Source organism: Streptomyces himalayensis subsp. himalayensis (assembly GCF_013778455.1).
Classification (GTDB): Bacteria; Actinomycetota; Actinomycetes; order Streptomycetales; family Streptomycetaceae; genus Streptomyces; species Streptomyces himalayensis.
Window position 1 is genome coordinate 57526 of sequence record NZ_JACEHE010000014.1, and the last position, 194228, is coordinate 251753.

170 protein-coding genes, 4 pseudogenes and 2 riboswitches (1 of these 176 running past the window's edge) are annotated in these 194228 nt (G+C 71.0%); of the genes and pseudogenes, 108 read left to right on the forward strand and 66 right to left on the reverse strand.

From position 1 onward, the window contains the following. Together lipA and lipB are read right to left on the reverse strand one after the other, a co-directional pair. A protein-coding gene (lipA, locus tag H1D24_RS22565; RefSeq protein WP_181659471.1) for a lipoyl synthase crosses the window boundary here: on the reverse strand, nt 1-261 show its start. 705 nt of this gene lie to the left of the window's left edge; the window shows 261 of its 966 coding nt (coding positions 1-261); its start codon is at nt 259-261; its stop codon lies beyond the left edge, outside the window. A gap of 121 nt (nt 262-382) precedes the next feature. Beyond that, the gene (gene lipB / locus H1D24_RS22570) at nt 383-1180 is read right to left on the reverse strand and encodes a lipoyl(octanoyl) transferase LipB (RefSeq protein ID WP_181659472.1); all 798 of its coding nucleotides are present in this window, start codon (nt 1178-1180) and stop codon (nt 383-385) included. 319 nt (nt 1181-1499) lie between these two features. Between lipB and H1D24_RS22575 the strand changes: the two genes are divergently transcribed. Next, nucleotides 1500-2975 (forward strand): NsdA family TPR-like regulatory protein, encoded by a 1476-nt coding sequence (locus H1D24_RS22575; RefSeq protein ID WP_181659473.1) that lies wholly within the window; start codon nt 1500-1502, stop codon nt 2973-2975. 45 nt (nt 2976-3020) lie between these two features. On the opposite strand, the gene H1D24_RS22580 is transcribed toward H1D24_RS22575, so the two are convergent. Together H1D24_RS22580 and H1D24_RS22585 are read right to left on the reverse strand one after the other, a co-directional pair. Further along, nucleotides 3021-4379 (reverse strand): NAD(P)/FAD-dependent oxidoreductase, encoded by a 1359-nt coding sequence (locus H1D24_RS22580; RefSeq protein WP_181659474.1) that lies wholly within the window; start codon nt 4377-4379, stop codon nt 3021-3023. Between the two features lie 113 nt (nt 4380-4492). Continuing rightward, nucleotides 4493-5392, reverse strand: a complete 900-nt coding sequence (locus H1D24_RS22585) for a TIGR01777 family oxidoreductase (RefSeq protein ID WP_181659475.1) — start codon at nt 5390-5392, stop codon at nt 4493-4495. A gap of 61 nt (nt 5393-5453) precedes the next feature. On the opposite strand from H1D24_RS22585, the gene H1D24_RS22590 reads away from it, so the two are divergent. The 4 genes from H1D24_RS22590 to H1D24_RS22605 all read left to right on the forward strand — a co-directional run bounded on the left by H1D24_RS22590 (nt 5454) and on the right by H1D24_RS22605 (nt 8414). After that, nucleotides 5454-5942: a GNAT family N-acetyltransferase gene (locus H1D24_RS22590; protein ID WP_181659476.1), complete on the forward strand. Its 489-nt coding sequence runs from the start codon at nt 5454-5456 to the stop codon at nt 5940-5942. 117 nt (nt 5943-6059) lie between these two features. Further along, nucleotides 6060-7217, forward strand: coding sequence for a PP2C family protein-serine/threonine phosphatase (locus tag H1D24_RS22595; RefSeq protein ID WP_181659477.1), 1158 nt, complete (start codon nt 6060-6062; stop codon nt 7215-7217). An 88-nt stretch (nt 7218-7305) separates the two neighbouring features. Then, on the forward strand, nt 7306-8079 hold the full coding sequence (locus H1D24_RS22600; protein WP_181659478.1) for a peptidoglycan recognition protein family protein: 774 nt from the start codon (nt 7306-7308) through the stop codon (nt 8077-8079). A gap of 95 nt (nt 8080-8174) precedes the next feature. Beyond that, a complete protein-coding gene (locus H1D24_RS22605; protein WP_181659640.1) occupies nt 8175-8414 on the forward strand; it encodes a hypothetical protein in 240 nt (79 codons plus the stop codon). 69 nt (nt 8415-8483) lie between these two features. On the opposite strand, the gene H1D24_RS22610 is transcribed toward H1D24_RS22605, so the two are convergent. The 7 genes from H1D24_RS22610 to H1D24_RS22640 all read right to left on the reverse strand — a co-directional run bounded on the left by H1D24_RS22610 (nt 8484) and on the right by H1D24_RS22640 (nt 19443). Next, nucleotides 8484-9002: a DUF4240 domain-containing protein gene (locus H1D24_RS22610; protein WP_181659623.1), complete on the reverse strand. Its 519-nt coding sequence runs from the start codon at nt 9000-9002 to the stop codon at nt 8484-8486. Between the two features lie 246 nt (nt 9003-9248). Continuing rightward, entirely contained in the window at nt 9249-11945 is a 2697-nt protein-coding gene (gene aceE, locus H1D24_RS22615) for a pyruvate dehydrogenase (acetyl-transferring), homodimeric type (RefSeq protein WP_181659479.1), read from the reverse strand. Nucleotides 11946-12316: 371 nt separating this feature from the next. After that, the gene (locus H1D24_RS22620) at nt 12317-12940 is read right to left on the reverse strand and encodes a GntR family transcriptional regulator (RefSeq protein ID WP_181659480.1); all 624 of its coding nucleotides are present in this window, start codon (nt 12938-12940) and stop codon (nt 12317-12319) included. 219 nt (nt 12941-13159) lie between these two features. Beyond that, complete coding sequence (gene sucB, locus H1D24_RS22625) at nt 13160-14959, reverse strand: 2-oxoglutarate dehydrogenase, E2 component, dihydrolipoamide succinyltransferase (RefSeq protein ID WP_181659481.1); 1800 nt, start codon at nt 14957-14959, stop codon at nt 13160-13162. Between the two features lie 76 nt (nt 14960-15035). Continuing rightward, complete coding sequence (gene lpdA, locus H1D24_RS22630; protein ID WP_181659482.1) at nt 15036-16424, reverse strand: dihydrolipoyl dehydrogenase; 1389 nt, start codon at nt 16422-16424, stop codon at nt 15036-15038. Between the two features lie 298 nt (nt 16425-16722). Continuing rightward, nucleotides 16723-18267, reverse strand: coding sequence for a leucyl aminopeptidase (locus H1D24_RS22635; protein ID WP_181659483.1), 1545 nt, complete (start codon nt 18265-18267; stop codon nt 16723-16725). A gap of 378 nt (nt 18268-18645) precedes the next feature. Continuing rightward, nucleotides 18646-19443, reverse strand: a complete 798-nt coding sequence (locus H1D24_RS22640) for an adenosylcobinamide-GDP ribazoletransferase (protein WP_181659484.1) — start codon at nt 19441-19443, stop codon at nt 18646-18648. A 74-nt stretch (nt 19444-19517) separates the two neighbouring features. Here H1D24_RS22640 and H1D24_RS22645 point away from each other — a divergent pair, with 74 nt between their 5' ends. Continuing rightward, the gene (locus H1D24_RS22645; RefSeq protein ID WP_181659485.1) at nt 19518-20258 is read left to right on the forward strand and encodes a hypothetical protein; all 741 of its coding nucleotides are present in this window, start codon (nt 19518-19520) and stop codon (nt 20256-20258) included. A gap of 179 nt (nt 20259-20437) precedes the next feature. On the opposite strand, the gene cobT is transcribed toward H1D24_RS22645, so the two are convergent. Beyond that, nucleotides 20438-21496 (reverse strand): nicotinate-nucleotide--dimethylbenzimidazole phosphoribosyltransferase, encoded by a 1059-nt coding sequence (gene cobT / locus H1D24_RS22650; RefSeq protein ID WP_181659486.1) that lies wholly within the window; start codon nt 21494-21496, stop codon nt 20438-20440. A 301-nt stretch (nt 21497-21797) separates the two neighbouring features. Here cobT and H1D24_RS22655 point away from each other — a divergent pair, with 301 nt between their 5' ends. Then, complete coding sequence (locus H1D24_RS22655) at nt 21798-22907, forward strand: class I SAM-dependent methyltransferase (RefSeq protein WP_181659487.1); 1110 nt, start codon at nt 21798-21800, stop codon at nt 22905-22907. Between the two features lie 346 nt (nt 22908-23253). Here the strand turns inward: H1D24_RS22655 and H1D24_RS22660 are convergent, their stop codons facing one another. After that, nucleotides 23254-24453 carry a bifunctional adenosylcobinamide kinase/adenosylcobinamide-phosphate guanylyltransferase gene (locus H1D24_RS22660; RefSeq protein ID WP_181659488.1) on the reverse strand — a complete coding sequence of 400 codons (1200 nt, stop codon included), beginning with the start codon at nt 24451-24453 and terminating at the stop codon, nt 23254-23256. Between the two features lie 145 nt (nt 24454-24598). Here H1D24_RS22660 and H1D24_RS22665 point away from each other — a divergent pair, with 145 nt between their 5' ends. Continuing rightward, nucleotides 24599-24817, forward strand: a complete 219-nt coding sequence (locus tag H1D24_RS22665) for a hypothetical protein (protein WP_181659489.1) — start codon at nt 24599-24601, stop codon at nt 24815-24817. Nucleotides 24818-24946: 129 nt separating this feature from the next. Here the strand turns inward: H1D24_RS22665 and H1D24_RS22670 are convergent, their stop codons facing one another. Beyond that, a complete protein-coding gene (locus tag H1D24_RS22670) occupies nt 24947-25648 on the reverse strand; it encodes a class I SAM-dependent methyltransferase (RefSeq protein WP_181659624.1) in 702 nt (233 codons plus the stop codon). 80 nt (nt 25649-25728) lie between these two features. Next, a complete protein-coding gene (locus H1D24_RS22675) occupies nt 25729-26355 on the reverse strand; it encodes a DUF3043 domain-containing protein (protein ID WP_181659625.1) in 627 nt (208 codons plus the stop codon). Nucleotides 26356-26632: 277 nt separating this feature from the next. Here H1D24_RS22675 and H1D24_RS22680 point away from each other — a divergent pair, with 277 nt between their 5' ends. The 5 genes from H1D24_RS22680 (at nt 26633) to H1D24_RS22700 (ending at nt 33424) form a co-directional block, all read left to right on the forward strand. After that, nucleotides 26633-27433 carry a PspA/IM30 family protein gene (locus tag H1D24_RS22680; protein WP_181659490.1) on the forward strand — a complete coding sequence of 267 codons (801 nt, stop codon included), beginning with the start codon at nt 26633-26635 and terminating at the stop codon, nt 27431-27433. A gap of 37 nt (nt 27434-27470) precedes the next feature. After that, nucleotides 27471-27749: a PspA-associated protein PspAA gene (gene pspAA, locus H1D24_RS22685; RefSeq protein ID WP_181659491.1), complete on the forward strand. Its 279-nt coding sequence runs from the start codon at nt 27471-27473 to the stop codon at nt 27747-27749. A 252-nt stretch (nt 27750-28001) separates the two neighbouring features. Then, nucleotides 28002-29330, forward strand: coding sequence for a sensor histidine kinase (locus tag H1D24_RS22690; protein WP_181659492.1), 1329 nt, complete (start codon nt 28002-28004; stop codon nt 29328-29330). Beyond that, nucleotides 29327-30010: a response regulator gene (locus H1D24_RS22695; RefSeq protein WP_181659493.1), complete on the forward strand. Its 684-nt coding sequence runs from the start codon at nt 29327-29329 to the stop codon at nt 30008-30010. Before H1D24_RS22690 ends, H1D24_RS22695 begins: the two co-directional genes overlap by 4 nt. A 273-nt stretch (nt 30011-30283) precedes the next feature. Next, the gene (locus H1D24_RS22700) at nt 30284-33424 is read left to right on the forward strand and encodes an efflux RND transporter permease subunit (protein ID WP_181659494.1); all 3141 of its coding nucleotides are present in this window, start codon (nt 30284-30286) and stop codon (nt 33422-33424) included. Between the two features lie 89 nt (nt 33425-33513). Here H1D24_RS22700 and nadA read toward each other — a convergent pair whose 3' ends face one another. After that, the gene (gene nadA, locus H1D24_RS22705; protein WP_181659495.1) at nt 33514-34701 is read right to left on the reverse strand and encodes a quinolinate synthase NadA; all 1188 of its coding nucleotides are present in this window, start codon (nt 34699-34701) and stop codon (nt 33514-33516) included. Between the two features lie 384 nt (nt 34702-35085). Between nadA and erpA the strand changes: the two genes are divergently transcribed. Then, nucleotides 35086-35442 (forward strand): iron-sulfur cluster insertion protein ErpA, encoded by a 357-nt coding sequence (gene erpA, locus H1D24_RS22710; protein ID WP_181659496.1) that lies wholly within the window; start codon nt 35086-35088, stop codon nt 35440-35442. A 209-nt stretch (nt 35443-35651) separates the two neighbouring features. Here the strand turns inward: erpA and H1D24_RS22715 are convergent, their stop codons facing one another. Then, nucleotides 35652-37127: a hypothetical protein gene (locus H1D24_RS22715; RefSeq protein WP_309484410.1), complete on the reverse strand. Its 1476-nt coding sequence runs from the start codon at nt 37125-37127 to the stop codon at nt 35652-35654. Between the two features lie 212 nt (nt 37128-37339). Next, on the reverse strand, nt 37340-37561 hold the full coding sequence (locus H1D24_RS22720; protein ID WP_181659497.1) for a hypothetical protein: 222 nt from the start codon (nt 37559-37561) through the stop codon (nt 37340-37342). 180 nt (nt 37562-37741) lie between these two features. Here H1D24_RS22720 and H1D24_RS22725 point away from each other — a divergent pair, with 180 nt between their 5' ends. Beyond that, nucleotides 37742-38716, forward strand: coding sequence for a carbohydrate kinase family protein (locus H1D24_RS22725; protein WP_181659498.1), 975 nt, complete (start codon nt 37742-37744; stop codon nt 38714-38716). Between the two features lie 43 nt (nt 38717-38759). On the opposite strand, the gene H1D24_RS22730 is transcribed toward H1D24_RS22725, so the two are convergent. After that, nucleotides 38760-40139, reverse strand: coding sequence for a cysteine desulfurase/sulfurtransferase TusA family protein (locus tag H1D24_RS22730; protein ID WP_181659499.1), 1380 nt, complete (start codon nt 40137-40139; stop codon nt 38760-38762). A 292-nt stretch (nt 40140-40431) separates the two neighbouring features. Between H1D24_RS22730 and ctaC the strand changes: the two genes are divergently transcribed. The 4 genes from ctaC (at nt 40432) to H1D24_RS22750 (ending at nt 44902) form a co-directional block, all read left to right on the forward strand. Then, on the forward strand, nt 40432-41391 hold the full coding sequence (ctaC, locus tag H1D24_RS22735; protein ID WP_181659500.1) for an aa3-type cytochrome oxidase subunit II: 960 nt from the start codon (nt 40432-40434) through the stop codon (nt 41389-41391). Then, nucleotides 41388-43121: an aa3-type cytochrome oxidase subunit I gene (gene ctaD, locus H1D24_RS22740; RefSeq protein ID WP_181659501.1), complete on the forward strand. Its 1734-nt coding sequence runs from the start codon at nt 41388-41390 to the stop codon at nt 43119-43121. The genes ctaC and ctaD overlap by 4 nt, the downstream gene beginning before the upstream one ends. Beyond that, nucleotides 43118-43516, forward strand: a complete 399-nt coding sequence (locus H1D24_RS22745) for a cytochrome c oxidase subunit 4 (protein WP_181659502.1) — start codon at nt 43118-43120, stop codon at nt 43514-43516. The genes ctaD and H1D24_RS22745 overlap by 4 nt, the downstream gene beginning before the upstream one ends. Before the next feature lie 129 nt (nt 43517-43645). Continuing rightward, nucleotides 43646-44902 carry a L,D-transpeptidase gene (locus H1D24_RS22750; RefSeq protein WP_181659503.1) on the forward strand — a complete coding sequence of 419 codons (1257 nt, stop codon included), beginning with the start codon at nt 43646-43648 and terminating at the stop codon, nt 44900-44902. A gap of 50 nt (nt 44903-44952) precedes the next feature. On the opposite strand, the gene H1D24_RS22755 is transcribed toward H1D24_RS22750, so the two are convergent. Continuing rightward, nucleotides 44953-45354: a hypothetical protein gene (locus H1D24_RS22755; RefSeq protein WP_181659504.1), complete on the reverse strand. Its 402-nt coding sequence runs from the start codon at nt 45352-45354 to the stop codon at nt 44953-44955. A 204-nt stretch (nt 45355-45558) separates the two neighbouring features. On the opposite strand from H1D24_RS22755, the gene ctaE reads away from it, so the two are divergent. The 6 genes from ctaE (at nt 45559) to H1D24_RS22785 (ending at nt 53234) form a co-directional block, all read left to right on the forward strand. Continuing rightward, complete coding sequence (gene ctaE / locus H1D24_RS22760; protein ID WP_181659505.1) at nt 45559-46179, forward strand: aa3-type cytochrome oxidase subunit III; 621 nt, start codon at nt 45559-45561, stop codon at nt 46177-46179. A gap of 69 nt (nt 46180-46248) precedes the next feature. Further along, nucleotides 46249-47058, forward strand: coding sequence for a cytochrome bc1 complex diheme cytochrome c subunit (gene qcrC / locus H1D24_RS22765; protein WP_181659506.1), 810 nt, complete (start codon nt 46249-46251; stop codon nt 47056-47058). Continuing rightward, the gene (qcrA, locus tag H1D24_RS22770) at nt 47055-48110 is read left to right on the forward strand and encodes a cytochrome bc1 complex Rieske iron-sulfur subunit (RefSeq protein WP_181659507.1); all 1056 of its coding nucleotides are present in this window, start codon (nt 47055-47057) and stop codon (nt 48108-48110) included. The genes qcrC and qcrA overlap by 4 nt, the downstream gene beginning before the upstream one ends. Next, nucleotides 48107-49738 (forward strand): cytochrome bc1 complex cytochrome b subunit, encoded by a 1632-nt coding sequence (gene qcrB, locus H1D24_RS22775; protein WP_181659508.1) that lies wholly within the window; start codon nt 48107-48109, stop codon nt 49736-49738. The genes qcrA and qcrB overlap by 4 nt, the downstream gene beginning before the upstream one ends. A gap of 231 nt (nt 49739-49969) precedes the next feature. Continuing rightward, on the forward strand, nt 49970-51031 hold the full coding sequence (gene trpD, locus H1D24_RS22780; protein WP_181659509.1) for an anthranilate phosphoribosyltransferase: 1062 nt from the start codon (nt 49970-49972) through the stop codon (nt 51029-51031). Nucleotides 51032-51561: 530 nt separating this feature from the next. After that, a riboswitch (SAM riboswitch) is annotated at nt 51562-51678 on the forward strand. Between the two features lie 176 nt (nt 51679-51854). Then, nucleotides 51855-53234 (forward strand): aminotransferase class V-fold PLP-dependent enzyme, encoded by a 1380-nt coding sequence (locus H1D24_RS22785; RefSeq protein ID WP_181659510.1) that lies wholly within the window; start codon nt 51855-51857, stop codon nt 53232-53234. Here the strand turns inward: H1D24_RS22785 and H1D24_RS22790 are convergent. The 7 genes from H1D24_RS22790 to H1D24_RS22820 form a co-directional block, all read right to left on the reverse strand. Then, entirely contained in the window at nt 53189-54400 is a 1212-nt protein-coding gene (locus H1D24_RS22790; RefSeq protein ID WP_181659511.1) for a glycerate kinase family protein, read from the reverse strand. The genes H1D24_RS22785 and H1D24_RS22790 overlap by 46 nt on opposite strands. A gap of 18 nt (nt 54401-54418) precedes the next feature. Next, nucleotides 54419-55831 carry an SLC13 family permease gene (locus H1D24_RS22795; protein WP_181659512.1) on the reverse strand — a complete coding sequence of 471 codons (1413 nt, stop codon included), beginning with the start codon at nt 55829-55831 and terminating at the stop codon, nt 54419-54421. A gap of 81 nt (nt 55832-55912) precedes the next feature. Next, nucleotides 55913-56575, reverse strand: coding sequence for a response regulator transcription factor (locus tag H1D24_RS22800; protein WP_181659513.1), 663 nt, complete (start codon nt 56573-56575; stop codon nt 55913-55915). A gap of 37 nt (nt 56576-56612) precedes the next feature. Further along, on the reverse strand, nt 56613-58094 hold the full coding sequence (locus tag H1D24_RS22805) for a sensor histidine kinase (RefSeq protein WP_181659514.1): 1482 nt from the start codon (nt 58092-58094) through the stop codon (nt 56613-56615). Next, on the reverse strand, nt 58036-58320 hold the full coding sequence (locus H1D24_RS22810) for a small secreted hydrophilic protein (RefSeq protein WP_181659515.1): 285 nt from the start codon (nt 58318-58320) through the stop codon (nt 58036-58038). Before H1D24_RS22810 ends, H1D24_RS22805 begins: the two co-directional genes overlap by 59 nt. A gap of 105 nt (nt 58321-58425) precedes the next feature. Next, nucleotides 58426-58707, reverse strand: a complete 282-nt coding sequence (locus H1D24_RS22815) for an Lrp/AsnC family transcriptional regulator (RefSeq protein ID WP_131565796.1) — start codon at nt 58705-58707, stop codon at nt 58426-58428. Then, entirely contained in the window at nt 58704-59462 is a 759-nt protein-coding gene (locus tag H1D24_RS22820; RefSeq protein WP_181659516.1) for a rhomboid family intramembrane serine protease, read from the reverse strand. Before H1D24_RS22820 ends, H1D24_RS22815 begins: the two co-directional genes overlap by 4 nt. 189 nt (nt 59463-59651) lie before the next feature. On the opposite strand from H1D24_RS22820, the gene H1D24_RS22825 reads away from it, so the two are divergent. From H1D24_RS22825 to H1D24_RS22845, 5 genes are all read left to right on the forward strand, one after another. Then, nucleotides 59652-59891, forward strand: a complete 240-nt coding sequence (locus H1D24_RS22825) for a hypothetical protein (protein WP_181659517.1) — start codon at nt 59652-59654, stop codon at nt 59889-59891. Between the two features lie 36 nt (nt 59892-59927). Then, nucleotides 59928-61277 carry an NYN domain-containing protein gene (locus tag H1D24_RS22830; RefSeq protein WP_181659518.1) on the forward strand — a complete coding sequence of 450 codons (1350 nt, stop codon included), beginning with the start codon at nt 59928-59930 and terminating at the stop codon, nt 61275-61277. A 314-nt stretch (nt 61278-61591) separates the two neighbouring features. After that, entirely contained in the window at nt 61592-62623 is a 1032-nt protein-coding gene (locus tag H1D24_RS22835; RefSeq protein WP_181659519.1) for a C40 family peptidase, read from the forward strand. Nucleotides 62624-62837: 214 nt separating this feature from the next. After that, on the forward strand, nt 62838-63881 hold the full coding sequence (locus tag H1D24_RS22840) for a C40 family peptidase (RefSeq protein ID WP_181659520.1): 1044 nt from the start codon (nt 62838-62840) through the stop codon (nt 63879-63881). A 62-nt stretch (nt 63882-63943) separates the two neighbouring features. Next, nucleotides 63944-65152 (forward strand): hypothetical protein, encoded by a 1209-nt coding sequence (locus tag H1D24_RS22845; protein ID WP_309484411.1) that lies wholly within the window; start codon nt 63944-63946, stop codon nt 65150-65152. A 45-nt stretch (nt 65153-65197) separates the two neighbouring features. Here H1D24_RS22845 and H1D24_RS22850 read toward each other — a convergent pair whose 3' ends face one another. Continuing rightward, a complete protein-coding gene (locus tag H1D24_RS22850; protein ID WP_181659521.1) occupies nt 65198-66484 on the reverse strand; it encodes a glycosyltransferase 87 family protein in 1287 nt (428 codons plus the stop codon). A 97-nt stretch (nt 66485-66581) separates the two neighbouring features. Between H1D24_RS22850 and H1D24_RS22855 the strand changes: the two genes are divergently transcribed. Continuing rightward, a complete protein-coding gene (locus H1D24_RS22855; RefSeq protein ID WP_181659522.1) occupies nt 66582-67724 on the forward strand; it encodes a glycosyltransferase family 4 protein in 1143 nt (380 codons plus the stop codon). Between the two features lie 145 nt (nt 67725-67869). Here the strand turns inward: H1D24_RS22855 and H1D24_RS22860 are convergent, their stop codons facing one another. Continuing rightward, a complete protein-coding gene (locus H1D24_RS22860) occupies nt 67870-69666 on the reverse strand; it encodes an AMP-dependent synthetase/ligase (RefSeq protein WP_181659523.1) in 1797 nt (598 codons plus the stop codon). 301 nt (nt 69667-69967) lie between these two features. Between H1D24_RS22860 and H1D24_RS22865 the strand changes: the two genes are divergently transcribed. The 6 genes from H1D24_RS22865 to H1D24_RS22890 all read left to right on the forward strand — a co-directional run bounded on the left by H1D24_RS22865 (nt 69968) and on the right by H1D24_RS22890 (nt 75263). Next, nucleotides 69968-70765, forward strand: coding sequence for a metallophosphoesterase family protein (locus H1D24_RS22865; RefSeq protein ID WP_181659524.1), 798 nt, complete (start codon nt 69968-69970; stop codon nt 70763-70765). A gap of 150 nt (nt 70766-70915) precedes the next feature. Then, nucleotides 70916-71353 (forward strand): SRPBCC family protein, encoded by a 438-nt coding sequence (locus tag H1D24_RS22870; protein WP_181659525.1) that lies wholly within the window; start codon nt 70916-70918, stop codon nt 71351-71353. Between the two features lie 158 nt (nt 71354-71511). Then, a complete protein-coding gene (locus H1D24_RS22875) occupies nt 71512-72699 on the forward strand; it encodes an ArsA family ATPase (RefSeq protein ID WP_181659526.1) in 1188 nt (395 codons plus the stop codon). 81 nt (nt 72700-72780) lie between these two features. Continuing rightward, nucleotides 72781-73269 carry a DUF5304 domain-containing protein gene (locus tag H1D24_RS22880; protein WP_181659527.1) on the forward strand — a complete coding sequence of 163 codons (489 nt, stop codon included), beginning with the start codon at nt 72781-72783 and terminating at the stop codon, nt 73267-73269. 62 nt (nt 73270-73331) lie between these two features. Next, on the forward strand, nt 73332-74285 hold the full coding sequence (locus H1D24_RS22885; protein ID WP_181659528.1) for an ROK family glucokinase: 954 nt from the start codon (nt 73332-73334) through the stop codon (nt 74283-74285). 204 nt (nt 74286-74489) lie between these two features. Continuing rightward, nucleotides 74490-75263, forward strand: coding sequence for an endonuclease/exonuclease/phosphatase family protein (locus tag H1D24_RS22890; protein ID WP_181659529.1), 774 nt, complete (start codon nt 74490-74492; stop codon nt 75261-75263). A gap of 57 nt (nt 75264-75320) precedes the next feature. On the opposite strand, the gene H1D24_RS22895 is transcribed toward H1D24_RS22890, so the two are convergent. Together H1D24_RS22895 and H1D24_RS22900 are read right to left on the reverse strand one after the other, a co-directional pair. Next, nucleotides 75321-75950 carry a hypothetical protein gene (locus H1D24_RS22895; protein ID WP_181659530.1) on the reverse strand — a complete coding sequence of 210 codons (630 nt, stop codon included), beginning with the start codon at nt 75948-75950 and terminating at the stop codon, nt 75321-75323. Further along, nucleotides 75943-76803, reverse strand: a complete 861-nt coding sequence (locus tag H1D24_RS22900; protein WP_181659628.1) for an alpha/beta hydrolase — start codon at nt 76801-76803, stop codon at nt 75943-75945. The genes H1D24_RS22895 and H1D24_RS22900 overlap by 8 nt, the downstream gene beginning before the upstream one ends. Nucleotides 76804-77026: 223 nt before the next feature. On the opposite strand from H1D24_RS22900, the gene H1D24_RS22905 reads away from it, so the two are divergent. The 5 genes from H1D24_RS22905 (at nt 77027) to H1D24_RS22925 (ending at nt 82131) form a co-directional block, all read left to right on the forward strand. Next, on the forward strand, nt 77027-77791 hold the full coding sequence (locus tag H1D24_RS22905) for a lysophospholipid acyltransferase family protein (RefSeq protein WP_181659629.1): 765 nt from the start codon (nt 77027-77029) through the stop codon (nt 77789-77791). A gap of 51 nt (nt 77792-77842) precedes the next feature. Then, nucleotides 77843-79060 carry a MacS family sensor histidine kinase gene (macS, locus tag H1D24_RS22910; protein WP_181659531.1) on the forward strand — a complete coding sequence of 406 codons (1218 nt, stop codon included), beginning with the start codon at nt 77843-77845 and terminating at the stop codon, nt 79058-79060. Between the two features lie 83 nt (nt 79061-79143). Continuing rightward, complete coding sequence (locus H1D24_RS22915; protein ID WP_374064307.1) at nt 79144-79788, forward strand: response regulator; 645 nt, start codon at nt 79144-79146, stop codon at nt 79786-79788. 181 nt (nt 79789-79969) lie between these two features. Continuing rightward, nucleotides 79970-80998 (forward strand): 6-phosphofructokinase, encoded by a 1029-nt coding sequence (locus tag H1D24_RS22920; RefSeq protein ID WP_181659533.1) that lies wholly within the window; start codon nt 79970-79972, stop codon nt 80996-80998. A 128-nt stretch (nt 80999-81126) separates the two neighbouring features. Next, on the forward strand, nt 81127-82131 hold the full coding sequence (locus H1D24_RS22925; protein ID WP_181659534.1) for a 2-hydroxyacid dehydrogenase: 1005 nt from the start codon (nt 81127-81129) through the stop codon (nt 82129-82131). On the opposite strand, the gene H1D24_RS22930 is transcribed toward H1D24_RS22925, so the two are convergent. Together H1D24_RS22930 and H1D24_RS44115 are read right to left on the reverse strand one after the other, a co-directional pair. Beyond that, nucleotides 82074-83996, reverse strand: a complete 1923-nt coding sequence (locus tag H1D24_RS22930; protein ID WP_181659535.1) for an anthranilate synthase family protein — start codon at nt 83994-83996, stop codon at nt 82074-82076. The two genes, H1D24_RS22925 and H1D24_RS22930, sit on opposite strands and share 58 nt — an antisense overlap. 98 nt (nt 83997-84094) lie before the next feature. After that, entirely contained in the window at nt 84095-84151 is a 57-nt protein-coding gene (locus H1D24_RS44115) for a trp operon leader peptide (protein WP_220276866.1), read from the reverse strand. 254 nt (nt 84152-84405) lie between these two features. On the opposite strand from H1D24_RS44115, the gene H1D24_RS22940 reads away from it, so the two are divergent. Continuing rightward, nucleotides 84406-85758, forward strand: a complete 1353-nt coding sequence (locus H1D24_RS22940; RefSeq protein WP_181659537.1) for a class II 3-deoxy-7-phosphoheptulonate synthase — start codon at nt 84406-84408, stop codon at nt 85756-85758. 171 nt (nt 85759-85929) lie between these two features. Next, nucleotides 85930-86187, forward strand: a complete 258-nt coding sequence (locus tag H1D24_RS22945) for a (2Fe-2S)-binding protein (protein WP_181659538.1) — start codon at nt 85930-85932, stop codon at nt 86185-86187. Between the two features lie 114 nt (nt 86188-86301). Here the strand turns inward: H1D24_RS22945 and bfr are convergent, their stop codons facing one another. Further along, entirely contained in the window at nt 86302-86784 is a 483-nt protein-coding gene (gene bfr, locus H1D24_RS22950; protein WP_181659539.1) for a bacterioferritin, read from the reverse strand. A 158-nt stretch (nt 86785-86942) separates the two neighbouring features. On the opposite strand from bfr, the gene H1D24_RS22955 reads away from it, so the two are divergent. Continuing rightward, nucleotides 86943-87575, forward strand: coding sequence for a sulfite oxidase-like oxidoreductase (locus tag H1D24_RS22955; protein ID WP_181659540.1), 633 nt, complete (start codon nt 86943-86945; stop codon nt 87573-87575). A gap of 93 nt (nt 87576-87668) precedes the next feature. Here the strand turns inward: H1D24_RS22955 and H1D24_RS22960 are convergent, their stop codons facing one another. From H1D24_RS22960 to thiO, 5 genes are all read right to left on the reverse strand, one after another. Next, nucleotides 87669-88538 carry a deoxyribonuclease IV gene (locus H1D24_RS22960; RefSeq protein ID WP_181659541.1) on the reverse strand — a complete coding sequence of 290 codons (870 nt, stop codon included), beginning with the start codon at nt 88536-88538 and terminating at the stop codon, nt 87669-87671. Between the two features lie 92 nt (nt 88539-88630). Continuing rightward, nucleotides 88631-90568: a Stk1 family PASTA domain-containing Ser/Thr kinase gene (pknB, locus tag H1D24_RS22965; RefSeq protein ID WP_181659542.1), complete on the reverse strand. Its 1938-nt coding sequence runs from the start codon at nt 90566-90568 to the stop codon at nt 88631-88633. A gap of 129 nt (nt 90569-90697) precedes the next feature. Next, nucleotides 90698-91492, reverse strand: coding sequence for a thiazole synthase (locus tag H1D24_RS22970; protein ID WP_181659543.1), 795 nt, complete (start codon nt 91490-91492; stop codon nt 90698-90700). Nucleotides 91493-91500: 8 nt separating this feature from the next. Continuing rightward, nucleotides 91501-91725, reverse strand: coding sequence for a sulfur carrier protein ThiS (gene thiS, locus H1D24_RS22975; protein ID WP_181659544.1), 225 nt, complete (start codon nt 91723-91725; stop codon nt 91501-91503). Further along, on the reverse strand, nt 91722-93023 hold the full coding sequence (thiO, locus tag H1D24_RS22980) for a glycine oxidase ThiO (protein WP_181659545.1): 1302 nt from the start codon (nt 93021-93023) through the stop codon (nt 91722-91724). Before thiO ends, thiS begins: the two co-directional genes overlap by 4 nt. Beyond that, nucleotides 93021-93134: riboswitch (TPP riboswitch) on the reverse strand. Its footprint overlaps the gene before it by 3 nt. 47 nt (nt 93135-93181) lie before the next feature. Between thiO and H1D24_RS22985 the strand changes: the two genes are divergently transcribed. The 6 genes from H1D24_RS22985 to H1D24_RS23010 all read left to right on the forward strand — a co-directional run bounded on the left by H1D24_RS22985 (nt 93182) and on the right by H1D24_RS23010 (nt 98313). Further along, nucleotides 93182-93562 carry an avidin-fold protein gene (locus tag H1D24_RS22985; protein ID WP_181659546.1) on the forward strand — a complete coding sequence of 127 codons (381 nt, stop codon included), beginning with the start codon at nt 93182-93184 and terminating at the stop codon, nt 93560-93562. A gap of 28 nt (nt 93563-93590) precedes the next feature. Then, nucleotides 93591-94853, forward strand: a complete 1263-nt coding sequence (locus tag H1D24_RS22990; protein WP_181659547.1) for an NAD(P)/FAD-dependent oxidoreductase — start codon at nt 93591-93593, stop codon at nt 94851-94853. Between the two features lie 238 nt (nt 94854-95091). Then, nucleotides 95092-95457 carry an Rv2175c family DNA-binding protein gene (locus H1D24_RS22995; protein WP_181659548.1) on the forward strand — a complete coding sequence of 122 codons (366 nt, stop codon included), beginning with the start codon at nt 95092-95094 and terminating at the stop codon, nt 95455-95457. Nucleotides 95458-95540: 83 nt separating this feature from the next. Further along, on the forward strand, nt 95541-96236 hold the full coding sequence (gene thiE / locus H1D24_RS23000; RefSeq protein WP_258564247.1) for a thiamine phosphate synthase: 696 nt from the start codon (nt 95541-95543) through the stop codon (nt 96234-96236). Nucleotides 96237-96390: 154 nt separating this feature from the next. Beyond that, nucleotides 96391-97311, forward strand: a complete 921-nt coding sequence (gene metF, locus H1D24_RS23005; protein WP_181659549.1) for a methylenetetrahydrofolate reductase [NAD(P)H] — start codon at nt 96391-96393, stop codon at nt 97309-97311. Nucleotides 97312-97356: 45 nt separating this feature from the next. Next, a complete protein-coding gene (locus tag H1D24_RS23010; protein WP_181659550.1) occupies nt 97357-98313 on the forward strand; it encodes an SCO2102 family sporulation regulator in 957 nt (318 codons plus the stop codon). A gap of 75 nt (nt 98314-98388) precedes the next feature. Here H1D24_RS23010 and H1D24_RS23015 read toward each other — a convergent pair whose 3' ends face one another. The 4 genes from H1D24_RS23015 to H1D24_RS23030 all read right to left on the reverse strand — a co-directional run bounded on the left by H1D24_RS23015 (nt 98389) and on the right by H1D24_RS23030 (nt 104094). Further along, nucleotides 98389-99894, reverse strand: coding sequence for a phytoene desaturase family protein (locus tag H1D24_RS23015; RefSeq protein WP_181659551.1), 1506 nt, complete (start codon nt 99892-99894; stop codon nt 98389-98391). A 513-nt stretch (nt 99895-100407) separates the two neighbouring features. Then, nucleotides 100408-101079 (reverse strand): TetR/AcrR family transcriptional regulator, encoded by a 672-nt coding sequence (locus H1D24_RS23020; protein WP_374064308.1) that lies wholly within the window; start codon nt 101077-101079, stop codon nt 100408-100410. 29 nt (nt 101080-101108) lie between these two features. Then, nucleotides 101109-103271 carry a YhgE/Pip family protein gene (locus tag H1D24_RS23025; protein ID WP_181659552.1) on the reverse strand — a complete coding sequence of 721 codons (2163 nt, stop codon included), beginning with the start codon at nt 103269-103271 and terminating at the stop codon, nt 101109-101111. Continuing rightward, nucleotides 103243-104094: an ATP-binding cassette domain-containing protein gene (locus tag H1D24_RS23030; protein WP_181659553.1), complete on the reverse strand. Its 852-nt coding sequence runs from the start codon at nt 104092-104094 to the stop codon at nt 103243-103245. Before H1D24_RS23030 ends, H1D24_RS23025 begins: the two co-directional genes overlap by 29 nt. Before the next feature lie 224 nt (nt 104095-104318). Between H1D24_RS23030 and H1D24_RS23035 the strand changes: the two genes are divergently transcribed. The 3 genes from H1D24_RS23035 (at nt 104319) to H1D24_RS23045 (ending at nt 106566) form a co-directional block, all read left to right on the forward strand. Beyond that, complete coding sequence (locus H1D24_RS23035) at nt 104319-104861, forward strand: SAV_6107 family HEPN domain-containing protein (protein ID WP_181659554.1); 543 nt, start codon at nt 104319-104321, stop codon at nt 104859-104861. Between the two features lie 253 nt (nt 104862-105114). Continuing rightward, on the forward strand, nt 105115-105885 hold the full coding sequence (locus tag H1D24_RS23040; RefSeq protein ID WP_181659555.1) for a methyltransferase: 771 nt from the start codon (nt 105115-105117) through the stop codon (nt 105883-105885). A 276-nt stretch (nt 105886-106161) separates the two neighbouring features. After that, nucleotides 106162-106566: an SCO2097 family morphological protein gene (locus H1D24_RS23045; RefSeq protein WP_181659556.1), complete on the forward strand. Its 405-nt coding sequence runs from the start codon at nt 106162-106164 to the stop codon at nt 106564-106566. Between the two features lie 450 nt (nt 106567-107016). Here the strand turns inward: H1D24_RS23045 and H1D24_RS23050 are convergent, their stop codons facing one another. From H1D24_RS23050 to H1D24_RS23065, 4 genes are all read right to left on the reverse strand, one after another. Next, nucleotides 107017-109437, reverse strand: a complete 2421-nt coding sequence (locus H1D24_RS23050) for a transglutaminase TgpA family protein (protein ID WP_181659557.1) — start codon at nt 109435-109437, stop codon at nt 107017-107019. 247 nt (nt 109438-109684) lie between these two features. After that, nucleotides 109685-111055: a DUF58 domain-containing protein gene (locus H1D24_RS23055; protein WP_181659558.1), complete on the reverse strand. Its 1371-nt coding sequence runs from the start codon at nt 111053-111055 to the stop codon at nt 109685-109687. Continuing rightward, nucleotides 111055-112104 carry an AAA family ATPase gene (locus H1D24_RS23060; protein ID WP_181659559.1) on the reverse strand — a complete coding sequence of 350 codons (1050 nt, stop codon included), beginning with the start codon at nt 112102-112104 and terminating at the stop codon, nt 111055-111057. Before H1D24_RS23060 ends, H1D24_RS23055 begins: the two co-directional genes overlap by 1 nt. Before the next feature lie 287 nt (nt 112105-112391). Further along, the gene (locus tag H1D24_RS23065) at nt 112392-112940 is read right to left on the reverse strand and encodes a beta-class carbonic anhydrase (RefSeq protein ID WP_181659560.1); all 549 of its coding nucleotides are present in this window, start codon (nt 112938-112940) and stop codon (nt 112392-112394) included. A gap of 540 nt (nt 112941-113480) precedes the next feature. Here H1D24_RS23065 and rsmH point away from each other — a divergent pair. The 21 genes and pseudogenes from rsmH (at nt 113481) to H1D24_RS23170 (ending at nt 135247) form a co-directional block, all read left to right on the forward strand. Continuing rightward, nucleotides 113481-114452: a 16S rRNA (cytosine(1402)-N(4))-methyltransferase RsmH gene (gene rsmH / locus H1D24_RS23070; protein WP_181659561.1), complete on the forward strand. Its 972-nt coding sequence runs from the start codon at nt 113481-113483 to the stop codon at nt 114450-114452. Nucleotides 114453-114516: 64 nt separating this feature from the next. After that, nucleotides 114517-115149: a cell division protein FtsL gene (gene ftsL, locus H1D24_RS23075; RefSeq protein ID WP_181659562.1), complete on the forward strand. Its 633-nt coding sequence runs from the start codon at nt 114517-114519 to the stop codon at nt 115147-115149. A gap of 5 nt (nt 115150-115154) precedes the next feature. Continuing rightward, on the forward strand, nt 115155-117134 hold the full coding sequence (locus H1D24_RS23080) for a peptidoglycan D,D-transpeptidase FtsI family protein (protein ID WP_309484412.1): 1980 nt from the start codon (nt 115155-115157) through the stop codon (nt 117132-117134). Between the two features lie 30 nt (nt 117135-117164). Then, nucleotides 117165-118820 carry a UDP-N-acetylmuramoyl-L-alanyl-D-glutamate--2,6-diaminopimelate ligase gene (locus H1D24_RS23085; protein ID WP_181659564.1) on the forward strand — a complete coding sequence of 552 codons (1656 nt, stop codon included), beginning with the start codon at nt 117165-117167 and terminating at the stop codon, nt 118818-118820. 4 nt (nt 118821-118824) lie between these two features. Further along, the gene (locus tag H1D24_RS23090; protein ID WP_181659565.1) at nt 118825-120255 is read left to right on the forward strand and encodes a UDP-N-acetylmuramoyl-tripeptide--D-alanyl-D-alanine ligase; all 1431 of its coding nucleotides are present in this window, start codon (nt 118825-118827) and stop codon (nt 120253-120255) included. Further along, on the forward strand, nt 120252-121325 hold the full coding sequence (gene mraY, locus H1D24_RS23095) for a phospho-N-acetylmuramoyl-pentapeptide-transferase (protein ID WP_181659566.1): 1074 nt from the start codon (nt 120252-120254) through the stop codon (nt 121323-121325). The genes H1D24_RS23090 and mraY overlap by 4 nt, the downstream gene beginning before the upstream one ends. Continuing rightward, nucleotides 121307-122734 (forward strand): UDP-N-acetylmuramoyl-L-alanine--D-glutamate ligase, encoded by a 1428-nt coding sequence (murD, locus tag H1D24_RS23100; RefSeq protein WP_181659567.1) that lies wholly within the window; start codon nt 121307-121309, stop codon nt 122732-122734. The genes mraY and murD overlap by 19 nt, the downstream gene beginning before the upstream one ends. 13 nt (nt 122735-122747) lie before the next feature. After that, a pseudogene (locus H1D24_RS23105) lies at nt 122748-123054 on the forward strand (FtsW/RodA/SpoVE family cell cycle protein); the annotation flags it as partial. Nucleotides 123055-123131: 77 nt separating this feature from the next. Beyond that, nucleotides 123132-123642, forward strand: a pseudogene (locus tag H1D24_RS23110) (glycosyltransferase); the annotation flags it as partial. A 391-nt stretch (nt 123643-124033) separates the two neighbouring features. Then, entirely contained in the window at nt 124034-124579 is a 546-nt protein-coding gene (locus H1D24_RS23115) for a hypothetical protein (RefSeq protein WP_181659568.1), read from the forward strand. A gap of 351 nt (nt 124580-124930) precedes the next feature. Beyond that, nucleotides 124931-125077 carry a hypothetical protein gene (locus H1D24_RS23120; protein WP_181659569.1) on the forward strand — a complete coding sequence of 49 codons (147 nt, stop codon included), beginning with the start codon at nt 124931-124933 and terminating at the stop codon, nt 125075-125077. A gap of 69 nt (nt 125078-125146) precedes the next feature. Continuing rightward, nucleotides 125147-126542, forward strand: a pseudogene (locus tag H1D24_RS23125) (Mur ligase family protein). 233 nt (nt 126543-126775) lie between these two features. Further along, nucleotides 126776-128134 (forward strand): putative lipid II flippase FtsW, encoded by a 1359-nt coding sequence (gene ftsW / locus H1D24_RS23130; RefSeq protein ID WP_181659570.1) that lies wholly within the window; start codon nt 126776-126778, stop codon nt 128132-128134. Between the two features lie 6 nt (nt 128135-128140). After that, complete coding sequence (murG, locus tag H1D24_RS23135; RefSeq protein ID WP_181659571.1) at nt 128141-129229, forward strand: undecaprenyldiphospho-muramoylpentapeptide beta-N-acetylglucosaminyltransferase; 1089 nt, start codon at nt 128141-128143, stop codon at nt 129227-129229. A gap of 34 nt (nt 129230-129263) precedes the next feature. After that, nucleotides 129264-130064: a cell division protein FtsQ/DivIB gene (locus H1D24_RS23140; protein ID WP_181659572.1), complete on the forward strand. Its 801-nt coding sequence runs from the start codon at nt 129264-129266 to the stop codon at nt 130062-130064. Nucleotides 130065-130349: 285 nt separating this feature from the next. After that, complete coding sequence (gene ftsZ, locus H1D24_RS23145) at nt 130350-131543, forward strand: cell division protein FtsZ (protein ID WP_181659573.1); 1194 nt, start codon at nt 130350-130352, stop codon at nt 131541-131543. A gap of 18 nt (nt 131544-131561) precedes the next feature. Then, the gene (gene pgeF / locus H1D24_RS23150) at nt 131562-132290 is read left to right on the forward strand and encodes a peptidoglycan editing factor PgeF (protein WP_181659574.1); all 729 of its coding nucleotides are present in this window, start codon (nt 131562-131564) and stop codon (nt 132288-132290) included. A 5-nt stretch (nt 132291-132295) separates the two neighbouring features. Continuing rightward, entirely contained in the window at nt 132296-133015 is a 720-nt protein-coding gene (locus H1D24_RS23155) for a YggS family pyridoxal phosphate-dependent enzyme (protein ID WP_181659632.1), read from the forward strand. 137 nt (nt 133016-133152) lie between these two features. Further along, the gene (locus H1D24_RS23160; protein ID WP_181659575.1) at nt 133153-133773 is read left to right on the forward strand and encodes a cell division protein SepF; all 621 of its coding nucleotides are present in this window, start codon (nt 133153-133155) and stop codon (nt 133771-133773) included. Nucleotides 133774-133821: 48 nt separating this feature from the next. Beyond that, complete coding sequence (locus H1D24_RS23165) at nt 133822-134106, forward strand: YggT family protein (RefSeq protein ID WP_181659576.1); 285 nt, start codon at nt 133822-133824, stop codon at nt 134104-134106. Nucleotides 134107-134152: 46 nt separating this feature from the next. Further along, a complete protein-coding gene (locus H1D24_RS23170; RefSeq protein ID WP_181659577.1) occupies nt 134153-135247 on the forward strand; it encodes a DivIVA domain-containing protein in 1095 nt (364 codons plus the stop codon). Between the two features lie 289 nt (nt 135248-135536). On the opposite strand, the gene ileS is transcribed toward H1D24_RS23170, so the two are convergent. Beyond that, nucleotides 135537-138680, reverse strand: a complete 3144-nt coding sequence (ileS, locus tag H1D24_RS23175) for an isoleucine--tRNA ligase (RefSeq protein ID WP_181659578.1) — start codon at nt 138678-138680, stop codon at nt 135537-135539. A 713-nt stretch (nt 138681-139393) separates the two neighbouring features. Here ileS and H1D24_RS23180 point away from each other — a divergent pair. The 6 genes and pseudogenes from H1D24_RS23180 (at nt 139394) to H1D24_RS23205 (ending at nt 146677) form a co-directional block, all read left to right on the forward strand. Next, nucleotides 139394-141628: a TraR/DksA family transcriptional regulator gene (locus H1D24_RS23180; protein WP_309484414.1), complete on the forward strand. Its 2235-nt coding sequence runs from the start codon at nt 139394-139396 to the stop codon at nt 141626-141628. Between the two features lie 121 nt (nt 141629-141749). Then, on the forward strand, nt 141750-142385 hold the full coding sequence (lspA, locus tag H1D24_RS23185) for a signal peptidase II (protein ID WP_181659579.1): 636 nt from the start codon (nt 141750-141752) through the stop codon (nt 142383-142385). A gap of 49 nt (nt 142386-142434) precedes the next feature. Continuing rightward, nucleotides 142435-143379 carry an RluA family pseudouridine synthase gene (locus H1D24_RS23190; RefSeq protein ID WP_181659580.1) on the forward strand — a complete coding sequence of 315 codons (945 nt, stop codon included), beginning with the start codon at nt 142435-142437 and terminating at the stop codon, nt 143377-143379. After that, nucleotides 143376-143864 (forward strand): GNAT family N-acetyltransferase, encoded by a 489-nt coding sequence (locus H1D24_RS23195; RefSeq protein WP_181659581.1) that lies wholly within the window; start codon nt 143376-143378, stop codon nt 143862-143864. Before H1D24_RS23190 ends, H1D24_RS23195 begins: the two co-directional genes overlap by 4 nt. A 387-nt stretch (nt 143865-144251) precedes the next feature. Next, nucleotides 144252-145828 (forward strand): annotated as a pseudogene (locus H1D24_RS23200) (Na+/H+ antiporter). Between the two features lie 102 nt (nt 145829-145930). Beyond that, entirely contained in the window at nt 145931-146677 is a 747-nt protein-coding gene (locus tag H1D24_RS23205) for an SDR family NAD(P)-dependent oxidoreductase (RefSeq protein ID WP_181659582.1), read from the forward strand. Between the two features lie 23 nt (nt 146678-146700). Here the strand turns inward: H1D24_RS23205 and H1D24_RS23210 are convergent, their stop codons facing one another. Further along, entirely contained in the window at nt 146701-147807 is a 1107-nt protein-coding gene (locus H1D24_RS23210) for a mechanosensitive ion channel family protein (RefSeq protein WP_181659583.1), read from the reverse strand. A 64-nt stretch (nt 147808-147871) separates the two neighbouring features. Between H1D24_RS23210 and H1D24_RS23215 the strand changes: the two genes are divergently transcribed. Then, nucleotides 147872-148441: a dienelactone hydrolase family protein gene (locus H1D24_RS23215; protein WP_181659584.1), complete on the forward strand. Its 570-nt coding sequence runs from the start codon at nt 147872-147874 to the stop codon at nt 148439-148441. Between the two features lie 54 nt (nt 148442-148495). Here H1D24_RS23215 and H1D24_RS23220 read toward each other — a convergent pair whose 3' ends face one another. The 5 genes from H1D24_RS23220 to H1D24_RS23240 all read right to left on the reverse strand — a co-directional run bounded on the left by H1D24_RS23220 (nt 148496) and on the right by H1D24_RS23240 (nt 154781). Next, nucleotides 148496-149491, reverse strand: a complete 996-nt coding sequence (locus H1D24_RS23220) for a zinc metalloprotease (RefSeq protein ID WP_258564248.1) — start codon at nt 149489-149491, stop codon at nt 148496-148498. A gap of 334 nt (nt 149492-149825) precedes the next feature. Beyond that, the gene (locus tag H1D24_RS23225) at nt 149826-151493 is read right to left on the reverse strand and encodes an alkaline phosphatase D family protein (protein ID WP_181659585.1); all 1668 of its coding nucleotides are present in this window, start codon (nt 151491-151493) and stop codon (nt 149826-149828) included. 139 nt (nt 151494-151632) lie between these two features. Next, a complete protein-coding gene (locus H1D24_RS23230; RefSeq protein ID WP_181659586.1) occupies nt 151633-152433 on the reverse strand; it encodes a DsbA family protein in 801 nt (266 codons plus the stop codon). Between the two features lie 159 nt (nt 152434-152592). Continuing rightward, on the reverse strand, nt 152593-153279 hold the full coding sequence (locus H1D24_RS23235) for a hypothetical protein (RefSeq protein WP_181659587.1): 687 nt from the start codon (nt 153277-153279) through the stop codon (nt 152593-152595). 176 nt (nt 153280-153455) lie between these two features. Continuing rightward, nucleotides 153456-154781 carry a DUF2252 domain-containing protein gene (locus tag H1D24_RS23240; RefSeq protein WP_181659588.1) on the reverse strand — a complete coding sequence of 442 codons (1326 nt, stop codon included), beginning with the start codon at nt 154779-154781 and terminating at the stop codon, nt 153456-153458. A 451-nt stretch (nt 154782-155232) separates the two neighbouring features. Between H1D24_RS23240 and dnaE the strand changes: the two genes are divergently transcribed. After that, nucleotides 155233-158769: a DNA polymerase III subunit alpha gene (gene dnaE, locus H1D24_RS23245; RefSeq protein ID WP_181659589.1), complete on the forward strand. Its 3537-nt coding sequence runs from the start codon at nt 155233-155235 to the stop codon at nt 158767-158769. Nucleotides 158770-158867: 98 nt separating this feature from the next. On the opposite strand, the gene H1D24_RS23250 is transcribed toward dnaE, so the two are convergent. After that, the gene (locus H1D24_RS23250) at nt 158868-159038 is read right to left on the reverse strand and encodes a hypothetical protein (protein ID WP_181659590.1); all 171 of its coding nucleotides are present in this window, start codon (nt 159036-159038) and stop codon (nt 158868-158870) included. Nucleotides 159039-159320: 282 nt separating this feature from the next. Here H1D24_RS23250 and H1D24_RS23255 point away from each other — a divergent pair, with 282 nt between their 5' ends. From H1D24_RS23255 to H1D24_RS23270, 4 genes are all read left to right on the forward strand, one after another. Continuing rightward, nucleotides 159321-160547 (forward strand): NYN domain-containing protein, encoded by a 1227-nt coding sequence (locus H1D24_RS23255; protein WP_181659591.1) that lies wholly within the window; start codon nt 159321-159323, stop codon nt 160545-160547. Nucleotides 160548-160824: 277 nt separating this feature from the next. Then, on the forward strand, nt 160825-161847 hold the full coding sequence (locus H1D24_RS23260) for an ABC transporter ATP-binding protein (RefSeq protein ID WP_374064304.1): 1023 nt from the start codon (nt 160825-160827) through the stop codon (nt 161845-161847). An 82-nt stretch (nt 161848-161929) separates the two neighbouring features. Next, nucleotides 161930-162766 carry an ABC transporter permease gene (locus tag H1D24_RS23265; RefSeq protein WP_246458579.1) on the forward strand — a complete coding sequence of 279 codons (837 nt, stop codon included), beginning with the start codon at nt 161930-161932 and terminating at the stop codon, nt 162764-162766. A 34-nt stretch (nt 162767-162800) separates the two neighbouring features. Then, nucleotides 162801-163448, forward strand: coding sequence for an AAA family ATPase (locus H1D24_RS23270; RefSeq protein WP_181659592.1), 648 nt, complete (start codon nt 162801-162803; stop codon nt 163446-163448). Nucleotides 163449-163593: 145 nt separating this feature from the next. Here H1D24_RS23270 and ybaK read toward each other — a convergent pair whose 3' ends face one another. The 4 genes from ybaK to H1D24_RS23290 all read right to left on the reverse strand — a co-directional run bounded on the left by ybaK (nt 163594) and on the right by H1D24_RS23290 (nt 167645). Further along, on the reverse strand, nt 163594-164097 hold the full coding sequence (gene ybaK, locus H1D24_RS23275) for a Cys-tRNA(Pro) deacylase (RefSeq protein WP_181659593.1): 504 nt from the start codon (nt 164095-164097) through the stop codon (nt 163594-163596). Between the two features lie 64 nt (nt 164098-164161). After that, the gene (locus H1D24_RS23280; protein WP_181659594.1) at nt 164162-164902 is read right to left on the reverse strand and encodes an LON peptidase substrate-binding domain-containing protein; all 741 of its coding nucleotides are present in this window, start codon (nt 164900-164902) and stop codon (nt 164162-164164) included. 28 nt (nt 164903-164930) lie between these two features. After that, nucleotides 164931-165962: a hypothetical protein gene (locus H1D24_RS23285; protein ID WP_181659595.1), complete on the reverse strand. Its 1032-nt coding sequence runs from the start codon at nt 165960-165962 to the stop codon at nt 164931-164933. A gap of 165 nt (nt 165963-166127) precedes the next feature. Further along, entirely contained in the window at nt 166128-167645 is a 1518-nt protein-coding gene (locus H1D24_RS23290) for an oxidoreductase (protein WP_258564258.1), read from the reverse strand. 310 nt (nt 167646-167955) lie between these two features. Here H1D24_RS23290 and hisD point away from each other — a divergent pair, with 310 nt between their 5' ends. From hisD to H1D24_RS23345, 11 genes are all read left to right on the forward strand, one after another. Further along, nucleotides 167956-169281 carry a histidinol dehydrogenase gene (gene hisD, locus H1D24_RS23295; protein WP_181659597.1) on the forward strand — a complete coding sequence of 442 codons (1326 nt, stop codon included), beginning with the start codon at nt 167956-167958 and terminating at the stop codon, nt 169279-169281. Then, a complete protein-coding gene (locus H1D24_RS23300; RefSeq protein ID WP_181659598.1) occupies nt 169278-170399 on the forward strand; it encodes a histidinol-phosphate transaminase in 1122 nt (373 codons plus the stop codon). Before hisD ends, H1D24_RS23300 begins: the two co-directional genes overlap by 4 nt. Next, complete coding sequence (gene hisB / locus H1D24_RS23305) at nt 170396-170989, forward strand: imidazoleglycerol-phosphate dehydratase HisB (protein WP_010987556.1); 594 nt, start codon at nt 170396-170398, stop codon at nt 170987-170989. Before H1D24_RS23300 ends, hisB begins: the two co-directional genes overlap by 4 nt. Before the next feature lie 4 nt (nt 170990-170993). After that, nucleotides 170994-171158, forward strand: coding sequence for a CG2302 family histidine operon protein (locus H1D24_RS23310; RefSeq protein WP_181659599.1), 165 nt, complete (start codon nt 170994-170996; stop codon nt 171156-171158). Further along, the gene (gene hisH, locus H1D24_RS23315) at nt 171155-171820 is read left to right on the forward strand and encodes an imidazole glycerol phosphate synthase subunit HisH (protein WP_181659600.1); all 666 of its coding nucleotides are present in this window, start codon (nt 171155-171157) and stop codon (nt 171818-171820) included. Before H1D24_RS23310 ends, hisH begins: the two co-directional genes overlap by 4 nt. Next, nucleotides 171820-172572, forward strand: a complete 753-nt coding sequence (gene priA / locus H1D24_RS23320) for a bifunctional 1-(5-phosphoribosyl)-5-((5-phosphoribosylamino)methylideneamino)imidazole-4-carboxamide isomerase/phosphoribosylanthranilate isomerase PriA (RefSeq protein ID WP_181659601.1) — start codon at nt 171820-171822, stop codon at nt 172570-172572. Before hisH ends, priA begins: the two co-directional genes overlap by 1 nt. Beyond that, nucleotides 172569-172964, forward strand: coding sequence for a RidA family protein (locus H1D24_RS23325; RefSeq protein WP_181659602.1), 396 nt, complete (start codon nt 172569-172571; stop codon nt 172962-172964). The genes priA and H1D24_RS23325 overlap by 4 nt, the downstream gene beginning before the upstream one ends. A 4-nt stretch (nt 172965-172968) precedes the next feature. After that, on the forward strand, nt 172969-173724 hold the full coding sequence (gene hisF / locus H1D24_RS23330) for an imidazole glycerol phosphate synthase subunit HisF (RefSeq protein ID WP_181659603.1): 756 nt from the start codon (nt 172969-172971) through the stop codon (nt 173722-173724). Between the two features lie 79 nt (nt 173725-173803). Next, the gene (locus H1D24_RS23335; protein ID WP_181659604.1) at nt 173804-174037 is read left to right on the forward strand and encodes a type II toxin-antitoxin system VapB family antitoxin; all 234 of its coding nucleotides are present in this window, start codon (nt 173804-173806) and stop codon (nt 174035-174037) included. Nucleotides 174038-174131: 94 nt separating this feature from the next. Next, a complete protein-coding gene (locus H1D24_RS23340; RefSeq protein ID WP_181659605.1) occupies nt 174132-174350 on the forward strand; it encodes a DUF2191 domain-containing protein in 219 nt (72 codons plus the stop codon). Further along, nucleotides 174347-174757 carry a PIN domain nuclease gene (locus H1D24_RS23345; RefSeq protein WP_181659606.1) on the forward strand — a complete coding sequence of 137 codons (411 nt, stop codon included), beginning with the start codon at nt 174347-174349 and terminating at the stop codon, nt 174755-174757. Before H1D24_RS23340 ends, H1D24_RS23345 begins: the two co-directional genes overlap by 4 nt. 29 nt (nt 174758-174786) lie before the next feature. Here the strand turns inward: H1D24_RS23345 and H1D24_RS23350 are convergent, their stop codons facing one another. Further along, nucleotides 174787-175422, reverse strand: coding sequence for a TIGR03085 family metal-binding protein (locus tag H1D24_RS23350; RefSeq protein WP_181659607.1), 636 nt, complete (start codon nt 175420-175422; stop codon nt 174787-174789). A 193-nt stretch (nt 175423-175615) separates the two neighbouring features. Here H1D24_RS23350 and hisI point away from each other — a divergent pair, with 193 nt between their 5' ends. The 10 genes from hisI (at nt 175616) to lgt (ending at nt 185713) form a co-directional block, all read left to right on the forward strand. After that, complete coding sequence (hisI, locus tag H1D24_RS23355; protein ID WP_181659608.1) at nt 175616-175981, forward strand: phosphoribosyl-AMP cyclohydrolase; 366 nt, start codon at nt 175616-175618, stop codon at nt 175979-175981. An 11-nt stretch (nt 175982-175992) separates the two neighbouring features. Further along, a complete protein-coding gene (locus H1D24_RS23360) occupies nt 175993-177486 on the forward strand; it encodes an anthranilate synthase component I (protein ID WP_181659609.1) in 1494 nt (497 codons plus the stop codon). 115 nt (nt 177487-177601) lie between these two features. Next, the gene (locus tag H1D24_RS23365; RefSeq protein WP_309484415.1) at nt 177602-178258 is read left to right on the forward strand and encodes a TIGR02234 family membrane protein; all 657 of its coding nucleotides are present in this window, start codon (nt 177602-177604) and stop codon (nt 178256-178258) included. 304 nt (nt 178259-178562) lie between these two features. Next, on the forward strand, nt 178563-178790 hold the full coding sequence (locus tag H1D24_RS23370; protein ID WP_181659611.1) for an HGxxPAAW family protein: 228 nt from the start codon (nt 178563-178565) through the stop codon (nt 178788-178790). 461 nt (nt 178791-179251) lie between these two features. Further along, nucleotides 179252-179686, forward strand: a complete 435-nt coding sequence (locus H1D24_RS42560) for a DUF2752 domain-containing protein (RefSeq protein WP_309484416.1) — start codon at nt 179252-179254, stop codon at nt 179684-179686. 152 nt (nt 179687-179838) lie between these two features. Beyond that, a complete protein-coding gene (trpC, locus tag H1D24_RS23380) occupies nt 179839-180648 on the forward strand; it encodes an indole-3-glycerol phosphate synthase TrpC (RefSeq protein WP_181659613.1) in 810 nt (269 codons plus the stop codon). Nucleotides 180649-181403: 755 nt separating this feature from the next. Continuing rightward, the gene (gene trpB / locus H1D24_RS23385; protein WP_181659614.1) at nt 181404-182717 is read left to right on the forward strand and encodes a tryptophan synthase subunit beta; all 1314 of its coding nucleotides are present in this window, start codon (nt 181404-181406) and stop codon (nt 182715-182717) included. Nucleotides 182718-182731: 14 nt separating this feature from the next. Continuing rightward, complete coding sequence (trpA, locus tag H1D24_RS23390) at nt 182732-183550, forward strand: tryptophan synthase subunit alpha (protein ID WP_181659637.1); 819 nt, start codon at nt 182732-182734, stop codon at nt 183548-183550. 168 nt (nt 183551-183718) lie between these two features. Beyond that, the gene (locus tag H1D24_RS23395; protein WP_181659615.1) at nt 183719-184498 is read left to right on the forward strand and encodes a DsbA family protein; all 780 of its coding nucleotides are present in this window, start codon (nt 183719-183721) and stop codon (nt 184496-184498) included. A gap of 177 nt (nt 184499-184675) precedes the next feature. Then, nucleotides 184676-185713: a prolipoprotein diacylglyceryl transferase gene (gene lgt, locus H1D24_RS23400; protein WP_181659616.1), complete on the forward strand. Its 1038-nt coding sequence runs from the start codon at nt 184676-184678 to the stop codon at nt 185711-185713. A gap of 473 nt (nt 185714-186186) precedes the next feature. Here the strand turns inward: lgt and H1D24_RS23405 are convergent, their stop codons facing one another. The 6 genes from H1D24_RS23405 to H1D24_RS23430 all read right to left on the reverse strand — a co-directional run bounded on the left by H1D24_RS23405 (nt 186187) and on the right by H1D24_RS23430 (nt 193533). Continuing rightward, on the reverse strand, nt 186187-187044 hold the full coding sequence (locus H1D24_RS23405; protein WP_181659638.1) for an HpcH/HpaI aldolase/citrate lyase family protein: 858 nt from the start codon (nt 187042-187044) through the stop codon (nt 186187-186189). Between the two features lie 68 nt (nt 187045-187112). Continuing rightward, entirely contained in the window at nt 187113-188381 is a 1269-nt protein-coding gene (locus tag H1D24_RS23410; protein WP_181659617.1) for a CaiB/BaiF CoA transferase family protein, read from the reverse strand. Beyond that, the gene (rbsK, locus tag H1D24_RS23415; RefSeq protein ID WP_181659618.1) at nt 188378-189322 is read right to left on the reverse strand and encodes a ribokinase; all 945 of its coding nucleotides are present in this window, start codon (nt 189320-189322) and stop codon (nt 188378-188380) included. The genes H1D24_RS23410 and rbsK overlap by 4 nt, the downstream gene beginning before the upstream one ends. Then, the gene (locus H1D24_RS23420) at nt 189319-190884 is read right to left on the reverse strand and encodes an ADP-ribosylglycohydrolase family protein (RefSeq protein ID WP_181659619.1); all 1566 of its coding nucleotides are present in this window, start codon (nt 190882-190884) and stop codon (nt 189319-189321) included. The genes rbsK and H1D24_RS23420 overlap by 4 nt, the downstream gene beginning before the upstream one ends. After that, complete coding sequence (locus H1D24_RS23425; RefSeq protein WP_181659620.1) at nt 190881-192059, reverse strand: ADP-ribosylglycohydrolase family protein; 1179 nt, start codon at nt 192057-192059, stop codon at nt 190881-190883. Before H1D24_RS23425 ends, H1D24_RS23420 begins: the two co-directional genes overlap by 4 nt. Before the next feature lie 7 nt (nt 192060-192066). Further along, the gene (locus H1D24_RS23430; protein WP_258564249.1) at nt 192067-193533 is read right to left on the reverse strand and encodes an ADP-ribosylglycohydrolase family protein; all 1467 of its coding nucleotides are present in this window, start codon (nt 193531-193533) and stop codon (nt 192067-192069) included. Between the last annotated feature and the right edge of the window lie 695 nt (nt 193534-194228).

Below are 194228 nucleotides of genomic sequence, written 5' to 3' on the forward strand. Positions count from 1 at the left end.
GTCACAGCGCCGCGTGCACTGGTCGCCGCCGATGAGGAAGGTGGCCTCGCGGTCTTCCCAGCACTCGTAGATGTTCGGACAGCCCGCCTCCTGGCAGACCGTGTGCAGGCCCTCGCTCTTCACGAGTTTCTGCAGGGCGTTGTACTCGGGGCCCATCTTCGCCCGGGTCTTGATCCACTCGGGCTTGCGCTCGATGGGGGTCTGGCTGTTGCGGACCTCCAGGCGCAGCATCTTGCGTCCGTCGGGTGTGACTGCGGACACGTCCGGCTCCCTGCGACTTTGATTCCTCGGCGTACACCAGCGTACGCTCGTGCTGTTGACGCCCTTGCCTCCGGGCAACCTCCGAGAGCGGGGGTGCATTCCCCGGGGCGGGCGCCGGCGGCTACGCCAGGGTCCGCTCGATCTCGCGGGGCCTGAGCTCGGCGTTCTCCAGGACCTCGCGCAGATGCTTTTCGGCCACCGGCAGGACGTCCGCGATGGTGATGTCGCGGCCCAGCTCGTTCGCGAGCGAGGCCACGCCCGCGTCGCGGATGCCGCAGGGCACGATGCGGTCGAACCAGGTGTTGTCCGGGTTCACGTTCAGCGCGAAGCCGTGCATGGTCACGCCCTTGGCGACCCGGATGCCGATGGCGGCGACCTTGCGGTCCTCGCGACGCTGGCCGGCGTTGGACGGGGCGTACTCCGGGCCGTTCAGCCGCGGGTCGAACTCCTCGTCCTGCAGCCGCGGGTCGAAGTCGAGCGACAGACCGCCGAACGCCGGGCGCTGGTCCACGGGATCGCCGAGCACCCACACGCCGCTGCGGCCCTCGACCCGGGTGGTCTCCAGGCCGAAGTCCGCGCACGTACGGATCAGGGCCTCCTCGAGGCGCCGCACATGGGCGACGACGTCGACGGGGCGGGGCAGCTTCATGATCGGATAGCCCACCAGCTGGCCAGGGCCGTGCCAGGTGATCTTGCCGCCGCGGTCCACATCGATGACCGGGGTGCCGTCGAGGGGGCGCTCGCTGTCCGCCGTGCGCCGACCGGCCGTGTACACGGGCGGGTGCTCGAGCAGCAGACAGGTGTCGGGGATCTCGTCCGTGAAACGGGCGGCGTGCACGCGGCGCTGCTCGTCCCAGGCCTCCTGGTACTCGACGGCGTCCGCACCGAATCCCATGCGGACGAACCGCAGTTCATTCACGGCAAGTGCCTCCTAAAACCTTCACCATGCACATATGCCCCTCCGCCACTGTACGGGCATGTACGGCAGGGCATTCCGGTCGGTCCTCACCCGAACACCGTCGGCCCTCGGCGCGCGCCCTCGTCCACCCCGCAGGCCGCTCGCCGTCAGGCCCTCCGGCCAATCCTCACACGATCGGATGAATGCAGGTCGTGGGCGGCAGGAGAGGCCCCGGGGATCGCTAAATTCGCGCCCGTTCCCTCTGCGATGTCATGAGGGTTCCTTGTGTGAAGTCATGAGGGATGAATCGCGGCCCGGAAGGCAGGAGACCGCACAGCAGATGACGGAACGACCTCCGCAGCGCACCCCCAACCGCCAGCTCGCCGCGCTCATCGCAGAGGCAGGATTCTCCAACGCCGGCCTGGCCCGCCGTGTCGACCAGCTCGGTCTCGAACACGGGCTCGACCTCCGGTACGACAAGACATCGGTGACCCGCTGGCTGCGCGGCCAGCAGCCCAGGGGCACCACGCCCGCGCTGATCGCCGAGGTCTTCACCCGGCGCCTCGGACGGCGGCTGACCGCGCAGGACCTCGGGCTCGACGCGTGCGCACCGGTCTACGCGGGCCTGGAGTTCGCGGCGACCCCCGAGGAGGCCGTAGACATCGTCAGCGGTCTGTGGCGCAAGGACTCCGGCAGCCATGCGGAGCTCCGCAAGATCGCGTTCACCCCGGCGGGGCTCGTGGTGCCCAGCCGGGACTGGCTGATCGGCCGCGCCGACGACCGCGTGAGCCGCGGCGACCCGCTGCCGCCCAACGGGCGCGTGCCCGCGCAGGGGCGGCTCGCGGGATCCCGGCCGGTGCCGCCCCCCGTCGTCGTCGCACGGGCGAGCGCGGGCGCCGAGCGCGGCTCCGGACAGAAGGTGAGCGGCGGCGACATCGCGGCGCTGCGCTCCGTCGGTGAGCTGTTCCGCACACTCGACCATGCCTACGGCGGCGGGCACGCACGGCAGGCCCTCGTCCGGTATCTGGAGCACGAGGTCGAGCCGATGCTGCGCGGGACCTACGGCGAGCAGACGGGCCGCCGTCTCTTCGCCGCCACGGCCGACCTGACCTGCCTCGCCGGCTGGACGTCGTTCGACATCGCGGCGCACGGCCTGGCCCAGCGGTACTTCGTGCAGGCACTGCGGCTGTCCCAGGTTGCGGGGGACCGGGCGTACGGCTCGTACGTGCTGGTCACCATGAGCCGCCAGGCGGTGTATCTGGGCCACGGGCGCGAGGCCGTACAGCTGGCGAGGGTCGCCCAGCAGGGCGTCGGCATGTCCGCCCCGCCCGCCGTACAGGCGCTGCTGCACGCAGCCGAGGCGCGCGGGCACGCGGTGCTCGGCGAGGTGCGCGCCTGCACGGCCTCCCTCCTACGGGCCGAGCGCGCACTCGAGGCGGCCGGGCCTGGGGACGACGTGCCGCACTGGGCGCGCAGCTTCGACGAGGCGCAGCTCGCGGACGAGTTCGGGCACTGCCACCGCGACCTCCAGCAGTACCGGGCCGCGGCGCAGCACGCCGAGCGGGCGCTGCAGCTGCGCCCGCCCGGGTTCGCGCGCAGCCGCCTGCTCTGCCGCGTGGTCCTGGCCTCCGCCCGGCTCGGCCTCGGCGAACTCGACCAGGCCTGCAGGCTGGGCGCGGAGGCCGCTGGCCAGGCCGCGGAGATGCGGTCGGTACGGGCCGTCGAGTACGTGCGCGACTTCGAGCGGCGCCTCGAGCCGTACCGGGATGCGGCGCCGGTGCGGGGATATCGGGACAAGGTGGCGGCGCTGGGGTAGGCGTGGCGCCCGGCGGGTGGTGTGCCTTGGTGCGGTGTGCTGCGCTCACGCGGCCTTGGAGACGGGGTCCGCGGTGTCCGACAGGTCCACACCGAGGTCGCCGGCCAGGACGTGTGCGGCGCGGCGGCCCGAGCGGAGCGCCCCCTGCACCGTGCTCGTGTCCCGGTGATCACCGCACACGTACAGGCCCGTCAGGAGCCGTACCGAGCGGTGCAGGTCGTGCGGAGCGGGCATCGCGGGTACGGCCTCAGGATCGTGGTGGACGGCCAGCGTCTCCCAGCCGGAGGTCGACGTTCCGTACAGGTCGGCCAAGTGCGCGCGTACCAGGGCGTCCAGGTCCGGCGGGGGAGGGCCGAGGACGGTCGACGAGACCAGGGTGCGGCCCGCCGGGGCGCGCGACGGGTCGACCTGGCTGACCACCGCCGTGTACGCGACGGGGCCGCTGCGGTCGGCGTCGAGCAGCAGCGCGGGCTCGGCGAGCGGCGGTTCCAAGGTGGCGTGGTGCACCACCGTCACCGGGTGGAAGGACGGCACGCGCAGCCCCGGCAGCAGCTCGGCCGCGGCGCGGGCGCCGGTCGCCAACAGTACGGAGCGGCACCTCACTTCGCCATGGTCCGCTGTCGTCACCGAGGTGGTGGACACCTCCGTGACGCGTACGCCGGTGCGTACCGTGCCCGGGGGCAGCGTGGCGGCCAGAAGTTCCGGCAGGGCGTCCGCGCCGCCCTCCGGCAGGCACAGGCGGCCGCGGGCGAAGGCGTGCAGCGCGAAATCCGCACACCGGCTCGACGTCGTCAGGCAGGGGTCGCTCAGCAGGGCCGTAAGCAGGGGGCGCAGAAAGCCGTCGACGGTGCGGGACGGCAGGCCGCGCGTGGCGAGCGCCTGGGCGGCGGGGAGCTCACGGCGGGTCAGTAACCGCTCCAGCGGGGTGGCCGCGAGGCGCCCGAGGGCCGCGGAGAGCCGGGCCTGGTCCAGGGGGCCTCCGAGGGGGGTGGCCGGGCGCCCGGTGCGGGGAGCACGAGGGGCACTTGCGAGCGCGCGCGCCCCGATGAGTGCGCCCCTTGCGCCGGTCCTTGCGCCCCTTGTGTTCCAGGCCGCCGCCGGCGGTTCGGCGCGATGGTGGCGACCGTCGCTGTGTACCAGCACCCCGGGCGAGAAGGGGCGGAGGACGAGCGCGTCGAGTCCCGGAGTGCGGCGCAGTTCGGAATACGAGGTGAACAGCAACTGGCCGATCCGGTCGAGTCGGAAGCCGTCGACCTTCTCGGTCGACATACGGCCGCCCGCGTAAGGGGCGGCCTCCAGGACGACGGTGGTTACACCGGCCCTGGTCAGGTGGTGCGCGGCCGCGAGTCCCGCGACTCCGGCTCCCACGATGACGACGTCCGCAGAGTGCGCCGGCTCAAGCACGTGCCCCTCCCGAGTTGGGCGACTGGTGGAGACCTCATGCCCCCAACGGCGGCCCGGAATGCAGGAGTTCGGGTCGAGCATTGGCCAATGCCGGTGGTGTGTCGGTTCTGTTCTCAGGTCAGCGCCGCGCGTACCGCGTCCTCGATCCGTGGGAACGCGAAGGCGAATCCCGATTCCAGGAGCCGGGCGGGAAGCACCCGCTGGCTGGTCAGCACCTCGCGGGCCAGCTCCCCGAGAACGGCCCGCAGCACCGGCGCCGGTACGGGGAACACGGCCGGCCGGTGCAGGACGCGCCCCATCGCCGCGGTCACCTCACGGTTGGTGACCGGATGCGGCGCCGTCAGATTGACCGGCCCGGACAGTTCCTCCGTGTCCAGCAGATGCCGCAGCGCGGCCACCTCGTCGTGCAGCGCGATGAAGCTCCAGTACTGCCGCCCGTCGCCCAGATGCCCGCCCAACCCCGCCCTGAAGAGCGGGTACAGCCGCCCCCACGCGCCGCCGCCACGCGCCACCACCAGCCCGGTGCGTGCGAACACGGTGCGGACACCCGCCTCCTCGGCGGCGGCCGCGGCCTCCTCCCACTCCACGGCCATCGAGGGCAGGAACCCCTCACCCGGAGGGGCGCTCTCGTCCACCGGGCGGTCGCCCGTGTCGCCGTAGAAGCCGATCGCGCTGGCGGACAGGAACACGCGCGGCGGCTCGTCCAGGGAGGCGACCGCGTCGGCGAGCGCCGCGGTGCCGAGGACCCGGCTGTCGCGGATCTCCTGCTTGTACGCCGCCGTCCAGCGGTGGGCGCCGATCCCGGCGCCCGCCAGGTTCACCAGGGCGTCGCAGCCCGCGAGGCCCGCGGTGTCCACGTACTGCCGCATGGGGTCCCACTGGACCTCGTCCGGCGCGCGAGGGGGCCGGCGCACCAGCCGTACCACCTCGTGGCCGTCCGCGGTGAGCGAGCGCACCAGCGCCGTACCGATGAGGCCGGTCGAGCCGGCCACGGCAATCCGAGATCGCTGCATGGGCCCATCCTGCCGCCGGAGGCCGCGGAGCGGAGGCCGGCCCCGGTCGTACAGTGCCCCCATGCCTGTGCCATACATACGCTTCGCGCTGCCTGACGACGACGACGCGCTCGGGCGCCTCGACCGTGCGGCCTGGTCCACGCTGCATGCCGTCAGGCCCAGGGAGCAGCCTCCGTACGAGACCTTCTTCAGTGAACGCTTCGGCCCCCGTGACCATCTCGTCGCCGAGTCCGGCGGCCGGATCGTGGGCTATGTGCGGCTGGGTATTCCGACCCCGCTGCTGTCGAACGCGCATGTGCGGCAGATCCAGGGGCTCGCCGTCGCCGACGAGGCGCGCGGGCAGGGCGTGGGGCGTGCGCTGGTCCGGGCGGCCGTGGACGAGGCCCGCCGCCAGGGTGCCCGCCGCATCACCTTGCGCGTCCTCGGCCCCAACACGCCCGCCCGGAAGCTCTACGAGTCCGAGGGATTCGTGGTCGAGGGGGTTCAGCCCGGCGAGTTCTTCCTCGACGGCGAGTACGTGGACGACGTGCTGATGGGGCGCGGTCTTTAAGGTGATCGGCCGACCGGGCGCGGCCCGGCGTGCGGCCGTGCCCCCGGCGTAGGAGCGTGAAGGGGGCGGCCGGAAGGAGTGCGGTGATGAGCGGGCGCGGCCGGAAGGAGTGCGGTGATGAGCGGGGCCGCGTCTCGGCGCCAGGACCGTGAGGAGCGCACGTGGCTGCGCGGCGCGCCGCCGCCCCGCTGGCTCCGCCTGCTCCCCCTCGTACTGCTCGTCGGGCTCACCGCCGCCGGTCTGACCACCTCGCGCACCTTCGACGTCGGCTTTCTGCTCGCCGCGATCCCGCCGCTGGCGGCGCTCTCGTACGGTCCCGCGATCACGGCCCTGCTCGGCGGCATCGTCCTTGTCCTGCTCGAGGTCCCGCCCATCGACCTCGGTCGCCCCGGCGAGATCGACCTGGCCACCGTCGCCTTCATCGCCCTGCTCAGCGTGGCCATCGCCTGGGTGCGCGAGCGGCGCGACGCCCAACTGGTATCGGTGCGCTCGATCGCCGAGGCCGTCCAGTTCGCCGTGCTGCCGCCGCTGCCCGAGCGCGTGGGGCCCGTACGCTGTGCCGGCCTGTACCGGGCGGCGCAGAGCGGGACCCTGGTCGGCGGAGACCTCTTCGAGGTGCGTGACGGCCCCTACGGCGTACGGGCGGTGGTGGGCGATGTGCAGGGGCACGGCCTCGCCGCCGTCGGCACCGTCGCGGCCCTGCTCGGCGCGTTCCGGGAGGCCGCGCTCGACCAGCCGCATCTGGCCGGGGTCGCAGGGCGGCTCGACCGCAGGCTCGTCGTCGACGCGGCCGAGGTGGGGAACGCGGAACTGTTCGCGACGGCACTGCTGCTGGAGTTCACGGACGACGCCCGGGCGGTGCGCATCCTCTCCTGCGGCCATCCCCGCCCGCTGCTGCTGCGCGGCCGTACGGCGACCGAGCTGCGGGTGCCGGCCGGACTGCCGCTGGGCCTCGGCATCGCCGCCGACCCGCCCGAGGAGCTCACCGTCCCGCTGGAGCCGGGCGACCGGCTGTTCGTCGTCACCGACGGGGTGACCGAGTCACGCGACGGTTCCGGTGCCTTCTATCCGCTCGCCGACCGGCTGCTCGTACTCAACGAGGACGACCTGGCCATGACGACCGACGTGGTGTGGAAGGACCTGGTCCACTTCGCCGGAAGCGTCCAGGACGACGCGACGATGCTCGTCTTCGCACCGGAGGCCTTCTCACCGGAGGGCTTCGTACCGGAGGCCTCCGCCCCGGAGCCGGGCCCACGCCCGCCGGGCGGTCGCTGAGGCCGCCCTCGCCTCGGGTCGGCCCCGGCTCACCCGTGTGGCTTACACCGCATGTCGCCGGCGGTCCTGGCGGCGGAGAGTGTTGGACATGCGTGTCCTTCGCATCGTGCTGTGCTGTGTGCCCGGTGCCGTGGCCTTCGCGCTCCTCGTGCTCTGCGCGGTGGGCGTCGGCGGGCACTCCGCATCGCCCGGGCGGACCCAGACGGCACGCCCCAAGTCGGCCCAGGGCGCGGCGTGGACCGCTCCGAGACCGCAGATCGTCCCCAGGGCGCAGTGGCTGGGCCAGGGCGGCCAGGAGGCGTTCAGCCGCCCGCCACCCCGCTTCGCCGACCGCGTCACGGCGGTGTTCGTGCACCACACCGACACACCGAACGACTACGACTGCGCCGACGCCCCGCGCACCATACGTGACATGTACACAGGCCAGGCCGGTGCCCGGCACTGGGACGACATCGGCTACAACTTCCTCGTCGACCGCTGCGGCACCATCTACGAGGGCCGCGCCGGCAGCGCCGATCAGCCCGTCGTCGGGGCGCACACCCAGGGGTTCAACGAGCGGACGGTGGGCGTCGCCGCGATCGGTACGTTCACGGCCGGGACGGACGTACCGAAGGTCATGACCGACGCCATCGCGGCCATCGCCGCCTGGAAACTCGGCCTGTCCGGCATCGATCCGCGCAGTCAGGTGGACCTGGTGTCCACCAACAGCCTGAGCAAGTACCCCGCGGGCACGCGCGCCCGCTTCCATGCCGTGTCCGGCCACACCGACGGCAACCTGACCGAATGCCCTGGGGAGGCCCTGATGGCACAGCTGCCGTCGATCCGGGACGCGGCGGCGCGTATGGAGGGCCGCCGCCCGTAGCGCGGAACGCCTGCCCAGAACAACACAGGGATGCCGTATCGGGCGCACAGCTTCCGCTGAGGCGAGCGCCCTGGCGTGAACGTACCGAACCGGAGGTGGAGATCTTGAAGGAGCACGAGAAGGCCGACGACTCCCAGGCGCAGACGTCCTGGCCGAGCGCGATGCTCCGCGGCCCGTGGACCGTCCTCTGCGTCGCCGCGTCCGTCGTCGTGGGGCCCACCGCCGCCACCGCCTCCGCCCTCGACCGGGCCAACGCGGCTCCGCCGCACCACTTCGCCGACCCGCACGCGCCGGATGCGCCGGAGGCCGCGCAGTGGGGCCGGGCCGCGGCGTAGCCCGGACGGTGGGCCTTCGCGCCGCCGCTACGACCTGAACCGCCGCCTCTACGACCTGGACCGCCGCCGCTACGACCCGAACCGCTCCCACAGCTTCGGATACCGCTCCGCCAGAGCCGCCTTGTTCTCGAAGTCGATCGGTGTGCCCTCGGGCTCCGGCGGCGCCGGTGGGATGCCGAGGTCGGGAGCGACGGTGCCGGTGAGTTCCTCGTACGCCTCGTCCGCCGCGTAGCCGAGCTCCTCGCCGTCGCCGTCGACCTCCTCGTCGAAGTCCTCGAGGAGGGCGGCGAGCGAGTCGGGGTCGTGCAGGGCGCCTTCGAAGACGTCGCGGCCCTGGCCGATCAGCCAGCAGCGGAAGTAGTCGAAGGCGTCGTCGCTCGCACCGTCGAGCAGGACCCAGGCTGCGCCCCACAGGTCCCAGCGATAGGCGCGGTTGTAGCGGGACTCGAAGTGCCGGGCGAAGTCCAGTACGGCGTCCGGATCGGACTGCAGCAGCCTTTCGACGAGCAGCTCGGCGTGGTCCTCGGGGTCGCCCCCGGCCGCCTCGCGGGTGCTGTCCACGATCTCCCAGAACTCCGTCTCGTCCATCACGCCACCAGCATCGGCCCTGGGGAGGGGCGATGCACGCGGAGTGGGACGGATGCGGCTGTTCCGTTATGCGCGCATTGACCGCCGGGGTTCGTCCGGGACCGGGTAGAGCGCCGCCCTACGGGCCGCGGCCTCGGCCAAGCGCTCCCGCAGCCAGGCGGAGGCCCACGTCATGCCCGTACAGCAGTGGGCAGCTGCCTCGCGTACGGCGAGACAGCTGCCCACAGAGGTCAGCGGCGGGACCGCTTACAGCCCGTACCGCTCCCGGGCTTCCTTCACGGCCGACGCCTGGACCTCGCCCCGGCGGGCCAGCTGGGCCAGGGCCGCCGCGACGATCGACTGGGCGTCGACGCCGAAGTGGCGGCGGGCGGCGTCGCGGGTGTCGGAGAGGCCGAAGCCGTCCGCGCCCAGCGAGGAGTAGTCCTGCTCGACCCACTGCGCGATCTGGTCGGGGACCTGGCGCATGTAGTCGCTGACCGCGAGAACCGGGCTCTCGACGCCCGCCAGCGCATGGCGGACGTAAGGGACGCGCTCCTCGCCGCGCAGCAGCGCTTCGTCGGCCTCCAGTGCGTCGCGCCGCAGCTCGCTCCAGGAGGTCGCGGACCACACGTCGGCGGCCACGCCCCACTCCTCGGCGAGCAGCTTCTGCGCCTCGAGCGCCCAGTGGATCGCGGTGCCCGAGCCCAGCAGCTGGATGCGCGGGGCGTTGGCGGGCACCGTGAGCCCGGCGGACTCGGCGGTGTTGAACCGGTACAGGCCGCGCACGATGCCCTCGTCGACGCCCGCCGGCTTCGCGGGCTGCGGCATCGGCTCGTTGTAGACGGTCAGGTAGTAGAAGACGTCCTGGTCCTCGCCGGGGGCCGCCTCGCCGTACATCCGGCGCAGACCGTCCTTGACGATCGCCGCGACCTCGTACGCGAACGCCGGGTCGTACGTCAGTGCCGCCGGGTTGGTCGCGGCGATCACCGGCGAGTGGCCGTCGGCGTGCTGCAGGCCCTCACCCGTGAGCGTCGTGCGGCCGGCCGTGGCGCCCACGAGGAAGCCCTTGCCGAGCTGGTCGCCGAGCTGCCACATCTGGTCGGCGGTGCGCTGCCAGCCGAACATCGAGTAGAAGATGTAGAAGGGGATCATCGTCTCGCCGTGCGTCGAGTACGACGTGGCGGCGGCGATGAAGTCCGCCATGGAACCGGCCTCGGTGATCCCCTCGTTGAGGATCTGGCCGTCCTTGGCCTCCTTGTAGTACATCAGCTGGTCGCGGTCGACCGGCTCGTACGTCTGGCCCTTCGGCGAGTAGATGCCGAGGGACGGGAAGAGGCTCTCCATGCCGAACGTGCGCGCCTCGTCCGGGACGATCGGCACCCAGCGCTTGCCGGTCTCCTTGTCGCGGATCAGGTCCTTGACCAGGCGTACGAAGGCCATGGTGGTGGCGACGGACTGGCTGCCGGAGCCCTTGTCGAAGGCGGCGAAGGCCTTGTCGGCGGGGGCGGGCAGCGGCGCGACGGGGTGCACGCGGCGGGCCGGGGCCGGGCCGCCGAGGGCCGCACGGCGCTCCTGGAGGTAGCGGACCTCAGGGGAGTCGGCGCCCGGGTGGCCGTAGGGCACCTGGCCGCCCTCGAAGGCGCTGTCGGCGATGGGCAGGCCGAGCAGGTCGCGCATCGTCTTGAACTCGTCCACCGTCAGCTTCTTCATCTGGTGGTTTGCGTTCTTGGACGCGAAGCCCTCACCGAGGGTGTGGCCCTTCACCGTCTGGGCGAGGATCACGGTCGGGGCGCCCTTGTGCTCGACGGCCGCCTTGTACGCCGCGTACACCTTGCGCGGCTCGTGGCCACCGCGGGAGAGGTGGAAGCACTCGAGGATCTTGTCATCGCTCAGCAGCTTCGCCATCTCGACGAGCGCGGGGTCGGCGCCGAAGAAGTCCTGGCGGATGTAGGCGGCGTCGCGGGTCTGGTACGTCTGCACCTGCGCGTCCGGGACCTCGCGGAGGCGGCGGACCAGGGCGCCGGTGGTGTCGAGCTGGAACAGCTCGTCCCACGCGTTGCCCCACAGGGACTTGACGACGTTCCAGCCGGCGCCGCGGAACTGGGCCTCCAGCTCCTGCACGATCTTGAAGTTGGCGCGGACCGGGCCGTCGAGGCGCTGCAGGTTGCAGTTGATGACGAAGGTCAGGTTGTCCAGGCCCTCGCGAGCCGCCAGCGCGAGCGCCGCGGTCGACTCGGGCTCGTCCATCTCGCCGTCGCCGAGGAACGCCCACACGTGCGAGGCGGAGACGTCCTTGATGCCGCGGTTGGTCAGGTAGCGGTTGAAGCGCGCCTGGTAGATCGCGGAGAGCGGACCGAGGCCCATGGAGACGGTCGGGAACTCCCAGAGCCAGGGGAGGCGCCGCGGGTGCGGGTACGAGGGCAGGCCGTTGCCGCCCGCCTCGCGCCGGAAGTTGTCGAGGTGGGACTCGTTCAGGCGGCCGTCGAGGAAGGCGCGGGCGTAGATGCCGGGGGAGGCGTGGCCCTGGATGTAGAGCTGGTCGCCGGAGCCGTCACCCTCCTTGCCGCGGAAGAAGTGGTTGAAGCCCGTCTCGTAGAGCCAGGCGGCGGAGGCGAAAGTGGCGATGTGGCCGCCGACGCCGTATTTGGAGCCGCGGGTGACCATCGCGGCCGCGTTCCAGCGGTTCCACGCGGTGATCCGCTGCTCCATCTCCTCGTCGCCGTCCACGGTGGGCTCGGCGGCGGTGGGGATGGTGTTGACGTAGTCGGTCTCGAGCAGCTTGGGCAGCGCCAGACCGGCGCCCTCAGCGCGCTCCAGGGTGCGGCGCATCAGGTACGCGGCACGATGCGGGCCCGCCTCCCGGGCGACGGCGTCCAGGGAGGCCTGCCACTCGGCGGTCTCCTCCGGGTCCCGGTCCGGGAGCTGGTCGAGCTCGCTCGGCTGGATTGCGGTGGGGTCGGTCATTGCGCCGCCTTCCGTAGTCGAAGGGGGTTCCCTTGTCGGTAAGGGTTCGGGGGTGCCCTTGGTCTTTGGCAGGACAGGGCGGAGGGCTCTGGTGAAAGCCCGTCGATGACTGTAAGCCCCTGATCGATGATCGATCAAAGGGCGAGCGTGTATTTCTTGTCTCGATCGCAAAAGTCGGCACGGGGTGCCTTGGCGACAGGCACGGGGTGCCTTGTTTTCGCAGGTGGCGCCCCACTTCTGAGCGGCGAGTCGCTCCGCTGTGGGCCGCCGCCCACCACCGCCCCCGCGTGCGGGCTGGCGCCCATCGCCCCGCCGCCCTCCGCTGTGGGCAGTCGTTCCGCCCCTAGGCGGAAGGCGGGCGGGCGGCGTGCCTACGCGCGCGGCGCGCAGCCCAGGACGTGGGCCTTTACCAGGTCCGCGATGCGCGGGTCCCGGCGGCGGAAGGCGTCGACGAGGGCCTCGTGCTCCTCCGCGTACGACTGCTGGACCGTCCCCAGCCAGCGGATGGAGAGGGCCGTGAAGACCTCGATTCCGAGCCCCTCCCACGTGTGCAGCAGCACGGAGTTACCGGCCGCCCGCACCATCTCCCGGTGGAACGCCACCGTGTGCCGCACCTGCGCCGTCCCGTCGGAGATGCGGTCCGCGTCGTAGAGCGCCGCCACATGCGGCTCCAGCGCCGAGCAGTCCTCGGCGAGCCGCTCGGCCGCCAGCTCCGCGGCGATCGCCTCGAGCCCGGCCCGCACGGGATAGCTCTCCTCCAGGTCTGCGGCGGTCAAATTCCGCACCCGTACGCCCTTGTTGGGCGCCGACTCGATCAGCCGCAGGCTCTCCAGCTCGCGCAGGGCCTCCCGTACGGGCGTCTGGCTGACCGCCAGCTCCGTGGCGATACGTCGCTCCACGATCCGCTCGCCCGGCTTCCAGCGCCCGCTGACGATCCCCTCCACGATGTGCTCGCGGATCTGTTCGCGCAGCGAGTGGACGACGGGCGCGGTCATGCGGTGCTCCTTCTGCAGGGTGTCGTCCGGATGCGTGCCGGGCGACCCCAAGGGCGTTGACGTCTGGTGACGGCTGACGTCCAGACAATTCTGGTGACGGCTGACGTCTAGACAATACGGCGGCGCCCCCGCCCGGAAATGCTCCGGGCGGGGGCGTTCGCGCAGGTGTGGTGAGCCTTACAGGCGTCGACCCGTTTCCGGTCTCGGCCCTGACCGGCCCTACAGACCGAGCTCGACCTCGAACTCGCCGGCCTCCAGGATCGCCTTGACCGCGGTCAGGTAGCGGGCGGCGTCCGCGCCGTCCACCAGACGGTGGTCGTAGGAGAGCGACAGGTACGTCATGTCGCGGACGCCGATGACGGTGCCCTCGGCGGTCTCGATGACCGCCGGACGCTTGACGGTGGCGCCGATGCCCAGGATCGCGACCTGGTTCGGCGGCACGATGACCGTGTCGAACAGCGCACCGCGCGAGCCGGTGTTGCTGATCGTGAAGGTCGCGCCGGCGAGGTCGTCCGGCGTGATCTTGTTGGCGCGGACCGCACCGGCCAGCTCCGCGGTCTTCTTCGCGATACCGGCGATGTTCAGGTCGCCCGCACCCTTGATGACCGGCGTCATCAGACCCTTCTCGGAGTCCACGGCGATGCCGATGTTCTCCGAGTCGAAGTACGTGATGGTGCCCTCGTCCTCGTTGATCCGGGCGTTGATGACCGGGTGGGCCTTCAGCGCCTGGGCCGCCGCCTTGACGTAGAACGGCATCGGGGAGAGCTTCACGCCCTCGCGGGCGGCGAAGGAGTCCTTCGCCGCGGCGCGCAGCCGCATCAGCTTGGTGACGTCGACCTCGACGACCGAGGTCAGCTGGGCCTGCGAGTGCAGCGCCTTCATCATGTTGTCGCCGATGACCTTGCGCATGCGGGTCATCTTGACCGTCTGACCGCGCAGCGGGGACACCTCGAGGGCCGGGGCCTTCTTGGCGGCGGCCGGGGCGGCGGCGGCCGGAGCCGGAGCAGCGGCGGCGGCCTTCGCGGCCTCGGCTGCGGCGATGACGTCCTGCTTGCGGATGCGGCCGCCGACGCCGGTGCCCTTGACGGTGGACAGGTCGACGCCGTGCTCGGCGGCGAGCTTGCGCACCAGCGGGGTCACGTACGCGCCCTCGTCCACGGGCGCGGTCGGGGCCGGAGCCGGGGTCACCGGAGCCGGAGCGGCCGGAGCGGCCGGCGCGGGAGCCGGAGCAGCGGCCTGGACGGGAGCCGGAGCAGCGGCCTGGACGGGAGCCGGAGCGGGAGCGGCCGGGGCGGCCGGAGCCGCGGGGGCAGCCGGAGCGGCAGGCGCCGCCGGGGCCGGAGCCGGAGCGGGCGCGGCAGCCGGGGCGGCCGGAGCCGGAGCCGGGGCGGCCGCCGGAGCGGCACCCGGGGCACCGATGACGGCCAGCTTGGCGCCGACCTCGGCCGTCTCGTCCTCGCCGACGACGATCTCGAGGAGAACGCCGGACGTCGGGGCCGGGATCTCGGTGTCGACCTTGTCGGTGGAGACCTCGAGCAGCGGCTCGTCGGTCTCGACCGAGTCGCCGACCTCCTTGAGCCAGCGGGTGACGGTGCCCTCGGTGACCGACTCGCCCAGCGCGGGCAGGACGACGTCGGTACCGGCAGCGGCGCCACCGGCCGGGGCGGCCGGAGCAGCGGGCGCGGCCGGAGCCGGGGCGGGGGCCTCGGCGACCGGAGCCGGAGCCGGGGCGGCCGGAGCCGGGGCCTCGGCGGCGGCCGGGGCGGCCGCGGGCGCACCCGTGCCGTCGTCGATGACGGCGAGCTCGGCGCCGACCTCGACCGTCTCGTCCTCGGCGACCTTGATGGAGGCCAGCACACCGGCAGCGGGCGACGGGATCTCGGTGTCGACCTTGTCGGTCGACACCTCGAGCAGCGGCTCGTCGAGCTCGACGCGCTCGCCCTCGGCCTTCAGCCAGCGGGTGACAGTGCCCTCGGTGACGCTCTCACCGAGCGCCGGAAGGGATACGGAAACCGCCATGGTTTCGGTTGCTCCTTACGAAATTGCGGAAGTCTGTGGTCGTCGCGCCCTGATGAGGCGACTCGGTGACCGAAGGTCAGTCGTGAGAGTGGAGCGGCTTGCCCGCGAGGGCCAGGTGAGCCTCGCCGAGCGCCTCGTTCTGCGTCGGGTGGGCGTGGATGAGCTGCGCGACCTCGGCGGGCAGCGCCTCCCAGTTGTAGACCAGCTGGGCCTCGCCGACCTGCTCGCCCATGCGGTCGCCGACCATGTGGACGCCGACCACGGCACCGTCCTTGACCTGGACGAGCTTGATCTCGCCCGCGGTCTTCAGGATCTTGCTCTTGCCGTTGCCCGCGAGGTTGTACTTCAGAGCGACGACCTTGTCCGCGCCGTAGATCTCCTTGGCCTTGGCCTCGGTGATGCCCACGGAGGCGACCTCGGGGTGGCAGTACGTCACCCGCGGCACACCGTCGTAGTCGATCGGCACGGCCTTGAGACCGGCCAGCCGCTCCGCCACCAGGATGCCCTCGGCGAAGCCGACGTGCGCGAGCTGCAGGGTCGGGACGAGGTCGCCCACGGCGGAGATGGTGGGGATGTTGGTCTGCATGTACTCGTCGACGAGGACGTAGCCGCGGTCCATCGCGACGCCGGCCTCCTCGTAGCCCAGGCCCTGGGAGACCGGGCCGCGGCCGATCGCGACGAGCAGCACCTCGGCCTCGAAGGTCTTGCCGTCGGCGAGGGTCACGCGGACGCCGTCCTGCGTGTACTCGGCCTTCTCGAAGAAGGTGCCGAGGTTGAACTTGATGCCGCGCTTGCGGAAGGCGCGCTCAAGAAGCTTCGAGCTGTTCTCGTCCTCGACCGGGACGAGGTGCTTCAGGCCCTCGACGATCGTCACGTCGGTGCCGAAGGACTTCCACGCGGAGGCGAACTCGACGCCGATGACGCCGCCGCCCAGGATGATCGCGGACTGCGGGACGCGGTCCAGGACCAGCGCGTGGTCCGAGGAGATGATGCGGTTGCCGTCGATCTCCAGACCCGGCAGCGACTTCGGTACGGAGCCGGTCGCCAGCAGGATGTGGCGGCCCTGGATGCGCTGCCCGTTCACGTCCACGGAGGTGGCGGACGACAGGCGGCCCTCACCCTCGATGTAGGTCACCTTGCGGGAGGCGACCAGGCCCTGCAGACCCTTGTAGAGGCCCGCGATCACGTCGTCCTTGTACTTGTGGACGCCCTTGATGTCGATGCCCTCGAAGCTGGCCAGGACACCGAACTGGTCGGCCTCGCGCGCCTGGTCGGCGATCTCGCCGGCGTGCAGCAGCGCCTTCGTCGGGATGCAGCCGTTGTGCAGGCAGGTGCCGCCGAGCTTGTTCTTCTCGATCAGGGCGACGTCCAGGCCCAGCTGAGAGGCGCGCAGAGCCGCGGCGTAACCGCCGCTACCACCGCCGAGGATCACTAGGTCGAAAACGGTGCTGGCGTCGTTCGCCACGTCACGTCCTCCATGCATGTGCGCCGGCGCCGGTCCCCTTCACCGGGGGTCGACCGGCCGGTCGGCTGGTGTTCGGCCGCTCTTTCTTCGGCCCTGTGGTGGGGGCCCTGTCCTGCCGAGAACCCATCTTCGCACCCTTCCGGCGCAGGAGGGACGCCGGGCCGGTGTGTGAGATGGCTCATCCCGGCCTCACGGGGGCGGGGGCAGGTCGGTGAGTACGGCACGCCGACGCGTTGCGGGACGCGCCACACGACCCGACCGGGGCGCGCGGCATACACCGCGCGCCCGGTGCGCCGCGTCAGCCGAGGTCGCCCGCCGCGGTGCGCTCAGCCAGCCGCACCAGCGTGCGGACAGCCGAGCCCGTGCCGCCCTTCGGCGTGTAACCGAAGGGACCCTGCTCGTTGAAGGCCGGGCCCGCGATGTCGAGGTGCGCCCAGGTGATGCCCTCGCCCACGAACTCCTTCAGGAACAGCCCTGCGACCAGGCCGCCGCCCATCCGCTCGCCCATGTTGGCGATGTCGGCGGTCGACGAGTCCATGCCCTTGCGCAGGTCCGACGGGAGCGGCATCGGCCAGGACGCCTCGCCGGCCTCCTCCGCCGTCTCGTGCACCGCCGTACGGAAGGCGTCGTCGTTGGCCATGACGCCGAAGGTGCGGTTGCCGAGCGCCAGCACCATCGCGCCGGTCAGCGTCGCCACGTCGATGATCGCGTCCGGCTTCTCCTCGGAGGCCTTGGCGAGCGCGTCGGCCAGCACGAGCCGGCCCTCGGCGTCGGTGTTGAGCACCTCCACCGTCTTGCCGCTGTACATGCGCAACACGTCGCCCGGGCGGGTCGCGGAGCCGGACGGCATGTTCTCGGCGAGCGCCAGCCAGCCGGTGACGTTGACCTCGAGACCGAGGCGGGCGGCGGCGACGACCGCGGCGAACACCGCGGCGGCACCGCTCATGTCGCACTTCATCGTCTCGTTGTGACCGGCCGGCTTGAGGGAGATGCCGCCCGAGTCGTACGTGATGCCCTTGCCGACGTAGGCGAGGTGCTTCTTCGCCTTGGAGTGCGTGTACGACAGCTTGACCAGGCGCGGCGGGGCGGCGGAGCCGGCGCCGACGCCGAGGATGCCGCCGTATCCGCCCTTGGCGAGCGCCTTCTCATCGAGCACCTGCACCTTGATGCCGTGCTCCTTGGCCGCTGCCGTGGCGACGGCGGCGAAGGCCTCGGGGTTGAGGTCGTTCGGCGGCGTGTTGACCAGGTCGCGGGCGCGGTTGAGCTCCTCGGTCACGGCGGTGGCGCGCTCGACCGCCGCCCGGTGCGCCTTGTCGCGCGGCTTGGCGCCGAGCAGGGCGACCTCGGCGAGCGGGGCCTTGCCGTTCTTCGCGTTCCTGCCGTTCTGGCCGTTCTCCTTGTACGCGTCGAAGGCGTACGCGCCGAGCAGGGCGCCCTCGGCGACGGCGGCGATGTCCTCGGCGTCCTCGAGCGGCAGCGCGAACGCGGCCTTCTTGGAACCGGCCAGCGCACGGGCGGCGGCGCCTGCGGCGCGGCGCAGAGTCTCGGGGGCGTACGCGTCCTTTTCGCCCTGGTCGCTGTTGTCCGGGACCGCGCCGAGGCCGACCGCCACCACGACCGGCGCCTTGAAGCCGGAGGGTGCGGGCAGCTTCGTCACCTCACCCTCGCCGCCGGAGGCGCCGAGGGTCTCCAGGACGGACGCGAGCTTGCCGTCGTACGCCTTGTCGACGGCCTCGGCGCCGGGTGCGACGACCGGGCCCTTCGCGCCCTTTGCGACACCGACGACGATCGCGTCGGCGCGCAGGCCGGACGCGGCCGCGGTGCTGAGAGTCAGAGCAGTCACGGTGGTGATGTCTCGCTTCCGTTGTGTGAGGTCGAGAGGGGTGGTTCGACCGGGCGCGGCGCCAGGCGACCCCGGGGACGGCGCGGGAACGCACCCGCACTTCCCCGGCGCCGCTTCGCCGGGCCGGAAGAGTGCCGGAAGTGAGCCTACGCGCGAGGTCGCCGTTCGCTCATGCCCGCGTGTGTTCATCCGGCTGTGGTGCCCGCGTCATCCACACGCCCGGTGCTGGTGTGGTCTGAGAAACGAGTGGTGCCGGGCGTCCGGTTCCGTTGGGGCGGAGTTCACTGTTTCGACAGCCTCATTTTCGCAGGTTCGTCCTGTGATTGATCGCGAGGCCGGGGGTCGTAGGAGTGCGGTGCGTGCTCCGGCAGACCGGGGTCATCCCAGCGCGAACACGAGCAGCGCGGCCGTCGCCGCAGTCTCCGCCAGCGCACCGAAGACGTCGCCGGTCACTCCGCCGAGGCGACGGGTGCAGTGACGCAGCAGCAGTTCGGCGGCCGCGCACGCGAAGAGCACCGCCGCGGCACCCCGGATCGCGTCGTGCGCCCCGAAGAGCGCGCCGGCGCCCGCGGCCGCGCAGACGACGGTGGCCGTCACGAGGAGCGCCCCGCGCACGGGCACCGTCCCCGCGACCGCGGCGCCCAGGCCGTCGGGGCGGGCCGCGGGGACGCCCGTGCGCGCGGCCAGCGTGAGGGCGAGGCGGGCTGCGGTCGCCGAGACGGCGGCCGCGACGGCGCCGCGGGCCCACGAGGCCTCGTACGCCTGGAAGAGCACCGCCACCTGGGCGAGCAGTACGAAGACCAGCGTGATGACGCCGAAGGGGCCGATGTCCGACTGCTTCATGATCCGCAGCGCTTCCTCGGCGGGCCTGCCGCTGCCCAGGCCGTCCGCGGTGTCCGCGAGGCCGTCGAGATGCAGGCCGCGGGTGAGCACGGCGGGTACGGCGGCGGTGGCCGCGGCGGCGAGCAGCGGGCCCGAGCCCCCAAGCAGCAGGGCGCCGCCGACGGCCGCGGCGAACAGGCCTATGACCAGGCCCGCGACCGAGGCCCAGAGCATCCCGGCACGGGCCGCCTCACGGTCCCACCGGGGGACGCGGACGGGGAGCGCGGTCAACGTGCCGAAGGCGAAGCGGAGGCCTGCCGGGCCGGGGGCGGGTGAGGGCGAGGTCTCGGACATTGGCGCAGGTTAACCGGGCACCGGGCGGCGGGACGTCGCGGGCTCGTCTCGCGAACCGCCACTAAATTACGTATATGGGGCAATGGTGGTACCGGAACGTCGTCGAGCCCGGCAAGCTGCCGCTGCTGCTCGCGCTGCTCGCGTTCGTCGGGACCTTTCTCGCCGTCCGGATGATCACGCGGATGATCCGGGCGGGCAAGGGCCCCTTCCGCAACGTCAGTACGGGCGCAGTGCACATCCACCACGTCGTGCCCGGCGTCGTGCTGACCGTCATCGGCGGTTTCGGCGCCGTGGCCACCGGCGCACACGACGTCGGAGCCCTGCTCTCGGCGGTGCTCTTCGGTATCGGGGCGGGCCTGGTCCTCGACGAGTTCGCGCTGATCCTCCATCTCGACGACGTCTACTGGAGCGAAAAGGGCCGCATGAGCGTGGAGGTCGTCGTCCTCACGACGGCCCTGGTGGCGCTGGTGCTCGGCGGCTTCCTGCCGTTCGGCGTGAACGACCTGACGCCCGGGGAACGGCAGAACCGCGGCATCGTCGTCATCAACGCCGCGATGAACTTCTTCCTCGCCCTCGTCGCCCTCGGCAAGGGCAAGCCCAGGGTGGCGGTGCTCGGCACGGTGGTGCCGCTGGTGGCGCTGTTCGGCGCGATCCGGCTGGCCCGGCCAGGCTCGCCGTGGGCGAAGCGGTTCTACGCCCGGCGGCCCCGCGCCCGGGCCAGGGCCGGCCTGCGCGCGTACCGCCACGACCGCCGCTGGGCGGGTCCCAGCCGCCGTCTCCAGGACTGGCTCGGCGGCAGACCGGACGGAGGTTGATGGCACTGCTGTGGGCAATCGTTCCTCCCCCAGCTAACGCTGGGAGGTGCCCCCCAGGGCGATGGGGGCACCTCCCATGCCAAATGGGGGAGGGTGGGCACAGCCCACGACGTACAGCACATCGGGCGTTGGGCCCGCCCGGGCGGGACGTGTCCGCCGTAAGCCCGGGCCGGCAGGGCCTACTCGGCCTTGCCGTCGACCTCCGGCAGCTCCGCCGCCAACGCGGCAGCGGCCTGCACAAGCGGCAGCGCCAGCAGCGCCCCCGTACCCTCGCCGACCGACACCCCGTGGTCGAGGAGCGGCTCGATGGCCATCCGGTCGAGCGCCTTCGCCTGGGCGGGCTCGCCGCTGGCTTGGCCCGCGAGCCACCAGTCGGGCGCACGGAAGGCGACCCGCTGCGCCACCAGGGCACACGCCGCCGAGACGACCCCGTCGAGAATCACGGGCGTATGCCGCACGGCGCTCTGCAGCAGAAAGCCCGTGGTGGCCGCCAGGTCCGCGCCGCCCACCGTGGCCAGCAGCTGCAGCTGTTCCCCGAGCATCGGCCGGGCCCGGCGCAGCGCGTCCCGTACGGCCGCGCACTTGCGCATCCAGGCCAGGTCGTCGATGTGGCGCCCGCCCCGCCCGGTCACCACGGACGCGTCCGTGCCGCACAGCGCGGCGATCAGCGTCGACGCGGCCGTCGTACCGCCGACGCTCAGATCACCGAGGACGACCAGATCCGTGCCGGCGTCCGCCTCCTCGTCGGCGACGGCCATGCCCGCGCGGAACGCCGCCTCCGCCTCCTCGATGGTGAGGGCGTCCTCGATGTCGATACGTCCGGAGCCGCGCCGCACGCGGTGCCGCACGACGTCGGCCGGGAGGGTGTCCGGGTCGCAGTCCAGTGCCATGTCGACGACGCGCACGGGTACGCCGAGCCGCCGGGCCAGCACCGAGACCGCGCTCTCACCCGCGAGCACGGCACGCACCAGCTCCGCCGCGCTTCCGGCCGGCCGGGCGGAGACGCCCAGCTCGGCGATCCCGTGGTCGCCGGCGAACAGCACCACACGGGGCTGCTCGATCGGCTTGACCGGCACGCTGGACTGCGCGGCCGCCAGCCACTCGCCCAGCTCGTCCAGGCGGCCGAGCGCCCCGGGCGGCACGACCAGCCGCTCCCGGCGTTCCTCGGCATCACGGCGCACGCCACCGTCGGGGCGTTCGATCAGATCGGTGAAGTCGTCGAGATTCAGCGAGCTCATTCGCCGAACAGTACCGGCAGCGATCGAACGGAGCTGCTGACGGGCTGCCCGGGGCGGGGCGCCGAGGCCGGCGCCTGAGGCGGGCCGCCGTCCCGGCCGTCAGACATGAGACCGGTCCGCGCGCCGTCCTCCGTGGCGCGGGCCATGGGTTACGCCATGTGCCCCACCCCCTCCGGCGCCGTCGTTGCGACCGTGCCGGTGATCCTCTACGTTCCGACTCATACGGAATTGTCGTATTACTCGCTTTGCTCGTTACTCGCTTTACTCGCTCGCCCGGCCCGCGGTGATCCACGGAGTAGCCATGCCCTTCATTCAGCAGGCCATCCAGCACGCTGCCATCCAGCAGGCCGCCATCCGGCAGACCGTCGCCGAGCGGCGTCCCGCATGTCTGCGTGAACTCGCCCAGGGCACCGACCGGTTCCACGAGCCGCGCCGCACCGACTGTCCGTGGTGCGGCTCGGAGCGGCTGCGCATCCGGCTCCGTACCACCGATCTCGTCCAGCACAAGCCCGGCACCTTCGTCCTCGAGGAGTGCCTGGACTGCTCCCACTCCTTCCAGAACCCCCGCCTCACCCCCGAGGGCCGGGCCTTCTACCGCCGGGACGCCCACGACGGGCCCGGCTGCGGCGACGCCGGGCCGGTCTTCGGCGCCCGGTACGACGCCAGGCGCCACCAGGCCATCGCCCAGGCGATGCTGCCGTTCGGCGAGCCCGAGAGCTGGCTCGACGTGGGCACCGGGCACGCCCGTTTCCCGGAGGCCGCCCGGGACGTCCACCCGTACACGGCCTTCGACGGGGTCGACGAAGGGGCGGCCGTCCATGAGGGCGTCCGGGCCGGGCGCATCGAGGAGGGCCACCGGGGCTCCCTCACCGAGCTGGCGCCACGGCTCGCGGGCCGCTACGACGTGCTGAGCATGCTCCATCACCTGGAGCGCACCGCCGATCCGCGCGAGGAACTCGCCGCCGCCCACGCCGTGCTCCGGCCCGGCGGGCATCTGCTGATCGAGGCGGTCGACCCGGACAGCCGCTACGCCCGGGTGCTGGGCCGGTGGTGGGCGTCGTACGTACAGCCGCTGCACCTGCATCTGATCCCGCTCGGGAACCTGCTGCGGGAGCTGGAGAGCCTCGGCTACACGGTGGCGGCCGTCGACCGCCGCGAGGCCCATGTCCCGCTCGACCTCGGGACGGGGGTCGCGCTCGCCCTCGACCGCTGTCTGCCTGCGGCCGACCAGCCGTGGCGCAGTCGGCCGCCGAGCGGATTGCAGCGCACCGCCCGCACCGCCCTGAGCTGGGCCTCGAGCCCGCTCGTCGGCGCCGCCCGCGCCGCCGACCACATCCTCGCGCCTCTGACGAGCCGCACGCGTTTCGCCAACGCCTACCGGGTGATTGCCCGCAGGAACGAGGACGGGTGACCCTACGTCGTGGGTTGTGCCCACCTGGAGCGGCACGCCCGCCCAGCGGGACCGGCCACCGGCCAGTAGCCGCGTACGTGCCGGAGGGGACGTGGCGGGATGTGCGCCCGCTGGGGGTACCTCCCAGGCCCTTAAGGCACTGGGGGAGGCTGGCGCAAACTCCGGGCTCCCCGAACGATGACGGTTCGGCGCCAGACCGAGGACGTACATCCCGGCGCGGCCCCGACTCAGCCACCGGCAGGTGGCGCACCGGCGCGGACCCGCAGCCGCGCACGCGCCCCGACCACCCACCGGCAGGTGGCGTGCCAGCCACCGTCGGGTGCCGGGGCGCGCAGCGCCCCGGAGATCAGCCGCGCAGCACCAGTGCCTGACCCGCCACCACCAGCAGCACCTGCTCGCACTCGGCCGCGAACGCCGCGTTCAGGCGGCCGAGTTCGTCGCGGTAGCGGCGGCCCGACGCGGTGGCCGGGACGATGCCCGAGCCCACCTCGTTCGAGACGGCCACGACGGTACGCCGGGTGCGGCGCACCGCGTCCGTCAGCTCCACCACCCGCTTGCGCAGCGCACGCTCGCCGCCCCCCGCCCACTCGGCGTCGTCCCACGCGTTCACCGCGTCCATGGCATACGTCAGCCACAGTGACAGACAGTCGATGAGCAACGGCGGCCCGCTCTGCTCCAGCAGAGGCACGAGATCGCAGGTCTCGGTGGTGTGCCACGAGCCTGGCCGCCGCTCGCGGTGCGCGGCCACCCGGTCCGCCCACTCGGCGTCACCGCCCCGCGCGCCGCCCGTCGCCACGTACAGCACATCCGGGAAGGACTCCAGCCGCCGCTCGGCCTCCACGGACTTCCCCGAACGCGCCCCGCCCAGCACCAGCGTCCGGCGCGGCACGTCCGGCACGTCCTCGTAGGAGCCGACCACGAGCGTCGTCCCGTCCGGCACGGCTCGCGCCCCCGCGGCCGCCAGCCGGCGCCGCAACTCCGCACCGGGCGGCACGTCGTGGTCCAGATGGACCGCGATCACGTCGGTGGTGGCGGTCACCGCCCCCGCGGCCCGCAGCCGCGCCAGCGCGTCCGGCCGGCCGACCACGTCCGCCAGCACCATGTCGTACGGCGCGTGCCCCTCCTCCAGTCCCGCCGGCGCGGCCCCCGGCGGCATGTACAGCAGCCGCTGCCCGTCCGGGCCCGTCACCTCGTACCCGGTGCCCGGCGCGTCCATCGCCAGCGCATGCACCCGGTGGCCGCTCATCAGCGCCAACTCGCGTCCGTCGGGCACCCGGGCGGGCCCCGGCAGCCCGGCAGGCACCTCGACCGCCGGGCCCTCGTGGGGGTGGGAGAGCAGGACCTGGCGTACGCCCCCCAGCATGCGTCCCGCACGGGCGGCGGCCAACGCCGCGCCCGGTGTGAGATCGAGCAGCAGCGTGCTGTCCACGAGCAGCGCGGTGGCGGCACGCGCCGCCTCGCCGAGCGCGGCCGAGCAGGAGGCACAGGGGCAGCCGGGGCGCGGCAGACCCTCGGGGCCTCCGGTGCCGAGCAGAGTCAGTTCCACGGAAAGATCCTCCCGCGCCGTCGCCGCCGCTGCGCGTCCGGCTAGGCTTCAATCGGCTTCAGCTGCTCCGAAGTCACTTCGGAGCAGCCTCGAAGCCGCTTTGCAGCAGCTTTGGAAGCACCTCTTACACCCTCGGGAGGCCGGCATGGCGGCGTGGACGTGGCGTTTCGAGAAGTCGGACGGGACGGAGGTCCAGCCGGCCGTGCAGCCGGAGGAGTTCACCACTCAGGGGGACGCCGAGTCCTGGATCGGCGAGCACTGGAGGGAACTCGCGGACGGCGGAGCGGACCAGGTGACGCTCTTCGAGGACGCGACCCTGATCTACGGCCCGATGAGCCTCCACGCGGAGGAGGCCCAGGCCTGACGGACCGTCCCGGGCCTGACGGACGGTTCCCAGGCCTGACAGACGGTTCCCAGGCCTGACGAGTCGTCCAGAACGACCGTCCCAGGCCTGACGGAGCGTTGCGGGCAAACGTGCGGGGCAGGCCCCAGCTCAGCCCCGCACCCCGCAAAGATGGAGCAACGCCGCCACCCGGCGGTAAGGATCCGTCCGCCCGGCGCGCTCCTCCGCGGAGAGGAGCGCGCCGAAGTCGTCAGGGACGGCGGCGTCATCGGCCGCCGTATCCGTGAAGACCCGCACCCCGTACCACGCACGCAGCGGCGCGCCGATCCCCGCCAGCGTGGCGGTGAGCGCGTCCAGCCGGTCGGCCCGGACACGCAGCCCCAGCCGGTTCGTATAGGCGTCGGTGTCGAACGCCTCCATCGCCCCGGCCCAGTCGCCGGCCAGCGCCGGCCGCATCGCCAGCGCGTCGGCGTTCCGTACCAGCAACGACAGCAGCCCGCCGGGGGCCAGCATCCGGGCGAGGCCCGCCAGCAGCGGGTCCGGCTCCTCGACGTACATCAGCACGCCGTGGCACAGCACCACGTCGAAGCTGCCCGGCAGGAAGTGCACGCCCGTGTCCCGGCCGTCGCCCTCGACCAGCCGCACCCGCTGCCGTATGCCCTCCGGCTCGGCGGCAAGCGCCTCACGCGCCGCGGCGACCATCTTCGGGTCCTGCTCCAGGCCGGTCACCTTGTGGCCGGCTCGGGCCAGTCGCAGCGCCTGCGTGCCCTGGCCCATGCCGACATCGAGCACCCGCAGCCGCTGTCCGACGGGGAAGCACCCCGCCAGCTGCTCGTCGAGCTGCCGCGCCACCAGTTCCTGACGTACGGCGTTGCGCAAGCCCCCGAGCCCCTGCAGCCAGGTGGCCGCCCCCCGCGTGAAAGCCTCTGCGCTCAGGGCCGCTCTCCGCGCTTGACCTGCGGCTTCGGCAGCCGGAGCCGGCGCATCTGGAGCGTACGCATCAGGGCGTAGGCGACGGCGCCCCGCTTGGGCTGGTCCGCGAAGCGCGTGTTCAGCTGCTTCTTCAGCCGGATCGCGAGGCCGATCGAGTCGACGACGATCAGGACGATCACGAACAGCCACAGCAGCAGTGCGGCGTTCTGGATGGCCGGCACGCGGACCATGCTCAGGACGAGGATGATCACCGCGAGCGGCAGGAAGAACTCGGCGATGCTGAACCGCGAGTCCACGAAGTCACGCGCGAACCGCCGGACCGGGCCCTTGTCGCGGACGGGCAGATAGCGCTCGTCACCGCTCGCCAGCGCCTGGCGCTGCCGCTCCATCTGCGCACGGCGCTCGTCGCGCTGCCGCTTCGCGGCCTCCTTGCGCGTCAGCTTGGTGTTGGCGACACTTCGGCGCTGCGTCTGGGCCTCGCTGCGCTTGGGCGTCGGACGACCCTTCGGGGCCTGCGGGTCACGGGTCTCGTTGGAGTTGGTCACCGACGCCTTGGCGGCGGGTGCCTTCTCTTCTTTGGCACGGCTACGGAACACAAAATCCAAGGGTACGTGGTGCGGGGGAATGGACCCCAGCCCGGTGGGGAACGATCCGGCAACACCGTACGTCTGTACAGGCACCACCGTGCGTATGGAGTGGGGCAGACCGGACGTCGTCGGCGGTTCTCCTCAGTGATCCCTGGGAGACACCTACTCCCTACGCCGGAGCAGGGCCGCAAGCAGTCGTCCTTGGGGATGAGCGCATCGGTCCCCGAACAGTGCGGTAATGGAGGCAGGGCCCGTACTGTGGGTTCTGTTGAAGACCTGGGAGCTGGAGTCCGTCAGAAGGGGGCGCGCGAAGCCCATGAGCGGTGTCATGAAGCGTATGGGGATGATCTTCCGCGCGAAGGCGAACAAGGCCCTGGACCGGGCCGAGGACCCGCGCGAGACCCTCGACTACTCGTACCAGAAGCAGCTGGAGCTGCTTCAGAAGGTGCGCCGCGGCGTCGCCGATGTTGCGACCTCCCGCAAGCGCCTGGAGCTGCAGCTCAACCAGCTCCAGACCCAGTCGGCCAAGCTGGAGGACCAGGGCCGCAAGGCGCTGGCGCTGGGCCGTGAGGACCTGGCCCGCGAGGCGCTCTCCCGCCGCGCCGCTCTCCAGCAGCAGGTGACGGACCTGGAGACGCAGCACCAGACCCTGTCGGGCGAGGAGGAGAAGCTCACCCTGGCGGCCCAGCGGCTGCAGGCCAAGGTGGACGCCTTCCGCACGAAGAAGGAGACCATCAAGGCCACCTACACCGCGGCCCAGGCGCAGACCCGGATCGGCGAGGCCTTCTCCGGCATCTCGGAGGAGATGGGCGACGTGGGCCTGGCGATCCAGCGCGCCGAGGACAAGACCGCGCAGCTCCAGGCGCGGGCCGGCGCGATCGACGAGCTGCTGGCCTCCGGCGCCCTCGACGACCCCTCGGGCATGGCCAAGGACGACATCCAGGCCGAGCTGGACCGGCTCTCCGGTGGTACGGATGTAGAGCTGGAGCTGCAACGCATGAAGGCCGAGCTGGCCGGTGGTTCCACCCAGCAGCAGGCGATCGAGGGCGGCACGGCCGGCAGCCAGGGACAGCAGCAGTCCCAGCAGCAGGACACCCCGCGCTTCGACAAGCAGTAGCCACCCCGCCGCCGCCATCACGTCCGAGGAGGGCGACATGATCGTACGGATCATGGGGGAGGGGCAGGTGAAGCTGGCAGACAGCCACTTCGCCGAACTGAACAAGCTGGACGAGGCGCTGCTCTCCGAGATGGAGAGCGGCGACGGCCCCGGCTTCCGCCAGACCCTGCACGCCCTCCTGGAAAAGGTCCGCGAACTGGGCACCCCGCTCCCGGACGACTCCCTGGAACCCTCAGAACTGATCCTCCCGGCCCCGGACGCCACCCTGGAGGAAGTCCGGGAGCTGTTGAGCGACGACGGCCTGATCCCCGGCTGACGGCGGTCTGATCTCCCGCTGTCCGCTCCCAGCCCACGACGGCGGCCTGATCCCCGGCTGACGGCGGTCTGATCTTCGGCTGTCCGCTCCCAGCCCACGACGGCCGCTTGATCCCCGGCTGGCTTCGGCCTGATCCCCGGCTGACTTCGGCGTCCGCTCCCCGCCCACGACGGCGGCACGCGCATGTGAAGGGCGCCCCATCGCAAGCCCGCCCGTTCCGCCGCCCGCCGGGGCCCCGTACCGTGGCTGGACGTGACCCCTCCCCAGAGCCCAGGCCCCTGGACCCGCGCAAGGACCTGGCTGCAGGCCCACCCCCGGGCCCTGGACGCCGCCCTCGCGGCCGCCGTTCTCGTCTGCATGATCGTCGGCTCCTTCGCCGACCCCGGCCGCCACGGCGGCCCCAAGTGGGGCACGCACACGCCCGACGCCCTCAGCCTCAGCCTGATGGTGCTCGGCGCCGGCACGCTGGTCCTCCGCCGGGCGCGCCCCATGATCGTGCTGGCCGCGACCGGTGCCCTGTCCCTCGTGGAGCTGGTCACCGGCGACCCGCGCACCCCCGTCGCGATGTGCGCGGTCGTCGCGCTCTACACCGTCGCCGCCCGCACCGACCGGTCCACCACCTGGCGGGTCGCCCTGCCCACGATGACGGTGCTGACGGCGGCCGGGATGCTGGCCGGACCGCTGCCCTGGTACGCGCAGGAGAACATCGCCGTCTTCGCGTGGACCGGTATGGCCGCGGCAGCGGGCGACGCCGTCCGCAGCCGCCGCGACTTCGTGGGCGCCATCCGGGAACGCGCCGAACGGGCCGAGCGCACCCGCGAGGAGGAGGCCCGGCGCCGGGTCGCGGAGGAGCGGCTGCGGATCGCCCGCGATCTGCACGACGTGGTGGCGCACCACATCGCGCTCGTCAACGTCCAGGCCGGGGTCGCGGCGCACGTCATGGACAAGCGGCCCGACCAGGCCAAGGAGGCCCTCGCCCACGTACGGGAGGCCAGCCGCTCCGCGCTCAACGAACTCCGCGCCACCGTGGGCCTGTTGCGGCAGACCGGAGACCCCGAGGCGCCCACCGAGCCCGCTCCGGGCCTGCACCGTCTCGACGAACTCGTCGACACCTTCCGCCATGCGGGCCTCCCGGTGGAGGTGGCCCGCGCCGATCACGGGGCGCCGCTGCCCGCGGCCGTGGACCTCGCCGCGTACCGCATCATCCAGGAGGCGCTGACCAACGTGCAGAAGCACGCCGGGAGGCAGGCCAAGGCCGAGGTCAGCGTCGTCCGCGTAGGCCCCGATCTCGAGGTGACCGTGCTGGACGACGGACGGGGTCAGGACGCCCCGCCGCAGGACGGCGGCGGGCACGGGCTGCTCGGCATGCGGGAGCGGGTCACCGCGCTCGGCGGCAGCTGCACCGCCGGCCCCCGTTACGGAGGCGGGTTCCGGGTCCATGCGATCCTGCCGGTCCAGAACCGTGCGCGCCAGGCCACGGAAGAGACGCAGACAGGGACTCGGACAGGGACTCGGACAGGGACTCGGACAGAGCCTCGGACACAGACACAGACACAGACGCAGACGGGGAACCGCGTATGACCATTCGGGTGCTGCTCGCCGACGACCAGGCGCTGCTGCGCAGCGCGTTTCGTGTGCTCGTCGACTCCGAGCCCGACATGGAGGTCGTCGGCGAGGCGTCGGACGGTGCGGAGGCGGTGCGGCTGGCGAAGGAGCAGGCCGCCGACGTCGTGCTGATGGACATCCGTATGCCGGGCACGGACGGCCTCGCCGCCACCCGCCTGATCAGCGCCGACCCTGCGCTCGCGCATGTGCGGGTGGTCATGCTGACGACGTTCGAGGTCGACGAGTACGTCGTGCAGTCGCTGCGGGCCGGCGCCTCCGGCTTCCTCGGCAAGGGGGCGGAACCCGAGGAGCTGCTCAGCGCCATCCGGGTCGCGGCCGGGGGAGAGGCCCTGCTGTCCCCGGCGGCCACCAAGGGGCTGATCGCCACATTCCTGGCACAGAGCAATGGTTCGCAAGGCGGCGGCGACCTCGTCCACGCCGAACGCCTCGAGGCCCTCACCGGCCGGGAACGTGAGGTGCTGGTCCAGGTCGCCGGCGGCCACTCCAACGACGAGATCGCCGAGCGCCTCGAGGTCAGCCCGCTCACCGTCAAGACCCATGTCAACCGTGCCATGGCCAAGCTCGGCGCCCGCGACCGGGCACAGCTCGTCGTCATCGCGTACGAATCCGGGCTGGTCCGCCCGAGGGTGACGTGATGTGACATCCGGGTTCACCCGGGGACGTTCAGGGCCGTCAACGGACATCCAGGCGCGACCAGGGATGTCCAATCCAGGACACCGGGTCCGGGAGGCCGGAACCGGGAGGTGGACCCTTGGGTGGACGGCGCGTACTCCGACCGCAGTATGCGCCGGATGAGGAATGGGCACCTGGGAGCGACGGATCGGGCCTCGCGGATGCCGCAGGGTGTATGGCGGGCGCTGATCTGCGCCCTCTCCTGCCGCGTAAGCCACAGAAGAGAGACCGTCCCCATGTCCTGGCTGTCCAGGTTCAGCCTTGCCCAACGGGCCCTGATCGGGCTGATGTCGATCGTCGCGATCGTCTTCGGCGCCATCGCGATCCCGCAGCTCAAGCAGCAGCTGTTGCCGTCCATCGAACTGCCCATGGTGTCCGTGCTGGCGCCGTACCAGGGTGCGTCTCCCGACGTGGTCGAGAAGCAGGTCGTCGAGCCGCTCGAGAACACCATCGAGGCCGTCGACGGCATCACCGGCATCACCTCCACGGCCAGCGAGGGCAATGCCCTGATCATGGCGTCCTTCGACTACGGCAACGACACCCAGCAGCTCGTCGCCGACGTCCAGCAGGCCGTGAACCGGGCCGGCGCCCAGCTGCCCGACGACGTGGACCCGCAGGTCGTCGCCGGTTCCACGGACGACATCCCGACCGTCGTGCTCGCCGTCACCTCCGACAAGGACCAGCAGGCGCTCGCCGACCAGCTCGACAGCACCGTCGTACCGGCCTTCGAGGACATCGACGGCGTCGGCCAGGTCACCGTCGACGGTGTCAGGGACCTCCAGGTCACGGTCACGCCCGACAACGGCGAGCTGGCGCGCGCGGGCCTGAGCCCGGCAGCGCTCGGCCAGGCCCTGCAGGCGGGCGGCGCGACGGTCCCGGCCGGCTCCTTCGACGAGGACGGCGCCAACCGCACCGTCCAGGTCGGCGGTGGTTTCACCTCGCTGGAGCAGATCAAGGACCTGATGGTCACGGGCGAGGGCGCCAAGAAGCCCGTACGCCTCGGTGACGTCGCCACCGTCGAGCAGGAGCCGTCCGCCGCGACCTCCCTCACGCGCACGAACGGCGAGCCGAGCCTCGCCGTCATGGTCACCATGGACAACGACGGCAGCGCCGTCACCATCTCCAACGAGGTCAAGGACAAGCTGCCGGACCTCCGCAAGGACCTCGGCTCCGGCGCGACGCTGACCGTCGTCAGCGACCAGGGCCCCGCGGTCTCCAAGTCCATCGAGGGCCTGACCACCGAGGGTGCGCTGGGTCTGGTCTTCGCGGTCCTCGTCATCCTGGTGTTCCTCGCGTCGATCCGCTCGACGCTGGTCACCGCGGTCTCGATCCCGCTGTCGGTGGTGCTCGCGCTCATCGTCCTGTGGACGCGCGACCTCTCCCTCAACATGCTCACGCTCGGCGCGCTGACCATCGCGATCGGCCGCGTCGTCGACGACTCGATCGTCGTCCTGGAGAACATCAAGCGGCACCTCGGCTACGGCGAGGAGCGCCAGGAGGCGATTCTCAAGGCGGTACGCGAGGTCGCGGGCGCCGTCACGTCCTCCACGCTGACCACCGTCGCCGTCTTTCTGCCCATCGGTCTGACCGGCGGCATGGTGGGCGAACTGTTCGGCTCGTTCTCGCTGACGGTCACGGCGGCGCTGCTGGCCTCGCTGCTCGTGTCGCTGACGGTCGTGCCCGTCCTGTCGTACTGGTTCCTGCGCGCCCCCAAGGACGTGCGGGACGCCGACCCGGAGGAGGCCCGCCGCAAGGCCGAGGAGAAGGAGGCCCGCAGCTGGCTGCAGCGCCTCTACGTCCCCGTGCTGCGTTTCGCGACGCGCCGCCGCCTCACCAGCCTGGCCCTCGCGGTCGTGATCCTCATCGGCACCTTCGGCATGGCACCCCTGCTGAAGACCAACTTCTTCGACCAGGGCGAGCAGGAAGTCCTCACCGTCAAGCAGGAGTTGAAGCCGGGCACCAGCCTGGCGAAGACCGACGCGTCCGCGAAGAAGATCGAGAAGATGCTCGACGGCGTCGAGGGCGTCGAGGACTACCAGGTCACCATCGGCTCCTCCGGCTTCATGGCGGCGTTCGGCGGCGGTACGGACACGAACCAGGCGTCGTTCCAGGTGAAGGTGGCGGAATCGGCGTCGTACGACGACGTCCAGAAGCGCATCGACGAGGGTCTCGGCAAGCTCTCCGGAATCGGGACCACCACCATCGCGGCCGGGGACGGCTTCGGCAGCCAGGACCTGAGCGTCGTGGTCAAGGCCGCCGACGCGGACGTCCTGCGGGAGGCCGCGGACGAGGTCCGCGACGAGGTCGCCACGCTCGACGACGTCACGGACGTCACCAGCGACCTGTCCCAGTCGGTGCCGCGCATCTCGGTGAAGGCCAACGACAAGGCGGCCGCGGCCGGATTCAACGACACGACCCTCGGCCAGGCCGTCGCCCAGGCGGTGCGCGGCACCACCACCGGCAAGGCCGTCCTGGACGACACCGAGCGGGACATCGTCATCCGCTCGGCGAAGCCCGCGGACACGCTGGCCGAGCTGAAGAAGGTGCAGCTCGGCCCGGGTGTGAGGCTCGCCGACATCGCGGACGTCAAGCTTGTCGACGGTCCGGTCTCGATGACCCGTATCGACGGCCAGCGCGCCGCCACGATCACGGCCAAGCCGACCGGCGACAACACGGGCGCGGTCAGCACCGAGCTCCAGACGAAGATCAACGCGCTGGATCTCCCGGAGGGCGCCACCGCGGCGATCGGCGGTGTCTCGGAGGACCAGGACGAGGCGTTCGCGTCGCTCGGCCTGGCGATGCTGGCGGCGATCGCGATCGTGTTCATGCTGCTGGTCGCGACGTTCCGGTCGCTCGTCCAGCCGCTGATCCTGCTGGTCTCCATCCCCTTCGCGGCGACCGGCGCGATCGGCCTGCTGATCGTCACGGGCACCCCGATGGGCGTACCGGCGATGATCGGCATGCTGATGCTCATCGGCATCGTGGTCACCAACGCGATCGTGCTGATCGACCTGATCAACCAGTACCGCAGGCAGGGCTACGGCACCGTCGAAGCGGTCATCGAGGGCGGCCGCCACCGCCTCCGCCCGATCCTGATGACCGCTCTGGCGACGATCTTCGCGCTGCTCCCCATGGCGCTCGGCATCACGGGCGAGGGCGGCTTCATCGCCCAGCCGCTCGCGGTGGTGGTGATCGGCGGCCTGATCACCTCGACGCTGCTGACGCTGCTGCTGGTCCCGACGCTGTACGCGATGATCGAACTCCGCAAGGAGCGCCGCGCGAAGAAGAAGGCGGCGAAGCGGGCGAAGAAGGCCGGAATCCCGGCCGCCGAGCAGACGGACGCGGAATCCGGCGAACCGGAGCCTGCGGGCGTGTAGTAGCCGCAACAACGGGCGTGTAGTGGCCGCAACAAAAGAGAAGGGGTGCCCCTCATCAGAGGGGCACCCCTTCGGCGTATCAGAGACGCTTACGGAAGCGCCAGCATCCGCTCGAGCGCCAGCTTCGCGAACTGCTCCGTCTCCCGGTCGACCTCGATCCGGTTGACGAGGTTGCCCTCGGCCAGCGATTCGAGGGCCCACACGAGGTGCGGCAGGTCGATCCGGTTCATCGTCGAGCAGAAGCACACCGTCTTGTCGAGGAAGACGATCTCCTTGCCCTCGTCCGCGAAGCGGTTCGCCAGGCGGCGGACCAGGTTCAGCTCCGTGCCGATGGCCCACTTGGAACCGGCCGGGGCCGCCTCCAACGCCTTGATGATGTACTCGGTCGAGCCCACGTAGTCCGCGGCCGCGACGACCTCGTGCTTGCACTCGGGGTGGACCAGCACGTTGACGCCCGGGATGCGCTCGCGCACGTCGTTCACGGAGTCCAGGCTGAACCGCCCGTGCACCGAGCAGTGGCCCCGCCAGAGGATCATCTTCGCGTCCCGCAGCTGCTCCGCGGTGAGCCCGCCGTTGGGCTTGTGCGGGTTGTAGACCACGCAGTCCTCGAGCGACATGCCGAGGTCACGTACGGCGGTGTTGCGGCCCAGGTGCTGGTCCGGCAGGAAGAGGACCTTCTCACCCTGGGAGAAGGCCCACTCGAGCGCCCGCTTGGCATTGGACGACGTACAGATCGTGCCGCCGTGCTTGCCGGTGAACGCCTTGATGTCGGCCGACGAGTTCATGTACGAGACGGGTACGACCTGCTCGGCGATGCCCGCATCGGTCAGCACGTCCCAGCACTCCGCGACCTGCTCGGCCGTCGCCATGTCGGCCATGGAGCAGCCGGCCGCGAGGTCCGGCAGCACGACCTTCTGGTCGTCGCTCGTCAGGATGTCGGCGGACTCGGCCATGAAGTGCACACCGCAGAAGACGATGTACTCGGCCTCCGGGCGCGCGGCGGCGTCCTTGGCCAGCTTGAAGGAGTCACCCGTGACGTCCGCGAACTGGATGACCTCGTCGCGCTGGTAGTGGTGGCCGAGCACGAAGACCTTGTCGCCGAGCTTCTCCTTGGCCGCCCGGGCGCGCTCCACCAGGTCCGGGTCGGACGGCAGGGGCAGGTCGCCGGGGCATTCGACGCCGCGCTCGCTCCTGGGGTCGGCCTCACGGCCGAGCAGCAGCAGTGCGAGCGGCGTCGGCTGGACGTCGAGCTCCTGACGGGTTTGGGCGGTGGTCACGACACGCACCCTTTCTTTTCTGCGGCTCGCTTGGATCGGTTGGATCAAGCGGGATTGCGGGACTTCGCCTTTTCGTCGAAATGACGCTATCTATCATAACCGGTTCACGTCAGTTTGACGATGGCCATCGCGTCGATGTGACGCATTCCAAGGAGGCCGCCTGAGGACCACCCCGGGGTTGCCCGGTGGCCGCATGGCGGTCACCCGGCGGGCCGCCGGCCGACCGTCCACAACGTCCCATGCCGCTTCGCAATTCCATGTGCGAGCATGAGGAGAGCAAGCGAAGGACAAGTCGAAGACAAGCACTCGGCCCGGAATGAATCCGCGGCCCCGCCGGTTGCAACCGTCGGCAAGCAGTCTCCGTACAACCCGGGAGAGATGTAGATGTCCGTATCGGACGAGACCACCACCGTCACCGACGGCATCATCCTGACCGACGCCGCCGCGGCCAAGGTCAAGGCCCTGCTCGACCAGGAAGGCCGCGACGACCTGGCGCTGCGCGTCGCCGTTCAGCCCGGCGGCTGCTCCGGCCTGCGCTACCAGCTCTTCTTCGACGAGCGCTCGCTCGACGGCGACGTCGTCAAGGAGTTCGGCAGTGTGAAGGTCGTCACCGACCGGATGAGCGCTCCTTACCTGGGCGGCGCCTCGATCGACTTCGTCGACACCATCGAGAAGCAGGGCTTCACGATCGACAACCCGAACGCGACGGGTTCCTGCGCCTGCGGCGACTCCTTCAGCTGAGCCTCCGCTCCGGCCGTACCGCGAACGATCCGGCCGGACGAGGACCACGAAAGGGCGGCGGCACCCCGTACAGGGGGCCGCCGCCCTTTCGCGTCCGCCGAAGCCCCTCGTATCCGCCGAGGGGCTTCGCGTCACCCGAGGGCTTCGCGTCCCCCGAGGGGCTTCGTATTCGCCGAGGCCGCCAAGGGCCGCCGTGGGCGTAGGCGCCGCTACTTCCGCGGCACCGTCTCGCCACCGGTCGCGTCCACGACCTTCCGGTCGCCGAGCGGCTGCTCCAGCGTCACCGTCTCCTTGAGCTCCTTGGCGATCATGATGCAGACCTTGCCGGGCTCCTGCGGCGTCTCGGTGACCGTCACGGTCACCTGGTCCGCGCTCTCGCTCGCCGACGCCGAGTAGTCGCTGCAGACGCCGCCCCAGAAGTGCAGCGTCAGCGACCGCCCGTCCGCGCTGTACGACTCGACGTGCACGCCCCGCGTGGTGCTGCCCGACTCGTCCCCGCCGTCCGGAGTGCTGGGCCGCGGGCTCGGTTCAGCCGGCTCCGGGCTGAGAGGCTCCGGCGCCTTCAGGTACTCGGGGTCCACCGCCGGATGCGTGATCGTGAAGCTGTCCTCGGCGCCCTTCGGCCGCGCATCGAAGAGCCAGGACGGCACGAGGGTCTGCCGCCCCTCCACAAAGTGCACCGCGAGCCCGAACGTCGCGCCCCGCACGGCGACGGTCCCCGGCACGGCAGGGGAGGCGGTGCTGTCACACGGCGCGTCCTTCGCGTCCTGCCCCTCCAGCGGTACGGCGCTGGCGCAGCCGCCGATGCCGACGCGCCCGCCGCCCGTGGCGGACCTGTTCAGCAGATCCAGCGTCTCCTGGGCGCTGATCAGGGGATACGTGTCGCCCTTCACCGGCTTCTTCAACTGGCCGCTGCCGCCCACCACCTGGCCGTCCGCGCCGACCTGGATGCCCGTCGACCAGCCGTACGTCGGCAGCCCGCCGACCTTCGGGTCCGCGTTGACCACGCGTACCGCCCCCATCAGCTGACGCGCGTCAAGCTTCGCGTCGTCCTGGCCGAGCGCTTTCAGCACGGGAGCGGCGGCCTTCTTCGCGACCTGCTCGCTGACCGCGTCGCCTTCGCCGCCCGGGGCAGTGCCGGTGCATTGCTTGGTGGCGCTCTCACAGTTGTCGCTCGCCCCGGGTGCGTACCGCGAGAACGTCCAGGAGCCGGGCGCCTGCTTGGTCACCTGCAGAGACGGGCCCGAGCCGTCCTTCTCCTGGCCCAGCTTCCAGGCCCCGGCCGACACCTTCGGAGTGCCCTCGACGCCGAGCGCCTTCGCCAGTCGCGTCACCTCGGAGGCGCTGATCTCGCCCTGCGCGCGGTACACGGCGGCCGTATCCGGTCCCTCGGGCAGCTTGCCGGTCGCCCGGTACGCCGGACCGTTCGGGTCGGGCTCACCCGTAGCGATGCCCTCGCCGGGGCTCTCCGTGTAGCCGTCCAGCGCGAGCGGGGGCGGATTGCTGCCGTCTCCGGCCGGGGCACCGGTCTCCGTACCGCCGCCACCGCCGCCGGATGCGGTCGCGGCGAAATAGGCCCCGCCACCACCGGCCAGCAGCACTGCGGCCGCGACCGAGGCGACGGCCAGCGGGTTACGCCGCCGGCGCGGAACGGCCGCGTCGTTGTCGGGTCCGTCGGTGCTCACCGCATCGCTCCTTCGACTTCACTGTCGTCCCTGGAGCCCCTCTGGCCGACCGGAATCAAGGCCGGACCGGGGGAGGGTCGTAGTCCGCATCCCCTTCACGGGGGACAGCGATGGGACGCAGCGGATGAGCGGGCGGTTCCCTCCCCGTCGCTTGGTGTCGCTCGGTGCCGTTCGGTGCCGTTCGGTGTCGCTCGGTCGCCGTAAGCCGTCGCTCAGTCGCCGTAATCGGACATCGCGTCCAGCAGCCGCGCGGACTTCGGAGGTACGACGACACCGTGTATATGGGACGGCGGCACGGGCCGCGGAGCCTCCTCGGCGGGCGCCACCCAGTGCGGCACCATCCGGGCGCAGTCGCCGCGCAGCGAGGCGAGCCCCCCTTCGAGGTCGAGCGGACCGTCGAGCGGAGCGGATTCCCTGACCTTGAAGTTCGTCATAACGGAACCGTAAGCAGCGCGAGCCTCGGCGACAAAGCCCTACTATCCGGTAGTTTTGCCACTTCAGCACTGGTGCGCGAACCCGGTAGCGTGAAGCCAGCGCCCACCGTCGCCCACCACCACCTTGCCGAGAGCGCTTGAACGCGCTCCCATCGAATCCCGCAGGAGCGTGTCCTCGCCGTGCGTATCGCAGTCACCGGCTCCATCGCCACCGACCATCTGATGACCTTCCCCGGCCGCTTCGCCGACCAGCTGGTCGCCGACCAGCTGCACACGGTCTCTCTCTCGTTCCTGGTCGACGCCCTCGACGTACGCCGCGGCGGGGTAGGCGCCAACATCTGCTTCGGCATGGGGCAGCTCGGCACCAAGCCGATCCTGGTCGGTGCCGCCGGGGCCGACTTCGACGAGTACCGGGCCTGGCTGGACCGGCACGGTGTCGACACGGCCTCCGTCCGGATCTCCGAGATGCTGCACACCGCCCGTTTCATCTGCACCACCGACGCCGACCACAACCAGATCGGCTCCTTCTACACGGGCGCGATGAGCGAGGCCCGGCTGATCGAGCTCAAGGCGGTCGCGGACCGCGTCGGCGGCCTCGACCTGGTACTGATCGGCGCCGACGACCCGGAGGCGATGCTGCGGCACACCGAGGAGTGCCGCAGCCGCGGCATCCCCTTCGCCGCCGACTTCTCGCAGCAGATCTCCCGCATGGACGGCGAGGAGATCCGGATACTGCTGGACGGGGCCGCGTACCTCTTCTCCAACGAGTACGAGAAGGGGCTCATCGAGTCCAAGACCGGCTGGACCGACGCGGAGATCCTGTCCAAGGTCGGCCACCGCGTCACCACGCTCGGATCGCGGGGCGTGCGCATCGAGCGGGACGGCGAGGACCCGATCGAGGTCGGCTGCCCCGAGGAGGAGGTCAAGGCCGACCCGACCGGCGTCGGCGACGCGTTCCGCGCCGGTTTCCTGTCCGGCCTGGCCTGGGGCGTCGGTCTGGAGCGGGCGGCCCAGGTGGGCTGCATGCTGGCGACGCTGGTCATCGAGACGGTCGGCACGCAGGAGTACCAGCTGCGCCGCGGCCACTTCATGGACCGCTTCACCAAGGCCTACGGCCACGAGGCGGCAGTCGAGGTCCAGGCCCACCTGGCCTGATTCCTTAGAGCTCGGTCCCAGGGCCGGACCAGGTCGCAGCGGCTCAGCTCAGGCGGCGTACGACGTACGCCGCCCCCCGCTCGGCCGGTTCCTCGCCCACGTACTCCTGCCCCCGCATCTCGCACCACGCGGGAATGTCCAGGCGCGCTGCCTCGTCGTCGGCGAGGACGGTGATGGTGCCGCCGACCGGCACGTCACCGATCACCTTGGCCAGCTCGATCACGGGGATCGGGCAGAGCTTGCCGAGGGAGTCGACGACGAGGGACGCCGATTCGGTGCCCCGGGCGGCGGCCTCGGGCGCGCCCAGCTTCCGGCGGACGTCGGAGACGACCCCCGGGAGCACCTCCAGGAAACGCTCCACGTCCTCCTCCGGCGTCCCGAGCGGCAGCGACACCCGTACGTTGCCCTCGCTCAGCACGCCCATCGCCCGCAGCACATGGCTCGGGGTCAGCGTGGAGCTCGTGCACGACGAACCGGACGACACGGAGAAACCGGCCCGGTCCAGCTCGTGCAGCACTGTCTCTCCATCGACATAGAGACAGGAGAACGTCAACAGATGCGGCAGCCTGCGCACCGGGTCGCCGACCACCTCGACGTCCGGCACCAGCTCGGGCACCCGCGCGCGGATCCGCTCCGTCAGTTCCCGCAGCCGGGGGGCCTCCGCGGCCGCCTCGGCCCGTACGGCACGCAGCGCGGCCGCGGCCGCGACGATCGCCGGGATGTTCTCGAAGCCCGCCGCGCGCCCCGACTCCCGCTCGTCCGCGGGCCCTTGGGGCGCGAACCGGACGCCCTTGCGCACGGCGAGCAGCCCGACGCCCGCCGGACCGCCCCATTTGTGGGCACTGCCGGTGAGCACCGACCAGTCGCCCGGCACGGGACCCCACGTCAGCGACTGCGCCGCGTCCACCAGCAGCGGCACCCCGGCCGCCCGGCACGCCTCGGCCACCTCGGCGACCGGCTGTTCGGTCCCGACCTCGTGGTTGGCGGACTGCAGACAGGCCAGCGCCGTGTCCTCGCGCAGGGCATCGGCGTACGCCTCCACCGCGACCGAACCGGCGCGGTCCACCGGCACTTCGGTCACCGTCCCGCCCGTCCCCTCGTGGGTCGCGGCGGCATGGAGCACCGACGAGTGTTCGACGGCTGACACGACGAGATGACGTCCGGCGCGTCGGCGCCCGGCCAGCACCCCCGCGATCCCGGAGTGCACCGCGCGCGTCCCGGACGAGGTGAAGACGAGCTCGTCGGGGCGGCATCCGACCGCCTCGGCGGCCGCCTCGCGCGCGGCGTCGAGCAGCAATCTGGCGCGCCGCCCCTCGCGGTAGAGCCGGGCGGGATCGGCCCACCCCTCGTCGAGCGAGGCCTGCAGGGCCTGACGGGCGACGGGGTGGAGAGGAGCCGAGGAAGCGGCGTCGAAGTAAGGCACGTAAACACGCTAACTCCTGTGCCGGAGAGGGCGTCAGGCCATGCCCGGAGCAGGGCATTCCGGGGGCCTCGCCCGCGGCGGATCCGCAGTCCAGGCGGGGTCCCGCAGAGGAAACAGCACTCCTTCGGGGAGTCGGGCGGCGCGTTGGGCACCCTCCCCGCGCGGCCCAAAAAAGCGTCCAGTAGGGTTTGGTCCGCATAAACATCCAAACCCCTGCCCGACGCAGGGCGGCGACCGACCAGCGAGAAGGCCGCAGCCAACAGCGCGGGCGAGACTCTCGGGAAGGCGCTACGTGAGTCCCAACGGCTCCGACCGCTCGCCGCGGCGCCCGATGCGGCGGAAGCTGCTGCAGGCACTGACTGCGGGCCTGGTCCTGGCGACCGCCACCGGTTGCACATACAAGGACTTTCCCCGCCTGGGTATGCCCACCCCGGTCACGGAAGAGGCTCCGCGGATCCTCTCCCTCTGGCAGGGCTCGTGGGCGGCCGCGCTCGCCACGGGCGTGCTGGTCTGGGGTCTGATCCTGTGGAGTGCTTTCTTCCACCGGCGCAGCCGCACCAAGGTCGAAGTTCCCCCGCAGACCCGGTACAACATGCCCCTCGAGGCGCTCTACACCGTGGTCCCGATCATCATCGTCTCGGTGCTGTTCTACTTCACCGCACGTGACGAGTCGAAGCTCCTCGCGCTCTCCGACAAGCCCGCTCACACCATCAACGTGGTGGGCTTCCAGTGGAGCTGGGGCTTCAACTACGTCGAGAACGTGCCGGGTTCGACGGGCAACGCAGCGACCGACGAGAACCTGGACGCGATTCCGCAGAAGTTCAAGGACGACTTCCCGGCCAACGCCGGCGGTGTCTACGACGTCGGCATCCCGGGCGACCAGAACCCGCAGACGAAGAACCCGGGCCCCACCCTGTGGCTCCCCAAGGGCGAGAAGGTCCGCTTCGTCCTCACCTCGCGTGACGTCATCCACTCCTTCTGGGTGGTGCCGTTCCTCATGAAGCAGGACGTCATCCCGGGCCACACCAACACCTTCGAGGTGACCCCCAACCAGGAGGGCACCTTCCTGGGCAAGTGCGCCGAGCTCTGCGGCGTCGACCACTCCCGGATGCTCTTCAACGTGAAGGTCGTCTCTCCCGAGCGCTACAAGCAGCACCTCGAGGAGCTCGCGGAGAAGGGCCAGACGGGTTACATCCCGGCCGGCATCGAGCAGACGACGCACGAAAAGAACCGCGAGGTGAAGACCACGTGAGCATCCTCAACGAACCCCAGGGTGCCGCAGCAGCCGACTCGTACGAGAACGAGCTGCCGGTACGCAAGAAGCAGCCCGGCAACGTCGTGGTGAAGTGGCTGACGACCACCGACCACAAGACGATCGGCACGCTGTATCTGGTCACGTCGTTCGCGTTCTTCTGCATCGGCGGTCTGCTGGCGCTGATCATGCGCGCCGAACTGGCCCGTCCCGGCACGCAGATCATGTCGAACGAGCAGTTCAACCAGGCGTTCACGATGCACGGCACGATCATGCTGCTGATGTTCGCGACGCCGCTGTTCGCCGGATTCGCGAACTGGATCATGCCGCTGCAGATCGGCGCGCCCGACGTCGCGTTCCCGCGGCTGAACATGTTCGCCTACTGGCTCTACCTGTTCGGCTCGCTGATCGCGGTGGCCGGCTTCCTCACCCCGCAGGGTGCGGCCGACTTCGGCTGGTTCGCCTACTCGCCGCTGTCGGACGCGGTCCGCTCGCCGGGCGTGGGCGCCGACATGTGGATCATGGGTCTGGCCTTCTCCGGCTTCGGCACGATCCTCGGCTCGGTCAACTTCATCACCACGATCATCTGCATGCGCGCGCCGGGCATGACCATGTTCCGCATGCCGATCTTCACCTGGAACGTGCTGCTCACCGGTGTGCTGGTGCTGCTGGCCTTCCCGGTCCTCGCGGCGGCGCTGTTCGCCCTCGAGGTCGACCGCAAGTTCGGAGCGCACATCTTCGACGCGGCCAACGGCGGCGCACTGCTGTGGCAGCACCTCTTCTGGTTCTTCGGCCATCCAGAGGTGTACATCATCGCCCTGCCGTTCTTCGGCATCATCTCCGAGGTCATCCCGGTCTTCTCGCGTAAGCCGATCTTCGGTTACATCGGTCTGATCGCGGCGACGATCTCGATCGCGGGTCTGTCGGTGACGGTGTGGGCGCACCACATGTACGTCACGGGCGGTGTGCTGCTGCCCTTCTTCGCCTTCATGACGTTCCTGATCGCGGTGCCGACCGGTGTGAAGTTCTTCAACTGGATCGGCACGATGTGGAAGGGCTCGCTGTCCTTCGAGACGCCGATGCTCTGGTCGATCGGCTTCCTGATCACCTTCCTCTTCGGTGGTCTGACCGGTGTCATCCTGGCCTCGCCGCCGCTGGACTTCCACGTCTCGGACTCGTACTTCGTGGTGGCGCACTTCCACTACGTGGTGTTCGGCACCGTGGTGTTCGCGATGTTCGCCGGCTTCCACTTCTGGTGGCCGAAGTTCACCGGCAAGATGCTGGACGAGCGGCTTGGCAAGATCACTTTCTGGACGCTGTTCATCGGCTTCCACGGCACGTTCCTGGTGCAGCACTGGCTGGGTGCCGAGGGCATGCCGCGTCGTTACGCGGACTACCTCGCGGCCGACGGTTTCACTGCGCTGAACACGATCTCGACGATCAGCTCGTTCGTGCTGGGCCTGTCGATCCTGCCGTTCTTCTACAACGTCTGGAAGACGGCCAAGTACGGCAAGCCGGTCGGCGTGGACGACCCGTGGGGCTACGGCCGCTCGCTGGAGTGGGCGACGTCCTGCCCGCCGCCGCGGCACAACTTCCTCACGCTGCCCCGGATCCGTTCCGAATCCCCGGCGTTCGACCTGCACCACCCGGAGATCACCGCTCTCGAACCGCTCGGTCACGCCGGTCACGGTGCCAGCGCCATCGCTGTCGAGAAGGAGACCGGCAAGTGAAGATCCAGGGCAAGATGTTCATCTGGCTGAGCGTCTTCATCCTCGTCATGGCGATCGTCTATGGCGTGTGGTCGAAGGAGCCGGCCGGTACTACGGCGCTCTTCCTGGCCTTCGGCCTGGCCATCATGATCGGCTACTACCTGGCCTTCACGGCCCGGCGGGTCGACGCGGGTGCTCAGGACAACAAGGAGGCCGACGTCGCGGACGACGCCGGTGAGGTCGGCTTCTTCAGCCCGCACAGCTGGCAGCCGCTCGCCCTCGGCATCGGTGGCTCGTTCGCCTTCCTGGGCGTCATCTTCGGCTGGTGGCTGCTGTACTTCTCCCTGCCGATCATCCTGATCGGCCTGTGGGGCTGGGTCTTCGAGTACTACCGCGGCGAGAACCAGAACCAATAACACGATCACAACACCGAGGGGCCCGGACACACCGTCAGGAGTGTCCGGGCTCCCTCGTATGCAGCAACGGACACACCCGTACGGGTTACATGACGCGCTCCGGATGACGAAGCTTTCTAGCGTGGGTCCATGAGCCACACATCGCGAATCCGCTCGGTCATAAGCTGCACTGTGCTGGTGGTCGCGTTCGGCGCCACCTCTGTCTCGTGCAGCTTCGACGGCAACCCGCTCTCTGCACAGCCGTTCGACGCAGCGGACCAGATCGTCTTCAACGGCCCCTCGGGGAACGAGAAGGCGGACCCCGACAAGCCCCTGGAGATCACCACCCAGGGCGGGTCAGGACGCATCACCGACGTCACCGCCACGGACGCGTCAGGACGCTACGTCCCGGGCGAACTGTCCGCCGACGGCACGCGTTGGCACAGCACCACCCCCCTCGCCGCAGGCACCCGCTACACGGTCCGGGTGAGCACCGAGAACGGCGAGGGCGAACCGGGCCGCAAGGTCCTCACCTTCGACACGGGCCCGGCCGACCAGAAGAAGCGGGTGCAGGTCACCTTCGGGCCCGAGGCGGGAACCTACGGCGTGGGCCAGCCGGTCACCGCCGAGCTCAGCGCCCCCGTGCAGGACAAGGCCGCCAGGGCCGTCGTGGAGCGCGCCCTCAAGGTCGACGCACGCCCCTCGGCGGAGGGCGCCTGGCACTGGGTCGACGACAAGACGCTGCACTACCGGCCCAAGGAGTACTGGGCGCCGGGCACCACCCTCGACGTACGCAGCACCCTGGAGGGCATCAAGGTCGGCGACCGCCTCTGGGGCGCGGCGTCGGCGCCGCTGAGTCTGACCATCGGCGACCGCCTGGAGGCCGTGACGGACGCCGCGAGCCACACCATGACGGTCTACCGCAACGGCAAGGTGATCAACACCATCCCCGTCACCACCGGCAAACCGGGCTTCGAGACCCGCAACGGCGTCAAGGTGGTGCTCGAAAAGGCTTACTACGTCCGCATGCGGAGCAGCACCGTGGGAATCGCCGCGGGCAGCTCGGAGTCGTACGACCTGCCGGTCTACTACGCGACGCGGGTCACCTGGAGCGGCGAGTACGTGCACGCCGCGCCCTGGTCCGTGGGCTCCCAGGGATCCGCCAACGTCAGCCACGGATGCGTCGGCATGAGCACCTCCAACGCCTCCTGGTTCTTCCGGACGTTCAACCAGGGCGACATCGTCAAGGTCGTCAACAGCAACGGCCGGGACATGGACACGTTCGGCAACGGCTTCGGCGACTGGAACCTCAGCTGGAAGGACTGGCGCGCCGGCAGCGCCGTGCTCGGCGGGACCCCCGACGGCCCCGGTCCGGCGGAAATGGCGCGGCTGCGCCCGGGCGTTTGACTGACCGCGGGCGTCTGACGCCCGCGGTCAGTCACGACCTACGGGGGCCCTCAGGCCCCCACAGCCCGCCTGCTGCGCAGGAGACCGGCCAGCGCCTCGGCGAACTCCACCGGCTCCACCGGCAGTGTCACCGCCGCGTCCGCACGGCTCCAGGTGGCCAGCCAGGCGTCCTGCGGCCGCCCCATGAGCAGCAGCACCGGCGGGCACCGGAAGACCTCGTCCTTGATCTGGCGGCACACGCCCATGCCGCCCGCCGGCTTGGCCTCGCCGTCCAGCACACACACATCCACTCCGCCCCGGTCCAGCTCCTTCAGGACAGCGGGAAGCGTCGCGCACTCGACGAACTCGACGGCGGGAACGTCTGCGGCCGGCCTGCGGCCGGTCGCCAACCGGACCTGTTCGCGGGTGCTCGCGTCGTTGCTGTAGACCAGCACCGTGGCCGTCGGCTGCATTGTTCCTCCGCGTCTTTGGTCGGGAACTCTTCGGATGCCGTTGCGCCGGATGCTACTCCCTCGCACCGCCCGTCAACACCTGTTGCAACCGCCCGTCAACACCTGTTGCCAGGGGCCCTCCAATGGGCCGTATGGGCTGCACACACGCGGGGGACACTCCGAACGGCACCCCCCGTAGTGAGGGCGGGATAAGCGACCGACATAATGTCGGTCGTGGCGACAGCAACGACAGTAGAAACCGGGCACGCGCACCCGTCGGTCAATCGGCCGAACCTCACCAGCGTCGGAACCATCATCTGGCTGAGTTCCGAGCTGATGTTCTTCGCGGCCCTCTTCGCGATGTACTTCACCCTGCGATCGGTGACCGGTCCGGACTTCTGGCATGAGAAGGCGGACGCCCTGAACTTCCCGTTCTCGGCGACGAACACCACGATCCTGGTGCTCTCCTCCCTCACCTGCCAGCTCGGCGTGTTCGCCGCCGAGCGCGGTGACGTGAAGAAGCTCCGGATGTGGTTCATCGTGACCTTCATCATGGGTGCGATCTTCATCGGCGGTCAGGTCTTCGAGTACACGGAGCTGGTCAAGCACGAGGGCCTCTCGCTCTCGTCCGACCCGTACGGCTCGGTGTTCTACCTGACGACCGGCTTCCACGGCCTGCACGTGACGGGCGGCCTCATCGCCTTCCTGCTGGTCCTGGCCAGGACGTACATGGCCCGGAGGTTCACCCACGAGCAGGCGACCGCAGCCATCGTCGTGTCCTACTACTGGCACTTCGTCGATGTCGTCTGGATCGGCCTCTTCGCCACGATCTACATGATCAAGTAATCGGATCGTCCTCGAGACCGATCCATCCCAGAAGCATCGACGCAGAAGATCCTGACACCGGGGTAATCCGTGAAAAAGCTCTCCGCACGACGACGCCATCCGCTGGCGGCGGTCGTCGTCCTACTCCTCGCGCTGGCATGCACCGGGGGGCTGTACGCCGTGTTCGCGCCCGCGGACAAGGCACAGGCCGAAGAAACCTCCCAGTCCCTCGCCATCGACGAGGGCAAGAAGCTCTACTCGGTGGGCTGCGCCAGCTGCCACGGGACGGGCGGTCAGGGCACCTCCGACGGCCCGAGCCTGGTGGGTGTCGGTGCCGCGGCGGTCGACTTCCAGGTCGGCACCGGCCGTATGCCGGCCCAGCAGCCCGGCGCCCAGGTGCCGAAGAAGAAGAACATCTACACGCAGGCCGAGATCGACCAGCTCGCGGCGTACATCGCCTCCCTGGGTGCCGGTCCTGCCGTCCCCACCGAGGAGCAGTACAGCCCCGAGGGCGCGAACATCGCCAGGGGCGGTGAGCTCTTCCGTACCAACTGCGCCCAGTGCCACAACTTCACCGGCAAGGGTGGCGCGCTGACGCACGGAAAGTACGCCCCGGCCCTGGATGACGTGGACCCCAAGCACATCTACCAGGCCATGCTGACCGGCCCGCAGAACATGCCGTCCTTCCCCGACACGACGATGTCGGAGGAGAACAAGAAGGACATCATCGCGTACCTCGACGCGGTCAACAGCGATGAGACCGTGGAGCCGGGCGGCCTCAACCTGGGCGGCCTCGGGCCGGTCACGGAGGGCCTGTTCGGCTGGATCTTCGGTCTCGGCGCCCTGGTCGCCGTCGCCATCTGGGTCGCCGCTCGGACCGCAAAGGCCAAGAAGTCATGAGTAGCCAAGACATTCCCGAAGAGAACCTGCCTACCGCGCAGGACGAGCACGGTGCCGTAGCGCTCGCGGACGAGGAGAACCCGTTCGCGGACCCGGGGCTGCCGCCTCACGAGCACCGCATCCAGGACATCGACGAGCGGGCCGCCAGGCGCTCCGAGCGCACGGTCGCCCTCCTGTTCACGCTGTCCATGGTGGCCACCATCGGCTTCATCGCCTCGTACGTGGCCATCCCGATCGACCAGAACATCTTCGTCTGGCCGATCGGGCACATCAGCGCGCTCAACTTCGCGCTGGGCATGACCCTCGGCGTCGCGCTGTTCGCCATCGGCGCCGGCGCGGTCCACTGGGCCCGCACGCTGATGTCCGACGAGGAGCTCGTCGACGAGCGTCACCCGATCGAGGCAACGCCCGAGGTCAAGGCGAAGGTCCTGGCCGACTTCAAGCAGGGTGCCAAGGAGTCCGCGATCGGTCGGCGCAAGCTGATCCGCAACACCATGTTCGGTGCGCTCACCCTGGTGCCGCTCTCCGGTCTCGTCCTGCTGCGCGACCTCGGTCCGCTGCCCGAGGACAAGCTCCGCCACACCCTGTGGAAGTCGGGCAAGCTCCTGATCAACCAGAACACCCACGAGCCGATGCGTCCCTCGGACATCGCCGTCGGTTCGCTGACCTTCGCGCAGCCGGAGGGTCTGGAGGAGCACGACCACGATTTCCAGAGGGAGATCGCCAAGGCGGCCCTGATGCTCGTCCGTATCCAGCCGGACAACATCAAGGACAAGCAGACCCTGGAGTGGTCGCACGAGGGAATCCTGGCGTACTCGAAGATCTGCACCCACGTGGGCTGCCCGATCTCCCTGTACGAGCAGCAGACGCACCACGTGCTCTGCCCGTGCCACCAGTCCACCTTCGACCTCGCCGACGGCGGCAAGGTGCTCTTCGGCCCGGCCGGTCACGCGTTGCCGCAGCTGCGGATCGGTGTGAATGACGAGGGCTACCTCGAGGCGCGCGACGACTTCGAAGAGCCCGTCGGCCCTGCCTTCTGGGAGCGCGGATGAGTACTACGACGACCAAAGACGCACGGGGCAAGGCACCGGCCGGCGAGCGGGTAGCCGACTGGGCCGACGGCCGGCTGGGGATCTACTCCCTGGCCAAGGCCAACATGCGCAAGATCTTCCCGGACCACCCGTCCTTCATGCTGGGCGAGATCTGCCTCTACAGCTTCATCATCATCATCCTCACGGGTGTGTACCTGACGCTGTTCTTCCACCCGTCGATGAACGAGGTGGAGTACACCGGCAGTTACGTCCCGCTGCAGGGTCAGCTGATGTCCGAGGCCTTCAACTCGACGATGCACATCAGCTTCGACGTCCGCGGCGGTCTGCTCATCCGGCAGATCCACCACTGGGCGGCGCTGGTCTTCCTCGCGGGCATGTTCGTGCACATGATGCGCGTCTTCTTCACGGGCGCGTTCCGCAAGCCGCGTGAGATCAACTGGGTGTTCGGCTTCCTGCTGTTCGTCCTCGGCATGTTCACCGGCTTCACCGGTTACTCGCTGCCGGACGACCTGCTCTCCGGCACCGGTGTCCGCTTCATGGAGGGCGCGGTCCTGTCCGTGCCGATCGTCGGCACGTACCTGTCGTTCTTCCTCTTCGGCGGCGAGTTCCCCGGTGGCGACTTCGTGGCCCGGTTCTTCGCGGTCCATGTGCTGCTGCTGCCGGGCATCATGCTCGGCCTGGTGGTGGCCCACCTGATCCTGGTCTTCTACCACAAGCACACGCAGTTCGCGGGCCCCGGACGGACGAACAACAACGTCGTGGGCATGCCGCTGCTGCCGGTCTACATGGCCAAGGCCGGAGGCTTCTTCTTCCTCGTCTTCGGTGTCATCGCGGTGATCGCGGCGCTGGTGCAGATCAACCCGATCTGGGCCATGGGTCCGTACCGGCCGGACCAGGTGTCCACCGGCGCACAGCCCGACTGGTACATGGGCTTCTCCGAGGGCCTGATCCGTGCCATGCCGGGCTGGGAGATCGACTTCGCGGGCCACACGCTCGTCCTGGGCGTCTTCATCCCGCTGATGATCTTCCCGCTGGTTCTGGTCGCGATCGCGGTCTACCCGTTCATCGAGTCCTGGGTCACCGGCGACAAGCGCGAGCACCACATCCTGGACCGCCCGCGCAACGCCCCGACCCGTACGGGCGTCGGTGTCGCGTGGATCACCTGGTACGTGGTCATGCTGATCGGTGGTGGCAACGACCTGTTCGCCACGCACTTCCACCTGTCGATCAACGCCGTCACCTGGTTCGTCCGGATCGCGTTCTTCGTCGCACCGGTCATCGCGTTCATCGTCACCAAGCGGATCTGCCTCGGCCTGCAGCGACGCGACCGGGACAAGGTGCTGCACGGACGCGAGTCCGGCATCATCAAGCGCCTGCCGCACGGTGAGTTCATCGAGATCCACGAGCCGCTCAGCCAGGAACAGCTGCACACGCTCACGGCGCACGAGCAGTACGAGCCGGTCGAGATCGGCCCGAAGGTCGACGAGTACGGCGTGGAGCGCAAGATCCCGGCCTCGGAGAAGCTGCGGGCCAAGCTCTCGGAGAACTACTACGGCGAGGGCCACCAGATCCCCAAGCCCACCGTCGATGAGTTCAAGGAGATCACGAGCGGCCACGGCCACCACTGATCACCGAGCTCTGACCTGAAGGTCGCCACGGCTGGGGGTCAGCGTCAGCTGGGGAAGAGCCCCGTCCATTGCTTGGACGGGGCTCTTTGCCGTGCCCGGGCCTGGATAGGGTGGGTCCCATCCGTAGACGAGACCCGGGGCGGGGCCTCGTACGGGGCCCCTGCGGGATCTCCGCCGGGATCTCCGTGTACGAGCGCCGTCCGCGTCCGGGAAAGAACCCAGGAGCGGCATATGAGCGCTGTGACCCCCGCAGGAGGCGACACCGCGGCGGGCCGTTCCTGGCCCGAGGTACTGAGTGCCCTGCTCGGCGGGCAGGACCTGAGCGCCGGTGACACGGCGTGGGCGATGGACCGCATCATGAGCGGCGAGGCCTCGGACGCCCAGATCGCGGGCTTCATGGTGGCGCTGCGCGCCAAGGGAGAGACCGTCGAGGAGATCACCGGTCTCGTCGAGGCGATGTACGCGCACGCGCAGCCGCTCGACATCCCCGGGCCGGCCGTCGACATCGTCGGTACGGGCGGCGACCGCGCCAGGACGGTCAACATCTCGACGATGTCGTCCATCGTGATCGCGGGGGCGGGGGCGAAGGTCGTCAAGCACGGCAACCGGGCGGCGTCCTCGGCCAGCGGGTCGTCCGACGTTCTGGAGAAGCTCGGCATCAACCTGGACCTGTCGCCCGAGCGTGTGGCGCAGGTGGTGGAGGAGGCCGGGATCACCTTCTGCTTCGCGGCCAAGTTCCATCCCGCGATGCGGTTCGTCGGTGCGGTCCGGCGGGATCTGGGGATCGCGACCTCGTTCAACATCCTCGGCCCCCTCACCAACCCCGCCCGGGTCACCGCCTCCGCGATCGGCTGCTTCGACACCCGGATGGCGGGGCTCATGGCCGGGGTACTGGCCGAGCGGGGCTCGTCCGCGCTGGTGTTCCGCGGGGACGACGGGCTCGACGAGCTGACGACGACCTCCACCTCGCGGGTGTGGATCGTGCGGGACGGGGCGGTGCGCGAGGAGAGCTTCGATCCGCGGGACGTCGGGATCGAGCTGGTACCGGTGGAGGCGCTGCGGGGCGCTGACGCGTCCTACAACGCGGACGTGGCCCGCCGGCTGCTGGCCGGCGAGACCGGGCCCGTACGGGACGCCGTGCTGCTCAACTCGGCGGCGGCCCTGGTGGCCCTCTCGCCGGGCGAGGGATCGCTGGCCGAGCAGATCCGCGCCGGGATGGAGAGGGCCGCGGAGTCGATCGACTCGGGGGCGGCTCGGCGGGTGCTGGAGCGGTGGGTGGCGGCGAGCAACTAGCCGTTGGGCGGGCGGGGGTTGGGCACCCCCTGGCCTGCGGCCGGCCGGATGGTTCGCCACCTGCCGGTGGGTGTGCGGCGTGTTCGCGCGTCTGCCGGTGCGCTTCCGGTGCGCCTCCGGCCGGTGGGTGGGTCGGGGCCGCGCCGGGATGTACTCCCCCAGTGCCTTAAGGGCCTGGGAGGTGCCCCCAGGTCTGGCGCCTAGCCGTAGTTGTTGGGGGAACCCGAAGTTTGCGCCAGCCGCTGCGGGCGCACATCCCGCCACGTCCCCTTCGGCCGTCGGGTGGCTACCGGCCAGTGGCCGGTGACGGTGAGGGCGGCGCACGTCGTACCGTTGTGGGCAATCGTTCCGCAGGGCTGGGGGCACCTCCCAGCGGTAGCTGGGGGAGGGTGGGCACAACACCACGGCGGCGGTGCCCCCGCGTCGGACCTGTGCAGACATCCGCGTGGGCGCCGTAAAGGCGGTGCAACTTCCGTCCGCGATGCGGACAGAAGTTGCACCGCAGCGATCATCTGGCATAGTTCTCAACAGGTCATGAGTGACAGCGAACAGGCCCCGGCCCGCTGTCCGGCAACCCTCCGTCCGTGGCGGGGTGCCCCGGGTGAAGACCAGGCCGCAGGCAGCGAGGTCTGCGGCAAGCGCGGACCCCTTGTTCGGTTCCTGGGGTCCTGGTCCTCGAGGAGCTGTCTCGTGAGCAAGCGAATGCGATAGGGCGTCAAGCCCCTTCTCGCACACCCCCTTTTCACCTTTCACCCTTCTGCTGCGCTTGAGCTGTCACGCCTGCTCGCGCAGTCATTTCGCTTATCTCTCACGGGAGTTCGCCATGTCCGTCTCCACCGCTGCCGCCGACCAGTCCGTTTGCCGTGACACTTCCGGGGCCCTGCCCGTTCTGGGGCGCGATGTCCTCGTCCCGCTCGTCACCGGCGGCGAGGTCACGTACGCCGCCCTCGACTACGCCGCGAGCGCTCCGGCGCTGCAGCGCGTCTGGGACGACGTGGCCGCGTACGCGCCGTACTACGGCAGCGTGCACCGCGGCGCCGGGTATCTGTCGCAGCTGTCCACCGAGCTCTTCGAGAACGCGCGTCACGCCGTCGCCGAGTTCCTCGGCTGCCGCGATGGCGACCAGGTGGTCTTCACCCGGTCGACCACCGACTCGCTCAATCTGCTGGCCGCCGCGCTGCCCGCAGAGTGCGAGGTGTTCGTGTTCGAGACCGAGCACCACGCGTCCCTGCTGCCATGGCGCGAGGCGCGGGTGACGTATCTCGACGCCCCCCGTACGCCGGAAGAGGCCGTGCGGGCGCTGGAGCGGGCCCTTGCCGACCGGGATCCCTACGGGCCGGCGCTGGTCTGCGTCACCGGCGCGTCCAATGTGACCGGTGAGCTGTGGCCCGTACGGGAGCTGGCCGTCGCCGCGCACTCGCACGGCGCGCGGATCGTGCTGGACGCCGCCCAGCTCGCCCCGCACCACCCCGTTTCCGTACGGGAGTTGGACGTCGACTGGGTCGCCTTCTCCGGTCACAAGCTGTACGCACCGTTCGGATCGGGCGTGCTCGCCGGGCGCGGCGACTGGCTGCAGGACGCCGAGCCGTACCTCGCGGGCGGCGGCGCCAGCCGCAAGGTCGCGCGGCGCACGGACGGGGGTGTGGACGTGGAGTGGCACACCACCGCCGCGCGTCACGAGGCCGGTTCGCCCAATGTGATCGGTGCCTATGCGATCGCGTCGGCGTGCAAGGCGCTCACCGAGGCCGGGTTCGACACCCTCGTCGCGCGGGAGCAGCAGCTGGTCTCGGCCGTGCGGGCGGGCCTGGCCGAGGTGCCCGAGGTGCGGGTTCTCTCGCTGTTCGGCGACGATGCGCCACGTGTGGGTGTTCTTTCGTTCGTCGTCGACGGGTGGAACAGCTCCCACTTCGCGGCCGCGCTGTCCGCGGAGTACGGCATCGGGGTACGCGACGGCCTGTTCTGCGCCCACCCGCTCGTGCGCACCCTGCTCGGCACCGAGCCGCAGACGCAGGGCGAGTGCGGTGCCCCCGAGGCTGCGCCCGGCGAGAAGTCGCTCAACGCCATCCGCGTGAGCTTCGGCGCGGGCACGCCGGACGAGCACGTCGAGCGGTTCGTGCGGGCGGTGAAGGAGCTCGTCCGGGACGGCGCCAAGTGGAACTACCGCACCGAGGACGGGCGCTGCGTCCCTGACACCTCCGCCTGAGGCAGAGGGTCCGGGCGGTACGGCAGCCGGGCGCCCAGAAGGATCATGCGCAGGGCGCGCTCCGTCGCGTCGGTGAGGAACTCGCCGCCGCGGCCGAGCGCCTCGTGCAGCGAGACCGGCGCGGGCAGGATCGCGCTGTACGCGTCCACGCCCGAGGCCCGCACCCGGTGCGCCCCCTCGCCGATCGTGCCGGCCAGGACGAGGACCGGGCGTCCGAACCGCTTGGCCCGCCGGGCCACTTCGGCGGGAACCTTGCCGCGTGGGGTCTGGTGGTCCAGCGCCCCCTCGGCCGTGATGACGAGATCGGCGCGGGCCAGCCGGGCGTCCAGGTCGAGGTGGTCGAGGAGGACGTCGAAGCGGGGGAGGAGGCGGGCGCCGACCGCTGCGAGACCGGCGCCCAGGCCGCCGGACGCGCCCGTGCCGGGGCCGCGGTAGAGGTCCGTGCGCACGTCGAGGTCGCGGGTGAGGACGTCCGCCCAGCGCTCCAGCGCGGCTGAGAGCTCCTCCACCTGCGCGGGCGTCGCGCCCTTCTGCGGGCCGAAGACGCGGGCGACGCCACGCTCGCCGCACAGCACGTTGAACGGATTACAGGCGACCAGCAGTTCGGCGTCGTGCAGGCGCGGGTCCAGGTGCGACGGGTCGATGCGGTGGAGACGGGACAACGCACGTCCTCCCGGGGGCAGTTCCCAGCCGTTCGCGTCCAGGAGCCGGGCGCCCAGAGCCTGGAGGGCTCCCGCGCCCCCGTCGGACGTACCCGAATCGCCGCAGCCGACGAGGACCCGGCGTGCTCCCGCGTCCAGCGCGGCGCGGATCAGCTCGCCGACTCCGTACGTCGTGGTGGTGCCCGGGTCGCGCAGGCCGCGCGGGACGAGGGACAGGCCCGCGACCGCCGCCATCTCCACGACGGCTGTGCGTGCGTCGAGGAGCGCGAAGTGCGTGCCGACCGGCTCACCGACCGGGCCCGTCGCGGGCAGTGCGACAAGCCGGCCGCCACGGGCCGCGGCGAGTGCGGCGGCCGTGCCCTCGCCGCCGTCCACCAGCGGGATGAGATCGACCTCGGCGCCGGGGACGACACGGCGTACGCCCGCCGCGATGGCCTCGGCGGCGTCACGCGCGGACAGGGACTCCTTGAAGCCGCTGGGCGCGACGGCGATACGGGTCAGCATGGGGGCTCCTTGGGGTGGTCAGCGGACGGGGACGCCGAGCAGCGGCCAGACGGCCAGGGCGAAGAGCAGGACGAGCGCGGCGGTGAGCGGGGCCAGCACGGCGGACAGGCGCAGCAGGTCGCGTGGGGTGTAGGTGGGCGTACCGGGTATGTCGGCGAACAGCGCCACCGGTTTCGCCGATGCCGGGAGTGTGTGGCAGAAGCCCGCTGCCGCGGTGGAGGCCAGGGCGGCCGCGACCGGGTTGACTCCGGCGGCGGCCGCGGCGGCGACGACCAGCGGCACCAGTACGGACGAGCGCGCTGAGCGGGACTGCAGGATCAGATGCGCCGCGGTGCTGACGGCTATGACGACTGCCAGGAAGAGCCAGGGCGACATATCGAGGGGAACCCCGGCCACCAGCCATTTCGCCGCCCCCGAATCGGCGAGTGCCACGCCCATCGCCATCGTCGCCGCCATGAACAGCAGCAGCGACCAGGGCACGGTCTTCAGGGCGTCCTTCAGTCGTACGGTGCCGAGCGCCGGAGAGGCCGCGACGACCGCTCCGATCAGGGCCACGACAGCGGGTGGCACCTGGTGCAGCGGCTCGCTGCACCACAGGGCGACGACCGTGCCGAGCAGCAGGAGACAGCGCGTCTCCGCGGGCGTCCAGGGACCGGTGACCGGGTCGTCGCTGTGCTCCTGGATCTGTTCGGCGGTGATCCGGACAGGGACGCGACGGTCGGCGCGCCGGGTCGTGGTCAACAGCACGGCCTCCGCCGCCAGATGGGATGAGGCGACCGCCAACGGCAGTCCGAGCAGCAGCCATTGCGTGAAGCCGATCCGCTCCCCGGTCGCCTCCCACAGCACCGACACGGTGATCAGATGCGCTCCCGCACCGATCAAAGTCGCGACCGCGGACAGCAGGATCACCGTCGGGAACAGCAACGCCAGCATCACGACCAGGCGTTTGCGGTCGGCCAGCGCCTTGGCGAGGGCGAGGAAGACGGGTAGCGCGAGCGCGGCCCGGCCGGAAGTGGCGGGCACCGCGAAGGCGGTGACGACCAGCGCCGCGGTGGTCAGATGCACCAACTGCCGTACGGTGCGCGCTCCGCTGACCAGGAAGGCCGCGGCCCGCCCGGCGAGCCCGCTGCGCGCCACGGCGGCGGCGAGAACGAAGGCGCAGATCAGCAGCCACACCGTCGCGTCGCCGAGCGTCCCGAAGAGCGTCTCGCTGCTGATCACGCCGGTGGCGGTGAGTGCCAGTCCCGCGCCCAGCGCGATGTACGTGTCGTCGACCGTCGTGCCGATCCAGGCGCAGGTCGCGAGGGCGAAGACGGCGAGCGTCAGACGGGCGTCACCGCTGAGCCCGGGGAAGTTGCCGGGCACCAGCAGCAGTGCGCAGAGGGACAGCGCGACGCACAGTGTCGCGGTGTTCCGCAGGTTCAGGGTCACGCCATCGAGCGTTCACGTATGCGGTGAGTCCTCGATGAGCCGTACATGAAGGGAATTTCATGACACGCGTCAGATCGACGGTCAGACCGCCAGGCGGTACCCCATCCCGCGTACCGTCTCGACCTGCTGCGCCCCCAGTTTCTTGCGCAGCGCCCGCACGTACACATCCACGATGTTGGAGCCCGGGTCGAAGTCGTATCCCCACACGTGCGACAGGATCTGCTCGCGCGAGAGCACCTGCCCGGGGTGGCGCAGGAAGAGCTCCAGGAGCACGAACTCACGAGCCGTCAGGTCCACCGTCCGCTCCCCGGCCCGTGCCCGGCGGGTGCGCAGATCCAGCGACAGGGTGCCGCTGCGCAGCACCGTCACCTCCGGCGCCCTGGCCGCGGTGCGCAGCCGCAGCCGCACCCGCGCCAGCAGCTCCTCGAAGCGGAACGGCTTGGTCATCCAGTCGTCCGCGCCGCCCTCCAGGCCGGCCACCGTGTCCCGTACGGAGTCGCGGGCGGTCAGCACGATCACCGGCACCGTCACCCGTGCCTCACGCAGTTCGCGCAGCACCGTGAAGCCGTCCCGGCCCGGCAGCCCGATGTCCAGCACCACCAGGTCGAAGCCGCCCGTCACCGCGTACTCGTAGGCGGTGTCGCCGTCTGCGACGACCGTCGTGGTGAAGCCGTTGGCGCGCAGCCCCTTCTCCACGAAGGAGGCGATGCGCTCCTCGTCCTCGACGATGAGTATCCGGTTCACGTCCCGTCCCTCTTCGTGGTCACGTTCCCGTGCCCGTTCATGGGCGTTCCTCCTCCATTACGAGCACGAACGTCGCGCCGCCGCCCTCCGTGCCGTGCAGCCGTACCCGTCCCCGGTGGCCCTCCGCGATCGCCCTGACGATGGCGAGGCCCAGCCCCGCCCCGGTGGTGCGGGCGCCGCGGCGGGCAGTGCCGCGGCGGAACCGTTCGAAGATCACCTCGGCGTCCTCGGGGTCCACGCCGGGCCCCGAGTCCGCGACGTAGAGCTCGACTCCCCGGCCCGTGCTGCGCGAGCCGATGCGTATCGGCTGCCCGGGCGTGGTGTGCTGCACGGCGTTCTGCGCGAGCTGCACCATCGCCTGCGTGATGCGCTGCGGATCCAGCCGCACCTCCCGGTCGGCCGTCTCGACCAGCTCCCAGCGGCGGTCGCCCAGAGTGCGCGCCTTGACGAAGACGTCCGCGGTGAGCTCGGCGAGCTGCACCGGCTCGGGCCTGACGAAGTCCGGGCGCTCGGCCTTCGCGAGCAGCAGCAGGTCCTCGACGATCCGGCTCATCCGGTCCAGTTCGTCGGTGACAAGGCGAAGGGTCTCATCGCGCTCGGCCGGGTCGTCTCCCATGAGCTCCAGATGGCCGCGCACGATGGTGATGGGTGTACGCAGCTCGTGGCCGGCGTCGTCGACGAACTCGCGCTGGGCGGCGAAGGCGCGCTCCAGCCGGTCGAGCATCGCGTTGAACGTCTCGGTGAGCGCGGCGATGTCGTCGCGGCCGCGAACGGGGATGCGCCGGGTGAGGTCCTGCTCGGTGAGCTGCGCGGCCGCGGTGCGCACCAGCCGTACCGGCTTGAGGATCCGTCCCGCGACGACCCAGCCGATGCCCGTCGTCATCAGCAGGGCCACCCCCGAGATGGCGAGCAGGATGCGGAACACCTCGTCCGCGCCCGCCTGTTCGCGCCCCGGATGGAAGGCGACCACGAACGCCGCCTCCGCCTCACCGTCGTGCCGGGCCACGGTGACCTTGGCCCAGCGGATCTCGCCCGATGCGCGGTGCAGGGTGCCGGTGGACCGAGGCGACTCGAAGATACGGCGCCGGGCGTCGGAGTCCTCGTGCAGGGGCCGCTTCACGTCGATCTCGCGCGGCTGGGTGAGCTGTGCGGGTGTCGCGCCCGGCCGGCCCACCAGGCCGATCAGCTCCTCGTCCGGATCGGCGTACTGCCGCTCCAGGAAGACCCGCAGCAGCCGCGCGGGATCGGTGAACGGGCGACCGGTCCCGGGGTCGACGCCACGGTCCTCGAAGTGCGCGAACTCGCCGGTCTCCTGGGCGAGCAGCCGGTTCACCCGGTGGTCGACATCGCGCAGCAGGATCGAACGGGTGGTCGCGGCGACCGCGGCCAACGCCACCGCCATCACGAGCAGCAGCCAGAGAAGGATGCGGACCCGGGCGGATATCCGCCCGCGCGCGGCCTCAGCCGTCGTCGCCGGGCCCGTCGTCGTCTCCGTCTCCCGTGCCGCTGTCGTCGTCATCGTCACCCGTGGGGTTGTCGCTGACCGGAGGCCGGGACACGACCTCGTCGCTCGGTGTCGGCTCTGGGCTGGTGGGCGTGGCCGAGGGTGAGCCGCTGTCCAGTACCACCTTGGGCGGCACCGGGGGCTCGTCCGGGCTGTCGGTCAGGGCGTAGCTGGTCGCGGCGATGCCCAGCGGTATCGCCACGACGGCGGCCAGGGCGGCCATGCGGTGGGAGAAGACCATGGGGCGATCCTGCGCGCCCCGAGGCGCCGCGGGGATGAGCCGGAGATGAAGAGCTCTTCATCTGCGTATCGCCGGGCCACCGCACCACCCCGCGCGGCGGCACGGTTACGAATCGAGACCGATCGCGAACGCCGCCTCCAGGTCGTGCTGCGAGTACGTACGGAACGCGACATGCGTGTCCGTGGCCTCGACGCCCGGGATCTTGCTGATGCGGCCGGGGATCACGTCGGCCAGGTCGTCGTGGGCCTTGACCCGGACCATGGCGATCAGGTCGTAGGTGCCGGTCACCGAGAAGACCTCGCTGACGCTGTCCAGCGCGGCGATGGATTCGGCGATCTCCGGGATCCGGTCCACGCTGGTCTTGATGAGCACGATCGCGGTGATCACGGTTTGCTGTCTCCCTCAGTGGCCGCGGGCTGGGGTTTCACTCTAGCCCTGCCATACGTTCCCTCCCGCCGCCCGTACCGCGCCCACGCATAGAGAAAGCCCAGCGAGAAGCCCACCAGGTGGGCCAGATACGCGACGCCCGGGCCCTGGCTCGGGCGGCTGATCGCCATCCACTGCAGCGCGACCCAGAAGGGCAGGACCACCCAGGCCGGGAAGCGCAGCGGCAGGAAGAACAGGAACGGGAAGAGGCTGGTGACGCGGGCCCCCGGGAAGAGGAAGAGGAAGGCGCCGAGGACCGCGGAGATCGCCCCGGAAGCGCCCACCAGCGTCTGCTGCGACCCCGCGTGCGCGGTGGCATATCCCACCAGGGCGAGATAGCCGCAGCCGCCGTAGAACAGCGCGAACTCGATATGGCCCATGCGCTCCTCGGCCATCACGCCGAAGACGTACAGGAACAGCATGTTCCCCAGCAGATGCAGCCAGCTGCCGTGCACGAAGAGCGCCGTGGCGGGGGTGAGGACGGCCCGGGGCGCCCCGCTGAACAGCTCCGCGGGCACCACGCCCCAGCGCTCGAAGTACGCCGCCTGGGCGGCGATCAGCTCGTCGCCGCTGCCGTACACGGGGTTCAGTGCGGCGGCCGGCCCGGTGACGAAGATCAGACAGCACAGGGCCATCACGCCGTATGTCACGGGGGCCGTCCGGCCCCGCATCGCCCGTCGTGCCGCCGCGCCCAGGCCACCACGCCGTTTTCCCATCACGGTCAGAGCATGACGTAACGGGACCAACCCGTGCGGACCGCCTCGCCGCGACCAGGGCCCGAGCACGGGGTATCCGGCAGGCCGTAGGGTTACGTGCCATCCGCACCAGGTAAACGGACGCACCATGGATACAGGTGCATCCGGGAAACAGGTGCATCCGAGAAACTCGAAGGAAGCGACAGCACGATGACGGTTCCCCTTCCGACGGCCCAGACCCGCTGGCGCTGCACGCTCTGCGGCAATCTCACGCGTTTCGACGTGACCCGTTCGTCGAAGGTCGTCGAATACGTGCATCTCGATCTGGCCGGGGAGCCCACCGTCGAGGAGCGCCAGACGGTGAGTGAGACCATCGAGTCGGTGCGCTGCCGCTGGTGCAACGCGGTGGACCAGGTGGAACTCGTCGACAGGCCGGGCGCCGGCTCCTGAGGGAGCGGGCCTTCGCACAACCAATTGGGGTGACGGATGGTGGAGACCACAGGCGGGGAGCCGGCCGACGGCACCGCTGAGGTGCTCGACCGCCCGCTGCCCGACGGAGTGCGGCGCCGGGTCGTCCAGATCGTCTCGGACGGCTTCGGCGGACTGACCCTGACCGAACTGCCCGCGCAGCTCCGACAGTACGCGCGCTTCACGCCGAGCCGCCGCGCCAAGTTCGCCGGCAACGCGATGGCGGCGGCCATGGAGGCGGACCCCATCTTCCGCCAGCGCATCGCGGAACGGCTGCGCGAGGCCCAGCCCGAACTCGCGGGCGCACTCGACTCGGGCGCACCGCCCCCGGCCGCGGACCCGCTGGACGTCGCGGCCGCGGCCTATGTGCTCCGCCCCGCGGGCTGGGTGAAGCTGGTGACCGCCGCGGGCGAGGAGGCCCAGCGGGCGAACGCCGAGCGCGCCGACGAGGAGACCAGAGCCGAGCTGGAGCGGCTGCGCGAGGAGCTCGCCGCGGCCCGCGACCAGACCAGGATCGACACGGAACGGCTGCGCACGGAGCTGGAGTCGGCCAAGAAGGAGGCCGATTCGCTGCAGCGCAAGCTGCGCGCGGCCCTCAGCGACGTCAAGCGCGGCGAGGCCGCGCTGCGCAAGGCACGGGCCGAGACGGATGCCGTACGGGCCGAGGGCCAGGCGCAGTTGTCCGCAGCGGAGAGCGAGGCGCGGCGGCTCAAGGCGCGACTCGGTGAGACCGAGGCGGCGCTGGAGGCGAGCCGCCGGGCGGCGCGCGAGGGCCGCAGCGTCGAGGACATGCGCGTACGGCTGCTGCTCGACACCGTCCTCGATGCTGCCCAGGGGCTGCGCCGTGAACTGGCGCTGCCGCCCGTCTCCGGGCGCCCGGCCGAGACCGTGGACGCGGTGGAGCCCGGCCGCATGACCCCCAAGGACATCGCGGCCCGCGCGCTGTCGGACAGCGACCCGGCCATCCTGGACCAGCTGCTCGCGCTGCCCCAGGTGCATCTGGTCGTGGACGGCTACAACGTCACCAAGACCGGCTATCCGCAGATGCCGCTCGAGAAGCAGCGGTTGAGGCTGCTCGGCCAGCTCTCCCTGCTCGCCGCCCAGACCGGTGCCGAGGTCACGTGTGTCTTCGACGGGGCAGAGCTCGCCGCGCCCGTGCTGCTCGCGCCGCCGCGCGGGGTCCGGGTGCTGTTTTCCAAGCCCGGTGTGACAGCCGACGAGCTGATCCGTCAGCTGGTGCGCGCCGAGCCGCCGGGCCGGCCCGTGGTGGTCGTCTCGACCGACCGCGAAGTGGCCGACGGCGTCGCGAAGGTGGGGGCGCGGCCGGTCGCCTCGGCGGTGCTCCTGAAGCGCTTTTCGCGCGGCTAAGCGGAATAAGCGAGTCCTGTTCCCGTAAGCGGCGTAGGTCTCGTAGGTCCCATCAGTAACGTCTGGGTGCAATGCCCGAATTCGCGAGACCTTCACGCAACGTAGTGTCAGACGCGCATCACTGCACGTGAGTTCGCGGCAAAGAATGCACTGTGTGACGGAGATTTTTATGAGGATGATTTGAACTGATCACAGTTGGGTCACTAGGGTCTGGCGTCGAACCTCCACTCGGGTGATCGCTCATTGGGAGCGACGGTGGAGGGGCACCGCCCACCTCGTTCGGTAGGCGGCTGGAGGAAGAGGAGCTCGCCTTCGTGGCGTCCCACCGTCGACCCAAGCAGCCGAGCCGCACCCGTGTGACCGTGCTCACCGCAACCGCCGCCGCAGCCGTGGCGCTGACCTCGCAGGCCGCCAACGCGGCCCCGAGTGCCAAGCCCAGCAAGGACGAGGTCAAGGCCAAGGTCGACAAGCTCTACGAAGAGGCAGAGCACGCGACTGAGAAGTACAACGGCGCCAAGGAGAAGCAGCAGAAGCTCGACAAGCAGATCGACAATCTGCAGGACAAGGTCGCACGCGGCCAGGACGAGCTCAACGACCTGCGGGACGGCCTCGGTTCGCTGGCCAGCGCCCAGTACCGCTCGGGCGGTATCGACCCCTCCATCCAGCTCTTCCTCTCCTCCGACCCGGACGACTACCTCGACAAGGCGTCCACGCTCGACCAGTTGAGCAGCCAGCAGGTCGATGCGCTGAAGAAGATCCAGGAGAAGCAGCGCTCCCTCGCCCAGCAGCGCCAGGAGGCCTCCGACAAGCTCGCCGACCTCGCGGCCACCCGCAAGGAGCTCCGCGAGAACAAGGAGAAGGTCCAGGCCAAGCTGGCAGAGGCGCAGAAGGTCCTCAACACCCTGACCGCAGCGGAGAAGGCGGCCCTGGCCGCCGAGGAGGAGCGCGCCAGCCGCGACAGCGCCCGCAGCGCCCTCGGCGGCGGGCAGGCGGCCTCCGGCCGTGCCGCCGCGGCCTACTCCGCCGCCCAGAGCAAGCTCGGCTCGCCGTACGTCTACGGCGCCAGCGGCCCCAGCTCCTTCGACTGCTCCGGCCTCACCTCCTGGGCCTTCGCCCAGGCCGGCGTCTCCATACCGCGCACCTCGCAGGCGCAGGCCAGCGCCGGCACCCGGATCTACTCGCAGAGCGACCTCAAGGTCGGCGACCTGGTCCTCTTCTACGGCGACCTGCACCACGTCGGCTTCTACGCCGGCAACGGCCAGATCCTGCACGCGCCCCGGACCGGCACGGTCGTCCGCTACGAGTCGATCAACAACATGCCGTTCCAGTTCGGCGTCCGTATCTGAGTCGTCGTACGAGCGGTCCGGGAACGCCCCCGATCGGGGGAATTCCGGTACCTCCCGCTTACCCCGCGCCCCGTCGGTGACCTGCGTCTCCGACGGGGCGTCGCGTTGTTCGACTCGCCCCGGCCCTTTGGTCCCCGCGTGGTCGCCCGGCTACTGTCTGCCCTCGTTTCCCCCGGTACCGGGGGTCCGTCAGCGGAAGGGAGAGCGGTCACCCGTGGGGTCCCATCGCCGCCGCGCACACTCCGGCCTCGACCGGAGCGGGCGCGGCGCCACCGTCACCGTCCTGTCCACCGCAGCCGCCACCGCGGCCGCGGCCCTCGCCGCCGCACCGGCCGGCGCCGCACCGCGGGAGACCCCGCAGGACGTCGGCGCCGAGGTGGACCGGCTGTACGAGCAGGCGGAGAAGGCCACCGAGGCGTACAACACCGCGGACGAGCGCGCCGAGAGCCTGCGCGCCCAGGTGAAGACGGCCCAGGACCGGATCGCCCGCGGACAGGAGCGCCTCAACACCATGCGCGGCGCGCTGGGCGCGCTCGCCGGGGCGCAGTACCGGTCGGGCGGCATCGATCCCGCGCTGGCCCTGGTGCTCTCCGCCGACCCGGACGGCTATCTCGACAAGGCGGCGACCCTCGACCGCGTGAGCGCCCGGCAGGCCGACCGGCTCAAGGACGTCCAGGAAGCCCAGCGCGCCCTCGCCCAGGAGCGCACGGAGGCCGCCGACCGGCTCGCGCAACTGGAGCTCAGCCGCAAGGAAGTGGCCCGCCACAAGCGCAGCGTCGAGCACAAGCTCGCCGAGGCCCGGCGCCTGCTCAACGCGCTGCCGGCCGCGGAGCGGGAGGCCTACGACAGGGTCTCGCGCGACACCGGTCGGACCCCGCTTCTGGACCTGTCCGGCTCCGCCCTGCCGTCGTCGGCGCGGGCCGCGGCCGCCGTCGCCGCCGCCCGCTCGGCCATCGGACTGCCCTATGTGTGGGGCGCCAACGGACCGTCGGGCTTCGACTGTTCGGGGCTCATGCAGTGGTCGTACGCGCAGGCGGGCGTGGGGCTGCCGCGCACGTCGCAGGCCCAGCGGTACGCGGGCCGCCAGGTCTCGCTCGCCGAGGCGCGGCCCGGCGACCTCGTGACGTACCACTCCGACGCGAGCCACATCGCGATGTACGTGGGCAACGGCCAGGTCGTCCACGCGCCCTACCCCGGCGCCCCCGTGCGCTACGACCCCGTGGGAATGATGCCGGTCTCGTCGGTGACGCGGGTCTGAGCCGCTCCCGTCCGGCGTCACGCGGGTCCGATCCCTGCCGTGCCGCCCGTACGATCGGAAAGGTGGCTGGTCGACGGCGTGGTTCCCGGATGGTGGTCCTGTGGTGCGCGCTGCTCGCCCTGCTCTGCGGGCTCGTCGGATGCGGCGGGCCCGTGGCGCGCGACACGGCGGCGGCCGAGGTGCAGCGTCTCCTCGACCGGCGCGCGGACGCGGTGCTGCACCGGGACGAGAAGGCGTATCTGACCACCGGCCGGGGCGGCGTGGGACGCGCGGAGTTCGAGAACCTCGAGGACGTCCCGCTGGCCGCCTGGGAGTACCGGCTGACCCGCATCGACCGCTCCGGCCCGCGCGCCACGGCCGATGTCGGTCTCCGCTACCGGCTGGACGGCTACGACCGCGGCACGGTGGACGCGGCCCGCACCCTCCGGCTGGAGCGCCGTGACGGCAGCTGGTACGTCACCTCGGACCGCCCCGCCGAGGGCACCGCCGAGCAGCTGTGGGAGCAGGGCCCTGTCCAGGTCGCACGCGGCGCGCACAGCCTCGTCCTCGGCGTGGGGCAGGCCGGGGAGGAACTGCGGCGGTACGCGGACCTCGCCGACCGTGCGGTGCCCGCGGTGCGGGACGCCTGGGGCGGCGACTGGGCGGGGCGCGTCGTCGTCCTGGTGCCGAAGTCGCTGAACGGCATGGCGGCGCTGCTCGGGGCGCCCGCGTCCGGATACCGCGGGATGGCGGCTGTGACCACGGGCGAGGCCGGAGCCTCGGCGAAGGCGCCGGCGGACCGCATCGTGATCAATCCCGAGGCGTACCGCGTGCTCGGCGCCTTCGGCCGCCAGGTCGTCCTCACCCATGAGACGACCCACGTGGCCACCCGTGCGCACACATCGGCCGCGACCCCGCTGTGGCTCTCCGAGGGCTACGCCGACTGGGTCGGCTACCGCGGCACGGGACGTACGGCCGAGCAGGCCGCGCCCGAGCTGGCCCGCGCGGTGCGCGCGGGGGGGCTGCCGGACGCGCTGCCGGACGACGAGGACTTCGGCTTCGGGGGCGACGCGGCGCGCCTCGCGGAGGCGTACGAGGGCGGGTGGCTGGCCTGCCGGATGATCGCCCGCGACTGGGGCGAGGAGCGGCTGAACGACTTCTACCGCGCGGTGGGCGCGCACAAGGACCGGCAGGACGCGGTCGAGGCGGCCCTGCTGGACGTACTCGACACCACGCCCGCCGGGTTCACCGAGCGGTGGCGGGACTATCTGCGGGACCAGCTGGGCACGTGACGTCTTCTCCGGCGCGAGCGGCCGTCGCATGCCGGCGCCCGGCGTTCAGGAAGGTCTGAGGACCTCCTTGTCGCGGGCGGCCTGGGCGGGCAGCGGGCGGAGCTCGGGGGACGGCGGCTGCGACACCGTGTGCCGCCACAGACGCACGGCGGCGGTGACGGTCGCGGCGACCAGCAGGCCGTTGCGTACGTAGAGCAGGGTGACGCCCAGCGCGTCGCTGGCCACCACGTGCGAGAACCAGACGGGGAACTCCAGCAGTGTGACCAGGGTGGCGGCCAGCACCAGCCAGGCCGGCACCGCCATCCGGCTGCCGCGGAAGAGCAGGCACACGGCGGCGAGACCCACCAGCCACACCATGTACTGGGGGCTGATCACCCGGCTCGTGACCGTGAACAGCAGGACGGCCGTGAAGGCCGCGTCCGCGGGTGTGCTCGCCGACCAGGTGCGGGCGCGCAGCCGCCACACCACCAGCCAGCCGAGGGCCAGCACCGACAGCGCCTGCGCGAGCATGCTCACCAGCGGCACGTACGGGCCCAGGAACTCCACCGATCCGTAGTTGAGCAGCACCTGGCCCGACCAGCCGAAGTGCCGTGCCGTGTGGAAGGCCAGCGCGCCGAGCGACTCGACCTCGGTGCCGCGGTCCCGCTGGAAGGTCAGAAACGCCAGGGCGCCCGGCATGGCGGCGATGAACACGAGCGCTGTCAGGCCGCCGGTGACGGCCGCCGCGGACCAGGCTCGCGGCCACCTCGGGCGTCCCTCACCGGCGACGGGGTCCTCGCGCACCGCACCGACCAGCAGCAGTACCGGCCACACCTTCAGCAGCGCGCCGAAGCCCGCGAGCGCGCCCATCATGCGGGGACGCCGCGCACCCGCCAGCAGGGCCGCCACCGCGACGGCCGTCACCATCAGGTCGTAGCGGGCGTACGCGGTGGGCCCGAGCAGCGCCACGCCCGCGACCCACACCCAGACGCCGCGCAGCGTCTTGCCGGGCCGTCCGCCCGCATAGAGCAGCAGCGCCAGCACCAGCGCGTCGGCGAGGAAGGCCAGGACGAAGAACGCCGACGCGTAGTCGAGGAAGGGGAGCAGGGCGGGGGAGAGGACGGCGAGCGCGGCGGCCGGCGGGTACTGCCAGGTGACGTCGTCGAGCGGGAAGGTGCCGGTGCGCAGCACCTCGTACCAGCCCTGGTAGATCACCGAGATGTCGCTCGTCACATCGGGTCCGGGGAAGACGAACACCTTGAAGACGAAGAGCAGAAGGAGCGTCCGGCTCAGCCCCCAGGCCGCCAGGATCCAGACGTATGCCGGGATCCGGGTCCCACGTGCTCCAGCCATGCCCACCTCGTCCGTGTTCGCCTCGCCACAGCAGCCATGATGCCGGGCTGACCTGTGCGAGAGCCATGATGCTCGACCGTTCGGTACTGTCGCCACGATGCACAAGACCCTGATCGTGACCAACGACTTCCCGCCCAGACCGGGCGGAATTCAGGCATTCCTGCACAACATGGCGCTGCGCCTGGACCCGGAGCGACTCGTCGTCTACGCCTCCACCTGGAAGCGGAGCCGCGAGGGTGTCGAGGCCACGGCGGCCTTCGACGCGGAGCAGCCCTTCACCGTCGTACGCGACCGTACGACGATGCTGCTGCCGACGCCGCGTGTGACGGGGTGCGCGGTGTCGCTGCTGCGGGAGCACGGCTGTACGTCGGTGTGGTTCGGGGCGGCCGCGCCGCTCGGGCTGATGGCGCCGGCACTGCGCCGGGCCGGTGCGGAACGGCTGGTCGCCACGACGCACGGCCACGAGGCCGGGTGGGCCCAGCTGCCCGCGTCCCGCGGGCTGCTGCGCCGGATCGGCGACTCGACGGACACCCTCACGTATCTCGGCGAGTACACCCGCTCCCGGATCGCCGCCGCGCTGACGCCCGAGGCGGCCGCGCGCATGGTCCAGCTGCCACCGGGCGTGGACGAAAAGACCTTCCACCCCGGCTCGGGCGGCGACGCGGTCCGCGAGCGGCTGGGTCTGACCGACCGCCCGGTCGTGGTCTGCGTCTCGCGTCTCGTGCGGCGCAAGGGGCAGGACACCCTCATCCGCGCGATGCCGCAGATCCTGGCGAAGGAGCCGGAGGCCGTGCTGCTCGTCGTGGGCGGCGGGCCGTACGAGCAGGAGCTGCGGCGGCTCGCGGACGAGACCGGCGTCGCCCCGTCCGTGCGGTTCACCGGGGCCGTGCCGTGGGAGGAGCTTCCCGCCCACTACGGCGCGGGGGACGTCTTCGCCATGCCGTGCCGGACGCGGCGCGGGGGGCTCGACGTCGAGGGGCTCGGGATCGTGTACCTGGAGGCTTCCGCGACCGGGCTTCCCGTCGTCGCGGGGGACTCCGGCGGGGCGCCGGACGCGGTACTCGACGGGGAGACCGGGTGGGTCGTCCCCGGAGGGGACCCCGGGGCCGCCGCCGAGCGGATCATCGCGCTGCTCGGCGATGCGGAGCTGCGGAAGCGGATGGGGGAGCGGGGGCGGGAGTGGGTCGAGGAGCGGTGGCGCTGGGACCTGCTGGCGGAGCGGCTGAAGGCGTTGCTGTAGCCCTACGGACATAGGACCCGGGTGGGCCCCGGTAGCCGGGAACGGCTGTGGTGGGCGGAGCGGAACTACTTCCCGCCCGCCCACCGCAACCATCAATTGAGGAACCCCAACGGACAGCAACCAGCTCCGCGAAAGCGGCGCCGGTTTAGGCGCGATAGAGAGTCTCGATCTCGTCCGCGTAGTCCTTCGCCACCACGTTCCGCTTCAGCTTCAGCGACGGCGTCAGGTGGCCCGAGTCCTCCGTGAACTGGCTCGGGAGAATGCGGAACTTGCGTACGGACTCGGCCTTGGAGACCGCCGCGTTGCCGTCGTCCACGGCGTTCTGGATGGCGGCGACGAGGTCGGGGTCCTCGCGCAGGGACGCAGCCGTGGCGCCGGCCGGCTTGCCGTGGTCCTCGGCCCAGCGGCCCAGGAACTCCTCGTCGATCGTGACGAGCGCGCCCACGAACGGACGGCCGTCGCCGACCACCATGCACTCGGCGACCAGCGCGTGGGCCCGGATGCGGTCCTCGATCACCGCCGGGGCCACGTTCTTTCCGCCCGCGGTGACGATGATCTCCTTCTTGCGGCCGGTGATGGACAGATAGCCGTCCTCGTCGAGCGTGCCGATGTCGCCCGTGTGGAACCACCCGTGGGCCAGCGCCTCCTCGGTCGCGGCGGGATTGTTCCAGTACTCCTTGAACAGGTGCTCACCGTGCAGCAGCACCTCACCGTCGTCCGCGATCCGCACGACAGAGCCCGGCAGCGGCTGCCCGACCGTGCCGATCTTCGCCCGGTCCCAGGGGTTGAAGGCGGTGGCCGCGCAGGACTCCGTGAGGCCGTAGCCCTCGAGGACCGTGAAGCCGATGCCGCGGAAGAAGTGGCCGAGGCGCTCACCCAGCGGCGCGCCGCCCGAGATCGCGTACTCACCGCGCCCGCCGAGCACGGCGCGCAGCTTGCTGTAGACGAGCTTGTCGAAGGTCTTGTGCTTGATCTTGAGGCCGAGCGACGGGCCCGACGGGGTGTCCAGGGCGCGGCTGTACGCGATCGCCGTGTCCGCGGCCTTGTCGAAGATCTTGCCCTTGCCGTCCGCCTGCGCCTTGGCACGCGCCGAGTTGTAGACCTTCTCGAAGACGCGCGGCACGCCGAGAATCAACGTCGGCCGGAAGGAGGCGAGTTCGTCGGTCAGGTTCTTGATGTCCGGTACGCAGCCGAGTTTGATCGGCGCCATCATCGGCGCCACCTGCACCAGCCGCCCGAAGACATGGGCCAGCGGCAGGAAGAGCAGCACCGAGCACTCGCCGGTACGGAACAGCGGGCGCATCCGCTCCACGAGGTTGCCGCACTCCGCGAAGAAGCTGCGGTGCGACAGCACACAGCCCTTCGGGCGGCCCGTCGTGCCCGAGGTGTAGACGATGGTCGCCGGGTCGTCGGCCTTGGCGACCGAGCTGCGCTCCTCGACGGTGGCGTCGTCGACGTCCTTGCCCACGCGGCGTAGGACATCGATGGCGCCGGCCTCGATCTGCCAGACCGGGCCGAGGGCGGGCAGCCGGTCGCGAACGGACTCCACGGCGGCCGCGTGCGTGTCAAGCTCCACGATGCAGGCGACCGCGCCCGAGTCGCCGAGAATCCACTGCACCTGCTCCGGCGAACTGGTCTCGTACACCGGCACGGTGATCGCGCCCGCGCTCCAGATGGCGAAGTCGAGGAGGGTCCACTCGTAGCGCGTACGGGACATCAGTCCGACGCGGTCGCCCGGGCGCACACCGGAGGCGATCAGGCCCTTGGCGGCGGCCTGCACCTCGGCAAGGAAGGCCGCGGCGGTGACGTCCTGCCAGACACCGTCGACCTTACGGGCGATGACGGCGACGTCCGGGTGCTGTGAGGCGTTTCTGCGGACGATATCGGTCAGATTGCCGTCCGCAGGGACCTCGTACAGGGCCGGAAGGCTGAACTCGCGCAAGACTGCTGCTCCTCATAGGGCACCGGCGCCACGACAGTGTGCGTATGCGACGGTGCGGTCCAAGGCTCGGGCAGGGCGTGCTCATCGGGTTCAGTAGTTGAAACCCTGAGCACAACTGGACTGCCCGGACGTTACCGATCGGTACGGCCTCTCCGATAGGGGGTCCGGGCCAGATGTTCGCTGCGTCACATGTGCATGGCGATGCTTCGGGCACAGTAGTCCAAGCAATTCCCGACTGGGAAGTTACCGCAGGTCCGGGACCCTCTACCCACGTTTGACCGGCAGCTCTAGGGTGATCACCATGGCAGCTACACACGTCGGTTACAGCAGGACCAGAATCCACGTGGTCAGCGATGTGCACGGCAACGCCCGCGATCTGGCGAGAGCCGGCGACGGCGCCGATGCGCTGGTCTGCCTGGGGGACCTCGTCCTCTTCCTCGACTACGCCGACCACTCGCGCGGCATCTTCCCCGACCTCTTCGGCCGCGAGAACGCCGACCGCATCGTCGAGCTGCGCGCCGCCCGCCGCTTCGAGGAGGCCCGCACCCTCGGCGCCCGGCTGTGGGCGGGCATCGGCACGGACCGCGCGACGGCCATCGAGAAGGCGGTACGCAAGCAGTACGCCGAGATGTTCGCGGCCTTCCCCACTCCGACGTACGCGACCTACGGCAATGTCGACATGCCTGACCTCTGGCCCGAGTACGCAGGGCCCGGCACCACCGTGCTCGACGGCGAGCGCGTCGAGATCGGCGGACTGGTCTTCGGCTTCGTCGGCGGCGGACTGCGCACCCCGATGCGTACGCCCTACGAGATCAGCGACGAGGAGTACGCCGCCAAGATCGAGGCCGTCGGCGAGGTCGACGTGCTGTGCACGCACATCCCGCCGGAGGTCCCCGAGCTCGTCTACGACACGGTGGCGCGCCGTTTCGAGCGCGGCAGCCGCGCCCTCCTGGACGCGATCCGGCGCACCCGGCCCCGCTACTCGCTCTTCGGCCATGTCCATCAGCCGCTGGTGCGTCGCATGCGCATCGGTGCCACGGAGTGCGTGAACGTCGGGCACTTCGCGGGGTCGGGGCGGCCCTTCGCGCTGGAGTGGTGAGGGCTCGCCGGGGTGGGCTGGAGACGGTCCCCGGAGCGGTCGGGCCGAGAAGACGCGAGGACGGGTGACGGCCCGCGGACGTGTGCGCGGTAGCCTTCACGCTGCATGGACATCTGTCCTGACCGGACCGTATCTGGAGGAGCCACGGCGATGGCGGAACACACCAGCTCGAGCATCACCATCGAGGCGGAGCCGGCCGACGTCATGGCGGTGATCGCGGACTTCGCCCGCTACCCGGACTGGACGGGCGAGGTGAAGGAGGCCGAGGTCCTGGCCACCGACGACAAGGGCCGCGCCGAGCAGGTGCGCCTCGTCATGGACGCGGGCGCGATCAAGGACGACCAGACACTTGCGTACACCTGGACCGGCGAGAACGAGGTCAGCTGGACGCTCGTCAAGTCCCAGATGCTCCGGTCCCTGGACGGCTCGTACATCCTCAAGCCCGCGGGCAAGGGCGGCACCGAGGTCACCTACCAGCTGACCGTGGACGTCAAGATCCCCATGCTCGGCATGATCAAGCGCAAGGCGGAAAAGGTCATCATCGACCGCGCCCTGGCAGGCCTGAAGAAGCGCGTGGAGTCGAAGTAGCCCGTACCCGTTGTGGGTCGGCGTTCCGCGTAACCGTTGTGGGCAGGCGTTCCGCTGGGGGTGCCCCCAGGCCCTTAAGGCTCTGGGGGAGGAACGGGTGGGCACAACCCACGACGGCGGGTGCCGCTGACCAGAACCTCAGCCCCGCTAGGGAGCGTATGCGCGCCATCCTCCTCACCGGCCCCGGCGGCTCAGGCCGCACCACCCTCGCGGCAGCCACCGCGCTCCAGGCCGCCCGCCAGGGCACCCGCACCCTCGTGATCTCCGCCGACCGGAGCGACACCCTGGGCGCCGCGCTCGGCGTGCCCACCGGCGCGGACCCGGTCGAGCCCGAGCCGGGCCTCACGGCGCTGCGGCCCGACCCGGCGGAAGGTTTCCGGGACGATCTGCTCACCCTCCAGGACCGTGCCGCCCCGGCGCTGGACCTGCTGGGCGCCGCCCGCCTCGACGAGGAGGAGCTCACCCCGCTCCCCGGCAGCGGCGAACTGGCCCTGCTGCGCGCCCTGCGCGACGCGGCCGCCGCACCGTACGACCTGCTGGTCGTGGACCTCCCCCCGACCCCGGAGGCCCTCGCCGTCCTCGCGCTGCCGGAGCAGCTGCGCCGCTATCTGCGCCGCCTGCTGCCCGCCGAGCGGCAGGCCGCCCGCGCCCTGCGCCCCGTGCTCGGCCGCCTCGCCGGCGTGCCCATGCCGGGCGCATGGCTGTACGAGACGGCCGCCCGGTGGGACCTCGAACTCGCCGGAGTCCAGGCCGTCCTCGAGGATCCCGAGACGACGGTACGGATGGTCGCCGAGCCGGGCCCCGCGGGCGCCGACGCCGTGCGCACCGCCGCCACCGGCCTCGCCCTGCACAGCCTGCGCACGGACGTGCTGATCGCCAACCGCGTGCTGCCCGAGGCGTCCGCCGACCCCTGGCTCGGCGGCGTCGCCGCCCAGCAGCGCAAGGTGCTCGCCGAGTGGGACGGGACGTACGCGGTCCGTGAGGTGGCGCACCTGGGCCGGGACCCGCGCGGCGCCGACGACCTCGCGGCCCTCGACGCGCCCCTGACGTCGGCCGCCCCCACCCCCGTGAGCTGGCCCGTCGCCGACCGCCTCGCCGACGACGGCATGCTGGTCTGGCACATCCCGCTGCCCGGCGGCGCCCGGGACGAGCTCGAGCTGATCCGGCGCGGCGACGAAATCGTCGTCACCGCCGGGCAGTTCCGCCGGATCGTTCCGCTGCCGTCGGTGCTGCGCCGCTGCACCGTCGCCGGGGCGGGGCTGCGCGACGGCGAGCTGCGCATCAGGTTCGTCCCGGACCCGGATCTGTGGCCCAGTGCGGTGAATGGCGTACCTCCGTTCGGGTAACGTCGAAGACACAAGCCCCGGTCTCTGCAGGAGTCTGTCCTCATGAGTGACGCCACCGACCCCCCGCATAGCCTCAATGGCATGGGAGGTACCCCCGACGCATCCGGACCCGCCGACGAGGCGCATGTCCGTGGCGACGATGCGCAGGCCGCCGGACCGTTCGACCCCGACGCCTGGGCGAAGGCCTGTGCCGAGGACCTCGAGGCCGAGAAGGCGCGCCGCCGCGCCGAGCACGGGGCCCAGCCCGGTTCGGCCGCCGAGGAGCTGCGCAAGCTCGTCGACGCCGTGGCCGACAAGCTCTCCGGCCTCCAGTCGCCGCTGTTCGGCGCGGCCGCGGGAGGCGCCGCACAGCAGGTGGTCAACCAGTTCGTGCAGCAGGCCAAGGCCGCCGTCGAGCCCGTGATCGAGCGCAACCCGGAGGTCTTCGACCACCTGGCGGCCGCCGGATCCGAGCTGCTGGCCGCCTACCGCTCGGCCGTCGAGTCGCAGGAGCGGCGGTGGACCCGCGGCCCCGGCCCCGGCCCCGAGGACGAGGGTCCGGGCCCCGGAGAACACATCGACCTGGACTGAGCGGGTCCCCGGCAAGCGGTACGGTTGGCCTTAGCGGGGCTCGACCGAAAACTGAGGGACACATGGGACTCACCATCGGCGTCGACATCGGCGGCACGAAGATCGCGGCCGGCGTGGTCGACGAGGACGGCAACATCCTCTCGACCTTCAAGGTGCCGACCCCCACCACACCGCAGGCCATCGTGGACGCCATCGCCTCCGCAGTGGAGGGCGCGCGGGCAGGACACGAGATCGTCGGCGTGGGCATCGGTGCGGCGGGATACGTCAACCGCCAGCGCTCCACCGTCTACTTCGCCCCCAACATCGACTGGCGGCAGGAGCCGCTGAAGTCCGAGGTCGAGGACCGCGTGGGCCTCCCGGTCGTCGTCGAGAACGACGCCAACGCGGCCGCCTGGGGCGAGTACAAGTTCGGCGGGGGCAAGGGCCACCGCAACGTCATCTGCATCACCCTGGGAACCGGCCTCGGCGGCGGCATCATCATCGGCAACAAGCTGCGCCGCGGCCACTTCGGTGTGGCCGCCGAGTTCGGGCACATCCGCATGGTGCCGGACGGCCTGCTGTGCGGCTGCGGCAGCCAGGGCTGCTGGGAGCAGTACGCGTCCGGGCGCGCCCTCGTGCGGTACGCGAAGCAGCGGGCCAACGCCACGCCCGAGAACGCCACGGTGCTGCTGTCGATGGGCGACGGCACCCCCGACGGCATCGAGGGCAAGCACATCTCGATGGCGGCCCGCCAGGGCGACCCGGTCGCCGTCGACTCGTACCGTGAGCTGGCCCGCTGGGCCGGCGCGGGCCTCGCCGACCTCGCCTCGCTGTTCGACCCGTCGGCGTTCATCGTCGGCGGCGGGCTCTCGGACGAGGGCGAGCTCGTCCTCGACCCGATCCGCAAGTCCTTCAAGCGCTGGCTCGTCGGCGGCAACTGGCGTCCGCAGGCCGAGGTCATCGCCGCCCAGCTCGGCAACAAGGCCGGCCTGGTCGGCGCCGCGGACCTGGCTCGGGAGCCCGACCCCATCATGTGACACAAGGCGTCACGCGCCGTCCGGCAGCGCCCGCCGCGCCCCATGGGGGGCCACGGCGGGCGCTGCCGTGTCGGGCGCTGCCGTGTCGGGCGCTGCCGTGTCGGGCGCTGCCGTGTCGGGGACGGCGCGCCCTGTCGTGTTGAGGACGGCTAGCGTGCTGCTCGGAGAGACCAGCCTCGACCGCCCTGCCGTATCTTGATCGCCATGCCGACGAGCCCACCCGCCAGTCCGCTGCCCAACTCCCGTATCGAGCCCGACGGTTCGGCCATCATCCGGGTGCTCAGCTACAACATCCGGTCCATGCGCGACGACACCGCCGCGCTCGCCCGGGTGATCAGCGCCTGCGCGCCCGATCTCGTACTGATCCAGGAGGCGCCGCGGTTCTTCCGCTGGCGCAAGAAGCTGGCCCGGCTCGCGGCCGCCTCCGGTCTCGTGACCCTTTCCGGCGGGGCGACTGCGGCCGGTCCCGCGCTGCTGTGCTCGCTGCGCGCCACGGTCGAGCGGACCGAGGACGTCCTGCTGCCGCTCACGCCCGGCCTGCATCGCCGCGGCTTCGCGACCGCGGTCGTACGCTTCGGGGACGCCGCCCGGCTCGGCGTACTGAGCTGCCATCTGAGCCTGCAGGAGGACGAGCGGTACGAGCAGGGCGGGATGCTGCTCGACCGGCTCGCCGGGATGGGCGTGCCGTACGCCGTCGCGGGCGGCGACATCAACGAACGCCCGGACGGACGCACCTTCCGCCGGCTCGCCGCGGAACTCCAGGACGGCTGGGCCACCAGGCCGTGGGGCGCCGAGTACACGTCGACCCCGGCCGATCCGCACCAGCGCATCGACGCGATCTTCGCGACGTCCGGCGTGGAGATCCTCGGCTGCGGGGTTCCTGTGGGTCACCCTGGAGTCCACGAGAGGGACCTGAGGGCGGCCACGGACCATCTGCCGGTCCTGGCCGCCCTCAGAATTGCGCCTTTTTGCGCCTAAACGGGCGCCGCTCTCGGAGCGCCGGGACGCACATCAACGCCAGCACGGCGCCGGGATTCAGACCACCGCCCCGCGCCCCGGGTCGTCGTCCTCCTCGTCGTCGTCTCTCATCCGCACCACGAGCGTGGCGAAGCCGCCGAGGAAGCCGCCGATGCCGAGAGTCGTCAGCCACCAGGTCATGTCCCAGCCGAGCAGTATGGCGAGGAGCAGCAGCACGGGGCCGCCGACGACGGCGAGCCAGGCGAACTTGGCCGTGGTGTCGGCGGTGGGCAGGGGCGGCGGCTCCGGGGGTACGAAGTGCCCCTCGTCGTCCGCGTCGAAGTCGTCGTCGGACGGCTCCGGTGCCACGTAGTCGCGGGGGCCGACGCCGGGGGCGTAGGCGATGGAGCTGCCCAGGGGCTTGCCGGTCTTGTCGGCCTCGTCGGGCTTGTTCCGTGCGTCCGGGGACGCCTCCTCGGCCTGGTCCGCGTCGGCATCCCTGTCCGCGCCGGCCGGCCCCGGGGCGTTGTGCTCGATCTCCAGCAGCGCCAGGTCCTCCACCGACTTGAACGGCTTCGCGCCCGGCGGGTCCGGTGGCTCCTCGCCGTACCCGGCGACGATCGCCGCCCAGGCGGCCGCCTCGTCGAACGGCACGCCCCGCTCCTCCGGCTCGCGGCCCTCGTCGCGGTCCGCGTCGTGCTCAGCCACCGGTGGCCGTCCCTTCCCTGTCCCCGACCGGGTCCTCTGTTCCGCCGGCCTTCTCCGGGATCCCCGCCGCGACGGAGGTCCCGCTTTCGCCCGGCTCCGTGCCGGCGCCGGGAGCGAGCCGGCCGATGAAGGCATGGCTCTCCTCGAAGATCCGGTCCGCGTCATGGTCCAACGTCGCCACGTGGTAGCTCTGTTCCAGCAGGATCTCCGTGACGTCCGTGGACGAGACCCGGCTGAGGATGCGGGCCGAGTCGGCAGGCGGCACCACATGGTCCTGCGGGCTGCGCAGCAGCAGCAACGGCTGCGTGACCTGCGGAAGCTCGCCGTCGACCAGCCGGAAGAAGATCCGCAGGGAGTGCGCGGCGTGCAGGGGCACCCGGTCGTAGCCGATCTCCTCGACGCCTTCCTTGGCGATGTCGCTGGTGATCCCCTTCGTCGTCCTGACGAGGTGCCGCGCGACCGGCAGCGCGTACGCCGAGAGGCCGTGCACCTTGTTCGCCGGGTTGACCACGACGACGCCGCTTACCGCGTCCCCGTGCCTGGCCGCGAGCCGCAGCGCGAGCGCGGCGCCCATGGACAGGCCGACGACGAAGACCTGCTTGCACCGCTCGACGAGCGCGCGGAACTCGCGGTCCACCTCCGCGTACCAGTCCTGCCAGGTGGTGAGCTGCATGTCCTCCCAGCGCGTGCCGTGCCCGGGCAGCAGCGGCAGCGCGACCGTGAGCCCGCGACCGGCGAGATACTGGGCCCAGGGACGCAGCGACTGCGGGGAACCGGTGAAACCGTGACAGAGGAGGACGCCGACCTCTCCGCCCTCGTGGCGGTACGGCTCGGCTCCAGGAAGGACCGGCACCTTCGGTCTCCAGTTCATGAGGCTCGGACGGGGTACCCCCGGCAATGGTCCGGCGACCACGTGCGTGGACCCACTTCGGAGGCGTACTTCACCGTACGCGACCGTACTGACACCGACCAGATCCGGGCGCGGTCGAGCCCGCCTGCTCAGGCGGAGCCAGGACCCCGCACGGGTTAAGGTCTGATCCACGGAAACAGGAGGCACCCGGGTGATCTACGAGGCAATGAAGTTCTCCATCGGAGGGCCGCTGAAGCTTGCCTTCAGGCCCTGGGTGGAAGGGCTCGAGAACGTGCCCGCCCAGGGCCCGGCCATCCTCGCGAGCAACCATCTGTCGTTCTCGGACTCCTTGTTCCTGCCCGCCGTCCTCGACCGCAAGATCACCTTCATCGCCAAGTCGGAGTACTTCACCACGCCCGGCATCAAGGGACGCCTGACCGCCGCCTTCTTCAAGGGCGTCGGCCAGCTGCCGGTGGACCGCTCGGGCGCGCGGGGAGCGGGCGAGGCGGCCATCAAGAGCGGCATAGGGGTCATCGAGCGCGGTGAACTGTTCGGCATCTACCCGGAGGGCACCCGTTCGCCCGACGGGCGCCTCTACCGCGGCAAGCCCGGAGGCCTCGCGCGCGTGGCGCTCGCCACCGGTGCGCCCGTCATCCCGGTCGCGATGATCGACACCGAGAAGATCCAGCCGCCGGGGAAGGTGGTCCCGAAGCTGATGCGCCCGGGCATCCGCATCGGCAAGCCGCTGGACTTCAGCCGCTACAGCGGCATGGAGCACGACCGGTTCGTGCTGCGCGCGGTGACCGACGAGGTCATGTACGAGATCATGAAGCTCTCCGGCCAGGAGTACGTCGACATCTACGCGACGGCCGCGAAGCGGCAGATCGCGGAGGCCGCGAAGGCCGAGAGGGAAGCGGCCAAGGCGGAGGCCAGAGCGGTGAAGGACGCCGGCGACAAGGGCGGAACGGAGCGGGAGCGGTCCGGCTCGTAGTGGCGCCGCCGCCGGCGGCGCCGAGGGTGGGGAACCTGAGGGTGGGGGAGCATGGCCAAGCGCGAGCGAGTCATGAGGATGTCGGTCGAGCAGCCGCTGTGGCGTGCGCTCACCGCGTACCGCGTCCTCACCATGCTGTACGCGATCGCGCTCTTCGTCTCCGCGTACGACGAGTTCGTGCGCCCCTGGGTGGCCGTCGCCTACTTCGCGGTGCTCCTCGTCTGGACGCTGGCCACGCTGCGCCAGGTCGCGAGCGCGGCCAGCTGCACCAGGTGGTTCCTCGTCACCGACCTCACCATCGCGCTCGCCGGCATCCTGCTCACACCGGTCGCCGACGCGCACGAGCGGATCGTGGCCGGCGGACCGACCCTGCCGACCATATGGACGGCGGGCGCCGTCCTCGCGTACGCCCTCAAGGGCGGCTGGCGCTGGGCGGCCGTCGCCTCCGCGCTCGTCGGCGGCGCCAACATCGTCCAGCGCGGCGCGCTCAGCCAGGACACCTTCCACAACGTCCTGCTGGTCTGGGTCGCCTCCATCGCCATCGGCTACGTCGTCGAGGTCGCCCGCGCCTCCGAGCGCACCCTCGCCCGCGCCCTGGAGATCGAGGCCGCGACGCGCGAGCGCGAAAGGCTTGCCCGGGACATCCACGACGGCGTGCTCCAGGTCCTCGCCATGGTGCAGCGCCGCGGCTCGGCGCTCGGCGGTGAGGCCGCTGAGCTCGGCCGCATGGCGGGTGAGCAGGAGGCCGCCCTGAGGGCGCTGGTCGCGGGGGGCCTGGTGCCCGCCTCGCACGCGTCGGAGGACGCCTCCCAGGGGGCGGTCGTACGCGTGGTGGAAGTACCGGACGACGAGGACGCCGCGGACGCGCCGTGCGACCTGCGCTCGCTGCTCGCACCGCACGCCGGAGCGCGGGTGACCCTCTCGGAGCCGGGCGCCCCGGTGCTGCTCGCACCCGCCGCGGCGAAGGAGGTCGCCGCCGCTGTCAGTGCCGCCCTGGACAATGTCCGCAACCATGCCGGCGACGGCGCGCGGGCCTGGATCCTGGTCGAGGACGAGCCGGACGCGGTCATCGTGACCGTGCGGGACGACGGTCCCGGCATCCCCGAGGGGCGGCTTGCCCAGGCCGAGGGGGAGGGCCGCCTCGGTGTGGCCCTGTCGATCCGGGGCCGGCTGCGGGACATGGGAGGCACGGCCGAGGTGATCTCGGTACCGGGTCAGGGCACAGAGGTCGAACTGAAGGTTCCACGGGGGAAGGCGACACGGAGATGAGCGAGAAGAACGAAACGGCCGCACAGGCACAGGAGTTGACGCAGAAGCAGGGGCCAGGGCAGGAGCATGGGCGGATCAAGGTGATGGTGGTCGACGACCACCCGATGTGGCGGGACGCCGTCGCCCGCGATCTCGCCGAGTCCGGCTTCGATGTGGTCGCCACGGCGGGCGACGGCGAGCAGGCCGTGCGCCGCGCCCGCGCCGTCGAGCCGCATGTGCTCGTGCTCGACCTCAACCTTCCGGGCAAGCCGGGCGTCCAGGTGTGCAAGGAACTCGTCGGGACCGACAAGACGCTGCGCGTGCTCGTCCTGTCCGCGAGCGGTGAGCACGCCGACGTCCTCGAGGCGGTCAAGTCCGGTGCCACGGGCTATCTGCTGAAGTCGGCGTCCACGGAGGAGCTGATCGACGCGGTGCGCCGCACGGCGGTCGGCGACGCCGTCTTCACGCCCGGTCTCGCCGGCCTGGTCCTCGGCGAGTACCGCAGGCTGGCATCCGAGCCCGCGCCCTCCGCCCCGGACGGGCCCAAGGCGCCGCAGCTCACCGAGCGCGAGACCGAGGTGCTGCGGCTGGTCGCCAAGGGCCTGAGCTACAAGCAGATCGCCGAACGGCTCGTCATATCGCACCGCACCGTGCAGAACCACGTGCAGAACACCCTCGGCAAGCTCCAACTCCACAACAGGGTCGAGCTCGTCCGGTACGCGATAGAGCGTGGCCTCGATGACGAGTGAACCGTGTCCCGCGTCAAGCCCGTCAACCTCACCCGCACCGGCAGCCGCTCGTTCGGGTGAAAGGGTCTCGATCAATGCCTCGATAATTCACCGGAATTGACCCTCCGCCCTGTCCCGAAGTGACGTGGATCACCATTAGCGTGACCCGCATCAGCTCATACCGGAGCGAAGGGACATTTCCATGCGGGTCGGAGTACTGACCGGAGGCGGCGACTGCCCCGGGCTCAACGCCGTCATCCGGGGCATCGTCCGCAAGGGCGTGCAGGAGTACGGCTACGACTTCACCGGCTTCCGCGACGGCTGGCGCGGTCCGCTGGAGGGCGACGCCATGCCGCTCGGCATCCCCGCGGTGCGCGGCATCCTCCCCCGGGGCGGCACCATCCTCGGCTCGTCGCGCACGAACCCCCTCAAGGAGGAGAACGGCATCCGCCGGATCCGGGAGAACCTCGCCAAGCACGAGGTGGAGGCCCTGATCGCGATCGGCGGCGAGGACACCCTGGGCGTCGCGGCACGTCTCGCCGACGAGTACGGCATCAACTGCGTGGGCGTACCGAAGACCATCGACAACGACCTGTCCGCCACCGACTACACCTTCGGCTTCGACACGGCCGTCGGCATCGCCACCGAGGCGATCGACCGCCTGCACACCACCGCCGAGTCGCACATGCGCGTGCTCGTCGTCGAGGTGATGGGCCGTCACGCCGGCTGGATCGCGCTCCACTCCGGCCTCGCGGGCGGCGCCAACGTGATCCTCATCCCCGAGCAGCGCTTCGACGTCGACCAGGTCTGCTCCTGGGTCACCTCCCGCTTCAAGGCGTCGTACGCACCCATCGTGGTCGTCGCCGAGGGCGCCATGCCCAAGGACGGCGACATGGTGCTCAAGGACGGCTCGCTCGACTCCTTCGGCCACGTCCGGCTCTCCGGCGTCGGCGAGTGGCTGGCGAAGGAGATCGAGAAGCGCACCGGCAAGGAGGCCCGTACGACCGTGCTGGGCCACGTCCAGCGCGGCGGCACCCCCAGCGCCTTCGACCGCTGGCTCGCCACCCGCTTCGGGCTGCACGCGATCGACGCGGTGCGCGACGGCGACTTCGGCAAGATGGTCGCCCTCCGCGGCACGGACATCGTCCGCGTACCGCTCTCGGAGGCCACGGCCAAGCTGAAGACGGTGGACCCGAAGCTGTACGAGGAGGTCGGGGTGTTCTTCGGCTGACCTGGGGCGCTCTCTCCCCGCAGGGCACGCCCGGGCTATGGGTCGTATATTCGCGATGTCGGCCCATAGCCCAGTAATCGGCCCATAGCCCAGGAATCGGCCCATAGCCCAGTAAGACGGGAGAAGCCGTGCAGATCATTGCCTTCGGGGTGCAGTCCGATGAGAAGCCGCTGATCGAGAAGGCATTCGCTGGTCATGACGACATCCGGTGCCTCGATGTCTTCCTCAACGAGGACACCGCCCCCATCGCGGCGGGCCACGAGATCATCTCCACGAGCGTCAACGCCGACCTGAGCGGCCGCGTCCTGGACACGCTCGCCGCCGGTGGAACGCGGATGGTCGCCCAGCGCTCCACCGGCTTCAACAACATCGACCTGGAGGTCGCCGAGCGCCTCGGCATCACCGTGGCCCGGGTCTCGTACTACTCGCCGTACTCGGTCGCGGAGTTCGCCTGGGCGCTGGCGATGGCGATCAACCGGCGGATCGTCCGCGCCTCCACCCGCACCCGCGACTTCGACTTCCGGCTCAACGGCCTGATGGGCCGCGACATGCACGGCCGTACCGTCGGAGTGCTCGGCACCGGCAAGATCGGCGAGGCCTTCACCCGGATCGCCCACGGCTTCGGCATGAACCTGCTCGGCTGGGACGTCGCCGAGAACCCCGCCTGCGTCGAGCTCGGCATGAACTACGTCGAGAAGGAGCGGCTCTTCGCCGAGGCCGACCTGATCAGCCTGCACGTACCGCTGCTCCCCGCGACCCAGAACGTCATCGACGCGACGGCCCTGAAGAACATGAAGGACGACGCGATCCTGGTGAACTCCAGCCGCGGCGGCCTCATCGACTCCCGGGCCCTCGTCGACGAGCTGCGCAAGGGCCGCTTCACGGGCGTCGGACTCGATGTGTACGAGGCGGAGGCAGGGCTGTTCTTCCTCGACAAGTCCCTGGAGATCGTCGTGGACGACACCCTGGCCCGCCTCGTCACCTTCCCGAACGTCCTGGTCACCTCGCACCAGGCGTACTACACATCCGACGCCGTCGGCCAGATCATCGACACCACGCTGCAGAACGTCCTGGACTACAAGGCGGGCCGCCGCTCCGACAACGTCCTGGTGCCGTCCGCCCCCAAGAGCTGACCCACCAGCTCCCGCACGATCGCCGCCCCGCGCAGCGACAGCACGGACTCGGGGTGGAACTGCAGTCCCGCGAAGCCCCGTCCTCGCAGCGCGTGCACCTCGCCCGTGGCCGCGTCCCGGCTGACCTCGACGCCGTGCGCCGACAGCTCCAGGGCCGCGTCGTCGTCGCACGCCGCCACGAAGCTGTTGTAGAAGCCCACGGTCTCCCGGCGCCCGAAGAGATCGATGTCCGTCTGCGCGCCCTGGTACGGCACCTCCTTCCGGACGATCTCCAGGCCCAGCTCGGCCGCGATCAGCTCATGGCCGAGGCAGACGCCCAGGACTCCGTGGCGGTGGGTCCCGATCACCTCGGCGGTGAGCGCCCGCAGGAATCGCATCTTGGGGTCGCCCGTGTCGCCCGTGTCGCCCGGATCGCCGGGCCCCGGGCCCAGCACCAGCGGACCCTCGTGCGCGAGCACCGCATCCCGCAGCCCTGGCTCGTCGTACCGCCGCACCGTCACCTCCAGGCCCGACGCACGCAGCACATGCGCGAGCATCGCCGTGAACGTGTCCTCGCCGTCCACGACCAGCGCATGCCCCTCCAGGGCCGCCGACCTCCCCTGCATCCGCAGCCAGAACGGCGCGAGCGCGGCCCTGCGGCCGTCGAGCGCGGCCTGGACGCGCGGGTCCTCCGCCAGCCCCGGCCGTTCCCGCTCCTCGCGCGGCCGGCCCGGACGCACCCCCAGAGCGGCCAGCACCCCTGCCGCCTTGGCGTGCGTCTCGGCGACCTCGCTCATCGGGTCCGAGCCGCGCACGAGCGTCGCGCCGACCGGGACCCGCAGCCGCCCGGCGGCGTCGATGTCGGCGGTACGGATGAGGATGGGCGAGTCGAGGGTCTGGGCCCCGCCGGCGTCCCGGCCGACGAGGGCCAGGGCCCCCGCGTAGTAGCCGCGCCCGCCGACCTCGTGGCGCTCGATGACACGGCACGCGTTCTGCACCGGCGAGCCGGTGACGGTCGCCGCGAACATGGTCTCGCGCAGCACCTCGCGGACGTCCAGCGACGACCTGCCTCTCAACTCGTACTCGGTGTGCGCGAGATGGGCCATCTCCTTCAGCCGCGGCCCGATGACGACACCGCCCATGTCGCCGACCGTGCACATCATCTTGAGCTCCTCGTCGACGACCATCGAGAGCTCCTCGATCTCCTTGCCGTCGCCGAGGAACTCCAGCATGCTCTCGGCGGTCGGCCCCTCGGCCGGGTAGCGGTACGTCCCGCTGATCGGGTTCATGACGACCGTCCCGCCGGACATGCGCACGTGAACCTCCGGGCTGGCCCCGACCAGGGTGCGGTCGCCGGTGTGCACGACGAACGTCCAGTACGCGCCGCGCTCGCCGACCAGCAGCCGCCGGAACAGCGCGAGGGCATCGGCCCTGGTGAAGCCCGGGATCTCACCCTCGTACGTCCGCCGGATGACGAAGTTCGCGCCCTCGCCCTGCCCGATCTCCTCGCGCAGCACCCGGCCGACGATCTCCGCGTACTCCTCGTCGGCCACGTCGAAGGCACCGCCCTCGACCCGTACGTCATGGGCGGGCAGCTGCAACAGGGCCTCGGCGAGCGGCAGTTCGTACGTCTCCTCGGCGGTCAGCACCGCGAGCGGGGTGCCGTCGTCCGTCACGTCGAAGCCGCGCTCCCGGATCTGCCGGAAAGGGACGAGCGCGAGCGACGGCCGGTCGCCCACGGGAATGTCGGCGAGGCGCTCGACCTCGCGGACGGGGCCGAGCAGCACCTCGACCGTGTCCGAGCCGTCGGCGGCACGCCCGGGCGTGCGGCGGCGCAGCAGGGCGAAGGGCGGGCAGTCGTCGTCGAGCAGTCTGTGCAGGTCCACGGCGGGGTTCCTTCCCTGGGGTTGTGCTGGGAGGAACGGCCTGGAAACACCGAAGGCCGCCCCTCGGGCGGCCTTCGCGAGTCTTCGAGTACGCGCAGTCAGTGGGCCGCCGAGTGAGCGGTCCACCACCAGTTCTGGATCGTGTGCGCGAACATGCCCGGCACCCTACCCGAAGACGGGGAGCGGTGGGCCCTCAAAACAGGGGCCAAGGCACAAGCCGCACACAACTGCGGCTCACGCCGCGGGACGCGACGGGCCCCTCCGCCACCGCGCGTGCGGACCGCGGCCTCCCGTACGCGCAGGTCGGAGCCCTGTACCACTCGCCACAGGCGTCGTCGAACGAGCGCGCACCGTCTCACTTGGTGAGCGGGCTCGGGGGTGCCCGACACGACCCCGTAATGTGGGGCACGTGACCGTGAACGCTAAGTCCACCGCTGCCGGTGGCAACACCTGGCGAGACCTTCCCGCGGCGCAGCAGCCTGAGTACCCCGATGCCGAGGCTCTGCGCGACGTCGTCGCGGAGCTCGAGTCGTATCCGCCTCTCGTCTTCGCAGGCGAGTGCGACCAGCTGCGTGCCCGGATGGGAGCCGTCGCCAGGGGCGAGGCGTTCCTCCTCCAGGGCGGCGACTGCGCCGAGGCCTTCGACGGCGTGTCCGCCGACCACATCCGCAACAAACTGAAGACCCTGCTCCAGATGGGCGCCGTGCTGACGTACGCCGCGTCCGTGCCGGTCGTGAAGGTCGGCCGGATCGCCGGTCAGTACTCCAAGCCGCGCTCCAAGCCGACCGAGACCCGCGACGGCGTGACCCTGCCGACGTACCGCGGCGACTCCGTCAACGGCTTCGACTTCACCGAGGATGCCCGCGTCCCGGACCCCCAGCGGCTGAAGCGGATGTACAACGCCTCCGCCTCGACGCTGAACCTGGTGCGCGCCTTCACCACCGGCGGCTACGCCGACCTGCGCCAGGTCCACGCCTGGAACCAGGACTTCGTGAAGTCGTCCCCCTCGGGCCAGCGCTACGAGCAGCTGGCGCGCGAGATCGACAACGCGCTGAACTTCATGCGGGCCTGCGGCACGGACCCGGAGGAGTTCAAGACCGTCGAGTTCTACTCCTCGCACGAGGCCCTGCTGCTCGACTACGAGTCCGCGCTGACCCGCGTCGACTCGCGCACCGGCAACCTCTACGACGTCTCGGGCCACATGGTCTGGATCGGTGAGCGCACCCGCCAGCTGGACGGCGCGCACATCGAGTTCGCGTCGAAGATCCGCAACCCGATCGGCATCAAGCTCGGCCCGACCACGACGGCCGAGGAGGCGCTGCAGTACATCGAGCGCCTCGACCCCGAGCGCGAGCCGGGCCGTCTGACCTTCATCGTGCGGATGGGCGCGGACAAGATCCGCGACCGGCTGCCCGAGCTGGTCGAGAAGGTCACGGCCTCGGGCGCCGTGGTGGCCTGGGTGACCGACCCGATGCACGGCAACACGTTCGAAGCGGCCTCCGGCCACAAGACCCGGCGCTTCGACGACGTGCTCGACGAGGTCAAGGGCTTCTTCGAGGTCCACAAGGCGCTGGGCACCCACCCGGGCGGCATCCATGTGGAGCTGACCGGCGACGACGTCACCGAGTGCGTGGGCGGCGGCGACGAGATCTTCGTCGACGACCTGCACCAGCGCTACGAGACGGCCTGCGACCCGCGGCTGAACCGCAGCCAGTCGCTTGACCTGGCCTTCCTGGTCGCCGAGATGTACCGGGACCAGTAAGCGGTCCTCTACGCATGCCTCTACGCATGAAGGTGGGGCGCGGATCCATGTGATCCGCGCCCCACCGGTGCGTCCGGGGCTTTTACGCCCTCGACGTCCCGGGTAAGGTTAGGTTAGCCTCACCGACGAATCGGGACGGCGCTACGAACGATCCCGAACATCACCGGGGAGGTGAACCGCGTGTACGTCTGCAACTGCTTCGGTGTGACCGAGGCGCAGGTGAAGAAGCACGCGGAGGACGGTGCCTGCACCCCCCGCCAGATAGCGTCGGCCTGCAAGGCGGGCACGGACTGCGGCTCCTGCGTACGCCGCATCCAGGCACTGCTCGGCCGGGGCGCATGCCCCCGTCGCGAGCTGGTGGACCAGGGCTTGGGCGTCGCCGCGCTGGCAACGGAGCCGGAGCTCGAGCAGCTCGAGGGCGCGGCGTAGCCACCCTGCTCAGCCGGCCTGGCATGGGCCCGCAGAAGCCTTTCTGCTCCTTTACCGCTCGATCCGTGGACCAGCTCTCGCTGACTGACGGCCGACCCTCGTCCGACTGCCCGGCTAGCTCTCGTCCGGCTGCTCGATGACCTGCGCGATGTAGAGCGCCTCGCCCAGCTTGTCCACCAGGTCCAGCTGCGTGTCCAGATAGTCGATGTGGTGCTCCTCGTCCGCGAGGATCGACTCGAAGATGTTCGCAGACGTGATGTCGCCCTTGGAGCGCATCACCTCGATCCCGCGCTTGAGGCGGTCGATCGCCTCCACCTCGACCTGTCGGTCGGCCTGGAACATCTCGGTGATGGTCTGCCCCACGCGGACATGGAAGAGTCGCTGGTAGTTGGGGAGGCCTTCGAGAAAAATGATCCGGTCGGTGAGTACCTCCGCGTGCCTCATCTCGTCGAACGACTCAGCGCGGGTGTACTTGGCGAGCTTCGTCCAGCCGTAGTTCTCCTGCATCTTCGCGTGCAGGAAGTACTGGTTGATCGCCGTGAGCTCGCCGGTCAGCTGCTCGTTCAGGAATTCGATGACCTCGGGGTCGCCCTGCATCGCAGAGGCTCCTTCCACATGCGTGACTGGCAGTGCAGATGGCGCGCATCCTTGCACCGGCGCGGTAGATCGTCCAGTAAGTGCACGCTTAGTAGGAGTTGCCCGAATCGGTGCGGGGCCGGTCAATTGCACTCCCTCCGGTCTGTCAGGATGGAGGCATGGGTCATCCTTCGGGTCGCGAATCTCGGGAAGCAGTGCAGTCCGAGCTGCCGCCGGGACAGCGACTGCAGAAGGGCTGGCCGGTCACGCACTACGGTCCCGTACCCAAGTTCCGACCGGAGCGCTGGGATTTCCGGGTCTTCGGCGCCACCGCCGACGGGGACAAGCACTGCTGGACGCACGAGGAGTTCTCGGCCCTGCCGTACTCCACGGTCGTGGCCGATCTGCACTGCGTCACGAAGTTCAGCATGCTCGGCGCCGAATGGGGCGGCGTCCGTGCCATGACGATCCTGGAGCTCGCGCCGCCCGCGCCCCATGTCACCCATGTGATGGTCTGGGCAGAGTACGGCTTCAGCTCGAATCTGCGGCTGTCCGACTTCATGTCCGACCGGACGATCTTCGCCACCCACAAGGACGGCGAGCTCCTCACCGCCGAGCACGGCTTTCCGCTGCGGCTCATCGTGCCCCATCTGTACGCCTGGAAGGGCCCCAAGTGGGTCCGCGGCGTCGAGTACATGAGCGCCGACCGGCGCGGCTTCTGGGAGGAGCGCGGCTACCACAACATCGGCGACCCCTGGCGTGAGCAGCGCTACTCGTACCAGGAGGAGCCCGGGGACGGGCCCGAGCTCTGAGCTTCCTGCTGTGGACCCTTCCTGCTGTGAAGCCTTCCTGCTGTGAAGCCTCCCCGCCCTGAGCCTCACTGCCGGCAGGCGGGCGTCAGCCGTCTAGCCGTCCCTGAGTTTCTTCAGGCGCGCAACGTCCGCCGCGTGGCCCTCCTTGCGGCCCGGTGTCTCGATGATCAGCGGTACGCCCTGGGTCGCGGGATGGCTGAACAGCTCGCGGAACGGGTCCTCGCCTATGTGGCCGCTGCCGATGTTCTCGTGACGGTCCTTGTGGGCGCCCACCACATCCTTGGAGTCATTGGCGTGGATGAGCCGGAGACGGCCCTCGCCGACTGTGTCGACCAGTAGGTCGAGAGTCTGCCTCATCCCGCTGGGGCCGGTCAGGTCGTGGCCCGCCGCGAAGATGTGGCAGGTGTCCAGGCAGACGCCGAGCTTGGGGTGGGCGTCGAGAGCCTCGAAGTACGGGCCGAAGTCCCAGGTGCGGGAGCACAGCGAGGCGCCCTGGCCTGCGGTGGACTCCAGCAGGAGGTACGGATCGTCGTCGTCGGTCAGCTCTTCGAGCAGCGGCAACATGTGTGCGCGTACCTGCTTGAGCGCGACCGCGCGGTCCCGTCCGCCGGTCGCCGAGCCGGTGTGCACGACGACACCCAGGGCGCCGATCTCGCGCCCGCGGCGCAGTGAGTGCCGCAGCGACTCCACGGACCGCTCGACGGTCGCTTCGGTGTGCGAACCGAAGTTGATCAGATACGGCGCGTGCACGTACGCGGGAATCGACTCGGCAGCGCAGGCCGCGCGGAACTCCTCATCCTGCCTCGAATTGCCGACGGGCGTCGCCCAGCCGCGCGGATTGGCGACGAAGACCTGGACGGTCTCGGCGCCGATCTCGCGTGCGTACGACAGACCGATGGTGGAGAGGCCGCCGGCCACGGGGACATGGCTGCCGACGGGATTACGGGACTGCTGGCTTGTCACACCCTTCAGGGTGTCACGAGGCCGGGGGCGCTCCGGCAGGGGATGGGCGCCCCAGGGCCGCGTGGCCGGGCACGCGCCTGGCCATGCGCCCCTCAGCCGATCTTGAGGGTGATCGTCGACCCCTTCGGGGCCTCGTCGCCGCCGTCCACCGACTGGCTCCTCACCGTGTCGCCGAAGAACCCGAACAGGCCCCGGTCCTCCTCGACCTCGAACCCGGCGTCCTCGAGCTTCTGCCGGGCGTCGTCGACGTTGTCGCCCACCACGTCGGGGACCTCGACCATCACCGGGCCCTTGGAGATCGTGAGGGTGATCGTGTCGCCCTCCGCCACCTGGCGGTCCGCGGCTGGCGACTGCCTGGCCACCGTGCCCGCGTCGAACTCGGAGTTGACCCGGACGGAGGCGATCTCGACCTTCAGGCCCTCCTCCTCCAGGTCGGCGGTCGCGTCCTCGACGGACTCGCCCGTGACATCGGGCACGTCCACCGGGCTGCCCCTGCTGACGGTCAGCGCGACGGCCGAGCCGGCCCTGCGCACCGTGCCCGCCCCCGGGTCCGTACTGATCACGGAGCCCCTGCCGACTTCCTCGCTGAACGCCCTGGTCACCATGCCGGGCTCCAGACCGGCGTCCTTCAGCGCGGACTTCGCCTTCGCCAGGGTCACGCCCTGCAGATCCGGGACCTTCACGGTCTCCGGGCCCAGCGAGAGCGTCAGCGTCACGCCGTCGTTGTGGCGGATGCGCGCTCCGGGCTCGGGGCTGGTGCTGATGACGGTGCCGCGCGTGACGGTGTCGCTGTACCGGCGCTTGACGCCGTTCACCTCGAGACCGGCGTCCGCGAGCTGCTGCCTCGCCTGGGCCTCGGTCTTCGCCAGCAGCGGCGGCACCTTCGTGAACTGGCCGGAGTTGATGTACCAGACGCCGGCACCGAGCCCCAGCGCCAGCAGCACCGCGGCGATCACCGCGAAAATGCCGCGCCGATCGCGCCTCGGGCGCCGCGGAGGAGCAGGAGGCGGGGACTCGAACCGGCTCGTGCGGTTGAGCACGGCTTCGTCAGGGGCGTCGTCATGGACGGGCAGCGGCCGCGGCATGGACAGCCCGCGGGGAATCACGCTCGTACGGTCCCCGGAGATGTCACGCCCGTCGTGCCCATCGCCGCGGGCCCCCGGCGGCACCGCGTCCAGCTGCTCGTCGGTGAGCCCGGCCCGCGCCTCTCTGACGGCGGCCAGCAGCGCCACCGCGTCCTGCGGGCGCACACCCGGCGTACGGGCGGTCGCGGACGCCACGAGCTCGTCGAGCGCGTAGGGCAGGCCCGGCACGGCGGCCGACGGCGGCGGCACGTCCTCGTTGAGGTGCTGGTAGAGCACCTGGGCCGGGGACTCGCCGGAGTGCGGTTTGCCGCCCGTCAGCATCTCGTAGAGGACGACACCGCACGCGTACACGTCGACGCGCGGGTCCGAGGTGCCGTGCTCGATCTGCTCCGGCGCGAGATACGAGACGGTGCCGAGGACGGCGCCGGTGGTGCTGGTCACGGTGTCCACGGCCCGTACGAGACCGAAGTCGGCGACCTTGACCCGTCCGTCGTCCCCTATCAGGACGTTCTCCGGCTTCATGTCGCGGTGCACGAACCCGGCGCGGTGCGCGGCGCCCAGCGCGGCCAGCACCGGCTCCAGGATGTCCAGTGCGGCCCGCGGCTGCAGGGCCCCGCGCTCGCGCAGCACGTCACGCAGGGTGCACCCTGCCACGTACTCCATCGCCAGGTAGACGTAGCCGCCGTCCGTGCCCTGGTCGTAGACGCCGACCACATTGGGGTGTGAGAGCCGCGCCACCGACTTCGCCTCACGGATGAAGCGCTCGACGAACGACACGTCCGCGGCCAGCGCAGGGTGCATCACCTTGAGCGCGAGAACACGGTCGAGGCGGGTGTCCACGGCCCGGTAGACCGTGGCCATCCCGCCGACCGCGATACGGGCGTCGATGCGGTACCGCCCGTCGAGCATCTGCCCGACGAGGGGGTCCTGAAGGGTCGTGTCCACGGAGGCGAGTGTACGAGCCGGGACTGTCACCGCCGTCCGCCGCGGGAATTCCGGGCAGGGAATGCGGCAGAGCTGTGACCCTTGCCACCGGAGGTTCCGGCCGTCACCGGGACGCCGGGCGCACCGGTGTCAGAACGCCGGCCGCTCCGGGTCCAGCCGGGCCAGACCCTCCGTGGGAGAGGACGCCTCGGCGAAGTGCCGCCGCGGAATCCGCCCCGCCCGCCGCGCCAGGCGGCCCGCCTCGACCGCATGCCGCATGGCCTCGGCCATGAGCACCGGCTCCTGGGCCCGGGTGACGGCTGAGGCGAGCATCACACCCGCGCACCCCAGCTCCATCGCCAGCGCGACGTCCGACGCCGTGCCCGCGCCCGCGTCCAGAATCACCGGCACGCGCGCGTGCTCCACGATCAGCTGGAAGTTGTGCGGATTGCGGATGCCGAGACCGGACCCGATGGGCGAACCGAGCGGCATGATCGCCGCGCAGCCGACGTCCTCGAGCTTCCGCGCGAGGACGGGGTCGTCGTTCGTGTACGGCAGGACGGTGAAGCCGTCGTCGACGAGGGTCTCGGCTGCGTCCAGAAGCTCGATGGGGTCGGGCAGCAGTGTGCGCTCGTCCGCGATGACCTCAAGTTTGACCAGATCGGTGCCGAGGGCCTCACGCGCGAGGCGGGCGGTCAGTACGGCCTCGCCGGCGGTGAAGCAGCCCGCCGTGTTCGGCAGTACGCGGATGCCGAGGCGGTCGAGGACGGAGAGCACCGAGCCCTGGACGCCCGGGTCGACACGGCGCATGGCGACCGTCGTCAGCTCCGTTCCGGACGCGACGAGGGCCCGCTCCAGCACGTCGAGGCTGGGCGCGCCGCCGGTGCCCATGATCAGGCGGGAGGAGAGGGACAGCCCGCCGATGACGAAGGGGTCGTCTGCCATGAGTCTGCTCAGCCTCCCTGGACTGCGGTGAGGACCTCGATGCGGTCCCCTTCGGTGAGCGCGGTCGTGGGCCACTCCGCGCGCGGGACGACGGTTTCGTTGAGCGCCGCGGCGACCCCGGACGGTGCGGTGGTGAGCGTCGCGACGAGTGTGCCGAGTGCGGTGCCCGCGGGGACCTCCCGCGGCTCGCCGTTGACCGAGATGCTGATCGACGTGCTGACCGGGCGGCTCATGCGGGCTGCTCCGTGAAGGTGGCGGCCGGCTCTGTGGCCGGCTGAGGGGTCGGCTCTGTGAGTGCGCTGCGCGCCGTGCGGGCGGTGAGCGCCGGGCCGAAGCGGGCGGGGGTGAAGGGGCGTGCCTCTTCGGGCAGTTCGCCGGTCGTCAGGGCGTGCGCCAGCACGTCGCCGGTGACCGGTGTGAGCAGCACGCCGTTGCGGTGGTGGCCGGTGGCCAGCAGCAGGCCGGGCAGGGCCGTCGGGCCGAGCAGCGGCGCGTTGTCCGGTGAGCCGGGCCGCAGTCCGGCGCGCGTCTCCGTGAGGGGCAGCTCGGTGATGCCGGGCACCAGCTCGTGGGCGTCGCGCAGCAGCTCGTACACGCCGCCCGCGGTCACCGTCGTGTCCCAGCCGAGCTCCTCGCTGGTGGCGCCCACGACCAGCTCGCCGTTCTCACGCGGCACCAGATAGACCTGGCTGCCGCGGACGACGGCGCGCACCGTGCGGCTCAGGAACGGCGCGTACTGCCCCGGCACGGCCAGCCGCAGCACCTGGCCCTTCACGGGTCGCACGGGCGGCAGTACGTCGTCGGGGACGCCGTCGAGTCTGCCGCTGAGGCTTCCCCCGGCGAGGACCACCTGACCGGTGGTGATCCGGGTGCCGTCGGCGAGGACGACTCCGGTGGCCCGGTCGCGTACCACCGTCAGGCGGTCCGCCCAGAGCCGGTGGAAGGTCACCCCGGCCCGCTCACAGGCCGCCACCAGCGCCTTGGCGAGGCGCCGCGGATCGACCTGGTGGTCGCCGTCGACCCGGAGCCCCCCGCGCACCCCCGGCGCGAGCATCGGCTCCAGGCGTCGGCACTCGCGCCCGGTGAGCCATTCCGACTCGAGGTCGCACTGGCGCTGCAGTGCGTGCAGTTCCCGGAGGTGGGCGCGGTCGTCGGCGTCCAGCGCGACGGCGAGCGTGCCGGACCGGCGGTAGCCGAGGTCCTGTCCGGTCGCCTCGGTGAGCTCCGCGGCGAAGCCCGGATAGCGGCGCGCGGACTCGAGGTTGAGGCCGAGCAGCGTCTGCTCGCCGTAGTGCAGTTCGGTGACGGCGGCGAGCATGCCCGCGGCCACCTGGGCGGCCCCGCCGCCCGGCTCGGGGTCCACGACGGCGGTGGACAGCCCGCGTTGCGCGGCCCGCCAGGCCGTGACGAGCCCGATGATGCCGCCGCCGACCACAAGGACGTCGGGTGAGGAACCCGGATGGATCGGAGAATCGGGACCGGAAGCGATCGATGCTGAATCGGGTGAATTGCGCACATCGCGTGCTGGCATGGGCGTCGAGCCCCTCCCTTCGCCGGCATGACCCGGATCAGGTTCGTACGGTCGGAGGCCGTCCCAGCCTCCCTCTCAGCCCGGTACGTCCGGGCTCCCGCGAGTACGGTGGCCACCCTAGCCCTTCGTCCCGCACCTCAGTAAGGGAGCCTTCGCCCATGCGCCGCCCGTCCGTACGGTCCCTCGACGGTCTCGTCCTCGCTCCGGTAGCCGACCAGGCGCCGGGTCAGGTCGGTACGCGGACCCGGTTCACGTACCACGAGAAGGACGGGGAGGTCTGGGCCGAGTATGCGGGCGGCGATGTCGTGCGCGGCCATCTCGTGGGTACGCGAGAAGGCGACCGCCTCGACTTCCGGTACGTGCAGTTGAAGCGGGACGGTACGACCTCCTCGGGTCACTGCGTGTCGACCGTCGTCGAGTTGGCGGACGGCAGGGTGCGGCTGGAGGAGACCTGGGAGTGGGAGTCGCAGAACGGCAGCGGGACGAGCGTCGTGGAGCAGATACCCTCCGGGCTGATGTCCTCCACGCCCACTGACTGACAGAACGTCAGTTGATTATGGTGATCGGGTGAACGAGCAGACCCCGGCGGGCAGCCGGACAGCACAGGACGCCCCGGGCGGGAGTTCCGGGCAGGCGGAGCGCCGCGTCGTCATCGTCGGCGCGGGCATGGCCGGCGTACACACCGCTGTTGCGCTGCGCGAGCAGGGCTTCGCCGGCGAGATCACGCTGATCGGCGCGGAACCGCACCAGCCGTACGACCGGCCGCCACTGTCCAAGGCCGTGCTGCTGGGCAAGGCCGAGGGGTCGGCCTTCGACGTCGACTTCGAGGCGCTCGGCCTCGCACTGCACCTGGGCCGCGAGGTCACCGGGCTGCGGCCGGCCGAGCATGAGCTTGACACGGAGCAGGGGCCCGTCCCGTACGACGTGCTGGTCGTGGCCACCGGTGCCGAACCGATCCAGCTGCCCGGCGCGGTGGGCGTCCCAGGTGTCCATCTGCTGCGCACGCTGGACGACGCCGAGCGGCTGCGGCCCGTACTGGCCGAGCAGCACGACATCGTGGTCGTCGGCGCGGGCTGGATCGGCGCGGAGTTCGCCACGGCCGCACGCGAGGCGGGCTGCGCGGTGACCGTGGTCGAGGCCGCCGACCGGCCGCTCGCGGGGGCGCTGCCCGCCGAGGTCGCCGCGCCGATGGAGGTGTGGTACGCCGACGCCGGTGTGGATCTGCGCACGCACGCGCGCGTGGACCGCGTCGAACCCGGCACGGTCGTCCTTGCGGACGGCACCCGGCTGCCCGCGGACGCCGTCGTCGTCGGTATCGGCGCGCGGCCCGCCACACGGTGGCTCGAGGGATCCGGGATCGAGCTCGGCAGCCACCGGGAGGTCGTGACGGACGACCGTCTGCGGACCTCGGCGCCCGATGTCTACGCGGTCGGCGACTGCTCCTCCTTCCCTTCGGGAAGGTACGGAGAGCGCCTCATGGTCCACCACTGGGACAACGCCCTCCAGGGCCCGCGCACGGTGGCCGCCAACATCATCGGGGAGACCCCCGAGACGTACGACCCCGTGCCCTACTTCTGGTCGGAGCAGTTCGGGCGTTTCGTGCAGTACGCGGGGCACCACGCCGCCGCGGACGCGATGGTGTGGCGGGGTGACCCCTCGGGGGCCGCCTGGGCGGTGTGCTGGCTACGCGACGAGCGCCTCGTCGCACTCCTCGCGGTGGGCCGCCCACGCGACCTGGCACAGGGCCGCAGACTCATCGAGGCGGGGAACCCGATGGACGCGACGTTGCTGGCGGATCCGTCGCGACCGCTGAAGGCCGCGACGGCTTGACCTCCGTTGTGGGCAGGCGTTCCGCAGGGCGGAACGGGTGGGCACAACCCACTACGGCGGGTGAGATCGGGTCGTACGGCAGACGGGGCGTGCCCCGTACCGGGCGACGCGCCCACTCAGCAGGGCAGCCCACGGTGCGCCGTCCGCGCCGGTCAAAAGCGCCCACCGCCGGCACGGCGGCCCCCCGCCGGGAGGCGCCTGGCTTCCGACTGTCAGTCGGGGATGGCAGGCTTGTCCCGTGACCGAGATTGACGCAAAGATCGATGCTCTCGTCCCCGCATGGCTCACTCTGCCCGATATCGCCGAAAGGATCGGTGTCGAGGTGACGCGTGTCCGGCAGCTGGTCAAGGAGGGCCAGCTGATCGCGGTGCGCCGCGGTGAGAACCGGGCACTGCATGTGCCTGCCGCCTTCATCGACGGCGACAAGGTCGTCAAGGGCCTGACCGGCACCCTGACGCTCCTGAGGGACGACGGCTTCACAGACGAAGAGATGCTCGAGTGGCTCTTCACCCCGGACCCGAGCCTGCCCGGCACGCCTGCCCAGGCGCTGAGTGAGAACCGTGGCACCGAGGTGAAGCGCCGCGCGCAGGCGCTCGCCGTCTGACATCCAGGGGCTCCCGAGCCCGGCGCTCGGGAGCCCGCGGCCACCCAGATCGATCGCCGCAACGCCGCCACCGGGGGACACGTATGCCCAAGAACGACACCGCTCACCCAGCCACGGCCCCGGCCACCGACCCCGCGGCCGCCCTGCGGGCGCAGCTCGCCGACGCGCGGGTCTACCTCTGCACCGACGCGCGCAAGCGGCAGGGGGACCTCCCGGAGTTCCTCGACGCCGTCCTCGAGAACGGCGTCGACATCGTGCAGCTGCGCGACAAGGGCATGGAGGCCGGTGAGGAGCTCGAGCACCTCGCCGTCTTCGCCGACGCCTGCCAGCGGCACGGCAGGCTGCTCGCCGTGAACGACCGTGCGGACGTCGCGCACGCCATCGGATCCGACGTGCTGCATCTGGGCCAGGGCGACCTGCCCGTGCCCGCTGCCCGTGCGATCCTGGGCGACCGCGTACTCGTCGGCCGCTCCACCCACGCCGATTCGGAGGCCGCGGCGGCTGCCGTCCAGGACGGAGTGGACTACTTCTGCACGGGCCCGTGCTGGCCGACGCCCACCAAACCCGGCCGCCATGCACCCGGCCTTGACCTGGTGCGTTACACGGCGGCACTCGGCACGGACCGGCCGTGGTTCGCCATCGGCGGGATCGATCTGGGCAACCTGGACGAGGTGCTCGAAGCCGGTGCCCGCCGCGTCGTGGTCGTCCGGGCGATCACCGAGGCCGACGACCCGGCGGCAGCGGCGGCGGAGTTCGCGAAGCGACTGCGGGCGGCCTGACCGCCCCGTGATCGATGGGCGCACGTGATCGATCGGCGTCATCGGATCAGCTGATCTGTGCCCGCCCGTCCGATACGTGGACAACAGTCCGGCAAAAAGGGCAATTTACCCTGCTCTGGTTGGGGGACCGCCAGTGCCTGGCTAACCTGCGAGTATGGCCCTCGGAACTGCCTCCACCAGGACTGATCGCGCACGAACCGTGCGCGACATGCTCGCCACCGGCAAAACCACGTACTCCTTCGAGTTCTGGGCGCCGAAGACCCCGAAGGGCGAGCGGAACCTGTGGAACGCGCTGCGCCGTATCGAGGCCGTCGCACCCAGCTTCGTCTCCGTCACCTACGGTGCCGGCGGCTCCACGCGCGCAGGCACGGTGAAAGCGACCGAGCAGATCGCCGCCGACTCGACGCTCACCCCCGTGGCCCACCTCACCGCGGTCAGCCACTCCGTCGCGGAGCTGCGCAACATCATCGGGCAGTACGCCGACGCCGGGATCCGGAACATGCTCGCGGTCCGCGGCGACCCGCCCGGCGACCCCATGGGCGACTGGATCCCGCACCCGCAGGGCCTGACCTACGCGGCCGAACTCGTGCGGCTGATCAAGGAATCCGGCGACTTCTGCGTGGGCGTCGCGGCCTTCCCCGAGACGCACCCGCGGTCGTCGGACGAGGACACGGACGTACAGCACTTCATCGACAAGTGCCGCGCCGGGGCCGACTACGCGATCACACAGATGTTCTTCCAGCCCGAGTCCTATCTGCGCCTGCGGGACCGGGTCGAGTCCGCCGGCTGCACGACCCCGATCATCCCGGAGGTCATGCCCGTCACCAGCGTGAAGCAGCTCGAACGGCTGCCCAAGCTCAGCAACGCGGCCATCCCGGACTCTCTGAAAGAGCGGATCCTCACAGCAAAAGACGATCCGGCCGCTGTACGCTCCATTGGCATTGAGTTCGCAACGGAGTTCTGCGCGAGGCTGTTGAGCGAAGGCGTTCCAGGACTGCACTTCATCACCCTCAACAACTCCACGGCGACGCTGGAGATCTACGAGAATCTGGGCCTGCACCACCCACAGGCCTAGACCGGCCGCATCCAGAGGGGCGGCGGCCGCAGGAGAGGGGCGTACATGGGCTGGACGGTCCTCTACATCGCATTCGGCATCGTCGCGCTGTGGTTGCTCGGCGAGGTGCTGTTGCAGTACAAGGCACGGCTTCGCTGGCGGCTGCTCGCCTTCGTCGGCTTCCTCGGGGTGGTCCTCGGCGTGCTGATGCCCTCGGTGGTGGTCATCGGGATCGGGGCGGCCGCCTTCGCCGTCGGGCAGACGTACGTCACGCTCTCGTTCCGCCGCGGCTTCTCGACCGGCTGGGCGCTGGGCGGCGTACCGGGCGTGAGCAGGCGCCGCGAGGCGGAGCCGCCGTCCCGCCAGGAGCCGACGCTCGAGGTGTCCGGCCTCGAGGAGAGTGAGTCCGCCCGGCCCGGCTACGCGTACGCGGAGGCCGACGCCCAGGCCCGTGCACAGGCTGACGAGGGCGCGTTCGCCTACGGGTACGCGGGCGACGGAACGTACCAGCAACCGGGCGAGGGAACGTACCAACAGCCGGGCGAGGGAACGTACCGCCAGGGCGACGGACCCGCCGTGTACGAGCCGCAGCCGATGCCCGACGACACCGGGCAGTACGGCGTGTACGGCAACCCGGTGTACGAGCCCGCCGCGTCCGCGCAGCAGAACGCGGGCTACGGCTACGACGGCTACGCCGGATACGGCCAGCAGCAGTACGACGGGTACGGCGGCCAGCAGCAGTACGACGCTTACACCGACCCGTACGCCGCGACGGGCACGTACGGCGGCCAGCAGCAGTACGACGCATACGGCCAGCAGTACGGACAGGGTGGTTACCCCCAGGATCCGTACGCGGCTCCCGCATACGGCGGGGAGACGCCTCCCGGCGGTGTGTGGGTGCCCCAGCAGCGCGACGGCGACCAGCAGCCGTACGGCGGTGAACTCCCGCCGGAACAGGGCTATCCGCAACAGGACCAGGGCGGCTACGACACCGGGTACAACCAGCAGCAGTACCGCTACTGAGCCCGGGCCCACCGGCCCGCCGGTGGCTCCGTGGCTCCGTGGCTCCGCGCGACGGGTTCCCCGGGCCGCCTGGTCTCACTGCGAACCGCGGAAGTCCGGCCCCTCCACGATGAGTCCGGCTACCAGCGCGCCCGACATGCCCGCGTGCGGCAGCCCGCCGCCTGGGTGCGCCCAGCCGCCCACCGCGAACAGCCCCGGTATGCGTGTGCTGTTCGACGGGTGCAGCAGGCGGCCGCCGGCCGAGGCCAGCGCGGGCGCCGGGACGGAGCCGCCGTCGGCTCCCGTGGCCGCCGCGACGTCCGCCGGGGTGCGCACCTCATGCCACAGAAGGCGGTCCCGCAGGCCGGGCACGGCCCGTTCGGCGACCGTCAGCACCCGCTCCACGTCGGCCTCCGAGACCTCCGCGTGCGCCGGGACCGTGACGGTCAGCGTCACGGCCTCGTGCTCCGCGTCGGGCACCAGCTCGGGGTCGCCCGGGCGCAGCACTGTCACGGACGGCGAGACCGCGACGGCCGGCCGCGGTCCGAAGAGGCGGTCGAGCTCGTCCTGACGGTCGCCCGCGTGCACCACCGTCCGGTACGGAGTGTCCTCGGGACGGCCGCCTCGCAGGGCGAGCAGCACGGTCAGCCGGCTCGGCAGCCCGGCCTGCGCCTGCGACGGGACCTCGCCCGTCGCGCGGATCGGGGGCCCGGGCAGCAGGCCGTCCAGCACGCCCGGCGCGACGCCCGCGACCACGAAAGCAGCGTCCTCGGCCGACCGATCGGACAGCTCCACGCCCGCCGCGCGGCCGTCCTTCTCGACGATCCGGGTCACTTCCGCGCCGAAGCGGAACTCCACCCCCCGCGCCAGGCACCGCTCGTACACCGCATCCGCCAGCGCCCTCAGCCCTCCGCGCACGTACCAGGCGCCGAAGGTCTGCTCCATGTACGGCAGGACGGCCGCGCTCGGCGGTGTGGTCCGCGGGTCCAGGCCGTACGCCAGGGCATAGTGCTCCAGCAGCGCGCGCAGCCGCGGCTCGCCGCCCAGCTCCAGCTCGGCGACCTCCGTGAGCGTCGTCGCCACCCGGTCCCTGCGCAGCAGGCGCCGCTGCACTGCTGCCGGATACGGCTCCCGCTCCGCCAGGACCTGCCAGTTCGGCCACAGCGGCTCTTCCAGCAGCGGGCGGCGGGAGCGGTCCCAGGCCTCACGGGCACGGTTCATGAACGCCGCCCAGCGCGCCCCCGCGCCCCCGCCGAGCGCGGCGTCCAGCGCCTCGCCTACGCCCGCGCGTGACGCGTTCGGCAGGGACACCTCCGTGCCGTCCGCGAAGACATGCCGCACCGCGGGCTCGACCTGGGACAGCTCGACGCACCGCTCCAGGGGCTCCTTGCCCGTCTTGAGGAACAGATCCCGGAACACCGCGGGCAGCTGCAGCAGTCCAGGGCCCGTGTCGAAGGCGAAGCCGTCGCGTTCGACGCGGCCCAGCGCCCCGCCGTGCGTCCCCGCGCGCTCGTACACCACCACCCGGTGGCCCCCGACGGCCAGCCGGGCAGCAGCCGCCATGGCGCCCATCCCAGCGCCGATCACCGCAATCCGTGCCATGTCAGGGACTTTATCGGCCCCCACTGACAGTCCCGTCCGGCAGCCACCGGGAGTGCCGCACCCCGGTTCCCGCCCGGGCGGCCGAGGGCGCCACCCGGCCCCGGGCGAGTACGGGAACGGACGCGATCGTCACCAGCAGGCGACGCTCGCTCCTGAGGATGAGCACACATGTCTGAGTATCCGTACCTAGGCGGCGAGTTGAGTAGGTATGCGGATGGGCTGCGACCTGCGCAGACGGAAGAGTTAGGGCACGGAAAGGGGCGCCGGCGCCGGACCGCCGACACGGGGCGGCGGAACGGTGCGGCGCCCTTGGCCGCTCCTCCTGCCGAAGGCAGGACGGGGACGGGGGATGGGGGAACGGGGGAAACGGACGGGGGAACGGGACGGGGGAACCACGGGGGACGGGAGACCACGGGGGATGCGCCGGTCCGGTGAGGCCTCAAGGGAGATGAGGCCGCGCCGGACCGGCGCGCTTTTTGTACCGCCGCGCTTCTTGTGATGTACGACGCCGGCTCAGCGCCCTCCGGCCACGCGCCCCTGCAGCAGACGGGACAGTGCGGCGTGCACATCGTCGAGCGAGCGCTCCGGCTGGAACGCCTTCCAGTCCAGCGCCGCCACCAGCACCATCCCGAACAGCGCTGCCGCCGTCAGCGGGACGTCGATCTCCTCGCTCAGCTCGCCGCTGTCGACGCCGTCGCGCAGCACCCGTTCCACGACCGCGACGGCCTCCTGGCGGAGCACCAGGAGCGTGGACTGCCAGGCCCGGTTGGTGCGCCACAGCTCGGCGACGTACAGCTGGGTGAAGGCCGGATAGCGGTCGATGAAGACGAGTCCGGCGCGGACCATCGCGTCCAGTGCGTCGACCTTGCTGCCGCCGTCCTTCGCGGTCCTCTCGGCCGCCTCCCGCAGGGAGGCGGTGAGGAGGCCCACGCCGTGCCGCAGCAGCTCCTCGAAGAGGACCGACTTGCTCGCGAAGTTGTAGTAGACCGTGCCCTTGGCGACCCCGGCCCGCTCGGCGATCTCGTCCACCGTGGTGGCCGAGAAGCCCTGCTCGGCGATGAGGCTCACGGCGGCCTCGTAGAGCTTCTGCCGGGTCGCCTGGCGCCGTGTGCCGCCGCCGTCCACGGCCTTGCCGCCCCCCGTGCCTCTGCTGCCGTCCACGGCGCTGCCGCCGACGCCGTCCATGGCCTTGCTGCTTTCCATGGCCCTGATTGTCACAGGCTCAGCTCCGGGTGCAGCCGGTCCAGCGTCCAGACCTGCCTGCGTCGCGCCGAGACCGCGGTGAGAGCGAGGGCGCCCGCCGTGAACGCCGCGAGCACGGCGCACGCCTCCCAGACGGGGCCCAGACCACCACCCGTGATGAGTCGCCTGAGCGCCTCGACGACGTAGGTCATCGGCAGGAAGGGATGGACAGCGCCGAAGAACTGCGGGCTGGTCTGCACGGGGTACGTGCCGCCCGCGGACGTCAGCTGCAGCATCAGGAAGGCCAGTACGAGGATGCGCCCGGCGGCCCCGAAGCGTGCGTTCAGCCACTGCACGATAGCCGCGAAACACCCCGTGACCAGGCACAGGAAGCCGACGGTCCCGGCCGCCCGTGCCATCTCCAGGCCCAGTCCCCAGTGCAGGACCGCCATCAGGGCGGCCGTCTGCAGGACGCCCAGCGCGGCCACCGGCAGCCAGCCCGCGAGCGCGATGCGCCACGCGGAGGCGCCCGCGGCGAGCGCGCGCCGGTTGAGGGGCTGGATGAGCATGTACGCCACCATCGCGCCGACCCAGAGGGACAGCGGGATGAAGTACGGGGCGAAGCCGGTGCCGTAGTTGGGCGCCTTGTGGAGCGACTGGGAGGCGAGCTGGACCGGGTCGGCCATGACCTCGGTGCGCCGGTCGCGGTCGTGCTTGTCGTAGTCCGGAATCTGGTCCGCGCCGTCGTGGAGGCCGCCGGCGAGTTCTCCGGAGCCGTCGGCGAGCTTGAACAGGCCGCCGTCGAGGTCGCTCGCGCCCGCCTTCAGCTCGCCGACGCCCGCGTCGAGCTCGGCGGAGCCGGACTTTGCGGTGGTCAGGCCGGAGTGCAGTGTCGCGGCGCCCTTGGCGACCCTGGCGGCTCCGTCGTTGAGCTCGTTGATCTCGGCTACGGCCGTGGCGAGGTCTTCGTCGAGGTGAGGTGCCGTCTTGGCGAGCGCGTTCGCCTGCCTCTGCAGCGTCGCGAGGTCCTTGTCGAGGGCGGCGACGTCGCCGTCGTAGCCCTGCACCACCGTGTTGACGTCCTTGGCGAGCTGGGCCGCTTCGGCCGCCGCGTCCTTCGCCTTCCTCAGGTCCCCGCAGGCCGGATCGGCCACCAGTGGCTTCTCGCAGCGTCTCGCGTAGACGGCGTCCAAGGTCGCGGAGGCCTCGCGGGTGCCCTTCTCGGCGAGCGGCGCTGTCCTGACGAACGTGTCCAGATGGCCGCGGACCACGCCCGTCGAGTCCGCGACGATCCGCGCGGCGTCCGCGATCGTCTTTCCGTTGTCCTCGAGGAACGGGCGGACCTGGTCCGCTGCCCTGTTGACCTTGTCGGCCAGCTTCTGCGTGCCCTCCGCGACCTGCTGTGAACCGAGCTCCAGATCACCCGCGCCCCTGTCGAGCCGACTGACGCCCTCGGCCAGCCCGGAGCTGCCGTCCTTGGCGTCCTTCAGCCCGTCCGCGAGATCCTCCGCACCCTTCTTGGCCTTGCCGATGCCGCCCTTGAGCTCGTCGGCTCCCTCTGCGGCCTTCTCGGTCGCGTCATGGATGTCCGAGAACGAGATGAAGATCCCGTCGAGGAACGACCGCGAGGCGCTGGTGGAGGCCGCCGAGCGCACCTCGGAGAAGACCGTCCGGGAGATCTGCCCGACGATGTAGTTGTTCGCGTCGTTCGTACGCACCTGGAGCGCGCCGGTCTGCGGACCGGAGCCGGAGCCGGAGCGGGAGCCGGTGGCGGAATCGGCGGGCTCGGTGTCGGTGGCGGAATCGGCGGAGTGGGTGCCGGTGGCGGCGCTGGAGGCGATGCGCCGGCTGAAGTCGGAGGGCATCGTCAGCGACAGGTAGTACGTCCCGTCCTCGACACCCGCGCGCGCGTCGGCGGCACTCACCTCGTGCCACTGGAAGACCTGGCTGTCCCGCAGCTGCTCGGCGATCTCGTCGCCCGCCGCCACCTTCTTGCCCGCGGCGGTCGCCCCCTTGTCCTCGTTGACGAGCGCCACGGGTATGCGGTCGAGGCGGCCGTACGGATCCCAGAACGACCACAGATACAGCGCGCCGTACAGCAGGGGGAGCAGCAGCAGCGACGCGAGGGCCGCGCGCGGAAGCCTCCCCCTGCCGAAGCGCCTGAGCTCAAGCGCGGCCAGCTTCGGCGAGCGCATCCGCCGTCTCCTTCTCGTCCTCGTCCGTGCCTGGGGCTGTGTCTGGGCCTGTCGCTGTGTCGCTGCCTGCGCCTTCGTGGGAGTCCGCGGCTTCGTCGGAGTCCGCGGCTTCGTCGGGGTCATCGGGGCGGGCTGCCGTGGACACCGTCAGGACGTCCTCGGGGGCCTCGCTGCACACCGCCACGACCGTGGTCCCCGCCTCGGCGATCGACCGCAGCAGCGCCCAGGCCTCGGCGCGTTCCGTGTCCGAGAGCTTCAGGTCCGTGTCGTCGACGCCCAGCACGCGCGGGTGGCCGATCAGCGCGAGCGCCACCGACAGCCGCAGCGCCTCCAGCCGCTCCAGATCCCGTACGGCCGTGCGGGGACCCTTGGGCAGAGCCGAGGCGTCGAGACCGGCGGCCGAGAGCGCCGACTCGATCCGCAGACGCGCCTCGGCCGCCCTCTCCGCGCGCGGGCGAAGCAGCGCCCGCAGCGATCCGTCGAAGCGGCGCTGCAGCAGGGCTCGCTCGTGCAGGTGTTCCGCGACGGTCAGGGCAGGTTCGAGATCGGTGACTCCGGGGACAGGGCCGAGCGCGCTGATGCGCCGCACGGCCGTCATCTGCTTCGGCAGCGAGAACCTACCGACGGTCGCCCGTCCCTCCGTCGGTTTCATGCGTCCGGTGAGCGTGAGCAGCAGGCTGGTGCGGCCGGAGCCGGACGGGCCCTCGATCGCGATCAGCGACCCGGACTCCGCATCGATGCCTACGCCGCGGAACGCCCATCCGCGCGGGCCCCGAAGCCCGAGCCCCTGGGCACTGACGGCAACGCCGTGCGAACGGTCCACGGATTCCCCCTCCCCGAAGCGTGCCCGTTGGGCCGGCTTCTTCGACCCGGCTGTTCGCCCAGGCCGTTGAACGTTCTCCCTTTTGAACTGACTGGTCAGTGCAAAAACTTAGCCCGAACCTGTCTTCGAAGCAAAGTCCCAGGTCAGAGCCGATTGTCAGTGGCGTACTTCACGATGGGCACATACGGCCACAGTGCCGTCACACAGACGACAGGAGGTTCGTCATGGCCAGTTCGTCCGCAGCCGCCGCACGTCGGCGCCGCGCCTCCGGCCCTGCCCCCTCACTGACAGGCCCGGCGAGCGATGTGCACCCCGTGCTGCGCCGGGCCACGGCCCCGCCCGCCGCGCTCGACCTGCTCGCCCAGGCCCGCGCGGGACTCGAAGAGGCGGCCCTGCTGGAAACCCCGAACGAGCGCTACGCGACCGCCCACCTCGCGGCCCTGCGCACCGCGGCCGCCGTTCTCGCCGTGCGCGGCCGCCCGGAGCCGTCGGCGCGACGCCGCGCCAGGATCCGGAGCGCCTGGGAGGTGCTCCCCGAAATCGCGCCCGAACTCACCGAGTGGAGCGCCCTGTTCGCCTCCGGCGCCGGCCGCCGGGCCCGCGCGGAGGCGGGCATACAGGGCGCGGCCAGCCGGCGTGACGCCGACGACCTGCTGCGCGACGTGGCGATGTTCCTGCGCCTGGTCGAGCGGATGCTGGTGCTGCAGCCCGTACTGCCCCAGCCCAGGCCGGACGGCGAGGGTGGTGAGGTCCCCGACGCGGGGTGAGACCGGACGCGCATGCGCTGCCACTCACCCGGCGGACCACCGGGCAGGGGGCCGCCCAGGGGACTCACCACCGGGTGGGGGACCGCCCGGGGCCTCCCCCATGCGGTGAACCGGGCAGCCGGTACGGATGCCGGGGCACCGCGCGGAAGGCAATAAGGTGGAGGCGCCTGCACCCTTCCCGTGCCCGACCGGGCGCGGAAGGCCCATTGCTCCGCCGCACACGAGGCGGTGCCGCGCCGAGGAGTCAACTGCCGTGTCGGACCCGATGCGCCCCCGCGCCTCTCTCCGTACCGCCGTGGTCTGGGAGGTCCTGAAGGACGCCCTCGAGGACCGGGTGAAGGCCACGGGACGGGAGTCGCTCGACGTCCTCGACACGGGGGGCGGCAGCGGCAACTTCGCGGTGCCCGTGGCCCGCCTGGGCCATCAGGTCACGGTCGTCGACCCCAGCCCGAACGCGCTGTTCGCGCTGGAGCGCCGTGCGGCCGAGGCCGGTGTAGCGGACCGGGTGCGCGGCGTCCAGGGCGACGCCCACGGGCTGTTCGACGTCGCCGAGCGCGGTGGATACGACGTCGTGCTCTGCCACGGCGTCCTGGAGTACGTGGACGACCCCGCCGAGGGCGTACGCAACGCGGTCGAGGCGCTTCGCCCCTCCGGCGTGCTGAGCCTGCTCGCCGCGGGCCTCGGCGGCGCGGTGCTCGCCCGGGCGCTGGCCGGCCACTTCACGGAGGCCCGGCACGCGCTCACCGACCCGGCCGGGCGCTGGGGTGAAGGCGACCCCGTGCCCCGCCGGTTCACGGCCGATCAGCTCACCGGACTGGTATCGGATGCGGGCGTGTCCGTCGGCGCGGTGCACGGCGTGCGGGTCTTCGCCGACCTGGTGCCGGGAGTGCTGGTGGACACGGAGCCGGGCGCCCTCGATGCACTGCTCAAGCTCGAGGCGGCCGCCGCGGAGATGCCTTCCTTCCACTCCGTCGCGACCCAGCTCCATGTGCTCGGTGAGAAGCAGGAGCGCGACGAGGTCTGAGTGCGCTGTGGTGCATGCGCCGCTGATCAGCGGCGCAGCCGCAGATGGAGTACGCCACAGGCCCCCCGATCGGGCGTCTCGGGCCGTATGATCGAGGGAGACGGTTCCGGCATGACCCGTCGGCTGTTGGGGAATGCACGCTTCAGCGAGCCGACGCGCCGTGGCGGTCTCGCATGGCGAATTGGCGTAGAGGGGCGGGTTTCACGGGGGCGATTCCCTGCCTATCCTGAAGGGGACCCCCGGTCGCCCCGGCGACTGCACGATGAGGAGGACTCCGTGCCGCTCTCGGAGCACGAGCAGCGAATGCTCGAGCAAATGGAGCGAGCGCTGTACGCCGAAGATCCCAAGTTCGCGACAGCGCTTGAGGGAAGCGGGCTGCGTACATACACCCGGCGACGGGTCTATCAGGCGGTCGCGGGCTTCCTGGTGGGTATCGCGCTCCTCATGGCAGGAATGGTTGCACAGCAGATCTGGATCAGCGTGGTGGGATTCCTCGTCATGCTGGGCTGCGCAGTGCTCGCCGTCACCGGTTGGCGCAAGGCGCCGAAGCCGGGTGAGCAAGCCGCCGCCGGAGCGCCGGGCGCAGCCGCTCCGACGCGCCGTCAGGGCAGGCAGCGGCGCTCCATGATGGACCGCATCGAAGAGCGCTGGCAGCGCCGCCGCGACGAACAGGGCCACTGAGCTCCACCGCCTTTCGGCACCTGCCCCTTTGGGGCCGGTGCCGAGCGGTTTTGTTGACGACGGGCGGACGTGGACAGACGGACGTACGTAAGGGGTGCCCACTTTCGGGTGGCCACCCCTTTGGCGTACGACGGCTTTGCCAACGACGGTGCGCGTTCCGCGCGGGCGGAGCCGGGCGGTGGCAACCGCCGCGCGGTGCGGGTTCCGCGCAGGCCCGTGCCAGGCGGCAACCTCACGCGGCCGCCTTCCCGAGCCGGGGTAGCAACCGCCACGCGGTCCCCGTTCCCCGTAGGCGGAGCCGGGCAGTAACCGCCACGCGGTCCCCGTTCCCCGTAGGCGGAGCCGGGCAGCAAGCGCCGGCGGTGCGGGTCATCGCGCGAACCGGGCCAGGCGACCGAACCCGAAGGCTCGGAGCCCAGCAGCTCCGAACCCGCGGGACTCACCCCGGGCTCAACGCTCCTGGCGGGGCGACCACGGCCGCCGCAGTGCAGGGCGGCGCGTCGACCACCGTTCCGTCCAGGCCGCCCTGAGCGTCGTCCAGCGGTCGGAGACGGTCCACAGCACCCGGACAGCTGAACGCGGGGCGAACACCGCTCGGAGCCGCGTGCCCCTGCTCACCTTGGTGCCCAGCTCGTCCCTCACGCGACGTACGTCGTCGGCGAGTCCCGCCGAGGGCTGCGGACGCGGCGCGTAGAGCACCTGCTCCACCCCGGCCGCCAGTCGGTGGACCGATTCCGCGGCCTCCGGACCGAGCTGTCCGAGCCGTACGATCCGGGCGGCCGCCTTGCGCGGGGTCTGGGAGTCGTCCGGTGTGATGCCGTGGTCCCATGCCGTGTCCGTGGTTTCCAGCCATGCCGCGAGCGTGCGGGTGGCCGCGTCCGCCTCCGTGCGCCCGGGGGAACGGAGCCGGGCGCCGCGGACCCGCAGCCGCCACAGCGTCGGCAGCAAGGGCACGATGAGCACGACGAGCCCGGCGAGTGTCACGCCCAGGATGAGACGCCACGGCGGGCCGCCGGCGTCGGAGGTGTTCGTCGCCTGCGGGGCCGTGCTGGCGCAGCCGCCCTCCCGCCTCTCCTGAACCGGGCAGCTCTCGGAGGCCGACGGCGCTGCGGACGGTGCCGTCGACGTGCTCGGCTGGGGCAGCGCCGAGCTGCTCGGGCTGCCGACCGGGGTGTCCGAGCGGGTGTAGTCGGGCACGGTGCCACGGTTCGGCGTCGGCTCGAAGCGGGTCCAGCCCACGCCCTCGAAGTACAGCTCCGGCCAGGCGTGCGCGTCCCGCAGGCCTACCGACATCGAGTCGTCGGTCTCCGGTGATCCGGGGGTGAAGCCCACTGCCACGCGGGCCGGTATCCCCAGGGTCCTGGCCATCGCCGCCATCGCGAACGAGAAGTGGACGCAGAAGCCTTCCTTCTGCTTCAGGAAGCGGGCGATCGCGGCGGAACCGCTGCCCGCCTGCACCTGCGTGTCATAGGTGAAGCCGCCCTCGTAGGCGAACCAGTCCTGGAGCTCGACCGCACGCTCGTAGTCGTTCGCCCCCCCCCGGGTGACCTGGCGGGCCGTGGCCGCCACCACCGGAGGCAGCGACCCCGGCACGCGGGTGAACTCACGCTTCAGGTCCGACGGCGGCGCCGGGGCCACGGCCAGCTGTTCGGCCGTCGGCTGCACTATGAGGCTCTTCACGTCGTACTGGGCGCCGCGTGTGGTCTGCCCGCGGTCACCGACGAGCGTGCGGCCCATCGGCTCGTACCGCCAGCGGCCCTCGATGTCCACCTGGCTCGCCGGATACGGCATCGGCAGCCAGTCCTGCGCGTACCAGTTGGCGGCCTTGATCCTCGTCTCGATCTCGGTCCTGCGGACGTCGCCGCCGAGGCCCTGCGGATTCGGGAACGTCTCCGGCACAGCCGTGATGCTTCGCACGGAGGGCTTCCACGCCGTGCCGTCGAACTCGTCGAGGGAGACGATCCGCAGATACAGGTCCTGTGTGTCCTCACTGTTCGTGCGGTACGACATGACCTCGCGGTCCTCGGGCTGGTTGAGGCTGTTCTGCAGCGACACCAGCGGGTTCACCGCCGAGATCGTGCCTCCGCCGCCCGGGCCCGTGCCGGTGCCGGTTCCGGTGCCGTCCAGCAGGCCGCCGTCCAGCGCGGGCAGGGCGAGCGGCACCACGAGCGCGATGCCCAGGGCCAGGGCGCCGATGCGCCGCCCCGTGCGGACCGGGGAGACCGCCCCGCCGCACGGGCTCTCCAGGCCGCCGGCGAACCCGCCCGAGCGCGGCGCGCCGCCGAAGACCCGGCCCCACTGCGAGAGCCGGTCCCGGCCCTCGGCCAGGAGCAGCAGCAGATACCCGGCGGCCGCCAGCAGGAACCACACCCATCCCGCGCCGCCGTCCGACAGGCCGGCGGCGACCGAGTACAGCGCGAGCAGCGGCAGGCCCGCCGGGGCCGCGCTGCGGAACGTCACCGCCAGCGCGTCCACCATCAGGCCGATCACCAGGACGCCGCCGACGAGCATCAGCCGGATGCCGTCCGACAGCGGTGCCGGTATCGAGTACTGACCGACGTCCTCGGCGCCGTCCTGCAGCAGCAGGCCGAACTCCCGGAACACCTCAGGCCCGGGCAGCACGCCCGCGATCGCCTGCCCGCGCGCGAAGACCACCGTCAGCAGCAGGAGCGTCACGAGCGCCTGGGCCGCCACCGTCAGCGGCCGTGCCAACGGCACCCGCCGGGCCAGCGCGCCCACACCGGCCTGGATCGTCAGCAGGAGCGCGGCCTGCACGATCCACGTCGACGATCCGACCAGCGGCAGCAACGCACACGCGGCCATCAACGTGGCCGCAGTCGCACACAGCGCCAGCCGCGCTCGTCCGCTCATGAGGGTTCCTCCGTGGTTACCCCCGCCTTCAGGCGGGGGTGGGATCGGACTCCTGAGGAGCAGGGCTGGCTGGGCCTACCGCCGGGCCGGCGGGATATCAGGTCCCTGGAGCCGGCGTAAGACCGCTGGGCGTACCAACGTCCCTTGCCGTTGGTTCGGGGCAGCTGCTGTCCGAGAAGCCGAAGGCTCAACCCGCGAGGGTCGAATCCCCCCGCTTCAGCTGGGGGAGAAGTCAAGAGCATCCCAGTCAAGACCATCCCCCCGTCGTGCTCCCCGACGGCGCGGACGCCGCCGAGGCGTGGTGCTGGTCTGCCTGGCGCCACAGGTCGGCGACGCTCGTGCCCGGCCCGGCCGCCAGGGCCGTCCAGCCCGCCTCGCGGAGCAGCCGCAGCCGCTCCTCGGCGTCGCCGGCCGGCGTGGCGCCCTGGCGCTGGGCCCAAGTCGTGCTGTCCAGGTGGAAGGCGACCGCGGCGCCGCTGCGCCGGCGCATCTTCGCGACGATCGTCGCCTGCTCCTCGTCCAGGTCGCCGAGGAAGGCGACCAGCAGCCCTTCGTTTCCGCCGCGCAGCAGGTCGTACGCCCGGGAGAGCCCGGCGCCGTCCGAGTGGTCGATCACCGCGAGGGTGTCCATCATCAGGCCCGCCGCGTCCGCCGACTCCTGGGCGGTGCCCGCGAAACCGTCCGAGCCCTCGCCGGGCACCGAGTTCCCGGTGTCCGTCAGCAGCCGGACCGAAAAGCCCCGTTCGAGCATGTGTACAAGGACGGACGCGGCGCCGGAGACCGCCCACTCGAAGGCCGAGTCGGGGCCCGCGCCCTGGAAGGCCAGGCCGCGGGTGTCGAGCAGCACCGTGCAGCGGGCCCGCCGCGGCTGCTCCTCGCGGCGCACCATCAGCTCGCCGTACCGCGCGGTGGACCGCCAGTGCACCCGGCGCAGATCATCGCCGTAGCGGTATCCGCGCGGGATGACGTCGTCCTCGCCGGCCAGCGCGAGCGCGCGCTGCCGCCCGTCGCCGTAGCCCCTGGCCTCGCCGGTCAGCTTCACCGGCGGCAGCGGCTCCACTCGCGGGATCACGGTCAGCGTGTCGTACGTCGAAAAGGAGCGGGTCAGCTCGCACATCCCGAACGGGTCCGTCAGACGCAGCTGGAGCGGGCCCAGCGGATAGCGGCCGCGCAGATCCGAGCGGACGCGGTACGACACCTCGCGGCGGCCGCCCGCCTCCACGCGGTCCAGTACGAAGCGGGGCCGCGGCCCCAGGACGTACGGCACCCGGTCCTGCAGCATCAGCAGGCCGGTGGGCAGCCGCGAGACGTTGTCCATCCGCAGATGGACGCGCGCCTCGGACCCCGCGGGCACGCGGCCCGGGGAGAGCCGCCGGCTGCCCGCGACCCGGTAGCGGGTGCGGTAGAGCACGAACGCGCAGACGAGCGGCAGCACGGCGAGCAGCAGACCGACACGCAGCAGATCGCCCTGGCCCAGCACGTAGGCACAGATGGCGGCAGCGACGCCCGCCGCCAGGAACGAGCGCCCGCGCGTGGTGAGCCCGGCGAGTGCCGTGCGGAGGCCGCCCTTCTCCGCGCCCTCCTCGGGCGCTGCCGTCGGGGGCCCCGCGGCCGTCATCACAGGCTCCGGGTGCCGGGCGGCTGCTGACCGTAGACCGGGGAGCCCTGGCCACGGCCCGTGGCGAAGCCACCAGGCTGTGGAGCAGCGGCGGGTACGGGGGTGCGCTGCAGGATCTCGAGGACGACCTGCTCGGCCGTGCGCCGGTTCAGCTGCGCCTGGGCCGTGGGCAGCAGGCGGTGCGCCAGGACCGCCACGGCCAGCGCCTGCACGTCGTCCGGCAGGGCGAACTCCCGGCCGCTGAGCGCCGCGGCCGCCTTCGCCGCCCGTAGCAGATGCAGCGTCGCTCGCGGCGACGCGCCGAGTCTGAGGTCCGGGTGGTTGCGGGTCGCCGCCACCAGGTCCACCGCATAGCGGCGCACCGCCTCGGCCACGTGCACCTGGCGCACCGCGTCGATGAGCTTCGCGATCTCGTGCGCATGCGCAACCGGCTGGAGGTCGTCGAGCGGCGAGACGCCGCCGTGCACGTCCAGCATCTGCAGTTCGGCCTCCGGGTTCGGATAGCCGATCGACACCCTGGCCATGAAGCGGTCGCGCTGCGCCTCGGGCAGCGGGTAGGTGCCCTCCATCTCGACCGGGTTCTGCGTGGCCACCACCATGAAGGGGCTGGGCAGCTCGTACGTGTGTCCGTCGATGGTGACCTGGCGCTCCTCCATCGACTCGAGCAGCGCCGACTGAGTCTTCGGCGAGGCGCGGTTGATCTCGTCGCCGATCACGATCTGCGCGAAGATCGCGCCCGGCTTGAACTCGAAGTCCCGCCGCTGCTGGTCCCAGATGGACACACCGGTGATGTCCGACGGCAGCAGGTCGGGCGTGAACTGGATGCGTCGCACCGAGCAGTCGATGGACCGTGCGAGCGCCTTGGCCAGCATGGTCTTGCCGACGCCCGGGACATCCTCGATGAGCAGATGCCCCTCGGCGAGCAGTACGGTCAGCGAAAGCCGTACGACCTCGGGCTTGCCCTCGATCACACCCTCCACCGACCTGCGGACACGCTCCGCTGTGGTGGTCAGATCTGTGAGGCTCGCTCGATCGTCATAGGTCGTCACCCGGCCCTCCTCGGCCCTTCCCCGCGCTCCGTCAGGAACAGGGGACCATTCCAGGGCCGACGCTCTGCGATGCGGACCGGCCCACCCCGAAACACGGACACCACACGCGAAAAGTTCCGCGCGGTGCCACAAGGGCATTCTTGTTGCCGTTACCGGTTCGTGTCACTCGACTGTGGACAACTGGCGCCGTTATGTCAGGGCTTGAGACTGTTTCCGGGGTGGGCGCGGCCGATGTGTGCGTCAGACGCGCCCGACCGGGGTCAGGCGCGTGCAGTCAGAAAGAGCGGTCAGGCGGGGTCGATCTCGCGCAGCAGGCCCGTCGTCACGTCGAAGACGAATCCGCGCACATCGTCCGTGTGCACCAGGAAGGGGGACGTACGCACCCGCTGCATCGACTGGCGGACGTCCTGGTCGACGTCCCGGAACGCCTCGACCGCCCAGGACGGGCGCTGGCCGACCTCCATCTCCAGCTCGTGCCGGAATTCCTCGGTGAGCTTCTCCAGGCCGCATCCGGTGTGGTGGATGAGGACGACGCTGCGCGTGCCGAGCGCGCGCTGGCTGATCGTGAGGGAGCGGATCACGTCGTCGGTGACGACACCGCCGGCATTGCGGATGGTGTGGCAGTCGCCGAGCTCCAGGCCGAGCGCCGCGTGCAGGTCGAGCCGTGCGTCCATGCACGCGACGACGGCGACGTGCAGAACGGGCCGTGCGTCCATGCCCGGATCGGTGAAGGCGGCGGCGTACCTGTGGTTCGCCTCGACGAGCCGGTCCGTGACGGTGCCGCCGCCGCGTATGGCGCCTTGGGGCTCTGTGGGTACGGATGCAGAAGTCGTCATGTGTATGAAGGTACTGGTCACGACCGGATCAGGCCCGCTGTGAGGCGGGACAAAGAACGTCAATGAACGTTGTTGTGACCTACCCCATAAGCCAGGCCCCCCGGTGCATCCGTACGGGTGACTCCGCCCGGGGCCGCGTCCGCGTCCACGTCGCCGCCGGGCACCGGCTCGCGACGCGCAGGCCGGTTGATTGACCGCGAGACAGGGTGGACTAAAGTGACGCGAAGCGGGAGGCGAGAGGCTCTCCCTGCTGGACTGTTATCCACGGAGACGCCCGGTGACCACCGGAGATCTCCCCGCGTGCGCGGCGCGTACGTGCGGCTCGGCCTCCTCCCGCTCCCGGTCGGCTGACGCCACCTTCCCGGTGCCGGCCCGCTCCCGTTCCGGGGGCACCTGCCAGCGTCGGCTGGGGGAGGGCGGGGACCCGGCGGTGCGTGCGGCGGCCGCGCCGGACCTGAGAGGGCGCGCCGTGAGCGAGCGTAGCGAGCGAACCAGAACGAGGGGCGCCTCCGACGACTGCTGGCCCGCGCGGAGCACAGCATGAACCCCGACCAGACCCGGCACGTCCCGGTGATGCTCCAGCGGTGCCTGGACCTGCTGGCCCCGGCCCTCGAGCAGCCGGGCGTCGCCGAACCCGTCGTCGTCGACTGCACCCTCGGCCTCGGCGGACACAGCGAGGCGTTGCTGACCCGCTTCCCCTCGGCGCGCCTGATCGGCCTCGACCGGGACAAGGAGGCGCTGCGCCTGTCCGGCGAGCGGCTCGCTCCCTACGGCGAGCGGGCCACGCTGGTGCACGCCGTCTACGACGAGCTGCCCGACGTACTCGCCCGGCTCGGCATCCCGCGCGTCCAGGGCATCCTGTTCGACCTCGGTGTCTCCTCCATGCAGCTCGACGAGGCGGACCGCGGGTTCGCCTACGCCCAGGACGCCCCCCTCGACATGCGGATGGACCAGTCGTCCGGCATCAGCGCGGCCGAGGTGCTCAACACCTATCCCGCCGGTGAGCTGGTGAGGATCCTGCGCAGTTACGGCGAGGAGAAGCAGGCCAAGCGGATCGTCTCCGCCATCGTGCGGGAACGCGAGAAGGAGCCCTTCACCAACAGCGCCCGGCTCGTCGAGCTCATCCGTGACGCCCTGCCGCAGGCCGCCAAGCGCACCGGCGGCAACCCCGCCAAGCGCACCTTCCAGGCACTGCGTATCGAGGTCAACGGCGAGCTCTCCGTCCTGGAGCGGGCCATTCCCGCCGCCGTGGCGGCCCTCGCGGTGGGTGGCCGAATCGCCGTGCTGTCGTACCACTCGCTGGAGGACCGGCTGGTCAAGCAGGTGTTCGCGGCCGGGGCCGCCAACACCGCGCCGCCGGGCCTGCCCGTCGTGCCCGAGCGCTACCAGCCGCGGCTCAAGCTGCTGACGCGCGGCGCGGAACTGCCGACCGAGGAAGAGGTCGCCCAGAACCGGCGGGCCGCCCCGGCGCGGCTGCGTGGTGCGCAGCGCATCCGCGAGGAAGCTGAATGAGTGGCGTCCGCAGTGCGACGCGGACGCCGCGCGCACGCGGATCCGTACGCCGGGGGAGGGGCGAATGAGCAGGAGACCGGAGCTGAGGGGGAGGGCTGCCAGGCTTGCGCGGCTGCTGCCGGCAGGCCCCAGCCAGGCCGCGCGCACCCCGTTCGTCCTGCTGGTCGTGGTGCTGCTTGCCGGCGGGCTGATCACGCTGCTGATGCTGAACTCCGCGCTCAACGCAGGGTCGTTTCGGCTGAACGACCTCAAGAAGGAGACCACCGCCCTCACCGAGGAGGAACAGGCCCTTCAGCGGGATGTGGACGCCTATTCCGCTCCCGAGGCCCTGCAGCGCCGCGCGCGTGAGCTCGGCATGGTGCCCGGCGGCAGTCCCGCGTTCCTGAACCCCGACGGCACCGTCAAGGGCATGCCGGGGGCCGCCGCCACCCCGTCCGGCTGGCGCCTGCCGTCCGCGACCCCGCCGGAGGCGGTGGCGGGCAACACGGTGCCGCCGTCCCCTGCCGCCTCGGGGACCCCGTCCGGGGCGGCGTCCGCCAAGCCCTCGGCAGCCGCCCCTTCCGCGCCTACGACCAAGCCCTCGGCCGCCCCCTCCCGGACCGCCACACCGCTCGCCGGTACGGTCCCGGCTCCCGCCGGCACGGCCCCGGCGCCCGCATCGCCCCCGAAGCCCGCGCCCACGACCTCCGGCAGGTGACGGACGTGACCGACAGGGAACCCCCGCGGCGCAGGGTGCCAGGACCCGCCAGGCCCGCGCGCCCCGGCACTCCTCGGCGCCCGGGACAAGGAGCGCGCCCCGCCGGGCGCCAGTACCACTCGGCCGCCCCGAGGCCCCGCCCCCGGGCGAGCGCGCCCGGTCCTCGCACCATCCGCCTCGGCAGCCCACGCCCACGGCTGCGCATGGTCAGCCTCGGACTGACCCTGGTGATGCTGGCGTTCGTGGTACGGCTGCTCCAGGTGCAGGCCGTCGACGCGAGCGCGTATGCCGCGAAGGCCGAGAAGAACCGGTACCTCAGCCACACACTCACCGCCGAGCGCGGCGGGATCACCGACCGCAACGGCGTCGAGCTGGCGACCAGCGAGGACGCGTACGACATCACGGCCGACCCCACGATGTTCACGCAGAAGCAGACGAAGATCGCGGACGCGCCCGAGCAGGCGGCCGCACTGCTCGCACCGATTCTCGACAAGGACCAGGCGGATATCGCCGCCAAGCTCCGGACCCCGAAGACCCGCTACGTCCGACTGGCCTCCCGGCAGACCCCGCAGGTCTGGAAGCAGATCAAGGACCTGAAGAGCGCGCTCGAGGAGAAGGCGCAGACGGACGGCAGGACCGGCAACGTCCTCGCGGGCGTCTTTCAGGACCCGAGCAGCAAGCGCGTCTATCCGAACGGCGAGCTCGCCGCCGGGATACTGGGCTGGGTCAACGCCGACGGCAAGGGCGCGGGCGGCCTGGAGGAGAAGCTCGACAAGGACCTGTCCGGCGAGAACGGCAAGATCACCTATGCCCAGTCGGGCGGCCGCCAGGTCCCCACGGCCGGGACAAGCGAGGTGCCCGCCGTGCCCGGATCCGAAGTCGAGCTCACCATCGACCGCGACATCCAGTGGGCCGCGCAGAACGCCATCGCCGAGCAGGTGAAGAAGTCCAAGGCGGACCGCGGCTATGTGATCGTGCAGGACACCAGGACCGGCGAGGTCCTGGCCATGGCCAACGCCCCGGGCTTCGATCCGAACGATCTCTCGCAGGCCAGTTCGGCGGACATGCACAACTTCGCGCTCGAGGACGCCTACGAGCCGGGGTCCACCGCAAAGGTCATGTCCATGGCCGCCGTACTGGAGGAGAACGTCGCCACACCCGACACCCATGTGACGGTGCCGAACCGGCTGCACCGCGGTGACCGGCTGTTCCAGGACGACGTGAACCACCCGACCTGGTATCTGACGCTCAACGGCGTGCTCGCCAAGTCCAGCAACATCGGCACCATCCTCGCCTCCGGCCAGCTCGGCAAGACGCAGGCCGAGGCCAACCAGGTCCTCTACTCGTATCTGCGCAAGTTCGGCATCGGCGGCGCCACCGGGCTCGGCTTCCCGGGTGAGACGGCCGGCATCCTCGCGCCACCGGACACCTGGTCGACGTCGCAGCAGTACACGATCCCCTTCGGCCAGGGCGTCTCGATCAACGCGATGCAGGCCGCCTCCGTCTACTCGACGATCGCCAACGGCGGCGTACGCGTCGAGCCCACGCTCGTGCGCGGCACCACGGGACCCGACGGGCGCTTCACCCCCGCAGCCAAGCCCAAGAAGACCCGGGTCATCAGCGAGAAGACCGCGAAGACGCTGTCGCAGATGCTCGAGTCGGTCGTCGACGACGAGCAGGGCACGGGCGTCAAGGCCCGTATCCCGGGCTACCGGGTCGCGGGCAAGACCGGAACCGCCAACCGTGTCGATCCGGTCACCGGCAAGTACCGCGGCTACACCTCGTCGTTCGCCGGCTTCGCGCCCGCCGACAATCCGCGCGTCACCGTCTACTGCGCCATCCAGAACGCCACGAAGGGCAGCTATTTCGGCGGCCAGATCTGCGGACCCATCTACAAGACGGTGATGGAGTTCGCTCTGAAGACACTCCAGGTGCCGCCCACCGGAGCGGAGCCGGCACGGCTGCCCGTCGAGTTCAAGCCCTGAGCAAGCCCTGAGAGCGACCAGGAACCGCCCGTGAGAACCATCACCCCCGACTCCGGGAACCAGCGCCCCCCACGGAGCTCGTTTAGCTCCGGCGGGGGTGGTCCCGGTACGCTCACCGCCGTGCCACATGCTGATCAGTACGACGTCACCCAGAAGGGCGCTCCTGTGACCTATCCAGGGCCGCCACGACCGGTCCAGGCCTCCACGACACCACTCGCGGAGCTCGCCGATCAGCTGGGGGTCACCGTCCCCGGCGCCGCGGAGGTCAGTGGCATCACGCACGACTCCCGCGCTGTGCGCCCGGGCGACGTCTACGCCGCGCTGCCCGGCGCCCGCTTCCACGGCGCCGACTTCGCGGCGCAGGCCGCCGGCCTCGGCGCCGCGGCGATCCTCACCGATCCGACGGGTGCCGAACGTGCCGCCGCCACGGCCCTGCCGGTCCTGGTCGTCGACGACCCGCGCGGGCGCATGGGCGAGCTGGCTGCGACCGTCTACGGCCACCCGGGCCGCGACCTGCTGCAGATCGGCATCACCGGTACGTCGGGCAAGACCACGACCGCGTATCTGATCCGGGGCGGGCTCGCAGTCTCCGACGGGATGCCCGGACTCATCGGCACGGTCGAGACGCGCATCGGCGACGAGCGCATCAAGTCGGAGCGCACCACCCCCGAGGCCACCGACCTCCAGGCCCTGTTCGCCGTCATGCGCGAGCGCGGTGTGAAGTCGGTCGCCATGGAGGTCTCCAGCCACGCTCTGGTTCTCGGCCGGGTCGACGGCTGCGTCTTCGACGTCGCGGTCTTCACCAACCTCAGCCCGGAGCACATGGAGTTCCACTCCGACATGGAGGACTACTTCCGGGCCAAAGCGCAGCTCTTCACGCCGAAACGCAGCAAACAGGGCGTCGTCAACGTCGACGACGAATACGGCCGCAGGCTGGCCAAGGAGGCGTCCGTACCGGTCGTCACCTTCTCCGCCGAAGGTCACCCCGACGCCGACTGGCGCGCCGAGGACGTCGTGGTGGGGCCGATGGACTCCCACTTCACCGCCGTCGGCCCGCGCGGCGAGCGCATCACCGCGAAGTCGCCGCTGCCGGGCCCCTTCAACGTCGCCAACACGCTCGCCGCGATCGTCGCCCTCGCCACCGCCGGACTCGACCCGCAGGGCGCGGCGAACGGCATCGCCGCCGTGCCGGGCGTCCCCGGCCGCCTGGAGCGCGTCGACGCAGGCCAGCCCTACCTCGCTGTCGTGGACTACGCCCACAAGACCGACGCCGTCGAGTCGGTCCTGCGCGCCCTGCGCAAGATCACCGAGGGCAGGCTGCACGTCGTGCTCGGCTGCGGCGGCGACCGGGACAAGACCAAGCGCGCGCCGATGGGCGCCGCCGCAGCCCGCCTCGCCGACACCGCCGTACTGACCTCCGACAACCCCCGCTCCGAGGACCCCCTGGCCATCCTGGCCACCATGCTCGCCGGCGCCGCCGAGGTGCCGGCCCACGAACGCGGCGAGGTCCAGGTCTTCGAGGACCGGGCCGCCGCCATCGCCGCCGCCGTCGCCCTGGCGCGGCCCGGCGACACCGTGCTGGTGGCCGGCAAGGGCCATGAGCAGGGCCAGGACATCGCCGGAGTGGTACGCCCCTTCGACGACCGCCAGGTGCTCCGCGAAGCTATCCAGAACACCCAGGGATGAAGTTGTGATCGCCCTCTCCCTCGCCGAGATCGCTGAAATCGTCGGCGGGCAGACCCACGACATACCGGATCCGTCCGTGCAGGTCACCGGACCGGTCGTCCGGGACTCCCGCGAGGTCGAGCCCGGGAGCCTCTTCGTCGCCTTCGCCGGCGAGCGCGTCGACGGCCACGACTTCGCCGCCGACGTGGTCGCCGCGGGCGCGGTCGCCGTACTCGCGTCGCGGCCCGTCGGCGTCCCCGCCGTCGTCGTCGACGACGTGCAGACGGCGCTGGGCGCCCTCGCCCGCGCCGTCGTCGAGCGGCTGGGCGCGACGCTCGTGGCCCTCACCGGCTCCGCGGGCAAGACGAGCACCAAGGACCTCATCGCGCAGGTGCTCCGGACCAAGGCTCCGACGGTCTTCACACCCGGCTCCTTCAACAACGAGATCGGGCTGCCGCTCACCGCGCTCAGTGCCACCGAGGAGACCCGCTACCTCGTCCTGGAGATGGGCGCCCGCGGCCTCGGCCACATCCGCTACCTCACGGACCTGACCCCGCCGAGAATCGGCGTCGTACTCAACGTGGGCACTGCCCACATCGGCGAGTTCGGCGGCCGGGAGCAGATCGCCGAGGCCAAGGGCGAACTCGTCGAGGGGCTCCCCGAGGACGGCGCGGCCGTCCTCAACGCCGACGACCCCCTCGTACGTGCCATGGCATCGCGTACGAAGGCGCGCGTGATCCTCTTCGGAGAGTCGGACGACGCGGACGTACGCGCCGAAAACGTCCGGCTCACCGAGGCAGGACAGCCCTCGTTCAGCCTCCACACACCCTCCGGGTGCAGCGATGTGACCATGCGCCTGTACGGTGAGCACCACGTGTCGAACGCGCTCGCCGCGGCCGCCGTCGCCCATGAGCTGGGCATGTCCGCGGAAGAGATCGCCCTCGCGCTCTCCGAGGCGGGCTCCCTCTCCCGCTGGCGTATGGAGGTCACCGAGCGCCCGGACGGCGTGACGGTCGTCAACGACGCCTACAACGCGAACCCCGAGTCCATGCGGGCCGCTCTGCGCGCACTCGCCGCGATGGGCGAGGCCGCACGGGCCAAGGGGGGCCGCACGTGGGCGGTGCTCGGTCAGATGGCCGAGCTCGGTGACGAGGCGCTCGCCGAACACGACGCGGTCGGACGGCTCGCCGTCCGGCTGAACGTGGGCAAGCTCGTCGCGGTCGGGGGCAGGGAAGCCGCCTGGCTGCAGATGGGCGCATACAACGAGGGTTCGTGGGGTGAGGAGTCGGTGCACGTGTCCGACGCACAGGCGGCCGTCGACCTGCTGCGCAGCGAGCTGCGCCCGGGCGACGTCGTACTCGTGAAGGCCTCCAGGTCGGTGGGCCTGGAGCGGGTTGCAATGGCGCTGCTCGAACAGGACACGGCCGCCGCCGAGGGTGAGGTTGCCGCCCGATGATGAAGCAGATCCTGTTCGCGGGAGTCATCGGTCTCTTCCTGACGCTGATCGGCACGCCGCTGCTGATCAAGCTGCTGGCCCGCAAGGGCTACGGCCAGTACATCCGCGACGACGGCCCTAAAGAGCACCACAGCAAGCGCGGTACGCCCACCATGGGCGGCATCGCGTTCATCCTGGCGACGATCGCCGCGTACTTCCTGTCGAAGGTGATCACGGGCAAGCCGCCGACGTTCTCCGGTCTGCTGGTGCTCGGCCTGATGGGCGGCATGGGCTTGGTCGGCTTCCTCGACGACTACATCAAGATCGTCAAGCGGCGTTCGCTCGGTCTGCGGGCCAAGGCGAAGATGGCGGGCCAGTTGATCGTCGGCATCGCCTTCGCGGTGCTCGCGCTGCAGTTCGCCGACAACCGCGGCAACACCCCGGCCTCCACCAAGCTCTCCTTCGTGCAGGACTTCGGCTGGACCATCGGCCCGGTACTGTTCGTCGTCTGGGCGCTGTTCATGATCCTCGCCATGTCGAACGGCGTGAACCTCACCGACGGTCTCGACGGCCTCGCCACCGGCGCCTCCGTGCTGGTCTTCGGCGCGTACACGTTCATCGGCGTCTGGCAGTGGCAGGAGTCCTGCGCCAACGCGGAGACGCTCACCAAGGCGCCCGCCTGCTACGAGGTACGAGATCCGCTCGACCTCGCCATCGTCGCGTCCGCCCTCATGGGCGCCTGCCTCGGCTTCCTGTGGTGGAACACCTCACCCGCCAAGATCTTCATGGGCGACACCGGTTCGCTCGCCCTGGGCGGCGCGCTCGCGGGCCTGGCGATCTGCTCGCGCACCGAGCTGCTGCTCGCCATCCTCGGCGGGCTGTTCGTCCTGATCACCATGTCCGTGGTCATCCAGGTAGGCTCGTTCCGCCTCACCGGGAAGCGCGTCTTCCGGATGGCACCGCTGCAGCACCACTTCGAGCTCAAGGGATGGTCCGAGGTCCTCGTCGTAGTCCGCTTCTGGATCATCCAGGGCATCTGTGTGATCGTCGGACTGGGACTCTTCTACGCGGGATGGGCGGCCGACAAGTGACCGACTGGCAGGGCAAGCACGTCACCGTCGCCGGGCTCGGCGTCTCCGGTGTCCCGGCGGCCAGGGTCCTGCACGGTCTGGGCGCGGTCGTCACGGTCGTCAACGACGGCGACGACGAGCGCTCCCGGGCGCAGGCCGCCGAGCTGGAGGCCGAGGGCATCACGGTCAGGCTCGGCGACGGGGCGACCCTGCCGGAGGGTACGGAGCTCATCGTCACGGCGCCCGGCTGGAAGCCGGACAAGCCGCTGTTCGCAGCGGCAGCCGCGGCGGGCGTCCGCGTCTGGGGCGATGTCGAACTGGCCTGGCGCCTGCGCGGCCCCGACGCCGCTCCCTGGCTCGCGGTCACCGGCACCAACGGCAAGACCACGACCGTCCAGATGCTCGCCTCGATCCTCCAGGCGGCAGGGCTGCGCACGGCTGCGGTCGGCAACATCGGGGTCTCGCTGCTGGACGCCGTCCTCGGCGACGAGAAGTACGACGTCCTCGCGGTCGAGCTCTCCAGCTACCAGCTCCACTGGGCGCCGTCCCTGCGCGCCCACTCCGCGGCCGTGCTGAACCTGGCCCCCGACCACCTCGACTGGCACGGCTCCATGGAGGCGTACGCCGCCGACAAGGGCCGTATCTACGAGGGCAACAAGGTCGCCTGCGTCTACAACGTCGCCGACAAGGCCACCGAGGACCTGGTGCGAGGGGCCGACGTCGAGGAGGGCTGCCGCGCGATCGGCTTCACGCTGGGTACGCCAGGGCCGTCCCAACTCGGCGTGGTGGACGACATCCTGGTCGACCGCGCCTTCGTCGAGAACCGGCACCAGCAGGCCCAGGAGCTCGCCCAGGTCTGCGACGTCAACCCGCCGGCCCCGCACAACATCGCCAACGCGCTGGCCGCCGCAGCCCTGGCGCGCGCCTTCGGCGTCGAGCCGGCCGCCGTACGGGACGGCCTGCGCGCCTTCCGGCCCGACGCGCACCGCATCGCGCACGTCGCGGACGTGGCCGGTGTTGTGTACGTCGACGACTCCAAGGCCACCAACACTCATGCAGCGCAAGCCTCGTTGGCGGCCTACGACTCGATCGTGTGGCTCGCGGGCGGGCTCGCGAAGGGTGCTACCTTCGACGAGTTGGTCGCTGGGTCGGCGCAGCGGCTGCGCGGCGCCGTGCTGTTCGGCGCGGACCGCGCGCTGATCCGGGACGCGCTTGCGCGACACGCGCCCGAAGTGCCGGTCGTCGAGCTCGACCGGACCGACACTGGGGCGATGCCGGTGGCGGTCCGGGAGGCGACGAAGTTGGCGCAGGCCGGGGACACGGTGCTCCTGGCTCCCGCCTGTGCCTCCATGGACATGTTCGCCAACTACAACGAACGCGGAGACCGCTTCGCGGACGCCGTCCGTGAACTCGGTGCCGCCAGCGACTGAGCCGGGGACGTCGATGCCACCTCGTAGCCTCGTCCTGCGCGTCCGGCGCGCCTGGGACAGGCCTCTCACCGCCTACAACCTGATCCCCGGGAGCAGTCTGCTCATCACCGCGCTCGGGCTGGTGATGGTGTAGTCGGCGTCCATGATCAAGGCGTTGCAGCTGTCGCGTGCCCGCCTCGTACTTTTCGCAAGTAGTTCGTGGCCGCCGTGATCGGCGGTGTGCTGCTGTACGCGGCGGCGCGAATGCCCGTGAAGCTGTACCGGGCGCTGGCCTATCCGATCCTGGCGGGCTTGTCTTCCTGATGGTGCTGGTGCAGGTTCGCCGTCACCGGGGAGGAACTCGGCCTCGCGGGGACGCTGTCGGTGGTCGCGCTGTTCGCGGCCTCGGCATCGGTGCGGCTCGCAGGGCGCCCGGCGGCTGAACGAGGTCGTGGAATGCGTGGCCCCGTATCTGCAGCGCTCCGGCGTGCAGATCCTGCATGTGGTCGGCCCCAAGAACGAACTGCCGCATGTGGGCAACATGCGGGGGATGCCAGTCTATCACCCGGGTACCGTATGTGGACCGGATGGATCTCGCCTACGCCGCGGCCGACATGATGCTCTGCCGCGCGGGCGCGATGACCGCCGCCGAACTGTCCGCCGTCGGGCTGGGGCCGAGCATGTCCCGCTGCCCATCGGCAACGGCGAACAGCGGCTCAGCGCCAAGCCTGTGGTCAACGCCGGGGGCGGCCTGCTGGTGGACGACGCGGAGCTCAACCCGGACTGGGTGCGCGAGAAACGTGCTCCCGGTGCTCACCAACCAGCAGCGGCTGCACGACATGTCCCGCGCCGCCGCGGAGTTCGGACGGCGTGATACGGACGATCTGCTTGCCGGCATGGTGCACGAGGCAATCGGTCGGGCGGCGTAGGACGGATCGGGCGGGACTGTGGTCGGGGTGTTATGCAGGCCGCCTCGGCTGCGGGCAGACTGCGGAGTGTCAAGTTCGTCGAGGTGAGTCGAGGCCACCGCATCTGTTGCGGCTCCAGGTAAAGGAGGGTGAGGACTCTTACCGCGTAGCTGTAAGCCGCATGGTCCGCAGGTAGTTGTGACGCCAGCGCCCCAGCTGGGTCACCGAGTCGACATCAAGCAGTGCGGCGCGGCGTTACTCCAGACCATCCTTCGGCACTGGAGGAAGGAAGCGGCCCTCGTTCCACTTTTACGATGCCGTCCTGTCGTTACTCCTCAGGCCGAGCTTTATGTAACGATCAAATAACGGCGCGCTGATCAACTGTTGCGAATCCTCCTAAAGGGGAGTCGCGATGATTGACCCAACGGCTACACGGGAGAATGATCCTGCATCACATGGGATGCGCTCCCATGTCCAGGAATCTAGGAGATTATCCTTGCTTTTCACTCGGAAATTGCGTGCAGCGGCGGTGACTTCCGCCACCGTTGGGGTGTTCCTTCTGGTCACCGCAACCCCTGCCTCAGCCGCAAACAGGACGATGTGGACGAATGACGGTGACCCAGGTGGCTATGTCTACTTTGACCCGTACGGCGACATCGTCATAGCGCACGACAGCCAGAATGACGGCAAGGACGTACACGTTACGGTCTGGGACGAGACGAAGGACCCCGACGATTTTCGGTATGATCTCTACACCGATGGGGATTACGACGGTTCAAATTCGTCGGCGGAGGGGAGCTGGGGTGTTCCTTACGACCTCGCGGAGGGCAACTGCATCAAATTCCGCGTCCGGCTCGTAGACGAAAACGACCACAGCGTAGTCGTGTCGGGGAGCACGGACTACGCTCAGTGGCGCAACAACAATACGGACCCGGCTGACTGCTCCTCCGTTGAGTGAGCGAGTCTGATCGCGATGGCTGCGCGTGAACGGGGCACGGTTGGTCGCCCCGGGGCCGTGACGCAGTGAAGCTCCTCACCGGGAGTGCCAACGCCAGATAACACAAGTAGCTTCGTGATCATCAGTCGTGCCAACCGCGACGTGCCGTCGGACCTGGTCTCCTGAGCTGGAAAACCCGATTGCCGCCTCAAGAGATCAGGTCGGCGGCTGCTGGCGCCCTCTGACGAGCTGGGGCGAGGCCATGGTGCTGCACGTCTACATCGCCAATGACGACACATTCGCCCAGGTCGGCGAGGATTCTGGATCGGCGCCGAGACCGCTTGCCGGTACGTCAATGAGGGACTGGAGGCGGTGGCGCGGTTCGCGCCGCCCCTGGCCGACGCCGGGGACGAGCGCCGCCTGCTGCTGGACGGCACCTTCATCCGCACCCGGCGGTGCGCCGCCCTGGCCACCGCGGACAACGGCGACCCGCTATGCACCCCGTCAAGCACGGCATGACTGCGCAGGCCCTACAGGTACCCGCAGTGAACTGTGCGTCCTCAGCGTTCGGCCGGGCTCGACGCGGACCTGACCGCCGCACGTCGACTGCATCGTCACCACCTCGCCGGTCTCGGCGTGAGCGGCAGCAGTGCCGCCCGCGCCCTGGCCGGTCTCGGCGCGACCGTGACCGTGGTCGACGGCGGCGAGGTGCTGCGCGCCCGTGCGGCCGACCTCGCCGAGCTCGGCGTCACCGTGCGGCTCGGGGACGCGGACACGCTGCCCGACGGCACCGACCTCGTCGTCGCCTCGCCCGGCTGGAAGCCGTCGTCGCCGCTGTTCAAGGCGGCCACCGAAGCGGGCGTGGACGTCGTCGGCGACGTCGAGATCGCCTGGCGGCTGCGCGGCCCGGACGCCGCGCCCTGGCCCGCGGTCACCGGTACGAATGGCAAGACCACGACCACGCAGATGCTCGCGTCGATCCTGCGCGCCGCGGGGCTGCGCACGGCCGCCGTGGGCAACATCGGCACGCCGATCATCGACGTGGTGCTCGGAGACAGGGCTGCGCGCGAAGCGCGTTCGATTGAGGGCGCTGGTGGGCGACGGGAGGGAGACGCGTACGACATCTTCGCCGTCGAGCTGTCCAGCTACCAGCTGCACTGGGCGCCGGGCCTGCGTGTCCACTCCGCAGCGGTGGAACCTCGCGCCGGACCACCTCGACTAGCGCCGCCTGTGTCTACAACACGGCGGACAAGGCCACCGAGGACCTGGTGCGCGAGGCCGACGTCGAGGAGGGCTGCCGCGCGATCGGCTTCACGCTCGGCGCCCCCGGGCCGTCCCAACTCGGCGTTGTGGAGGGCATTCGTGCCTTCGTCGAGAACCGTCACAAGCAGGCGCAGGAGCTCGCGGAAGTATCAGATGTAAATCAGCCCGCGCCGCACAACATCGCCAACGCGCTGGCCGCGGCGGCCCTCGCACGCGCCTTCGGTGTGTCCGCGTCCGCCGTACGCGACGGGCTGCGGTCCTTCGCCCGGACGCGCACCGCATCGCGCACGTCGCGGACGTGGCCGGTGTTGTGTACGTCGACGACTCCAAGGCCACCAACACTCATGCAGCGCAAGCCTCGTTGGCGGCCTACGACTCGATCGTGTGGCTCGCGGGCGGGCTCGCGAAGGGTGCTACCTTCGACGAGTTGGTCGCTGGGTCGGCGCAGCGGCTGCGCGGCGCCGTGCTGTTCGGCGCGGACCGCGCGCTGATCCGGGACGCGCTTGCGCGACACGCGCCCGAAGTGCCGGTCGTCGAGCTCGACCGGACCGACACTGGGGCGATGCCGGTGGCGGTCCGGGAGGCGACGAAGTTGGCGCAGGCCGGGGACACGGTGCTCCTGGCTCCCGCCTGTGCGTCGATGGACATGTTCACCAACTACAACAAGCGCGGTGAGGCGTTCGCGGAGGCGGTTCGCGCCATGGCGCCGGAGGCGCCCTGAGCGGGGTTGGGTCCGCGTTCGCCGCGGGCGCGCCGGAACCCATGGGAGGGACGCGTTGGCAGCGTCGTGGCTGAGGTTTCGTCGGCGGGTGTCCGCCGGTGGTCGTCCGCTGTGCCAGCCGTCCCCCATTGCCCTAAGGGCATGGGAGGTACCCCCATTTCCCCCAGCGCCTGAAGGGCCCGGGGGGACCCCCAGCGGGACGATCTCCCACAGCGGTGGCGGGGGTGCTGTTGATGCCTGCTAGCTCCAGTCGTACTCCTGCCAAGCGGCCCCCCGTACGCCCCACCCCTCTCCGTCCCCCGCGCGACAACCCCCTCCGGCGGCTCCACACCCAAGTCCGCCGTGCCTGGGACCGGCCGCTCACCGCGTACTACGTGATCCTCGGCAGCAGTCTGCTGATCACCGTGCTCGGCCTTGTGATGGTGTACTCGGCGTCCATGATCAAGGCGCTGCAGTTGTCGCTGCCCGCCTCGTACTTCTTCCGGAAGCAGTTCGTGGCCGCCGTGATCGGTGCGCTGCTGCTGCTCATCGCCGCGCGGATGCCCGTCAAGCTGCACCGTGCGCTGGCGTATCCGATGCTCGCCGGCTCTGTCTTCCTGATGGTCCTCGTGCAGATTCCGGGGATAGGGATGGCGGTCAACGGCAACCAGAACTGGATCTCGCTTGGCGGCCCCTTCCAGCTCCAGCCCAGCGAGTTCGGCAAGCTGGCCCTGGTGCTGTGGGGGGCCGATCTGCTGGCCCGCAAACAGGACAAACGGCTGCTGAGCCAGTGGAAGCACATGCTGGTGCCGCTGGTTCCGGTGACGTTCATGCTGCTCGGGCTGATCATGCTCGGCGGCGACATGGGCACGGCCATCATCCTCGCCGCGATCCTCTTCGGACTGCTCTGGCTCGTGGGGGCTCCCACCCGGCTCTTCGCCGGCGTGCTCTCCGGGGCCGCCCTGATCGGCGCGATCCTCATCAAGACCAACCCCAACCGCATGGCCCGGCTCTCGTGCATCGGCGCCACCGAGCCCGGCCCCAACGACATGTGCTGGCAGGCCGTCCACGGCATCTATGCCCTGGCCTCCGGCGGACTCTTCGGTTCCGGCCTCGGTGCCAGTGTGGAAAAATGGGGTCAACTGCCCGAAGCGCACACGGACTTCATCTTCGCCGTCACCGGGGAGGAGCTCGGCCTCGCGGGGACGCTGTCGGTTCTCGCACTCTTCGCGGCTCTAGGCTATGCGGGTATCCGCGTGGCCGGACGCACGGAGGACCCCTTCGTGAGGTATGCCGCGGGAGGCGTGACCACCTGGATCACGGCCCAGGCCGTGGTCAACGTCGGTGCGGTGCTCGGCCTGCTGCCGATCGCCGGAGTCCCGCTCCCGCTGTTCTCCTACGGTGGGTCCGCCCTGCTGCCGACCATGTTCGCCATCGGGCTGCTGATCGCGTTCGCACGCGAGGAACCCGCCGCACGGGCGGCGCTTGCGATGCGGCAACCTGTCTTTGGTAGAAAGCGGGCTGCGGTGAGAGGCTCCGAGAGTGTTCGGGGGCCTCGGAGATGGAACACGATGCGACGGCGCGCCACGGCGCGTACGTCCGGAGAGCGGTGAATTTCGGTGCATGTCGTACTCGCCGGTGGGGGGACCGCCGGCCACATCGAGCCCGCGCTCGCCCTCGCGGACGCCCTGCGCAGGCAGGACCCGACCGTGGGGATCACGGCCCTCGGCACGGAGCGCGGACTCGAGACCCGTCTCGTACCGGAGCGGGGTTACGAACTCGCGCTGATCCCCGCCGTCCCGCTGCCCCGTAAGCCCACGCCCGAGCTGATCACTGTCCCGGGCCGGCTGCGCGGCACGATCAAGGCGGCGGAGCAGATCCTGGAGCGCACCAAGGCGGACGCGATCGTCGGCTTCGGCGGCTATGTGGCGCTGCCCGGCTATCTGGCGGCCAAGCGGCTCGGGGTGCCGATCGTGGTGCACGAGGCCAACGCCCGCCCTGGCCTCGCCAACAAGATCGGCTCGCGGTACGCGGCCCAGGTCGCCGTCTCCACGCCGGACAGCAAGCTGCGCAATGCCAGGTATGTCGGCATCCCGCTGCGGCGCTCCATCGCCACGCTGGACCGCGCCGCCGTGCGTCCAGCGGCCCGCGCCGCCTTCGGGCTCGACCCCAACCTGCCGACGCTGCTCGTCTCCGGCGGCTCGCAGGGCGCCCGCCGCCTCAACGAGGTCGTGCAGCGCGTCGCCCCGTTCCTCCAGCAGTCCGGCATCCAGGTGCTGCACGTGGTCGGCCCCAAGAACGAACTGCCGCATGTGGACAACATGCCGGGAATGCCGCCCTACATCCCGGTACCGTACGTGGACCGGATGGACCTCGCGTACGCCGCGGCGGACATGATGCTCTGCCGCGCGGGCGCGATGACCGTCGCCGAGCTGTCCGCCGTCGGGCTTCCGGCCGCATACGTCCCGCTGCCCATCGGCAACGGAGAGCAGCGGCTCAACGCCCAGCCGGTGGTCAAGGCGGGCGGCGGGCTCCTCGTCGACGACGCCGAGCTCACGCCCGAGTGGGTGCAGGGCAACGTCCTGCCGGTGCTGGCGGACCCGCACCGGCTGTACGAGATGTCCCGCGCCGCCGCCGAGTTCGGCCGCCGGGACGCCGACGAGTTGCTGGTCGGCATGGTGTACGAGGCGATCGCCTCGCGCCGCTAGGGCACTGCGCGCATGTGACAGAAGGCAGGGGAGCGTGGCCGGAGCGACTACCGCCGAGCATGGTGAATGGCAGCCGCCGGCGTCCGGCCCGCCCCTGCCACCGGGGCCCGGCGGCAGGCCGCGGCTCCGGGTGCGACGTCTCCGTGTCCTGATCCTGCTGATCGTCGTCGTCGCCCTGCTCGGTGCGGGAGCCGTCTGGGTGCTCTACGGCTCGCAGTGGCTGCGCGTCGAGAAGGTCACCACCTCGGGCACGCAGGTCCTGACGCCCGGAGCGGTGCGCGAAGCAGCCGCTGTTCCGGTCGGCTCGCCGTTGATTTCAGTCGACACCGATGCGATTGAGGATCGGTTGCGCCGGAAATTGCCCCGAATTGACTCGGTTGATGTCGTCCGTTCCTGGCCGCATGGAATCGCACTCAAAGTGACCGAACGCAAGCCGGTACTCCTTATCAAAAAGGACGAAAAGTTCATCGAAGTGGACGCCGAAGGGGTCCGATTCGCTACCGTCGGCAACGCCCCCAAGGGCATCCCGATGCTGGAATTGACGGCGGATCAGTCGGCGAGCAGACAGCGCTTCGGAGCGGAGCGTCTCGTGCGGGAGGCGGTACGGGTCGCCGGCGACGTCCCGGCCGCGGTGGCCCGCATCACCCGGATCGTCAAGGTCCGTACGTATGACTCCATCTCGCTGGAGTTGACAGGCGATCGCACCGTCGCCTGGGGGAGCAGTGAGCGGGGGCGCGCGAAGGCTGCCACACTCTCCGCCCTGATGAAAGCAGCCCCGGGGGCCCGGCACTTCGACGTCAGCGTTCCCACCGCCCCTTCCTTGTCAGGGAGTTGACGGACGTCGTCGCAGGCCAGCACCCTGGTTGTTCATCGCTATGGGTGATCACATAGGGTGAAAAGAAAAACGGGAGGTTCGGCGTGTTCGTTGAACGTGCGCCACTTGTCGACTTAGTGTCCTGTTCGTAAGGGTCAAACGAAAACCAGCAACAGGCACACGGGTAACCCTAAACTTCAGGCTTAGGGTTCGGGTCGGCGTTCGGACCGTCCCATTCGGCATCAGTCGTCGGATCGCAGCACTCGCGAGGCGGCGACACGTAACTCGAGGCGAGAGGCCTTCGACGTGGCAGCACCGCAGAACTACCTCGCAGTCATCAAAGTCATCGGTGTCGGCGGCGGTGGTGTCAATGCCATCAACCGGATGATCGAGGTCGGTCTCAAGGGTGTCGAGTTCATCGCCATCAACACCGACGCGCAGGCGCTGTTGATGAGCGACGCCGACGTCAAGCTCGACGTCGGCCGCGAACTCACGCGCGGACTCGGCGCCGGAGCCAACCCGGCCGTCGGCCGCAAGGCCGCAGAGGACCACCGCGAGGAGATCGAGGAGGTCCTCAAGGGGGCCGACATGGTCTTCGTCACCGCCGGCGAAGGTGGCGGCACCGGCACCGGCGGCGCACCCGTCGTGGCCAACATCGCGCGCTCCCTCGGAGCACTCACCATCGGCGTCGTCACGCGCCCGTTCACCTTCGAGGGCCGCCGCCGCGCCAACCAGGCCGAGGACGGCATCGCCGAGCTCCGCGAAGAGGTCGACACCCTCATCGTCATCCCCAACGACCGGCTGCTGTCCATCTCGGACCGCCAGGTCAGCGTGCTGGACGCGTTCAAGTCCGCCGACCAGGTGCTGCTCTCCGGTGTCCAGGGCATCACGGACCTCATCACCACGCCCGGCCTGATCAACCTCGACTTCGCCGATGTCAAGTCCGTGATGTCCGAGGCGGGTTCGGCACTCATGGGCATCGGCTCGGCCCGCGGCGACGACCGCGCGGTGGCCGCGGCCGAGATGGCCATCTCCTCGCCGCTGCTCGAGGCGTCCATCGACGGCGCCCGCGGAGTGCTGCTCTCGATCTCCGGCGGCTCGGATCTCGGTCTCTTCGAGATCAACGAGGCCGCCCAGCTGGTGAGCGAGGCCGCCCACCCCGAGGCCAACATCATCTTCGGTGCGGTCATCGACGACGCACTCGGCGACGAGGTCCGGGTGACCGTGATCGCCGCCGGCTTCGACGGCGGGCAGCCCCCGGCCAAGCGGGACAACGTCCTCGGCGCGTCCTCCGCCAAGCGCGAGGAGCCCACGCCGGCCCGCCCCTCCGAGACCCGCCCGGCCTTCGGCGGCCTCGGCAGCGTCACCCCGCGCGAGGACAACGCCTCCGCCGAGCCCGAGCCGGTCGCGGCGAGCGAGCTGCCGCCGCCGGTGCCGCCGTCCCGGACGTACTCGGACAGCGCGGCCGAGGAACTGGACGTACCGGACTTCCTGAAGTGACGGACCGGACACGCTGAAGTGATAGGACAGCACGACATCGTGGGCGGCGCCCACTTCGCCTTCACCGACAGGTGGGGCGGGGTGAGCGCCGCTCCGTACGAGGAGCTCAATCTCGGCGGTGCGGTCGGCGACGACCCCGACGCCGTACGCACCAACCGCGAACTGGCGGCCAAGTCGCTCGGGCTCGATCCTGCTGGTGTGGTGTGGATGAACCAGGTGCACGGGGCCGACGTCGCCGTGGTCGACGGGCCATGGGACACGTCCCCGCTGCCGTCGGTCGACGCGATCGTCACCGTCCGGCGCGGCCTCGCACTCGCCGTACTCACCGCGGACTGCGTCCCGGTCCTGCTGGCTGACCCGGTCGCCGGAATCGCGGCCGCCGCCCACGCCGGACGGCCGGGCATGGTGGCCGGGGTGGTCCCCGCCGCCGTCGAGGCGATGGTGAAGCTGGGCGCCGAGCCGGACCGCATCACCGCCCGTACCGGCCCCGCGGTCTGCGGGCGCTGCTACGAAGTGCCCGACGTGATGCGGACCGAAGTCGCCGCCGTCGAACCGGTGGCGTACTCCGAGACGAGTTGGGGCACCCCCGCGGTCGACGTGACCGCCGGTGTGCATGCACAGCTCGAGCGGCTCGGGGTGCGCGACCTGGAGCAGGCGCCGGTGTGCACGCTCGAGTCGGGCGACCACTTCTCGTACCGCCGCGACCGCACCACCGGGCGGCTCGCGGGCTATGTCTGGCTGGACTGATGGGCATGACGGACCGTAAGGCTCAACTCGCCGCGAATCTGGCGAAAGTCGAGGCGCGTATCGACGCGGCGTGCGCGGCGGCGGGCCGCAAACGCGAAGAAGTGACCCTGATCGTGGTCACCAAGACCTATCCGGCGAGCGACGTGCGGATCCTGTCGGAACTCGGTGTGCGGCACGTGGCCGAGAACCGCGACCAGGACGCCGCCCCGAAGGCCGCCGCATGCTCGGATCTGCCTCTTGCATGGCACTTTGTCGGCCAGTTGCAGACCAACAAGGTCCGTTCTGTGGTCGGTTATGCCGATGTGGTGCAGTCCGTCGACCGTTCCCGGCTTGTCACGGCGCTCTCGAAGGAGGCCGCCCGGGCCCAGCGTGAAGTCGGCTGTCTCATCCAGGTCGCGCTCGACGCGGACGAGAGCGGCCGGGGGGCGCGGGGCGGCGTGGGGCCGGGCGGAATCGAAGAGTTGGCCGACCTCGTTGCGGGCGCGCCCGGGCTCCGGCTCGAGGGACTGATGACGGTCGCGCCGCTCACCGGACCGTACGCGGGCCGCCAACGCGCTGCGTTCGACCGGCTGATGGAATTGGCAACCCTCGTGCGCCGGAGTCATCCGGCTGCGAACATGGTGTCAGCAGGGATGAGTGCGGACCTCGAACAGGCCGTGGCGGCCGGGGCGACACATGTGCGCGTCGGTACGGCGGTACTCGGAGTCCGACCCAGGCTCGGGTAACGTCGCCAAGAAGTCGGACCACAGCAGAAAATATGGTCATTCCCGCCGATAGCGGGGCGGACTTGTGGATCGCGGGCACTTGGTTGGCGTCAGCCGATCCACCACGCCGATCCACCACAGAGCGGAGGATTCAGAGCATGGCCGGCGCGATGCGCAAGATGGCGGTCTACCTCGGCCTCGTGGAGGACGATGGGTACGACGGCCGGGGCTTCGACCCTGACGACGACTTCGAGCCCGAACTGGACCCGGAGCCCGAGCGCGACCGTCGGCGGCATGAGCCGCCGCACCAGTCGCACCAGCCCCAAAGGGAAGAATCGGTACGAGTAGTACAACCTCCGGCACAACGGGAACCGGTCGCGATTCCGGCAGAAGCGGCGCGTCCGGCACGAATTGCCCCCGTGTCATCCATCACACCTGAACGTCAGAGCCTGGAGAAGAACGCGCCGGTGATCATGCCCAAGGTTGTGTCCGAGAGGGAGCCCTACCGCATCACCACACTGCACCCGCGGACCTACAACGAGGCCCGTACCATCGGGGAACACTTCCGTGAGGGCACCCCGGTGATCATGAATCTGACAGAGATGGACGACACGGATGCGAAGCGACTTGTCGACTTTGCCGCGGGTCTGGTCTTCGGTCTTCATGGCAGTATCGAGCGCGTGACGCAGAAGGTGTTCCTGTTGTCGCCTGCTAACGTCGATGTCACGGCGGAGGACAAGGCCCGCATCGCAGAGGGCGGGTTCTTCAACCAGAGCTGAGACGCAGGCCGACACGAGGCACGAAACAGGGGAGAGGGAAGCACGGTCATGAGCGTGGTCTTGGACGTTCTCTACATCGCGCTGATGTGTTTCCTCATCGTGCTCATTTTCCGGTTGGTCATGGACTACGTCTTCCAGTTCGCCCGCTCGTGGCAACCCGGCAAGGCGATGGTGGTCGTTCTGGAGGCCACCTACACTGTCACCGATCCACCGCTGAAGCTTCTGCGGCGGTTCATTCCGCCGCTGCGTCTCGGGGGCGTGGCGCTCGACCTGTCCTTCTTCGTCCTGATGATCATCGTCTACATCCTGATCTCCATCGTGAGCCGGCTGTGAACGATACGGTCTTGCCGAATGCCGACGACTACGTTGAGGTGAAGAGATGCCGTTGACCCCCGAGGACGTGCGGAACAAGCAGTTCACGACCGTCCGCCTCCGAGAAGGCTATGACGAGGACGAGGTCGATGCCTTCCTCGACGAGGTCGAAGCCGAGCTGACCCGCCTGCTCCGGGAGAACGAGGACCTGCGCGCCAAACTGGCCGCCGCGACGCGGGCCGCTGCCCAGAACCAGCAGCAGGCCATGCGGAAGCCGCCCGAGCAGCAGGATCGTCCCGGCGCTCCGGTACCCGCTGCCATATCTGGACCGCCGGTGCCGCCGCAGCAGCAGCACCCGCAGCATCAGCAGCACCAGATGGGCGGCCCGCCCCAGCTGCCCAGTGGCGCACCGCAGCTGCCCGCAGGTCCCGGTGGCCACGGCCCCGGCCCGGGTGGTCCCGGCCCGATGGGCCAGGGTCCGATGCAGGGGCAGATGGGCGGCCCGATGGGCGGCCCCATGGGCGGCCATGGGCCGCAGCTGCCGCAGCCCGGTCAGGGCCCCGGCGGTGACAGCGCCGCTCGCGTGCTGTCCCTTGCGCAGCAGACCGCCGACCAGGCGATCGCGGAGGCCCGTTCCGAGGCCAACAAGATCGTCGGCGAGGCGCGCAGCCGCGCCGAGGGCCTCGAGCGCGACGCGCGCGCCAAGGCGGACGCGCTTGAGCGGGACGCCCAGGAGAAGCACCGCGTGGCGATGGGCTCCCTCGAGTCCGCGCGCGCGACGCTGGAGCGCAAGGTCGAGGACCTGCGCGGCTTCGAGCGGGAGTACCGCACGCGTCTGAAGTCCTACCTGGAGTCGCAGCTGCGTCAGCTGGAGACCCAGGCCGACGACTCGCTGGCTCCGCCGCGGACCCCGGCGACGGCCTCTCTGCCGCCGTCCCCGGCGCCCTCCATGGCACCGGCCGGCGCGAGCGCCCCGTCGTACGGCGGCAATCAGACGATGGGTGGCAACCCGTCGCCGGCCGGCCCCTCCTACGGCGGTCAGCAGCAGATGTCGCCCGCGATGACGCAGCCGATGGCGCCGGTGCGGCCGCAGGGGCCTTCGCCGATGCAGCAGGCTCCCTCGCCGATGCGTGGGTTCCTCATCGATGAGGACGACAACTGACGGCGGCGTGAGCAGGGCATAGGCGTCGGCAACGCTTCAAAGGGCCGGGCCCCCGGAGAATCCGGGGGCCCGGCCCTTTGGTGTGCGCTTCTGCCGCCGGGTTTCCACTGGCGTGGGGGCGGTCCCCGCCGTACCCACAGCGGTTACAGCGGTTACAGCGGTCACAGCGGCTACAGCGCAGCTGCGCGACAGGTACAAGCAGGTGTGCGACGGTACAAAACGCCGAAGGGCCCGGCGCCCAAGATTCTTTGGGTACCGGGCCCTTCGGTCGCCCGTCGGGGCGTGCGGCCTACGCCTTGCGGAGGCGGAACGTCAGGGTAAGCGACTCGTCCGTGAACGGCTCGCCGTACGTGGCGTCCGGCTCGCCCTGGGCGAAGTCCGTCGCGAGGACCTCGTCCGCGATGAGCGACGCGTGCTCGGACAGGGCGGTGACGGCCGCCGGGTCCGTCGCCGTCCAGCGCAGGGCGATACGGTCCGCGACGTCCAGGCCGCTGTTCTTGCGGGCCTCCTGGATCAGGCGGATCGCGTCACGGGCGAGGCCCGCCCGGCGCAGCTCCTCCGTGATCTCCAGGTCCAGCGCGACCGTGGCACCCGCGTCCGAGGCGACCGACCAGCCCTCGCGCGGAGTCTCGGTGATGATCACCTCGTCCGGAGCCAGCGTCACGGTCTCGCCGTCGACCTCGACCGATGCCGTGCCCTCACGCAGAGCGAGGGACAGCGCGGCCGCGTCGGCGTTCGCGATGGCCTTGGCGACCGCCTGGACGCCCTTGCCGAAACGCTTGCCCAGCGCACGGAAGTTGGCCTTGGAGGTCGTGTCCACCAGCGAGCCCCCGACCTCCGAAAGAGAGGCCAGCGCGGAGACGTTGAGCTCCTCGGTGATCTGGGTGTGGAGCTCGGGGGAGAGGGACTCGAAGCCCGCGGCCGCGACCAGCGCGCGGGACAGCGGCTGACGGGTCTTCACGCCCGACTCGGCGCGCGTCGCCCGGCCCAGCTCCACCAAGCGTCGCACCAGCACCATCTGCTTCGACAGCTCCGGGTCGATCGCGGACAGGTCCGCCTCCGGCCAGGAGGAGAGGTGCACCGACTCGGGCGCGCCAGGCGTCACCGGCACGACCAGGTCCTGCCACACCCGCTCGGTGATGAACGGAGTGAGCGGGGCCGTCAGTCGCGTGACCGTCTCGACGACCTCGTGCAGGGTGCGCAGCGCCGCCGCGTCGCCCTGCCAGAAGCGACGCCGGGACCGGCGTACGTACCAGTTCGACAGGTCGTCGACGAACGCCGACAGGAGCTTGCCGGCGCGCTGGGTGTCGTATGCCTCCAGGGACTGCGTGACCTGGTCGGTGAGCGCGTGCAGCTCGGACAGCAGCCAGCGGTCCAGGAGCGGGCGGTCGGCCGGGGCCGGGTCGGAGGCGGACGGCGTCCAGTTCGACGTACGGGCGTAGAGCGCCTGGAAGGCGACCGTGTTCCAGTACGTGAGGAGGGTTTTCCTCACCACCTCCTGGATCGTGCCGTGGCCGACGCGGCGCGCCGCCCACGGGGAGCCGCCCGCCGCCATGAACCAGCGGACCGCGTCCGCGCCGTGCTGGTCCATCAGCGGGATCGGCTGCAGGATGTTGCCCAGGTGCTTGGACATCTTGCGGCCGTCCTCGGCGAGGATGTGGCCGAGGCACACCACGTTCTCGTACGACGACTTGTCGAAGACCAGCGTGCCGACCGCCATGAGGGTGTAGAACCACCCGCGCGTCTGGTCGATGGCCTCCGAGATGAACTGCGCGGGGTAGCGGCTCTCGAAGAGCTCCTTGTTCTTGTACGGGTAGCCCCACTGCGCGAACGGCATCGAGCCCGAGTCGTACCAGGCGTCGATGACCTCCGGGACGCGCGTCGCCGTCAGGCCGCAGCCGTCCTCCGGGCAGGGGAACGTGACCTCGTCGATGTACGGCCGGTGGGGGTCGAGGCCCGACTGGTCGGTGCCGGTCAGCTCCGTGAGCTCCGTGCGCGAGCCGACGCAGGTGAGGTGGCCTTCCGCGCAGCGCCAGATCGGCAGCGGAGTGCCCCAGTAGCGGTTGCGCGACAGCGCCCAGTCGATGTTGTTGTTCAGCCAGTCGCCGTAGCGGCCGTGCTTGACGGAGTCCGGGTACCAGTTGGTCTTCTCGTTCTCGGCGAGCAGGCGGTCCTTGACGGCCGTCGTGCGGATGTACCAGGACGGCTGCGCGTAGTAGAGAAGCGCCGTGTGGCAGCGCCAGCAGTGCGGGTAGCTGTGCTCGTACGGGAGGTGCTTGAGCAGCAGGCCGCGGTCCTGCAGGTCCTTGGTCAGGGCCTCGTCGGCCTTCTTGAAGAAGACGCCGCCGACGAGCGGCACGTCCTCCTCGAAGGTGCCGTCCGGGCGGACCGGGTTCACGACCGGCAGGCCGTACGCCCGGCAGACCTTGAGGTCGTCTTCACCGAAGGCCGGGGACTGGTGGACCAGACCCGTACCGTCCTCGGTCGTCACGTACTCGGCGTTGACCACGAAGTGGGCCGGGGCCGGGAACTCGACGAGCTCGAAGGGTCGCTGGTATGTCCAGCGCTCCATCTCGGCGCCGGTGAAGGTCTGGCCCGTCACCTCCCAGCCCTCGCCCAGGGACTTCGCGACGAGCGGCTCGGCGACGACCAGCTTCTCCTCGCCGTTCGTCGCGACGACGTACGTCACCTCGGGGTGCGCGGCGACCGCGGTGTTCGAGACCAGCGTCCAGGGCGTGGTCGTCCAGACCAGCAGCGCCGCCTCGCCCGCGAGCGGGCCGGAGGTGAGCGGGAAGCGGACGTAGACGGACGGGTCCACGACCGTCTCGTAGCCCTGGGCCAGCTCGTGGTCCGACAGGCCCGTGCCGCAGCGCGGGCACCAGGGGGCGACGCGGTGGTCCTGGACCAGCAGGCCCTTGTTGAAGATCTCCTTGAGCGACCACCAGACGGACTCCACGTACTCGGGGTCCATCGTCCAGTACGCGTCGTCGAGGTCGACCCAGTAGCCCATGCGGTTGGTGAGCTCGGTGAAGGCGTCGGTGTGGCGGGTCACGGACTCGCGGCACTTGGCGTTGAACTCGGCGATGCCGTACGCCTCGATGTCCTGCTTGCCGCTGAAGCCGAGCTCCTTCTCGACGGCCAGCTCGACCGGAAGGCCGTGGCAGTCCCAGCCGGCCTTGCGGGCCACGTGGTAGCCGCGCATGGTGCGGAAGCGCGGGAAGACGTCCTTGAAGACCCGGGCCTCGATGTGGTGGGCGCCCGGCATGCCGTTGGCGGTGGGCGGTCCCTCGTAGAACACCCACTCGGGGCGGCCCTCGGACTGCTCCAGGCTCTTGGCGAAGATCTTCTGCTCGCGCCAGAAGTCGAGCACGGCGTGCTCGAGCGCGGGCAGGTCTACCTGGGCGGGTACCTGTCGGTACTGGGGCGGCGTCATCGAAGAGCTCCTCCAACGGACTGCTGTCTTCCGTCGGAGGGACGAGAGGCGCTGTGCGCTCCCGCGGTACCACCCTCCTTGGCCCCTCGGCGCGTGTACGTACGCCGATGAGCCCCCTCATTGGGGTCGCGATGCCGGGTCTACTGGCGTCCGCTCGTCTCTGCGAGGCTTCGGCGTTCTTCCGGCGGCTCCGGGGTGATCTTCACGTCGCGCTGGCCCCCGGGCTCGCACCGTCCCCGGGTCGCTCATGGCTGCGTACGCCGCTACTCGTCCCCATCCACGCTTTTCGCTCCTCCCCCAAGCTCTCGACTGCTCCTCCAGCTAACGCTGGGAGGTGCCCCCAGAGCAGGGGAGACCCCCATAGTGTACGGCGCCCCGCGAGACGCGGCCGACCGGTTTTCCGGGACCCGGGGCGGGCGGGCCCCGGAAGGCGGGTCGGCAGGTGGGTCGGCAGGTGGGCGCCAGTCGGCCCCGGGCTGCGCGCGCTCTGCGCCAAATGGCCATGTCCGGCCGTCCGCGGACCACCGTTTCCCGGCTCGGCCTGCTCGGCGGAATACCTGGCGATGAGCTGGGCACAACGCATGCAGGCTTGCCGCGCGGACCCGCGGGGCGGGCGAATCGGGCGGCGTGCCCCGTTGCCGCGGGCCGGAAGTCGATTTATCGTCCCAGCACGATTCGCGAGCAAGATCACAAAATGTGAAGGGGCCGCGGCCATGGTGGCGAAGAAGACCGCCGTACAGGACTCGGCGTCCGTCAGATCGACTGGTATGGCTGGCGCGGCGGCCAAGGACACGGGCGGGAAGAAGAGCACGGCCGGACTGTGGGTCTTCCGGGCGGCGGTCGACGTCGCCAGGAGGACCATGGGCTCCATGGGCGTGAAGAGCATGGCCCGGGAGGCCGCGACAGCCCAGGGGCTCGGTGAGAAGGCGCACGTCAAGGAGGCGCCGGCCGGGAAGGAAGCCGTCACGAAGACGGGCGCCAAGGCGACGGCATCCTCGGCGGCGGCCAGGAGGGCCACTGCCGGGGAAGTGCCTGCGATGACGGACGCGGCCGAGGAGACGGCGGGCGGGCCGCGGAAGCAGAGCCCGAGCGGACCCGGAGCGAAGAGTACGGCCGGGAAGGCGGCCGTGTCCGGTGGGAAGTCCGGGGGTCGGAAGGCGCCGGCGAAGAGCACATCTGCCAAGCGGGCGACGGCGGCGACGACGGCCAGGAAGACGGCCGCGGCGAAGGCGGTGGAGGCGGTGGCCGGAACCGCCGCTGCGGAGGCGCCGGAGGACAGGGCGGCGGCCGGGAAGGGCGCCGTGAAGGAGGCGGCCGCGAGGAAGAGTCCCGCGAAGAGGGCGTCCGCCAAGAAGGCGACTGTGGCGCAGACGCCGGCGAAGAAGGCTGCGGCAGGAAAGGAAGCAGGCAAGGAGTCGGTCGCGGCGAAGGCACCGGCGAAGAAGGCTGCCGCGAAAAAGGCGGTGGGGAAGAAGGCGGCGGCGAAGAAGACGGCCGCTGCGGGGGCGTCGGCGAAGCAGACGGTGGCCAAGAAGACGGCCGCTGCGGGGGCGTCTGCGAAGAAGACGGCGGCGAAGCAGACGGTGGCCAAGAAGACGGCCGCTGCGGGGGCGTCTGCGAAGAAGACGGCGGCGAAGAAGACGGTGGCCAAGAAGACGGTGGCCAAGAAGACGGCTGCGGAGGCACCCGCCGCGAGGAAGACCGCAGAGGCACCCGCACGCGCGAAGAAGGCCACCGCAAAGAAGGCACCCGCGAAGAAGGCCACCGCGAAGAAGGCACCCGCGAAGAAGGCACCCGCAAAGACGGCCGCGGCAAAGAGGGCTCCCGCAAAGACGGCCGCGGCAAAGAGGGCTCCCGCAAAAAAGGCCCCTGCGAAGAAGGCGGCCGTGGTGAAGGAGCCCGAGAAGAGGGTGCCCGCCAAGAAGGCGTCCGTGACGCAGAGCCCGACCGAGACCGCCGCCAAGAAGGCCACGGCCAAGAAGGCCACGGCGACGAAGGCGGTGGCCAAGAAGGCCCCGGCCAGAAAGACCGCGGCCAAGAAGGCGCCCGCCAGCAAGGCCCCGGCCAAGCGTGCGGCGGCCAGGACCTCCGTACCCGCGAAGACGGCGGCCAGGAAGACGGTCACCGCGGAGGCTGCCAAGAAGACACCGGGCAGGAAGAAGGCTCCCGGCAAAGACGCGCCGGGCGAAGGGGCACCGGCCAGGAAGTCGCCGGCCGCGATAGATGCCGAGAAGGCGCTGGCCGAGGAGGCCGCAGTCAGCGAGGCGGCAGTCAGCGAGGCCGCAGTCAACTACGCGCCCGCACGGCCCGCACAGCCCGTACAGGAGGTCGCTCAAGGCGCCGCCGCGGAAGGTATGGCAGGAACGGGCACGTCCGCGGAGGCCTCGGCCTCGAACAGCACGGCCAAGAAGACGGTCGCGTCCGCGGCCGAGGACGCGGCGCAGGCCGCGACGACGACGGGAGTCACGACTGTGGTTGCGAAGAAGACTCCGCACACGGCCACGGATCCGGCGAAGGCCACCGCGGTGCCCAAGGCGCGTGGCGTGGAGCCGGGAGAGCTCCCGGTACGGCCGGGGGAGGACCCCTGGACCCCGGAGGAGGTAGAGGAGGCCCGGGGCGAGCTGCTCAGCGAGGCGACGCGGCTGCGTGACGAGCTCGAGTCGTCCGAGGCGTCCCTCGTCGGCCTGATGCGTGATTCTGGGGACGGCGCGGGCGACGACCAGGCGGACACCGGTGCGAAGAACATCACCCGCGAGCACGAGATGGCGCTCGCCGCCAATGCCCGCGAGATGCTCGTCCAGACCGAGCACGCCCTGCAGCGCATCGAGACCGGGACGTACGGGCTCTGTGAGAACTGCGGCAACCCCATCGGCAAGGCCCGTATGCAGGCGTTTCCGCGCGCCACGCTGTGCGTGGAGTGCAAGCAGAAGCAGGAGCGGCACCAGTGAGCACTCGGCCGCCGTACCGCTGGGTGCTCTCGCGCGCCGCCAAGCGGCTCCTCAGCACGTGGGGCCGTACGCGCGTGTCGTACTCTCGTCCTCAGTCAGGCACCTAGGTTGAGGGACTCACGTGGCAGAGGCGGAGCGCATCATCGGTACGCCGGATACCCCAGAGGCGGCGGGGGCCGTGCCGCCGGAGCAGTCCGGCGGCGATGCGGCATCGGAGCGGCAGGGCGGTTCCGAGGAGACCACCGGGTCGTCCGCCGAGGAGCGGCCCAGGGGCAAGCGCAAGATGCTCGTGCTGATCGCGGTGGCCGCCTTCGCCTATGCCCTCGACCTGGTCAGCAAGATGATCGTGGTCGCGAAGCTGGAGCACCACGAGCCGGTGGAGATCATCGGGGACTGGCTCAGGTTCGAGGCGGTCCGGAACGCGGGAGCCGCTTTCGGAATCGGTGAGGCCTTCACGGTGATCTTCACGGTCATCGCGGCGGCCGTGATCGTCGTGATCGCGCGCCTCGCCCGCAAGCTCTACAGCCTGCCGTGGGCGATCGCGCTCGGCCTGCTGCTCGGCGGGGCGCTCGGCAACCTCACCGACCGTCTGTTCCGTTCGCCGGGTGTCTTCGAGGGCGCGGTCGTCGACTTCATCGCGCCGAAGGGCTTCGCGGTGTTCAACCTCGCGGACTCGGCGATCGTGTGCGGCGGCATCCTGATCGTGGTGCTGTCGTTCCGCGGGCTCGACCCGGACGGGACCGTCCACAAGGACTGACGTACGGCTCTGGTCAAGGGCTGTCGGACCCGTCCGGCATACTCGACGGGTGAGCACGATTCCCGAGATCCGCACCCTGCCCGTGCCCGACGGCCTGGAGGGCGAGCGCGTCGACGCCGCCATCTCCCGCATGTTCGGCTTCTCCCGTACGAAGGCCGCCGAGCTGGCGGCGGCAGGCAAGGTGCTGGTCGACGGTGCTGCGGTCGGCAAGTCCGAGCGGGTGCGCGGCGGTGCCTGGCTCGAGGTCGAGATGCCGCAGGCGCCCGCGCCCGTGCAGGTGGTGGCCGAGCCCGTCGAGGGCATGGAGATCGTGCACGACGACGATGACGTGGTCGTGATCGTCAAGCCGGTGGGTGTGGCCGCGCATCCGAGCCCCGGCTGGAGCGGCCCGACGGTGATCGGCGGGCTCGCGGCCGCGGGGTACCGCATCTCGACCTCCGGCGCCGCCGAGCGCCAGGGCATCGTGCACCGGCTGGACGTGGGCACGTCCGGGCTGATGGTGGTGGCCAAGTCCGAGCGGGCGTACACGTCGCTGAAGCGGCAGTTCAAGGAGCGTACGGTCGACAAGCGCTACCACACGCTGGTGCAGGGCCACCCCGATCCGACGAGCGGCACCATCGACGCGCCCATCGGGCGCCACCCCACCCACGACTACAAGTGGGCGGTGACGGCCGACGGCAAGCCGTCCGTCACGCACTACGACCTGGTCGAGGCCTTCCGCGCGGCCTCGCTGCTCGACGTCAAGCTCGAGACCGGGCGGACCCATCAGATCCGCGTGCACATGGCGGCGCACCGCCACCCGTGCGTCGGGGATCTGACGTACGGCGCCGACCCGACGCTCGCCAAGCGGCTCCGCCTCACCCGGCAGTGGCTGCACGCGGTCCGGCTCGGCTTCGACCACCCTGGCAGCGGGGAGTGGGTCGAGTTCGAGAGCGCCTACCCGGACGATCTGCAGCAGGCCCTGGACCAGGTGCGGGCGGAGACGTACGCATGAGCCTTCCGCCGTACGAGAGCCTCCCGTCGTACGTGGTGCGGGTGGCCGAGGACGCGGCGGACCGCGAGGCGTGCTTCGCGGTGCGCAAGGAGGTCTTCGTCGTCGAGCAGGGAGTCCCGCAGGACATCGAGTACGACGCGTACGACGCCGACGCCGTGCATGTGCTCGCCGTGCGCGGCGACGGGGTTCCGCTGGGCACGGGGCGCCTGCTGTACGGCGAGGCGGCGGCCGCCAAGACCGGTGGTGATCCGGCCGTGGGCTCCCTGGGACGGCTCGCGGTGGCCAAGGACGCGCGGGGGCTCGGCGTCGGGGCGGCCCTGGTGCGCGCCATCGAGGACGCGGCGCGGGAGCGCGGGCTGTCGGCGGTGGACCTGCATGCGCAGACGCATGCGCTGGGTTTCTACGAGCGGTTGGGGTACGTGGCGTACGGGGCGGAGTTTCCCGATGCGGGCATTCCGCATCGGGCGATGCGGAGGGTTCTCTAGGCGGCCCGTTGGGGCCGCCTCCTGCGGCGTTCGTCCCCACCCACCCGCCCTCTTTGTGGGGGCAAGCCCCCACGCCCCCCGGGGGCTCCGCCCCCTGGACCCCCCGCAATCGCCCTTCGGGCTCGTCCTCAAACTCCCCCAGCTAACGCTGGGAGGTGCCCCCAGACGGGCTGATACGGCACCCCAGAGGGGCTGATATGGGGTGCTGCCCAGACGGGCTGATATGAGGTGCCGCCCAGACGAGCTGATACGGGGTGCCGCCCAGCCAGGCTGATACGGGGTGCCGCCCAGACGGGCTGAGACGCCCCCGGTGGCGGAGCCCGGTTCCGGCCATGCCCGCATGGCACGCTTGATGCCTCGTCAGTCAAGAGTGGTCGGAGCTGCTCCGTGGATCAGTTGGCCCTGCTGTTCGTCCTGTTGCTCGGGGCCGTGGTGAGCGTGCCGTTGGGGGACAGGCTCGGGCTTCCCGCGCCCGTACTGATGACGCTGGGCGGAATCGTTTTGGCGCTCGTGCCCGAGGTGCCGAATGTCGACGTCCCGCCGGAGCTGATCCTGCCCGCCGTGCTGCCGCCGCTGCTCTACGCCTCCGCGCAGCGCACCTCCTGGCGGCAGTTCGCGTCCAACAAGCGACCGATCTTCCTGCTGGCCGTGGCTCTCGTGTTCGTCACCACGGCGGCCGTCGCCGCCGTCGCCCACGCCATCGTGCCAGGGCTGCCCATCGCCGCCGCTGTCGCGCTCGGCGCACTGGTCGCCCCGCCCGACCCGGTCGCGGCGACCGCCGTCGCAGGCCAGTTGGGCCTGCCGCGCCGCATGGTCTCGATCCTGGAGGGCGAGGGACTGTTCAACGACGTGACCGCCATCGTGCTGTACCACGTCGCCATCACCGCCGCCGTCAGCGGTTCCTTCTCGCTGCCCGACGCCGTCCTCGAACTGGTGCGGTCCGCCGTCGTCGCCGTCGTGGTCGGCCTGGCCCTCGGCTGGGCGGCCAACAAGCTCATGGGCCTGCTCGGCGACGCCACCCTCCAGGTCGGCCTGACCCTGATGGTGCCCTACGTCTCGTATGTCCTGGCCGAGGAGCTCCACGGCTCCGGGGTCCTGGCCGTACTCGCTACGGCGCTGTTCCTCGCCGAATACGCCCTCGACGCCGACGACGTGCTGACCCGCCTCACCGGACGCACCTTCTGGAACGTCGTCGACACCCTGGTCACCGGTGCGGCGTTCGGCCTGGTCGGGCTCGAACTGCACAACGCCGTCAGCACCGCGTCCGGCCGCTGGGGCGAGATGCTCGGCTGGGCAGCCGCGATCGTCGGCGTGGTGATCCTCGTACGACTGCTGTGGCTGCTGCCGGCGACCTGGCTGGCCAAGCGGTTGCATGCGCGGCGCTCCGACGAGGACATCCCCCTCAGCATGCGCGAGACGGTCGTCATGTGGTGGGCCGGGATGCGGCCACCGTCGCGCTGGCCCTCGCCATTCCTGCGCAGATGAATGACGGTTCGCCGTTCCCGGACCGTGACGAGATCGTCTTCATCGCCTTCGGCGTCGTCATGGCGACCCTCGTCGTGCAGGGACTCAGCCTCCCGTGGCTCGTCAGGAAGCTCGGGGTGCAGGCGGACACCGAGACCGAACGGGCCCTCGAGAAGGACCTCGCGGTGCGCGCGGCCAAGGCCGCCCGGCATCGGCTCAAGGAGATCCAGGAGGTCGAGGAGCTGCCGGAGGAGGTGAGCGAACAGCTGCTGCGCCGCGCGCTCGACATCGGACTGAGGATCAGTCCCGACATGGGCGACGAGGAACGGCGCGAGGCACAGGCCCACCGCGTGGAGCGCATCAGACGCATCAAACGCATCCAGGGCGAGATGCTCTCCGCCGCACGCCACGAGGTGCTCTCCGCGCGCAGCGAACCGGGTGCCGACCCGGAGATCGTCGACCGGGTGCTGCGGCATCTGGACGTGCGCAGTCTGAGGTGAGACGGCGCCCATGGAGACGTACCCGTGTGAACGCTCTGATAAGTACGCCCACTTGGCCCGCTGTGACGCGGCCGCGCAGGAATCGCGAGGTAACGTCGCCGCATGACTCGGAACGTGGTGATCAGTGGTGGCGGTACGGGCATCGGTCTCGCGGCGGCCTTCGCCTTCGCGGCGGACGGGGACCAGGTGCTGCTGCTCGGGCGCCGCGCCGAGGTGCTGGAGAAGGCCGGGGTGCCGGGCGCGCTGACGTATGCCGCGGACCTCTCCGATGTCGAAGAGGTACGCGGGGTCGCGGAGTTCGTGGCGGCCGAGCTCGGCACCGTGGACGTGCTGATCCACAGCGCGGGCGGCAGCGGCCTGCTCGAGCCGGGGCCCGGGCCGGGGGCCGACGACCCGCTGGCCGCCGTCGCCCACGCCTGGAACGTCGCCTTCCGGCTCAACACGCTCACCGCCGCCCTGCTCACCGAGGCCCTGGGCGACCGGCTCGCCTCACCCGGCGGCCGGGTGTTGTTCCTCAGCTCCATCGCCGCCTACCGCGGCTCTGGCTCCGGCGCCTATGCGGCATCCAAGGCCGCCCTCCACCCGTACGCCTTCGACCTCGCCCGCAGGCTCGGGCCGCGGGGCATCACGGTCAACGTCGTCGCCCCCGGCTATATCGAGGACACCGACTTCTTCGGGGAGCACATGACCGAGGAGCGGCGGCAGCAGCTGATCGCCGAGACCTCCACGGGGCGGGCCGGCACGCCGGGGGATGTCGCCGCCACGCTTCACTGGCTGGCCTCGCTTTCGGCCAGCCACATCACGGCGCAGGTTGTGCAGGTCAATGGGGGTGCGGAACGGGGGCATTGACGGGCCCACACCGCGACGAGCACTTACCCCCGCCCCTTCCTCGGCGCCACCCCATCCATGGACGACCCCGGCGTACGGACCTGATGCGGGATCGTCGGTGGTAGCGAAGCCTGTGCGGTGGTGATGCGCGGTAGTGCGTACGGGTGTTCCTCCGTCAGCCACTGGATCAGGCGCTCGCGCACGGTGACCCGTACCGTCCAGATGTCGTCCGGGTCCTTGGCCGTGACCAGAGCCCGTACCTCCATGGTGGTGGGTGTGGTGTCCGTCACGTCCAGTCCCCAGGCGCGGCCGTCCCAAGCGGGACAGTCGCGCACGATGTCCGCGAGCTTCTCGCGCATCTCGGGCACCGGAGCACGGTGGTCGAGGTGGAAGAAGACCGTGCCGGTCATCTGGGCGCCGCCGCGCGACCAGTTCTCGAACGGCTTGCTGGTGAAGTACGACACCGGCATCGTGATCCGCCGCTCGTCCCAGGTCCGTACGGTCAGGAATGTCAGCGTGATCTCGTCGACCGTGCCCCACTCGCCGTCCACGACGACCGTGTCGCCGAGCCGCACCATGTCGCCGAACGCGATCTGCAGCCCCGCGAAGAGATTGCCCAGCGTCGACTGCGCGGCGATACCGGCGACGATGCCGAGGATGCCCGCCGAGGCGAGCAGCGAGGCACCAGCCGTCCGCATCGCCGGGAACGTCAGCAGCATCGAGGCGGCCGCCACCACACCGACGATGGCGGAGACCACCCTCTGGATCAGTGTCACCTGCGTACGCACCCTGCGGACCCGGGCGGGGTCCCGGCGCGCCGCGGCGTAACGGGCGTACGAGGACTCGACCACCGCCGCCGCGATACGGATCACCAGCCAGGCGGTGGAGCCGATGAGGACCAGGGTCAGGACACGGCCGATCGCCGCCGCGTGGTTCTCGGCGACCCTCGCCTGCGCGTACGACCCCCGGAACAGCGCCGTGCAGAGCACGACCTGCAACGGAAGGCGGCAGCGGCGCAGCAGTCCCCACAGCGGTGTCTCGCTGTGCCGGGCGTCGGCCCGGCGCAACAGCCGGTCCACCGCCCAGCCGACGAGCAGCGTGAGCACGACCGAGCCACCGACGACGATCAGCGGACGCAGTACGTTCTCCATGCCTACGACCGTAACCAGTCCCGGCGACCCTGAACATGCCGCCTTGACTGGCACCATGGGCCCCATGAACATCATGCTGTTTCACTCGGCGTACGGGCTCCGGCCCGCGGTGCGCGCGGCGGCCGACCGTTTGCGCGAAGCCGGGCACGAGGTGTGGACCCCCGATCTCTTCGAGGGCCGCGTCTTCGACACCGTCGAGGACGGCAGGGACTTCAAGGACGAGATCGGCAAGGACGAGCTGCTCAGGCGCGCCGTGCTGGCCGCCGCCCCCTACTCGGAGCGGGGCCTGGTGTACGCGGGCTTCTCGTTCGGAGCCGCGCTCGCCCAGACGCTGGCGCTCGGCGACGAGAAGGCGCGTGGGCTGCTGCTTCTGCACGGCACGTCGGACATCGCCGCGAACGCGTCCGTGGACGAGCTGCCCGTCCAGCTGCATATCGCGGAGCCCGACCCCTTCGAGCCCGACGACTGGCTGAGCGCCTGGTATCTGCAGATGCGCAAGGCCGGCGCGGACGTCGAGATCTACCGGTACGCCGGGGCCGGGCACATCTACACCGACCCCGGCCTGCCGGATTACGACGCAGAGGCCGCGGAGGCGACGTGGCGGACGGCGCTGGGGTTCCTGGACAGCTTGTAGCCGGCCCTGGGTCATACCAGGTTCGGCGCCGCCCGCCTCTGCGTCACGTGTGCGTCAGCCCGCCGCGCGGTACGCCGCCCAGCTGTCCTGCATCCTCTGCACCTGGCCCGCGGTGAACTGGTACATGCAGGCGTCGTAGGTGTAATCCATGAAGTTGTGGATCGGGTCGACGCCCGTCTGCCTGGTGCAGGTGTCGCGTCCGGTCGGGCACTGGAACGCCGGGCTCGCCTCGGCGGGGGTGTCCGAGACGTAGTCGCCCTTGCCGTTACAGCCGCCCTGGAAGGTGTGGTAGAGCCCCAGCCAGTGGCCGACCTCGTGGGTGGCGGTGTCGCCCTCGTCGTAGTTGGTGGCCGAGCCGCCGGGCAGTGAGGTGTCGAGGACGACCACGCCGTCGTCGGACGGCTTCGACTTGTACGAGGACGGGAAGGTGGCCCAGCCCAGCAGATCGTCGCCCAGGTTCGCCGTGTAGAAGTTGAGCGCGTTGGCGCCGCCCTGGTGGAGCGTGGACTTCATCGCCGACTCGGCGGTGGAGCCGGGCGTGATGCCGTTGTACCAGGCGGCGTTGTCGGTGTAGTCGGTGCCTGCCAGCGTGAACTGGAAGCCCGAGTCGGTGTTTCCGGTGCCCTGTCCGCCGAACGCCGAGTTCAGCACGTTCATCTGCTGACTGATGTCGGTCGCGGTGAGCTTGCCGGTGGTGCCGTCGTGGACGACGTGGAAGTACACCGGGATCGTGGTGACCGCGGCGGCGGAGAGTCCCTTGCCCTCCGTGCGCAGCTTCTCGAGTCTCTGCTTCAGATCCGCGTCCATGGCCTTGGCCTTGGCCTCGCTGATCTCGTTGGGCTCATGGGCGTGCCCGGCTTCCGACGAGTGGGCCTTGCGGGCGGTGGCCTGGGTGTCGTCGGCGCATTCCTCGGCGGCGGTGGGCGCCTTGGTGGCGGCCGCCGTCCCCGTGGCCGTGGAGAGCGGGGCCAGGGCCAGGGTTCCGGCCATGATTGCCGTACCGATGAAGCGCCTGCGCAGACGCGGAGATATGTGGGCAAGAGCGCGCATGGTGACTGACTCCTCGCGGACGCGGGCGAGGAGGTCTTCCTCGCCGTCCGGGGGAGATTACGTGCCCATGCCAGGAATCACAGAGAATCGATCTGGCCCAATCGCGCGGGCCGCGAATCGCGCCTATCAGAAGAAATCCCATGGCGCATCCCGGAGTTCGAGATGCGCGCGTAACGGCCGGCGTTGCCGGGGCGGGTGGTGTGTCCGCATTCGGAACGCGGCGCGCAGCACCCGCCGTAGCGGTGTGACCTGTCCTTAACAGAGGTGACCTTGGCCGGATCTGATCGGCCGGTACTCCGGCAGAGAGCTTCGGGCGCTGACCCGGGAGACGGACTCAGCGCACCGGCGCGTAGACCCGCTCGACCTTCTGAGTGCCGCTGAGGGTGCGGTACGAACGCTCCCAGGACGCCGTCGCCCTGGGGTCGGTGCGGTCGGACAGTACGTAGTAGTCCATCTGCGAGCGCTCTGCGGTGACATCGAGGACCCCGTAGCCGTGCGAGTCCATGTCCAGCCACTTCACATGGCGGTTGGCCCCCTTGATCGCGGCCTCCGCGACCAGCGACACCGTGTTCGGGGCGACATGCAGGATGTCGTCGAGGTTGTCCGAGGTCACGGAAGTGACCACGAACTCCGTGGCCGCCGACGCCGACAGGGGATACGTCGACGCCTTCACCGGCACGTCGTTGGCCCAGGCCATGTGGATGTCGCCGGTCAGGAAGACGGTGTTCGTGATGCCGTTGTCCCGCAGGTGCGTGATGAGCTCCTTGCGGTCGTCCGTGTAGCCGTCCCACTGGTCGACGTTGATGGCCAGGCCCTCCTTGGGCAGGCCGAGCAGCTCCGCGAGCGGGCCGAGCAGATCGGCGGACAGCGACCCGAAGGCGACCGGCGAGATCATCACCGATGTGCCGACCAGCTTCCAGGCGGCGTCGGAACCGGCCAGGCCCGACTTCAGCCAGTCGAGCTGGGCGCGGCCCGTGATCGTACGCTCGGGGTCGTCCACGTCGCCGTTGCCGACCGTCGACTGCTGGGAGCGGAACGAGCGCAGGTCCAGCAGATGCAGGTCGGCCAGCTTGCCGAAGCGCAGCCTGCGGTAGACGGTGCCCTCGGTGGACGGGCGCACCGGCATCCACTCGAAGTACGCCCGCTTGGCGGCGGCCTGCCGCTGCGCCCAGTCGCCCTCGGTGCCCGGTGTGTGGTTCTCGGCGCCGCCCGACCAGGCGTCGTTGGCGAACTCGTGGTCGTCCCAGATCGCGATGACGGGATGGGCGGCGTGCAGGGCCTGGAGATCCGGGTCGGTCTTGTAGTTGCCGTGCCGGGTGCGGTAGTCGGCGAGCGTGACGATCTCGTGCTGCGGCTCGTGCTTACGGACCCCGTACTGGGCCGCCGGATACTCGCCCGTGCCGTACTCGTAGATGTAGTCGCCGAGATGCAGCACCGCGTCCAGGTCGGTGCGGCCCGCGAGATGGCGGTACGCGGAGAACCAGCCAGCCTCCCAGTTGGAGCAGGACACCACCCCGAACCGGACGCCGGACGCGGAGGCGTCGTACGCGGGCGTGGTGCGCGTACGGCCGACGGGGGAGACGGCGTTGCCCGCGCGGAAGCGGAAGTAATAGACGCTCGCCGGGCGCAAGCTCCTTACATCGGCCTTGACCGTGTGGTCGGAGCCGGCCTTCGCGGTGGCCGTGCCCCGGCCCACCACCGTGGTGAAACCCTTGTCCTCGGCGATCTCCCAACTCACCTCGGTGTCCGGGCCCTTGCCGGACCCCGGCACGGCCTCCGCGACCGGGGTCACCCGGGTCCACAGCAGGACGCCGTCGGGCAGCGGGTCGCCGGAGGCCACCCCGTGCAGAAAGGCGGGGCCATCGGCGGCCTCGGCCGTGGTGGCGGCGGCGAGCGGGGCGAGCACGGCGGTGGCGGCCGCGGCCTTGACGACCGTACGGCGGCGCGGCGCGGCGGAGTTGGGGGAGTTGGGGGAGTTGAGGGAGCTGAGTCGTCTGGTCACGGCCGATCAGATTACTGATCGGTATAAAGCAAGAGCGGGCGAACTCGAAAAGTTCGCCCGCCCTTCGGCGGCACGCCATCTGGTGACGCTCGCGCCGGACTTCGCTGGGCGCGCCCGTACTTGCGGGGCGCCCTCGCCGCTACTGCGTGACGCCCGCCGTCTTCAGCGCGGTCTCCCACTCGGCAACGGTGCTCGGGTTCTCGATCTTCTTGTCGTTGATCTTGATGGTCGGCGTCGACTCGACACCCTCGGCGTTGTCGAAGGACTCGCTCATCTTCACCGCCCAGGCGTCGTAGGTGCCCTTCTCGACGGCGTCCTGGAACTTCTTGTTGTTCTTCAGCGCGTCCACCGTGTTCGCCACCTTGATCAGGTAGCTGTCCTTGGCGAACTCGTCCGTCGACTCCGCGGGGTGGTACTTCGACGAGTAGAGCGCGGTCTTGTAGTCGATGAACGCGTCGGTGCTGACGTTCAGCGCGGCGCCGAGCGCGCTCAGCGCGTTCTTCGAGCCCTCACCGCCGAGGTTGCCGTCGAGGAAGGTGCCGATGGTGAAGGAGAGCTTGTACTCGCCGTCCTCCATGCCCTTGTTGACGGTCTCGCCGACGGTCTGCTCGAAGGAGGCGCAGGCCGGGCAGCGCGGGTCCTCGTAGAGGTGGACGGTGTTCTTGGCGGACGACTCGCCTACGACCACGGTGGTGCCGTTCGTGCCCGAGGTGTTGGCCGGGGCGACCACCTTCGCGTCGGCGGCCTTCTCCCAGGTCGAGGGCTCGTTGGCCTGCACGATGGCAAAGCCGACGCCCCCGGCTATCGCGAGCACGCCGATGGCGGAGCAGGCGACGATGATCTGCCGCCTCACCTTCGCCTTCTTGGCCTCCCGCTCGCGCTCGGCACGCAGCCGCTCGCGGGCCGCCGTCTTCGCCGCCTGGCTGTTCCTCTTGCTCATGGTGGTGTTTCTCCGTGTGATGACTGATGGCGTGGCTGCGTACGTCCTGCGTACGCGGGGATTGAGGCGGCTGACCGCTCAGGGGCTGACCGCTCAGGGGGCCGACCGCTCAGGGGCCGACCGCTCAGGGGGCCGACCGCTCTACTCTGACCGCACTGATCAGGCGAAAGCAGGCGAGCGCGGCGGTCCGCGTCGTCCCACGGAGTGCACCAGGAAGCGCGTGAGCGCTGTGCCCACCCGGTGCGCGGGCCGTGCCCTGCGGTGCCCGGGTGCCTGATGCGCCGTCACGGCGGCGACCGCGATCAGCAGCGGCCGGAACGTACACGCCGCCACGGCCCTCAGCAGCTGGGCCAGCGCCCGCTCGCCGCGCCGCAGCCACGCGGCCGCCAGCAGACCGACGCCGACATGGGCGCCGAGCAGCAGCCAGGCGGTGGCCGGGTCGGCGTGTGCCAGCAGCGCAGCGGCCCGGCCGGTGTCCCCGCCCGCCACCTGCGCCAGCGGGGAGCCCACATCGCCGCCGCCGCACAGCACGTCGAGCCCGACCGAGCGCAGCGGGCCGGCGACCGGGCCACCCGCCCTGCCGTAGCAGACGTGCTGGCCCGCGGTGAACACCGTGTCGGCGGCCAGCTCCAGTGGGATCAGCAGCGCTGCGATCTGCCCGTACCCGCGCTCGCGGCCCGCGAGCGCGTAGGCGACGGCGAACACGACGGCGGCGATGATCGCGACGGTGGCCAGCGGCAGCGGCGTCCGGGACAGCAGGACGTGCGACGCGACGGAGAGCAACACGACGAGTGCCGTGAAGACCGTCGCGCGCAGGGTTCTGAGCGCTGTCTCGGATATGCCCACGAGGATCGGTTTCTTTCGGGCCGGGGGCCCGGGGGTTGTCCCCCGGGAATTGCAGCCGGGCAGGCGGTCCGGGGGTAGCCCGGGAAATGCAGTATCGCGGAGGAGTGTGCCATGGGATCTCATAAGGGACCCCTAAAGGATCCCTGTGAGCGTCCCGGCGGCTACAGAGCCGATGCCTAAAGACCCGGAATCCGGCCGTTACGGAAAAGGTCGAGGAAGATCTGGTGGTCGGCACGCGCGCGTGCGCCGTAGCTGTGCGCGAACTCCACGAGCAGCTCGCCGAAGCCGTCCTCGTCGGCCGCGATCGCCGCGTCGATGGCACGCTCCGTGGAGAAGGGGACCAGGGACTCGCCGGACTGGTCGTCGGCGGCCGAGTGCATCGTGGCGGTGGCGCGGCCCAGGTCGGCGACCACGGCGGCGATCTCCTCCGGGTCGTCGATGTCGGACCAGTCCAGGTCGACGGCGTACGGCGAGACCTCGGCGACCAGCTGGCCGGCACCGTCCAGCTCCGTCCAGCCGAGCCACGGGTCGGCGTGCGCCTGCAGGGCGCGCTGCGAGATCACCGTGCGGTGGCCCTCGTGCTGGAAGTACTCGCGGATGGCCGAGTCGGTGATGTGCCGCGAGACGGCCGGGGTCTGGGCCTGCTTGATGTAGATCACGACGTCGTTCTCGAGGGCGTCGCTGTTGCCCTCCAGCAGGATGTTGTACGACGGCAGGCCCGCGGAGCCGATGCCGATGCCGCGGCGGCCGACGACGTCCTTCACGCGGTACGAGTCGGGACGGGACAGGGACGACTCCGGCAGTGTCTCCAGATAGCCGTCGAAGGCGGCCAGCACCTTGTAGCGCGTGGCCGCGTCCAGCTCCAGCGAACCGCTGCCCGGCGCGAAGCGGCGCTCGAAGTCGCGGATCTCGGTCATCGACTCGAGCAGCCCGAAGCGGGTCAGCGAGCGGGCGTCGCGCAGCGCGTCCAGGAGCGGGCCCTCGGCCGTGTCCAGCGTGAACGGCGGCACCTCGTCGCTCTTGGCGCCGGTCGCCAGGGCGCGGATGCGCTCGCGGTACGCCTCCGCGAAGACCCGCACCAGCTCGGTGATCTGCTCGTCGCTCAGCGCCTTCGCGTACCCGATCAGCGCCAGTGAGGCGGCCAGGCGCTTGAGGTCCCACGTGAACGGGCCCACATAGGCCTCGTCGAAGTCGTTGACGTTGAAGATCAGACGGCCCGTGGAGTCCATGTACGTGCCGAAGTTCTCCGCGTGCAGGTCGCCGTGGATCCACACACGCGCGGTGCGGTCGTCCAGGTACGGGCCGCCGTGCTTCTCGGACTCCAGGTCGTGGTAGAAGAGGCACGCCGTGCCCCGGTAGAAGGCGAAGGCGGAGGCCGCCATCTTCCGGAACTTCACGCGGAACGCCGCGGGATCGGCGGCCAGCAGCTCGCCGAAGGCGGTCTCGAAGACGGCAAGGATCTCGTCGCCGCGCTGCTCGGCGCTGGGCTGCGGGACCGACATCGCTGGGTGCCTCCTGGTACGGCTGGTGTGCGTGGTGTCTGGGACGGCGTTCCGTCCACTTCCAACGGACGACAGTACGCGTCAGTGCCCGCCCTGTGGTCACTGCTGCGGCACGCGGGCGTGGCCGGTGTGTGTCCGGCGGTGGTACGCAGGGGCGTGTCCCGCGAGCGTCCGGCGTTGGTACGCGGGCCGTGCCCGGCGTGTGCCTGGCGCTCGTACGCGGGCGTGCCCGGCGTGTGTCTCGCGGTCGTACGCGCGCGGCCCGACGCGTGTCGCGCAGTGGTACGCGCGCGGCCCGACGCGTGTCGCGCAGTGGTACGCGCGCGTGCCGGGCGGCGCGCCGGATCGCGTCGCTCGTGTCCCTGGAGTGGCCTCGTCTGTCAGTACCCGGGCATAGACTTCGAGGCTGTCCCCCCGACTGTCGTCGATGCTTGCCGTTGGAGGCCAGACCGTGTCGAAGCCGCCGTTCACGCACCTGCACGTGCACACCCAGTACTCGCTGCTGGACGGTGCGGCGCGGCTCAAGGACATGTTCAACGCGTGCAACGAGATGGGCATGACGCACATCGCCATGTCCGACCACGGCAACCTCCACGGGGCGTATGACTTCTTCCACTCCGCGAAGAAGGCCGGGGTTGTCCCGATTATCGGGATCGAGGCATATGTCGCCCCCGAGTCCCGGCGTAACAAGCGCAAGATCCAGTGGGGCCAGCCGCACCAGAAGAAGGACGACGTGTCCGGTTCGGGCGGTTACACGCACAAGACGATCTGGGCGGCGAACGCGACCGGTCTGCACAACCTCTTCCGGCTCTCCTCCGACGCGTACAAGGAGGGCTGGCTGCAGAAGTGGCCGCGCATGGACAAGGAGACCATCTCGCAGTGGTCGGAGGGGCTCATCGCGTCCACCGGCTGCCCCTCGGGTGAGCTCCAGACGCGGCTGCGCCTCGGCCAGTTCGACGAGGCACTGAAGTCGGCCGCCGAGTACCAGGACATCTTCGGCAAGGACCGGTACTTCCTGGAGTTGATGGACCACGGCATCGAGATCGAGCGCCGCGTCCGCGACGGCCTCCTCGAGATCGGCAAGAAGCTCGGCATCCCGCCGCTGGTCACCAACGACTCGCACTACACGTACGCGCACGAGGCGGGCGCGCACGACGCGCTGCTGTGCATCCAGACCGGCAAGAACCTCTCCGACCCGGACCGCTTCAGGTTCGACGGCACGGGCTACTACCTGAAGTCCACGGACGAGATGTACGCCATCGACTCCTCGGACGCCTGGCAGCAGGGCTGCGCGAACACGCTGCTGGTCGCCGAGCAGATCGACACCACCGGGATGTTCGAGAAGCGCGACCTCATGCCCAAGTTCGACATCCCGGAGGGCTACACCGAGGTCACCTGGTTCCAGGAGGAGGTGCGGCGCGGCATGGAGCGCCGTTACCCCGGAGGCATCCCGGAGGACCGCCAGCGGCAGGCGGACTACGAGATGGACGTCATCATCCAGATGGGCTTCCCCGGCTACTTCCTCGTGGTCGCCGACTTCATCATGTGGGCCAAGAACAACGGCATCGCGGTGGGCCCGGGCCGTGGTTCGGCGGCCGGCTCGATCGTGGCGTACGCCATGGGCATCACCGACCTCGACCCGATCCCGCACGGCCTGATCTTCGAGCGGTTCCTCAACCCCGAGCGCGTCTCGATGCCCGATGTCGACATCGACTTCGACGAGCGTCGGCGCGTCGAGGTCATCAGGTATGTGACAGAGAAGTACGGCGCCGACAAGGTCGCCATGATCGGCACGTACGGCACCATCAAGGCCAAGAACGCGATCAAGGACTCCGCGCGCGTCCTCGGCTACCCGTACGCGATGGGCGACCGCCTCACCAAGGCCATGCCCGCCGACGTCCTCGGCAAGGGCATCCCGCTCTCCGGCATCACCGATCCGCAGCACCCGCGGTACAGCGAGGCGGGCGAGATCCGTGGGATGTACGAGAACGAGCCGGATGTGAAGAAGGTCATCGACACCGCCAAGGGCGTCGAGGGCCTGGTCCGGCAGATGGGTGTGCACGCGGCCGGCGTGATCATGTCCAGCGAAACCATTACCGACCATGTCCCGGTGTGGGTGAGGCACACCGACGGCGTGACGATCACGCAGTGGGACTACCCGAGCTGTGAGTCGCTCGGCCTGCTGAAGATGGACTTCCTGGGCCTGCGCAACCTCACGATCATGGACGACGCCGTCAAGATGGTGAAGTCCAACAAGGGCATCGACATCGATCTGCTGAGCCTTCCGCTCGACGATCCGACGACGTTCGACCTGCTCCAGCGCGGTGACACCCTCGGTGTCTTCCAGTTCGACGGCGGCCCGATGCGGTCCCTGCTGCGGCTGATGAAGCCCGACAACTTCGAGGACATCTCCGCCGTCTCGGCCCTGTACCGGCCGGGCCCGATGGGCATGAACTCGCACACCAACTACGCGCTCCGCAAGAACGGCCAGCAGGAGATCACCCCGATCCACCCCGAGCTGGAGGCCCCGCTCAAGGAGGTCCTGGACGTCACCTACGGCCTGATCGTCTATCAGGAGCAGGTGCAGAAGGCCGCCCAGATCATCGCCGGCTACTCGCTCGGCGAGGCCGACATCCTCCGCCGCGTGATGGGCAAGAAGAAGCCCGAGGAGCTGGAGAAGAACTTCGCGATCTTCCAGGCCGGCGCGCGGAAGAACGGCTACAGCGACCAGGCGATCCAGGCCCTGTGGGACGTGCTGGTCCCCTTCGCCGGATACGCGTTCAACAAGGCGCACTCCGCGGCGTACGGCCTCGTGTCGTACTGGACCGCGTATCTGAAGGCCAACCACCCCGCCGAGTACATGGCGGCGCTGCTCACCTCCGTCAAGGACGACAAGGACAAGTCGGCCGTCTACCTCAACGAGTGCCGCCGCATGGGCATCAGGGTGCTGCCGCCCAACGTGAACGAGTCCGAGCACAACTTCGCCGCGCAGGGCGACGACGTGATCCTCTTCGGCCTGTCCGCGGTGCGCAACGTCGGCACCAACGTGGTCGAGTCGATCATCCGCTGCCGCAAGGCCAAGGGGAAGTACACGTCCTTCCCTGACTACCTCGACAAGGTCGAGGCGGTCGTCTGCAACAAGCGCACCACCGAATCGCTCATCAAGGCGGGCGCGTTCGACACCATGGGGCACACCCGCAAGGGCCTCACCGCGCAGTACGAGCCGATGATCGACAACGTGGTGGCGGTCAAACGCAAGGAGGCCGAGGGGCAGTTCGACCTCTTCGGCGGCATGGACGAGGACACCAGCGAGCCGGGCTTCGGGCTCGACGTCACCTTCTCCGAGGACGAGTGGGACAAGACGTATCTGCTCGCCCAGGAGCGGGAGATGCTCGGTCTCTACGTCTCCGACCACCCGCTCTTCGGCATCGAGCACGTCCTGTCCGACAAGACCGACGCGGCCATCTCCCAGCTCACCGGAGGGGAGCACGCCGACGGCGCCGTGGTCACCATCGGCGGCATCATCTCCGGCCTGCAGCGCAAGATGACCAAGCAGGGCAACGCGTGGGCGATCGCGACCGTGGAGGACCTGGCCGGTTCCATCGAGTGCATGTTCTTCCCGGCCACGTACCAGCTGGTGTCCACGCAACTCGTCGAGGACGCCGTGGTGTTCGTCAAGGGCCGGCTCGACAAGCGCGAGGACGTGCCGCGGCTGGTCGCGATGGAACTGATGGTCCCGGACCTGTCCAACGCAGGCGCCAACGCCCCGGTGGTCATCACCATCCCGACCACGCGCGTGACCCCGCCGATGGTCAGCCGCCTCGGCGAGATCCTCAGCCACCACAAGGGCAACAGCGAGGTGCGGATCAAGCTCCAGGGCGCCAGCAAGACAACGGTGCTGCGGCTCGACCGGCACCGGGTCCAGCCCGACCCGGCGCTCTTCGGCGACTTGAAGGTGCTGCTGGGCCCGTCCTGCCTGGCGGGCTGAACCGAGGCACGTCGGAGCAGGAACAGTTGAGGGGCGCACCCGACATCGGGTGCGCCCCTCCTGGCGTGCCTACGGCGCGTGAGCCTTACGGAAAGGCGTCAGTTGTGGCCGAAGCGGCGCTGCTGTTTACGGGCAACATCAGCGGGGTTGCCCTGCGGTATCTCCGAGTGCGCTTCGGTCGCGACCGATTTCGCCTCCTGCGCCGCGTGCTCGGCCTGCGAAGCGCGACCCTGCTGGGCACCCTGCTTGCGGTTCTTGTTCTTGGCCATGGTGATCTGCCTCCTGTGGGGGATCTGGGGGCCAGAGACGGGACCAGATTCACATACGATGACAAGCGCCGCATTTCAGAGAATTACCGTGCGTAATAAGGGATGCAGGGAAGCAATCCGCCGAGACGCCACGCCGAAGATCGAGTTCGGGCCGTTAACACCCGCATGGTCGGGCAGACTCGAAGGAAACCCGAAGCAGACCCGCACTCGTGTCAATTGCGGGCCTCCGAAGAACCTTGAGGGAAACCTCGAGGAAATCCCCAGGGAAAGAGGGTGGATCGCGTGGACCGCTGCATCGTCCTGGTGGACGCCGGGTATCTGCTGGGGGCCGCCGCGAGTCTCCTCGCCGGGGAGCCGTCCCGGTCCCGGATCACCGTCGACCACGCCGCCCTCATCCAGGGGCTGCGCGAACGCGCCGAGTCGGATACGGAACGGCCGCTGCTGCGCATCTACTGGTTCGACGGCGCCCCCGACCGCGTGCCGCAGCCGGAACACCGCAGGCTGCGCGTGATGCCGCGGGTGACCGTCCGGCTCGGCGCCCTGACCCGCAGCGACGGGCGCTGGGCGCAGAAGGGCGTCGACGCCGCGATGCACGCCGAGCTCACCGAACTGGCACGCAACCGGGCCTGCTCCGATGTGGTGCTGGTGACCGGCGACGGTGATCTGCTGCCCGGCATGATGGCGGCGAAGGAGCACGGGGTCGCCGTGCATCTCTGGGCCGTCCAGGCCGCCGACGGCGACTACAACCAGTCCGAGGACCTGGTCGCGGAGGCAGACGAGCGGCGCGTCCTCGACCGGGCCTGGATCACCAAGGCCGTACGGGCCAAGGAGCTCGGCGGGATCTGCACGACGCCGCCCGCGCCCCGCCCCGAGATCGCCGCGATCCTCTCCGCGCCGCTGCCCGAGTCGGCGCTCGCCGCGGCGGGCGAGCGGCCTGACGGTGAGCCGTCCGGGGTGCAGCACCCGCCGGCGGCCCGTACGGGAAACGGGACGGGCGAACGCGGCCCGGCCGCCGCCAAGGGGGTGCCCACACCGAAGGACCTGGCCGCCCTGCGCGGCCCCGGCACGCAGGCGGCGCAGCATCCCGCGACCGCGACGCTGCGCTGGTCGTCCGACAAGGGCTGGGTCGACCGCACCGGCATCGCCGAGCCCGCGGAGGCGGCGTCGCTGCCGACGCTGGCCCAGCTCACGACCGCGGAGCAGGGGTGGGCCGACCGCGAGGAGGACATCACGACGGTCGGCGGCGACCCCTACGAGGTGGGGCAGGTCTTCGCCCGCCGCTGGATGGAGCGGCTGCCGGACCAGAACCATGTGCAGAGGCTGTCCACCATGTATCCGCGGATTCCGCACCGGATCGACGGGGAGCTGCTGCGGTATGCGGCGCGTTTTGGGCTGCTCGCCCATAAGGATGACCAGATCGATGAGCATGACCGGTATGCGATTCGGGCGGGGTTCTGGCGGGAGGTCGATGCGCGGACCGCGGCGGAGCACGCCCCTGCCGGGGAGTGATCGGGCACCCCTTGCCGGGGGCGCCCGGGGGTAAGGCGGTGTACCCGGCGTCGTGGGCCCCGCCTGTGCCCACCCTGCCCCAAGCTCTCGGCTTCTCCCCCAGTGCCTCAGGGCCTGGGAGGGACCCCCAGAGCAGGGGGACCCTCATCGCCCCTGGCGGACGACTGCCCACAGGCCGGGCAGTACGACTCCTCACAGGCGGTCCCGTCGGCTCGGCGGCGCGGGGGCTCGGCCCCGGCGCAACCGCCGAGGCTTCGACCCCTTAGGCTCGTCCCTTGTGAGTACGCGCACCGCACTGTCAGGACACGGTATCGATGCCGTGTGCGCCGTGCGGGGGCTGGTGAAGACCTATCCCGCCACGCGCGGGCGGCGCGGGGCGCCCGGGGCGCCCGAGGTGCGGGCCACCGACAGCGTCGACCTCGACATCCGGCGCGGTGAGATCTTCGGGCTGCTCGGGCCGAACGGCGCCGGCAAGTCCACCCTCGTACGCCAGCTGACCGGGCTGATGCGGCCCGACACCGGAAGCATCGGCATCCTCGGTCACGACATCGTGCGCCACCCCGAGCGGGCAGCGCGGATCCTCGCCTACCTCGGGCAGGAGTCCACCGCCCTCGACGAGCTGACGGTGTCGCTCGCCGCCGAGACCACCGGGCGGCTGCGCGGACTCGACGCGCGGAGTGCACGGGCCGAGCGGGACGCCGTCCTGGACGAACTCGGTCTTGGCAGCCTTGCCGGGCGGCCGCTCAAGAAGCTCTCCGGCGGGCAGCGGCGCCTCGCCTGCTTCGCCGCCGCGCTGGTCGGCGAGCGCCCGTTCCTCGTGCTCGACGAGCCGACGAGCGGCATGGATCCCTTGGCGCGCCGCGCCGTGTGGGCCGCCGTCGACAGGCGCCGCGCCGAGCGCGGCACGACGGTGCTGCTCGTCACCCACAACGTCATCGAGGCCGAGACGGTCCTCGACCGGGTCGCGGTCCTCGACCGCGGCCGCGTCATCGCCTGCGACACCCCGGCCGGGCTGAAGGAGAAGGTCGCCGGGGAGGTGCGGGTGGAACTCGTGTGGCGCGAGCGGGCGCCGCTCGACGTACCGGAGGTCGCCGCGCTGCGCGGCTTTGCCGTCGAGTCCGGCCGCCGCTGGGCGCTGCGCCTGGCCCCGGACGAGGCCCGTGCCGCGGTCGCCGCGGTCACCGGCGGCGCCGCTTTCGCGGCCCTCGACGACTTCACGCTCGCCACACCGAGCCTGGAGGACGTCTACCTCGCCCTCGGCGGCAGCGAGAACAGCGTGAAGGGCTTGGTGAAGTCGTGACGGCTGTCCACGGTGTGACCTGGGCCGATGGCGCACACAGCGCACACGGGAGCGTCGACGGCCCGGACAGGAGTGGTGTGCGATGAGTGCCGTGCCCTTGGAGGCCCCCGTCCATGCGGGCGGCGGCAGCGACGGTGGCGGCGGAGAGGCCGTCCGCGGTGCCGCCGCGGTGCTCGCACCGCCCGCCCGCCTGTTTCCCGCCCTCGCGGCCGTATACAAGGCGCAGCTCTCCCGGGCGCGGGTCGCCCGGATTCCGCTTCTCTTCGTGGCCACGTTCCAGTCCATCGGGATCATGATCCTGATGCGGGGCGTCGTCGACGGCGGGGGAGAGGCCAGGGCCGTCGTGGCCGGGTCATCCGTCCTGGTCGTCGCGTTCGTCGCGCTGAACCTGCTCGCCCAGTACTTCGGGCAGCTCAGGGCGGACGGGGGGCTCGACCACTACGCGACGCTGCCCGTGCCGCCCGCCGCCGTCGTGCTGGGCGCCGCGGCCGCGTACGCCTCCTTCACCGTGCCCGGCACGCTCGTCACCGCCGTCGTCGGCTGCACCCTCTTCCAGCTGCCGCTCGCGCACCTGTGGGTGCTCGCCGCGGTGATCCCGCTCGCGGGTGCCGCGCTCGCCGGGCTCGGCGCCGCCCTCGGGCTGCTCGCGCCCCGGCCCGAGCTCGCCACTTTGCTCGGACAGCTGGGCATGTCCGCCGCGCTGCTGCTCGGCGTGCTTCCTGCGGACCGGCTGCCGTCCGTCGTGCAGTACGCGCGTGACCTGCTGCCCTCCACGTACGGCGTGGAGGCCTTCGCCCGCACCTTCGGCCCGCACCCCGACTGGGCCGCGGTCCTCCTCGACCTCGCCGTCTGCGCGGGTGTCGGCGTCGTGTCGCTGACCGTGGCCACCATGGCGTACCGCCGGGCAGCCGTCCGGTGACGCGTCCGGCGGCCCGGGCTGGCACGATGTCAGGGTGACCGCACCGCTGACGCCACCGCCGCACCAACCGCCCCCGCACAACCCCTGGCAGGCCCCGCCCGCCGGAGGACATGCGGTGCCTCCTGTCTCGTACGCATACGAAGAGGACGGCCCCGGGATGAAGACCGAACTGCGGCAGGCCGCCCTGATCACGGTCGCGGTGGCCGTCGGCGGTGTCCTGCTGGGACTGCTGTGGCTCTGGCTTGCGCCGCGTGTCCCGCTGGTCGCCGACGACAGCGCCGTCTATCTGAAGGACACCGAGGGCGAGCAGGCGATCGCCGTCGACGGCACCTTCACCCTGCTCGCGCTCGCCTTCGGTGCGGTCAGCGGGCTCGTCGTCTTCGCTGTACGCAGGCGCGGCGGCGTCCCGCTGGTCGTCGGCCTCGCCCTGGGCGGGCTGCTCGGCTCGGTGCTGGCCTGGCGGCTCGGCGTCTGGCTCGGGCCGGCGCAGGACGTGGTCGCGCACGCCAAGGCCGTCGGCAAGGGCGTCACGTTCGAGGCTCCGCTGAAGCTGAACGCCAAGGGGGCGCTGCTGGCGTGGCCCGTTGCGGCCATGGCCGTGCATCTTGGGCTGACCGCGCTGTTCGGGCCGCGGGATCCTGAGCCGTACCCCGGGCCGTACGGGGCCCAGCCGCAGCCGTAGGAGGCACCCGCTGTCGTGGTGTTGTGCCACCACCCCTCCCCCAGCTACCTCCCCCAGACTCCATCCGGGAGGTGCCCCCAGGAGGTGCCCCCAGAGGCACAAGCCCTGCGGAACGCCTGCGCACAACTACGTCAACGGCGGTGCGTCACGCGCGGCCGATCGGGGCCACGACCGCGTCCGTGAGCGTCGCCAGATCACCCGGGGCGAGTTCGATCTCCAGGCCCCGGCGCCCCGCCGAGACGCAGATCGTTTCGTGCTTCTCCGCGGACGCGTCGAGCACCGTGCGTAGCTTCTTGCGCTGGCCCAGGGGTGAGATGCCGCCGCGGACGTACCCGGTGGTGCGTTCCGCGGCCGCCGGGTCGGCCATCGCCGCGCGCTTGCCCGACACCGCCGACGCCAGCGCCTTCAGGTCGAGTGAGCCGGAGACCGGCACGACGGCGACCGTGAGCTCGCCGTCGACCTCGGCGACGAGGGTCTTGAACACCCGCTCCGGCGACACCCCCATGGCCTCGGCCGCCTCCTCACCGTAGGAGGGGTGCGCCGGGTCGTGCTCGTACGCGTGGACCGTGAAGGACGTGCCCGCGGCGGTGAGGGCCACGGTCGCCGGGGTCCCCCCGGACTGGTTCTGCTTCTTCGACTTCTTCGCCATCCGGCTTCTCCGCTGCGGCAGTTGAGACTTGTCGTCCGTCGACCGTCGTCGACGCCCCTACGCGTCAGTTGAGGCTGGTCGGCGCGCGGGTCAGGTCGTTCGCCGGCAGCGACGGCAGATGACGGATGATCGCCGTCTCGGTACGCAGCAGCCTCAGTTCGTCGCGCAGCCGCGACGCCGTGTCCGGCGCCTGCAGCAGTCGCTGCTTCGTCGGGGTGTCGAGCATCGCCGCCGCGGCCACCAGATACGACACGACCGACGGCTCGTCCGGCAGCTCCGCGCCCGTCGACAGGGACCGCTCGCGCGCCCCGGCCAGCCGCTTCTGGTACGTACGGAAGGCGCGCAGCACCCCCTCGGCCAGGGCGCCGGCCTCGTCGCCGGGCTCCTCCGCCAGCTCCTCGAGTTCGGCGGTCAGAAACGGCCCGGAGGCGTCGACCGAGTGCAGCCGGACCCGGGTGGTGCCGGTCGCCAGCACCTCGAAGGTGCCGTCCTCGCGCTCCCGTATGGTCGCCGCGTCCGCGATGCAGCCCACGCCGTGGAACGCCTTCACCGGGTCGTCGCCGAAGCCGGCTGCCGGGCCGCGTTCGGGCGGTGCGGTCTGGTCGGGCAGGCCGGGTGCGCTGGGCGCCACCTCGTGGCCGTCGCGGATCGCGACGACGGCGAACCTGCGTGGTTCGCCCTCGGGCGTCTTGAGAAGCTCGCGCATCATGGCGCGATAGCGCTCCTCGAAGATGTTCAGAGGCAGGACGAGCCCCGGGAACAGCACCGAGTTCAGAGGGAAGAGCGGGAGCCGGACGGTGGTCACGACGTAAAAGACTAATGGTCGCCGGGCACTAGTGACCGCCGGTGCCCTTCTGCACGGGGCGGCTGCGCAGCGGCATGGCGGAGGCGACCGCTATGCGGACGCCGTCACGCAGCTCCAGGAACTGTCCGAGCGGATCGTCCGAAACCCGGTCCCAGGGGAACGAGGTCGCGTACGGGCCGGTCAGCCGCAGCTGCTCCAGGGCGTCGTCCCAGCGCTCCAGCCGGACGAGGACGTAGACGAGGAGATTGCGGACCTCCGCGGGCCAGGGGTCCGCGGCCGCGTACTCGTACGACAGCGCGATCGCGAGATCGGCGGCCGCATCGAGACGCTCGCGGGGCACCAGCGCGGCGAGACCGACCGGGCCGCCGCTCGGATCGCTCGTCAGATACGCGAAGGCGGCGCGCACGGGAAGCGCCTGCACCAGGGAACCGGGCAGCGCGTCCTGGGCCGCCCGCTCGGCGAAGTCGAAACACTCGCGGTGCGAGCCGTACCAGGCGGCCGACAGGTACTTGAGCGCCGCCACATGGCAGCCGTAGTGGTGCGGCGAGCGGCGCACCGCCTCCGTCCACAGCTCCTCGAAGACGGTGTGCGGGGCGTTGGTGCCGCGGGCGTGGTCCAGGGCGATGCGCCAGGGCACCGGGTCGCGGTGGTCGCCGTCCGCGGCGGCGGCGATCAGCGGGGCCACCTCGCGCAGCAGCTCGGCGCGGGCCGGGGACTCCCAGCCGCGGGCGACGGCGAGCTGCGCCTTCACCAGCAGCGCGTCGGGGTCGTGCGGGGCGGCGAACTGCCAGTACGCGAACCACTCGGGGCGGGACTGCGCGAAGCTCGCGAGACGCATCACGTACCGGTCGCGGTTCTCCCACTCGGCGGCCTCGCGGGTCCCTGCCAGCAGCTTGGCTGCCATGTCGTACTCGCCCCGGCCGGCGGCGACGAGGGCGGGTGCGAGGCGGTCGTCGGGTGCGTCCAGGAGCACCTCGTCGTCGGCGGGCAGACCCGCGGCGAGGCGCGCGGTGTGCCTGGCCATGCGGGCGGCGCGAAGCAGCGCGTGCAGCAGTGCCATGGTGCGGCCACACCTCTCTTTGCGCCTGAACCGGCGACTGTTCTTTGCGCCTAAACCGGCGCCGCTCTCGCGGACCTGGTTGCTCGCCGTCGGGGTTCCTCAATTGATGGTTGCGGTGTGAAGACCGCTGAAATGCAGCGATGGTTGTCCGCGCCCGATAACGGTTCAGCCTCTGCGCAGCAGCCGCGTTGCCCCCGCCGCCACGGTCGTCGCCAGGATCCAGCCCACGATGATCAGCGCCGCCGCGGCCCACTGCCAGCCGCTGTGCAGCTTCCAGTAGCCCTCCTGGCCGAGGTCGATGACGGGCAGCAGCAGGTCCAGCGCGAACAGCGAGGCGTTCCAGTCCGGATGCTCCCCGCCGCCCTTGAGGGGCGGATGGTCGGCCTGCGAGAACGCCACCGCGCTCACCGCCCACAGCACGGTCATCCACACGGCGGCCCGCCCGGGCCGGTACCCGTACGCGACCGTCCAGTCCTGCACATATCCCCACAGCTTCCCGGCGAGCGGCAGCGTCTCGCGGCGGCGGCGCTGCTTGGCGAGCAGCACCTCGCGGGCGTCGGCGTCCTCACCGCTGTTGCGCAGCACCGTCGCAAGCCGCTCGTACGGCTCCGGGTTGTACTCGGGCGTGGCCGCGGCCACCCAGTCCAGCCGGCGTGCGAGGGGGAAGCTCCGGCGCGGCACCAGGTTCTCGTACGCGAAGCCGCCCATGGCGAGACCGCCGGGGCCGGGCCAACTGGCCGCCATGTCCACGAGATTGACGATCCTCGCCCCGGACAGCACGACCCGGCCGCGCTCGGGCCGGCGGCCGAGGAAGCGCAGCTCGGGCGTCTGTATGCGGCGCAGCGACAGCTCCTGGACGTCCTCCATGACGAAGTGCGCCTGTTCCAGGTCGACGGCGTCACCGAACCGCCCGTCGTCGAGCCGGATCCCGCCCAGGCACTCGAAGTGCTGGACCCGGGTGCCGCGGGCCGGCGTCGTGCCGCTCGTCAGCACGGGATTGCCCAGGCCCGCCGGGGTCAGATAGAGGGAGCGCTCCACAGTCAGCTGGGGGGCGTTCAGCGCCCTGCGGCCCCCGGGGTTGGCCAGCCGACTGCCGCGCAGGCTCAGCGAGACGCCGACCTTCGCGCCGCGCAGGCTCAGCTCGCCGTGCGCCTGGAGCATCTCGGCCTGCAGATCCTGGCCCACGGTCAGCCCGTCCGCCATGATCGAACGCCCGCGCCGGTCCCGGTGCACGACTGCCTGGTTGAGCAGCAGATCCGTGCCGATCTGGGCGTCCGTCAGACGTATCCCGTTGTGAAAGCGGCACCGCGGCAGATGCAGATCGCCCTCCGTGTGCACACGGGCCGCCTCCAGCCGGGGGATCGAGCAGTCGACCAGCCGGACCGTGGTGAACCGGGCCTCCGGCAGCAGGATCTCCTTCTCGAACCGGCACGCATTCATCTCGACATACGGGACGACCGTCCCGCCCGCGAGATCGAGAAGGTCCGTGATCCGCACCCCCACCAGCTTCAGCGCGGAGACGCGCCCGGCCAGCGCGGGCGGCCCGTCCAGCAGCAGCCAGCACACGATCCGCGCCCGCACGCTGCGCTCCGGGCCCCATGCGTGACTGCCGTGCGGATCGTCGACGGTCCGGTCGCCGCTGCTCAGGTCGTACACCGCGCCGCTGCGGAACGCCTGCCACATCCCGCGCTCGACGTCTGTCAGACCCTCCGGCGGCTCGCCGGTGCCCGTGGTGTCGACCACGTCTCTTCTTCCTCCCCGTTTGAACAGAACCTCAGCTACTCGTGGGTTCGTACAACCGGTCATGCCCGCTCCGTGACCGGCTGAACGCTCGGAGTGGCGATTTCGTGTGCGAATACGGAGGGCCTGTGCCGACCGGACCAGGCCGCACAGCCGGTAGCTGCGGACCATCCGTATCAGTGGATGCCGACGTTTGTATCAGTCACTGATACAGACGTCCGGGCGCCGGCGCCGGTCTGAGAGAATTGGCCATGTGATCTCCCGAATCGATCTGCGCGGCGACGCCCTTCCCGAGGGCCCCGCCCTGCGCGACCTGCTGCCCCGAGCCGACTTCGACGTAGCGGCCGCCCTGGAGAAGGTGCGTCCGATCTGCGAGGCCGTGCATCATCGGGGCGACGCGGCGCTGATCGACTACGCGGAGAAGTTCGACGGCGTACGCCTTGACCAGGTGCGGGTCCCCGCGGCCGCGCTGACCCGGGCGCTCGAGGAGCTCGACCCCGCCGTGCGCGCGGGCCTGGAGGAGTCCATCCGGCGCGCCCGCATCGTCCACCGCGAGCAGCGGCGCACCACGCACACCACGCAGGTCGTGCCCGGCGGCACGGTGACCGAAAAGTGGGTGCCGGTCGAGCGCGTCGGCCTGTACGCGCCGGGCGGCCGGGCTGTCTACCCCTCGTCGGTGATCATGAACGTGGTCCCGGCGCAGGAGGCGGGCGTCCCGTCCATGGCCCTCGCCTCACCCGCGCAGAAGGACTTCGGCGGCCTCCCGCACCCGACGATCCTCGCCGCGTGCGCGCTCCTCGGCATCGACGAGGTGTACGCGGCCGGCGGCGCCACGGCCGTCGCCATGTTCGCGTACGGCACGGAGTCCTGTGCCCCGGCCAACATGGTCACAGGACCCGGCAACATCTGGGTCGCCGCGGCCAAGCGGTACTTCACGGGGCGTATCGGCATCGACGCCGAGGCCGGGCCGACCGAGATCGCGATCCTCGCCGACGACACCGCCGACCCGGCGCACGTCGCGTCCGACCTGATCAGCCAGGCCGAGCACGACCCGCTCGCGGCCGCCGTCCTCGTCACCGACTCCCCGGACCTCGCGGACGCGGTCGAGAAGGAGCTGGAGCCGCAGGTCGCCGCCACCAAGCACATCGAGGACCGGATCGGCCCGGCCCTGAGCGGCAAGCAGTCCGCGATCGTGCTGGTCGACGGCCTGGAGGAGGGCCTGCGGGTCGTCGACGCGTACGGCGCCGAGCACCTCGAGATCCAGACCGCGGACGCGGTAGCCGTGGCGGACCGGGTGAAGAACGCCGGCGCGATCTTCGTCGGCCCCTGGGCGCCCGTCTCGCTCGGCGACTACTGCGCGGGCTCCAACCACGTCCTGCCGACCGGCGGCTGCGCCTGCCACTCCTCGGGCCTGTCTGTGCAGTCGTTCCTGCGCGGCATCCACATCGTGGACTACACGCGCGACGCGCTCGCGGAGGTCGCGCACCACGTGGTGACGCTGGCCGAGGCGGAGGACCTGCCCGCGCACGGTGCGGCGGTCAAGGCGAGGTTCGGATGGAAGGTTCCGGAGAGCAAGTGAGCGACGTAAAGATCGACGACCTGCCCATCCGGGACGAGCTGCGCGGCAAGTCCCCGTACGGGGCGCCCCAGCTGGACGTGCCGGTCCGGCTGAACACCAACGAGAACCCGTATCCGCTCCCGGAGCCGCTCGTCGAGCGGATCACCGAGCGTGTGCGCGAGGCCGCGCGGAACCTGAACCGCTACCCCGACCGGGACGCGGTCGAGCTCCGCACCGAGCTGGCCAAGTACCTGACGAAGACCGGCAAGTACCTGGTCGGCGTCGAGAACGTGTGGGCCGCCAACGGCTCCAACGAGGTCATCCAGCAGCTGCTGCAGACCTTCGGCGGCCCCGGCCGCACGGCCATCGGCTTCGAACCCTCGTACTCGATGCACGGGCTGATCGCCCGCGGCACCGGCACCGGCTGGATCTCGGGGCCGCGGAACGACGATTTCACGATCGACGTGGCCGCGGCCGAGAAGGCCATCGCCGAGCACCGGCCCGAGGTCGTCTTCATCACCACGCCCAACAACCCCACGGGCAACGCGGTCCCGCCCGAGACGGTCCTCGCGCTGTACGAGGCCGCGCAGGCGGCCAAGCCGTCCATGGTCGTGGTCGACGAGGCGTACATCGAGTTCAGCCACGGCGACTCGCTGCTGCCGCTGCTCGAAGGACGGCCGAACCTCGTCATCTCGCGGACGATGTCCAAGGCGTTCGGCGCGGCCGGGCTGCGCCTCGGCTATCTCGCCGCGCACCCGGCGGTCGTGGACGCCGTCCAGCTCGTACGGCTGCCGTACCACCTGTCGGCCGTCACCCAGGCCACCGCGCTGGCCGCTCTCGAACACACCGACACGCTGCTGAAGTACGTCGAGCAGCTGAAGGCCGAGCGAGACCGGCTGGTCGCCGAGCTGCGCGCCATCGGCTACGACGTGGTCGAGTCCGACGCCAACTTCGTCCAGTTCGGGCGGTTCGAGGGCGACGGCGGCGCGCACGCGGCCTGGCAGAAGATCCTCGACCGGGGCGTCCTGGTCCGGGACAACGGAGTACCGGGGTGGCTGCGGGTCAGCGCCGGCACCCCCGAAGAGAACGACGCGTTCCTCGACGCGGTCCGTGAGTTGAAGAAGGAGCAGAGCGCATGAGCCGCGTAGGCCGTGTTGAGCGCACCACCAAGGAGACGTCCGTCCTGGTCGAGATCGACCTCGACGGCAGCGGAAAGGTCGACGTGTCGACCGGGGTCGGCTTCTACGACCACATGCTCGACCAGCTCGGCCGCCACGGCCTGTTCGACCTCACGGTGAAGACCGAGGGCGACCTGCACATCGACTCGCACCACACCATCGAGGACACCGCGCTCGCGCTGGGCGCCGCCTTCAAGCAGGCCCTCGGCGACAAGGTGGGGATCTACCGCTTCGGGAACTGCACTGTTCCTCTGGACGAGTCGCTCGCCCAGGTGACCGTCGACCTCTCCGGCCGCCCGTACCTCGTGCACACGGAGCCCGAGAACATGGCGCCGATGATCGGCGAGTACGACACGACGATGACCCGGCACATCCTCGAGTCCTTCGTCGCCCAGGCGCAGATCGCCCTGCACGTCCACGTGCCGTACGGGCGCAACGCGCACCACATCGTGGAGTGCCAGTTCAAGGCCCTTGCGCGGGCGCTGCGTTACGCCTCCGAGCGTGACCCGCGCGCGGCCGGCATCCTGCCGTCCACGAAGGGCGCGCTGTAATCCCATGAACGGACTCTCCACCGTCCTGATCGTCGTCGGGCTCTTCCTTCTCGGCGGCATCTACTCCTTCGTCAAGCAGCAGATGCCCAAGAGCCTCATCGTGCTGCTGTCCATCGGCGCCGCGATGTGTCTCGTGGCGGGCGTCCTCCGGCTGGAGGTGTGGAATTGAGTACTTCTGCGACCCCTTCGACCTCCCCTGCAAAACGAGTAGTCGTCTTTGACTACGGCTTCGGGAACGTACGCTCCGCCGAGCGTGCCCTCGCCCGCGCGGGCGCCGATGTCGAGATAACGCGTGACTTCGACAAGGCCATGAACGCCGACGGGCTCCTCGTCCCCGGTGTCGGTGCCTTCGCCGCCTGCATGAAGGGGCTGAAGGAGGCCCGCGGCGACTGGATCATCGACCGCCGTCTCTCCGGCGGGCGCCCGGTGATGGGCATCTGCGTCGGCATGCAGATCCTGTTCGCGCGCGGCATCGAGCACGGCGTCGAGACCGAGGGCCTCGACGAGTGGCCCGGCTCCGTCGAGCCGCTCCAGGCCGAGATCGTCCCGCACATGGGCTGGAACACGGTCGAGGCCCCGGCCGGCACGGAGCTGTTCAAGGGCCTGGACCCCGACGCCCGCTTCTACTTCGTGCACTCCTACGCCGTCCACGACTGGTCCATGGAAACCGCGAACCCGGCCATGCGCGCCCCGGTCGTCACCTGGTCCACGCACGGCAAGCCGTTCGTGGCGGCCGTCGAGAACGGCGCCCTGTGGGCCACGCAGTTCCACCCCGAGAAGTCCGGCGACGCCGGAGCGCAGCTGCTCAAGAACTGGATCGGAACCCTCTGATGCCCTCGACGTCTTCCTCTTCCGCTTCCGCGAAGCTCGAGCTCCTCCCCGCCGTGGACGTCCGCGATGGCCAGGCCGTCCGCCTCGTGCACGGCGAGTCCGGTACGGAGACCTCGTACGGCTCCCCGCTGGAGGCCGCCCTCGCCTGGCAGCGGTCCGGTGCCGAGTGGCTGCACCTCGTCGACCTGGACGCCGCGTTCGGCACGGGCGACAACCGCGAGCTGATCGCCGAGGTCGCCAAGGCCATGGACATCAAGGTCGAGCTGTCCGGCGGCATCCGCGACGACGACACGCTCGCCGCCGCCCTCGCCACCGGCTGCACCCGCGTGAACCTCGGCACGGCCGCCCTGGAGACCCCCGAGTGGGTCGCCAAGGTCATCGCCGAGCACGGCGACAAGATCGCCGTCGGCCTCGACGTACGCGGCACGACCCTCCGGGGCCGCGGCTGGACCCGCGACGGCGGTGACCTCTACGAGACGCTGGAGCGCCTCAACAAGGAGGGCTGCGCGCGGTACGTGGTCACGGACATCGCGAAGGACGGCACCCTGCAGGGCCCGAACCTGGAGCTGCTGAAGAACGTGTGCGCGGCCACCGACCGCCCGGTCGTGGCCTCCGGCGGCGTCTCGTCCCTGGACGACCTGCGGGCGATCGCCGAGCTCGTCCCGCTGGGCGTCGAGGGCGCGATCGTGGGCAAGGCCCTGTACGCGAAGGCGTTCACGCTGGAAGAGGCCCTGGAGGCTGTGGCGTCATGACGTCCGATGCCGTGCGGCGCGTGCAGAGCGGAACGCCCTGGGAGGACTCCATGGGCTTCGCACGCGCCGTCGCGGCGGGCGACCGCGTCCTGGTCGCCGGCACGACGTCCTTCAAGGGCAGCGTGCTGTACGGCGAGGGCGACCCGTACGAGCAGGCCAAGGTGGCCTTCTCGCACGCACTCGAAGCGATCGGCGAGTTCGGGCTCGGCATCGAGTCCGTGGTCCGTACGCGTATGTATCTGACCCATGCACGGGACGTCGACGAGGTGGGCCGGGCCCACAAGGAGCTCTTCGACTCCGTACGCCCGGCCGCGACCATGCTGGTCGTGGAGGGTTTCGTCGACTCGCGCATCCTGGTCGAAGTAGAACTAGAAGCTTTCAGAGGAGCCTGAGGCCATGACCCTGGCGGTCCGAGTCATCCCCTGCCTGGACGTGGACAACGGCCGGGTCGTCAAGGGCGTGAACTTCCAGAACCTGCGCGACGCGGGCGACCCCGTCGAGATGGCGAAGGTGTACGACGCCGAGGGCGCGGACGAGCTCACGTTCCTGGACATCACGGCGTCGTCGGGCAACCGCGAGACCACGTACGACGTGGTGCGCCGCACCGCGGAACAGGTGTTCATCCCGCTCACCGTGGGCGGCGGTGTACGCACCCCCGAGGACGTCGACAAGCTGCTGCGCGCCGGCGCGGACAAGGTCGGCGTCAACACGGCGGCGATCGCCCGCCCGGACCTGATCCGCGAGATCGCCGAGCGGTTCGGCCGCCAGGTGCTGGTCCTGTCGGTGGACGCCCGCCGGACCCCGTCGGGGAGCTTCGAGGTGACGACGCACGGCGGCCGCAAGGGCACCGGCATCGACGCCGTCGAATGGGCCCACCGCGCGGCCGAACTCGGCGCGGGCGAGATCCTGCTCAACTCGATGGACGCCGACGGCACGAAGGACGGCTACGACATCGAGATGATCGAGGCCGTCCGCAAGCACGTGACCGTCCCCGTCATCGCCTCCGGCGGCGCGGGCAAGCTCGCCGACTTCCCGCCGGCGATCGCGGCGGGCGCGGATGCGGTGCTGGCGGCGTCGGTGTTCCACTTCGGGGATCTGCGGATCGGTGAGGTGAAGGAGACGTTGCGGGCGGCGGGGCACCCCGTGCGGTGAGGCAGGCGCAAACCGCCGCTTGCCGTGATGCATGCGCGGCACCTTGGTTGTGTACATCGCACACGGGAGGTGGTGCTCCATGTCCGTCACGCAGATCGACCTGGACGAGGAGGCGCTGGCTGAGGCCATGCGGCTGATGGGCTCGACGAGCAAGCAGGACACGGTCAACGCGGCCCTGCGCGACTACGTGGCCCGGGTGCGTCGACTGGAGGCCGCAGAGAAGCTGGCCGCGCGTGGCGCCGCGGGCGAGTTCGACCAGGCAGCGGCGGCCCATGAGGCGGCCAAGGGCGCTCGGCGGGCGGCTTTCAAGTGATTGGAACCCCGCGCTGAATCGGCCGGTGGACGCCGGAACCTGGGCTAGATATATTGTTGCTACCTCGTATATCTCCGTGCCTGAGGAGGCTGGCATGTCCAAGACGCTGGTGGACGTCGATGACCAGATGCTGGCCTTCGCACAGCAGCAGCTCGGTACGGCGACGAAGCGCGACACCATCAATCGAGCACTTTCCATAGCTGCCGCGATCAGCGCGGATGACCGCGCCCGCGCGCTGCGGTGGCTTCAGGACAACGCCGATCAGTTCCTCGACTTCGAGGTGCTCGAGGAGCGGGAGCGATCAGGCCTGTGAGCTACCTTGCCGACACCTCGGCGGTCTGGCGGATGCTGCGGCGGCAGATCGGTGATCCCTGGCCCGAGCGAGTGGCCCGGGGACTCGTCTCCATCTGCCCGCCTGTTGAGTCCGAGCTGATGCCTGGTCTGCGGGCGGATCGGGATTACGAGCCGTTCTTCACCATGCTCGGTCGGACCTTCGGCTGGGTTCCCGCTCTTGAGGAGCCATGGCCGAAGGTGACCGCGGTCCAGCGCGATCTGGTGAGGATCGGCCATCATCGTGGGCCCTCGCCCATGGACATCCTCATCGCACTGACAGCCGAACAGCATCGTCTGACTCTGCTGCACGTGGACGACGACTTCGGTTCGATCGCCAAAGTGCGCCCGGACATCTCCATGATCCGGCTCCAGCCCCTGACCGGCTGAAGGCCGCTCCAGGGACCCGGCAGGGCGGCTCAGATCCCCAGTTGCTTCGTCTCGTGCAGCTTCGCGATCGCGTCCTTGTCGCCCTCCAGCTCCACGTTCGCCGCCTCCTGGCGGCCGAACGCGAACATCGTCAGCTCGCCCGGTTCCCCGGTGACCGTGACGACCGGAGTGCCGCGCTTGCCCACGGCCGTCTGGCCGTTCGGGCGGCGCAGGACCAGGCCCGACGTCGCACCGCGGCACAGGACGCGGGCCGAGCGCTCCAGGCGGGACCAGAGGGCGTCGGCGAAGACCGGGTCGAGCTCGCGCGGGGTCCAGTCGGGCTGGGCGCGGCGCACGTCCTCGGCGTGGACGTAGAACTCCACGGCGTTCGCCGCCTCGTCGATCTGCTTCAGCGCGAACGGCGAGAACCGCGGCGGACCCGTGCGGATGAGCTGGATCAGTTCCTCGTACGGCTTGGCGGCGAACTCCGCCATCACCCGCTCCAGGCGGGGCGCCAGTGGTTTGATCAGGGCTCCGCCCGCCGCGTCCGGGCGGCGCTCGCGCACCACGACGTGCGCGGCGAGGTCACGGGTCTGCCATCCCTCGCAGAGGGTGGGCGCCTCGGGCCCCGCCGCCTCCAACAGGTCGGCGAGGAGCAGTCGTTCGCGCTTGGCATGGGTCGACATGGGGCCAAGGGTACGGCCGCGCCCCGGTGCCTGCCACGGTACCGGGGCCGTGCGGGCGCGCGCCTGGGCGGCGGGGCACGCGCGCGTGGGCCGATGCAGCCGTGTGCGCGGACCGTCATCTGCCCCGCCCGCGGGCTGTCCACCGGGCGGACGGCGCGCCGCGTTGTCGTACCCATCCCGCACAATGGCACCCATGAGCAGCACGCCCCCTCCCAGCAGCCTGGACCCGGAGATCGCCGCGCGCCTCAAGCGCAGCGCGGACGGGCTCCTGCCCGCCATCGCCCAGCAGTACGACACCGGTGAGGTGCTGATGCTCGGCTGGATGGACGACGAGGCGCTGCACCGCACGCTCACCACGGGGCGGTGCACGTACTGGTCGCGCAGCCGCCAGGAGTACTGGGTCAAGGGCGACACGTCCGGACACTTCCAGCACGTCAAGTCCGTCGCCCTCGACTGCGACGCCGACACCGTGCTCGTGAAGGTCGACCAGGTCGGCGCCGCCTGTCACACGGGCGCCCGTACGTGCTTCGACGCCGATGTCCTCCCTCTGAGTCAGTAAGGTCGGCCGCCATGGACCTCGAGACGTTCCGCAAGCTGGCCACCGACCGCCGCGTGATCCCCGTCAGCCGCAAGCTGCTCGCGGACGGTGACACACCCGTCGGGCTGTACCGCAAGCTCACCGCCGAGCGCCCCGGCACCTTCCTGCTGGAGTCCGCGGAGAACGGCCGCTCCTGGTCCCGCTACTCCTTCGTGGGCGTACGCAGCGCCGCCACGCTCACCGAGCGCGACGGGCAGGCGCACTGGCTCGGCGCCCCGCCGGTCGGCGTACCGGTCGAGGGCGACCCGCTCGCCGCCCTGCGCGCCACCGTCGAGGCGCTGCACACGCCGCACGATCTGGGCGCCGGAATGCCGCCGTTCACCGGCGGGATGGTGGGCTACCTCGGGTACGACATCGTGCGCCGCCTGGAGAAGATCGGCCCCGGCGAGCACGACGATCTGAAGCTGCCCGAGCTGACCATGCTGCTCACCAGCGATCTGGCCGTGCTGGACCACTGGGACGGCACCGTCATGCTCATCGCCAACGCGATCAACCACAACGACCTCGACACGGGGGTCGACGAGGCCTACGCGGACGCGGTGGCCCGCCTCGACGCCATGGAGGCGGACCTCTCCCGGCCGATCGCCCAGCCCCCGGCGGCGCTCCCGCCGTCCGAGCTGCCGGAGTTCACCGCGCTGTGGGGCGGGCCGGACTTCCAGGACGCCGTCGAGGACATCAAGGAGCGCATCCGCGCGGGCGAGGCCTTCCAGGTCGTACCCTCGCAGCGGTTCGAAACCCCGTGCACGGCAAGCGCGTTGGACGTCTACCGCGTACTGCGGGCGACCAACCCCTCGCCGTACATGTACCTCTTCCGTTTCGAGGGCTTCGACGTCGTCGGGTCCAGCCCGGAGGCCCTGGTGAAGGTCGAGGAAGGGCGGGCGATGGTGCACCCCATCGCCGGGACCCGGCCGCGCGGTGCCACGCCGCAGGAGGACCAGGCGCTCGCCGACGAGCTGCTCGCCGACCCCAAGGAGCGCGCCGAGCATCTGATGCTCGTCGACCTCGGGCGCAACGACCTCGGCCGGGTGTGCGAGCCCGGCTCGGTGGAGGTCGTCGACTTCATGTCCATCGAGCGGTACTCGCACGTGATGCACATCGTGTCGACCGTGACTGGACAGATCGCGGAGGGGCGTACGGCCTTCGACGTCCTGACGGCTTGCTTCCCCGCGGGCACCCTGTCGGGCGCGCCCAAGCCCCGCGCGATGCAGATCATCGACGAGCTCGAGCCCGCGCGCCGCGGCCTCTACGGCGGCTGCGTCGGCTATCTCGACTTCGCCGGCGACTCCGACACGGCCATCGCCATCCGCACGGCGCTCCTTCGCGACGGCACGGCGTACGTCCAGGCGGGCGCCGGCATCGTCGCCGACTCCGACCCGCTCGCCGAGGACACGGAGTGCCGCAACAAGGCGGCGGCGGTGCTGCGAGCGGTCCACACGGCGAACCGGCTGGACACGGCTGTTTCGTAGGGTGCCGCCGCTGTGAGCGGGAGGCGCGCGGCGCTGACCCTGTTGGGCGCGGCACCGGCAGGGGTGCGGCACCCCGCCCCGTCGGGCACCGATGGGCGTGGGGGATAGTGGACGGGTGACTTCTGCAGCAGTTCCCCAGCCCCGTCGCGAAGGCCGTGAAGGGGCGTCCGCGACCTCCGCCGCCCGCAGCGGCCGCCGCAGCCTCGCAGCCGCCCTGCTGCTGGGGGCCGTCGGCGCGGCTGTCGTGCTGCTCGCCTCCCGGCAGGAGTGGGCCGGGGGCACGGCCTCCGTCGCGGGCGGTGACTTCCCGCTGACGGCCAAGGGCAGCGACGTCACCGGCGTACCGGCCGCGTTCGCGATAGTGGGCCTCGCCGCCCTCGTCGCGGTCTTCGCGGTGCGCCGCGCGGGCCGCGTGCTCGTCTCGGCCCTCCTCGCGCTCTCCGGCGCGGGCACCGTCGCCGCGGGCGTGCTCGGTGCCGGCGACGGCTCGGCACTCGACGAGAAGGCCGCCGAGGTGTCCGGCAACACCGCCGCCACCGTGGATGCGCTGACCCACACCGCATGGCCCTACGTGGCGGCCGCCGGCGGTGCACTCCTGCTCCTCGCGGGCCTGCTCGCCCTGCGCTACGGCCGCGGCTGGCCCGCCATGTCCGGCCGGTACGAGCGCGACGGCACGCCCCGTCCCCGTAAGGCCCCGGTCGTCGACCCCGACCGGCCCGAGGACCTCTGGAAGGCCCTCGACCGCGGTGAGGACCCGACCCGCGAGGCATGAACCCGGTCGGACCCGGGCCGGACCGGACCGGACCTGTGCGGCTTGAATCCGGGGCGGGCCTGACCAGTGAGGGATGAACCCAGGTCCGGGTCCGGGGCCGGGACCGGACCCGAGACCGTTCCCGTGGCCGGAAGTCCCTGGGCTCTGAGGTCTTCGGGCCCGGCGGTCCGGGACCCCCGCGGCTCAGGCATATGTGCGAGTACGGGAGAATGGGTTCCGAGCGTCCGGCTCACCACCGCGTAGCACGTCACGCACACAGCCGCGTATCGCGCACACAGCAACGAGAGCAACGAGGAGCAAAGCAATGGCGGGCAGCCACGGACACGGACACACCCCGGCCGCGTGGACCGGTGTCATCATCGCCTTCATCGGTTTCTGCGTCGCGGGTGCCTTCATGGTCATGGCCAACCCGCTGGGCTTCTGGGCCGGCATGGTGATCATCGGCGCCGGTGCGATCGTCGGCGGCGCCATGAGCGCGGCCGGCCTGGGCCAGAAGCGGCCGCAGCCCCAGGCCGCACGGGCCGAGAGCTGACGCTCCCTGATTCTCCGCATCGAGAAATCTCCGCACGAAGGAGGCGGTACCGGCTCCGCGCCGGCGCCGCCTCCTTCGTGTACCGGTGTCTACCGGCTGAGCCGACGAGGATGCACTCCGGCGGGCGAGCCTGCCTCGCTCCAGGGGACAATGCCCGCGTGAACCCCGAACCCCGGAGCACACCGCCCACCGGCCATGCCGCGTCCGCCGGTCACGCCGCGCCCGCCGGTCACGCCGCGCCCGCCGGCCATGCCGCGCCCGCCGGTCATGCCGCGTCCACCGCTCACGCCGCGCCCACCGGCCATGCCGCGCCCACCGGTCATGCCGCGTCCACCGCTCACGCCGCGCCCACCGGCCATGACGCCCCCGCGGGCCGTGGTGTGCCGCCCGGCCACGTGGGCGCAGCAGGTCACACCACCCCGGCTACATTCAGCCCGACCGCCTCCACCCCGGCGACCCCCATTCCGGCCCCTCGCCCGCAGGACGCCCCCTCACCGGCCACCCCCCTCCGGCGCCTGCTCGTGCCCGTCGGTGTGCTCGGTTCGGTTGTCGCCGTGTTCGCCTACGTCGGTGTGGTCGATCCCAATGAGCCCGGGCACTACCCGGTCTGTCCGCTGTTCCGGTTCACCGGCATCTACTGCCCCGGCTGCGGTGGTCTGCGGAGTGCGCACGCGTTCGCGCAGGGCGACTTCGCGACCGCTTTCGGCGACAACGCACTGGCCGTCGCCGGCTACGTGCTCTTCGCCGTGCTGTGGGTGGTCTGGGCCGTCAGGGTGGTGCGGGGGCGGCCGGCGCGGATCGATCTCCGGCCGGTGCAGCTCTGGGGGATCGGTGTGCTGGTCCTGGCGTTCACGGTTGTCCGAAACCTGCCCTTCGGTGGCTGGCTGCGCCCTTGATCAACATGCGAATGTCCAGGTAGTGGGACCGAGGACCGCTCGATGCAGGGCCTTCGCCCTCCTGCGGATACCATCGCAAGTGACCATCGGAATGCCGGTGCGTCAGTTCGAACAGCTTCAGTGCCGCAACCGTCAGGAAGGGGGCCGCTCGCGTGAGTGTGCTCGACGAGATCATCGACGGAGTCCGCGCCGACCTCGCGGAGCGGCAGGCACGCGTCACCCTCGACGAGCTCAAGGAGCGTGCGGCAAAGGCTCCTCAGGCCAAGGACGGCGTCGCCGCGCTGCGTGGCGACGGCGTCAACGTGATCTGCGAGGTCAAGCGCTCCAGCCCGTCGAAGGGTGCCCTCGCCGCGATCGCCGACCCGGCCGGGCTCGCCGCCGACTACGAGGCGGGCGGCGCGGCCGTCATCTCCGTCCTGACCGAGCAGCGCCGCTTCGGCGGATCGCTCGCCGACCTGGAGGCCGTCCGGGCCAAGGTCGAGATCCCGGTGCTCCGCAAGGACTTCATCGTCACGTCGTACCAGCTGTGGGAGGCCCGGGCGTACGGCGCCGACCTCGCGCTGCTGATCGTCGCGGCCCTGGACCAGCCCGCACTCGAGTCGCTGATCGAGCGCGCCGAGTCCATCGGGCTCACGCCGCTCGTCGAGGTGCACGACGAGGAGGAGGCCGAGCGGGCGATCGACGCGGGCGCGCGGGTCATCGGCATCAACGCGCGCGACCTGAAGACCCTCAAGGTCGACAGGTCGACCTTCGAGCGCGTCGCGCCCGAGATCCCCGACTCGATCGTCAAGGTCGCCGAGTCCGGCGTCCGCGGCCCGCACGACCTGATCGCCTACGCCAACGCCGGTGCCGACGCCGTCCTGGTCGGCGAGTCCCTCGTCACCGGCAAGGACCCGAAGACGGCTGTCTCCGACCTCGTCGCCGCGGGTGCGCATCCCGCGCTGCGGCACGGCAGGGGCTGATCCCGGCCGTGACCGTCAGCCGCGTCGCAGCCCGGCACCGGACGAGCCCCTGCTCGGCCGGTGCCGTCGCCTGCGCGCGGTCGGGTGGGGTCGCGGCGGCGCCCCGTGACCCGTACGCGCGCCTTGCCCGCGGCTGTCGTCCGCGTGGCTGCCGGGCGCCGGCCCGGCGGGTGCATGGGCGGCGTGTGCGCTATGTGATCGGCGACGAACCCGGGCAGGTCAACGGCATGCGATGGCGCGAGCGCGCCACGCGCCTCCGCCGGGGGCTCCGCGCTGCCTGAGGCAGCGCCGCCCTTCCGCCCACAGGCGGAAGGGCAGGACTGGCGCAGCGCTACCGCGACCGTCGTCAACCGTTCCTCGCATTGTCGGCCGTTGGCCGACTCCGCGTTCCGGGAGGTCCCGGACTGCCCCGCGAACGGTCTTCGGGGTCGGAGGGCCCGCTGATCCACCTCGGCGATCCGCGTCTTACAGCCAGCAGGCTGCGCGGAGTCCTCAGCGGGGCGTGTCCGCCCTCCCCGCGGTCCTCGGCTGCGAGCGCCTGGGGGTACCTCCCAGGCCCTTAAGGCACTGGGGGAGGGTAGCTCTCTCGGCACGATCCTCCGGTCGTGCACGAGTCACACCTCGCCGATGACAGGCGCTCCGCTGTGACCGACTGCCAAATCATATAACCCATAGGAAGCGGCTGTTGACGTACCGTGACCATGTCAACAGTGGCAAACCCGAGAGACGGGGCACAACGCCCCTGCGAGGTTCGCATGCCCAGCGAGTTCTTCATTCCCGACCCGGAGGGTCAGGTCCCCAGCGCCGAGGGGTACTTCGGCGCGTTCGGCGGCAAGTTCATCCCGGAGGCGCTGGTCGCCGCCGTGGACGAGGTCGCCGTCGAGTACGAGAAGGCGAAGTCCGACCCCGAGTTCGCCCGCGAGCTGGACGACCTGCTCGTGAACTACACCGGGCGCCCGAGCGCGCTCACCGAGGTCCCGCGGTTCGCCGAGCACGCCGGAGGGGCCCGCGTCTTCCTCAAGCGCGAGGACCTCAACCACACCGGCTCGCACAAGATCAACAACGTGCTCGGCCAGGCCCTGCTCACCAAGCGCATGGGCAAGACGCGCGTCATCGCCGAGACCGGCGCCGGCCAGCACGGAGTCGCGACGGCCACCGCCTGTGCGCTGTTCGGCCTCGAGTGCACGATCTACATGGGTGAGATCGACACCCAGCGGCAGGCCCTCAACGTCGCCCGTATGCGCATGCTCGGCGCCGAGGTCATCGCCGTGAAGTCCGGGTCCCGGACGCTGAAGGACGCCATCAACGAGGCCTTCCGCGACTGGGTCGCCAACGTCGACCACACCCACTACCTCTTCGGGACCGTGGCCGGACCGCACCCCTTCCCCGCGATGGTGCGCGACTTCCACCGCGTCATCGGCGTGGAGGCCCGCCGCCAGATCCTGGAGCGGGCAGGCCGGCTGCCGGACGCCGCAGTCGCCTGCGTCGGCGGCGGCTCCAACGCCATCGGCCTGTTCCACGCCTTCATCCCCGACGAGTCCGTACGCCTGGTGGGCTGCGAACCCGCAGGCCACGGCATCGACACGGGCGAGCACGCAGCTACCCTCACCGCGGGCGAGCCCGGCATTTTGCACGGCTCCCGGTCGTACGTCCTGCAGGACGAGGAAGGCCAGATCACCGAGCCGTACTCGATCTCCGCCGGACTGGACTACCCGGGCATCGGGCCCGAGCACGCCTACCTCAAGGACAGCGGTCGCGGCGAGTACCGCGCCGTCACCGACGACGCGGCGATGCAGGCGCTGCGCCTGCTGTCGAAGACCGAGGGCATCATCCCGGCCATCGAGAGCGCCCACGCCCTCGCCGGGGCCCTCGAGGTCGGCAGGGAGCTGGGCAAGGACGGGCTGATCATCATCAACCTGTCCGGCCGCGGCGACAAGGACATGGACACGGCCGCCCGCTACTTCGGGCTGTACGACCGGAACGAGGTCAAGGACCAGGCCGCGGTGGACGCGGCCGTCGAGGCGGACGCGAACGGCGGGGGCGCCGAGATCCGGGGGGACGCGAAGTGAGCGGCACTGCATTCATCGGTGGAAAGCGCCAACTGCTGAGCGACACTCTCGCGGCTGCCAAGGCCGAGGGCCGGTCCGCTCTCATCGCCTATCTCCCGGCCGGTTTCCCGACCGTGGACGGCGGCATCGAGGCGATCAAGGCCGTGTTCGACGGCGGCGCCGACGTCGTCGAGGTGGGGCTGCCGCACAGCGACCCCGTGCTCGACGGTCCGGTCATCCAGACCGCGGACGACATCGCGCTGCGCGGCGGCGTGAAGATCGCGGACGTCATGCGCACGGTGCGCGAGGCGTACGAGGCCACGGGCAAGCCGGTGCTCGTCATGACGTACTGGAACCCGATCGACCGCTACGGCATCGAGCGCTTCACCGCCGAGCTCGCGGAGGCGGGCGGCGCGGGCTGCATCCTGCCCGACCTGCCTGTCCAGGAGTCCGCGATCTGGCGCGAGCACGCCGAGAAGCACGGCCTCGCCACGGTCTTCGTCGTCGCGCCGAGCAGCAAGGACGAGCGGCTCGCGAAGATCACGGCGGCGGGCTCGGGCTTCGTCTACGCGGCCTCGCTGATGGGTGTCACGGGCACCCGCGAGTCGGTGGGCGCACAGGCGCAGGACCTCGTACGGCGCACGCGTGCCACCACCGAGCTGCCCGTCTGCGTCGGCCTCGGCGTGTCGAACGCCGAGCAGGCCGCGGAGGTCGCGGGCTTCGCCGACGGCGTCATCGTCGGTTCCGCGTTCGTCAAGCGGATGCTGGACGCGGAGGACGACGCGGCGGGCCTGGAGGCGGTCCGTGTGCTCGCGGGCGAGCTCGCGCAGGGCGTACGACGCGGCAAGGCGTAGCCCGCGGCGGTCACCTGGCGGCGCGGCGAGCTCTGACCGGTCACGCGGGCCGGTGACCCGTACGAGGTGACCCCTCCGTACGAATCGCCCCTAAGGGTGCATAACCCGTTTGGGTGGTCCTGGGACCGGGGAGGCACGCTGGTGCCTCCCCGGTTCGTTTGGCGGTGTGTGAGTGACAAGAACCGTGAGGGAAAGCGCACCGCACGCGAGCGGATTGCGGTCGAGCGAGAGCGGCAGAAGGCGCGGGAGAGACGGCGCCGGACGCTGATCGTCGGGTCGACCGTGGTGTGCGTGCTGGCACTGGCCGCCGTGATCGGCGTGATCGCCGCCAACACCGGCGAGGACAAGCCCGACACCTCGGGCCCCGTCGCGGCGCCCACCGGCGCGTCCGGGCAGGACAGCCTGGTGATCCCCGTCGGACAGGACACCGCCAGGTCGACGCTCACGGTCTGGGAGGACTTCCGCTGCCCGGCCTGCAAGAACTTCGAGGACACGTACCGCTCGACGATCCATGAGCTGACCGAGGCGGGCAAGCTCCGCGTCGAGTACCGCCTGGCCACGCTCATCGACAAGAGCATGGGCGGCAGCGGCTCCCTCCGCGCGGCCAACGCGGCGGCCTGCGCCCAGGACGCCGGCAAGTTCACCGCGTACCACGACGTGCTCTTCGAGAACCAGCCCGCGGAGACGGACGACGACTTCGCCGACAACAGCAAGCTGATCGACCTGGCACGCAAGGTGGACGGGCTGGTCACCCCCGCGTTCGAGAAGTGCCTGAACGACGGCACCCACAACAGCTGGGTCGCCAAGTCCAACCAGACTTTCGAGGCCGGAGGCTTCGGGGGCACCCCGACCATCCTGCTCAACGGCAAGAACGTGTACAGCGACAAGCAGAACCCGCTGACGCCGGACAAGCTGAAGCAGATGGTGGAGGAGGCCGCCAAGGCCTAGGGCCTCTCGTCGAGGCCCCCGCGGCACGCCTGACCGAGGCCGCAGCGACACGTCCGTGCCGGGCCCGCCCGGCACGGACCGGTGTCAGTGGACACGGACGTGACGGACCGGCGTTATGGACCCGTAGCCCGGTGGGTTGCCGCGACTCCCGTCCGGCACGGTAGCGTCGACCCTGCCATGGAACTTGCCTTCATTCCCAGCCCGTCGAGCGGTGTGCTGTACCTCGGCCCCATTCCGCTGCGCGGCTACGCGTTCTGCATCATCATCGGTGTCTTCGTGGCCGTATGGCTCGGCAACAAACGATGGCTCGCCCGCGGTGGGCGGGCCGGCACCGTGGCCGACATCGCCGTGTGGGCGGTGCCGTTCGGCCTGGTCGGCGGGCGTCTGTACCACGTGATCACCGACTACCAGCTGTATTTCAGCGAGGGTGAGAACTGGGTCGACGCCTTCAAGATCTGGGAGGGCGGCCTCGGCATCTGGGGCGCCATCGCGCTCGGCGCGCTCGGCGCCTGGATCGGCTGCCGACGGCGGGGCATCCCGCTCCCGGCGTACGCCGACGCGATCGCGCCGGGCATCGCCTTCGCCCAGGCGATCGGCCGCTGGGGCAACTGGTTCAACCAGGAGCTGTACGGCCGGGCCACCGATGTGCCGTGGGCGGTGGAGATCACGTCGTCCGAGGACGGCCGGATCCCCGGCACGTACCACCCCACGTTCCTCTACGAGTCGCTGTGGTGCATCGGCGTCGCGCTGCTCGTCATCTGGGCCGACCGGCGCTTCAAGCTCGGGCACGGGCGGGCCTTCGCGCTCTACGTCGCCGCCTACTGCGTCGGCCGCTTCTGGATCGAGTACATGCGCGTCGACGAGGCGCACCACATCCTCGGGCTGCGGCTCAACAACTGGACCGCGGTGCTCGTCTTCCTGCTCGCGGTGATCTACATGGTGATCTCGTCGAAGCGGCGGCCAGGACGCGAGGAGATCGTGGAACCGGGCGCCGAGGGCTCCGACGAGGGTGGGAAGTCCGCCGAGGAGAGCGCCTCCGACGAGGGCGCCTCCGACGAGGGCGGGAAGGCCGCCACTGAGGGTGAAAAGGAGTCGGCCGACGACGCTCGGCGGGAATCCGAGAAGGCGTCGGAAGCCCCGGAGGACGCCGCCGTACCTGAGCCGTCGGGCTCCGCGGAGGACAAGGACGAGGCCGGGGCGGCCAAGAAGAGCTGAGGGGCCGCGAGCACGACGAGCGGGGCCTGTACGTACCGAGTACGCACACGGGGCCGCCGGACGAGATGTCCGGCGGCCCCGTCGTGTGCGGCCCCGGTCCCCCGGCCCTGGGCCGTCCACCTCGCTGCGCAACCGTATGGGCCGGTCCGGGCGCGGACGCGGGCAGGACGGGACGGGATCAAGCGGGGCCTGAGCCGATCAGCAGGAGCGGAGGCAGAACGGGGCATGCCGGGCCACCGGGCATCCCGGCCCTCCGGGCCGACCGGGCCCTCAGCCCGTGTGCCAGTGCCAGTGCCAGTGCCGGTGTGCGGTGTGCGGTGGGCGCGGGCCCCGATTGCCGGGTCCGGCGAAGCGACCGTCCGCGACCCGACCGTCCGCGAAGCGACCGTCCGCGACCCGACCGTCCGCGACCCGACCGTCCGGGACCCGGCCGTCCGCGACCCGACCGCGCGGGACCCGGCCCTTCGGGCCGGTCAGTCCGCGTGCTGGGCCAGTGCCAGTGTGCGGTGGGCGCAGGCCACGATTGCCGGGTCGACGAAGCGGCCGTCCGGGAGGGCCAGGGCTCCGGAGTCCGACGTGGCGCTCTTGAGGATCTCCTCCGCTGATGCGATTTCCGCCGGGGACGGGAGGTAGGACCGCTTGATCACCGCGAGCTGGCGCGGGTGGATCGCCATGCGGCCGAGGAACCCCAGGGCGCGGCCGTGGGCGCAGGAGGCCGCGAGCCCGTCGATGTCGCGTACGTCCGGGTACACGGACTGGGCGGGCGGCGCGAGCCCCGCCGCGCGCGCCGCCAGCACGATACGGCCGCGCGCCCAGTCGAGCCCGGCATCGTCCAGCACCCCCAGGTCCGCCCGGAGATCGGCCTCGCCGAGCGCGATGCCTCGCAGCGCCGGATGGGCGCTCGCCACGGCGAAGGCACGCTCCACGCCGAGGGCGGATTCCAGGAGGGCGTAGAGCGGGAGGGCACCGCCCTCCGCGGGCGCGGCGAGTTCCGCGATGCGTACGACGTCGTCCGGGGACGTGATCTTCGGCAGCCGCAGCGCGGAGAGTCCGGGCAGGGCGGCGACGGCCCGGATGTCGGCCTCGGCGAAGGGGCTGTCCAGCGTGTTGATCCGGACATGGACCGGGACGGGAGGTCTTACGGAGAGCAGTTCCGCGGTGGCCGCCCGCGCGTACTCCTTGCGGTGCAGGGCCACCGCGTCCTCCAGGTCGATCACGACGACATCGGCGCCGGATGCAAGGGCCTTCGCCGCCACGTCGGGCCGGTCTCCGGGGGCGTACAGCCAGGTCAGCGGTGGCGGGGCGGGCGGCCAAGCGGCGGTGCCCCGCATGCCGTCGCTGCCGTGCATGCCGTCCATGCCGTGCACCCCGTGCATGTCGTTCATGCCGTTCGTGCGGTTCATACGGCACCCTCCGAGCGCAGGGTCGCGATCTCCTGTTCCGTCAGGCCCACTTCCGTCAGGACGGCTTCCGTGTCCGCACCGTGCGGCCGGCCCGCCCAGCGGATGCCGCCCGGGGTCTCGGTGAGGCGGAAGAGGACGTTCTGCATGCGCAGCGGCCCGAGTTCCGGGTCGTCCACGGTCGTGAGCGCATCGCGGGCCGCGTACTGCGGGTCGTCCATGATGTCGCGTACGTCCTGGACGGGAGCGACCGCCGCCTCCGCCTTCTCGAAAGCCTCGAGCACCTCGTCGCGGGTGCGCCGGGCGATCCAGGTGCCGACCGCCTCATCGAGGACGTCGGCGTGGCGGGCCCGGTCCGCGCCCGTCGCGAACCAGGGCTCGGAGATCAGCTCCGGCCGGCCCACCAGATGCATCACGCGCTCCGCGATGGACTGCGCCGAGGTGGAGACGGCGACCCAATGCCCGTCGGAGGTGCGGTACGTGTTGCGCGGTGCGTTGTTCGCCGACCGGTTGCCGGTGCGCGGCTGGACGTGGCCCAGCTGGTCGTACCAGAGCGGCTGGGGGCCGACGACGGTCAGGATCGGTTCGATGATCGCCATGTCGACGACCTGCCCGCGGCCCGTGCGCTCGCGGGCATGGAGCGCCGTCATGACCGCGTACGCCGTCGTGATGCCCGCGATCGAGTCGGCGAGGCCGAACGGGGGCAGGGTCGGCGGGCCGTCCGGATCGCCGGTCACGGCGGCGAAGCCGCTCAGGGCCTCCGCGAGGGTGCCGAAGCACGGTTGGTGCGCGTACGGGCCGAACTGGCCGAAGCCCGTGACCCGCGCCAGGACCAGCCGTGGGTTGACCGCGGACAGCTCCTCCCAGCCCAGGCCCCAGCGCTCCAGCGTGCCCGGGCGGAAGTTCTCGACAATGACGTCCGCGGTGGCGGCCAGGCGCAGGAGCGTCTCGCGGCCGCCCGCCGTGGACAGGTCGGCGGTCATCGTGCGCTTGTTGCGGCCGAGCAGCTTCCACCACAGGCCGATTCCGTCCTTCGACGGGCCGTGGCCGCGGGACGGGTCGGGTCTGCGGGGATGCTCGACCTTGATCACCTCGGCGCCGAAGTCGCCGAGCAGGGTGGCGGCCATCGGCCCGGCGAAGAGGGTCGCGATGTCGAGTACGCGGAGGCCGGTGAGGGGCGGCGGCGTTCCAGCGCCGGCGGGTTGCTGCGTCCCGGTGACCGGCTGCGCTGTTCCGGCGTTCACGCCGGTGTCGGCTGCGGAGTTCATGAGAGGTGCTCGCCCTGCTTGTCCTGCTGCTCATGCTGCTCCTGCTCCTCGTGCACGGCCAGTTCGTCGATCTCGCCACGGCAGGGCATGGCGGCCGACGCTCCCAGCCGCTGGACCGAGAGCGCGGCAGCGGACGACGCCCAGGCCAGGGCCTCGGGCATCGGCCTGCCCTCGCCCAGGGCCACGGCCAGGGAGCCGACGAACTCGTCGCCCGCGCCGGTCGAGTCCACGGCCGTCACATGGGGAGCCGGGACGGTGATCTTGTCGCCGCCCCGGGAGGCGTAGAGACAGCCCGACGAACCCAGCGTGACCACGACCTCCGGCACCTGCTCCAGCAGGGCGTCCGCCGCCTCGTACGGGTCGGTGACGCCGGTGAGCGCGGCGGCCTCGTGCTCGTTCGGTACGAGGAGGTCGGTGGCGGCGAGGAGCCCGGACGGCAGGGGCTGGACGGGCGAGGGGGTGAGGACGGTGCGTACGCCGTGCCGGCGCGCGGCCTCGGCCGCGGCCAGTACGCCCTCCAAGGGGATCTCCAGTTGCAGGAGCAGCAGGTCGGCGAGGGCCATGACGGCCTCGTCGCCCGGGGCGAGGGAAGTGACGGTGCCGTTGGCGCCGGGGATGACGACGATGGCGTTGCCGCCCTCGTCGTCGACGACGATGTGCGCGATGCCGGACGGGCCTTCCGCGGTGCGCAGAAGGTCGGTGTCCACGCCCGAGTGCTCGAGCGTGGCGCGCAGCTGCGTGCCGTAGGCGTCGGCGCCCACCGCGCCGATCATCGACACCGTGCCGCCCGCGCGGGCCGCGGCCACCGCCTGGTTGGCGCCCTTGCCGCCGGGTAGCGCCCGGAACTCGCGTCCCGTGACGGTCTCTCCGCGCTGCGGGGCCTTCGCGACGTAGGCGACGAGGTCCATGTTCGCGCTGCCGAACACGACGATCTGGGTCATGGGTGACGTGCCTCCCGGTAGGTGACGCGGGTTTGGGTGTGTGGGGAGTCCGTGAGTTGTACGGGGCCGACTTGTACGTGGCCGACCTCGGCGTGGGTGGGCTTGGCGTGCGGCGGCTGGGCTTGGGTCAGCTGGGCGAGGGTGAGCTCGGCGAGGGTGTCGAAGCCGACGCCGTCGAAGCCGGCGACGGATGTGGCGAGGCGGTTCTTGAGCGGGGCCGTCCAGCGCTCGGGCAGCGCGTCCGGGCGGCCCGCGAGGAGCCCCGCGAGCGAACCGGCGGTCGCGCCGTTCGAGTCGGTGTCCCAGCCGCCGGAGACCGCCCGGCAGATGGAGCCGGTGAAATCGCCGTCCGCGTGGGTCAGCGCGGCGGCGAGCAGGGCGACGTTGGGGATGACGTGCACCCAGTGGTACGTGCCGTAGGTGGCGTGCAGCTCGTCGACCACCCTGTCGAAGTCGCCCTCGCCTTGGGCGAGTTGAATGCCGTGGCGTACGGCGCGGGCCAGGCGGGAGTCCGCCGGTACAACGGTGAGGCCAGCGCGCAGGCACTGGTGGACGTCGCTTCGCCCGCCCGCCGCCTCGGCGATCGCGGCGGCGGCGAACATGGCGCCGTACACGCCGTTCGCGGTGTGCGTGAGCACCGCGTCGCGGTGCGCCTGCTCGGCCGCGGCGGCCGGGTCGCCCGGGTGCGTCCAGCCGTGCACGTCGGCGCGGATGAGGGCGCCGATCCACTCCCGGAAGGGGTTGCGGTGGCGGGCCGTGTGCGGTGGCTCGATGCCGTCGAGGAGGTTGCGGTACGCGATGCGTTCGGCGGTGAACGTGCGGGCGGCGGGGAGTTCGTCGAGCCAGAGCCGGGCCACGTCCGTGGTGGTGAAGGCGGGGCCGTACCGCTGGAGCAGCAGGAGGTTGAGCAGGGGGTAGTTGAGGTCGTCGTCCTCGGGCATGCCGTCGATGTTCTCGGCGAGGGAGGTTGCTGCGGAGCGGCGGTTCCAGGGGTATGTGCGGGTCAGGGCGTCGGGGACGCCCTGGGCTGTGAACCAGGTGGTCAGGGGCCAGTTGCCCGTTGCCCGGGCCAGGGCTCGGATCCCTTTCAGGGGAAGCTTTTCCACCGGCTTGCCCAGGAGGCAGCCGGTGGCTCTGCCGAGCCAGGCGGCTTCGAGGCGGGGGAGGAGGTCGGCTGGGGGTGGGGGTTTTTCTTCCCCCAGCCCGCCCCTTCCCGGAACTGGGGGGACGCCCCCAGGCCCCGCGTTGGTGACGGCGCATGCGGCCCTGATGTCGTCCAGGTCTGTTGGCTCTGTTTCTGCCAACCGTGATGGCAGTGCGGCCAGTTCCGCCAGGAGTTGCTCTGCCAGTGCCCGAAGGTGTGTGGGCGCCGGATCCGGGGACGCTCCCGCGCGGGGCGGGGCCTCCCGGCCGCCCGCCGCTCGCCAGCGGGCCGCGATGGGTGAGGCCTCGCGACCGTCCTCCGCGGCCTGTCGCAGTTCGTGGCCGAGCAGGTCCTCGGGCTGGACCCAGGTGAGGCGCAGCGCCGGGCTGCCCGGCTTCCGGGGCGGGACGCCCGTCATCGGAGGCCTGCGATCTGTGCGAACGCGGCCTCGTGGGCGCGGCGGCGGCGTACGTCGCGGGCGAAGACCTCGCGGGTCACCTCCGCGAGTGTCCGCGCCGGTGCGTACAGGTCCAGGCGGCTGGCCTCGGCCACGGCCTTCGCCCACTCGTCCGGTACTTCGGAGCCCAGCGCGCCCGCGAGCGCGCCCGCCATCGTGGCGATCGAGTCGCAGTCCCGGCCGTAGTTGACCGAGCCCAGAACCGCCTGGCGGTAGTCGCCGGCGGCCACGACCAGCATCCCGAGCGCGATCGGTAGTTCCTCGATGGCGTGCAGCCGCGAGGGGCGGCGGGCGCCGAGCGAGGGCGCGCGGTAGTCGGCGCCGACCGTGTCGTACGGCTCGACCGCCGCGCGCAGCGACGCCAGCGCGGACTCGAACTCCGTGTGACGGGCGGCCACTTCGCACACCGCCTCGATGGCTGCGCGCGTGCCGTCCTTCGCGACGGCGAGGCACGTGTCGACGACCGACGCGGGCGTCGCGCCGGGCCGGCATGCCGCGGCCACGGCGGCCGCGAAGACGCCCGCGGCCTCGCGCCCGTACGACGACTGGTGCGCGCCGGCGACGTCGATCGCCTCCGCGTACGCGCCCCGCGGATCAACCGCGTTGACCAGGCCGACCGGGGCCATGTACATCGCCGCACCGCAGTTGACGATGTTGCCGGTGCCCGCCTCGCGGGGATCCACATGGCCGTAGTGCAGCCGCGCCACCAGCCATTTCTCGGCGAGGAAGATCCGCTGGAGGGGGAGTGCCTCGGACTCCAGTTCCGGGATCCAGACGGGACGGCTGATCAGTTCGGGGACCAGGTGCTCGGCGACCGCGTAGGCGTCGAGGTGGTCGCGGACGGTGGAGTAGACGCGTACCAGCGCGTGTGTCATCAGGGTGTCGTCGGTGATGTGCCCGTCGCCCTTGTGGTACGGGGCGATGGGGCGGGCGGTGCGCCAGCCGTCGCCGTGCCAGGGGCCCACGATGCCGTGTACGCGGCCGCCGTGGCGCTCCACGATCTGCTCGGGGGAGTAGCCCTCGACGGGGCCGCCGAGCGCGTCGCCGACGGCGGCGCCGACGAGGCAACCGGCGATCCTTTCCTCCAGGGTCACGTCGTCGGTTGCTCCGTCGTTTACGTCGCTAATTTCCTGCATGTGTGAATCATCCCTCCGTACCGGTCAATTCCGTGTGTGCGAGGTGTTCGGCGAGTTCCACGAGGTCGGTGCCGGTGAGGCGGGGGAGGGCGCAGCCGGGGAGCGTGCGGCAGGCGTCGCGCCAGGCGGCGGGCACGGCGTCGCCCCCGCCGAGCGCGCCGGCCAGGGCGCCGGCGAGGGCGGGGGCCGAGTCGGCGACGCGCGACAGGCACGCGGCCGCGGGCACGGCCTCCTGCAGCCGGCCGCGGGCGGCGCTGACGAGGGCGAGGGCGACGGGGACGGTTTCGGCGGCCGCGATGCCGTAGCTGTAGACGTGGTCGACGATCTGATGTTCCAGGAGCGGTACGAGGCCGAAGGCGCTGTTGGCGTCGCCGGCGAGCTTCAGGGCGTGGCGCGCGTTGCGGCCGACCTCCGTGGGCTCGGGCAGCTGGGCGAGCGCCGCGTCCACGCAGGTGTCGACGTCCGCGCCGCCGAGCGCGGCGGCGACCGCGGCGGCCATGGCGCGGGCGCCGTGCACGCCGTCGCCGTCCTGGGTGTAGCGGGCGTCGAACTCGGCGAGGTCAGCGGCCTCCTCGGGGTCACCCGGGTGGGCGACGGCGAGCACGCAGGCGCGTACGCAGGCCGCGTCGTCGAAGTAGTGCGGGTTGTCGTGGCCCGTGGCGGGCGGTCGCAGACCGGTCGCGAGGTTGCCGAGGCCGGCCCGTACGGAGATGCGGGCGCGCAGCTGGAGCACGGCCGACTCGACCTCGGGGGCGCGGTCGGCGGCCGCGGCGACCTCGCTGGCGAGGGCGTTCCAGGAGAGGTCGATGGCGGCGCGCATCCGGCGTCCGCTGCCGAGGTCGCCGAGGGCGCTGCTGTCGGCCGCGCACAGCACGGCCCCGGCAGCGAACGCGGCCCACTCGGCGTCGTCCGAGGGGCCGAGGCGGAGGGGCTCCGGGGGCTGGTTGAGCGCGATGGGGACGGGCAGCGTGGTGGTCGCGTTCTCCTCGGCGAAGGTGTCCAGCTCCCGCGTCAGCCGCCGCGTCCACTCGGGCATCCGAGCGGCCCGATGCCGAGCGGCCGGCCACCCGGCGGCGTCGCCTGCGGAGAGGCCGAGCAGGAGGCCTTCGATACGGCGGACGGGGGGCCGGGCGACGTTCGGGACGGAGGCGCCGTCAACGGCCGGGGCGATGCCCGTGACGGGGACGGCATCGGCTGGGGCGACGTCCGTGACGGGGGCATCGGCCGGGGCGCGGCGTGGCCCGGCGGGCTTGCTTTCGGGGGCGGGGTCGGGGTCCGGGGCGCCGTCCGTGACATGGGCGCCGTCGTCCGGTGCGCGGCGTGGGCCCGCCGGGCCGCCGGGCGACGCGGCCTCGCCGTCGGGTACGTAGCCGTCCGCCTCCGGTGTCGCCGGTGTCGTGCCCGCGTGGCGGGCGTCGCCCTCGGGCGGGTGGTGGCGGCCTCTGGGCCCGGTCGGTACGTCCATGTCGGTCATGGAGCCGCTCCCTCGTCGGCTTCGCCCATGGCCACCGGATCGCCGTGGGCAGGGTGAGGATCAGGAGGGCGGCGGGGCTCCTCGCGGGCCCCGTCAAGAACTGAACCACCGCGGACCTGATCACCGCGGACCTGATCACCCTGGACCTGATCACCGTGGACCTGATCACCCTGGACCTGATCACCGTGGACCTGATCACCGTGGACCTGATCACCGTGGGCGTGATCTTCACGATCTCGATGGTCACGGCCTCGCTCGTCACGACCCCGCTCGTCACGATCGCCACGACCATGATCGGAACCGCGCCCGTGGAAACCCGAAGGACCCCGGCGCCCCGCTCCCAACCCGTCCGCAGACCCAGCCCCGGACCCCGCTCCCAACCCGTCCGCAGACCCAGCCCCGGAGCCCGCTCCCAACCCGTCCGCAGACCCAGCCCCGGACCCCGCTCCCAACCCGTCCGCAAACCTAGCCCCGGAGCCCGCTCCCAACCCGTCGGCAAACCTAGCCCCGGAGCCCGCTCCCAACCCGTCCGCAAACCTAGCCCCGGAGCCCGCTCCCAACCCGTCGGCAAACCTAGCCCCGGAGCCCGCTCCCAACCCGTCCGCAGACCCAGCCCCGGACCCCGCTCCCGGCCCAGCCCCCGATCCGGCCCGGGACCCGGACCTCGGTCCAGCCCCGGTCCCGGACCCAGGCCC

Excerpts from the sequence above, each read along its gene's own strand:
- H1D24_RS23350 (WP_181659607.1), bottom strand. The coding sequence starts at position 175,422 with ATGTCGACCCATGCCAAGCGCGAACGACTGCTCCTCGCCGACCTGTTG.
- H1D24_RS23340 (WP_181659605.1), top strand. The coding sequence starts at position 174,132 with ATGTCCAAGACGCTGGTGGACGTCGATGACCAGATGCTGGCCTTCGCA.
- H1D24_RS22590 (WP_181659476.1), top strand. The coding sequence starts at position 5,454 with ATGCCTGTGCCATACATACGCTTCGCGCTGCCTGACGACGACGACGCG.
- H1D24_RS22720 (WP_181659497.1), bottom strand. The coding sequence starts at position 37,561 with ATGACGAACTTCAAGGTCAGGGAATCCGCTCCGCTCGACGGTCCGCTC.
- H1D24_RS23420 (WP_181659619.1), bottom strand. The coding sequence starts at position 190,884 with ATGACGGGCGTCCCGCCCCGGAAGCCGGGCAGCCCGGCGCTGCGCCTC.
- pspAA (WP_181659491.1), top strand. The coding sequence starts at position 27,471 with ATGATCGTACGGATCATGGGGGAGGGGCAGGTGAAGCTGGCAGACAGC.
- H1D24_RS22865 (WP_181659524.1), top strand. The coding sequence starts at position 69,968 with ATGGCAGCTACACACGTCGGTTACAGCAGGACCAGAATCCACGTGGTC.
- metF (WP_181659549.1), top strand. The coding sequence starts at position 96,391 with ATGGCCCTCGGAACTGCCTCCACCAGGACTGATCGCGCACGAACCGTG.
- H1D24_RS23285 (WP_181659595.1), bottom strand. The coding sequence starts at position 165,962 with ATGGCACTGCTGCACGCGCTGCTTCGCGCCGCCCGCATGGCCAGGCAC.
- H1D24_RS23250 (WP_181659590.1), bottom strand. The coding sequence starts at position 159,038 with ATGGCCAAGAACAAGAACCGCAAGCAGGGTGCCCAGCAGGGTCGCGCT.
- H1D24_RS22575 (WP_181659473.1), top strand. The coding sequence starts at position 1,500 with ATGACGGAACGACCTCCGCAGCGCACCCCCAACCGCCAGCTCGCCGCG.
- ftsW (WP_181659570.1), top strand. The coding sequence starts at position 126,776 with ATGCCTGCTAGCTCCAGTCGTACTCCTGCCAAGCGGCCCCCCGTACGC.
- H1D24_RS22810 (WP_181659515.1), bottom strand. The coding sequence starts at position 58,320 with ATGGTCTTCTCCCACCGCATGGCCGCCCTGGCCGCCGTCGTGGCGATA.
- H1D24_RS23065 (WP_181659560.1), bottom strand. The coding sequence starts at position 112,940 with ATGACGACTTCTGCATCCGTACCCACAGAGCCCCAAGGCGCCATACGC.
- H1D24_RS22645 (WP_181659485.1), top strand. The coding sequence starts at position 19,518 with ATGGGGCAATGGTGGTACCGGAACGTCGTCGAGCCCGGCAAGCTGCCG.
- H1D24_RS23360 (WP_181659609.1), top strand. The coding sequence starts at position 175,993 with ATGGACCTCGAGACGTTCCGCAAGCTGGCCACCGACCGCCGCGTGATC.
- H1D24_RS23010 (WP_181659550.1), top strand. The coding sequence starts at position 97,357 with ATGGGCTGGACGGTCCTCTACATCGCATTCGGCATCGTCGCGCTGTGG.
- qcrB (WP_181659508.1), top strand. The coding sequence starts at position 48,107 with ATGAGTACTACGACGACCAAAGACGCACGGGGCAAGGCACCGGCCGGC.
- H1D24_RS22850 (WP_181659521.1), bottom strand. The coding sequence starts at position 66,484 with ATGGCTGGAGCACGTGGGACCCGGATCCCGGCATACGTCTGGATCCTG.
- H1D24_RS22595 (WP_181659477.1), top strand. The coding sequence starts at position 6,060 with ATGAGCGGGGCCGCGTCTCGGCGCCAGGACCGTGAGGAGCGCACGTGG.
- H1D24_RS23205 (WP_181659582.1), top strand. The coding sequence starts at position 145,931 with ATGACTCGGAACGTGGTGATCAGTGGTGGCGGTACGGGCATCGGTCTC.
- thiE (WP_258564247.1), top strand. The coding sequence starts at position 95,541 with ATGCCCAAGAACGACACCGCTCACCCAGCCACGGCCCCGGCCACCGAC.
- H1D24_RS23015 (WP_181659551.1), bottom strand. The coding sequence starts at position 99,894 with ATGGCACGGATTGCGGTGATCGGCGCTGGGATGGGCGCCATGGCGGCT.
- erpA (WP_181659496.1), top strand. The coding sequence starts at position 35,086 with ATGTCCGTATCGGACGAGACCACCACCGTCACCGACGGCATCATCCTG.
- H1D24_RS23430 (WP_258564249.1), bottom strand. The coding sequence starts at position 193,533 with ATGACCGACATGGACGTACCGACCGGGCCCAGAGGCCGCCACCACCCG.
- H1D24_RS22785 (WP_181659510.1), top strand. The coding sequence starts at position 51,855 with ATGTCCGTCTCCACCGCTGCCGCCGACCAGTCCGTTTGCCGTGACACT.
- H1D24_RS22920 (WP_181659533.1), top strand. The coding sequence starts at position 79,970 with ATGCGGGTCGGAGTACTGACCGGAGGCGGCGACTGCCCCGGGCTCAAC.
- rsmH (WP_181659561.1), top strand. The coding sequence starts at position 113,481 with ATGAACCCCGACCAGACCCGGCACGTCCCGGTGATGCTCCAGCGGTGC.
- H1D24_RS22970 (WP_181659543.1), bottom strand. The coding sequence starts at position 91,492 with ATGGCAGACGACCCCTTCGTCATCGGCGGGCTGTCCCTCTCCTCCCGC.
- H1D24_RS22655 (WP_181659487.1), top strand. The coding sequence starts at position 21,798 with ATGCCCTTCATTCAGCAGGCCATCCAGCACGCTGCCATCCAGCAGGCC.
- H1D24_RS22875 (WP_181659526.1), top strand. The coding sequence starts at position 71,512 with ATGCGCGCCATCCTCCTCACCGGCCCCGGCGGCTCAGGCCGCACCACC.
- H1D24_RS22700 (WP_181659494.1), top strand. The coding sequence starts at position 30,284 with ATGTCCTGGCTGTCCAGGTTCAGCCTTGCCCAACGGGCCCTGATCGGG.
- H1D24_RS22880 (WP_181659527.1), top strand. The coding sequence starts at position 72,781 with ATGGGAGGTACCCCCGACGCATCCGGACCCGCCGACGAGGCGCATGTC.
- H1D24_RS22885 (WP_181659528.1), top strand. The coding sequence starts at position 73,332 with ATGGGACTCACCATCGGCGTCGACATCGGCGGCACGAAGATCGCGGCC.
- H1D24_RS22890 (WP_181659529.1), top strand. The coding sequence starts at position 74,490 with ATGCCGACGAGCCCACCCGCCAGTCCGCTGCCCAACTCCCGTATCGAG.
- ybaK (WP_181659593.1), bottom strand. The coding sequence starts at position 164,097 with ATGGCGAAGAAGTCGAAGAAGCAGAACCAGTCCGGGGGGACCCCGGCG.
- H1D24_RS22805 (WP_181659514.1), bottom strand. The coding sequence starts at position 58,094 with ATGACGACGACAGCGGCACGGGAGACGGAGACGACGACGGGCCCGGCG.
- trpB (WP_181659614.1), top strand. The coding sequence starts at position 181,404 with ATGCCCAGCGAGTTCTTCATTCCCGACCCGGAGGGTCAGGTCCCCAGC.
- H1D24_RS22825 (WP_181659517.1), top strand. The coding sequence starts at position 59,652 with ATGACGGTTCCCCTTCCGACGGCCCAGACCCGCTGGCGCTGCACGCTC.
- H1D24_RS23335 (WP_181659604.1), top strand. The coding sequence starts at position 173,804 with ATGTCCGTCACGCAGATCGACCTGGACGAGGAGGCGCTGGCTGAGGCC.
- rbsK (WP_181659618.1), bottom strand. The coding sequence starts at position 189,322 with ATGACCCAGATCGTCGTGTTCGGCAGCGCGAACATGGACCTCGTCGCC.
- H1D24_RS23410 (WP_181659617.1), bottom strand. The coding sequence starts at position 188,381 with ATGAACTCCGCAGCCGACACCGGCGTGAACGCCGGAACAGCGCAGCCG.
- trpD (WP_181659509.1), top strand. The coding sequence starts at position 49,970 with ATGAGCGCTGTGACCCCCGCAGGAGGCGACACCGCGGCGGGCCGTTCC.
- H1D24_RS22905 (WP_181659629.1), top strand. The coding sequence starts at position 77,027 with ATGAAGTTCTCCATCGGAGGGCCGCTGAAGCTTGCCTTCAGGCCCTGG.
- H1D24_RS23210 (WP_181659583.1), bottom strand. The coding sequence starts at position 147,807 with ATGGAGAACGTACTGCGTCCGCTGATCGTCGTCGGTGGCTCGGTCGTG.
- H1D24_RS23195 (WP_181659581.1), top strand. The coding sequence starts at position 143,376 with ATGAGCCTTCCGCCGTACGAGAGCCTCCCGTCGTACGTGGTGCGGGTG.
- H1D24_RS23165 (WP_181659576.1), top strand. The coding sequence starts at position 133,822 with ATGAGCGTGGTCTTGGACGTTCTCTACATCGCGCTGATGTGTTTCCTC.
- H1D24_RS23230 (WP_181659586.1), bottom strand. The coding sequence starts at position 152,433 with ATGAGCAAGAGGAACAGCCAGGCGGCGAAGACGGCGGCCCGCGAGCGG.
- H1D24_RS23115 (WP_181659568.1), top strand. The coding sequence starts at position 124,034 with ATGATTGACCCAACGGCTACACGGGAGAATGATCCTGCATCACATGGG.
- H1D24_RS23425 (WP_181659620.1), bottom strand. The coding sequence starts at position 192,059 with ATGCAGGAAATTAGCGACGTAAACGACGGAGCAACCGACGACGTGACC.
- H1D24_RS22915 (WP_374064307.1), top strand. The coding sequence starts at position 79,144 with ATGGTGGTCGACGACCACCCGATGTGGCGGGACGCCGTCGCCCGCGAT.
- bfr (WP_181659539.1), bottom strand. The coding sequence starts at position 86,784 with ATGCAGGGCGACCCCGAGGTCATCGAATTCCTGAACGAGCAGCTGACC.
- thiO (WP_181659545.1), bottom strand. The coding sequence starts at position 93,023 with ATGCCAGCACGCGATGTGCGCAATTCACCCGATTCAGCATCGATCGCT.
- H1D24_RS23160 (WP_181659575.1), top strand. The coding sequence starts at position 133,153 with ATGGCCGGCGCGATGCGCAAGATGGCGGTCTACCTCGGCCTCGTGGAG.
- H1D24_RS23170 (WP_181659577.1), top strand. The coding sequence starts at position 134,153 with ATGCCGTTGACCCCCGAGGACGTGCGGAACAAGCAGTTCACGACCGTC.
- H1D24_RS23035 (WP_181659554.1), top strand. The coding sequence starts at position 104,319 with ATGGCCAGTTCGTCCGCAGCCGCCGCACGTCGGCGCCGCGCCTCCGGC.
- H1D24_RS23265 (WP_246458579.1), top strand. The coding sequence starts at position 161,930 with ATGAGTGCCGTGCCCTTGGAGGCCCCCGTCCATGCGGGCGGCGGCAGC.
- macS (WP_181659531.1), top strand. The coding sequence starts at position 77,843 with ATGGCCAAGCGCGAGCGAGTCATGAGGATGTCGGTCGAGCAGCCGCTG.
- mraY (WP_181659566.1), top strand. The coding sequence starts at position 120,252 with ATGATGAAGCAGATCCTGTTCGCGGGAGTCATCGGTCTCTTCCTGACG.
- H1D24_RS23020 (WP_374064308.1), bottom strand. The coding sequence starts at position 101,079 with ATGGACGGCGTCGGCGGCAGCGCCGTGGACGGCAGCAGAGGCACGGGG.
- aceE (WP_181659479.1), bottom strand. The coding sequence starts at position 11,945 with ATGACCGACCCCACCGCAATCCAGCCGAGCGAGCTCGACCAGCTCCCG.
- murD (WP_181659567.1), top strand. The coding sequence starts at position 121,307 with ATGGGCGGCCGACAAGTGACCGACTGGCAGGGCAAGCACGTCACCGTC.
- H1D24_RS22870 (WP_181659525.1), top strand. The coding sequence starts at position 70,916 with ATGGCGGAACACACCAGCTCGAGCATCACCATCGAGGCGGAGCCGGCC.
- H1D24_RS22665 (WP_181659489.1), top strand. The coding sequence starts at position 24,599 with ATGGCGGCGTGGACGTGGCGTTTCGAGAAGTCGGACGGGACGGAGGTC.
- ileS (WP_181659578.1), bottom strand. The coding sequence starts at position 138,680 with ATGACGCCGCCCCAGTACCGACAGGTACCCGCCCAGGTAGACCTGCCC.
- H1D24_RS22695 (WP_181659493.1), top strand. The coding sequence starts at position 29,327 with ATGACCATTCGGGTGCTGCTCGCCGACGACCAGGCGCTGCTGCGCAGC.
- ftsL (WP_181659562.1), top strand. The coding sequence starts at position 114,517 with ATGAGCAGGAGACCGGAGCTGAGGGGGAGGGCTGCCAGGCTTGCGCGG.
- H1D24_RS22620 (WP_181659480.1), bottom strand. The coding sequence starts at position 12,940 with ATGACCGCGCCCGTCGTCCACTCGCTGCGCGAACAGATCCGCGAGCAC.
- H1D24_RS23025 (WP_181659552.1), bottom strand. The coding sequence starts at position 103,271 with ATGCGCTCGCCGAAGCTGGCCGCGCTTGAGCTCAGGCGCTTCGGCAGG.
- cobT (WP_181659486.1), bottom strand. The coding sequence starts at position 21,496 with ATGAGCTCGCTGAATCTCGACGACTTCACCGATCTGATCGAACGCCCC.
- H1D24_RS22820 (WP_181659516.1), bottom strand. The coding sequence starts at position 59,462 with ATGGGAAAACGGCGTGGTGGCCTGGGCGCGGCGGCACGACGGGCGATG.
- sucB (WP_181659481.1), bottom strand. The coding sequence starts at position 14,959 with ATGGCGGTTTCCGTATCCCTTCCGGCGCTCGGTGAGAGCGTCACCGAG.
- H1D24_RS23310 (WP_181659599.1), top strand. The coding sequence starts at position 170,994 with ATGAACGGACTCTCCACCGTCCTGATCGTCGTCGGGCTCTTCCTTCTC.
- H1D24_RS22755 (WP_181659504.1), bottom strand. The coding sequence starts at position 45,354 with ATGCAGCCGACGGCCACGGTGCTGGTCTACAGCAACGACGCGAGCACC.
- H1D24_RS23180 (WP_309484414.1), top strand. The coding sequence starts at position 139,394 with ATGGTGGCGAAGAAGACCGCCGTACAGGACTCGGCGTCCGTCAGATCG.
- priA (WP_181659601.1), top strand. The coding sequence starts at position 171,820 with ATGCCCTCGACGTCTTCCTCTTCCGCTTCCGCGAAGCTCGAGCTCCTC.
- H1D24_RS23405 (WP_181659638.1), bottom strand. The coding sequence starts at position 187,044 with ATGCGGGGCACCGCCGCTTGGCCGCCCGCCCCGCCACCGCTGACCTGG.
- ctaE (WP_181659505.1), top strand. The coding sequence starts at position 45,559 with ATGTCGGTCGTGGCGACAGCAACGACAGTAGAAACCGGGCACGCGCAC.
- H1D24_RS22585 (WP_181659475.1), bottom strand. The coding sequence starts at position 5,392 with ATGCAGCGATCTCGGATTGCCGTGGCCGGCTCGACCGGCCTCATCGGT.
- qcrA (WP_181659507.1), top strand. The coding sequence starts at position 47,055 with ATGAGTAGCCAAGACATTCCCGAAGAGAACCTGCCTACCGCGCAGGAC.
- H1D24_RS23055 (WP_181659558.1), bottom strand. The coding sequence starts at position 111,055 with ATGACGGCCGCGGGGCCCCCGACGGCAGCGCCCGAGGAGGGCGCGGAG.
- H1D24_RS22830 (WP_181659518.1), top strand. The coding sequence starts at position 59,928 with ATGGTGGAGACCACAGGCGGGGAGCCGGCCGACGGCACCGCTGAGGTG.
- hisI (WP_181659608.1), top strand. The coding sequence starts at position 175,616 with ATGAGCAGCACGCCCCCTCCCAGCAGCCTGGACCCGGAGATCGCCGCG.
- H1D24_RS22600 (WP_181659478.1), top strand. The coding sequence starts at position 7,306 with ATGCGTGTCCTTCGCATCGTGCTGTGCTGTGTGCCCGGTGCCGTGGCC.
- H1D24_RS22680 (WP_181659490.1), top strand. The coding sequence starts at position 26,633 with ATGAGCGGTGTCATGAAGCGTATGGGGATGATCTTCCGCGCGAAGGCG.
- H1D24_RS23325 (WP_181659602.1), top strand. The coding sequence starts at position 172,569 with ATGACGTCCGATGCCGTGCGGCGCGTGCAGAGCGGAACGCCCTGGGAG.
- H1D24_RS22750 (WP_181659503.1), top strand. The coding sequence starts at position 43,646 with ATGAGCCACACATCGCGAATCCGCTCGGTCATAAGCTGCACTGTGCTG.
- lgt (WP_181659616.1), top strand. The coding sequence starts at position 184,676 with ATGGAACTTGCCTTCATTCCCAGCCCGTCGAGCGGTGTGCTGTACCTC.
- H1D24_RS22790 (WP_181659511.1), bottom strand. The coding sequence starts at position 54,400 with ATGCTGACCCGTATCGCCGTCGCGCCCAGCGGCTTCAAGGAGTCCCTG.
- H1D24_RS23220 (WP_258564248.1), bottom strand. The coding sequence starts at position 149,491 with ATGCGCGCTCTTGCCCACATATCTCCGCGTCTGCGCAGGCGCTTCATC.
- H1D24_RS22640 (WP_181659484.1), bottom strand. The coding sequence starts at position 19,443 with ATGTCCGAGACCTCGCCCTCACCCGCCCCCGGCCCGGCAGGCCTCCGC.
- H1D24_RS23370 (WP_181659611.1), top strand. The coding sequence starts at position 178,563 with ATGGCGGGCAGCCACGGACACGGACACACCCCGGCCGCGTGGACCGGT.
- H1D24_RS23290 (WP_258564258.1), bottom strand. The coding sequence starts at position 167,645 with ATGTGGCAGGCGTTCCGCAGCGGCGCGGTGTACGACCTGAGCAGCGGC.
- thiS (WP_181659544.1), bottom strand. The coding sequence starts at position 91,725 with ATGAGCCGCCCGGTCAGCACGTCGATCAGCATCTCGGTCAACGGCGAG.
- H1D24_RS22955 (WP_181659540.1), top strand. The coding sequence starts at position 86,943 with ATGGGTCATCCTTCGGGTCGCGAATCTCGGGAAGCAGTGCAGTCCGAG.
- hisB (WP_010987556.1), top strand. The coding sequence starts at position 170,396 with ATGAGCCGCGTAGGCCGTGTTGAGCGCACCACCAAGGAGACGTCCGTC.
- H1D24_RS22985 (WP_181659546.1), top strand. The coding sequence starts at position 93,182 with ATGCGCCGCCCGTCCGTACGGTCCCTCGACGGTCTCGTCCTCGCTCCG.
- H1D24_RS23050 (WP_181659557.1), bottom strand. The coding sequence starts at position 109,437 with ATGAGCGGACGAGCGCGGCTGGCGCTGTGTGCGACTGCGGCCACGTTG.
- H1D24_RS22855 (WP_181659522.1), top strand. The coding sequence starts at position 66,582 with ATGCACAAGACCCTGATCGTGACCAACGACTTCCCGCCCAGACCGGGC.
- H1D24_RS23240 (WP_181659588.1), bottom strand. The coding sequence starts at position 154,781 with ATGTCGGTCCCGCAGCCCAGCGCCGAGCAGCGCGGCGACGAGATCCTT.
- H1D24_RS23155 (WP_181659632.1), top strand. The coding sequence starts at position 132,296 with ATGACGGACCGTAAGGCTCAACTCGCCGCGAATCTGGCGAAAGTCGAG.
- H1D24_RS23215 (WP_181659584.1), top strand. The coding sequence starts at position 147,872 with ATGAACATCATGCTGTTTCACTCGGCGTACGGGCTCCGGCCCGCGGTG.
- hisF (WP_181659603.1), top strand. The coding sequence starts at position 172,969 with ATGACCCTGGCGGTCCGAGTCATCCCCTGCCTGGACGTGGACAACGGC.
- H1D24_RS22610 (WP_181659623.1), bottom strand. The coding sequence starts at position 9,002 with ATGGACGAGACGGAGTTCTGGGAGATCGTGGACAGCACCCGCGAGGCG.